General features: G+C 60.2%; 215 protein-coding genes, 2 tRNA genes, 1 other RNA gene and 1 riboswitch (2 of these 219 cut by a window edge). Of the genes, 119 read left to right on the forward strand and 99 right to left on the reverse strand.

Annotation, left to right across the window (positions count from 1 at the left end):
* The 6 genes in view from GT753_RS16165 to hemW are tightly spaced (at most 31 nt apart) and all read left to right on the forward strand, a layout consistent with a single transcriptional unit that may run on beyond the window.
* Positions 1-368, forward strand: partial view of a YggS family pyridoxal phosphate-dependent enzyme gene (locus GT753_RS16165; RefSeq protein WP_015379048.1) — the 3' portion only. 340 nt of this gene lie to the left of the window's left edge; only the last 368 of its 708 coding nucleotides appear in the window; the start codon falls outside the window, past its left edge; its stop codon occupies positions 366-368.
* Positions 369-387: 19 nt separating this feature from the next.
* Complete coding sequence (gene proC / locus GT753_RS16170) at positions 388-1,209, forward strand: pyrroline-5-carboxylate reductase (RefSeq protein WP_160125769.1); 822 nt, start codon at positions 388-390, stop codon at positions 1,207-1,209.
* A gap of 31 nt (positions 1,210-1,240) precedes the next feature.
* The gene (locus GT753_RS16175; protein WP_004937436.1) at positions 1,241-1,795 is read left to right on the forward strand and encodes a YggT family protein; all 555 of its coding nucleotides are present in this window, start codon (positions 1,241-1,243) and stop codon (positions 1,793-1,795) included.
* Positions 1,792-2,082 carry a DUF167 family protein YggU gene (gene yggU / locus GT753_RS16180; RefSeq protein WP_004948014.1) on the forward strand — a complete coding sequence of 97 codons (291 nt, stop codon included), beginning with the start codon at positions 1,792-1,794 and terminating at the stop codon, positions 2,080-2,082. Before GT753_RS16175 ends, yggU begins: the two co-directional genes overlap by 4 nt.
* Before the next feature lie 18 nt (positions 2,083-2,100).
* The gene (locus tag GT753_RS16185) at positions 2,101-2,694 is read left to right on the forward strand and encodes an XTP/dITP diphosphatase (protein ID WP_049239920.1); all 594 of its coding nucleotides are present in this window, start codon (positions 2,101-2,103) and stop codon (positions 2,692-2,694) included.
* Positions 2,687-3,829: a radical SAM family heme chaperone HemW gene (gene hemW, locus GT753_RS16190; protein WP_160125770.1), complete on the forward strand. Its 1,143-nt coding sequence runs from the start codon at positions 2,687-2,689 to the stop codon at positions 3,827-3,829. Before GT753_RS16185 ends, hemW begins: the two co-directional genes overlap by 8 nt.
* Before the next feature lie 35 nt (positions 3,830-3,864).
* Here the strand turns inward: hemW and GT753_RS16195 are convergent, their stop codons facing one another.
* The 6 genes from GT753_RS16195 to trmB all read right to left on the reverse strand — a co-directional run bounded on the left by GT753_RS16195 (position 3,865) and on the right by trmB (position 7,251).
* Entirely contained in the window at positions 3,865-4,113 is a 249-nt protein-coding gene (locus tag GT753_RS16195) for a DUF2442 domain-containing protein (RefSeq protein WP_004937422.1), read from the reverse strand.
* A complete protein-coding gene (locus GT753_RS16200) occupies positions 4,097-4,339 on the reverse strand; it encodes a DUF4160 domain-containing protein (protein ID WP_004937418.1) in 243 nt (80 codons plus the stop codon). Before GT753_RS16200 ends, GT753_RS16195 begins: the two co-directional genes overlap by 17 nt.
* A 94-nt stretch (positions 4,340-4,433) precedes the next feature.
* Positions 4,434-5,156 carry a DUF2884 domain-containing protein gene (locus tag GT753_RS16205; RefSeq protein ID WP_160125771.1) on the reverse strand — a complete coding sequence of 241 codons (723 nt, stop codon included), beginning with the start codon at positions 5,154-5,156 and terminating at the stop codon, positions 4,434-4,436.
* 30 nt (positions 5,157-5,186) lie between these two features.
* Complete coding sequence (gene glsB, locus GT753_RS16210) at positions 5,187-6,110, reverse strand: glutaminase B (RefSeq protein ID WP_004937414.1); 924 nt, start codon at positions 6,108-6,110, stop codon at positions 5,187-5,189.
* Between the two features lie 95 nt (positions 6,111-6,205).
* Positions 6,206-6,532 carry a YggL family protein gene (locus tag GT753_RS16215; protein WP_004937412.1) on the reverse strand — a complete coding sequence of 109 codons (327 nt, stop codon included), beginning with the start codon at positions 6,530-6,532 and terminating at the stop codon, positions 6,206-6,208.
* Positions 6,532-7,251: a tRNA (guanosine(46)-N7)-methyltransferase TrmB gene (gene trmB, locus GT753_RS16220; RefSeq protein WP_004937410.1), complete on the reverse strand. Its 720-nt coding sequence runs from the start codon at positions 7,249-7,251 to the stop codon at positions 6,532-6,534. Before trmB ends, GT753_RS16215 begins: the two co-directional genes overlap by 1 nt.
* 177 nt (positions 7,252-7,428) lie before the next feature.
* Here trmB and mutY point away from each other — a divergent pair, with 177 nt between their 5' ends.
* The 3 genes from mutY to mltC all read left to right on the forward strand — a co-directional run bounded on the left by mutY (position 7,429) and on the right by mltC (position 9,938).
* The gene (mutY, locus tag GT753_RS16225) at positions 7,429-8,529 is read left to right on the forward strand and encodes an A/G-specific adenine glycosylase (protein WP_004937408.1); all 1,101 of its coding nucleotides are present in this window, start codon (positions 7,429-7,431) and stop codon (positions 8,527-8,529) included.
* Positions 8,526-8,798, forward strand: coding sequence for an oxidative damage protection protein (locus GT753_RS16230; protein WP_004937404.1), 273 nt, complete (start codon positions 8,526-8,528; stop codon positions 8,796-8,798). Before mutY ends, GT753_RS16230 begins: the two co-directional genes overlap by 4 nt.
* 63 nt (positions 8,799-8,861) lie before the next feature.
* The gene (gene mltC / locus GT753_RS16235) at positions 8,862-9,938 is read left to right on the forward strand and encodes a membrane-bound lytic murein transglycosylase MltC (protein WP_004937402.1); all 1,077 of its coding nucleotides are present in this window, start codon (positions 8,862-8,864) and stop codon (positions 9,936-9,938) included.
* Between the two features lie 48 nt (positions 9,939-9,986).
* Here the strand turns inward: mltC and speF are convergent, their stop codons facing one another.
* Positions 9,987-12,152, reverse strand: coding sequence for an ornithine decarboxylase SpeF (gene speF, locus GT753_RS16240; protein ID WP_041922371.1), 2,166 nt, complete (start codon positions 12,150-12,152; stop codon positions 9,987-9,989).
* 705 nt (positions 12,153-12,857) lie between these two features.
* On the opposite strand from speF, the gene GT753_RS16245 reads away from it, so the two are divergent.
* The 16 genes from GT753_RS16245 to GT753_RS16320 all read left to right on the forward strand — a co-directional run bounded on the left by GT753_RS16245 (position 12,858) and on the right by GT753_RS16320 (position 31,994).
* Positions 12,858-12,933: transfer RNA gene (locus GT753_RS16245), tRNA-Phe, on the forward strand.
* Between the two features lie 932 nt (positions 12,934-13,865).
* Complete coding sequence (locus GT753_RS16250; protein WP_004937362.1) at positions 13,866-14,348, forward strand: type VI secretion system tube protein Hcp; 483 nt, start codon at positions 13,866-13,868, stop codon at positions 14,346-14,348.
* 47 nt (positions 14,349-14,395) lie between these two features.
* The gene (locus GT753_RS16255; RefSeq protein ID WP_004937359.1) at positions 14,396-14,878 is read left to right on the forward strand and encodes a type VI secretion system tube protein Hcp; all 483 of its coding nucleotides are present in this window, start codon (positions 14,396-14,398) and stop codon (positions 14,876-14,878) included.
* Positions 14,879-14,914: 36 nt separating this feature from the next.
* On the forward strand, positions 14,915-15,775 hold the full coding sequence (locus GT753_RS25875; protein WP_226883070.1) for a hypothetical protein: 861 nt from the start codon (positions 14,915-14,917) through the stop codon (positions 15,773-15,775).
* A 923-nt stretch (positions 15,776-16,698) separates the two neighbouring features.
* A complete protein-coding gene (locus GT753_RS16265) occupies positions 16,699-17,994 on the forward strand; it encodes a lysine N(6)-hydroxylase/L-ornithine N(5)-oxygenase family protein (protein ID WP_075686698.1) in 1,296 nt (431 codons plus the stop codon).
* A gap of 50 nt (positions 17,995-18,044) precedes the next feature.
* Positions 18,045-18,929 carry an ATP-grasp fold amidoligase family protein gene (locus GT753_RS16270; RefSeq protein ID WP_015379055.1) on the forward strand — a complete coding sequence of 295 codons (885 nt, stop codon included), beginning with the start codon at positions 18,045-18,047 and terminating at the stop codon, positions 18,927-18,929.
* A gap of 638 nt (positions 18,930-19,567) precedes the next feature.
* Positions 19,568-20,482 (forward strand): alpha/beta hydrolase, encoded by a 915-nt coding sequence (locus GT753_RS16275; protein ID WP_049189060.1) that lies wholly within the window; start codon positions 19,568-19,570, stop codon positions 20,480-20,482.
* A gap of 427 nt (positions 20,483-20,909) precedes the next feature.
* Entirely contained in the window at positions 20,910-21,320 is a 411-nt protein-coding gene (locus GT753_RS16280) for a GNAT family N-acetyltransferase (protein WP_004937348.1), read from the forward strand.
* A gap of 27 nt (positions 21,321-21,347) precedes the next feature.
* A complete protein-coding gene (locus tag GT753_RS16285; protein WP_004937346.1) occupies positions 21,348-22,037 on the forward strand; it encodes a PAS and helix-turn-helix domain-containing protein in 690 nt (229 codons plus the stop codon).
* A 20-nt stretch (positions 22,038-22,057) separates the two neighbouring features.
* Positions 22,058-23,359 (forward strand): cytosine permease, encoded by a 1,302-nt coding sequence (locus tag GT753_RS16290; RefSeq protein WP_160125772.1) that lies wholly within the window; start codon positions 22,058-22,060, stop codon positions 23,357-23,359.
* A gap of 529 nt (positions 23,360-23,888) precedes the next feature.
* Positions 23,889-24,503, forward strand: a complete 615-nt coding sequence (locus GT753_RS16295) for a helix-turn-helix transcriptional regulator (RefSeq protein WP_004937341.1) — start codon at positions 23,889-23,891, stop codon at positions 24,501-24,503.
* A complete protein-coding gene (locus GT753_RS16300) occupies positions 24,504-25,400 on the forward strand; it encodes a queuosine precursor transporter (protein WP_004937338.1) in 897 nt (298 codons plus the stop codon).
* Positions 25,378-26,217 (forward strand): NADPH-dependent 7-cyano-7-deazaguanine reductase QueF, encoded by an 840-nt coding sequence (queF, locus tag GT753_RS16305; protein ID WP_160125805.1) that lies wholly within the window; start codon positions 25,378-25,380, stop codon positions 26,215-26,217. Before GT753_RS16300 ends, queF begins: the two co-directional genes overlap by 23 nt.
* Before the next feature lie 123 nt (positions 26,218-26,340).
* Entirely contained in the window at positions 26,341-28,488 is a 2,148-nt protein-coding gene (locus tag GT753_RS16310) for a phosphocholine-specific phospholipase C (protein ID WP_160125773.1), read from the forward strand.
* Between the two features lie 85 nt (positions 28,489-28,573).
* Positions 28,574-29,710, forward strand: a complete 1,137-nt coding sequence (locus GT753_RS16315; protein WP_021505050.1) for an ABC transporter substrate-binding protein — start codon at positions 28,574-28,576, stop codon at positions 29,708-29,710.
* Between the two features lie 160 nt (positions 29,711-29,870).
* Positions 29,871-31,994, forward strand: a complete 2,124-nt coding sequence (locus GT753_RS16320; RefSeq protein ID WP_015379060.1) for a TonB-dependent siderophore receptor — start codon at positions 29,871-29,873, stop codon at positions 31,992-31,994.
* 26 nt (positions 31,995-32,020) lie between these two features.
* Here the strand turns inward: GT753_RS16320 and GT753_RS16325 are convergent, their stop codons facing one another.
* The gene (locus GT753_RS16325) at positions 32,021-32,917 is read right to left on the reverse strand and encodes a LysR family transcriptional regulator (protein WP_015379061.1); all 897 of its coding nucleotides are present in this window, start codon (positions 32,915-32,917) and stop codon (positions 32,021-32,023) included.
* 272 nt (positions 32,918-33,189) lie between these two features.
* Between GT753_RS16325 and GT753_RS16330 the strand changes: the two genes are divergently transcribed.
* From GT753_RS16330 to GT753_RS16365, 8 genes are all read left to right on the forward strand, one after another.
* Positions 33,190-34,506 (forward strand): M20 family metallo-hydrolase, encoded by a 1,317-nt coding sequence (locus GT753_RS16330; protein ID WP_031300221.1) that lies wholly within the window; start codon positions 33,190-33,192, stop codon positions 34,504-34,506.
* A complete protein-coding gene (locus GT753_RS16335) occupies positions 34,503-35,954 on the forward strand; it encodes a M20 family metallopeptidase (protein ID WP_160125774.1) in 1,452 nt (483 codons plus the stop codon). Before GT753_RS16330 ends, GT753_RS16335 begins: the two co-directional genes overlap by 4 nt.
* Positions 35,955-36,054: 100 nt before the next feature.
* Entirely contained in the window at positions 36,055-37,581 is a 1,527-nt protein-coding gene (gene abgT / locus GT753_RS16340) for a p-aminobenzoyl-glutamate transporter (RefSeq protein ID WP_160125775.1), read from the forward strand.
* Between the two features lie 178 nt (positions 37,582-37,759).
* Positions 37,760-38,686, forward strand: coding sequence for an aminoimidazole riboside kinase (locus GT753_RS16345; protein WP_015379064.1), 927 nt, complete (start codon positions 37,760-37,762; stop codon positions 38,684-38,686).
* 194 nt (positions 38,687-38,880) lie between these two features.
* Complete coding sequence (locus GT753_RS16350) at positions 38,881-40,290, forward strand: carbohydrate porin (RefSeq protein WP_160125806.1); 1,410 nt, start codon at positions 38,881-38,883, stop codon at positions 40,288-40,290.
* A 63-nt stretch (positions 40,291-40,353) separates the two neighbouring features.
* The gene (locus tag GT753_RS16355) at positions 40,354-41,724 is read left to right on the forward strand and encodes a sucrose-specific PTS transporter subunit IIBC (RefSeq protein ID WP_160125776.1); all 1,371 of its coding nucleotides are present in this window, start codon (positions 40,354-40,356) and stop codon (positions 41,722-41,724) included.
* Positions 41,724-43,133, forward strand: a complete 1,410-nt coding sequence (locus tag GT753_RS16360; RefSeq protein ID WP_160125807.1) for a sucrose-6-phosphate hydrolase — start codon at positions 41,724-41,726, stop codon at positions 43,131-43,133. Before GT753_RS16355 ends, GT753_RS16360 begins: the two co-directional genes overlap by 1 nt.
* Positions 43,134-43,154: 21 nt before the next feature.
* The gene (locus GT753_RS16365) at positions 43,155-44,198 is read left to right on the forward strand and encodes a LacI family DNA-binding transcriptional regulator (protein WP_015379068.1); all 1,044 of its coding nucleotides are present in this window, start codon (positions 43,155-43,157) and stop codon (positions 44,196-44,198) included.
* A gap of 56 nt (positions 44,199-44,254) precedes the next feature.
* Here GT753_RS16365 and exbD read toward each other — a convergent pair whose 3' ends face one another.
* Both exbD and exbB read right to left on the reverse strand, forming a co-directional pair.
* Positions 44,255-44,677: a TonB system transport protein ExbD gene (gene exbD, locus GT753_RS16370; protein WP_004937307.1), complete on the reverse strand. Its 423-nt coding sequence runs from the start codon at positions 44,675-44,677 to the stop codon at positions 44,255-44,257.
* Between the two features lie 3 nt (positions 44,678-44,680).
* Positions 44,681-45,661, reverse strand: a complete 981-nt coding sequence (gene exbB, locus GT753_RS16375) for a tol-pal system-associated acyl-CoA thioesterase (RefSeq protein ID WP_085337159.1) — start codon at positions 45,659-45,661, stop codon at positions 44,681-44,683.
* 431 nt (positions 45,662-46,092) lie between these two features.
* Between exbB and metC the strand changes: the two genes are divergently transcribed.
* Positions 46,093-47,289 (forward strand): cystathionine beta-lyase, encoded by a 1,197-nt coding sequence (metC, locus tag GT753_RS16380; protein ID WP_004937302.1) that lies wholly within the window; start codon positions 46,093-46,095, stop codon positions 47,287-47,289.
* A gap of 145 nt (positions 47,290-47,434) precedes the next feature.
* Positions 47,435-48,097 carry a DedA family protein gene (locus tag GT753_RS16385; RefSeq protein ID WP_004937300.1) on the forward strand — a complete coding sequence of 221 codons (663 nt, stop codon included), beginning with the start codon at positions 47,435-47,437 and terminating at the stop codon, positions 48,095-48,097.
* A gap of 10 nt (positions 48,098-48,107) precedes the next feature.
* Here the strand turns inward: GT753_RS16385 and GT753_RS16390 are convergent, their stop codons facing one another.
* Positions 48,108-49,028 (reverse strand): LysR family transcriptional regulator, encoded by a 921-nt coding sequence (locus tag GT753_RS16390; protein WP_015379070.1) that lies wholly within the window; start codon positions 49,026-49,028, stop codon positions 48,108-48,110.
* A 108-nt stretch (positions 49,029-49,136) separates the two neighbouring features.
* Between GT753_RS16390 and GT753_RS16395 the strand changes: the two genes are divergently transcribed.
* Positions 49,137-50,165: an NAD(P)-dependent alcohol dehydrogenase gene (locus GT753_RS16395; protein WP_015379071.1), complete on the forward strand. Its 1,029-nt coding sequence runs from the start codon at positions 49,137-49,139 to the stop codon at positions 50,163-50,165.
* Positions 50,166-50,172: 7 nt separating this feature from the next.
* Here the strand turns inward: GT753_RS16395 and GT753_RS16400 are convergent, their stop codons facing one another.
* Positions 50,173-51,060, reverse strand: coding sequence for an AraC family transcriptional regulator (locus GT753_RS16400; protein WP_156866316.1), 888 nt, complete (start codon positions 51,058-51,060; stop codon positions 50,173-50,175).
* Between the two features lie 226 nt (positions 51,061-51,286).
* On the opposite strand from GT753_RS16400, the gene yqhD reads away from it, so the two are divergent.
* The 3 genes from yqhD to GT753_RS16415 all read left to right on the forward strand — a co-directional run bounded on the left by yqhD (position 51,287) and on the right by GT753_RS16415 (position 54,305).
* Positions 51,287-52,450 carry an alcohol dehydrogenase gene (gene yqhD / locus GT753_RS16405; RefSeq protein ID WP_015379073.1) on the forward strand — a complete coding sequence of 388 codons (1,164 nt, stop codon included), beginning with the start codon at positions 51,287-51,289 and terminating at the stop codon, positions 52,448-52,450.
* Positions 52,451-52,733: 283 nt separating this feature from the next.
* On the forward strand, positions 52,734-53,558 hold the full coding sequence (dkgA, locus tag GT753_RS16410; protein WP_004937289.1) for a 2,5-didehydrogluconate reductase DkgA: 825 nt from the start codon (positions 52,734-52,736) through the stop codon (positions 53,556-53,558).
* A gap of 141 nt (positions 53,559-53,699) precedes the next feature.
* The gene (locus tag GT753_RS16415) at positions 53,700-54,305 is read left to right on the forward strand and encodes a transglycosylase SLT domain-containing protein (RefSeq protein ID WP_004937286.1); all 606 of its coding nucleotides are present in this window, start codon (positions 53,700-53,702) and stop codon (positions 54,303-54,305) included.
* Positions 54,306-54,368: 63 nt separating this feature from the next.
* Here GT753_RS16415 and GT753_RS16420 read toward each other — a convergent pair whose 3' ends face one another.
* The gene (locus tag GT753_RS16420; RefSeq protein ID WP_004937285.1) at positions 54,369-56,537 is read right to left on the reverse strand and encodes a YgiQ family radical SAM protein; all 2,169 of its coding nucleotides are present in this window, start codon (positions 56,535-56,537) and stop codon (positions 54,369-54,371) included.
* Between the two features lie 80 nt (positions 56,538-56,617).
* On the reverse strand, positions 56,618-57,352 hold the full coding sequence (locus GT753_RS16425; protein WP_015379075.1) for a GntR family transcriptional regulator: 735 nt from the start codon (positions 57,350-57,352) through the stop codon (positions 56,618-56,620).
* A 658-nt stretch (positions 57,353-58,010) separates the two neighbouring features.
* Between GT753_RS16425 and GT753_RS16430 the strand changes: the two genes are divergently transcribed.
* Together GT753_RS16430 and GT753_RS16435 are read left to right on the forward strand one after the other, a co-directional pair.
* On the forward strand, positions 58,011-59,408 hold the full coding sequence (locus GT753_RS16430; protein WP_004937281.1) for a cytosine permease: 1,398 nt from the start codon (positions 58,011-58,013) through the stop codon (positions 59,406-59,408).
* Positions 59,405-60,337 carry a PfkB family carbohydrate kinase gene (locus tag GT753_RS16435; RefSeq protein ID WP_033632069.1) on the forward strand — a complete coding sequence of 311 codons (933 nt, stop codon included), beginning with the start codon at positions 59,405-59,407 and terminating at the stop codon, positions 60,335-60,337. The genes GT753_RS16430 and GT753_RS16435 overlap by 4 nt, the downstream gene beginning before the upstream one ends.
* A gap of 34 nt (positions 60,338-60,371) precedes the next feature.
* Here GT753_RS16435 and GT753_RS16440 read toward each other — a convergent pair whose 3' ends face one another.
* Together GT753_RS16440 and xapA are read right to left on the reverse strand one after the other, a co-directional pair.
* A complete protein-coding gene (locus tag GT753_RS16440; protein ID WP_015379077.1) occupies positions 60,372-61,622 on the reverse strand; it encodes a nucleoside permease in 1,251 nt (416 codons plus the stop codon).
* 81 nt (positions 61,623-61,703) lie between these two features.
* Positions 61,704-62,525, reverse strand: a complete 822-nt coding sequence (xapA, locus tag GT753_RS16445; RefSeq protein WP_021505063.1) for a xanthosine phosphorylase — start codon at positions 62,523-62,525, stop codon at positions 61,704-61,706.
* 137 nt (positions 62,526-62,662) lie between these two features.
* Between xapA and GT753_RS16450 the strand changes: the two genes are divergently transcribed.
* Complete coding sequence (locus GT753_RS16450) at positions 62,663-63,574, forward strand: LysR family transcriptional regulator (RefSeq protein WP_075685046.1); 912 nt, start codon at positions 62,663-62,665, stop codon at positions 63,572-63,574.
* Positions 63,575-63,591: 17 nt separating this feature from the next.
* Here the strand turns inward: GT753_RS16450 and ftsP are convergent, their stop codons facing one another.
* The 3 genes from ftsP to parC all read right to left on the reverse strand — a co-directional run bounded on the left by ftsP (position 63,592) and on the right by parC (position 68,394).
* A complete protein-coding gene (gene ftsP, locus GT753_RS16455; RefSeq protein ID WP_004937270.1) occupies positions 63,592-65,007 on the reverse strand; it encodes a cell division protein FtsP in 1,416 nt (471 codons plus the stop codon).
* Positions 65,008-65,139: 132 nt separating this feature from the next.
* Complete coding sequence (locus GT753_RS16460; RefSeq protein WP_004937266.1) at positions 65,140-65,874, reverse strand: 1-acylglycerol-3-phosphate O-acyltransferase; 735 nt, start codon at positions 65,872-65,874, stop codon at positions 65,140-65,142.
* A 246-nt stretch (positions 65,875-66,120) separates the two neighbouring features.
* Complete coding sequence (gene parC / locus GT753_RS16465) at positions 66,121-68,394, reverse strand: DNA topoisomerase IV subunit A (protein ID WP_004937261.1); 2,274 nt, start codon at positions 68,392-68,394, stop codon at positions 66,121-66,123.
* Between the two features lie 325 nt (positions 68,395-68,719).
* On the opposite strand from parC, the gene GT753_RS16470 reads away from it, so the two are divergent.
* Together GT753_RS16470 and GT753_RS16475 are read left to right on the forward strand one after the other, a co-directional pair.
* Positions 68,720-69,301, forward strand: coding sequence for an NAD(P)H-dependent oxidoreductase (locus GT753_RS16470; protein WP_004937260.1), 582 nt, complete (start codon positions 68,720-68,722; stop codon positions 69,299-69,301).
* A gap of 33 nt (positions 69,302-69,334) precedes the next feature.
* A complete protein-coding gene (locus GT753_RS16475; protein ID WP_160125777.1) occupies positions 69,335-69,643 on the forward strand; it encodes a putative quinol monooxygenase in 309 nt (102 codons plus the stop codon).
* Between the two features lie 8 nt (positions 69,644-69,651).
* Here the strand turns inward: GT753_RS16475 and GT753_RS16480 are convergent, their stop codons facing one another.
* The 6 genes from GT753_RS16480 to nudF all read right to left on the reverse strand — a co-directional run bounded on the left by GT753_RS16480 (position 69,652) and on the right by nudF (position 75,069).
* Complete coding sequence (locus GT753_RS16480) at positions 69,652-70,548, reverse strand: LysR substrate-binding domain-containing protein (protein ID WP_015379080.1); 897 nt, start codon at positions 70,546-70,548, stop codon at positions 69,652-69,654.
* An 82-nt stretch (positions 70,549-70,630) separates the two neighbouring features.
* On the reverse strand, positions 70,631-72,526 hold the full coding sequence (gene parE, locus GT753_RS16485) for a DNA topoisomerase IV subunit B (RefSeq protein WP_004937254.1): 1,896 nt from the start codon (positions 72,524-72,526) through the stop codon (positions 70,631-70,633).
* A gap of 46 nt (positions 72,527-72,572) precedes the next feature.
* Positions 72,573-73,157 (reverse strand): esterase YqiA, encoded by a 585-nt coding sequence (yqiA, locus tag GT753_RS16490; RefSeq protein WP_015379081.1) that lies wholly within the window; start codon positions 73,155-73,157, stop codon positions 72,573-72,575.
* Positions 73,157-73,984: a 3',5'-cyclic-AMP phosphodiesterase gene (gene cpdA, locus GT753_RS16495; RefSeq protein WP_004937250.1), complete on the reverse strand. Its 828-nt coding sequence runs from the start codon at positions 73,982-73,984 to the stop codon at positions 73,157-73,159. The genes yqiA and cpdA overlap by 1 nt, the downstream gene beginning before the upstream one ends.
* Before the next feature lie 27 nt (positions 73,985-74,011).
* Positions 74,012-74,437 carry a DUF1249 family protein gene (locus tag GT753_RS16500; protein ID WP_004937244.1) on the reverse strand — a complete coding sequence of 142 codons (426 nt, stop codon included), beginning with the start codon at positions 74,435-74,437 and terminating at the stop codon, positions 74,012-74,014.
* Entirely contained in the window at positions 74,437-75,069 is a 633-nt protein-coding gene (gene nudF / locus GT753_RS16505; protein WP_004937242.1) for an ADP-ribose diphosphatase, read from the reverse strand. The genes GT753_RS16500 and nudF overlap by 1 nt, the downstream gene beginning before the upstream one ends.
* Positions 75,070-75,416: 347 nt before the next feature.
* On the opposite strand from nudF, the gene hasF reads away from it, so the two are divergent.
* Together hasF and dhaR are read left to right on the forward strand one after the other, a co-directional pair.
* Positions 75,417-76,934, forward strand: coding sequence for a multidrug efflux transporter outer membrane subunit HasF (gene hasF / locus GT753_RS16510; protein ID WP_075685410.1), 1,518 nt, complete (start codon positions 75,417-75,419; stop codon positions 76,932-76,934).
* 150 nt (positions 76,935-77,084) lie between these two features.
* A complete protein-coding gene (gene dhaR, locus GT753_RS16515) occupies positions 77,085-79,034 on the forward strand; it encodes a dihydroxyacetone kinase operon transcriptional regulator DhaR (RefSeq protein WP_075685412.1) in 1,950 nt (649 codons plus the stop codon).
* Here dhaR and dhaM read toward each other — a convergent pair.
* The 4 genes from dhaM to GT753_RS16535 are packed head-to-tail and all read right to left on the reverse strand — an operon-like array spanning position 79,031 to position 83,336.
* The gene (gene dhaM, locus GT753_RS16520) at positions 79,031-80,461 is read right to left on the reverse strand and encodes a dihydroxyacetone kinase phosphoryl donor subunit DhaM (RefSeq protein ID WP_015379084.1); all 1,431 of its coding nucleotides are present in this window, start codon (positions 80,459-80,461) and stop codon (positions 79,031-79,033) included. The two genes, dhaR and dhaM, sit on opposite strands and share 4 nt — an antisense overlap.
* Positions 80,462-80,472: 11 nt before the next feature.
* On the reverse strand, positions 80,473-81,105 hold the full coding sequence (gene dhaL / locus GT753_RS16525) for a dihydroxyacetone kinase subunit DhaL (RefSeq protein WP_015379085.1): 633 nt from the start codon (positions 81,103-81,105) through the stop codon (positions 80,473-80,475).
* 9 nt (positions 81,106-81,114) lie between these two features.
* Positions 81,115-82,185: a dihydroxyacetone kinase subunit DhaK gene (gene dhaK / locus GT753_RS16530; RefSeq protein WP_015379086.1), complete on the reverse strand. Its 1,071-nt coding sequence runs from the start codon at positions 82,183-82,185 to the stop codon at positions 81,115-81,117.
* 50 nt (positions 82,186-82,235) lie between these two features.
* Positions 82,236-83,336, reverse strand: a complete 1,101-nt coding sequence (locus GT753_RS16535; protein WP_075685414.1) for a glycerol dehydrogenase — start codon at positions 83,334-83,336, stop codon at positions 82,236-82,238.
* Positions 83,337-83,689: 353 nt separating this feature from the next.
* Between GT753_RS16535 and GT753_RS16540 the strand changes: the two genes are divergently transcribed.
* Both GT753_RS16540 and GT753_RS16545 read left to right on the forward strand, forming a co-directional pair.
* Positions 83,690-84,352, forward strand: coding sequence for a DUF1190 family protein (locus tag GT753_RS16540; RefSeq protein WP_015379087.1), 663 nt, complete (start codon positions 83,690-83,692; stop codon positions 84,350-84,352).
* A 3-nt stretch (positions 84,353-84,355) separates the two neighbouring features.
* On the forward strand, positions 84,356-85,516 hold the full coding sequence (locus GT753_RS16545; RefSeq protein ID WP_015379088.1) for a glutathionylspermidine synthase family protein: 1,161 nt from the start codon (positions 84,356-84,358) through the stop codon (positions 85,514-85,516).
* Between the two features lie 48 nt (positions 85,517-85,564).
* Here the strand turns inward: GT753_RS16545 and ygiD are convergent, their stop codons facing one another.
* On the reverse strand, positions 85,565-86,347 hold the full coding sequence (ygiD, locus tag GT753_RS16550; protein WP_076740999.1) for a 4,5-DOPA dioxygenase extradiol: 783 nt from the start codon (positions 86,345-86,347) through the stop codon (positions 85,565-85,567).
* A gap of 325 nt (positions 86,348-86,672) precedes the next feature.
* Here ygiD and GT753_RS16555 point away from each other — a divergent pair, with 325 nt between their 5' ends.
* Entirely contained in the window at positions 86,673-88,196 is a 1,524-nt protein-coding gene (locus tag GT753_RS16555) for an alkaline phosphatase (protein WP_160125778.1), read from the forward strand.
* A 53-nt stretch (positions 88,197-88,249) separates the two neighbouring features.
* On the opposite strand, the gene ribB is transcribed toward GT753_RS16555, so the two are convergent.
* Positions 88,250-88,903 (reverse strand): 3,4-dihydroxy-2-butanone-4-phosphate synthase, encoded by a 654-nt coding sequence (gene ribB / locus GT753_RS16560; RefSeq protein WP_004937218.1) that lies wholly within the window; start codon positions 88,901-88,903, stop codon positions 88,250-88,252.
* A gap of 109 nt (positions 88,904-89,012) precedes the next feature.
* Positions 89,013-89,173, reverse strand: a riboswitch (FMN riboswitch).
* Positions 89,174-89,318: 145 nt separating this feature from the next.
* Here ribB and GT753_RS16565 point away from each other — a divergent pair.
* Positions 89,319-89,594 (forward strand): accessory factor UbiK family protein, encoded by a 276-nt coding sequence (locus GT753_RS16565; RefSeq protein WP_004937216.1) that lies wholly within the window; start codon positions 89,319-89,321, stop codon positions 89,592-89,594.
* A 51-nt stretch (positions 89,595-89,645) separates the two neighbouring features.
* On the opposite strand, the gene hldE is transcribed toward GT753_RS16565, so the two are convergent.
* The 3 genes from hldE to GT753_RS16580 form a co-directional block, all read right to left on the reverse strand.
* Complete coding sequence (gene hldE, locus GT753_RS16570) at positions 89,646-91,076, reverse strand: bifunctional D-glycero-beta-D-manno-heptose-7-phosphate kinase/D-glycero-beta-D-manno-heptose 1-phosphate adenylyltransferase HldE (protein WP_085337168.1); 1,431 nt, start codon at positions 91,074-91,076, stop codon at positions 89,646-89,648.
* A gap of 77 nt (positions 91,077-91,153) precedes the next feature.
* Complete coding sequence (gene glnE, locus GT753_RS16575) at positions 91,154-93,991, reverse strand: bifunctional [glutamate--ammonia ligase]-adenylyl-L-tyrosine phosphorylase/[glutamate--ammonia-ligase] adenylyltransferase (RefSeq protein WP_160125779.1); 2,838 nt, start codon at positions 93,989-93,991, stop codon at positions 91,154-91,156.
* 45 nt (positions 93,992-94,036) lie between these two features.
* Positions 94,037-95,344, reverse strand: coding sequence for an inorganic triphosphatase (locus GT753_RS16580; RefSeq protein WP_021505075.1), 1,308 nt, complete (start codon positions 95,342-95,344; stop codon positions 94,037-94,039).
* Positions 95,345-95,622: 278 nt separating this feature from the next.
* On the opposite strand from GT753_RS16580, the gene GT753_RS16585 reads away from it, so the two are divergent.
* Together GT753_RS16585 and GT753_RS16590 are read left to right on the forward strand one after the other, a co-directional pair.
* Positions 95,623-96,243, forward strand: coding sequence for a TIGR04211 family SH3 domain-containing protein (locus tag GT753_RS16585; RefSeq protein ID WP_004937209.1), 621 nt, complete (start codon positions 95,623-95,625; stop codon positions 96,241-96,243).
* A gap of 122 nt (positions 96,244-96,365) precedes the next feature.
* A complete protein-coding gene (locus GT753_RS16590) occupies positions 96,366-97,610 on the forward strand; it encodes a multifunctional CCA addition/repair protein (RefSeq protein ID WP_004937206.1) in 1,245 nt (414 codons plus the stop codon).
* A gap of 39 nt (positions 97,611-97,649) precedes the next feature.
* Here the strand turns inward: GT753_RS16590 and bacA are convergent, their stop codons facing one another.
* Together bacA and folB are read right to left on the reverse strand one after the other, a co-directional pair.
* The gene (bacA, locus tag GT753_RS16595; RefSeq protein WP_015379094.1) at positions 97,650-98,474 is read right to left on the reverse strand and encodes an undecaprenyl-diphosphate phosphatase; all 825 of its coding nucleotides are present in this window, start codon (positions 98,472-98,474) and stop codon (positions 97,650-97,652) included.
* A gap of 133 nt (positions 98,475-98,607) precedes the next feature.
* Positions 98,608-98,967 (reverse strand): bifunctional dihydroneopterin aldolase/7,8-dihydroneopterin epimerase, encoded by a 360-nt coding sequence (gene folB, locus GT753_RS16600; RefSeq protein WP_015379095.1) that lies wholly within the window; start codon positions 98,965-98,967, stop codon positions 98,608-98,610.
* Positions 98,968-99,074: 107 nt separating this feature from the next.
* Here folB and plsY point away from each other — a divergent pair, with 107 nt between their 5' ends.
* Positions 99,075-99,713, forward strand: a complete 639-nt coding sequence (plsY, locus tag GT753_RS16605; RefSeq protein WP_004937201.1) for a glycerol-3-phosphate 1-O-acyltransferase PlsY — start codon at positions 99,075-99,077, stop codon at positions 99,711-99,713.
* A 30-nt stretch (positions 99,714-99,743) separates the two neighbouring features.
* Here plsY and tsaD read toward each other — a convergent pair whose 3' ends face one another.
* Positions 99,744-100,757, reverse strand: coding sequence for a tRNA (adenosine(37)-N6)-threonylcarbamoyltransferase complex transferase subunit TsaD (gene tsaD / locus GT753_RS16610; RefSeq protein WP_015379097.1), 1,014 nt, complete (start codon positions 100,755-100,757; stop codon positions 99,744-99,746).
* 325 nt (positions 100,758-101,082) lie between these two features.
* On the opposite strand from tsaD, the gene rpsU reads away from it, so the two are divergent.
* From rpsU to rpoD, 3 genes are all read left to right on the forward strand, one after another.
* The gene (gene rpsU, locus GT753_RS16615; protein ID WP_001144069.1) at positions 101,083-101,298 is read left to right on the forward strand and encodes a 30S ribosomal protein S21; all 216 of its coding nucleotides are present in this window, start codon (positions 101,083-101,085) and stop codon (positions 101,296-101,298) included.
* 136 nt (positions 101,299-101,434) lie between these two features.
* Positions 101,435-103,183: a DNA primase gene (gene dnaG / locus GT753_RS16620; protein WP_015379098.1), complete on the forward strand. Its 1,749-nt coding sequence runs from the start codon at positions 101,435-101,437 to the stop codon at positions 103,181-103,183.
* Between the two features lie 144 nt (positions 103,184-103,327).
* On the forward strand, positions 103,328-105,169 hold the full coding sequence (rpoD, locus tag GT753_RS16625; RefSeq protein WP_004937194.1) for an RNA polymerase sigma factor RpoD: 1,842 nt from the start codon (positions 103,328-103,330) through the stop codon (positions 105,167-105,169).
* 55 nt (positions 105,170-105,224) lie between these two features.
* Here rpoD and GT753_RS16630 read toward each other — a convergent pair whose 3' ends face one another.
* Positions 105,225-105,677 (reverse strand): ester cyclase, encoded by a 453-nt coding sequence (locus GT753_RS16630; RefSeq protein WP_160125780.1) that lies wholly within the window; start codon positions 105,675-105,677, stop codon positions 105,225-105,227.
* A gap of 15 nt (positions 105,678-105,692) precedes the next feature.
* Positions 105,693-106,181 carry a G/U mismatch-specific DNA glycosylase gene (gene mug / locus GT753_RS16635; protein ID WP_076741003.1) on the reverse strand — a complete coding sequence of 163 codons (489 nt, stop codon included), beginning with the start codon at positions 106,179-106,181 and terminating at the stop codon, positions 105,693-105,695.
* Between the two features lie 146 nt (positions 106,182-106,327).
* On the opposite strand from mug, the gene GT753_RS16640 reads away from it, so the two are divergent.
* Positions 106,328-106,403 (forward strand) — tRNA-Ile (locus GT753_RS16640).
* Between the two features lie 113 nt (positions 106,404-106,516).
* Here the strand turns inward: GT753_RS16640 and GT753_RS16645 are convergent.
* Complete coding sequence (locus GT753_RS16645) at positions 106,517-106,921, reverse strand: helix-turn-helix domain-containing protein (RefSeq protein WP_021505083.1); 405 nt, start codon at positions 106,919-106,921, stop codon at positions 106,517-106,519.
* Between the two features lie 96 nt (positions 106,922-107,017).
* Between GT753_RS16645 and GT753_RS16650 the strand changes: the two genes are divergently transcribed.
* The 3 genes from GT753_RS16650 to aac(6') all read left to right on the forward strand — a co-directional run bounded on the left by GT753_RS16650 (position 107,018) and on the right by aac(6') (position 109,256).
* A complete protein-coding gene (locus GT753_RS16650; RefSeq protein ID WP_015379138.1) occupies positions 107,018-107,626 on the forward strand; it encodes an FMN-dependent NADH-azoreductase in 609 nt (202 codons plus the stop codon).
* Between the two features lie 148 nt (positions 107,627-107,774).
* Positions 107,775-108,677, forward strand: coding sequence for a pirin family protein (locus GT753_RS16655; protein ID WP_160125781.1), 903 nt, complete (start codon positions 107,775-107,777; stop codon positions 108,675-108,677).
* A gap of 138 nt (positions 108,678-108,815) precedes the next feature.
* Entirely contained in the window at positions 108,816-109,256 is a 441-nt protein-coding gene (gene aac(6'), locus GT753_RS16660) for an aminoglycoside 6'-N-acetyltransferase (protein WP_021505085.1), read from the forward strand.
* Here aac(6') and GT753_RS16665 read toward each other — a convergent pair whose 3' ends face one another.
* A complete protein-coding gene (locus GT753_RS16665; protein WP_015379141.1) occupies positions 109,257-109,973 on the reverse strand; it encodes an HPP family protein in 717 nt (238 codons plus the stop codon).
* A 171-nt stretch (positions 109,974-110,144) separates the two neighbouring features.
* Between GT753_RS16665 and yfcF the strand changes: the two genes are divergently transcribed.
* The gene (gene yfcF / locus GT753_RS16670) at positions 110,145-110,780 is read left to right on the forward strand and encodes a glutathione transferase (RefSeq protein ID WP_004937171.1); all 636 of its coding nucleotides are present in this window, start codon (positions 110,145-110,147) and stop codon (positions 110,778-110,780) included.
* Between the two features lie 74 nt (positions 110,781-110,854).
* Here the strand turns inward: yfcF and GT753_RS16675 are convergent, their stop codons facing one another.
* The 3 genes from GT753_RS16675 to GT753_RS16685 are packed head-to-tail and all read right to left on the reverse strand — an operon-like array spanning position 110,855 to position 114,887.
* Positions 110,855-112,096, reverse strand: a complete 1,242-nt coding sequence (locus tag GT753_RS16675; RefSeq protein ID WP_031300237.1) for an amino acid permease — start codon at positions 112,094-112,096, stop codon at positions 110,855-110,857.
* 58 nt (positions 112,097-112,154) lie between these two features.
* Positions 112,155-113,609 (reverse strand): NAD-dependent succinate-semialdehyde dehydrogenase, encoded by a 1,455-nt coding sequence (locus tag GT753_RS16680; RefSeq protein ID WP_015379143.1) that lies wholly within the window; start codon positions 113,607-113,609, stop codon positions 112,155-112,157.
* Positions 113,610-113,621: 12 nt separating this feature from the next.
* Positions 113,622-114,887 (reverse strand): 4-aminobutyrate--2-oxoglutarate transaminase, encoded by a 1,266-nt coding sequence (locus GT753_RS16685; RefSeq protein WP_015379144.1) that lies wholly within the window; start codon positions 114,885-114,887, stop codon positions 113,622-113,624.
* A 121-nt stretch (positions 114,888-115,008) separates the two neighbouring features.
* Here GT753_RS16685 and GT753_RS16690 point away from each other — a divergent pair, with 121 nt between their 5' ends.
* Positions 115,009-116,481, forward strand: coding sequence for a PLP-dependent aminotransferase family protein (locus GT753_RS16690; protein WP_015379145.1), 1,473 nt, complete (start codon positions 115,009-115,011; stop codon positions 116,479-116,481).
* 22 nt (positions 116,482-116,503) lie between these two features.
* Here GT753_RS16690 and GT753_RS16695 read toward each other — a convergent pair whose 3' ends face one another.
* Complete coding sequence (locus GT753_RS16695; RefSeq protein WP_015379146.1) at positions 116,504-118,123, reverse strand: ABC-F family ATP-binding cassette domain-containing protein; 1,620 nt, start codon at positions 118,121-118,123, stop codon at positions 116,504-116,506.
* 307 nt (positions 118,124-118,430) lie between these two features.
* Here GT753_RS16695 and GT753_RS16700 point away from each other — a divergent pair, with 307 nt between their 5' ends.
* Positions 118,431-120,452 (forward strand): FAD-dependent oxidoreductase, encoded by a 2,022-nt coding sequence (locus GT753_RS16700; RefSeq protein WP_015379147.1) that lies wholly within the window; start codon positions 118,431-118,433, stop codon positions 120,450-120,452.
* A 194-nt stretch (positions 120,453-120,646) separates the two neighbouring features.
* On the opposite strand, the gene rlmG is transcribed toward GT753_RS16700, so the two are convergent.
* Complete coding sequence (gene rlmG, locus GT753_RS16705; RefSeq protein ID WP_015379148.1) at positions 120,647-121,786, reverse strand: 23S rRNA (guanine(1835)-N(2))-methyltransferase RlmG; 1,140 nt, start codon at positions 121,784-121,786, stop codon at positions 120,647-120,649.
* A 230-nt stretch (positions 121,787-122,016) separates the two neighbouring features.
* Between rlmG and GT753_RS16710 the strand changes: the two genes are divergently transcribed.
* The 7 genes from GT753_RS16710 (at position 122,017) to sstT (ending at position 127,632) form a co-directional block, all read left to right on the forward strand.
* The gene (locus GT753_RS16710; RefSeq protein ID WP_041922289.1) at positions 122,017-122,307 is read left to right on the forward strand and encodes a type II toxin-antitoxin system RelE/ParE family toxin; all 291 of its coding nucleotides are present in this window, start codon (positions 122,017-122,019) and stop codon (positions 122,305-122,307) included.
* Between the two features lie 14 nt (positions 122,308-122,321).
* Entirely contained in the window at positions 122,322-122,645 is a 324-nt protein-coding gene (locus GT753_RS16715) for a HigA family addiction module antitoxin (protein WP_015379150.1), read from the forward strand.
* Complete coding sequence (locus tag GT753_RS16720; protein ID WP_015379151.1) at positions 122,638-123,150, forward strand: M48 family metallopeptidase; 513 nt, start codon at positions 122,638-122,640, stop codon at positions 123,148-123,150. The genes GT753_RS16715 and GT753_RS16720 overlap by 8 nt, the downstream gene beginning before the upstream one ends.
* A gap of 49 nt (positions 123,151-123,199) precedes the next feature.
* The gene (locus tag GT753_RS16725; RefSeq protein ID WP_004937152.1) at positions 123,200-124,180 is read left to right on the forward strand and encodes a Gfo/Idh/MocA family protein; all 981 of its coding nucleotides are present in this window, start codon (positions 123,200-123,202) and stop codon (positions 124,178-124,180) included.
* Position 124,181: 1 nt separating this feature from the next.
* Entirely contained in the window at positions 124,182-124,913 is a 732-nt protein-coding gene (locus GT753_RS16730) for a glutamine amidotransferase (RefSeq protein ID WP_015379152.1), read from the forward strand.
* A 252-nt stretch (positions 124,914-125,165) separates the two neighbouring features.
* Complete coding sequence (locus tag GT753_RS16735; RefSeq protein WP_015379153.1) at positions 125,166-126,134, forward strand: TerC family protein; 969 nt, start codon at positions 125,166-125,168, stop codon at positions 126,132-126,134.
* A gap of 262 nt (positions 126,135-126,396) precedes the next feature.
* Positions 126,397-127,632: a serine/threonine transporter SstT gene (gene sstT / locus GT753_RS16740; protein WP_015379154.1), complete on the forward strand. Its 1,236-nt coding sequence runs from the start codon at positions 126,397-126,399 to the stop codon at positions 127,630-127,632.
* Between the two features lie 53 nt (positions 127,633-127,685).
* Here the strand turns inward: sstT and GT753_RS16745 are convergent, their stop codons facing one another.
* Entirely contained in the window at positions 127,686-129,173 is a 1,488-nt protein-coding gene (locus GT753_RS16745; RefSeq protein ID WP_015379155.1) for a UxaA family hydrolase, read from the reverse strand.
* 20 nt (positions 129,174-129,193) lie between these two features.
* The gene (gene uxaC / locus GT753_RS16750; protein WP_015379156.1) at positions 129,194-130,606 is read right to left on the reverse strand and encodes a glucuronate isomerase; all 1,413 of its coding nucleotides are present in this window, start codon (positions 130,604-130,606) and stop codon (positions 129,194-129,196) included.
* Positions 130,607-130,901: 295 nt separating this feature from the next.
* Between uxaC and GT753_RS16755 the strand changes: the two genes are divergently transcribed.
* The 11 genes from GT753_RS16755 (at position 130,902) to GT753_RS16805 (ending at position 138,436) form a co-directional block, all read left to right on the forward strand.
* Positions 130,902-132,200: an MFS transporter gene (locus GT753_RS16755; protein WP_015379157.1), complete on the forward strand. Its 1,299-nt coding sequence runs from the start codon at positions 130,902-130,904 to the stop codon at positions 132,198-132,200.
* Positions 132,201-132,319: 119 nt separating this feature from the next.
* Complete coding sequence (exuR, locus tag GT753_RS16760) at positions 132,320-133,096, forward strand: transcriptional regulator ExuR (RefSeq protein WP_015379158.1); 777 nt, start codon at positions 132,320-132,322, stop codon at positions 133,094-133,096.
* A 186-nt stretch (positions 133,097-133,282) separates the two neighbouring features.
* Positions 133,283-133,729, forward strand: a complete 447-nt coding sequence (locus tag GT753_RS16765; RefSeq protein WP_004937135.1) for a hypothetical protein — start codon at positions 133,283-133,285, stop codon at positions 133,727-133,729.
* A gap of 136 nt (positions 133,730-133,865) precedes the next feature.
* Complete coding sequence (locus tag GT753_RS16770) at positions 133,866-134,546, forward strand: DedA family protein (RefSeq protein ID WP_004937132.1); 681 nt, start codon at positions 133,866-133,868, stop codon at positions 134,544-134,546.
* Positions 134,543-134,917 carry an EnvZ/OmpR regulon moderator MzrA gene (gene mzrA, locus GT753_RS16775; protein ID WP_004937130.1) on the forward strand — a complete coding sequence of 125 codons (375 nt, stop codon included), beginning with the start codon at positions 134,543-134,545 and terminating at the stop codon, positions 134,915-134,917. The genes GT753_RS16770 and mzrA overlap by 4 nt, the downstream gene beginning before the upstream one ends.
* A 243-nt stretch (positions 134,918-135,160) precedes the next feature.
* Positions 135,161-135,532, forward strand: a complete 372-nt coding sequence (locus GT753_RS16780) for a DUF1090 domain-containing protein (protein WP_015379159.1) — start codon at positions 135,161-135,163, stop codon at positions 135,530-135,532.
* A 163-nt stretch (positions 135,533-135,695) separates the two neighbouring features.
* Complete coding sequence (locus GT753_RS16785; protein ID WP_004937125.1) at positions 135,696-136,001, forward strand: YqjD family protein; 306 nt, start codon at positions 135,696-135,698, stop codon at positions 135,999-136,001.
* 2 nt (positions 136,002-136,003) lie between these two features.
* Positions 136,004-136,405 carry a phage holin family protein gene (locus GT753_RS16790; RefSeq protein ID WP_015379160.1) on the forward strand — a complete coding sequence of 134 codons (402 nt, stop codon included), beginning with the start codon at positions 136,004-136,006 and terminating at the stop codon, positions 136,403-136,405.
* Positions 136,402-136,689, forward strand: coding sequence for a YqjK-like family protein (locus GT753_RS16795; RefSeq protein WP_004937121.1), 288 nt, complete (start codon positions 136,402-136,404; stop codon positions 136,687-136,689). Before GT753_RS16790 ends, GT753_RS16795 begins: the two co-directional genes overlap by 4 nt.
* Positions 136,690-136,983: 294 nt before the next feature.
* Entirely contained in the window at positions 136,984-137,379 is a 396-nt protein-coding gene (locus GT753_RS16800; protein WP_031300242.1) for a DoxX family protein, read from the forward strand.
* Between the two features lie 70 nt (positions 137,380-137,449).
* Positions 137,450-138,436 (forward strand): glutathione S-transferase family protein, encoded by a 987-nt coding sequence (locus tag GT753_RS16805; RefSeq protein WP_075685003.1) that lies wholly within the window; start codon positions 137,450-137,452, stop codon positions 138,434-138,436.
* A 51-nt stretch (positions 138,437-138,487) separates the two neighbouring features.
* On the opposite strand, the gene GT753_RS16810 is transcribed toward GT753_RS16805, so the two are convergent.
* Positions 138,488-139,384 (reverse strand): LysR family transcriptional regulator, encoded by an 897-nt coding sequence (locus GT753_RS16810; protein ID WP_004937113.1) that lies wholly within the window; start codon positions 139,382-139,384, stop codon positions 138,488-138,490.
* 107 nt (positions 139,385-139,491) lie between these two features.
* On the opposite strand from GT753_RS16810, the gene GT753_RS16815 reads away from it, so the two are divergent.
* Positions 139,492-140,193, forward strand: a complete 702-nt coding sequence (locus GT753_RS16815; protein ID WP_160125782.1) for a pirin family protein — start codon at positions 139,492-139,494, stop codon at positions 140,191-140,193.
* Between the two features lie 57 nt (positions 140,194-140,250).
* Here GT753_RS16815 and rnpB read toward each other — a convergent pair.
* Both rnpB and rsmI read right to left on the reverse strand, forming a co-directional pair.
* Positions 140,251-140,628: RNase P RNA component class A (gene rnpB / locus GT753_RS16820), an RNA gene on the reverse strand.
* A gap of 41 nt (positions 140,629-140,669) precedes the next feature.
* Entirely contained in the window at positions 140,670-141,533 is an 864-nt protein-coding gene (rsmI, locus tag GT753_RS16825; protein ID WP_004937108.1) for a 16S rRNA (cytidine(1402)-2'-O)-methyltransferase, read from the reverse strand.
* A gap of 62 nt (positions 141,534-141,595) precedes the next feature.
* Between rsmI and GT753_RS16830 the strand changes: the two genes are divergently transcribed.
* The 4 genes from GT753_RS16830 to dolP are packed head-to-tail and all read left to right on the forward strand — an operon-like array spanning position 141,596 to position 145,212.
* The gene (locus GT753_RS16830) at positions 141,596-143,635 is read left to right on the forward strand and encodes a penicillin-binding protein activator (RefSeq protein ID WP_015379163.1); all 2,040 of its coding nucleotides are present in this window, start codon (positions 141,596-141,598) and stop codon (positions 143,633-143,635) included.
* Entirely contained in the window at positions 143,632-143,985 is a 354-nt protein-coding gene (locus GT753_RS16835) for a YraN family protein (RefSeq protein ID WP_134942552.1), read from the forward strand. Before GT753_RS16830 ends, GT753_RS16835 begins: the two co-directional genes overlap by 4 nt.
* Positions 143,986-144,036: 51 nt before the next feature.
* On the forward strand, positions 144,037-144,627 hold the full coding sequence (diaA, locus tag GT753_RS16840; protein WP_004937103.1) for a DnaA initiator-associating protein DiaA: 591 nt from the start codon (positions 144,037-144,039) through the stop codon (positions 144,625-144,627).
* A gap of 9 nt (positions 144,628-144,636) precedes the next feature.
* Positions 144,637-145,212 (forward strand): division/outer membrane stress-associated lipid-binding lipoprotein, encoded by a 576-nt coding sequence (gene dolP / locus GT753_RS16845; protein WP_004937101.1) that lies wholly within the window; start codon positions 144,637-144,639, stop codon positions 145,210-145,212.
* A gap of 39 nt (positions 145,213-145,251) precedes the next feature.
* On the opposite strand, the gene mtgA is transcribed toward dolP, so the two are convergent.
* From mtgA to GT753_RS16865, 4 genes are all read right to left on the reverse strand, one after another.
* A complete protein-coding gene (gene mtgA, locus GT753_RS16850) occupies positions 145,252-145,983 on the reverse strand; it encodes a monofunctional biosynthetic peptidoglycan transglycosylase (protein WP_015379165.1) in 732 nt (243 codons plus the stop codon).
* Entirely contained in the window at positions 145,980-146,633 is a 654-nt protein-coding gene (gene elbB / locus GT753_RS16855) for an isoprenoid biosynthesis glyoxalase ElbB (RefSeq protein ID WP_015379166.1), read from the reverse strand. Before elbB ends, mtgA begins: the two co-directional genes overlap by 4 nt.
* A gap of 237 nt (positions 146,634-146,870) precedes the next feature.
* On the reverse strand, positions 146,871-149,210 hold the full coding sequence (arcB, locus tag GT753_RS16860; RefSeq protein ID WP_076741014.1) for an aerobic respiration two-component sensor histidine kinase ArcB: 2,340 nt from the start codon (positions 149,208-149,210) through the stop codon (positions 146,871-146,873).
* A gap of 92 nt (positions 149,211-149,302) precedes the next feature.
* Positions 149,303-150,241: a TIGR01212 family radical SAM protein gene (locus GT753_RS16865; protein ID WP_160125783.1), complete on the reverse strand. Its 939-nt coding sequence runs from the start codon at positions 150,239-150,241 to the stop codon at positions 149,303-149,305.
* Positions 150,242-150,932: 691 nt separating this feature from the next.
* On the opposite strand from GT753_RS16865, the gene gltB reads away from it, so the two are divergent.
* The 3 genes from gltB to GT753_RS16880 all read left to right on the forward strand — a co-directional run bounded on the left by gltB (position 150,933) and on the right by GT753_RS16880 (position 157,471).
* A complete protein-coding gene (gene gltB / locus GT753_RS16870; protein ID WP_160125784.1) occupies positions 150,933-155,393 on the forward strand; it encodes a glutamate synthase large subunit in 4,461 nt (1,486 codons plus the stop codon).
* A 14-nt stretch (positions 155,394-155,407) separates the two neighbouring features.
* Positions 155,408-156,826 (forward strand): glutamate synthase small subunit, encoded by a 1,419-nt coding sequence (locus tag GT753_RS16875; protein ID WP_015379170.1) that lies wholly within the window; start codon positions 155,408-155,410, stop codon positions 156,824-156,826.
* 165 nt (positions 156,827-156,991) lie between these two features.
* Positions 156,992-157,471 (forward strand): hypothetical protein, encoded by a 480-nt coding sequence (locus tag GT753_RS16880; RefSeq protein ID WP_160125785.1) that lies wholly within the window; start codon positions 156,992-156,994, stop codon positions 157,469-157,471.
* Between the two features lie 65 nt (positions 157,472-157,536).
* On the opposite strand, the gene sspB is transcribed toward GT753_RS16880, so the two are convergent.
* The 5 genes from sspB to zapE form a co-directional block, all read right to left on the reverse strand.
* Positions 157,537-158,037 (reverse strand): ClpXP protease specificity-enhancing factor, encoded by a 501-nt coding sequence (sspB, locus tag GT753_RS16885; RefSeq protein WP_004937084.1) that lies wholly within the window; start codon positions 158,035-158,037, stop codon positions 157,537-157,539.
* Positions 158,038-158,042: 5 nt separating this feature from the next.
* Positions 158,043-158,684, reverse strand: coding sequence for a stringent starvation protein SspA (gene sspA, locus GT753_RS16890; protein ID WP_004937082.1), 642 nt, complete (start codon positions 158,682-158,684; stop codon positions 158,043-158,045).
* 325 nt (positions 158,685-159,009) lie between these two features.
* Positions 159,010-159,402 carry a 30S ribosomal protein S9 gene (gene rpsI / locus GT753_RS16895; protein ID WP_004937080.1) on the reverse strand — a complete coding sequence of 131 codons (393 nt, stop codon included), beginning with the start codon at positions 159,400-159,402 and terminating at the stop codon, positions 159,010-159,012.
* 15 nt (positions 159,403-159,417) lie between these two features.
* Complete coding sequence (gene rplM, locus GT753_RS16900; protein WP_004937079.1) at positions 159,418-159,846, reverse strand: 50S ribosomal protein L13; 429 nt, start codon at positions 159,844-159,846, stop codon at positions 159,418-159,420.
* A 264-nt stretch (positions 159,847-160,110) separates the two neighbouring features.
* Entirely contained in the window at positions 160,111-161,238 is a 1,128-nt protein-coding gene (gene zapE / locus GT753_RS16905; protein WP_004937077.1) for a cell division protein ZapE, read from the reverse strand.
* A gap of 231 nt (positions 161,239-161,469) precedes the next feature.
* Between zapE and zapG the strand changes: the two genes are divergently transcribed.
* The 3 genes from zapG to degS all read left to right on the forward strand — a co-directional run bounded on the left by zapG (position 161,470) and on the right by degS (position 164,569).
* Positions 161,470-161,871 (forward strand): Z-ring associated protein ZapG, encoded by a 402-nt coding sequence (zapG, locus tag GT753_RS16910; protein WP_004937074.1) that lies wholly within the window; start codon positions 161,470-161,472, stop codon positions 161,869-161,871.
* Between the two features lie 180 nt (positions 161,872-162,051).
* Positions 162,052-163,422 (forward strand): serine endoprotease DegQ, encoded by a 1,371-nt coding sequence (gene degQ / locus GT753_RS16915; RefSeq protein WP_004937072.1) that lies wholly within the window; start codon positions 162,052-162,054, stop codon positions 163,420-163,422.
* Between the two features lie 88 nt (positions 163,423-163,510).
* Positions 163,511-164,569, forward strand: coding sequence for an outer membrane-stress sensor serine endopeptidase DegS (gene degS, locus GT753_RS16920; RefSeq protein WP_004937070.1), 1,059 nt, complete (start codon positions 163,511-163,513; stop codon positions 164,567-164,569).
* A 71-nt stretch (positions 164,570-164,640) separates the two neighbouring features.
* On the opposite strand, the gene murA is transcribed toward degS, so the two are convergent.
* The 7 genes from murA to mlaF all read right to left on the reverse strand — a co-directional run bounded on the left by murA (position 164,641) and on the right by mlaF (position 169,452).
* Entirely contained in the window at positions 164,641-165,900 is a 1,260-nt protein-coding gene (gene murA, locus GT753_RS16925; protein WP_004937068.1) for a UDP-N-acetylglucosamine 1-carboxyvinyltransferase, read from the reverse strand.
* Between the two features lie 55 nt (positions 165,901-165,955).
* Positions 165,956-166,210 (reverse strand): BolA family iron metabolism protein IbaG, encoded by a 255-nt coding sequence (gene ibaG / locus GT753_RS16930; RefSeq protein WP_004937066.1) that lies wholly within the window; start codon positions 166,208-166,210, stop codon positions 165,956-165,958.
* A gap of 140 nt (positions 166,211-166,350) precedes the next feature.
* The gene (gene mlaB / locus GT753_RS16935; protein ID WP_004937064.1) at positions 166,351-166,653 is read right to left on the reverse strand and encodes a lipid asymmetry maintenance protein MlaB; all 303 of its coding nucleotides are present in this window, start codon (positions 166,651-166,653) and stop codon (positions 166,351-166,353) included.
* A complete protein-coding gene (gene mlaC / locus GT753_RS16940) occupies positions 166,653-167,282 on the reverse strand; it encodes a phospholipid-binding protein MlaC (protein WP_004937063.1) in 630 nt (209 codons plus the stop codon). The genes mlaB and mlaC overlap by 1 nt, the downstream gene beginning before the upstream one ends.
* A gap of 14 nt (positions 167,283-167,296) precedes the next feature.
* Complete coding sequence (gene mlaD, locus GT753_RS16945; protein ID WP_004937061.1) at positions 167,297-167,845, reverse strand: outer membrane lipid asymmetry maintenance protein MlaD; 549 nt, start codon at positions 167,843-167,845, stop codon at positions 167,297-167,299.
* A 4-nt stretch (positions 167,846-167,849) separates the two neighbouring features.
* The gene (gene mlaE, locus GT753_RS16950) at positions 167,850-168,632 is read right to left on the reverse strand and encodes a lipid asymmetry maintenance ABC transporter permease subunit MlaE (RefSeq protein WP_004937059.1); all 783 of its coding nucleotides are present in this window, start codon (positions 168,630-168,632) and stop codon (positions 167,850-167,852) included.
* Between the two features lie 4 nt (positions 168,633-168,636).
* Positions 168,637-169,452, reverse strand: coding sequence for a phospholipid ABC transporter ATP-binding protein MlaF (gene mlaF / locus GT753_RS16955; protein ID WP_015379174.1), 816 nt, complete (start codon positions 169,450-169,452; stop codon positions 168,637-168,639).
* Between the two features lie 302 nt (positions 169,453-169,754).
* Here mlaF and GT753_RS16960 point away from each other — a divergent pair, with 302 nt between their 5' ends.
* The 13 genes from GT753_RS16960 (at position 169,755) to GT753_RS17020 (ending at position 178,812) form a co-directional block, all read left to right on the forward strand.
* Positions 169,755-170,732, forward strand: coding sequence for a calcium/sodium antiporter (locus tag GT753_RS16960; RefSeq protein WP_004937053.1), 978 nt, complete (start codon positions 169,755-169,757; stop codon positions 170,730-170,732).
* A gap of 16 nt (positions 170,733-170,748) precedes the next feature.
* A complete protein-coding gene (gene kdsD / locus GT753_RS16965) occupies positions 170,749-171,735 on the forward strand; it encodes an arabinose-5-phosphate isomerase KdsD (protein WP_033632015.1) in 987 nt (328 codons plus the stop codon).
* Between the two features lie 17 nt (positions 171,736-171,752).
* The gene (gene kdsC / locus GT753_RS16970; protein WP_021505108.1) at positions 171,753-172,307 is read left to right on the forward strand and encodes a 3-deoxy-manno-octulosonate-8-phosphatase KdsC; all 555 of its coding nucleotides are present in this window, start codon (positions 171,753-171,755) and stop codon (positions 172,305-172,307) included.
* On the forward strand, positions 172,304-172,882 hold the full coding sequence (lptC, locus tag GT753_RS16975) for an LPS export ABC transporter periplasmic protein LptC (protein WP_004937047.1): 579 nt from the start codon (positions 172,304-172,306) through the stop codon (positions 172,880-172,882). Before kdsC ends, lptC begins: the two co-directional genes overlap by 4 nt.
* Positions 172,851-173,390: a lipopolysaccharide ABC transporter substrate-binding protein LptA gene (gene lptA / locus GT753_RS16980; RefSeq protein WP_004937045.1), complete on the forward strand. Its 540-nt coding sequence runs from the start codon at positions 172,851-172,853 to the stop codon at positions 173,388-173,390. The genes lptC and lptA overlap by 32 nt, the downstream gene beginning before the upstream one ends.
* Before the next feature lie 6 nt (positions 173,391-173,396).
* A complete protein-coding gene (gene lptB / locus GT753_RS16985) occupies positions 173,397-174,122 on the forward strand; it encodes an LPS export ABC transporter ATP-binding protein (protein ID WP_004937040.1) in 726 nt (241 codons plus the stop codon).
* Between the two features lie 52 nt (positions 174,123-174,174).
* Positions 174,175-175,608 (forward strand): RNA polymerase factor sigma-54, encoded by a 1,434-nt coding sequence (gene rpoN, locus GT753_RS16990; protein ID WP_021505109.1) that lies wholly within the window; start codon positions 174,175-174,177, stop codon positions 175,606-175,608.
* A gap of 23 nt (positions 175,609-175,631) precedes the next feature.
* Positions 175,632-175,919: a ribosome hibernation promoting factor gene (gene hpf, locus GT753_RS16995; RefSeq protein ID WP_160125786.1), complete on the forward strand. Its 288-nt coding sequence runs from the start codon at positions 175,632-175,634 to the stop codon at positions 175,917-175,919.
* 155 nt (positions 175,920-176,074) lie between these two features.
* On the forward strand, positions 176,075-176,536 hold the full coding sequence (gene ptsN, locus GT753_RS17000) for a PTS IIA-like nitrogen regulatory protein PtsN (RefSeq protein WP_016930212.1): 462 nt from the start codon (positions 176,075-176,077) through the stop codon (positions 176,534-176,536).
* Positions 176,537-176,663: 127 nt separating this feature from the next.
* Complete coding sequence (gene rapZ, locus GT753_RS17005) at positions 176,664-177,518, forward strand: RNase adapter RapZ (RefSeq protein ID WP_015379177.1); 855 nt, start codon at positions 176,664-176,666, stop codon at positions 177,516-177,518.
* Positions 177,515-177,787 carry a PTS phosphocarrier protein NPr gene (gene npr / locus GT753_RS17010; RefSeq protein WP_004937034.1) on the forward strand — a complete coding sequence of 91 codons (273 nt, stop codon included), beginning with the start codon at positions 177,515-177,517 and terminating at the stop codon, positions 177,785-177,787. The genes rapZ and npr overlap by 4 nt, the downstream gene beginning before the upstream one ends.
* Positions 177,788-178,081: 294 nt before the next feature.
* Positions 178,082-178,393, forward strand: a complete 312-nt coding sequence (locus tag GT753_RS17015) for a type II toxin-antitoxin system HigB family toxin (RefSeq protein ID WP_004937033.1) — start codon at positions 178,082-178,084, stop codon at positions 178,391-178,393.
* Positions 178,390-178,812 (forward strand): type II toxin-antitoxin system HigA family antitoxin, encoded by a 423-nt coding sequence (locus GT753_RS17020; protein ID WP_015379178.1) that lies wholly within the window; start codon positions 178,390-178,392, stop codon positions 178,810-178,812. Before GT753_RS17015 ends, GT753_RS17020 begins: the two co-directional genes overlap by 4 nt.
* A gap of 3 nt (positions 178,813-178,815) precedes the next feature.
* Here the strand turns inward: GT753_RS17020 and GT753_RS17025 are convergent, their stop codons facing one another.
* The 10 genes from GT753_RS17025 to GT753_RS17070 all read right to left on the reverse strand — a co-directional run bounded on the left by GT753_RS17025 (position 178,816) and on the right by GT753_RS17070 (position 187,620).
* Positions 178,816-180,732, reverse strand: coding sequence for a transcription antiterminator (locus GT753_RS17025; RefSeq protein WP_015379179.1), 1,917 nt, complete (start codon positions 180,730-180,732; stop codon positions 178,816-178,818).
* Between the two features lie 51 nt (positions 180,733-180,783).
* The gene (locus tag GT753_RS17030) at positions 180,784-181,998 is read right to left on the reverse strand and encodes a lactonase family protein (protein WP_015379180.1); all 1,215 of its coding nucleotides are present in this window, start codon (positions 181,996-181,998) and stop codon (positions 180,784-180,786) included.
* Positions 181,999-182,084: 86 nt separating this feature from the next.
* A complete protein-coding gene (locus GT753_RS17035; protein WP_004937022.1) occupies positions 182,085-182,825 on the reverse strand; it encodes a KDGP aldolase family protein in 741 nt (246 codons plus the stop codon).
* Positions 182,822-183,940: a DgaE family pyridoxal phosphate-dependent ammonia lyase gene (locus GT753_RS17040; protein ID WP_021505110.1), complete on the reverse strand. Its 1,119-nt coding sequence runs from the start codon at positions 183,938-183,940 to the stop codon at positions 182,822-182,824. The genes GT753_RS17035 and GT753_RS17040 overlap by 4 nt, the downstream gene beginning before the upstream one ends.
* On the reverse strand, positions 183,924-185,063 hold the full coding sequence (locus GT753_RS17045) for an amidohydrolase/deacetylase family metallohydrolase (protein WP_021505111.1): 1,140 nt from the start codon (positions 185,061-185,063) through the stop codon (positions 183,924-183,926). The genes GT753_RS17040 and GT753_RS17045 overlap by 17 nt, the downstream gene beginning before the upstream one ends.
* Before the next feature lie 63 nt (positions 185,064-185,126).
* The gene (locus tag GT753_RS17050) at positions 185,127-185,777 is read right to left on the reverse strand and encodes a DUF4310 family protein (protein WP_046687880.1); all 651 of its coding nucleotides are present in this window, start codon (positions 185,775-185,777) and stop codon (positions 185,127-185,129) included.
* Positions 185,778-185,788: 11 nt separating this feature from the next.
* Entirely contained in the window at positions 185,789-186,565 is a 777-nt protein-coding gene (locus GT753_RS17055) for a DUF4311 domain-containing protein (protein ID WP_004937006.1), read from the reverse strand.
* Between the two features lie 30 nt (positions 186,566-186,595).
* A complete protein-coding gene (locus tag GT753_RS17060) occupies positions 186,596-186,892 on the reverse strand; it encodes a DUF4312 family protein (RefSeq protein ID WP_004937003.1) in 297 nt (98 codons plus the stop codon).
* The gene (locus tag GT753_RS17065; protein ID WP_004937000.1) at positions 186,892-187,257 is read right to left on the reverse strand and encodes a glycine-rich SFCGS family protein; all 366 of its coding nucleotides are present in this window, start codon (positions 187,255-187,257) and stop codon (positions 186,892-186,894) included. Before GT753_RS17065 ends, GT753_RS17060 begins: the two co-directional genes overlap by 1 nt.
* Before the next feature lie 36 nt (positions 187,258-187,293).
* Entirely contained in the window at positions 187,294-187,620 is a 327-nt protein-coding gene (locus GT753_RS17070; protein ID WP_089192640.1) for a glycine dehydrogenase, read from the reverse strand.
* Positions 187,621-188,065: 445 nt separating this feature from the next.
* Between GT753_RS17070 and rnk the strand changes: the two genes are divergently transcribed.
* Positions 188,066-188,476, forward strand: coding sequence for a nucleoside diphosphate kinase regulator (gene rnk, locus GT753_RS17075; protein ID WP_004936993.1), 411 nt, complete (start codon positions 188,066-188,068; stop codon positions 188,474-188,476).
* Between the two features lie 37 nt (positions 188,477-188,513).
* Here the strand turns inward: rnk and GT753_RS17080 are convergent, their stop codons facing one another.
* From GT753_RS17080 to GT753_RS17090, 3 genes are read right to left on the reverse strand one after another with little or no spacing between them, the layout of a single operon-like run.
* Entirely contained in the window at positions 188,514-189,302 is a 789-nt protein-coding gene (locus GT753_RS17080; protein WP_015379182.1) for a sulfite exporter TauE/SafE family protein, read from the reverse strand.
* Positions 189,295-190,176: a formyltransferase family protein gene (locus GT753_RS17085; protein ID WP_015379183.1), complete on the reverse strand. Its 882-nt coding sequence runs from the start codon at positions 190,174-190,176 to the stop codon at positions 189,295-189,297. The genes GT753_RS17080 and GT753_RS17085 overlap by 8 nt, the downstream gene beginning before the upstream one ends.
* The gene (locus GT753_RS17090) at positions 190,173-191,627 is read right to left on the reverse strand and encodes an FAD/NAD(P)-binding protein (protein WP_021505114.1); all 1,455 of its coding nucleotides are present in this window, start codon (positions 191,625-191,627) and stop codon (positions 190,173-190,175) included. Before GT753_RS17090 ends, GT753_RS17085 begins: the two co-directional genes overlap by 4 nt.
* A gap of 283 nt (positions 191,628-191,910) precedes the next feature.
* Between GT753_RS17090 and GT753_RS17095 the strand changes: the two genes are divergently transcribed.
* Positions 191,911-192,693 carry a helix-turn-helix domain-containing protein gene (locus tag GT753_RS17095; protein WP_004936980.1) on the forward strand — a complete coding sequence of 261 codons (783 nt, stop codon included), beginning with the start codon at positions 191,911-191,913 and terminating at the stop codon, positions 192,691-192,693.
* A gap of 4 nt (positions 192,694-192,697) precedes the next feature.
* Here the strand turns inward: GT753_RS17095 and cybC are convergent, their stop codons facing one another.
* Both cybC and pmbA read right to left on the reverse strand, forming a co-directional pair.
* Positions 192,698-193,084, reverse strand: coding sequence for a cytochrome b562 (gene cybC / locus GT753_RS17100; protein ID WP_015379185.1), 387 nt, complete (start codon positions 193,082-193,084; stop codon positions 192,698-192,700).
* 138 nt (positions 193,085-193,222) lie between these two features.
* A complete protein-coding gene (gene pmbA, locus GT753_RS17105) occupies positions 193,223-194,563 on the reverse strand; it encodes a metalloprotease PmbA (RefSeq protein WP_004936970.1) in 1,341 nt (446 codons plus the stop codon).
* Between the two features lie 179 nt (positions 194,564-194,742).
* Here pmbA and yjgA point away from each other — a divergent pair, with 179 nt between their 5' ends.
* Positions 194,743-195,291, forward strand: a complete 549-nt coding sequence (yjgA, locus tag GT753_RS17110; protein WP_004936968.1) for a ribosome biogenesis factor YjgA — start codon at positions 194,743-194,745, stop codon at positions 195,289-195,291.
* A gap of 30 nt (positions 195,292-195,321) precedes the next feature.
* Here the strand turns inward: yjgA and GT753_RS17115 are convergent, their stop codons facing one another.
* The 5 genes from GT753_RS17115 to aaeX all read right to left on the reverse strand — a co-directional run bounded on the left by GT753_RS17115 (position 195,322) and on the right by aaeX (position 199,488).
* On the reverse strand, positions 195,322-195,621 hold the full coding sequence (locus GT753_RS17115; protein ID WP_004936963.1) for a barstar family protein: 300 nt from the start codon (positions 195,619-195,621) through the stop codon (positions 195,322-195,324).
* A gap of 5 nt (positions 195,622-195,626) precedes the next feature.
* Positions 195,627-196,094 carry a ribonuclease gene (locus GT753_RS17120; protein ID WP_160125787.1) on the reverse strand — a complete coding sequence of 156 codons (468 nt, stop codon included), beginning with the start codon at positions 196,092-196,094 and terminating at the stop codon, positions 195,627-195,629.
* Between the two features lie 280 nt (positions 196,095-196,374).
* Positions 196,375-198,342 carry a p-hydroxybenzoic acid efflux pump subunit AaeB gene (aaeB, locus tag GT753_RS17125; RefSeq protein ID WP_156866272.1) on the reverse strand — a complete coding sequence of 656 codons (1,968 nt, stop codon included), beginning with the start codon at positions 198,340-198,342 and terminating at the stop codon, positions 196,375-196,377.
* Entirely contained in the window at positions 198,342-199,277 is a 936-nt protein-coding gene (aaeA, locus tag GT753_RS17130) for a p-hydroxybenzoic acid efflux pump subunit AaeA (protein ID WP_004936954.1), read from the reverse strand. The genes aaeB and aaeA overlap by 1 nt, the downstream gene beginning before the upstream one ends.
* A gap of 7 nt (positions 199,278-199,284) precedes the next feature.
* A complete protein-coding gene (gene aaeX, locus GT753_RS17135) occupies positions 199,285-199,488 on the reverse strand; it encodes a p-hydroxybenzoic acid efflux pump operon protein AaeX (protein ID WP_004936952.1) in 204 nt (67 codons plus the stop codon).
* A 314-nt stretch (positions 199,489-199,802) separates the two neighbouring features.
* Here aaeX and aaeR point away from each other — a divergent pair, with 314 nt between their 5' ends.
* On the forward strand, positions 199,803-200,714 hold the full coding sequence (gene aaeR / locus GT753_RS17140; protein WP_015379188.1) for an HTH-type transcriptional activator AaeR: 912 nt from the start codon (positions 199,803-199,805) through the stop codon (positions 200,712-200,714).
* On the opposite strand, the gene GT753_RS17145 is transcribed toward aaeR, so the two are convergent.
* Positions 200,705-201,049, reverse strand: coding sequence for a hypothetical protein (locus tag GT753_RS17145; protein ID WP_160125788.1), 345 nt, complete (start codon positions 201,047-201,049; stop codon positions 200,705-200,707). The genes aaeR and GT753_RS17145 overlap by 10 nt on opposite strands.
* Positions 201,046-201,321 (reverse strand): zinc ribbon domain-containing protein, encoded by a 276-nt coding sequence (locus tag GT753_RS17150; protein ID WP_160125789.1) that lies wholly within the window; start codon positions 201,319-201,321, stop codon positions 201,046-201,048. The genes GT753_RS17145 and GT753_RS17150 overlap by 4 nt, the downstream gene beginning before the upstream one ends.
* A 207-nt stretch (positions 201,322-201,528) precedes the next feature.
* Here GT753_RS17150 and GT753_RS17155 point away from each other — a divergent pair, with 207 nt between their 5' ends.
* Positions 201,529-202,470, forward strand: coding sequence for a nucleoside hydrolase (locus GT753_RS17155; RefSeq protein WP_021505119.1), 942 nt, complete (start codon positions 201,529-201,531; stop codon positions 202,468-202,470).
* A 692-nt stretch (positions 202,471-203,162) separates the two neighbouring features.
* Positions 203,163-204,845, forward strand: a complete 1,683-nt coding sequence (locus tag GT753_RS17160; RefSeq protein WP_075684894.1) for a PglL family O-oligosaccharyltransferase — start codon at positions 203,163-203,165, stop codon at positions 204,843-204,845.
* A 59-nt stretch (positions 204,846-204,904) separates the two neighbouring features.
* Here the strand turns inward: GT753_RS17160 and GT753_RS17165 are convergent, their stop codons facing one another.
* The 10 genes from GT753_RS17165 to csrD form a co-directional block, all read right to left on the reverse strand.
* Positions 204,905-205,669: a CDP-diacylglycerol diphosphatase gene (locus tag GT753_RS17165; RefSeq protein WP_021505121.1), complete on the reverse strand. Its 765-nt coding sequence runs from the start codon at positions 205,667-205,669 to the stop codon at positions 204,905-204,907.
* Between the two features lie 150 nt (positions 205,670-205,819).
* Positions 205,820-207,265 (reverse strand): metalloprotease TldD, encoded by a 1,446-nt coding sequence (gene tldD / locus GT753_RS17170; RefSeq protein ID WP_021505122.1) that lies wholly within the window; start codon positions 207,263-207,265, stop codon positions 205,820-205,822.
* Positions 207,266-207,272: 7 nt separating this feature from the next.
* Positions 207,273-208,133: a deaminated glutathione amidase gene (nit1, locus tag GT753_RS17175; protein ID WP_004936930.1), complete on the reverse strand. Its 861-nt coding sequence runs from the start codon at positions 208,131-208,133 to the stop codon at positions 207,273-207,275.
* Positions 208,130-211,933: an AsmA2 domain-containing protein YhdP gene (yhdP, locus tag GT753_RS17180; protein ID WP_031300251.1), complete on the reverse strand. Its 3,804-nt coding sequence runs from the start codon at positions 211,931-211,933 to the stop codon at positions 208,130-208,132. The genes nit1 and yhdP overlap by 4 nt, the downstream gene beginning before the upstream one ends.
* An 88-nt stretch (positions 211,934-212,021) precedes the next feature.
* Positions 212,022-213,491, reverse strand: coding sequence for a ribonuclease G (gene rng, locus GT753_RS17185; RefSeq protein ID WP_004936922.1), 1,470 nt, complete (start codon positions 213,489-213,491; stop codon positions 212,022-212,024).
* Positions 213,492-213,529: 38 nt separating this feature from the next.
* On the reverse strand, positions 213,530-214,114 hold the full coding sequence (locus tag GT753_RS17190) for a nucleoside triphosphate pyrophosphatase (RefSeq protein ID WP_160125790.1): 585 nt from the start codon (positions 214,112-214,114) through the stop codon (positions 213,530-213,532).
* 10 nt (positions 214,115-214,124) lie between these two features.
* Entirely contained in the window at positions 214,125-214,613 is a 489-nt protein-coding gene (gene mreD, locus GT753_RS17195) for a rod shape-determining protein MreD (protein WP_004936918.1), read from the reverse strand.
* A complete protein-coding gene (gene mreC, locus GT753_RS17200; protein ID WP_028127540.1) occupies positions 214,610-215,635 on the reverse strand; it encodes a rod shape-determining protein MreC in 1,026 nt (341 codons plus the stop codon). The genes mreD and mreC overlap by 4 nt, the downstream gene beginning before the upstream one ends.
* A 94-nt stretch (positions 215,636-215,729) precedes the next feature.
* Positions 215,730-216,773, reverse strand: coding sequence for a rod shape-determining protein MreB (gene mreB, locus GT753_RS17205; protein WP_003855260.1), 1,044 nt, complete (start codon positions 216,771-216,773; stop codon positions 215,730-215,732).
* Between the two features lie 413 nt (positions 216,774-217,186).
* Positions 217,187-219,121 (reverse strand): RNase E specificity factor CsrD, encoded by a 1,935-nt coding sequence (gene csrD / locus GT753_RS17210; RefSeq protein ID WP_015379197.1) that lies wholly within the window; start codon positions 219,119-219,121, stop codon positions 217,187-217,189.
* A 203-nt stretch (positions 219,122-219,324) separates the two neighbouring features.
* Here csrD and GT753_RS17215 point away from each other — a divergent pair, with 203 nt between their 5' ends.
* The 8 genes from GT753_RS17215 to GT753_RS17250 form a co-directional block, all read left to right on the forward strand.
* Entirely contained in the window at positions 219,325-220,302 is a 978-nt protein-coding gene (locus GT753_RS17215; RefSeq protein WP_021505125.1) for an MDR family oxidoreductase, read from the forward strand.
* Between the two features lie 156 nt (positions 220,303-220,458).
* A complete protein-coding gene (msrP, locus tag GT753_RS17220) occupies positions 220,459-221,460 on the forward strand; it encodes a protein-methionine-sulfoxide reductase catalytic subunit MsrP (protein WP_160125791.1) in 1,002 nt (333 codons plus the stop codon).
* Positions 221,461-222,060 carry a protein-methionine-sulfoxide reductase heme-binding subunit MsrQ gene (gene msrQ, locus GT753_RS17225; RefSeq protein WP_004936895.1) on the forward strand — a complete coding sequence of 200 codons (600 nt, stop codon included), beginning with the start codon at positions 221,461-221,463 and terminating at the stop codon, positions 222,058-222,060. It abuts the gene before it with no gap.
* 287 nt (positions 222,061-222,347) lie between these two features.
* Positions 222,348-222,800, forward strand: coding sequence for a type II 3-dehydroquinate dehydratase (gene aroQ / locus GT753_RS17230; RefSeq protein WP_004936891.1), 453 nt, complete (start codon positions 222,348-222,350; stop codon positions 222,798-222,800).
* Between the two features lie 32 nt (positions 222,801-222,832).
* Positions 222,833-223,300 (forward strand): acetyl-CoA carboxylase biotin carboxyl carrier protein, encoded by a 468-nt coding sequence (gene accB / locus GT753_RS17235; RefSeq protein WP_004936889.1) that lies wholly within the window; start codon positions 222,833-222,835, stop codon positions 223,298-223,300.
* 12 nt (positions 223,301-223,312) lie between these two features.
* Positions 223,313-224,662 carry an acetyl-CoA carboxylase biotin carboxylase subunit gene (gene accC / locus GT753_RS17240; RefSeq protein ID WP_004936886.1) on the forward strand — a complete coding sequence of 450 codons (1,350 nt, stop codon included), beginning with the start codon at positions 223,313-223,315 and terminating at the stop codon, positions 224,660-224,662.
* 419 nt (positions 224,663-225,081) lie between these two features.
* Positions 225,082-226,149 (forward strand): cupin domain-containing protein, encoded by a 1,068-nt coding sequence (locus tag GT753_RS17245; protein WP_004936880.1) that lies wholly within the window; start codon positions 225,082-225,084, stop codon positions 226,147-226,149.
* 25 nt (positions 226,150-226,174) lie between these two features.
* Positions 226,175-226,682: the 5' portion of a hypothetical protein gene (locus tag GT753_RS17250; protein ID WP_015379200.1), read on the forward strand. Its footprint extends 446 nt past the window's final position; 508 of the gene's 954 nt are visible here — the first part of the coding sequence; its start codon is at positions 226,175-226,177; the stop codon falls past the right edge of the window.

Genomic DNA, 226,682 nt, shown 5'->3' on the forward strand with positions numbered 1-226,682 from the left:
GCGATCAGCGCCCGGCCGACATGCCGCCGCTCAACGTGCTGATTCAAATCAACATCAGCGACGAGCAAAGCAAATCCGGCATTGCGTTGGCCGAGCTGCCGGCGTTGGCCGAAGCGATCGCCGCGCTGCCGAACCTGACGCTGCGCGGCCTGATGGCTATTCCGGCGCCGGAAGCGGATTATCAGCGGCAGCTGGCGGTATTCAGCCGGATGAACGACGCATTTCTCGCCCTGCGTCAGCGTTATCCGCAGGCCGATACGCTGTCGATGGGCATGACGGACGATATGGCGGCGGCGATCGCCGCCGGCAGCACCCTGGTGCGCATCGGCACCGCAATTTTTGGCGCCCGCGACTACTCGCAGGCCTGACACACAGACGAGGGATTTGATGCAACATCGCAAGATTACCTTTATCGGCGCCGGCAACATGGCGCGTGCAATCATCGCCGGCCTGGTGGCGGGCGGCTATCCAGCCAAATCCATCAGCGTCTGCGCCCCTTCGCCGAAAAACCGTGATGCGCTGGCCGCAGACTACGGCATCGTCAGCAGCGGCGACAACGTCGCCTGCGCGCGTGAAGCCGAGGTGGTGGTGCTGGCGGTCAAACCGCAGATGATGGCCGACGTGTGTCAGCCGCTGCGCGAACAGGTCGACTTCAGCGGCAAGCTGGTGCTGTCGATCGCCGCCGGTATTCAGGTCAGCCGTTTCTATCAGCTGCTCGGCGACAAGCTGGACATCGTGCGCATCATGCCCAACACTCCGTCGCTGGTCGGCCAGGGCATGAGCGGGCTGTACGCGCCGGCGCAGGTCAGCCTGCGGGATCGCGATTACACCGGCGATTTAATGGCGTCGGTCGGTAAAGTTTGCTGGGTCGATGACGAAAATGGCATCAACGGCGTGATCGCCGCCGCGGGCAGCGCCCCGGCCTATTTCTTCCTGTTTATGGAAGCGATGCAAAAAGAGGCCGAGCGCATGGGCTTCGACAGCCAGACCGCGCGCGATCTGGTGCAGCAGGCCGCTTCCGGCGCCGCCGCGCTGGTGGAAGCCAACCCGGATACGCCGCTGGGCACGCTGCGCGAGCAGGTGACCTCCAAAGGCGGCACCACCGCCGAAGCGCTGCGGGTGTTCAACGAACGCCAACTGCCGGAAACCGTGGCGCAAGCGATGCAGGCCGCCGTTTCCCGCGCCCAAGAGATGGAAAAATTATTTTAAATAACCGCGAGTTAAGGAGAAGGACCACTTCATGCTAACGCTGACTTTCCTGGTCAAGACCGTTATTGATCTGTACGTGATGGTGCTGTTGCTGCGCATTTGGATGCAGTGGGCGCGCACCGATTTTTACAACCCGTTCTCACAGTTTGTGGTGAAGATCACCCAGCCGGTGGTCGGCCCACTGCGCCGCATCATCCCGTCACTGGGGCCCATCGACAGCGCTTCGCTGCTGCTGGCGTTCCTGCTGATGACCATCAAATACCCGCTGCTGCTGCTGATTCAGGGCGGCGCGATGTCGCTCAGCCCGTATAACCTGCTGTTCGGCCTGATCTCGCTGGTGAAGTCCGCCGGCTACCTGATCTTCTGGGTGATGATCATTCGTGCGCTGATGAGCTGGGTAAGCCAGGGCCGCAGCCCGATCGACTACGTGATGTACCAACTGACCGAACCCTTGATGGCGCCGATCCGTCGCATCATCCCGGCGATGGGCGGCATCGACTTTTCCGCCATGGTGGTGATCCTGATCCTCTATCTGATCAACTACCTGGGCATGGATCTGTTCGGTGAGATCTGGTTCCTGCTGTGAGTGCAGTCACTCCGGTGCTGGACGGGCTGGCGATCAGGCTATATATTCAGCCGAAAGCCAGCCGCGACCAAATTATCGGCTTGCATGGCGACGAACTGAAAGTCGCCATCACCGCCCCGCCGGTCGACGGCCAAGCCAACGCCCATTTGATCAAGTTTATCGCCAAGCAGTTCAAAGTGGCGAAAAGCAACGTCACCATCGAGAAAGGCGAACTGGGGCGGCATAAACAGTTACGCATCGTGAATCCGCAACAGATCCCCGCCGTGGTCGCGGCGCTCATCGAATAATTTTCAAGGTAGTCATTTATGCAAAAAGTCGTTCTTGCCACCGGTAACCCGGGCAAAGTGCGCGAACTCGCCGACCTGTTGGCCGATTTCGGCCTGGACGTGGTCGCACAAACCGATCTGGGCGTGGAGTCCGCCGAAGAAACGGGCCTGACGTTTATCGAAAACGCCATTCTGAAAGCGCGCCATGCGGCACAGGTCACCGGCCTGCCGGCGATCGCCGACGACTCCGGCCTGGCAGTGGACGCGCTGGGCGGCGCGCCGGGTATCTACTCCGCGCGCTATGCCGGTGAAGATGCCGACGATCGGCAGAACCTCGACAAGCTGCTGGCGGCGTTGAAAGACGTGGCGCCGGGCCAGCGCGGCGCGCAATTCCATTGCGTGCTGGTCTATCTGCGCCATGCGGCAGACCCGACGCCGCTGGTGTTCCACGGCAGTTGGGCCGGCGAAATCACCGAGCAGGCCGCCGGTGAAGGCGGCTTCGGTTACGATCCTGTCTTCTACGTGCCGGAGCTGGGCCGCACCGCCGCCGAGCTGAGCCGCGACGAGAAGCGGGCGATTTCGCACCGCGGCAAGGCGCTGAAGCTGATGTTGGAAGCCATGCGCAATGCTTAAGCTGCCCCCGCTGAGTCTCTACATCCATATCCCGTGGTGCGTGCAGAAATGCCCGTACTGCGACTTCAACTCCCATGCGCTGAAGGGTGACGTGCCGCATCAGGAGTATGTCGATCATCTGTTAGCGGATCTGGATGCCGATCTGCCGCTGGCCGGCGGCCGGGAAATCAGCACTATCTTTATCGGCGGCGGCACCCCCAGCCTGCTGAGCGCCGAGGCGATGCAGGCCTTGCTGGACGGCGTGCGGGCGCGCATTCGCGTCGCCGACGACGCCGAAATCACCATGGAAGCCAATCCCGGCACCGTGGAGGCCGATCGCTTCAGCGGCTACCAGCGCGCCGGCGTCAACCGCATCTCCATCGGGGTGCAAAGCTTCAGCGCCGAGAAGCTGAACCGTCTGGGGCGCATCCACGGCCCGGAAGAAGCCAAACGCGCGGCGACGCTGGCGACCGATCTTGGCCTGCGCAGCTTCAACCTCGATCTGATGCACGGCCTGCCGGATCAGTCGCTGGAAGAGGCGCTGGACGATCTGCGCCAGGCTATCGCCCTCAATCCGCCGCATCTGTCGTGGTATCAGCTGACCATCGAACCGAACACCCTGTTCAGCTCACGCCCGCCGGTTTTGCCGGACGACGACGCGCTGTGGGACATCTTCGAACGCGGCCACCAGTTGCTGAGCGCCGCCGGATACCAGCAGTATGAAACCTCGGCCTACGCCAAATCAGGCTACCAATGCCAGCACAACCTCAACTACTGGCGCTTCGGCGACTATCTGGGGATCGGCTGCGGCGCGCACGGCAAGGTGACCTTCAGCGACGGGCGTATCCTGCGCACCGCCAAAACCAAGCACCCGCGCGGCTTTATGCGCGGCGACTACATGGACAAGCAGCATGAGGTGGCGGCGGCGGATCGGCCGTTCGAGTTCTTCATGAACCGCTTCCGCTTGCTGGAAGCCGCGCCGCGCGCCGACTTCGTCAACTACACCGGGCTGGCGGAAAGCGTCATTCGCTCGCAGTTGGACGAGGCGCTGGCCAAAGGCTATCTGGAAGAAACCGCGGAGCACTGGCAGATCACCGAGAAGGGCAAACTGTTCCTCAACTCGCTGCTGGAACTGTTCCTGGCGGACGACGAGTAAAAAAAGCGCTGAATAATCAGCGCTTTTTTTCATGTTCAGGCGGCATTATGAGGGCGATGCGTCACGTCGCCACGCCCCTTCAGCAATCCCTCAACGGAAACATCCTCGTCCAACGCATCCCAATGGATGCCGCGAGCGCTGAGTTCATACTCTGCCCGCTGTTCTTGCGTCGCATTCAACAAACGCGGAAACCAGGCCAGTGGCACGCCAATAATTCTGGCGTCGCTCAGTTCGACCCACATCGTCGCATCGTCAAAGCTGACGCGTTTAGCCGAAATACTCATGCCAAGCCTCCAAAAATAATGCCTGATAGGTATCAACCAGACCCGCCAGCTCTTTTAGCGTTCTGGCGTTAAAGCCGTCATTGCGCGCCAACTGCACGCCAGGAACCAACCAGAATTTCGCTTCAGCCTCAGCGTCTCTGATATGAACATGCGGCGGCTCAAGCGGGTCACCCTCATTGGAATAAAAAAAGAACCTGTAGCCTTTATAACGGAATATCACTGGCATCAATGCAAAATCCTTTTGCCGATTGATTATAGTTTAGCCAGTTTGTCAGATAGCCGTCGTGAGGTCAAAAACGCACGGCGGCTACGCCTATCCGTTACTTCAACGCCTTCAGCAGATCCTTGCGCTGGGTTTCCAGTGCGGTGACGCGGTTGCACACATCATGGCCGAAGTTCTGGAAGTCCTGCTCCTGATTGTTCCATTCGTTCTGGATCGCCTTCTGCAAGCCGCCCAGGTTGCCCATGATCGCCTGCAGCGGGTTACCGCCGCTGTTGGCGGCCTGTTTGACGCCCATTTCGTTCAGGCTGTCCTGCAGCACGCCACCCATGCTCTGCTGCACGATGTTGCGGCCGTCCTGTTCCACCTGGTCGATCGCCTTGTGGTGGAAGGTCAGGCCGTCGCTGCGGTGCTCGATGATGCGGTTCATCTGCTGTTTCAGCTGGCCGTTCAGGGTAGTCAGCCGGTTGCGCACGTTGCTGCTGCTGCCCAGCTCTTTGACGATCACTTTATCCAGCGCTGCGCGGGCTTTCTCCAGGTGTTTCTGCGCGCCGTCGTCGATCCACGGCAGTTGCTTGCGCAAGGCGCTCTGGTAACTGAAGGCTTTCTGCCGCTGGCTATCGTTCAGGCTCAGCGCCTGGCCGTTGCGGATCACGTCGCCATCCGGCGAGATTTGCAGGTCGCCGCTGGCGCCTTTCACCTGCACGCTCTGCGGGCTGATGATCACATCGTCCTGGGGTTTAACGCTGCATTGGTACTCGGCGTGGGCCTGCGCGGCGGTCGCCGCCAGCAGCAGTAAGGCTAACCCGGTTTTCTTCAACATAGCTTCTCCTGACTCCCATCCAGACTGGGATTAAAAAATCGAACGACCGATACGTTGAGACAACAGTTCCAGCGCCGCAGTTCCCGCCAGCGAGTTGCCGGAAGCATCCAGCTCCGGCGACCAGACGACGATCGACAGCTCGTCCGGCACGATGGCCACGATGCCGCCGCCCACGCCGGACTTGCCCGGCATTCCCACCCGATAGGCGAATTCGCCGGCGCCGTCGTACATGCCGCTGGTCATCATCAGGGCGTTGATCTGCCGGGCCTGCAGCGGGCTAATCACCGCCTCGCCGCTCAGATCGCGGCCGTGATTGGCCAGATAGACGAAGCTGCGCGCCAGCTCCACGCAGCTCATGCGCAGCGCGCAGTAGTGGAAATAGGTTTGCAGCACGGTGATCACGTCGTTCTCGAAGTTGCCGAACGACTTCATCAGATAGGCGATGGCCGCATTGCGATCGGAGTGTTCGAATTCGGAACGCGCCACCCGCAGGTCATAGGCCAGGTCGTCTTCGCCGGCCAGCTGACGCACCACCTCCAGCATGCGCTGTTTGGGGGCGCTGAGCCGGGTTTGCAGCATGTCGCACACCACCAGCGCGCCGGGGTTGATAAACGGATTGCGCGGTTTGCCCTGCTCCATCTCCAGCTGCAGCAGCGAATTGAACGGCAGGCCGGAAGGCTCTTTGCCCACGCGCCGCCAGATCTCAGGCTCCTGATAGCGCGTCAGCGCCAGCGTCAGGCTCAGCACTTTGGAGATCGACTGGATGGAGAAGCGCTCCGCGGCGTCGCCGGCCTGGAACAGTTCGCCGTCCACCGTGCAAACGGCGATCGCCAACCGGTCGGCGGGCACTTCCGCCAACGCCGGGATGTAGTCGGCCACTTTCCCCTGGCCAATCAGCGGGCGCACCTGTTGCAGGATCTCCTCCAGCAACGCGTTATCCAATGTAGTTACCACCTCGGTCACACTCCGGGCAAAACAAAGGCGCCGTTAAGGCACCTTAGATCAATAAAACGGCGCGGCGCGAAGCCGCGCTCATCGGGCAAGCGCGATCAATCCCACCAGATATCGAACAGATCGCTGACCTTAACGTCGGTCAGTTTGCGCGCTTCCAGCCAGTTTTTCACCAGTTCGCGATGCTCGTCGGTGCAGTGGCCGATCTTCTGCAGGCAGATCAGACCTTCCCACTGCAGGTAGCCGCTGCCGTCAAACGCCAGGCCGTTCGGCTCGATCACTTCATCGATGAAGGTATCCAGCGTGCTGTCGATGTCTTCCACCGACGTGCCTTCGGCAAAGCGCCAGGCTACGGAGAAACCCAGCTCCTGAAATTCTTCAATGTGCAACTTTTTACGTAAACGACGACTGCGGTTCTTAGCCATTATTCTTTCCTCTCAAACATCAAGTCCCAAACGCCATGTCCCAGGCGCTGGCCGCGTAATTCAAATTTCGTCAGCGGGCGCGAATCCGGACGCGGCACGTAATCATTATCGCTGGAAAGATTACGGTAGCCTGCGACCCCGTTCATAACCTCTAACATATGTTCCGCATAGGGTTGCCAATCGGTAGCCATGTGGAAGACCCCGCCGGTCTTCAGCTTGCGCAGCACCAGTTCGACAAACGGCGTTTGCACGATGCGGCGCTTGTTGTGGCGCGCCTTGTGCCACGGATCAGGGAAGAACAGCTGCACCATGTCCAGCGAGCCGTCCGGGATCATGTTTTCCAGCACTTCAACCGCATCGTGGCACATTACGCGCAGGTTGCTCAGCTTCGCCTCGTGGGCGTCGGCCAGGCAGGCGCCCACGCCCGGCGAGTGCACTTCGATCCCTAAAAAGTTCTGCTGCGGATTGTTGCCCGCCATGGTCACCAGCGAGGCGCCCATGCCAAAACCGATCTCCAGCACCGTCGGCGCTTCGCGGCCGAACAGCGCGGCGAGATCGACAGCGTCAGCCTGATACTCCACGCCCATCACCGGCCAATAGTTCTCCAGCGCGTGCTGCTGGCCTTTGGTCAGCCGCCCCTGGCGGCGGACAAAACTGCGGATACGGCGCATCGCGCGGCCGTTCTCATCAAATTCCGGGGAGATGACGTCATTAATCATAGTGCTTTCTGTCTGTTTGGCTGCCAATTAGGGAAACGCGCATTATGCAAAGATACATTGGTTTAGCAAGTGTTCATCTTCTGTACCCGCCGTGCGGCGTCGGAAAGTTCCGGTTTACAGCATCATGACTCTATGCTGCAATCTCGCTTCATTTTCTGCCGGATAACGACGCTGCTCATGATGCAAGCACAACAATTCGCACAGGTGGTGCTTGACTGGTACCAACGCTACGGTCGCAAGACCCTGCCGTGGCAGCTGGAGAAAACCGCCTATCAAGTATGGCTCTCCGAGGTGATGTTGCAACAGACTCAGGTTGCCACCGTCATTCCTTATTTTCAGCGCTTTATGGCCCGTTTTCCCAACGTGCGCGCGCTGGCGGAGGCTCCGCTGGACGAAGTGCTGCATCTGTGGACCGGCCTCGGCTATTACGCCCGCGCCCGCAACCTGCACAAGGCGGCGCAGACCATTGTCGCACAGCACGGCGGCGAGTTCCCGACAACCTTCGCAGAAATCGCCGATTTACCGGGCGTCGGCCGCTCCACCGCCGGCGCGGTGCTGTCGTTGGCGCTGGGCCAACACTATCCGATCCTCGACGGCAACGTGAAGCGCGTGCTGGCTCGCTGCTACGCGGTGGAAGGCTGGCCGGGCAAGAAAGAAGTCGAAAACCGACTGTGGAAAATCAGCGAAGAGGTCACCCCGGCGCAGGGCGTCGGCCAGTTCAACCAGGCGATGATGGATCTGGGCGCCATGGTCTGCACTCGTTCCAAGCCCAAGTGTGAACTCTGCCCGCTCAACGTCGGCTGCCTGTCTTACGCCAATCACAGCTGGGCCAACTACCCCGGCAAGAAACCCAAACAGACCCTGCCGGAAAAAACCGCCTACTTCTTATTGCTGCAGCACGGCGACCGCGTGTGGCTGGAGCAGCGCCCGGCGGTGGGCCTGTGGGGCGGCCTGTTCTGCTTCCCACAGTTCAGCGCGCGCGTGGATTTGGAACTCTGGCTGCAGCAGCGCGGTCTGAAAGGCAAGCGCCTGGAACAGCTGACCGCGTTTCGCCACACGTTCAGCCATTTCCATCTCGATATCGTGCCGATGTGGCTGTCGCTCGACGCGGCGGGCAGCGGCATGGATGAGGGCGCGGGTCTCTGGTATAACTTAGCGCAGCCGCCGTCGGTCGGGCTGGCAGCGCCGGTGGATCGCCTGTTGCAACAGCTGGCGAAGCAGCCCCCGATCCAACAAAACTTATATGGCGATAGCGCCATCGACGAGGAATTAGCATGAGCCGCACCATTTTTTGTACTTTCCTGCAGCGCGACGCCGAGGGCCAGGACTTCCAGCTTTATCCCGGCGACGTCGGCAAGCGCATCTACAACGAGATCTCCAAGGAAGCCTGGGGCGAGTGGATGAAGAAGCAGACCATGCTGATCAACGAGAAGAAGCTGAACATGATGAACGTGGATGATCGCAAACTGCTGGAAGAGGAAATGATCAAGTTCCTGTTCGAAGGGCACGACGTGCACATCGAAGGCTATACGCCGCCGAGCGAATAACGCTGTTGGGGCCAGGCGCTGGCCCGCTTCAATCCTCTTATACTTCTTCCAAACGGCTTTAAGATGAAGAAAATTTTAGCTTTGCTCGTAATAGCGCCTTTGCTGATCTCCTGTTCCGGCAAAAAAAGTGAAGAAATCAACGAAGCCTGGATCAAAGACACCAACGGCTTCGACATTCTGATGGGGCAATTCGCTCACAACATCGAGAACATCTGGGGTCTGAACGAAGTTCTCATCGCCGGGCCGAAAGACTACGTCAAATATACCGACCAATACCAAACCCGCAGCCACATCAACTTCGACACCGGTGCCATCACCATCGAAACCATCGCCACCACCGATCCGGCCGCGCACCTGCGCCAGGCGATCATCAGCACGCTGCTGATGGGTGACGATCCGGGTTCCATCGATCTCTATTCCGACGCCAACGATATCCAGATCAGCAAAGAGCCGTTCCTGTACGGCCAGGTGCTGGATAACAAAGGCGCGCCGATCCGCTGGGAATGGCGCGCGGCGCACTTCGCCGATTACCTGCTGCAGACCAAGCTGCAAAAACGCACCTCCGGCCTGCACGTCATCTACTCGGTCACCATCCAACTGGTGCCAAACCACCTGGACAAACGTGCGCATAAATATCTGCCGATGGTGCGCAAGGCGTCGGAAAAATACGGCGTAGACGAGTCGCTGATCCTGGCAATCATGCAGACCGAATCGAGCTTCAACCCCTATGCGGTGAGCGGTTCGGACGCGCTGGGCCTGATGCAGGTGGTGCAGCACACCGCCGGTAAGGATGTGTTCCAGATGCGCGGCAAATGGGGCACCCCGAGCCGCAGCTACCTGTTCGATCCGGAGAACAACATCGACACCGGCACCGCCTACCTGGCGATCCTGCAGAACAACTACCTGGGCGGCATTCAGAACCCGACCTCGCGCCGCTATGCGGTGATCACCGCCTACAACGGCGGCGCCGGCAGCGTGCTGCGGGTGTTCTCCAGCGACAGGACGCGCGCGGTGGGCATCATCAACGGCATGCAGCCGGGCGACGTGTACCAAACGCTGACCACCAAACACCCGGCCGCCGAGTCGCGCCGCTATCTGGTGAAAGTGAATACCGCACAGAAGAGCTACCGCAGAAAGTAGCGCTTCCCGCGTGGATAGGAGAAGGGCCGGTGCGAACCGGCCCTTTTTTTACTGCTTGATCATATAGCCAAAGATGCGCTTCCAGCCGTGATCTTTTTTCTCGATGTAGACCCCCTGCAGCTCCGGCGAGAAGCCCGGCAGGCGGTTGATACCCTCCTCCAGCGCCAGGAAGTAGCGCTGCACCGCGCCGCCCCACACTTCGCCCGGCACCACGCACAGCACGCCCGGCGGATACGGCAGGGCCCCTTCCGCCGCGATGCGCCCTTCCGCCTGGCCGATCGGCACCAGCTCGACGTTGTCGCGGATAAACTCCACGTTGGCGTCCTGCGGGTTCATCACCACCGGCGGGAAATGATCCTGACGGAACATCTCCTTTTGCAGCTGCTTAACGTCAAAGCTGACGTACAGATCGTGCATCTCCTGACACAGCCGGCGAATGCTGTAGCCGCGGTAACGCTGCTCGTTCTTGCGGTACACCGTCGGCAGCACCACGCTCAGCGGCGCATCCTCTTCGACATAGCGTTCGAACTGCGCCAGCATCTCCACCAGCTGTTCCATCTTGGCCGGGTTCTCCGCCGGGGTCAGCAGGAACAGGATCGAGTTGAGATCGCACTTCTCCGGCACGATGCCGTTCTCGCGCAGGAAGTTGGCCAGAATGGTGGCCGGCACGCCGAACTCGGTGTATTGGCCGGTCGCGGCGTCAATCCCCGGCGTGGTCAGCAGCAGCTTGCACGGATCCACCAGATACTGATCCTGGGCATAGCCTTCGAAGCCGTGCCACGTCTCCCCCGGCACGAAGGTGAAGAAGCGCGCGTCGTTGGCGATCAGATCGGTATCGTGATCCTGCCAGTCTTTGCCCGCCACCTGCTGCGGAATAAACGGCTTCAGCTGCGAGCAGCGCGTGAGCAGCTGTTTGCGCGTCTCGATGCCCAGCTTGACGCAGTCCATCCACATGCGGCGCCCGGCGGGGCCGGCGTGCATCTTGGCGTTGACGTCCAGCGCGGCGAACAGCGGATAGAACGGGCTGGTCGACGCATGCAGCATGAACGCGTTGTTCAGGTGCTTGTGGTTGCAGTGGCGCTTTTGCCCTTTGATATGGTCGTCTTTCTTATGGATCTGCGAGGTCTGCGAGAACCCTGCCTGCTGTTTATGCACCGACTGGGTGACGAAAATGCCCGGATCGTGCTCGTCCAGCTCCAGCAGCAGCGGCGAGCACTCTTTCAGCATCGGAATAAAGCCTTCGTAACCCACCCAGGCGGAGTCGAACAGAATGTAATCGCACAGGTGGCCGATGGTGTCGATCACCTGGCGAGCGTTGTAAATCGTGCCGTCGTAAGTGCCGAGCTGAATGATCGCCAGCCGGAACGGCCGCGCCGCCGCGGCTTTCTCCGGCGCCACCTCGCGGATCTGCTCACGCAGATAGCGTTCGTCGAAGCAGTGCGCATCGATGCCGCCGATAAAGCCGAACGGGTTGCGGGCGGTTTCCAGATAGATCGGCGTGGCGCCGGCCTGGATCAGCGCCCCATGGTGGTTGGATTTGTGGTTGTTGCGATCGAACAGCACCAGATCGCCGCGGGTCAGCAGCGCGTTGGTCACCACCTTGTTGGCCGCCGAGGTGCCGTTGAGCACGAAGTAGGTTTTATCGGCGTTGAACACCCGCGCCGCGTGCTTTTGCGCATCCTTGGCCGAGCCTTCGTGGATCAGCAAATCGCCCAGCTTGACGTCGGCGTTGCACATATCGGAACGGAACAGGGTCTCGCCGTAGAAATCGAAAAACTGCCGGCCGGCCGGGTGTTTGCGGAAGAACTCGCCGCCCTGATGCCCCGGGCAGGCGAAGGTCGAATTCTCCATCTCGACGTAGGTCTTCAGCGTTTTGAAGAACGGCGGCAGCAGCGCCTGCTCGTAGGCGTCGGCGGCGGCCTCCAGCTGCGCCATGTAGAACGGCTTGCTGGCGCCGGCCAGCAGCGCGAAAACCCCACTGACAAACGGCAGATAGTCCGGCGAGAGATGCTCGTCCCCTTCCACCGCCACGAAGGTCGGAATGTCGAACCCCGTCGCCTGCAAGCGCGCCAGAATGCCGGCGTTCACGTCGGCGACCGACACCACCGCCGCCGCCACGTCGGTGTAGTCCGTCTGCTCTACGCGCACGATCTGGCGCAGCGTCTCAATGGTGGCGACCAGGCTGGCGCTGGTCGCGATTTTCAATTCTTTCATCATGCTGACTCTCAAACGGTGAAGGATGAGGGTGTGCCACCGGCACGGTAATGAGATAACGCGGTTATCCCGGTAAAAGCGATACCCGGGCACAGCAGCATAAGCGGCGTGCGTGACCGGCTCATGATCGGGGATCATCAGGCGGCTATCGGGGGAACTGGTCTTGGCAGCGTCCGACAGGCATCAGTAAAATCAGGGCCGCAGCGCTGGCTTTACGCATGCCTAACAGCGAGCGTCAGGCGGCCTTACCGCATGGCCGGCAGGCGTATTCGGGCGGATGACGTGCGGAGGAAACAACGGCGGAACGGTGGCGGCGTCAGATGTCTGGTGCGCAGCAGCGCTTGAGCAACAAAACCAGTCATGCCAATAACCCTCTGGCTTATAAGAAGCGGAAACACCGTCAGGGAACGGAGAGTGCTAAAATTTGCGCAATGATTGCATGATTCGTTGCAGGGTTCAAGCGAGAATCGCCTTGATTGAACGTCCATTGATTAAAGCATAATTCATTGTTATTTAATTGAAAAACCAAAAATCGCGCGTTTTAAGATGGTATAAATACACGTTTTATATGCATATTTATTGAATGCGGATATCCCCCCGTCCCCCGCCCCTCCGGGCTTACTGCCTGAAAATAGAGCAACCGATCGGCTTTGTGACAGAAAGCGATTGACGCCATCCGGCCAATACGGTTTAATGCGCCCCGTTGCCCGGATAGCTCAGTCGGTAGAGCAGGGGATTGAAAATCCCCGTGTCCTTGGTTCGATTCCGAGTCCGGGCACCATATTCAGAAGAACCCGCCTATGGCGGGTTTTTCGCTTTCTGGGATACGGACTCTCCATCGAACTGCGTTCGATTATTCGGCCTAAAGGCCTCACCCTGCGGGCCAGCGCTGAAGCGCTGTTCAACGCGGCGCCAGCGCCGGTTGTCCGAGTCCGGGCACCATATTCAGAAGAACCCGCCTATGGCGGGTTTTTCGCTTTCTGGGATACGGACTCTCCATCGAACTGCGTTCGATTATTCGGCCTAAAGGCCTCACCCTGCGGGCCAGCGCTGAAGCGCTGTTCAACGCGGCGCCAGCGCCGGTTGTCCGAGTCCGGGCACCATATTCAGAAGAACCCGCCTATGGCGGGTTTTTCGCTTTCTGGGATACGGACTCTCCATCGAACTGCGTTCGATTATTCGGCCTAAAGGCCTCACCCTGCGGGCCAGCGCTGAAGCGCTGTTCAACGCGGCGCCAGCGCCGGTTGTCCGAGTCCGGGCACCCTATTCAGAATAACCCGCCTATGGCGGGTTTTTCGCTTTCTGAGATACGGACTCTCCATCGAACTGCGTTCGATTATTCGATCTTACGGCCTCACCCTGCGCGCCAGCGCTAAAGCGCCACCGCATCATCCGATGGATGTGCAATTTCGCATTACAGGTGCACTTTCTCAAAAGGCCCACCCCCAATCCTCCAGGCGTCAAACGAGCGCACTCATATTCTCCGTTTATCGAGTGTTTTTTATTGTCATTCGGTGATGGAATATAGCCACGAACCTCTAACGGTATCACTTTGTTAAATAAAAACATATTGGATTAAAACTAGGAACATTCCGAATAAAAACGACATTGCTGTTAATTCATTCATATAAGGCTATGCTGAGTTTTACCTATTGATAAGACATTTTTAACCTATTCCGCTGCCAACGCGAAATAATGGAGGATCCGGCGACAATGGCAATTGATATGTATATGAAAGTTGAAGGAATGACGGGCGAGTCCCAAGACAGCAATCATAAAGGATGGACCGACGTACTTTCGTTTAACTGGGGCGCTTCACAGCCAGGAAATATGGCTGTCGGCGGTGGGGGCGGTTCCGGGAAAGTGAATTATCAAGACCTCCGTATTCAAGCGCTTATCGACAAATCTACACCCGCCATTCTTAAATATTGTTCCAGTGGAAAACATGTCGCGAAAATCGAGCTTTCCGTATGCAAAGCGGGCGGCAACCAGGTGGAATATTCCAAAATCGTTCTCGAAGACGTGCTGGTGACGCAAACCGATTTTAATGGTGTCGGTCAAAATGATGCGATCCTGGTTGATTACGCCTTCCAGGCGTCAAAAGTCACCATGAGTTACTGGGAACAAGGCAGCAGCGGCACTAAAGGCGCGGAAAGCAAATCTGGTTGGGATATCAAGCAGAATAAAGAGAGCTAAGTGCATTCTGGCACCTAACAATACGTTAATGATCGGGTGATAAAATCATGGCAATGGATATGTTTTTAAAAGTTGAAGGCATTAATGGCGAATCGAAAAATGCGAATCACAAGCAATGGATCGATGTCTTTTCCTTTAACTGGGGCGCGCGGCAGCCTGGCAATATGGCCGTTGGCGGCGGCGGCGGTACGGGTAAAGTGAATTTTCGCGATCTGACCGTACAGGCTCTGATAGATAAAGCGACACCTGCCTTATTGAAATACTGTTCGGCCGGTAAACACCTCGCCAAGGTGCAGTTGTCGCTTTGCAAAGCCGGTGGGCAGGAAGTGGAATATACCCGCATTACTCTGGAAGATGTATTAGTGACTCATACCGACTTCATCGGTGTCGAGCACGGTTCCACGCTAGGCATTGAATACTCTTTTCAGGCCGGTAAAGTATCGATGGAATACTGGGAGCAAGCGAAGCAAGGCAATAAAGGAGCTTCGGTGCAGATGGGCTGGGACATTAAGCAAAATAAAGAAAGCTAATCACATTACGGTGCATATCGTAATGGCGGGGGGATTATGGCATTTCCTAAGTCACATGAAATTTTAGCTCTGACATCGCAACACGAATCGAATAATCGGGTGTCAGCCAACTTTTTGACCCGTGAGATTTTGAATGAGGCGCTGATCCTCGTCAGGTCTCTGTCACCAGAAGAAGTCTTTCGATTAACAAAAACGGAGACCGGCCAGATCGCGTTTACGCTGGGTGAACTCAAAGATGAAAACAACCGCCGATTGACAGCCAATAATATTGAGTCAGGACAACGACCAGGTGGAAGAATTAATCACCTGGATAACCGCATTAATGTCTCTTTTCCCGGAACCTCATGGCAAATGGGAGCGCGTGTTCAGCATTTTGAGAATATCGCGTCGAGTACCGTCGGCGGAGCCGGTCTGGTTTTGATCGCGGGATTATGGACGGGGGCCGGCTCTGGCGTTGGCAGCATTTTAGGCAGAAATGCCGCCCAGCTCGCGGTAGTGACTGGCACGTATTTGGGTAAACGCTTCGTGACCAATAAAACCATGGTCGTGAATCAGATGGCGGCGCATATCAAAAACCTTGCCGATATGTTTAACTCCACCCACAACGCCTTTAATGATTTCAAGTTCGAAAGCGCAGCCAAGCGCGCACAATACAGTCCCGATCCTCAGGCAGAGCACCCTATTACTTTTGAACAGAAAGTCACGGATAACAATGCAGTTCCTGCTAATCATACCGATGCCATTCAGGCTATCGTGCGCCGTTTTGTGACGGGAACTTACCAACGTGTAGATATCGTCGGCCAGGGCGATATGTTTATAAAAGTCTTTTTCAGCGATGGGGAACTGGACATTTCGCAAGCCCAGTATGACTACCTCAGCAATTTGAAGCTCCCGTGATTGATCAACCTGGCAGGTCTTCGCGGTTCTGGCGCAACGGTTGTCATTCTGTCCAGGATGAAAAAATGCCCCGAACTGACGAAAAGATTTTTATTGTCGGTAAGAATGGTCAATGACGATGACAAGGCAGACTGCCGGATCGGACGCGATCGTTGCGCCAGCGTGGCCAGGTTTTTCATACTCGGCTCGAGCAAGCGCCCTCTCCGGGCAGTCTTTGTCCGGCATTAATTAAACGAACCCTACCCCCGGTAGTTAACGCGAACCCTCCGCGTCCATAGGGTGCAACTCGGGGTAAAATATTGCCGTTCGGGGGGCAACAAGAGGAGATAAAGGTACAGAAGTGTGCGTATCACCTTAGTGGAAAAGTGTGATGCCCTGCCGCAAAAACAAAATAAAGCATTGAATTAAATGATAAAAATTAACTTACAACGCACGGATTTCATAATTTCACTTCCGATTTCATCTTTGCAAAAAGCATCCTGCCTCTAATATCACGTTATTTCACCTTCCCCGCGCCTATTTTAAGGCTATTCTAAGCAACGAATACACCGAGCCCGGCGTGCAATGGCATATACATCAGAAAAGCAGATAAGAACTCATACGGTGGGCATCCTCCCTGGTGGCCGTTTTCATGGCTTGATGAATCAGGGGGACATCGGAATTTTACTTAGGAATATTCATTAAATACACGCGCAAACCTTCATAGGGATTTTCATGGAAAGAAATACGCCCGTAGCCTTTGCCTGATGCGCTACCTAATGCTAAACGGGCATTTAAAATTGCGGTATTTTTGGCCCGTACACCTTTTAATTACATTTAATTCGTGAAGCTTACTTATAAGAAAAAGGCAGCCTGGTTGCTATAAGCCACCCTATCTGCAGTCGTATTTCTGGGTATTATTCTCATTATACTGGAGCTTATTAATGAATCAGCGTTTGGATATCATCGGTATTGGCCTTGGCCCGTCGAATCTTAGCCTGGCAGCCTTAGGAAGTGAAATAGAGGGATTTACGGGACAGTTCCTTGAGCGCAAACCTCATTTCTCCTGGCACCCAGGGATGATCCTGGCGGATTGCAGTATGCAGACCAACTTTTTAAAAGATTTAGTGAGCGCGGTTGCCCCAACCAATCGCTACAGCTTTCTCAACTATCTGGTAAAAAACAGAAAATTTTATCGTTTCCTGACGACGGAGCAGCGCACCGCATCGCGCGAAGAGTTCGCCGATTACCTCACCTGGGCCGCCGCCGGGATGGGATCATTGGCATTCAATCAAGACGTTCAGCGGGTCGAATTTGACGATCGGCAGCGCCAGTTCGTGGTGACCACCTCGAACAAGGTCTTCCACGCCAAACACGTCAGCATTGGCATAGGCAAGAAAATAAAGTTGCCGGATTGCGTGACGACGCAAAGCGATCGCTGTTTCCATGCCAGCGAAATGATGCTGCGCAACCCCGATCTGACCGGCAAACGCGTGGCGATCGTCGGCGGCGGCCAGAGCGGCGCAGATCTGTTCCTGAATATTTTTAAAGGGGAATGGGGGCAGCCGGCGCAGCTCGACTGGATATCGCGCCGCAATAACTACAATGCGCTCGATGAGGCTGCTTTTGCCAACGAATACTTCACGCCCGATTACGTCGAGAGCTTTTACTCACTGGACAGCGCGGCCAAGCGGTATATGCTGGCCGAACAGAAGATGACCTCAGATGGCATCACCAGTGAGTCGCTGCTGGCGATTTATCGCGCCATGTACCACCGCTTCGACGTCCTGCGCGAGAAATTATGGGTGCGCCTGCTGCCCAGCCGTTCGCTGACGGCCGTGAAACACACGCTGGATAACGCCTACCAACTCGAAACGCGTCATCATCTCGATCACGGCCAGGAAACCTTCAAGGCGGACGTGGTGATCTTTGCCACCGGTTATCAATCGGCGACGCCTGAGTTCCTTGAGCCTTTGGCCCACCGGTTGTTAAAGACTGCGGACGGTGAATACCGCATAGCCCCAGACTTTACCTTTGAGTGGGAAGGCCCAGCGGAGAACTGCTTATTTGCGATGAACGCCAGTATGCATAATCACGGCATTGCCGATCCTCAGCTGAGCCTGATGGCCTGGCGATCGGCCCGCATTCTTAATCGGGCGTTAGACCACAAGCCATTTGATCTGGGAACAACGCCGACAGCCATTCAATGGCGCAGTGAAAGCGTACCGCCCGCGTTTTAAATACAAGAACGTCTTAATCATTGTCACTATGCTTTGATGGAATTACGTATATGAAGAGACAATTCAAGAAGTTTATTCTGAATCAGCTGGCCGTATTAGCCCCCGAGTTCAAGGCCCGATTGATATACAAAAGGGCATTTGGCAAACCGCTGAATTTACAGTCGCCCTCAACCTGGAATGAAAAAATAAATCATCTTAAGTTGAATGACTACAGTAATAACGCATTAGTGACTCAATGTGCAGATAAATATGCGGTGAGAGAGTACATCAAAGAAAAGGGATGCGAAGAGATTCTTAATGAGTTGTATTTTTCCTGTGATTCAGTGCAGGAAATACCGTGGGAAACGCTGCCTGATAAATTTGTCATTAAGGGAAACCACGGTTCAGGGTATAATTTAATTTGCCAAAATAAACAATCGTTGAACATTAAAAGCGCCTCTCATCTGATCGATGGATGGATGAAAGACGATTACTGGAAAACCTATGTAGAACTCAACTACAAAGGGATACAAAAAAAGATCATTGGGGAAAAGTATATCGAATCGACCAATGGTCACGGGCCTGAAGACTATAAAATCTATTGTTTCCGCGGTGTGCCTTACTGCACCTTGCTGTGCGTCGGCAGGGATACCGGGACGCCAAAATATTACTTCTTCGACAAAGAGTTCAAGTTCCTTTGCTATAGCGAAGACTGTCTGGCATTGAGCCAGGAGGAGATAGACGCTTTCGTGAAACCTGAGGGATATGATGAGCTGTTTGAGTACGCCACTCGCTTGTCGGCGCCCTTTGAGTTTGTTCGCGTTGATTTCTACATCTCGCAAGGCCAGATCATTTTTGGCGAGCTAACCTTTACCCCCTCCGCCGGATTGGATACGGATATTTTGCCGCCGACCGATATTTTGCTTGGCAAGATGCTGACGCTGCAGCAGCACTGATTTTCACCGGACGCCCACAGGGAAGATCGGGCGGCGCAGTGCCCAGCGCGAGAGGAATACCGGCCGACATGTTCGCAACCTGCCGGCCGGTATTGCCCTGAAGGTATCGGGCCCATGATCTCGCTTGTTCATACCGCCGTTACAGAAAAACCCCGCCACCTATCCCTGATAGCCCGCAACCGGCCCAGTCGCAATACCTCAGCCGGACCACATAACCATTTGAAAAATAATGCCATTAAATAATCAATAAGAATCACTTACATATTTATAATAAAATGTTCTATATGTATAGGAAGCTATAATATAAGATACCGGAAAGTTTCCCTGGTGTTGTTGTGTGTCTTTGCCCTATTTTATAGGGCTTTTTTTGCTAAAAATCGTTGATAACCGTGTATTTCCCCCGCTATTCGCCATTCCCCTCCCCATAAAAACCATAACCATTTCTAATTAATTGCAATCTCTCTTATTCCTGACTTACCAATAATAACAATGAGTTGCTATTAACCCGGCAAAGCAACTGGCGGCCCTCTTCCGGGTTTTGGCCGCCATTCGCGGCCGGAATGTCCGCCCTAAAGGTAGGTTTTTGCCGGGCGCGAACGGATGCTACTATCGGCCTTTTTCCGAAGGTGCTAACCCGCATGTTTTTGTCCAACCGGCATTTTATCTCTGCGCTTCTGGCGCTCGCCATCGGCCTTTGGCTGCCGGGTTCCGTGCTGGCCAGGCCCGATTTGGAACGCAAGATCGGCACTACCGTAGCCGATAGCGATTCTGCGGATTACCGCTTCAGCGACCTGCGCTTCACCTCCGCCGATGGCCGACGGCATTACCGCGTTCGCATCGCCCAACCGCATCGGGCGCCTGAGCCGGGCGGCTATCCAACGGTTTATTTCCTCGACGGCAACGCGGTGCTGATGGAGTTAAACGCCGCCTTACTGGCCAAATTGGCAGCGGCGAAGCGGCCGCCGGTGCTGGTCATGATCGGCTATGACAACGATCTGCGCATCGATGCCGCCGGCCGCGCCTACGACTATACGCTCCCTCTGCCGGCAGGCATGAAGACACCGCCGCGGGCCGGCGGGGGCGCGGATGCGTTCCTGCAATTGATTGAAACTCGGATCAAACCGGCGATCGCCGCCAGACTGGCGGTCGATCCGCAGCGGCAGACGCTGTGGGGGCACTCCTACGGCGGGCTCTTCGTTCTGCACACGTTGTTTACCCATCCTGCCGCCTTTCAGCGCTATATCGCCGTGGAACCCTCGCTGTGGTGGGGCAACGGCATGATCCTGCAAGAAGCGCAGCAGATGACGGAACGGCGCGCGGCGCCGGCGATAAGGCTGCAACTGTGGGTTGGCCTGGCGGAACGCGATCGCGCGGCCCCGCCCGGTGTAAAGAGCCCCGCTCTGCCGGCGGACGCAACGCATTTGCTGGCCGAACAGCTGGCGCAGCTCGACGGTTTCACCGTCGGCTATCGGGAATGGCCCGCCTTAGGGCACGGCGCCATGCTGGGCGCGACCATCGAGCCGGCGCTGGGCAGCGTCATCGCAGAAGACTGAATTCGCGGCTCAGAAGGCATCGGCCACATTTTCATCTGCAGCGCATATCTTCTGATAAGAAGAGTGTTTAATATCTGAGACAGAGAACGGTGGCCGCGGGCGGGCGCGTCAAAAAACAAAGTGGCTCCCCCGTCGGCAAGTGAGCTTGCTCTATCCGGTGGAGCCATACAGTACTGCAGTTTTCCCGGTGGGGCCCTGGTGAGGCGCAAGTAGGAAAAGATGGTGTAAGCAGGGCATTTCAGCGTTTTAATACCGCCTGTTTCACTATTTTCTTCTCCCTGTGGCGCCTATCATAAGCGCCCGTTCACCAGGCGGAAAAGGGTGAAAACCACCCTTGAAATACATTAACGAAAGTGATATTAGAAGCGGTTGGGGCGAAAGCGCCTAGTTCAGTTTTGAATAATTAAATCAGGGAATTATATTAAAAATGAATATTAATATCACCGACAAACCCAACCCGCAGGATGAAGAGTTCGTTATCGACAGCCTTTGGGCGCACAATCACAAAACCCAGCCCGTAGACATTCACCCGCTGTTCCTGACCGTTACCGACGACAACCAGCAGATCGTCGGCGGCCTGGTCGCGCGCACCTGGTGGGGCGGCCTGGAAGTGCAATATCTGTGGGTTGGCGATCAATGCCGCAAAAGCGGGTATGGCCGCCAATTGATGGAGTTGGCCGAAGAAGAAGCCCGCAAGCGCGGTTGCCATATGGCCTATGTCGATACCTTCGATTTCCAGGCCAGAGGCTTCTACGAAAAATTGGGCTACCGGGTCTACGGCGAGCTGGGCGACTATGCGCATCGCCACACCCGCCATTATCTGGCTAAAAGCCTGTAACGCGGCCTGAGCGGCACAGAGGTGGGTATGGGTTCATCACATAAAAATAATGAATCTTATTTTAAGGGCCTCATCACCATGATGGAGCACCTGAGCGAACCCTGGGGCATCAAAGACCACCTGTCCCGCCACCTCTATATGAACCGCGCCGCTTATCTCTATACCAATACGCCGCTGAATTTCGACGTCGCCGGCAAATATGACCACGAGTTCCCCGCCGACTGGGCCGACTCCGCCGCCGACTTTATCGAGCATGACAAAATGACCGAAGCGGCGCGCGATCGGGTCACGGTCATAGAAACGCACTACTGGTACGGCAAAGACAGCCTGACGCCGTTTATCAGCGAAAAGCTGCCGGTGTACAACGATGACAAACAGGTGATTGGCGTGATCTGGAACGCCAAGCCGATGAACAGCCTGTCACCGCTGAAGTACATCAATCAGCAAAAACCCAGCGTGTTGACCACCGAAGTCAATAACGAGCTGTTCACCCGTGCCGAACTCGATGTTATTTTCCTTATGCTGCAACGATTTACGGTGAAAGAGATCGCCAAAATCTATAATGTCAGCAATAAGACCATCGAAAACCGCATTTATAACATTTACCAGAAGGCCAACGTGCATACTCAGCAGCAATTTGAGGAATACTGCAAATACGCCAATCTGGATAACTACATTCCCGATCGCCTGATAACCAAAGGCATTCAGTTTATTTGAACCGCAAGGAAGATCTCACCGTGATAAAGATCGAAGATTATCCGCTCACCCGGGTGCCGCAGGATAAACGAGTTTCGTTTTTAAGCGTGGCCATCGTGCATATGGGCATGCTGACCGCACTGGACCAGTTCATGCTCGGCGCCGTACTCGGCAATTCCATGACGCTGATTGACGCCTTCACCGCCATCTTCGTCGGCAGCCTGATCTTCGGCGTGGTGACCTACGGCCTGGGGCTGGCGGGCATGCGCGAAGGCATTTCCGGCAGCCTGCTGGCGCGCTGGTGCGGCTTCGGCCGTCTGGGCTCGGTGCTGATAGGCGTGGTGGTTGCCGTCAGCCTGCTGGGTTGGTTCGGCATTCAGAACGCCATTTTCGCCAAGTCGCTCGACTTCGCGCTCGGCAATAAGCTGGGCTTCGGCCTGGCCGCCGGGCTCTCGGGCACGCTATTGACCATCCTGGTGGCATTCGGCTTCAAGGCGCTGCGCATCGCCGCCCGTATCGCGGTGCCGATGTTCATCATGCTGGTGGCCTATATTTCGGTGACCGCGCTTTCCGGCCATAACCTGCAGGAGATCATCCAGCTGGCGCCGCCGGGTGAACCGCTGACCATCAGCGCCGGCATCACCATCGTCGTCGGCGGCGCCATCGTGGCCAGCCTGATGACCCCCGATCTGACCCGTTACTCCAAAAACGGCAAGCACGTGCTCGGCGTCACGCTCTTCACCATTATCGCCGGCGAGTTCGTGGTGAACGGCCTGGCGATCCTGATCGCCAAAACCCTGGGCACCGCGGATGTGGTCACCATCATGTCGCAAGCGGCCGGCGGCGCCGGTTTGCTGGTGGTGGTGTTCTCCACCCTGCGCGTCAACGATCTCAACCTGTACTCTTCTTCACTGGGCATCGTCAATGCGGTGGAAGGCATCACCGGCAAGAAGCTGAAGTACACCTACACTACGCTGGTGATCGGTATTCTGGGCACCACCCTGTCGGTGCTGGGCATTCTTGACCGCTTTGTCGACTTTCTGACGGTGCTTGGCGTGGTCTTCCCGCCGATTATCGGCATCATGCTGGTGGACTATTATCTGCTGCGCAGCCATCGCAAGATCCTGGATGAGAGCCGCCGGAGCGGCCAGCTGCCGAACGAAACGCCAACTATCGGCTGGGCGGCGATCGTCGCCAGCATCGCCGGCGGCGCCGTTGGCCTGGCAACCGAATGGGGCGTACCGACCATCAATTCCCTGGTCGCTGCCAGCCTGCTGTATTGGCTGCTTAAACTGGTCTTCAGCCGGGCGCAAAAACCGCTGGCATCACAGAAATCGCTCTGATTTTCGTGAACGCGGTAATGCACTCCTCCGATAACGGGGGAGTGTTAGACGCTCGAAAAGGGGATTCAATGCAAAAGAATGAGCCGATCGCGCAGACAAACGGCCATGGTGGTTAGGGTCCCTGGTGTCGGTAGCAAGCTATCCATTATGCTCAGAGTGTGGCAACGCCCCCTCTGAGCTTTTTATTATAAAAACTGTCGGCTTCCGTGTTTCGATCGTAAAGAGAAACTTCAGCTTGCATGAACAGTAGCCCATGAAATCGGCTTTGGTCAACATAAAAGTAAACATAAAACCGGCTTTTGTGTTCACTTTTCCATAAGAAAAACCTAATCAATTGATTTGCACGGCTTTATCTTTCGCGCAGAGGAAGCAGACCGCCTCCGCTGATATCATTGCGCTAAACGGCTGACGGAAAACAATAATTACTGCTAATAATCAGTTCGTTACCTGCTCGCCTGCGCCTTTTTATCTGGACAACGCCACTGCGTAAGATATAGTGAAGCCTGCGTAATGTTTGTAAGGACAGCCAATGAAAACCACCAACGCACAGCGCAAAATCAACATCATTAAAAATATTGAATATCTGATGCGTACCCGCGGTGAAACCAAGGCTTCCTTTTCCAATCGCAGCGGCCTGACGCGTACGACTCTCTACAAAATTCTTGACGGAAGAGTGAACAACGTTCAGCAATCCACCGTGAATAGGATCTCCGATTTCTTCGGTGTCTCCTGTGAAGAGATCGAAGATTACGATCTGGAAAAGCTGGAGCTGCTTAACGAAACGCTGTCCACCGAAGGCAACAAGAACCCTTCCGCCATTCCGGTAATCCCGCAGTCGCGCTATCTGGCCGTCTCGCAGCGCAAGATCGGGCAACTGGTCACTGAGTTCCCTTTGACTTATTTCTTCGGCGATGAGTCGAACATGTTGGCAATGAAAATAGAGACCGAAATTAAAGGGTCATTTATTCCCGGCGAAGTCATCATCATCAAACGCCCGCCGGTACTGATTTGCGATTCGCCTTTGCTGTATCACTCGGGAAAAAGCGGCTTCTTTGTGGTTGACGACAAAGACAGCGAAAGCATGGACAAACGCCCTCAGGACACCGTGCAATTCCTGGGTTACATCGTTGGAGAAAGGCTATAAATGGAACCGAATCAGAAGTTCAAGCTGTTGGGCTTCACCCGACATGGCACCATCGCGGCCAATGTCATGGTATTGGCCACCGGCAAAACCATCACCATGGGGCTGAATGAGCTGGCCGACAGCGAAATATCAGAAGATCTGAGCCGGCATGAGCTGCAGGCGCTGTACCGTAAACTCTATGGTGACAACCAACAAAAAACCGCCTACGAGCTCAGCGATCGCCATGAACGATCCTGGTACGCCTACCTGATTATTACTGTGGCGCTCAGCGTGATTTATATTTTCTCAACGCTGTGCGGCGTCAAGCCGATCCAAATCCCGGTGCTGAATCTCATCACGCCGCCGGCGATCTTCATTTACCCGCTCACGTTCATTCTGGTGGATATCCTCAACGAATTCTATGGCTTACGGCTGGCCAGGCGCACCATCATCATCTCGTTTATCGCCAATCTGACCTTCGTCCTGGGCGTTTGGGTAACGACGCTGGTGCCGAGCATTCCGCAGTGGGAGTACAGCGAGACCTACAACGGCATCGTGCACAGCATCATGGCGGTGCTGGTGGCCTCGTCGGCGGCCTATCTGATCTCCGAAAACGTCAACTCCTACCTGCTCTGCAAAATCAAAGAGTTGACCAATTCCCGCTACCTGTTTGTGCGCGTGATCACCAGCACCGTAGTGGCTTCGGCCATCGACAGCGTGGTGTTCTGTACGCTGGCGTTCTATAACGTGCTGAGCTGGGACATCATCAAAACCATGATCCTGTCGCAGTTCCTGATCAAGGTGGTTTACGCCCTGCTGGGCGTCGGGCCGATCTACGCCACCCGCAGTCTGTTTAATCGCTACATCAATACCGAACAAGCAAAGGGCAATGAATATGCATATCCAAAAGCAAGATAAAATCACCCATCTTGGCGCGAACTCCGATTATCCGGATCAATATGCTCCCGCATTGCTCGAAGCCTTGCCGCGTGCCCGCGGCCGCGATCTGATCGGCGTGGACGAGCGGCAGCTGCCGTTCAGCGGCTTTGATCTGTGGACCGCCTTCGAGCTGTCCTGGCTCAACGCCAAGGGCAAGCCGGTGGTGGGCATCGGCGAATTTACCTTCCCGCACTCTTCTTCCAACCTGATCGAATCCAAATCGTTCAAGCTGTATCTCAACAGCTTCAACCAAACGCGCTTCGACAGCGTGGAACAGGTGAGCGCCGCTATGCAGAAGGATCTGTCGCAGGCGGCCAACGGCCAGGTCACCGTCAAACTCTATCCGGGGCTGGAAGGTTATCCGGCGCAGATCGACCGCCTGCCGGGCATCAACATCGACGATTTGGACATCGCGGTTGACGACTTCACGTTCAAGCCGGAATACCTGTGCGGCGCGGCCGAGAGAGGGGAATCGGTGTCGGAGACGCTGTCTTCCAACCTGCTGAAGTCCAACTGCCTGGTCACCAATCAACCAGACTGGGGCAGCGTGGTTATCCGCTATGAAGGCCGCAAAATCGATCGCGAAAGCCTGCTGCGCTACCTGATCTCCTTCCGCCAGCACAATGAATTCCACGAGCAGTGCGTCGAACGTATTTTCAACGACATCAAGCAGCACTGCCGCCCGGAAAAACTCAGCGTGTTCGCGCGCTATACCCGCCGCGGTGGCCTGGATATCAACCCCTTCCGCAGCGATTTCGAAACGGCGCCGGCGCTCGGCCGCCTGATCAGACAGTAAGCGTCATCCACCAATGCTCCCGCCAGGGAGCATTGTTTTCCTCGATTTCATCTCCCTGTTATTTTTCGCCATTATCGTCGTCAGCGGCTATCTTCAAAGCACACTGACGGAGATTAACGACGCATGCCTGACCTTTCTCGCAGAGACATCCTGCGGGCTGCCGCCATCGGATCGGCGTTCTCGCTGTTGCCCGCCTCGATTCGCAAAGCGCTGGCCATTCCCGCCAATAACCGCACCGGTACCCTGCGCGACGTCGAACACGTGGTGATCCTGATGCAGGAGAACCGCTCTTTCGACCACTACTTCGGCACCTTGCCGGGCGTGCGCGGCTTCAGCGATCGCTTTACCATTCCACTGCCCGGCGATCGCCTGGTCTGGCAGCAACAGGGCGCCGAACGGCTGGTGCTGCCCTACCATCTGGACAGCAAACGCGGCAACGCCCAGCGCGTCACCGGCACGCCGCACTCGTGGGTGGATGAGCAAGCCGCCTGGGATCACGGCCGCATGAGCGCCTGGCCCACCTACAAAACGCCGGCCTCGATGGGCTACTACCGCCAGCGGGAGCTGCCGTTCCAGTTTGCGCTGGCCAACGCTTTCACCCTGTGCGATGCCTATCACTGCTCCATCCACGCCGGCACCAACACCAACCGGCTGTTCCACTGGACCGGCACCAACGGCCCATCCGCCGCCGACGTGGCGGTGGTGGTCAACGAATGGGACAGCCCCGGTCCGGCGGACCGCGGCTACCAGTGGACAACCTATCCGGAACGGCTGGAGGCGAGCGGCGTCAGCTGGAAGGTATATCAATTCCTGCCGGACAATTTTACCGACAACCCGCTGGCGGGTTTTCGCCAATACCGCGCCGCCAGCATTCAGGTGGGCAACCCGGCGTGGCCGCCGAAAGACTTCAACGCTTTCGTGCCTTATAGCGATGCGCTCAACGAGGCCGCACCGCTGTACAAAGGCAACGGCAACACCCTGCCGGCCGCCGACGGCAACGATCTGGACGCCATGCTGGCCGGATTCCGCGCCGACGTACAGCAGGGCAAACTGCCGCAGGTCAGTTGGATCATCGCGCCGGCGGCCTATTCGGAACACCCCGATCCCTCCAGCCCGGTACAGGGCGGCTGGTTCACCCAAGAGATCCTCAACGCGCTGACCGACAACCCGGAGGTGTGGAGTAAAACCGTTCTGCTGGTCAACTACGACGAAAACGACGGCTTTTTTGACCATATGCCTTCGCCTTCCGCGCCGTCGCTGCGCGAAGACGGCAGCTTCGCCGGTAAATCGACGGTGCCGTTCGACACCGAGATCTTCCAGCACGTGGCGCCACCCGGTTCGCAGGATCAACCGCCGCCGGACGGCCGCATCTACGGGCCCGGCCCGCGGGTGCCGATGCTGGTGCTGTCACCCTGGAGCCGCGGCGGCTGGGTCAATTCGCAGGTTTTCGATCACACCTCGGTGCTGCAATTTTTGGAAAAGCGCTTTCAGGTGCATGAACCCAACATCAGCGCCTGGCGCCGCGCGGTGTGCGGCGATCTCACTTCGGCGTTCAACTTTGTCGATCCTAACGGCGAAGCGCTGCCGAGCCTGCCCGCCACCAGCCGCCACGCCGCCGACGGCCTGCGCCAGCGTCAGGAACAGCTGCCGCAAGTGCCGCTGTCATCACCCGCCCACCAGCGTTTACCCCACCAACGCCGCCTGGCACGCCCTTCCCGCGCGTTGCCCTACCAGCTGCACGTCGAGGCCGGCGTCGCGGCCGAGCAACGCCGCGTGACGCTGAACCTGTTCAATACCGGCGAGCAGGGAGCGGTGTTTCACGTCTACGACCGGCGCGATCTGGCGCAGATCCCGCGCCGTTTTACCGTCGAGGCGGGCAAGGCGGTCAGCGACGACTGGCACACGGAGAATGAATACCATCTGTGGCTGCTTGGCCCCAACGGCTTTCATCGTGAGTTGCGCGGTGCCCTGAGCCGGCCGCAGCCGGAGGTGCGTTTGCGCCCGACGGGCCGCAACCTGCTGCTGCAGTTGAATAACCCGGCCCCCGAAGCGATAACGGTCACCCTCGAACGCTGCCCTTACACGCAGCAAGGCCCGTGGCCTATCACGCTGCCTGCGGGCGGCAGCCATCAGCAAGCGTTTGACGCCCGCGCCAGCGGCGGTTGGTACGATATTACGCTGCAAAGCGCCGGGGGCTGGCTGCGTCGCCTGGCAGGGCGGCTGGAAGATGGCGAACACAGCGTCAGCGACCCGCTGATGGGCCATGAATAACTATCGGCATCGAGGGAGTTCAAAAATCGAAAGGATATCGCTTATCATTGCGCTCTCGTTCTTCGCCGATTACCCAAGGATCTTCATGCCCGCTGTTCTTATCGCCAAAGCCGGCCGCTGGTTGGCCGCCTGCGTTTTACTGTTGGCCGGCGCCGCTCAAGCCGCGCCGATCGTCGTCACCGATGTCGCCGGCCGCCAGGTTACGCTGCCGCAACCGGCCAAGCGCGTTATCCTGGCCGACGCCCGCGCGCTGTTGGCGCTGAATATTCTGCATCCGCAGGAGCCGCTGAAAAACATCATCGCCTGGGACAACTCGCTGAAGGTCAAAGCGCCGGATCTGGTTGAAGCCTACGCAAAAAAATTCCCACAGGTCATGCAGATCCCCACCTTCGACAATCCCTACACCAGTGACTTCAGCGTGGAAAGCGCGGTGGTGCGTCAACCGGATCTGATCATTTTCGACATTGGCCTGCTGAGCAAATTGAAAGACAGCGGCGTGCTGACCCAGTTGGAAAAGGTCGGCATCCCGGTGCTGATCATCGATTTTCGCCAACAGCCGCTGACCAACACCGTCGCCAGCATGGCGCTGTTGGGTAAAGTATTTAACGAGCAGCCCAATGCCGACGCCTTCATCCGTCTCTATCAGCAGCGCCTCGAGCTGGTGCGACAGCGGGTCGCCACGCTGAAACCGGAGCAGCGCCCCAGCGTCTTCATCGAGCGCAGCGCCGGCATCAAAGGCGAACAGTGCTGCAACACCTTCGGCAAAGGCAGCTTCGGGCAGTTCATCGAGACCGCCGGCGGCAATAATATTGGCAGCACGCTGTTTTCAGACATGGGCGGTGAAGTGAACGTCGAACAGGTGATCAGCAGCAACCCGGATTTCTATCTGCTGACCGGCGCCGACTGGAGCCGCGGGCATCGCGGCACGCTGGCGGTGCCGCTGGGTTACGCCACCGATATGGCCACCAGCCAAAAGAAACTGGCGCACCTGCTGGATCGCACCGGCATTAACGTGCTGAAAGCGGTGAAAGAAAAACGCGTGATGGCGATTTACCATCAATTTTACGACACGCCGCTCAACTTTATCGCGGTTGAGGCGATCGCCAAGTTCCTGCACCCGGCGCTGTTTAAAGATATTGATCCGCAAGCGGATATCGAAATGGTGCACCAGAAATTCACCGCGCTGGATTACAGCGGCGTCTTCTGGCTTACGCCGCAATAACCCCCGCCAGGGCCCGCCAGCCGGGCCCTGTTTCCCGCATTCATTATTTAGTTACCCGCTTAACTATCCCGTAACAATTCTATTTACTTGCCAATAATTATCATTAAGATTGTCTTTTCTAAAAAAACACATCCGGGTCTGAAACTCTTAAGGCATTATTATGTCACCTCTTTTTCGGCTTTCTCTGCTGACGGCTTCCATCGCCGTCGCATTCCCTGTCCTTGCTACTGATAACTCATCTCAGAACGATACCGACACCGTGACCGTCGTCGGCAACTGGCTGGACAACCCCGATACCAGTTCGGTGCTGCTCAACCATCCGGGCGCGCGTTCCATCGTCACCCAGCAGCAAATGCACGAACAGGGCGACCAAACCATCGCCGATAGCCTGCGCGGCGTACCCGGCGTGCAAGTGCGCGACAGCAACGGCACCGGCGGCAGTGACATCTCGCTTAACGTCGGCGTGCGCGGCCTGACTTCGCGTCTTTCTCCACGCTCCACCATTCTGATGGACGGCGTCCCGCTGGCGGTCGCGCCTTACGGCCAGCCGCAGCTGTCGATGGCCCCGCTGTCTATCGGTAATCTGCAATCGGTGGACGTGGTGCGCGGCGGCGGCGCGGTGCGCTACGGGCCGCAGAACGTCGGCGGCGTGATCAACTTCGTTACCCGTGACATTCCCAAAACGTTTGGCGGCACCGCCAGCGTACAAACCCAGGGCGCCAGCCACGGCGGCCTGAAGACCCTGACCAGCGCCTCCGTGGGCGGCACCGCAGACAACGGCCTCGGTGCCGAACTGCTCTACTCCGGGCTGCACGGCCAGGGTTACCGCGACAACAACGACAACACCGACATCGACGATTTCATGTTGAAAACGCGTTATGCGTTCACCGATCGTGACGAGCTGCTGGCCAATTTCCACTACTACGATGCCAAAGCCGGCATGCCGGGCGGGCTGAGCACCGCGCAATACGCGCAAAACCCGTTCCAATCCACGCGGCCGTGGGACCAGTTCGAAGGCCGCCGCAAGGATATGTCGTTCAAGTACAAACATCAGGAAGACGACAAACAGTTCGAAGTGTTGACCTACTTCACCGACAGCTACCGCGGCAGCAACATCGAATCGGAAGGCACAGGCAAAAACGCGGGCCAGCGGCGCATGGTCTCCTATCCGCGCCACTATTCAACCTGGGCTATCGAACCAAGTTATTCGCAGGTCTTCCGTTTCTGGGATATGGCGCACGAGATCACCCTCGGTTACCGCTATCTGAATGAAACCATGGATGAAAAGGCGTCGCGTTCGGCCTGGTATAACCCGGCGAATATCGGCTCGACGCCGGAGACCCCGGATTATTACCAGCACACCTCCGGCGGCACCGCGGCCAACGCGTTCTATATCGACGACACCATTAACGTCGGCAACTGGACGGTCACGCCGGGCCTGCGTTATGAAAGCATCCGTACCCACGTGGACGATTCGTTCAACAACATCAGCCGCAAGAAAAGCTACAGCGAGCCGCTGCCATCATTGAACGTGATGTACCACCTGTCCGACGCCTGGAAACTGTTCGCCAACGCCAACACTTCTTTCGGCAGCATGCAGTATTTCCAACTGACCAAAGGCGGCAACGGCAACCAGCCGGCGCCGGGGCTAACGGCGGAAAAAGCGCACACCTATGAATTCGGCACCCGCTACGACGACACCGTAGTCAAGGCCGAGGCCACGCTGTTCTACATCGATTTCGATAACCAGCTGCAGTACATCAGCAACGACGTGGGCTGGACCAACATGGGTGCCACCAAGCACAAAGGCATCGAGCTGGCACTCAGCTACGATCTCAGCGAACTGAATCGCGCGCTCGACGGCGCCAGCGTCTACACCAGCTATACCTACACCAAGGCCAGCACCGACAAGGGCGACTTCGCCGGTAAAGATCTGCCGTTCTACTCGCGCCAGGTCTATACCGTCGGTACACGTTACGCCACCGGCAGCTGGGTATGGAATCTGGACGGTTATGCGCAGTCGAAACAGCATTCGCCGGGCACCGGGCCGGAGTACATCACGCAGGAAAGCGCCGATGGCCAGTTCGGCAATATCGCCGGTTACATGGTGTGGAATATGCGCGGGGAATATAACTTCGGGCCGCAGCTGTCGAACCTGACGCTGGGTGCCGGGGTGAAAAACCTGTTCGATCAGCGCTACTTCACCCGCTCCAACGACAACAACTTCGGCAAGTACGTCGGCGAACCGCGCACCTTCTTCGTGCAGGGGTCAATCGCCTTCTAATGCCGGGGCCCGGCAGGGCCTCGGTATCACCGACAGTAAAGGCGAAACAGGCGCGCCAGGTGCGCGCCCATCGGCGTCAGGGTGGTGTCCTTGCGTTGGATAAGATAAAACGTCGCTTTCGGCAGACGCTCTTCCAGCTCGAGCGGCACCAAATGCTTGCCCAAAATCGGATCCGAAATCACGTCCACCGACAGAATGCTGACAAAATCGCTCTGCGCCACCAGGCTGGTACAGGCCATAAAGGTCTCGCACGTCACGCTGATCGACGGCGCCATGCCCAAGTCCCCAAACAGATCGTGCAATAGCCGATAGTAACTGCCTTTCGGCGTCGGCATGGTCCAGTCGCAGTGCTGCAGCTGTTTCAGCGAGGTCGCCCCCTCCATCGGATGCCCTTTGCGCACCACCACCCGATACTCTTTTTCCATCAGCCGTTCATACTGCAGCTCGTTGTCGAGGCTGCTGGGATAATAGGTATTGACGGTAAAATCCAGCTCGCCCTGGCGCAGTTCTGGGATCATCGACACCAGTTGCCCCTCGACGATGCGCACCTTCACGTTGGGGTACTCACGGTGAAACTGGGTGACCACCTGCGGCATCACCGTGCGCGCAATGCTGCCGCCAACGCCGATATTCACCGTGCCGCCCGCCAACCCCAGCCGCTGCTGAATGTCTTCCTGCGCCACCCGCAGCTCTTCGAGGATCAGGCTGGCATGCTGGAAAAAGTTATCGCCGCAGTCGGTCAATACCACCCCCTGGCTACGGCGAATAAACAGCTTGGCGCCCAGCACCTCTTCCAGCTCCTGAATGGCCTTGGTCAGCGCAGGCTGGGAAAGGCGAGAGGTGCGGCTGGCGGCGCGGATGCTGCCCTGGCGGCTAACGTCCACAAATGCACGCAATTGGTGCAATTTTATCGAGGCTGGCATAGGCGAAAGGCGATAACCGTTGTTTATCAATAGCAAGATATTGGCATCTTATTTAGCCAGATTCCATTGTGTACATTCGGAAAAAACATAATAAATAACCAAATTCTTATTTCGCTTAATTAAGCGCATTTTCTGCGCCAATAAGCGCCATTCACGGCAGTTAGTAACCAAACGCACCTTTTTCTTTGCAATAGCTTCACCGTCTGATTTCAGTTCAGAGCATAACTGCTGCCTGGAGCGATCCAGCGCGCGATAACTTATGAGATATCACTATGACTAATTCGCTTTCGATGTTGGTGGCTGATTTGTACCCGCAATTGCAGGCCTGGCGCCGCGACTTCCACCGCTATGCCGAATCCGGCTGGTTTGAGTTCCGCACCGCCACCCTGGTGGCGGAAGAACTCGATCGGCTGGGCTATCGCCTGCAGCTGGGCCGCGAGGTCATCAAGGCAGAGGCGCGCATGGGGCTGCCCTCGCCCGCCGAGCTGGAAGCGCAGGAACAGCGCGCCCGCAATCAGGGGGCGTTGGAGAAATGGCTGCCGCATTTTTCCGGCGGCTTCGCCGGCATCGTCGCAACGCTCGATACCGGCCGCCCCGGCCCGACTATCGCTTATCGCGTGGATATGGACGCCCTCGATCTCAACGAATTGCTGGAACCCGAACATCTGCCGTTCCGTGAAGGGTTCGCCTCTTGCAACAGCGGCATGATGCATGCATGCGGTCATGACGGCCATACCACCATCGGCCTGGGGCTGGCGCACGTGTTCAAAAGCCTGGAGTCCCAGCTTCGCGGCACCGTCAAACTGATCTTCCAGCCGGCGGAAGAAGGCACACGCGGCGCAAAATCGATGGTGGAGGCCGGCGTGGTGGACGACGTCGATTTCTTCACCGCGGTGCATATCGGCACCGGCGTGCCGGCCGGTGAGCTGGTGTGCGGCAGCGACAGCTTTATGGCCACCAGCAAGCTGGACGTTACTTTCCGCGGCGTCGCCTCGCACGCCGGCGCCAAGCCGGAAGACGGCCGCAACGCGCTGCTGGCAGCGGCGCAGGCTGCGCTGGGGCTTTACGCCATCCCGCGCCACAGCGAAGGCAGCTCGCGCATCAATGTCGGCGTGCTGCAGGCCGGCACCGGCCGCAACGTGATCGCCGATCGGGCGTTTATGAAGGTGGAGACGCGCGGCGCCACCAATGAGATCAACGCGTTTGTTTATCAACAGGCGCTGAACGCCATCGAAGGCGCCGCCAAAATGCACGGCGTCGCCTGCGATATCGCGCTGATGGGCGCGGCGCAGAGCAGCAAACCGACCCAACCGTGGGTGGATTACATCCGCCGCCAGGCGCAGCAGATAACCGAGCTGGCCTCGGTGGTCGATCGCCGCGAACAGGCCGCCGGCTCAGAAGACGCCACCTACATGATGGAACGGGTGAAATCGCACGGCGGCCAGGCCTCATACGTCATTTTCGGCACCGAGCTGAGCGCCGGGCACCATAACGAGAAATTCGACTTCAACGAGCAGGTGATGGCGGTGGCGGTGAAAACGCTGGCGTCGCTGGCGCTGAACCTGCCGACATTCGGGAGCGGAGCATGAGCAACTCAGAACTGCAGGCCTTTATCGACGACTACATTGACCAACGCCAGTCCCGCTTCAGCGCGCTGAGCGACGCGATTTGGGACCACCCGGAAACGCGCTTTAACGAGACCTATTCCGCCACGTTGCTGGCCGATGCGCTGGAACAGGAAGGCTTCTCGGTTGAACGCGGCGTGGGCGACATCGAGACGGCGTTCATCGCCAGCTACGGCAGCGGCCACCCGATTATCGCGCTGCTGGGCGAGTACGACGCGCTGGCCGGGCTGAGCCAGCAGGCCGGTTGCGCCACGCCGCAGCCGCTGGTGGAAAACGGCAACGGCCATGGCTGCGGCCACAACCTGCTGGGCACCGCCGCGCTGGCCGGCGCCTTCGCCGCCAAGGCGTGGATGCAGCAGAACCGGCTGAGCGGCACCCTGCGCTTCTACGGCTGCCCCGGCGAAGAAGGCGGCTCCGGCAAGACCTTTATGGTGCGCGAAGGCCTGTTCGACGACGTCGACGCCGCACTCACCTGGCACCCGGAAGGCTTCAGCGGCATGTTCAATACCAGCACGCTGGCCAACATCCAGGCGGCGTTTCACTTCAAGGGCGTCGCCGCCCATGCCGCCAACTCGCCGCACCTGGGGCGCAGCGCGCTGGACGCGGTGACGCTGATGAATACCGGCGCCAACTTCCTGCGCGAACATATCGTGCAGGAAGCGCGGCTGCACTACGCGGTTACCAACACCGGCGGCAGCTCCCCCAACGTGGTGCAGGCCGATGCCGAAGTGTTGTACCTGATCCGCGCGCCGCAGCTCGATCAGGCGCAGGACATTTACCAACGGGTGATCAACATCGCCAAGGGCGCAGCGCTGATGACTGACACCCAAGTGGAAGTGCGCTTCGACAAGGCCTGCTCCAACTATGTGCCGAACCGCAGCCTGGAACGCGCGATGTATCAAAACCTGTGTGATTTCGGTCTGCCCGAGTACAGCGACGCCGAGCGCCGCTTCGCCGAGGAAATCCGCCAGACCCTGAGCCGCGACGACCTGCGCAACGCCAAACTCAATATTGCCCGCACCGGCGGCTCAGCCGGACGCGAGTGGGTGCAGCAGTTGGGAGATAAGGTGCTGATGGACGAGGTCGCGCCTTATGTGGAATCCGACGATCTGCTGTACGGCTCTACCGACGTTGGCGACGTGAGCTGGGTGGCGCCGACCGCCCAATGCTTTAGCCCCTGTTTCGCACTCGGCACTCCGCTGCACACCTGGCAACTGGTGGCGCAGGGCCGCACCGCGATCGCCCATAAGGGCATGTGCCTGGCCGGCAAGGTGATGGCGGCGACCGCCATCGATCTGCTGAGCGACAGCGCCCTGCTGGCGCGCTGCCGCAGCGAGTTCGAGCGCCAGCGCGCCGAACAGCCGTACCGCTGCCCAATCCCGCAGGGGGTGCAACCATCGCCATTGAAATAGCATGAACAGACAGGGCCCGGACAACCGGGCCACTAAGTATAATTATAAATAAATCAAATAATAACAATCACACAACAGAGCAAACACAGAGGGTAAAATCATGAGTGAGGCCACAACGCCAATCAATAAAAGCCCCGGACGCGTTTTTTACTGGGTGGAACGCATCGGCAATAAGATCCCCAATCCGTTTTTACTGTTCGTCTATTTGATCCTGGTGCTTATGCTGGCCACCGCGCTGTTTTCCTGGCTCGATGTGGCGGTGAAAAATCCGGCCACCGGCGAGCTCATCAAGGTGAATAACCTGATGAGCGTGGCGGGCATGCAGTGGATATTTCCCAATATCATCCATAACTTCAGCAGCTTTGCGCCGCTGGGGGCTATTTTGGCGCTGGTGATAGGCGCCGGCCTGGCGGAAAAGGTCGGCCTGCTGCAGGCGCTGATGTACAAAATGGCCTCGCGCGTCAGCGCCCGCTACGCCAGCTATATGGTGCTGTTTATCGCCTTCTTCAGCCATATATCGTCGGACGCTGCGCTGGTGGTGATGCCGCCGCTCGGCGCGCTGATGTTTATCGCAGTGGGCCGCCACCCGATAGCCGGGCTGCTGGCGGCGATCGCCGGCGTCGCCTCCGGCTTTACCGCCAACCTGTTGATCGTCACCACCGACGTATTGCTTTCCGGCATCAGCACCGAAGCCACCAAAGCGGTGGACGGCGCGGTTCACGTCAACGTGATCGACAACTGGTACTTTATGGCCACCTCCGTGATCGTGCTGACCATCGCCGGCGCGCTGCTCACCGACAAGTTTATCGAGCCCCGTCTGCCGAAGTGGCAAGGCGGCACCGAAGACAAAATTGCAGCGCTGACCCCGCTGCAGAACCGGGGGCTGATGATGAGCGGCATCGCCGCGCTGGTGTTTATCGCCATCATCGCCGCTCTGGTGGTGCCGGAGGCCGCGCCGCTGCGCGATCCGAACACCGGTTCGGTGATCCCTTCCCCGTTCATCAAGGGTATTGTGCCGATCATCATCCTGTTCTTCTTCACCGTCGCCATTACCTATGGCGTGGTCACCAAACAGATCCGGCGGCCGGACGATATTCCCCACCACTTGCTCGATCCGATGAAAAGCATGGCGGGTTTCATCGTGATGGTGTTTCCACTGTCGCAGTTCGTGGCGTTCTTTAACTGGAGCAACATGGGCAAGTTTATGGCCGTCGGCCTGACCGACATGCTGGAAGCCGCCGGCATGAGCGGCGCACCGGCGTTTCTCGGCCTGATGTTCCTCTCCGCCTTCCTGTGCATGTTCATCGCCAGCGGCTCGGCGATCTGGTCAATTTTGGCGCCGATCTTCGTGCCGATGTTTATGCTGCTCGGTTTCCACCCGGCGTTCGCCCAGATGATCTTCCGCATCGCCGACTCTGCGGTGCTGCCGCTGGCGCCGATGTCGCCGTTCCTGCCGCTGTTCCTCGGCTTCCTGCAGCGCTACCGCAAAGACGCGCAGCTCGGCACCTATTACGTGCTGATCCTGCCCTATCCTTTGGTGTTCTTCAGCGTGTGGATTTTGCTGCTGCTGGTCTGGTATGCGTTAGGCTTGCCAATCGGTCCCGGCGTCTATCCGAAGCTGGGCTAAACGCACCGCTATCTCTCCCCGCGCCGGTTCGCGGGGCAGATCCCCTTCTCCCCAAGCCCAGCAGAAAGATTGATCTTCCTCACTGACCAAGCGGCTCTGAGGATTATTTCATTGCCTTGCTAAACCGGTTCTTCTATTTTAGCTCACCATCTGACAACGACAAAAACAGGGATTAAGCATGATGAATCGCGTATGGGTACTGGGCGACGCCGTGATCGACCTGGTGCCGGAAAATGCCAACGGTTATCTCAAATGCCCCGGCGGCGCGCCGGCGAACGTGGCGGTGGGTATCGCCCGCTTGGGCGGCGACAGCGCCTTTATCGGCCGGGTGGGGCAAGACAGCTTCGGCGCCTTTCTACAGCAGGTGCTGAGCGATGAAGGGGTGGATATCGGCCATATGCGGCCGGATCCCGAACACCACACCTCCACGGTGGTGGTGGATCTCGATCTTCAGGGTGAGCGCTCATTCACGTTTATGGTGCAGCCCAGCGCCGATCTGTTTTTGCAGCCCGACGATCTGCCGGCTTTCCAGCGGGGCGAGTGGCTGCACCTCTGCTCCATCGCGCTGTCGCAGGAGCCCAGCCGCAGCGCGGCCTTTACGGCGATGGAACGCATGCGGGCAGTCGGCGGCCGGGTCAGTTTCGATCCCAACATCCGCGAAGAGGTCTGGCGCCAACCGGAAGCGCTGCGCCCCTGCCTGCAAAAGGCGCTGCTGCTGGCGGACGTGGTGAAACTGTCGCGCGAAGAGCTGGCTTTCATCAGCCATCTTGACGATCTGGAGAACGCCATGCGCTGGATGATGCAAACCTATCCGCTGCGCCTGCTGCTGGTGACGCTGGGCGGCGACGGCGTCTGCGTACACGACGGGCATCGTCTGCGCCATTTCCGCGCGCCGCCTGTCGTGCCGGTCGATACCACCGGCGCCGGCGACGCCTTCGTCGCCGGGCTGTTAGCGGCGCTGGCGCGCCTTCACGCATTGCCGCAGGAAGCGCAATGGCCGGCGGTTATCGCTCAGGCTCAGGCCTGCGGCGCGCTGGCCACCACCGCCAAGGGCGCCATGACCGCCCTGCCCCGCGCCGACGAGTTGGCTGCTTTCCTGCGTTGATCCCCTGCATCCACGGCGTTCCCCTTAGCGCCGTGGTCTTTTAACCCGCGATTTGCGTACTCGATCACAATAGCTGAATCGGGTTAGCAAACTTGATTGCCAGTCCGCTTCTCGATCGCTATCTTTCGCCATGAAAAACCGGTTTAGCAATTTAGCAAAAAATAATAACAACCCTTCCCGGATGATAGACGATGATGAAAAAACTCAGCTATTTGGCGATAACAACAGGGCTTTTCCTCTCCACGTCTGCCGCAGCGACCTCGGGCGGCGACAGTATCGAGGTGCGTCTCAACGCGCTGGAACAACGCCTGGCGCAGGCGGAACGGCGCGCCGCTCAGGCTGAAACCCGCGCCACGGCGGCGGAACGCCGGGCGCAACAGCTGGAACAGCGCACCGCCAGCACCGAAAGGCAAACCGCGCAGGTCGCGCAGCGCGCCGCCACGCTGGAAACGCAATCCTCTCCGACCAGCGCGCTGAAACTGAACGGTTTCAACGATCTGAAACTGTATGGCGACGTGGAGTTCAACCTGGACGGCGCCAGCCGCAGCGGCCAGCTGACGTCGTTGAAAGGCAGCGACCACAAGGACTGGAAACCCGGCAACAAAGAGCGCTGGGACATCAACGGCCGCATTCTGGTCGGGCTGGACGGCTACCGCCGCAATCCGGACGGTAACTTCTCCGGCTTCAGCGTCCAGCCGCTGGCGGACATGAGCGGCAAAATGAACCTGGACGACGCCGCTTTCTTCTTCGGCAATGAAAAGAACTGGCAAACCAAAATCGGCCGCTTCGAAGCCTACGACATGTTCCCGCTGAATCAGGATACCTTCATTCAATACTCCGGCAATACCGCCAACGACCTGTACGCCGACGGCTTCGGCTATATCTACATGATGAAAGAAGGCCGCGGCCGTAGCAGCAGCGGCGGCAACCTGATGCTGAGCAAATACGCCGGGGATGTCTATTTCGAACTGAACACGCTGGTGGAAGACGGCACCTCGCTGTTCCAGGACAACAGCTACCACGGCAATGCGCTGGAAAATAAGAAAAACGTCGCCTATTTGCGCCCGGTGATCGCCTGGAAGAAAGACGCCTTCAGCATCGCGGCGGCGATGGAAAGCAACGTGGTGAATAACGCCTACGGCTATCAGGACAGCCAGGGACGCTTCGTCGATCAATCCAAGCGCAACGGCTACGGCATGACTATGAGCTGGAACACCAACGCGGCCGATCCGGATAACGGCGTGGTGGCCAACCTGAGCGCCGCCTACCTGGATGCCACCGGCGAGCAAGACTTGACCGCCGGCGTCAACGTGCTGTGGCGACGCTTCGAACTGGGTTATATCTATGCGCACAACAATATCAAAGAGTTCAATACCGCCGGGATCGCCGCCGATATCCACAACCCGCTCAGCGAACCGGGCAACTACGACATCCACACCGTTCATGCGTCGTATCAGATACCTAACATTATGAATATGAAGAATTTCAACCTGTATTTAGGCGCCTATGTCTCGCTGCTGGAAGCCAACGCCGACAGTAAGATAGCCAACGGCGACAACGACCAGCGTTACGGCATGCGCGCCAGATTCAAGTATTTCTTCTGACATCGATTCACGTCGCTGTGCCGCAAACTGCGCAGCGGCATTTTTATTTAGCAAGGGGACAACATGGACATTACCGCAACCGCCAACGCGCTGTTGCCGCTGCTCGGCGGTAAAGAGAACATCGCCAGCGCCGCCCACTGCGCCACGCGCCTGCGCCTGGTGCTGGTGGACGACAGCAAGGTGGACAAAGAGGCCATCGGCAAACTGGACGGCGTTAAAGGCTGCTTCAGCAACGCCGGCCAGATCCAGGTGATCTTCGGCACCGGGCTGGTCAACAAGGTGCATGCGGAATTCATCAAGGCGGCGGGCGTCAGCGAATCCAGCAAGACCGAAGCCGCCGATATCGCGGCGAAAAAGCTCAACCCGCTGCAGCGCATCGCCCGCCTGCTGTCGAACATCTTCGTGCCTATCATTCCGGCGATCGTCGCTTCCGGCCTGTTGATGGGGCTGCTCGGCATGGTGAAAACCTACGGCTGGGCCGATGCCAACAGCGCGTTGTTCATCATGTTGGATATGTTCAGCTCGGCGGCGTTCATTATTCTGCCGATTCTGATCGGCTTCACCGCCGCACGCGAATTCGGCGGCAATCCCTATCTGGGCGCCACGCTCGGCGGCATTTTGACGCATCCGGCGCTGACCAATGCCTGGGGCGTCGCCGGAGGGTTCCACACCATGAACTTCTTCGGTCTGGACATCGCCATGATCGGCTACCAGGGCACGGTATTCCCGGTGCTGCTGACGGTGTGGTTCATGAGCCTGTTGGAAAAACGGCTGCGCAAGCTGATCCCCAACGCGCTCGATCTGATCCTGACGCCGTTCCTGACGGTGGTGATCTCAGGCTTTGTCGCCCTGCTGTTTATCGGCCCCGCCGGCCGCGCGCTGGGCGATGGCATCTCCTTCGTGCTCAGCACGCTGATTGCTCATGCGGGGTGGTTAGCCGGGCTGCTGTTCGGCGGCCTCTATTCCGCTATCGTCATCACTGGCATCCACCACAGTTTCCACGCGGTAGAAGCCGGGCTGCTCGGCAACCCCAATATCGGCGTCAACTTCCTGCTGCCGATCTGGTCGATGGCCAACATCGCTCAAGGCGGCGCCTGCCTGGCGGTCTATTTCAAAACCCGCGACGCCAAAATCAAAGCCATTGCGGTGCCTTCGGCCTTTTCCGCCATGCTCGGCATCACCGAGGCGGCGCTGTTTGGCATCAACCTGCGCTTCGTGAAACCGTTTCTGGCGGCGCTGGCGGGCGGCGCGCTCGGCGGCGCCTGGGTGGTGGCCAACCATGTCGGCATGAACGCGGTCGGGCTGACGGCGATCCCCGGCATGGCGATCGTGCAGGCCAGTTCTCTGGTCAGCTATATCATCGGTCTGGCGATCGCGTTTGGCAGCGCCTTTGTCCTCTCCCTACTGCTGAAATACAAAACGGACGCGCAATGATGGAAGAACTCAGCTTAATCAAACAGGCACTGCGGGCGGTAATGAACGGCCAGCCGCTCGCGCTGCGCGATCCGCACCGACCGGACTGGCATCTGGCACCCAGCGTTGGCCTGCTGAACGATCCCAACGGCTTTATCCAGCACAACGGCGTTTATCATCTGTTTTATCAGTGGAATCCGCTGGGTTGCGATCATCGCAACAAATGCTGGGGACACTGGCAGTCGGCTGATTTGCTGCGTTGGGAGCACCAGCCAATCGCCCTGGCGCCCGGCGCCTGTTACGACAGCCACGGCTGTTACTCCGGCTCGGCGGTGGTGGCGGAAGGCAAAATCACGCTGCTCTACACCGGCAACGTGAAATTCCCAGACGGCTCACGCACCGCTTACCAATGCCTGGCTCAGGAAAGCGAACGGGGCGAATATCGCAAACTCGGGCCGGTGCTGCCGCTGCCGGAGGGCTACAGCGGTCACGTACGCGATCCGAAAGTGTGGCGTCATCAAAATGACTGGTACATGGTGCTCGGCGCGCGTGACCTGCAGGATCGCGGCAAGGTGCTGCTGTTTCGTTCCAGCGATCTGCGCGACTGGCAAGCGCTGGGAGAGATCGCCGGTTCCGGACTGAACGGCTTAGAGGAATTCGGCTACATGTGGGAGTGCCCGGACCTGTTCTCGTTGGACGGCGACGAGGTGTTGATCTGCTGTCCGCAGGGGCTGACGCCGCAGCCGGAACGCTATCTCAACCGTTATCAGGCCGGTTATCTGCTCGGCAAGCTGGATTACCGGCAGGCGGCCTTCAGCCACGGCGAATTCCGCGAGCTGGACGCCGGCTTCGAGTTCTACGCGCCGCAGACGACGTTGGCGGAAGATGGCCGCCGCCTGCTGTTCGGCTGGATGGGCGTGCCCGAGCAAGATGAAGAAGCCCATCCGACGCGCCGTTACGGCTGGATCCACACCATGACCTGCCCGCGCGAACTGTCGCTGCGGCATGGCCGCCTCCACCAGCGCCCGGCGCGCGAGCTGCAACAGCTGCGCGGTGAGCGAGCAGGCTGGCAAGGCCGCGCCGATAACGCCCCCGCCTATGCGCTGGGGGCCGCGGAGCTGCAATTGACGCCGCAGGGCTCGTTCAACGCAACCTTTGGCGACGCGATGACGCTGAACTGGGACGGCGAAAGGCTGCGGCTGACACGTGCTTCCCTGACCGACGGCCGGCCGGAGCACCGTTACTGGCGCGGCCCGGTCACGCATCTGCAACTGCTGTTCGATCGTTCCAGCGTGGAGATTTTCATCAACCACGGCGAGGCGGTGATGAGCGCACGCTACTTCCCGGCGGGTGAGCCGCAACTGCGGCTGTGCGGGAGCGCGCCGCTGGCGTTGGAATACTGGCCGCTGACGCCATGCATGCTAGAATGACGCATCCTCCGATGACTTCAGATGGCGTCAGTGAAAAAAAATAAACGCATTACCATCAGTGACATCGCCACGCTGGCCGGGGTGTCGAAATCGACCGCCAGCCTGGTGCTGAACGGCCGCAGCAAGGAATACCGGGTGTCCGACGACACCCGCGATCGCATTCTGGCGCTGGCGCACGAACACCATTATCAGCCCAGCATCCACGCCCGCTCTTTGCGCTCCAACCGCAGCCACACGCTGGGGTTGGTGGTACCGGAGATGACCAACTACGGCTTTGCGGTGATTTCGCGCGAGCTGGAAACGCTGTGCCGCGAAGCCGGGCTGCAGCTGTTGATCGCCTGTACCGATGAAAACCCGGCGCAGGAAATGATGGCGGTGAACAGTCTGGTGCAGCGGCAGGTGGACGGCTTGATTGTCGCCTCCAGCCAGCTAAACGACGCGGAATACCAGAAGATCAATGTCGGACTGCCGGTGGTGCAGATGGACCGTCTGATCGCCGGTTCCGAACTGCCGCTGGTGATCACCGATTCGGTCAACTCGACCGCCGACCTGGTGGAAAAGGTCGCGCGCCAACATCCGGACGAGATCTATTTTCTCGGCGGGCAGCCGCGCATTTCGCCGACCCGCGATCGGCTGGCCGGTTTCCAGCTTGGCCTGCAGCGCGCCGGCATCGAGTGCAAACCGGAATGGATCATCAACGGCAACTATCACCCCAGCTCAGGGTACGAGATGTTCGCTCAGCTGTGCGCACAGCTGGGGCGGCCGCCCAAAGCGCTGTTTACCGCCGCCTGCGGCCTGTTGGAAGGGGTATTGCGTTATCTGACTCAACATCAGCTGATGGAGAGCGACATCCACCTGTGCAGCTTCGACGATCACTACCTGTTCGACTGCATGACGCTGAAGATCGATACGGTCGCACAGGACTGCCGGGCGCTGGCGCAACATAGCTTCGACCAAGTCACCGCACTGATCGACGAGCGGCCGCTGGAACAGAACGCGCTTTATCTGCCGGGCCGTATCCGCTGGCGCCATGCCGGTTCCCGGGCTTTGTTGGCCGAAGAGTGATATCTCTGAACCAGTAAAAAGGGCGCCGAAGCGCCCTTTTTTGTTTCATCAGCCCGCTACTTGGCGGCGCCTTCCATGCCCACCAGCCCCACTTTCAGGTAGCCGGCTTTACGCAGGGTGTCCATCACGCTCATCAGCGTTTCATAGTCCACGCTCTTGTCCGCCTGGAAGAAGATGGTGGTTTCTTTGTTCGCCTGGGTACGTTGATCCAGCACCGAAGTCAACTGATCGGCATTCACCGGCTGATCGCCGACGTAGAGCTGCTTGTCGGCCTTCACCGACAGGAACACCGGTTTTTCCGGCCGCGGCTGCGGCTTGGCGGAGGAGGCCGGCAGATCGACGCGGATATCTACCGTTGCCAGCGGCGCGGCCACCATAAAGATGATCAACAGCACCAACATGACGTCGATAAACGGCGTCACGTTGATTTCATGCAGTTCGCCGCTGTCGTCCAGATCTTCATTTAAGCGCATCGCCATGTCTCACCCCGCCCGCAGTTGATGTGCGTGCTGTGAGCGCTTGGCTTCCGCCGTCGCGGCCAGATCCAAATCACGGCCCTGCAGCAGCAGGACCTGCGCCGCTACGTCGCCCACCTGCGCGCGGTGGCCGCTGATGACGCGAGCGAAGATGTTGTAGATAACGACGGCAGGGATAGCCGCGACCAGACCCAGTGCGGTCGCCAACAGCGCTTCCGCGATGCCCGGCGCCACAACCGCCAGGTTGGTGGTCTGCGAATGGGCGATGCCGATGAAGCTGTTCATGATGCCCCACACGGTGCCGAACAGGCCGACGAACGGCGAGATGGCACCGATGGTGGCGAGGAAGCCGTTGCCGCGGCCCATGTTGCGGCTGTAGGCCGCCACGCGGCGCTCGAGGCGGAAGCCGGTGCGCTCTTTGATGCCGTTGTTGTCGTTGGATTCCGCAGACAACTCCAGCTCATTTTGCGCGTCGTTCAGCAATACCGCGCTGACGCTCTCCGGACCGAAGTTTTGCGCCAGTTCGGAGGCTTCATCCAGCGAGCGCGCTTCGGCCAGCGCCAGCTGTTCGCGGCGCAGACGGCGCTTGGCGCGCAGCAGTTCGCTGCCTTTGGAGAACAGAATGGTCCAGGTCACGATCGAGGCCAGCACCAGGCCGATCATTACCGCTTTCACCACCGCGTCGGCGTGCTGGTACATGCCCCAAACGGACAGGTCCATGCCGCGGGTTTCCGGTGGCTGGATCGTTGGCGCCGGGTTCACCGGCGTGATGCTCTCCGGCGCGGCGGCTGCAGCAGGTGCAGGCGCGGTGGTCGGCGCAACGCTTTCGGCAACGGCCGGATTGCTCGCCGGCGCGGCCTGCGCGCTGCCGGCCAGCCCTACGACCAGCACCATAGATGCCATCAGGCCGCGGCCGAAGGCCTTGCCCCACTGCGCCCGGCCCTGGCCGAACGATCCTTGATTTAAATTCTTGCCAGCCGTTTTCACGCTGTGCCTCCACCCATTACCGATCAAAATTAAGGAATAATTCAGCGTGCGATCATATCAAACCAACCGGGGATTGATAGTGGTTCTCATTATTATTTACCAAATAAACGAGAAAATTTTAGCCAGCCCCGTTACAAAGCGCCAATCTGTGTCCGTTCACCGCCAAATGCCCCTTTTATAGGGTGATTTCGTTACTTTTATCCCACAACGGCGCAACAAGACCACGCTGCCGAACGGCGTCTTGACCGATGAATGGGCTTCTCTCTCGCACCACGGCAGAAGGATGAGGCGAGAAATGCACGCCCGACAGACAATTATAGCCGTTTCTATATCTGGAAGTTAAAACGTCTGGATGGCTATATTAACTCATGTTAACGTAAGGGCTATCGTAAACGGGCACGTGCAGAGCAACCAGAGGTGAGCCAGGTACCATGACGTCAAAACATATCGAAACCGCGCTGATCGGCGCCGGCCGCGGCAAACGCTACACCCAGGGCTCCGTCAATCCCGTCACGCAACGCGCCTCTTCTTTGGTCTTCGACTCCGTCGCTGCCAAAAAACACGCCACCGCGCAACGCGCTCACGGCGAGCTGTTTTACGGCCGACGCGGCACCCTGACCCACTTCGCCCTGCAGGATGCGATGGTGGAGCTGGAGGGCGGCGCCGGCTGCGTGCTGTACCCCTGCGGCGCGGCGGCGGTGGCCAATGCGATCCTGTCGTTCGTCGGCGCCGGCGATCACCTGCTGGTCACCGGCTCTGCGTACGAGCCGACCCAGGATTTCTGCACCCATATCCTCGGCCGCATGAACGTCAGCACCACCTATTTCGATCCGCTGATCGGCGCCGACATCGCCAAACTGATCCAGCCCAATACCCGCGTGGTGTTCCTGGAATCCCCCGGCTCCATCACCCTGGAAGTGCAGGATATCCCGGCGATGGTGCAAGCCATTCGCGCCGTGGCGCCGGAGGTGGTGATCATGATAGACAACACCTGGGCGGCGGGGGTGCTGTTCAAGGCGCTGGATTTCGACATCGACATTTCTATTCAGGCCGGCACCAAATACCTGATCGGCCATTCCGATTACATGCTTGGCACCGCCGTCGCCAACGCGCGCTGTTGGGATCAACTGCGCGAGTACTCCTATCTGATGGGGCAGATGGTGGATGCCGACACCGCCTACATGGCGAGCCGCGGCCTGCGTACCCTGAGCGTGCGCCTGAAGCAGCACGAACGCAGCAGCATCGAGGTCGCCAACTGGCTGGCGGCGCGGCCGGAGGTGGCGACGGTCAATCATCCGGCCCTGCCGAGCTGCAAGGGCCACGAGTTCTACCGCCGCGACTTCAGCGGCTGCAACGGGCTGTTCTCTTTCGTGCTGAAGGAACGGCTGGACGATACGCAGTTGGCCGCTTACCTGGATAACTTCAGCCACTTCAGCATGGCCTACTCCTGGGGCGGCTTCGAGTCGCTGATCCTGGCCAACCAGCCGGAAGAACTGGAAGCGATCCGCCCGGCGGGCGGCGTCGATTTTTCCGGCACGCTGGTGCGGTTGCATATCGGCCTGGAGAACGTCGAAGACCTGATCGCCGATCTGGCGGCCGGCTTCGATCGCCTCAATGGCGTGCGCTAAGGCGGATTCCGATAATTTTCTTCGTCTCGTTTAATGTCGGCTTAAGCTATTAGCGGTACACTAACCGGGTAACTGTCAGATACGGTAACCGCCGCATCCTGGAGAATGTGACCCCGGGCGCAACCGGCATGCAACAGGACATAAAATGGATGTATTACGAGAGATTATTCATGCGCTTTGGCAGCAGGACTTTATCGCCCTCGCCGATCCAAGCGTAATTTGGGTGGTTTACGCCGTACTTTTCACCACTCTGTTTTTGGAAAACGGACTGCTGCCCGCCTCCTTCCTTCCCGGTGACAGCCTGCTGCTGCTGTCGGGCGCGCTGATCGCCAAAGGCGTGATGGGCTTTGCCCCCACCCTGCTGATTCTGACCGCCGCCGCCGGTCTCGGCTGCTGGCTGAGCTATATCCAGGGCCGCTGGCTGGGCCACACCGGCCTGGTGAAGAGCTGGCTGCTGCAACTGCCGGCACAGTACCACCAGCGCGCGCACAACCTGTTCAACCGCCACGGGCTGACGGCGCTGCTGATCGGCCGCTTCCTCGGTTTCGTGCGCACCCTGCTGCCGACCATGGCCGGCATTTCCGGGCTCAACAGCTCTCGTTTCCAGGTGTTCAACTGGCTGAGCGCGGCGATCTGGGTCTGCGCGCTGGTCGGCCTCGGCTACGCGTTCAGCCAAATCCCTCTGGTGAAACGCTACGAAAGCCAGGTGATGACCGGCCTGATGCTGCTGCCGCTGCTGCTGCTGTTTGTCGGCCTGCTGGGCGCCATGCTGGTGATCTGGCGTAAAAAACGCGCCGCCTCTTCCTGAATCGGGCGCGCTACAGCGCCTTCTCGACCAACGCCAGACTGGCAGGCAGTTTGCTCACCAGCGTATCCACCGCCAGCCGCACCTTCAGCGGCAGGTGAGGCGTGTGCGGCCACACCGCATGCGCTTCAAAGGCGGCGCCCGGCCGATCGCGCAGCAAGCGCACCAGTGCCCCGCTCAACAACTGCTCACGCACCAGCCAGCACGGCAGCCAGGCGATGCCGAAACCCGCCGTCGCCGCATCCGCAATCGCCTGCAGGTCGTCCATTTGCAGCCGGTTGTTCGGCATCACGTCCTGCGGCTTGCCGTCGCTATCCAATACCAGCCAGCTGCGCCGTGCGCCGGCGCGCATATAGGTCACCGCCTCATGCTGCGCCAGTTGCTCGATGCTGTGCGGTTCGCCGCACCGCTGCAGATAGGCCGGCGAGGCGCACAGCGTCATACGGTGATCGCCGATGCGGCGCGCCACCAAGCCGCTGCTGTTGGCCAGCGTACCGTTGCGGATCGCCATATCGAAGCCGTCCTCAATCAGATCCACCACCCGATCGCTGAACGACAGCTCCAACTCCAACCCAGGATGCTCGCGCGTCAGTTCGGTCAGCAGCGGCGCAATGCACATGCGGCCAAACAGCACCGGCATCGACACCCGCAGCCGACCGCTGACCTGCCGCTTGCCCGACTCCAGCAGCGTTTCCGCGCCACGGATCTCCTCCAGCGCCCGCAGGCAGCGCTCGTAGAACAGCGCACCGTCGTCGGTCAGGCTCTGGCTGCGCGTGGTGCGATGAAACAGCCGCACCCCCAGCCGCTGCTCCAACCGGGCGATAGTTTTGCCGACCGCCGAACGCGAAAGATGCAGCCGACTGGCCGCCACTGCAAAACTGCCCGCCTCCACGGCGGTAACGAATACCGAAATGCCGCTCAACCGATCGCTCATGATTTGTCGCTCTGAAAGAAACAATCTGCGGAAATCTTATCGCCACTGGCGAACCTTCATCAACGATATTATCGGCAGGTCTGTTAATCGCTGACTTTGGAGAACATCATGACCAATACAATGCAACGCTGGACGATGAGCGCCCTGGGGCGTGAGCACCTGCAGCTGAGCGCAAGCGCCATCCCACAGCCGGGGCCGCACGAAATCAGAGTGAAAGTGAAGGCTATCTCACTCAATTACCGTGACAAACTGATGATAGAAAGCGGCATGGGGCTCACGCTGCCGCAGCCGTTCACGCCCGCCTCGGACATGGCCGGCGAGGTCGATGCCATCGGCCCCGGCGTCAGCCGCTTTCAGCCCGGCGCGCGCGTCATTTCCACCTTCAGCCCCGGTTGGCTCGACGGCGAGCAAAAACCCTACGGCGATGCGCGCCGGGTGCCTTACCACACCCTCGGCGGTTTTTATCAGGGCGTGCTGGCGGAATACGTGATTTTGCATGAAGACTGGCTGGTAGCGGCGCCGGCGTCGCTGGACGACGTCCAGGCCAGCACCCTGCCGTGCGCCGGGCTGACCGCCTGGTTCGCGCTGGTGGAACAAGGCAAACTGCATGCCGGCGATACGGTGCTGGTGCAAGGCACCGGCGGCGTGGCGCTGTTCGCGCTGCAGATCGCCAAAGCCCACGGCGCGGAGGTCTATGTCACCTCCGGCAGCGATGAAAAGCTGGCGCGAGCCCTGGCATTGGGCGCCAATCATGGCATCAACCGGCTGGACGGCGATTGGGTGGAGGCGATTTATGCGCTGACGCAGGATCGCGGCATCGACCATGTGATCGACACCGTCGGCGGCACCAACCTCGGCAACTCGGTGCGCGCCGTGGCGGTGGGAGGACGCATCTCGGTAATCGGCATCCTGGAAGGCAACGAGATTTCCGCTCCCGCCGGCCCACTGCTATTAAAATCCGCAGTGATTCAGGGCATCGGCGTCGGCCACCGCCGCGCGCTGGAAGACCTGGTGCGCGCCGTGGACGCCGTCAACCTGCAGCCGGTGATCGACCAGGTATACCGCTTCGATCAGCTGTCTCAGGCGTTGGATCACCTCGATCGCGGGCCATTCGGCAAGATCGTCTTAACCCCATAAACGCGGCTCAGCCCTCCAGCAGCAGCGGGTTGGCCTCGCGCAGCCGGGCGACTTCATCGCTCGGCGTCATGCCGAACAGCCGTTTGAACTCGCGGCTGAACTGCGACGCGCTTTCGTAGCCGACGCGGATCGCCGCCGTGCTGGCCTTCAGACCGTCATGCACCATCAACAGGCGCGCCTTATGCAGCCGGTACGACTTCACGTACTGCAGCGGCGAAGTGTTGGTCACCGCCTTGAAGTTGTGATGGAACGCCGAGACGCTCATGTTGACCTCGCTGGCCAACTGCTCGACGTTGATGCTGTCGGCATACTGATGTTCGATACGCCGCAGTGCCTTGGCGATCTGGCTGAAGTGGGTATGCCGATTGACCAACTCCTGCAGCGACGCGCCGCAGGCGCCGCGCAGCACATAATAGAGAATCTCCCGTACGATCTGCGGCCCAAGCACCCGGGCGTCGAGCGGATTGGCCATCACGTCCAGCAGACGCTCGGTGGCGCACAGCAACTCTTCCGTCATTTCCGCCAGGTTCACCCCGTTGCTCTCCGCCCGCGGTTGCATCAGGTAGTCGTCATCGCCGATGTCGATCAGCAAGTCCTGCAGCATTTGGGTATCGATATTGACCGCCAACCCAACCAGCGGCAGTTCCGGGCTGGCGAAGGTTTCGCATTCAAACGGCAGCGGCACCGTCATCAGCAGGTAGTTGCGCGGATCGTATTGGAACTTCTTATTGCCGCAATAACCGACCTTGTGCCCCTGAAAAACGATGACGATCCCCGGTTCATACATCACCGGCTGACGCGGGCTGTGGCGATCGACATACAAAATCTTCACCCGCGGCACCGGCGACGGCGTGTAGCCGTTGCCGCTGGCGATAGCCATCGCCTGGCGCGCCATGCGGCTGCGCAGCGCATCGATTTCAATCACGGAAACACCCTCTTACAGTCAGAACGATTCGGCATAAATCATAATTTAAAACTCGCCATTTCTACAGTGACTTGTAGGAATAGGCAAGAACCAAACAGGAATGTGCATTGTGCGTTGCCGCCCGGTTCCTGACAATACGGGCCAGACACCTTTGCGCCGCTTTGGCGCCCGCCTGACAGAAAGAGAGAAATCAACCATGCACAACTTCATTCTGCATACCCCAACCAAAATCCTGTTCGGCAAGGAGCAAATTGCCGAAGTGGCCAGCCAAATCCCGGCGGACGCGCGCATCCTGATCACCTACGGTGGCGGCAGCGTGAAGAAAAACGGCGTGCTGGATCAGGTGCATAGCGCGCTGGCCGGCCGCGACGTGCGGGAGTTCTCCGGCATCGAGCCGAACCCGACCTACGAAACGCTGATGAAAGCGGTCGAGGTGGTGAAAGCGGAAAACATCGATTTCCTGCTGGCGGTCGGCGGCGGTTCGGTGGTTGACGGCACCAAGTTCATCGCCGCCGCCGCCCGTTATACCGCCAGCAGCGACGCCTGGCACATTCTGCAGACCGTCGGCAGCCACATCGCCGACGCGGTGCCGATGGGCTGCGTGCTGACGCTGCCGGCCACCGGCTCCGAGTCCAACAGCGGCGCGGTGATCACCCGCAAAAGCAGCGGCGACAAGCAGCACTTCTTCTCACCGCTGGTGCAGCCGCGCTTCGCCGTGCTGGATCCGGTGGTAACCTACTCGCTGCCGCCGCGCCAGATCGCCAACGGCGTGGTCGACGCCTTCGTGCACACCCTGGAGCAGTATCTGACCTATCCGGTCGACGCCAAGGTGCAGGATCGCTTCGCCGAAGGCCTGCTGTTGACCCTGCTGGAAGACGGCCCGCGCGCGCTGGCCGAGCCGGAGAACTATGCGGTGCGCGCCAACGTGATGTGGAGCGCCACCATGGCGCTGAACGGCCTGATCGGCGCCGGCGTGCCGCAGGACTGGGCGACCCACATGCTGGGCCATGAGCTGACCGCCATGCACGATCTCGACCACGCGCAAACGCTGGCCATCGTGCTGCCGGCGCTGCTGCACGAGAAGAAAGCGCAGAAGCGCGAAAAACTGCTGCAGTATGCTGACCGCGTCTGGGGCCTGCGCGAAGGCAGCGAAGACAGCCGCATCGACGGCGCCATCGCCGCCACCCGCGCCTTCTTCGAGCAGATGGGCGTGCCGACCCGCATGGCGGATTATCAGCTCGACGGCAGCAGCATTCCGGCGCTGCTCGACAAGCTCCATCAGCACGGCATGACCGCCCTGGGGGAGCATCAGGACATCACCCTGGACGTCAGCCGCCGCATTTATGAAGCGGCGCGTTAATCGCAAAACGGCGATTTTTTGCTAGGCTTTAGTCTCCGCCAGCCATTTTCGCCGCATCCTGCGCCCGGCCGATCACCGGGCGCAGTCGGGCGCTTCAGCGCCGCCGATCGTTTCGCACCACTCGTCTTACCGCTCATTCGCAGGGAGAGCGGGAAAAAATAGCCCTCCCGCCACCGCTGAAATTAGGCTGGCAAACCCGGCAACCGCCCATTTTGCCAACTAGAATTTATCTATAGCCGTTTCGGCGCCGCAGGCGCCGCAATCCGTACACAAGGAGATGCGCATGACAACGCAACAACCCATCATCAAACTCCACGATGGTAATCTGATGCCGCAGTTGGGTCTCGGCGTTTGGCAGGCGAGTATTGAAGAGACCACCCGCGCGGTGAGCAAAGCGCTGGAGATCGGTTACCGCTCCATCGACACCGCCGCGATCTACAAGAACGAGGAAGGCGTCGGCGCCGCGCTGCAGTCCAGCTCGCTGCCGCGCAGCGACCTGTTCATCACCACCAAGCTGTGGAACGACGATCAGGGCGATCCGCTGGCGGCGCTGGAAACCAGCCTGGAAAAACTCAAGCTGGACTATGTGGATCTGTATCTGATCCACTGGCCGCGCCCGCAGCAGGATCAATACGTCTCCGCCTGGCGCGAGCTGATCAAACTGCGCGAGCAAGGCCTGGTGAAAAGCATCGGCGTATGCAACTTCCATACGCCGCACCTGCAGCGCCTGCTGGATGAAACCAACGTGGCGCCGGTCGTCAACCAGATCGAGCTGCACCCGCTGCTGCAACAGCGCCAGCTGCGCGCCTGGAACGCCACGCACCATATCGCCACCGAATCCTGGAGCCCGCTGGCGCAAGGCGGTGAAGGCGTGTTCGACCAGCCGCTGATCAAGGCGCTGGCCGAGAAATACGAGAAAACCCCGGCGCAGATTGTGGTGCGCTGGCACTTGGACAGCGGTCTTATCGTCATCCCGAAATCAGTCACGCCGTCGCGTATCCGCGAAAACTTCGAGGTATTTGATTTCAAACTCGATAAGGACGAGCTGGGCGAGATCGCCAAGCTGGACGTCGGCAACCGCCTGGGGCCTGATCCGGATACCCTGTAACCCCCTCAAGCCCTCTCCGGCCGGAGGGGGCTTTTCCTTCCCGCACATTGCTCCCTTGCGCCGCCTGACGTTATGATGACGACGCCGGAGGCTCCAGCCGCCGGTTCACGCCGTTAAAAAAACAGACAAGCACGGAGCACCATGAAATTTTCTTTCTCACACGGGTCACGGCTGGGCATGCTTTGCATCATGCTGGTGCTGGCGGGTTGCGCCGGCAAGAAACAGCGCGTCAGCTACGATCGCCACGCCTTCGACAGCGCCATTAAAGACGCCGCCAGCGAATACGGCGTGGACGCCAAGCTGATCACCGCCATGATCCAGGTGGAGTCCGGCTTCAACCCTTCCGCAGTGAGCAGATCCAATGCGATCGGCCTGATGCAGCTGAAAGCCGATACCGCCGGCTGCGATGCCTATCGCTACAAAGGCAAACGCGGCTGCCCGGACGACGATGACCTGCGGGATCCCGACACCAATATCGATCTCGGCGCCGCCTATCTGGCCACCTTGCAAAAACAACAGCTTAAAGGGATCGCCAATCCCGTCACGCTGCGCTACGCCACCATCATCGCCTACGTCAACGGCACCGGCGCGCTGCTGCGCACCTTCTCCAGCAACCGTCAGCAGGCCATCGCGATGATCAACAACCTGTCGCCGGAGGCCTTTAACTGGCACGTGCGCAAATACCATCCCGCGCCGCAGGCGCCGCGCCATTTGATGAAAGTGGAAGCCGCCTACGAGCAGCTGTGACGCTCAAAAGTAAAAAGGAGAACCCGGGGGTTCTCCTTTTTGTTTACGCACGCGGTGCGGCCGTTACGGCTTGGCTTTGCGAATCGGTTTACGCGGCGGCCGGTTGGACGGCGTGCGCTGCCGATTGATATCGGTATGTTTGGTCAGCGCCGGCCGGGTATGGCGCTGCAGCCGTTTCGCTTCGCGCTGCTCGTCGATGCTCGGCGCCGGCACCAGACAATCGCGGCGGCTGCCGATCAGGTGCTTCAGGCCCATCTCTTCCAGCGCGGCGCGGATCAGCGCCCAGTTGGCCGGATCGTGGTAACGCAGCAGCGCCTTATGCAGGCGGCGCTGGCGATCGCCGCGCGGCACCACCACGTCTTCACTCTTGTACCCCACCTTGCTCAGCGGGTTTTTGCCGCTGTAATACATGGTGGTGGAGTTGGCCATCGGCGAAGGATAGAAGTTCTGCACCTGATCGAGGCGGAAACGGTTCTTCTTCAGCCACAGCGCCAGGTTCACCATGTCTTCATCACGGGTGCCCGGGTGCGACGAGATAAAGTATGGGATCAGATACTGCTCTTTGCCCGCCAGCTTCGAATAGTGATCAAACAGCTGCTTGAAGCGATCGTAGCTGCCCATGCCCGGTTTCATCATCTTCGACAGCGGGCCTTCTTCGGTGTGCTCCGGCGCGATCTTCAGGTAGCCGCCGACGTGGTGGGTCGCCAGTTCCTTGATATAGCGCGGATCTTCCACCGCCAGATCGTAACGTACCCCGGAGGCGATCAGGATCTTCTTGATGCCCTCCAGCGAACGCGCGCGGCGGTAAAGCTTGATGGTCGGCTCGTGGTTGGTATCCATATAGGTGCAGATCTCCGGATACACGCACGAGGCGCGGCGGCAGGTCTGCTCAGCGCGCGGGTTGGTGCAACGCAGCATATACATGTTGGCGGTCGGGCCGCCCAGATCGGAGATCACACCGGTAAAGCCCGGCACCTTGTCACGGATCTCTTCGATTTCGCGAACGATCGAATCTTCCGAACGGCTCTGGATGATGCGCCCTTCGTGCTCGGTGATCGAACAGAACGAACAGCCGCCGTAGCAGCCGCGCATGATGTTCACCGAGAAACGGATCATGTCATAGGCCGGAATGCGATCCTGGCCGTAGGACGGGTGCGGTACGCGTTGATAAGGCAGGGCGAAGACGCTGTCCATCTCCGGCGTGGTCAGCGGGATCGCCGGCGGGTTGATCCACACGTAGCGATCGCCGTGTTTTTGCATCAGCGCGCGGGCACAGCCTGGGTTGGTTTCATGGTGCAAAATACGCGAGGTGTGCGCATACAGCACCTTGTCGCCCTTCACTTTCTCGAAGGACGGCAGCAGCACGTAGGTCTTCTCCCACGGCTTCGGTTTGGCGGCGCGCACGGTGACAGGTTTGGCTTCCGGCTCTTTCGGCTTGGCGCCGTCGGCGCACGGCAGATCCTCGCCGTACGGGTTCGGGATAGGTTCGATGCGGCCCGGCTTGTCGAGGCGGGTGGAATCCACGCCGCTCCAACCCGGCAGCGCTTCTTTGCGCATCACCGCAGTATTGCGGATATCGTGGATATCGCCGATCTTCTCACCGGCGGCCAGACGGTGCGCCACTTCCACCAGCGGACGCTCGCCGTTGCCGTAGATCAGCATGTCGGCTTTGGAGTCCACCAGCACCGAGCGGCGCACGGTATCAGACCAGTAATCGTAGTGGGCGATGCGACGCAGACTGGCTTCAATGCCGCCCAGCACGATCGGCACGTCTTTATAGGCTTCTTTGCAGCGCTGGCTGTAGACCAGGGTGGCGCGATCCGGCCGCTTGCCGCCGACGTTGCCGGCGGTATAGGCATCGTCGTGGCGCAGTTTGCGATCGGCGGTGTAGCGGTTGATCATCGAGTCCATGTTACCGGCGGTGATGCCGAAGAACAGGTTCGGTTTCCCCAACCGCATGAAGTCTTCTTTATTGCTCCAGTCCGGCTGCGCGATGATGCCGACGCGAAAGCCTTGCGCTTCCAGCATGCGGCCGATGATCGCCATGCCGAAGCTTGGGTGATCGACGTAGGCGTCGCCGCTGATGATGATCACGTCGCAGCTGTCCCAGCCCAGTTGATCCATCTCTGCCCGCGACATCGGTAAAAACGGCGCGGTGCCAAAACATTCGGCCCAATAAGGCTTATAGGAAAACAGTTCACGATCGGGTTGGATCAGGCTGGTGGTGCTCATTCTGCTGCTCTTTTTACAGGTTAATTAATCGCCGGGCGGCGATTATACGCACTAGCAGCAAAAAGAGCATGGTTATTTCGCTAACCGTTCACTTCGAATTCATAAACGTCGCTGCGGCACAAGATATCGCTGAACTCCAGCGCCTCACCCTGAGCGTTGCGGCTGGTTTGGATGATGTGCAACAACGGCGCGCCGCACGGCACGTTGAGCAGTTCGGCGACCTCGTCGCTGCAGGACACCGCCTTCAACAGAAAGTGTTTATCCTCCGGCACGATGCCGCGCGATTGCCATAACGCATACAGCGAGTGTTCCAGCTCCGCCGGTTCGGGCAAGAAGCGCGGTGGTATATAGGTGGTTTCCAGCGAGACCGGGCTGCCGTTCAGCAAGCGTAACCGCCGCAGTTTGATCACTTCATCCCCCTCCGCCAGTCCCAACGCCGCCGCGGCCTTGGCCGGCGCGCCGACTCGGGTGCGCAGCAGCCATCGATTGCTGACGCGGCTGCCATGACGCAGCGCCTGAGCGGTAAACCCGCTGTCCTTATCGAGGGAATAGCCGATGCGCATCGCCACGCGGGTGCCAACGCCCTGCTGCCGCGAAATCAGCCCCTTCTCCTCCAGCAGCTTCATCGCCTTGCTGACGGTGACACGCGACAGCGCCAAACCTTCCGCCATCTGCCGTTCCGGCGGCAGAAATGCCTCCGCCGCCAACACCTGCTGCCTGATCGCGGTTTCTATCGCCGTCGCCAGCTGAATATAACGCGGCGCTACCGCCCCCTGGGCCAGATGGCCACGCAGCCAGGCCATAAAATCCGTCATTCGCCCGCCCTCTTACCTATGCCATTTGTCTGGATTTCGTTTTTTATCCTATCGCCGATCCAGCGATAAGCCCCTCACCTTAACTAAAATATCGCTAATGTTTTCAGAGTGGCATCACAATTTTTGCCTAATGGACTTTCATTGGATCTAGATCGCGCGTAATCTGTGCTTATTGATGTTGATACATCAATCGCACCAACACCAGGGACCCACTTTAAAAACAATAAAAAACCCGCTGCCAGCCCTAAAGGATACCCTTGATGGCCGGTAGCGGGCCTATACTGTCAGCACAAACGGCCGAGAATAAGCAACGTAGCTAATGGATAGCCTGCTCACTGCTCATCGCCGCATCACAGGATCCCCTCGCGGTGGGCGAACCGGATCGATGTCGGCAAATAGAAAGATTCCCGCTTCGCCAAACCCCGCTGCAGACCCACTCTTTGACTACACTCATTGGCGCCGTGCGGCCGACGTGCCTCACCCGATAAGGCGGATACCGCCCTCATTTTGACAGACCCGGCGGCATCAGCCGCTACACACTGCGCGGAATCGGCGTCTTCACCGATAACGGGATAGCCGGCCTCAACCGCGCCAACGGAATCGATTTTCAGTCAACTGCGGCGGCCCTCGCGGCCCTGCGCAACAGGGATCATTTGCTATGACCGATATCAATCGCAATGAAGCATGGAAGGTAGAAAGCACCGGTATCGACCGGGTGCCGGACGCGGAACAGACCGGTAAGCCCATCGAGCTGTTTTGGATCTGGTCGGCAGCCAATATCGGTATTCTCGGCGTGGTGTACGGCGCCATCATCGTCGGCTTCGGCTTATCCTTTCTGCAATCGGTACTCGCCGCGCTGGTCGGCGTCGCCAGCTTCGTGCTGGTCGGCCTCACCAGCTTCGCCGGCAAGCGTGGGCGTACCTCTACGCTGACGCTCTCGCGAGTGATTTTCGGGCTGAAGGGCAACGTGGCGCCCACCCTGTTCAGTTGGATCAACCTGATGGGCTGGGAAGCGGTCAACGTGATCACCGGCACCCTGACGCTGGCGGCGCTGTTCGAGGCCTTCGGACTGGGAACCAGCCACCTGCTGACCGCGCTCAGCCTGCTGCTGTTCGGCGGGCTCACTGTCGTCGTCAGCCTGCTGGGGCAAAATACCGTGGTCTGGATGCAAAGCTGGTTCAGCCGCATCTTCGGCACCATGACGCTGATCGTGGTGCTCTATATCCTGTTCAATACCGAGTGGAGCCAGGTGCTGGCGCTGCCATCCGGCAGCTGGCTGACCGGTTTCCTGCCGGCGGTATCGGTGATCGCCGCCGGCACCGGCATCAGTTGGGCAATCGCCGGCGCCGATTACAGCCGCTATCAAAGCCCGAGCTCGTCGAGCAAAGGCATTTTCGCCGCGGTGATGGGCGGTGCCTGTTTGCCACTAATGCTGCTGATGCTGGCCGGTATTCTGCTTTCCGTGCAGCTCCCCGATCTGGCCAGCGCCGCCAACCCCATCGCGCTGATAGGCTCCGTGCTGCCCGCCTGGATGGCCATCCCTTATCTGCTGGCCGCCACCGCCGGCATCGTCACCATCGCGGTGCTCAGCCTGTATTCCGCCAGCCTTAACCTGCTGACCATCGGCGTGCAGGTCAAACAGTGGCTGGCGGTATCGATCGACGCCGTAGTGGTGCTGGGCATCGCCCTGTATGTCCTGTTCATCTCCGGGGATTTCATGGGGCCGTTCATCTCCTTCCTGGTGTTCTGCGGGGTGTTCCTGGCGGCCTGGGAGGCGATTTTCCTGCTCGATTACCTGTGCCTGCGCCGCCGCCACGGGTATGATGGCAACGCTTTGTACGGCCTGCATGGCCAGAACCGCGGCGTGCGCAAAGCCCCGCTGTTCTGCTGGTTCCTCGGCGCCCTGTGCGGCCTGCTGGTCACCAAAACCGGTTTTATCGACGGCCCGCTGGCCAAAGGCTTGTTCGCCGACTCCAGCCTGGGGCTGTTTGTGTCGTTTGCGGTTAGTCTGATCGCTTACGGTCTGTACCTGACCCAACGCAGAGAACATCAATGAATGAGTGGGAAGCTGTAACACCTGTCCTGGTGATGGGGGGCGCGGTCGGCGATCTGGTGATGACGCTGCCCCGCCTGCCGACCAGCGGCGAAGATATCGAAGCCCAGCCGCAGGCGCGGCAAATCGGCGGCTGCGCGTTCAACGTAGCGCGCGCGCTGACGCGCCTTGAAGTGCCGGTGATCAACGGTATGCCGGTCGGCAACGGCGAATGGGGCGCGGCGATCGAAGCCGCCATGGGCGAACTGGGGCTGGAGGTGCTGTTGCGCCACGGCCAGATGGACAACGGCTGGTGCCTGGCGCTGGTGGAACCGGACGGCGAACGCACCTTTATCACGGTTTCCGGTTGCGAAAGCCAATGGAATAAAGCGCAGCTGGCGACCCTGCCGCTGACGGAACACACGCTGATCTACGCCAGCGGCTACGAGCTGGCCGGTGAAAACGGCGAAGCGCTGCGCGAGTGGCTGACGCGCATGCCGTTCGACCAACCGCGCCTGATCGATCCCGGCCCGCGCATCGCCCAGCTCAGCGAAGATTTCTTCGCCATGCTCAGCGACAGCCACACCCTGCTGACGCTTAACCGCGACGAAGTGGCCACGCTGTGCGGCGCCGGCGACGCCGTGGAGGCCGCACAGCGCTATGCCGCCGCGCGTAATCTGACGCTGATTTGCCGCCTGGATCGCGACGGCGCATGGATCTGCGACGGCCGTACGCCGCCGCTGCACGTTCCGGCCTATCCGGTAGAGGTCGTTGACACCATCGGCGCGGGCGATGCCCACTGCGCCGGTTTGCTGGCGGGCCTGTCCGCCGGCTGGCCGCTGCCGCAGGCGGTCGATCTGGCCAACCGGGTCGCCGCTTGCGTGGTGGCCAGCCTCGGGGCCGCCAATCCGCCGGACCAGCAGCAGCTGCAGCAGCGCTTCCCGCAGGCCTGACGTTTCAGGGCGCAGCAAAGCCGCGCCCTCTGCCTCACTGCGCCGCCGCCGCGTTCTCCTGCGGCAGGTGGCGATAGTTGAAGCTCAACGCGAACACAATCCCCAGCACCAGCGTATACAGCGCAAACACCAGCCAGATGCTCTGCCAGTCTTTCACGCCGTCATGGCTGAAGAAGTCCACCACCTCACCGCTGGCGAGCGCCCCCAGATAGGCGCCCAAACCGTTCACCATGGTCATGAACAGCCCCTGCGCGCTGGCGCGGATGCGGTGATCGGCCTCCTTCTCGACGAAGATGGCGCCGGAGATATTAAAGAAGTCGAACGCACAGCCGTAGACAATCATCGACAGCAACAGCAGCACGAAACCAAAGCCGACCGGCGTGCCGTACGCCAGGAATAGAAAGCGCAGCGTCCAGGCCGCCATGCTGATCAGCATCACCTGCTTGATGCCGTAACGGCGCAGGAAGAAGGGTATGGTGAGGATAAAGAACACTTCAGAGATCTGCGACAGCGACAGCAGCACCGCCGGATACCGGACGCTGAGGCTGTCCTGATACAGCGGATTGAGCGACAGATCGTGCAGGAACGGGTTGCCGAAGGTATTGGTTATCTGCAGCGCCGCCCCAAGCAACATGGCGAACAGGAAAAACAGCGCCATGCGCCGCTGGCGGAACAACACCAGCGCATCCAGCCCCAACACGCTCACCCAGCTCTTCGACTCGGCCGCGCGGTTGGTCGGGCAGCGCGGCAGCGTCAGCGAATAGGCGGACAGCAGCAGTGACGCCGCAGATGCCAGATACAGCTGCAGATTGCTGAGCTCGATGCGGCTGAAACCGACCAACCACATCGCCAGAATGAACCCCACGGTGCCGTACACCCGCACCGGCGGAAAGTCCCTCACCGTGTCAAAGCCGTGTTTCTCCAGGCAAAAATAGGAAATGGCGTTGGAGAGCGCGATGGTCGGCATATAGACCATGGCATTGAACAGCATCACCCAGAACATCAGCATCGGTTGCTCGACCTGCGCTGCGCAGTACAGCGCCAGCGCCCCGAGCAGGTGGCAAAGCGCATACAGGTAGTTGGCCTTCATCCAACGGTCGGCGATGATGCCCGCCAGGCCCGGCATGATCAGCGCCGCAATGCCTTTGGCGCTGTAAACCATCCCCACCTGCATGCCGCTGAAATGCAGCGTGTTGATCATGTAGGAGCCCAGCGTCACCAGCCAGGCGCCCCAGATAAAGAACTGCAGGAAAATCATTACCTTCAATCGTGTTTTTATCGCCATCGCCATCACCTTGTTATTATGCTTTCAACGATGATTGATGCGGCGGGCCCCCTGCAGCCCGCCGCCGGTTTGCTTGCGGTGTTACAGCGTTTTGAACAGCTCGCGGATCAGGCGCATGAAATCGTCCGCCGCCAGCGCCGCGCAGCTGAGCGTTTGTTCGTGAGAAAGAGGCGTATCCGACAGCCCTTCGGCGTAGTTGGTCATCGCGGACACCACCAGCACCTTGAGGCCACAGTGGCGCGCCGTCAGGACTTCCGGCACGATCGACATGCCCACCACGTCGCAGCCCAGGGTCTGCATCATGCGGATCTCCGCCGGCGTTTCGAAGTTCGGCCCGGTGTAGGCGGCGAATACCCCTTCCGCCAGCGGGATGCCCGCGCTTTCGGCCACCGCCGCCAGCCGGGCGCGCAGATCGCGATCGTAAGCGTTCGCCAGGCTGAAGAAGCGCGGCCCGAAGCGATCGTCGTTGGCGCCGACCAGCGGTGATTCCGGCATGAAGTTGATGTGATCGGTAATGGCCACCAGGCTGCCCGGCGCCACCGAACGGCGCAGCGAACCGGCGGCATTGGTCGCCAGCAGGAATTCGCAACCCAGCAGTTTGAAGGTGCGCACTGCGGTGGTCATCACCTGCATGCCACGCCCTTCATAGAAATGACCGCGCCCTTTCATGCACAATACCGGCACGCCCTCCAGCTTGCCGGCGACCAGTTGCCCGGCGTGGCCGGCGACGCCGCTCACCGGGAAGCCCGGCAGCTCCGCGTAATCGAGGATGACGGTTTCGGTCATCACCTCCGCCAGGGCGCCGAGCCCGGAGCCGAGAATCAAGGCCGCTTTCGGCTGGAAACCCGGCAGGCGTGCGCGGACGACATCGGCGCAGGTAAAAGCATCTTCTTGATTAAACATCGTATTCTCTCTTTCAGCGGGGGATAATAAGCCCCATAGTAGAGAGCGAGGCGCGGCCGAGACCAATACATTCTTGGCGGCCGATTTATTCCATTTACCTATAAGTTGAGCTGCGTCACAAGGAGGAGATACCCCGGATGAACCCGCCCCAAGCCCTGCCCGATCCCGGCCGGATTAACTTCCGCCTGCTGCACTATTTCCGCGTGGTGGCGGAAGAGATGAACTTCACCCAGGCGGCGCGGCGGCTGAATATGTCACAGCCGCCGCTCAGCAAACACATCAAAGAGCTGGAGAGTCAGCTTGGCGTCGTGCTATTCAAACGCACCACCCGCTCCATGACGCTGACGCCGGCCGGGCGCACGCTGCTGCGCAACGTCGAGCGGCTGCTGGATCAGGCCGACAGCGCGTTGCATCAGGTGCAACAGATGGGGCGTGGCGAAGGCGGCCACATGGTGGTCGGCATGGTCGGCACCTCGGCCTGGGGCGGCCTGATCGCGGCGCTGCGGCGGTTCAGCGAGCGGAGCGCCGGCGTCACCTGGTCGTTGAACGAGCTGACGCCCAGCCAGCAAATCGCCGCGCTGCAAAAGCGGCATATCGACATCGGGGTCTGGCGAGAGGCGCAGCAGCAGACGCTGCCGGGGTTAACCTGCCAACGGTTGGCAAGCGAGAGCATCGCCGTGGTGCTGCCGCTCGATCATCCGCTGGCGCGGCAGGAAAACATCCCGCTGGCGGCGCTGCAGAACGACAGCTTCATCGTGCTGCCGCCGCATGAGGCCAGCCTGGGGCTGTATCTGCACAATCTGTGTCTGCAGCAGGGATTTCTGCCGGACGTCGCTTATCAGGTCAACGAACCGCAGACCCTGCTGGCGCTGGTGGCGGAAGGCTGCGGCATCACGCTGCTGCCGGACAGCTACGGCCGCATCCCGTGGCCCGGCGTACGCTTTTGCTCGCTGCAACAGGCGCCGCCGGCGGATCTGTACGCGGTATACCGCGCCGACAGCGTCACGCCGGTGGTGCAGGCCTTCCTGGAAATGCTGCGGGCGCCGTAAGCGGCCCACAGCGCAGATTACATCGTCGGCTGCACCATCAGCTGGCCGGCGGTGCCGCGGTCGGCCATCTCCAGCGTCTGGCTGTAATACAGGAACGGGAAGTGTTCGGAGGTAGGTTGGTTGAAATACACCAGCAGCTCGACGTCGCCATCGACCCAGACGGTGTCCTTCCAGCCGCGATCTTCCGCCATCGGCTGCGCGCCGTTGACGCGTTTGATCAGGAACTGCACGCCCTGAATATGGAACGCCTGCGGCGTATCCGCGTGAATGTTCCAGCGTTCCCAGGTGCCTTGCTGCGCCTGTACGTCGATGCGGTTCATGTCCCAAATCGCGCCGTTGATGCCGACGCCGCCGTCGCCCAGGCGGAAATCGCGGGTGCGGCTGGCGCTGCCGTCCAACAGCTGATCCGCCAGCAGGCGCATCGGCAGGTTGTCGGTCACCAGCGGCAGCAGGCCGGTCGGGCGCAGCGTCAGCACCTGGGTGGACACCAGAATGCTCGACGGCTCGAACAGGCCGCGCAGGCGATCCATGATGCCCGCCGCTTCACCGGCGGTGATGGTCACCTCCTCGCCCTTCGACATGTCGATCAGCACTTCCCGGCGTTCGCCAGGCGCCAACGACAGCTGCTGCACCGCGACCGGCGCAGGCAGGAAGCCCTGATCGCTGGCAATCACGTTGAACGGCCGCCCGTCGCTGAGCTGCAGGGTATAGCGGCGCGCGTTGGAGGCGTTAAGCAGGCGCAGACGCACCCAGCCGCGCGACACGTCGACATACGGGTTTTGCACGCCGTTGACCAACAGCGTATCGCCGACGAAACCGCCCTGCGACGGTGCATCGTATTGCGGTGTGCCGAAGTTATCGAAGCGTTTGTCCTGAATGATCAGCGGGAAATCGTCGACGCCGTAGTGGTTGGGTAGCGGCAGCGCTTTGCTGACGGCATCTTCCACCAGCCACAGCCCGGCCAGCCCGTTGTAAACGTGCGGCGCCATACGGTTCGGCGTGTTGGCGTGGTACCAGCAGGTGGCCGCCGCCTGACGAATGGGCAGCACCGGCGACCAGTCGACGTTAGGCGACATCATGCGCGGCGCGCCGCCCATCAGCGTGCCTGGCACCTGCAGACCGCTGACGGTCATCGCTACCGGCTCCTGCAGGCGGTTGCTGTAGATCAGTTTGACGTCGTCACCGCTGTAAACCCGCACCGTCGGCCCCAGGTACATGCCGTTGATGCCCCACACCGCCGCTTTACGGTTATCCATAAACGCCCAATGGGCGCGCTGCAAGGTCAGGAACAGCGGCTGACCGCGGCGAGACTCCAGCAGCGGGGGAATGGGTAACGGGGTCTGCGTTCCGCTCGCCTCAGCCCTCAGCGGCACGGCGCCCGCGCACAGCGCCAGGCCCGATGCCTGTAAAAACTGACGTCGACTGAGTGACATATTTTCTCCATGAAAAGCAATAACTAAACCGTGTGCAAAACCCAAACGCCCGCCAATCAAGATTAGCAGGCGTTCAGGCGTTAACGGCGCTGAACGCCAATTAAAACCCTATTCTTTGAAGCTGGTAGACTCTTATTTTTTGGCGGCGTTGCGCTGGGCGACTTCGGCGTCCAATTCGGCGATTTTCGCCTCCATCAGCTCGCGGCAATGGGCCGCCAGCTCGCGCACGTTTTCTTTGCCGTATTTGCTGGTATCCACCGGCGCCAACATCTCGACGATCACATGACCGTTATTCCAGCGATTAAGATTTATATTACCGCTGGTGGTGGATACGCAGATCGGCACAATCGGCACGCCGGCGGCAATGGCCGCGTGGAAGGCGCCGGTTTTAAACGGCATCAGCCCACGACCGCGGCTGCGGGTCCCTTCCGGGAACATCCAGATCGAAATGTCTTTCTTTTTGAACTGCTCCGCCACCTGGGCGATGGTGCCGTGCGCCTTGGCGCGATTATCACGATCTATCAGCAGATTACCGGTCAGCCAATACAGCGGGCCGAAAAACGGGATCCACACCAGACTTTTTTTACCGACGGTCACGGTGCGCGGCTGCACGATATTGGAGGCCGTCACCATGTCGTAGTTATTTTGGTGGTTGGCGATATAGATGCAGTTGCCATTGTTGGCCGCATCGGCCGGCACGCGGGTTTCAACCTTGATGCCGAACAGCGTCGACAGGCGGCCGAAAAGATGGCCGAAGGTCGCCACATGGCGAGGGTTGCGCGGGCTGAACAAGCAATAAACAGAACCGAAAATACACACCAGAATACAGAAAAGAGTGGCGAGAACGGCACGCAAAATCAATAACATAACAACCTCATTAGCACACTGCCAACGCAGTTTACTTCGCTGCGCAGATTCCTTTACTCATTATTTGCCGGCCAGGCGGTAAGCACGCCGATGTCGCCTGCATTTCTCGCTATTTTCCTGCCAGGCGGCAGTACGCACAATAATTTTATGCGCAGAAATGTTAACTATTTGGAAAATAAACGCCAGCAAAAATAAATAAGGCGGCCACAGCTCGCTGCGACCGCCCGTTAACGCCGGCGCCAACGCTTACTCTTCGCTGTCGCCGCCCGACGCCCGCACCGGCGCATCCACTTCGACGCGATCGATGCGCTGCAGGCCGCGCGGCAGTTGGGTGCCCTTACGGCCGCGCTCCGCGCGGAACTTCTGCAGATCTTCCGGACGCAGCGTCAGCTTGCGTTTGCCGACGTGCAGCGTGACGGAGGCCTGCGGCGGCAGCACGAACAGCCAGGCCAGCTTGTCTTCACCGGCGGCGGCCTGCGCCGCCGGAATGGAGACGATCTTGTTGCCCTTGCCCTTCGACAGCTGCGGCAGATCGGCGACCGGGAACATCAGCATGCGCCCGGCGGCGGTGATCGACAGCAGCATATCGTCTGCGCCGTGGATCTCCATCGGCGGCAGCGCTCTGGCGTTGTCCGGCAGCGTGATCATCACCTTGCCGGCGCGGTTGCGCGCCACCAGATCGTTGAAGGTGCAAACGAAACCGTAACCGGCGTCTGAGGCCATCAGCAGTTTTTGATCGTCGGCCGCCATCAGCACCTGCTCAATGGTGGCGCCCGGCGGCGGCGTCAGCTTGCCGGTCAACGGCTCGCCCTGCCCGCGCGCCGATGGCAGCGTCATCGGATCGAGCGCATAGCTGCGCCCGGTAGAGTCGATAAACACCACCGGCTGGTTGCTCTTGCCGCGCGCCGCGCCGCGGAAGCTGTCGCCGGCCTTGTAGCTCAACCCTGTCGGATCGATGTCGTGGCCCTTGGCGCTGCGCACCCAGCCCATTTCCGACAGCACGATGGTCACCGGCTCGGACGGCACGAAGTCGTGCTCGCTCATCGCCTTGGCTTCCGCGCGCTCGGTCAGCGGCGAACGGCGATCGTCGCCGTAGGTTTGCGCGTCGGCCTGGATCTCTTTCTTAATCAGCGTATTCAGCTTACGCTCGGACGCCAGCAGCGCCTGCAGTTGATCGCGCTCTTTCGCCAGCTCGTCCTGCTCACCGCGGATCTTGACCTCTTCCAGCTTGGCCAGGTGACGCAGTTTCAGCTCGAGGATCGCTTCCGCCTGGGTATCGGAGATGCCGAAACGCTGCATCAGCACAGGCTTCGGCTCATCCTCGCTGCGGATGATGTGGATCACCTCGTCGATATTGAGGAACGCCACCAGCAAACCTTCGAGGATATGCAAACGCTTGAGCACCTTCTCGAGGCGGTAGTTCAGGCGGCGGCGCACCGTATCGCGACGATAGGCCAGCCATTCGGTGAGGATCTCCACCAGCCCTTTCACCTGCGGGCGGTTGTCCAGACCGATCATGTTCATGTTGATGCGGTAGCTGCGTTCCAGATCGGTGGTGGCGAACAGGTGATTCATCACCTGCTCCAGATCGATGCGGTTGGAACGCGGCACGATCACCAGACGCGTCGGGTTTTCGTGGTCGGATTCATCGCGCAGATCCTCGACCATCGGCAGCTTCTTGGCGCGCATCTGGCTGGCGATCTGCTCCAGCACCTTGGCGCCGGAGACCTGATGCGGCAAGGCGGTGATCACCGCGCTGCCGTCCTCTTTCTTCCACACGGCGCGCATGCGCACCGAGCCGCGGCCGCTCTGGTAAATTTTGCGAATTTCATCGCGCGGGGTAATGATCTCGGCTTCGGTCGGGAAGTCCGGCCCCTGCACGAACTCGAGCAGGTCATCGAGCGAGGCGCCCGGCTTGTCGAGCAGCGCCACTGCCGCAGCGGCGACTTCGCGCACGTTGTGCGGCGGAATGTCGGTCGCCATGCCGACCGCGATGCCGGTGGTGCCATTCAGCAGGATGTTCGGCAGACGCGCCGGCAGCATCTTCGGCTCTTGCAGCGTGCCGTCAAAGTTCGGGATCCAGTCGACCGTGCCCTGGCCCAGTTCGGCCAGCAAGACCTCGGCGTATTTGGACAGGCGCGATTCGGTATAACGCATCGCCGCGAACGACTTGGGATCGTCCGGCGCACCCCAGTTCCCCTGGCCGTCCACCAGCGGATAGCGATACGAGAACGGCTGCGCCATCAGCACCATGGCTTCATAACACGCGCTGTCGCCGTGCGGGTGATACTTACCCAGCACGTCGCCCACGGTGCGGGCGGATTTCTTGAATTTGGCGCTGTTGGTCAGCCCCAGCTCAGACATGGCGTAGATGATGCGGCGTTGTACCGGCTTCAAACCGTCGCCAATGTACGGCAACGCCCGATCCATGATGACGTACATGGAATAGTTCAGATAGGCGTTTTCAGTGAATGTGTGCAGCGGTAAACGCTCTACACCGTCATGAGTCAGATCACTCATTACTCAATTATCCTCAGACCGTGGCTTGGCAATCCCTTGGACGACAAAAGGCATCGCTTGTCGATTCTGCCCGCGATAGTAACCCATCTGCGGGGTAGCTGTCACAGTTGGCGCAAGGATCGCCGGCGACGGCCGTTTGCGCGATGCGGTTTATGCAAAATTTAGCTACCTGGCGGCCTCTTTATTGACTGACAGTCAACACTGTTGTGCGCTGGATCGCATTTTTACTTGCCTGACTCACGATTACACTCGTCACCAGCGAGATGGTTTCCGCCTTTTCCGCGGGAAGCATGCCATATCTTAACACTGACGGGAGCCGCGAAAGATGAGCAATATCCTGATTATCAACGCTAAAAAACAATTCGGCCATTCCAACGGCGAACTCAACCAAACCCTGAGCGACGTGGCGGAAAGCTTCCTGCGCGATCTGCAGCACGATGTGCAGGTCACCGTGGTCGACGACGGCTATGACATCGAAGCCGAAGTACAGAAATACCTGTGGGCCGACGCGATCATCTATCAGATGCCGGGCTGGTGGATGGGCGAACCTTGGATCCTGAAAAAATACATCGATGAAGTGTTCACCGCCGGTCACGGCAGCCTGTATGCCAACGACGGGCGCTCTCGTTCTGACGAAAGCAAAAAATATGGCTCCGGCGGCCTGATCCAGGGCAAAAAATACCTGCTGAGCCTGACCTGGAACGCCCCGATGGAGGCCTTCACCGATCCCGATCAGTTCTTCCACGGCGTCGGCGTCGACGGCGTTTACCTGCACTTCCACAAGGCCAACCAGTTCCTGGGAATGGAAGCGCTGCCGACCTTTATCTGCAATAACGTGATAAAACAACCGGATATCGAAGCGGACATCGCACGTTATCGCGAGCATTTGGCGAAAATTTTTGCTTAACTGACGCAGAACATTCTCATCAACGAGGCAGACATGATCACCGTAATCGCAGAAATCAAAGTGAAACCCGGCCACCGCGCCACCGTACTGCAAGCCATTGAAAAACTGGTGCCGCTGGTGCTGGCGGAAGACGGCTGCGGCGAATATACGCCGATGGTCGACAGCAATATCCAGGCCCCCTGGCAGAAACGGTCGCCGGATTCGGTGTTCATGCTGGAGAAATGGGAAAGCATGGCGCATCTGGAAAAACACCTGGCCATTGAGCACATGCTCAAACACCGCGAGACCATCAAGGACAGCGTGCTGGACACCGAGATCTACATCCTGGAAAACGCCCTGTAAGCTCCGCCTTATAACGTCTGCGCGTCGATGTGCGCGCTGACGTAGTCAAGAAAACAGGTGATGCGCGCCGCCAATTGCGTATTGCGGTAATACACCGCGTTGATCGGCTGGCGCACGTCCAGCGTCTCCTGCTCCAGCAACGTCACCAACTTGCCGGCTTCCCGATCGCGACGGGTCATAAAGTCTGCCAGCTGTACGATCCCCTCGCCCTGCAGCGCCAATTGCCGCAGCGTTTCACCGCTGGACGCAGAGATCGTCGGCGTGATAGCGAAATGCGGCGCCTGGCGATAGCGCAACGGCCACTGGTTCAGCGACTCCGGCTGGGTAAAACCGAGCAGACAATGCCGATGCAACTCCTCCACGCTCTGCGGCGTGCCGTGCTGCTGCAGATAAGCCGGGCTGGCGAGGATGCGCAGCCGGCTGGCTCCCAGCGCGCGCGCATGAATGGTCGAATCACGCAACGCCCCGATGCGAATGGCAATATCCGTGCGTTTTTCCAGCAGATCGATAATCAGGTTGTCGGTGTTCAGCTCGAGCGAAATTTGCGGATAACGTTCTCTGAATCCCGCCACCAGCGGCACGATGACGTGCTCCATAAAAGGTGCGGCCGCATTGATCCGCAGCCGCCCGGCGGGCATTTGCCGGCGCACCGCCATTTGCTCTTCGGCATTTTCCACCGAGCTGATGATCGTACGCGCATGGTTCAGGAAACTCAGCCCCTCTTCGGTCAGCTCCAAACGACGCGTCGTGCGGCGCATCAGGGTGGTATCGAGCTTATTCTCCAGGCGGCTGAGCGCGCGGCTGATGCCGGATGTTGTCTGGCCGAGCCGATCGGCGGCGGCGGTGATAGAACCGCTGTCGACCACCGAGGTGAACGCCAGCAATTCTTCGAGCGTGATCTTCATGCATTCCGGCCCAGGTTATCGGGCGCCGCATGAACGCCCTGCGGGAAAGCCGGCCCGGCGTTTCGCCGGGCCAGGGTCAGGCTCAGACCGCCAATTCGGCCATGTCGCCCTTGTCTTGCAGCCAGTTGCGGCGATCTTCCGAACGCTTCTTGGCCAACAGCATGTCCATCACCGCCAGCGTCTGATCGACGTCATCTTCCGCCACCGTCAGTTGCACCAGACGGCGGGTGTTCGGATCGAGGGTGGTTTCGCGCAGCTGCAGCGGGTTCATCTCGCCCAGCCCTTTAAAGCGCTGCACGTTCGGCTTGCCCTTCTTGCGCTTCAGCTGTTCCAGCACGCCGGCTTTCTCTTCTTCATCCAGCGCGTAGAACACTTCTTTACCGAGATCGATGCGATACAGCGGCGGCATGGCGACATAGACGTGGCCGCCTTTCACCAGCGAACGGAAGTGGCGCACGAACAGCGCGCACAGCAGCGTGGCGATATGCAGGCCGTCGGAGTCCGCATCCGCCAGGATGCAGATTTTGCCGTAGCGCAATTGGCTGAGATCTTCGCTGTCCGGATCGATGCCGATCGCCACGGAAATGTCGTGCACTTCCTGCGAGGCCAGCACTTCGTCCGAGGACACTTCCCAGGTATTCAGGATCTTGCCCTTCAGCGGCATGATCGCCTGATATTCACGATCGCGCGCCTGCTTGGCCGATCCGCCCGCCGAATCCCCTTCCACCAGGAACAGTTCGGTCATGGCCAGATCCTGCGAGGTGCAGTCCGCCAGCTTGCCCGGCAGCGCCGGCCCGCTGGTCAGCTTCTTGCGCACCACTTTCTTGGCGGCGCGCAGGCGGCGCTGGGCGCTGGAGATCGCCAGCTCGGCCAGCTGTTCCGCCGCCTGAACGTTCTGGTTCAGCCACAGGCTGAAGGCGTCTTTCACCACGCCGGAAACGAAGGCCGCGCACTGACGCGAGGAGAGACGCTCTTTGGTCTGCCCGGCGAACTGCGGATCCTGCATCTTCACCGACAGCACGTAGGCGCAGCGATCCCAGATATCCTCCGCCGACAGCTTCACGCCGCGCGGCAGAATATTGCGGAATTCGCAGAACTCGCGCATCGCGTCCAGCAACCCCTGACGCAGGCCGTTGACGTGGGTGCCGCCCTGCATGGTCGGGATCAGGTTGACGTAGCTTTCGGTCAGCAGCTCGCCGCCTTCCGGCAGCCACAGCAGCGCCCAGTCCACCGCTTCGGTGTCACCGGCGAAGTTGCCGACGAACGGCGCTTCCGGCAGGGTGATCAGGCCGTTAACCGCTTCCATCAGGTAGTCGGTCAGGCCGTCCTGGTAACACCAGCGCTGCTCGGTGTTGTTCACCTTATCGATGAAATAGATCTCGACGCCGGGGCACAGCACTGCTTTGGCTTTCAGCAGGTGAGTCAGGCGCGATACCGAGAAACGCGGGCTGTCGAAGAACTGTTCGTCGGGCCAGAAGTGCACGCTGGTGCCGGTGTTGCGTTTGCCGCAGGTGCCGGTCACCGTCAGATCTTGCACTTTGTCGCCGTTTTCGAAGGCGATGCTGTAAACGTTGCCGTCGCGGCGCACGTTGACTTCCACCCGCTTCGACAGGGCGTTGACCACCGAGATGCCCACGCCGTGCAGGCCGCCGGAGAACTGGTAGTTTTTATTCGAGAATTTACCGCCGGCGTGCAGCCGACACAGGATCAACTCAACCGCCGGCACGCCCTCTTCCGGGTGGATGTCCACCGGCATGCCGCGGCCGTCGTCGATCACTTCCAGCGACTGATCGGCGTGCAGGATCACGTCGATGCGCTTGGCGTGGCCGGCCAACGCTTCGTCGACGCTGTTATCGATCACCTCTTGGCCGAGGTGGTTTGGGCGCGTCGTGTCGGTATACATGCCGGGACGACGGCGCACTGGTTCTAGACCGCTGAGTACTTCAATGGCATCAGCGTTATAGCTGGATTGAGTCATCGTTGATTATTTTTTCGTGGTTAAAGGGAGGTGCCGGAACGGCCCGTCAGACCGCGTTTAGCCCTAAAAAATCCACAATCTGGGGGAAGTAGTGCTCGAAACCGACGAAGGCGTGGTTTCCACCCGACTCCACCGTTTGCCGACACGCGGTGTAATACGCCACTGCCTGGCCGTAATCGAGAATTTCATCGCCCGTTTGCTGCAGCAGCCAGATTAAATCCGGCGACTCCAAAGGATCGATCTGCATCACTTTCAGATCGTAAACGTGCCGAGACTCTAACACATATTGCTGGCCGGTGTAGGGGTTCTCGTTGGCGCCGAGGTAGTCGACCAGCAGCTCAAACGGCTTGACCGCCGGGTTGACCACCACCGCCGGCAGGGAAAAACACTGCGACAGCCAGGTGGCGTAATAGCCGCCCAGCGATGAGCCGACCAGCCCGAGCGTTTGCCCGGCGCGTTCCAGCACCAGATTTTCCAGCATCTCGGCGGCCTCCGCCGGAAAGGCCGGCAGCTGCGGCACCAACATCTCGATATCGGGATGGTGTTCGGCCAGCCAGGCCTTGAAGGCCACCGCCTTGGCCGACTGCGGCGAGCTGTTGAAACCGTGCAGGTAGAGCAGTGTCGAAGGCATCAGTATCCATCCGAGTCCATATCGGGGCGGAAGTCGTCGTTTTCCAGGCGGAACACCTGCGTCTCGACGCGACCGTCCGGCAGCAGATCGAGGTAGCGCCAGCCGGGGGAAACGTCGTCAATGGTGAAGTTCGTGCAGTGCGGCTTGAATTGCACGCAGGTAGACGGCGTCGCCAACAGGCGCCGCCCCTGCCATTCCAGATCCAGATCCTGGTGAATGTGCCCGCACACCACGGTATTCACTTTCGGATAACGCAGCAGGATCGCGCCCAGCATATGCGGGTTGCGCAGGCTGTGCTGATCGAGCCAGGTGCAACCGGACGGCAGCGGATGATGGTGCAGCAGCAACAGCGTATAGCGCTCGGGGTGAGCCTGCAGGCAGCGCTCCATCCACTCCAGCTGGTATTCGCTCAACTCGCCGTGCGGCACGCCGAACACCTGGCTGTCCAGCATCAGCACCTGCCAGTTATCGCCCAGCAGCACCTGTTTGGAAGGCGCGATGCCCGCGGCGGCCAATGCGTCGACCATCGCCGGTTGAAAATCGTGGTTGCCCGGCAGCCACACGCAGGGGGCAGGCAGTTGCGCGATGCCGGCGGCGAAGTGGCGGTACGCCTCTTGCGAATGATCCTGCGCCAAATCTCCCGTGGCGACGATCAAATCGACGTCGCGGCGCTGCGCCTGGATGGCGTCCAGCACCGCGTGATAGCTGCGATAGGTATTGATGCCGAGCAACGTCTCGTGTTCACCGGCAAAAAGGTGGGTATCTGTTATTTGTAGAATCCTGACCGCGGCCCCACTCGCCACGGGCAGTTTAAACAGGCTTTCCAAATGGTGTCCTTTGTTATTTCAGTCTGTCTAACAAACCGGAACCGCCATCGCTCCATGCGCCAAACAGTAGCGCAGCCAATCAGCAAGAAACTGGTTAATTTGATGCTTTTCGTCGCGTTGATGCAACTTTTTATTAGGATAATCATAACGCGCTTTAAAGCGGTAGATCTGCTGACTGGAACACACTTCCGCAACCATGGCGTCATGGTACAACCGCACCGTCATCGCGGGCAGGCTCCAGTAGCTGACCGCCGGAAAGATCTGCTCGATCTCCACCAGCGACGTGTAACGCGTGGACTCAACGATGGTCAAACGATAGCCGGCGCCGTTCACCTGATAAGTCACCGTTTCGCCCGCTTCGTCGTTGCGCGGCAGCAAGCGGCGCAATTGCGCGAAGTTGGTTTCGCACAATCTCATCATTTCGGGGAAATCAGGGGTATAGCGCTGTTTCATTAGTTGGCCCACTCTTTTCTTAACGATTCATGGTGCAACGCCAGCCATTGCAATGCAATCACTGATGCGGCGTTATCGATCGCGCCTTCCTCAACCCAGCGGTAAGCCTGTTCGCGGCTGACCACATGAACGCGGATATCTTCATGTTCTTCCGCCAGGCCGTGGATGCCCTCGGCGGTGCCGGCGTCCACTTCGCCGACCATGATCGACAAACGTTCGCTGGTGCCGCCGGGGCTGGCCAGATAGCTCAGCACCGGTTTGCAGCGCCCGACCACCACGCCGGCCTCTTCCTGCGCTTCGCGGCGGCACACGTCCTCGACGCTTTCACCGGTTTCGATCATACCCGCCACCATTTCCAGCAGCCAGGGCGAATTACTGGTATCGACCGCGGCGATGCGCAGTTGTTCAATCAGCACAACCTCGTCGCGCACCGGATCGTAGGGCAGCAGCACCGCCGCATGGCCGCGTTCGAAAATTTCACGCGTGATTTCAGGGCTCATTTCGCCATTGAACAACCGATGGCGAAACCGGTATAAATTGAGTGAAAAAAAACCACGGTACAGCGTCTCGCGTGCAATAATTTCTACATCTTTTTTATCGAAAGTAACGGGCGATGGCTGCGAACGGTTCATGCGCGAATTCTCCTGCTTGAGTATGCCGATAAAATAAACGGTTTTGATGACAGAAACAGCGGGACTCTCCGCCGCGGCTTTATGTTAGGCTGTTTTTCGCCGCCGGATGCGGCACGTTTGTGCGCTCGCAGGTAATAGCGGGAAACAATCCGGATTGTCAGCCATAATATCAGCTGCAGTCGGCCCGGGCAGTACGCCAAGGTAAATGGGCGGTCTGAAAGGTAAAAGTTACGTGAGATGGCACATTCAGCCACCTGATGCGTACCTCAGACTCTGCTAGAATCGGCAACTATTTCGTCTATCGTCAGCGCTAACATAGCAATATTGCTGCACAACAAGGAATGCAAATGAAGAAACTGCTCCCCCTTCTTATCGGACTGAGCCTGGGCGGCTTCAGTGCAATGAGCCAGGCAGAGAACCTGCTGCAGGTCTACAAACAGGCCAGGGAAAGTAACCCGGATCTGCGCAAAAGTGCAGCTGACCGCGACGCCGCATTCGAAAAGATCAATGAAGCGCGCAGCCCGTTGCTGCCGCAGCTCGGTTTAACCGCAGGTTACGATTACACCAACGGCTATCGTGACAGCAATGGCGTTAACAGCAACGTGACCAGCGGTTCGTTGGCGCTGACGCAAACCATCTTCGACATGTCGAAATGGCGCCAGCTGACGCTGCAGGAAAAGACCGCCGGCATCTCCGACGTTACCTTCCAGACAGCGGAACAGCAGCTTATTCTCAACACGGCGACCGCTTACTTCAACGTGCTGAAAGCGATCGATACGCTGTCCTATACCCAGGCGCAGAAAGACGCGGTATACCGCACGCTGGATCAAACCACCCAGCGCTTCAACGTGGGCCTGGTGGCGATCACCGACGTGCAGAACGCCCGCTCGAACTATGACACCGTGCTGGCGGCGGAAGTCTCCGCCCGCAACGATCTGGACAACGCGTTGGAAACGCTGCGTCAGGTCACCGGCACCTTCTACCCCGAACTGGCCTCGCTGAACACCGATCGCTTCAGCACCCAGCGCCCGGAAGCGGTGAACAACCTGCTGAAAGAAGCGGAAGCGCGCAACCTGAGCCTGCTGTCCGCCCGTCTGAGCCAGGATCTGGCGCGCGAGCAAATCCGCGCAGCCCAAACCGGCTATATGCCGACGATTGACGTCAGCGCGTCAACCGGCATCAGCAATACCAAATACAACGGCTCCAATACCGGTGGCGCGAATGCCGCACGCTACAGCGACTCCGATGCGGGCCAAAATAAGGTCGGCATCAGCTTCAACCTGCCGCTGTACAGCGGCGGCGCGACCAATTCGCAGGTGAAACAAGCGCAGTACGGCTTTGTCGGCGCCAGCGAGCAGTTGGAAAGCTCACACCGCAGCGTGGTGCAGACCGTTCGTTCGTCGTTCAACAACGTTAACGCTTCGATCAGCAGCATCAACGCCTACAAACAGGCGGTGATCTCCGCGCAAAGCTCCCTGGACGCGATGGAAGCCGGTTATCAGGTCGGTACCCGCACCATCGTCGACGTGCTGGACGCCACCACCACGCTGTATAACGCCAAACGTCAGCTGTCCGACGCGCGTTATACCTATCTGATCAACCAGCTGAACATCAAGTCGGCGCTCGGCACGCTGAACCAGAACGATCTGCTGCTGCTGAACGGCGCGTTGGGCAAGCCGGTATCGACCGCGCCTGACGCCGTCGCACCGCAAAACCGCGCGCAGGACGCCTATGCAGACGGCTATCAGGACAATGCGCCGATGCAACAGACCGCGGCGCCGGTACCGGCGGCCACTCGCGCATCCGCGCCGGCCGTTACCACCAGCCAACCGGCTCGCCACAGCGGCAACCCATTCCGCAACTGATGCGCGCACGCTGACAAACACGGGGTTCGGCCTGCGCCGCGCCCCGTTTTTTTTGCCTCGATTTCACCACTTCTGCCCGCCGCCTCACAGCCGCCGCCGCGTCAGGTGGTATCATCGTCACTCTCGTTTTCGCAGTCTGGATGAGGTTCGATGGACAACGATTCACGCTGGCAGCGTCTGATTAACGACGGCGAATTGCCGCCGCCGCTGCGCCCGGCACAGGCGGTTTACGCCTCCTGGCTGCGCTGCCGCAGCCTGATGCAGCCTGATGTCTGGCAAGCGCCGCACCGCGCGCAGGGCGCGACCTTCGAATCGATTTGCCGCCGCAAGAACGATCTGCTGACGCTCGGCCAGGCGGCACTGGAAGACGCCTGCGAATACATGGAGCCGCGGCGTTGCCTGCTGATGATCCTCGACGAGAGCGGCTGCATGCTGTGGCACTGCGGCGACGCCCAAACCTGGGAGACTCTGCAGCAACTGGGATTCGCCCCCGGCGCTTACTGGGCCGAGGGACAGATCGGCACCAATGCCCCGGCGCTGGCGGCGGCGGAAGGTCACCCGGTGCGGGTGAGCGGTGAAGAACACGTGCGCCGGGCGCTGCACGGCTGGTCGTTCTGCGCCACGCCGGTCTACGACAACAGCGGCCGCCAGCGCGGCTCGATCGCCCTGGGTTGCCTGCTGGCCGACAGCGCCGCCGGCGATCTGTCGCTGACGCTGGCCATCGCCCGCGAAATAGGCAATTCGCTGAACGCCGACGGCCTGCTGGCGGAATCCAACCGCCATCTGAACCAGCTTTACGGCCTGCTGGATGGCGTGGACGACGGCGTGATGGCCTGGGATCATCGCGGCTACCTGCAATACATCAACCAGCGCGCCGCCGGCCTGCTAAAACTGGACGAGCAGCAGAGCCAGGGCAAACCGCTGGCGCAGTTGCTGACGCTGCCCGCTCTGCTCAAGCGCGCCATCGCCGATCGGCAACCGCTGCAACACGTCGAAGTCACCTTCGAAAGCCAGCGGCAATTTATCGCCGCCTTGCTGACGCTCAAGCCGATTTTCGACGGCGATCGCTGCAGTTTCATCGCCCTGCTGCACCCGCTCGAACGGCTGCGCCAATATGTCAGCAGCCAGCTGGGGCGCGTCAGCCACAGCTTCGAGCAGATGCCCTCCGCCTCGCTGGAGATGCGGCGGCTGATCCGTTACGGCCAGCAGGCGGCCAAAGGCCAGCATCCGATCCTGCTGCGCGGGGAGGAAGGCGTCGGCAAAGAGCTACTCAGCCAGGCCATCCACAACGCCGGCGAACGCGCCGCCGGGCCGTATATCGCCCTCAACTGCCAACTGCTGCCGCAGGCGCAGGGGCTGCGTGAGCTGCTGGGCAGCGACGCCAGCGAAGAAGAGGCGGGCCAGCTCAGCAAATTCGAATTGGCCAACGGCGGTACGCTGTACCTCGAACAGATCGAATACCTGCCGGCGGAGATGCAGTCGGCGTTGCTGCAGGTGCTGAAAACCGGCGTGGTGATCCGCCTCAATTCCAGCCGGGTGATCCCGGTCGATGTGCGGGTGATCGCCGGCAGCGCCGCCGATCTGCCGCTGCTGGTGCAGCAAAACCGCTTCCGCCGCCAGCTGTTTTACAGCCTGCAGGCGTTCGAGATCCAGATCCCGCCGCTGCGCCAGCGGCTGAGCGATATTCCGCTGCTGGTCAAACACCATTTGCGCACGCTGGAGCAGCATTTCCAGTGTCGCTTTCGGGTGGATGACGAAGTGATGGCCCAGCTGGCGCTCTACCTGTGGCCGGGCAACGATTTGGAGCTGAAAGGAGTGGTGGAGCGCGCGGCGATGATTTGCCACGGCCACCACATCCAGCTGGCGGATCTGCCGGCGCACCTGCTCGGCCAGCCGTCGCTGCTGGAAAGCGATCCGCAGCCCGGCGCACCGCTGTTGACGCTGACAGACATGGAACGCCAGGCGATCCTGCGCGCAGCGACCGTCAGCCGCGGCCAGCTGACGGAAATGGCGCAGCTGCTGGGCATAGGCCGCACCACGCTGTGGCGGAAGATCAAACAGCACGGGATCGACATCCGCCAGTTCAAGCTGCGCGCCTAGTGGCTGAGCTGCAATACCCCGCGCGCGGCGTCCAGCATCGCCTTCTGCCCGCTGCGGGTTTTGCTCAGGCAATCCTGCATGCCGACCACCATCGGAATGCCCATCGCCTTCGCCAAAATGGCGCTGTGCGACAGGGCATTGCCGCCACTCAGACAGATGCCGAGCACCAGCCGCCTGTCGAGCATCACCACCTCCGAAGGCATCAGTTCGTCCATCACCAATATTGACGGTTCTGTCAGCGCAATAACCGGCAGCGGCAGCCCCTGCAGATGGCACAGCGTGCGGCGCAGCATGTCGCGCACGTCCAGTTCGCGCGCCCGCATGTAGTCGTCATCCAGCTCGCGGTACTCTTCGGCGATCGCCTCCAGCACCTGTCGCCAGGCCTGCTCGGCGCTGCACAGCTGTTGCGCGATGCGGGTGTAAGCCGCCTGCTGCAGATCCGGATCGTCCAGCAGCATGCTGTGGGCGCCGAAGATCGCCGCCTGCGGCTTGCCGATCAGCGTGCCGGTGCGTTCCGCCAGCCGGTTCAGATCGCTCAGCGTATGCTGTAGCGCCTCCCGCAGGCGTTGCTGTTCGCCCAATACCTCGTCCGCGCCGATGCGCCGCTCGGACGTGGGTGGCCAGAAGCTGTAAGCCTGGAACACCGGCCCGCTGGTGACGCTTTCCGCCACCGGAATACCGTGCAGCGAAGGCTGCTGCCGCTCGGAGACCGTCTCGCCAAAATGCTGCTCCGCCAACGCTTTGAACGCCGCCAGCGCCTCGTCCGCCTGCGCGCCGTCGGCGATCAAACGGATGGTGTCGCCGTGACGCACCTGCAGCAGCGCCAGCTGATTGAGGCTGCGCGGATCGACGCACTGCCCCTGCTTTTCCAGCACCAGCTCGGCCTTGAACGGCGCCAGCGTCTCGACCAGCCGCGCCGCCGGGCGCGCATGCAACCCGTGCGGATTCTGCACCGTCCAGGTTGCGCTTTTGCCCTGCGCCAGCGGCAAGGCCACGGTTTTCGCCGTAGGTGAAGCCTCGCCCAGCTGTGCCTGTTTGCCCTGTAGCGCCCCCTGCGCCTCCGCTACCACCTGCTCCAGTGAGGCGCCGGAGTTGGCGGCAACCACCGCCGCCAGCGTGCCTTCAACCAGCGGCGCCGCACACAGCCGCACTTTGGCGGCCAGATCCGGGTCCAGCAGATCGAGCGCGGTTTCGGCACTGAGCAGCGCGCTGCCCAGATCCATCAGCACCAGAACGCCATCGCCGTCGGCGACCGCTTCGATCGCCTCCATCACTTTGACCGCGTCGGTGCCGATCGGGTGCTGCTCGTCATCCACACCCGCCGCCAGCGCTAGTTTGCAGCCGTCGCCGCGCATCATCTGCCGCGCCAACTGCTCAACGCCGCGCGCCAGCAACGCGCTGTGCGAAACCACCACGATATTAATCATCTCGCCTCCTGCTAACTGCCGGCGACCTCGGCCAGCGTTTTCATCATCAACATCACCGAAGTGGCGCCGGGATCCTGGTGGCCGATGCTGCGCTCGCCCAGGTAACTGGCCCGCCCCTTGCGCGCCTGCATGGTGATGGTGCTCTCCACCGCCCGCTCGGCGCTGTCGGCGGCGCGCTGCAGCGCCTCCGCCACGCTCAGGTTCTGCTGCGCGGACTGGCCGAGGCTTTCCACCACCGGCCACCAGACGTCGCACATGGTCTTGTCGCCCGGCTCCGCTTTGCCGCGCATCACCACGCCTTCAACCCCTTCCTGCATCACCTGATGCAGCTCCGTCAGATCCAGGCTTTGCTTGGCGTTCGCCGCCTGCGCCGCGCGGATGAAGAAGGTGCCGAACAGCGGACCGCTGGCGCCCCCCACGCTCGACAGCAGCGTCATGCCGGTGTTTTTCAGGATAAAACCGATGTCTTTGTCCGCCACCGACGGCAGTTTTTCCACCACCTTATTGAAACCGCGATTCATGTTCAAACCGTGGTCGGCATCACCGATCTCGGTGTCCAACTGGGTCAGAAAATCGCGCTCCCGGCTGAACACCTCGCCGCAACGCATCAGCCAATCGACAACCTGTTGTTTGGTCAACGCCATGATTCCTCCTCAGCAACCCCAACGCAGCGCAGGCGTTTTCACCGGCGCATCCCACAAGGACAACAGCTCGTCGTCCACGTTCAACAACGTGATGGATACCCCCTGCATATCCAGCGAGGTGCAATAAGAACCCACCAGGTTGCGTTCAATGATGATGCCCGCCTCGGCACAGCGCTCCGCCAGCCGATGGTACACGCCATACAACTCAGACAATGGCGTGGCGCCCAGATTGTTGACCAGCGCGATCACCCGATCGCCGCGCGTCAACGGCTGCTTGGTCTGCATCTCGTCGCGCCACTCGCCCTGCTGACGATCCCAGACGCGGATCGCGCGCTGATAGTGGCCGTGGTCGATCAACGTATGGAACATGTCGTCCACCGCCGCGTTGAGCGTGGTGAACGGGCGGCGCGCAATGCCTGGCTCGCCGTGAATGCCGACGCCGAACTCCATTTCGTTCTCCGCCAGGGTGAACGACGGCTTGCCGGCGGCCGGCACGGTACAGGCGCCCAGCGCGATGCCGATCGAATGCCCGTGGTTGTTGATGCGATGCCCCAGCGTCACCACGCTGTCCAGATCGTCGCCGCGCGCCGCGGCGGCGCCCAACAGTTTCTCCATCAGCACGGTGTTGGCCACCCCGCGCCGCCCGGCGGTAAACAGGCTGTCTTTGACCGCCACGTCGTCATCCACCAGCACCGTCGCCACCGCGACGCCGCTGTCGTGCAGCAGCTCGGTGGCGGTTTCGAAGTTGAGCACGTCGCCGGTGTAGTTCTTGATCAGCAGCAGCACCCCGGCGCCGCCGTCGATCGCTTGACCGCACTCGTACATTTTATCCGGCGTCGGCGAGGTGAAAATCTCGCCCGGACAGGCGCCGTCGAGCATCCCTTCACCGACGAAGCCGCAGTGCATCGGCTCATGGCCGCTGCCGCCGCCGGACAGGATCGCCACTTTGCCCGCCACCGGCGCGTCGGCGCGGGTCACGAACACCGGATCCGCGTGCACCAGCAACTCGGGGTGAGCTTCCGCCAGCCCCTGCAACTGCTCTTCCAACACCGACTCGACCTGATTAATCAGTTTTTTCACGATGGTTTCCTCTGTAAGCCAGGGGCGCGGCGCACCGCGCCCCAACGGTATCAATGACGCAGCAGCCAGGCGGCGCCCAGCCTATCCGCCGTCAGGATCGCCGCCTGCACCCCGGCAGGGGTGACCTTGAACGGCATGTTGTGAATGGTTTCACCCGCGGCGCAGCTGGCCTCGGCCACCGCCATCGTCTTCGTCGCCACGTCGCCGGTAATGCCCATCTGCGCCAGCGTGATCGGCAGGCCGATGCCATGACAAAACGCCAGCACGGTTTCAATCTGCGCCATCGGGCTGTTCTGCAGCACCAGCTGCGCCAGGGTGCCGAACGCCACTTTTTCGCCGTGATACAGGTGGTGACACTCCTCCAGCACGGTGAAACCGTTGTGAATGGCGTGCGCCGCCGCCAGCCCGCTGCTCTCGAAGCCGATGCCGCTCAGATACGTATTGGCCTCAATGATGCGTTCCACCGCTTCCGTCACCACGCCGGCTTCGACCGCCAGCTTGGCCTTCACCCCTTCGGCCAGCAGCGTGTCGTAGCACAGCCGCGCCAGACTGAGCGCCGCCAGCGTCGATTTGCCGCCGGCCATGCTGGTGGCCTGCGCGTCGAAGCAGGCCTGGGCTTCGAAATAGGTGGAGAGCGCGTCGCCCATGCCGGCTACCAGCAGGCGCACCGGCGCTTTGGCGATGATGGCGCTGTCCATCACTACCATGTCCGGGTTGCGCGGGTAGATCAGGTATTCAGCGAATTCGCCCTGTTCGGTGTAGATAACCGACAGCGCGCTGGTCGGCGCATCGGTGGAGGCGATGGTGGGAATGAGCACCACCGGCAGCCGTTGGTAGTGGGCGACGGCCTTGGCGGTGTCGAGCGTCTTGCCGCCGCCGACGCCGATCACCCCGCGGCAGCCGTGGGTCTGCAGCTCGCGGCCAAGGCGGTCTATCTCTTTACGGCAGCACTCGCCGTTGAAGCGGGCCGCATGATGTTTCACGCCGTGCTGCTGCAGGCTGCCCATCAGGGTGTCGCCCGCCAGCTGCATCACAAAGTCGTCAGCGATCACGAAATAATGGTCGGCGAGGGATTTGGCGTATTCGCCGACGGCGGACAGCGCATTGGCGCCCTGAATGTATTTGCCTGGTGACTGGATGATTCTCAACATAACCGGATCCTTGTAGGGAGTTGGCGATGGTAACGTTCAGATATCAGGTGATGACGCGCCGGCTTCGCCGCCGGCTTGTTGTTGTGCTTCGACTATGAGCGCCTGCCGCCCGCCTGGCGAGCCACGCGATTTTTGTTCCATTATGGAACATCATCATAGCGACAACGTTTCATGATGAAACGCTAACGCGCGTTTTTTCGCCGCGAAAGCGAACTGGCGCACACCCCAACGTATAACTGCGTAAAGAGTGGATTCTGCGGGCGTTTCAGCTTTAATTTTGACCATGTTTCCCCTATCCTTAGCGCCACTACTGGGAAAGGGCGAAAACAGCCCGCATGATGGGATTGATAACGATGAAACGGACAAAAAACATCAACCAAGAGACGTTCCGCAAATCCTGGCGCAGCTACCGTGTCGCGCCCGTGGCCTTGGCGATCAGCGCCGTCTTTATGCTGGCCGGCTGCGAGAAGAGCGATGAAACGGTCTCCCTGTATCAGAATGCCGATGACTGTTCGCGCGCCAATCCTTCGATGAGCGAGCAGTGCACCACCTCCTACAACAATGCCCTGAAAGAAGCGGCGAAAACCGCGCCGAAATACGCCACTCGCGAAGACTGCGTCGCCGAGTTCGGCGAAGCGCAGTGTACCCAGGCTCCGGCACAGGCCGGCATGGCGGCGGAGTCACAAAGCAGCGGCAGCTTCTGGATGCCGCTGATGGCGGGCTACATGATGGGCCGCCTGATGGGCGGTTCCGGCTTCGCGCAGCAGCCGCTGTTCACCTCCAAGAATGCCGCCAGCCCGGCGAACGGCAAGTTTGTCGACGCCAGCGGCAAGAGCTACGGCCCGGCCACTGCCGGCGGCCGCACCATGACGGTGCCGAAAACTGCCATGGCGCCGAAGCCTGCGGTCACCAATACCGTTACCCGCGGTGGCTTCGGCGAGACCGTGGCCAAGCAGACCAGCATGCAGCGCAGCAGTGCCACCTCCAACTCCGGCTCTCGCAGCATGGGCGGTTGATGCATGAAACGTATTGCTATTACTGAGCGCCCGGACTGGCGTGAAAAAGCGACCGAGTTCGGTTTTCGTTTCCACACCATGTACGGCGAGCCGTACTGGTGTGAAGACGCCTATTACCAGTTCACGCTGGCGCAGATTGAAGAGATCGAAAGCGCCACCGCCGAGCTGCATCAGATGTGCCTGCAGGTGGTGGAGAAAGTGGTCGGCAGCGACGAGCTGATGGCCAAGTTCTGCATCCCGAAACACACCTGGGAGTTCGTGCGCAGCTCCTGGCGCACCAACCAGCCGTCGCTGTATTCGCGTCTCGATCTGGCCTACGACGGCATCAACCCGCCGAAGCTGCTGGAGAACAACGCCGATACGCCGACCTCGCTGTATGAAGCGGCCTTCTTCCAGTGGCTGTGGCTGGAAGATCAGATCAATGCCGGCAAGCTGGATCCGCAATCGGATCAGTACAACAGCCTGCAGGAGAAGCTGATCGAGCGTTTCGCCGAGCTGAAAGCGCATCACGGCTTCGGCCTGCTGCACCTGGCCTGCTGCCAGGACAGCGAAGAAGATCGCGGCACGGTGCAATATCTGCAGGACTGCGCGCAGGAAGCCGGTCTGCCGACCGAGTTCCTGTTCATGGAAGAGATTGGCCTTGGCGAGAAAGGTCAATTCACCGATCTGCAGGATCAGGTGATCGGCAACCTGTTCAAGCTCTATCCGTGGGAATTCATGCTGCGCGAGATGTTCTCCACCAAGCTGGAAGACGCCGGCGTGCGCTGGCTGGAGCCGGCCTGGAAAAGCATCATCTCCAACAAGGCGCTGCTGCCGCTGCTGTGGGAAATGTTCCCGAACCACCCTAACCTGCTGCCGGCTTATTTCGCGCAAGACGATCATCCGCCGATGGATCATTACGTCACCAAACCGCTGTTCTCGCGCGAAGGCGCCAATATCCAGATCGTCGAAAACGGTCAGGAAGTGGCGCGCGTCGATGGGCCGTACGGTGAAGAAGGCATGATCGTGCAACAGTTCCATCCGCTGCCGAAGTTCGAAGACAGCTACACGCTGATCGGCAGCTGGCTGGTGAACGATCAGCCCTGCGGCATCGGCCTGCGCGAAGATCGCGAACTGATCACGCAGGATCTGTCGCGCTTCTATCCGCACACCATCCTCGGCTGATCGCCCCGCTGAAGGTAAAAACGCCAGTCGCTGACTGGCGTTTTTTCTTTAGCCCACCTGCACCGACAGCATGCTAAGCGCCCCCATTTCGATACCGTCGATCGGCACGCTGATGGCCTCTTTTCCATCCCAGCCGCCGAGCACATACAGCAACGGCAGATAGTGTTCCGGCGTCGGATTCGACAGCGCCGCCCCCTCATGGCGCATGAAATCCACCAGCGGATGGTTATCGCCCCGATAACGCAGGTTATCCCGGACAAAGTTATTGAAAGATTCCGCCCACGGGTAGGCGCTGGTATCGCCCTGCCATTTCACCATGCGCAGGTTGTGCACCACGTTGCCGCTGGCGACGATCATCACGCCCTCGTCCCGCAGCGCGGCGAGTTTGCGGCCCAGCTCATAGTGATAGGCCGCCGGCTGCGTGCCGTCGAGGCTAAGCTGCACCACCGGAATGTCAGCATCGGGATACATCTTGATCAGGACACCCCAGGTGCCGTGATCCAATCCCCACTCGCCGAGATCCGCCGTTACCGGCACCGGCGCCAGAATTTGCTGCAGCTGCGCGGCCAGCGCGGGAGAGCCCGGCGCCGGATAGCGGGTATCAAACAGCGCCTGCGGGAACCCGCCAAAGTCGTGAATGGTTTTGGGTTTTTCCATCGCGGTGACCGCAGTGCCGCGGGTATACCAATGCGCGGAAACCGCCACGATCGCCTTCGGGCGCGGCAATGACTCACCCAACGCACGCCATGCCCGGGTGTAACGGTTGTCTTCCAGCACGTTCATCGGGCTACCGTGGCCAAGAAACAGTGCCGGCATACGAGAGGTGTTCATAGAGGGATCCTTAGTTCAAATTGTGCTATGCCGCTACATTACGCGCTTTGCCGCAGCAACACAGCCGGATAACCGTGATGATGATCTTCAATAAATTTGAATTAAAAAGCGCAAAAATGCACCGGCCAACAGAAAGTTAAAAAATACATATTTTTCAATTAATTAATAAATTCCGTGAATACCATGGCATTACTGCCACACAGATCTAATTTGTGAACAATTTATGTATTTTTTGTTAACACATTCGATACACTCCTCTGTCAGTCGACAGGGTGTTGGCAGCCCGTCGGCGCTACGGGAATCACGTCTCACCAAGGAGGAATTCATGTTCAGACTCACCCGCCTGACGCTTTCCATATTCTTACTCGCCGGCTGGACGGCAAGCACCGGCGCGGCGGACAACGCGCAGCTGACGCAGCGCGAAGATCCTTACTTCCTTCAGGCTCAAACTCAGTTGCAACAGCGGCTGAAGCAAACGCCAAACACCAACCGCGCCAAAAACGTCATTCTGGTGGTCGGCGACGGCATGGGGTTTTCCACCGTGACCGCCGCTCGCATTTTTGAAGGGCAGCAGCGCGGCGTGGATGGCGAATCCAACGTGCTGGCCTGGGAAGCGTTCCCCTATCTGGCGGCGGCCAAAACCTATTCCGCCGACGCCCAAATCACCGACTCTGCGCCCAGCGCGGTAGCGATGACCACCGGCGTCAAAACCATCAACGATCTGATGGGCCTCAACCATACGGCTACCCTCAACAACTGCGAGGATCAGCAAACCAAGGCCGTCACCACGCTGTGGGAGATGGCCGCAACGCTCGGCATGTCCACCGGCGCCGTGACGACCGCCACCATTACCCACGCCACGCCGGGCGCCACCTATGCCCATATCGCCAATCGCGACTGGGAGTCTGACGCCAAAATGCCGGCGGATGCCCTGGCCGCAGGCTGCCGCGACATCGCGCGCCAGCTGGTGGAAATGAAGTACGGCAACGGCCTGAACGTAGCGATGGGCGGCGGGCGCGCCAACTTTCTGCCCGACAGCGTGAGCGATCCGGAATATCCCGGCAAGAAAGGCGCCAGAAAGGACGGCCGCGACCTGACGCAGGTCTGGATGCAACGCTACGGCGAGCGTGGGCAATACGTCTGGAATCAGGCGCAGTTCGACAAAATCGATCCGACCAAAGTCGACCACCTGTTGGCCCTGTTCGAACCGTCGCACATGAACTTCGAGCACGATCGGCGGCAAGACGCGGCGGGAGAGCCTTCGCTGGCGGAAATGACCGGCAAGGCCATCGATATTCTGTCCAGGAATCCCGAAGGCTACCTGCTGTTGGTGGAGGGCGGGCGCGTCGATCACGGCAGCCATAACGGCAATGCCTACCGCACGCTGAGCGACGCGGTCGCGCTGAACGAAGCGGTGAAAACCATTGTCGACAAGGTCAATCTGGACGACACGCTGGTGATCGTGACCGGCGATCACAGCCACACGCTGACCATCGCCGGCTATGCCAAGCGCGGCAATCCTATCCTCGGCATTTCCGTCGGCGTCGACGGCAAACCGCGGCTGGGCAGCGACGGCAAGCCATACACCACCGTCGGCTTCGCCAACGGCCCCGGCGGCGCGATCCCGCTGACCGAGCACCCGGCATTAACCATGGAACAGGCCACCGCGCCCGACTTTATTCAGCCGGCGCTGGTGCCGCTGAAAAGCGAGACGCACGGCGGGGAAGATCTCGGCATCTACGCCATCGGCCCTTGGGCCCATCTGTTCCAGGGCACGGTGGAGGAGAACTACACCTTCCATGTGATGAATTACGCCAGCCGCATCGGCGAACGCCTGTCAAAACGCTAGCCACAAAAAAAGCCGCTTTACGCGGCTTTTTTATCGTTGAAAGCGGCCGGCGATCAGCTGGCTTTTTTCTCGTGCGCCTGGCGGTAGGCCACCAGATCTTCGATGGTCAGCACCACCATGTCGTGCTGTTTGGCGAAGGTAATCACTTCCGGCGCATGCGCCATGCTGCCATCGTCGTTGGTCAGTTCACACAGCACGCCGGCAGGTTTGAAACCGGCCATGGAAACCAGATCGATGGTCGCTTCGGTGTGGCCGCGGCGGCTCAGCACGCCGCCCGGCTGCGCGCGCAGCGGGAACACGTGGCCCGGACGGTTCAGGTCGCTTGGCTTGGCGCTGTCTGCCACCGCCGCACGGATGGTGGTCAGGCGATCGGAAGCGGAAACCCCGGTGGTCACGCCCTGCGCCGCTTCGATGGTCACGGTGAAGGCGGTCTGGAACTGGCTGGAGTTGTTGGTCACCATCATCGGCAGCTCAAGCTGCTGACGGCGTTCTTCGGTGATGCACAGGCACACGATGCCGCTGCCGTGGCGAATAGTCAGCGCCATCTGCTCAACGGTCATGGTTTCCGCGGCGAAGATCATGTCACCTTCGTTTTCACGGTTTTCATCATCGAGCACCATTACGCCGCGCCCGTTGCGCAGTGCGTCGATCGCGCGTTCAACGCGTTCTGTTGGCGTGCCGAAGTCTGAAAGTAGCGTCTGATTCATGGTAAAAAACCTCATTAAAAATTATGGATTACCAGAACCAGGGCGATCTTGAGGAGTAGCTAGCAATAGCTAAAAAAATAACGCAAGCGGGCGCATGCCCGGCAGATACCGTTACTCTCTCCCATCCGGACTATAACCGTCGGCCCCGGAATTACACCGGATCTGCTGACCTCTAACCGGCCTTTACAGGCTGGCTGAGCGCTCGCGGGCTTTCACCGTAGAAGGTGATTTACCGCCGGTGGGGACTTTCACCCCGCCCTGAGAATAAGCAAGATGACTATAACGCTAATGGGTAGACAGGGCAATTGGCAAAAGCACAATTCGGCCACGTGCGGCGAATGCGCTTAATGGTTTATCCGGCGGGCAACTCGCATTACACTAAGCGGCAGCTATTAAACTCTGAAAGGGATACGCCATGATTGACCCGAAAAAAATCGAACAAATCGCACGCCAGGTTCATGAGTCCATGCCTAAAGGCGTTCGTGAATTCGGGGAAGACGTTGAGAAAAAAATCCGTCAGGTGCTGCAGTCGCAGCTGACCCGTCTGGATTTGGTTAACCGCGAAGAGTTCGACGTGCAGACTCAGGTGCTGTTGCGCACCCGCGAGAAGCTGGCGCTGTTGGAGCAGCGCATGGCCGAGCTGGAAAGCAAGCTGAGCGCGGCGCCGGCCGCCAAGCAGGAAGACGAATAATTCCCGCCAAGGGCGCGCACCGCGCGCCCTTGATCTTTAGGTTGCCCGGCGTTAGCCGCGCCCGTCTTTGATCGCTTTGATGATGTTGGTGGTCGACAGGCCGTCTTCAAAGTTCAGCACTTTGACATCGCCGCCGTTGGCCCACACTTCCGCACTGCCGGCAATCTCTTCCGGCTTGTAATCGCCGCCTTTCACCAGCAGATCCGGCAAGATGTCGGCGATCAAGCGCTGCGGCGTGTCCTCCTCGAACGGCACCACCCAATCCACCGCTTCCAGCGCGCCCAGCACGATCATGCGGTTCTCCAGCGCGTTGACCGGGCGTTTCTCCCCTTTCAGACGCTTGGTCGAGGCGTCGCTATTCACCGCCACGATCAGGCGATCGCCCAGCTTACGGGCGTTGGCCAGATAGGAGACGTGGCCGGCATGCAGAATGTCGAAGATGCCGTTGGTCATCACCACTTTCTCGCCGCGCTGACGCGCCTGCGCCACGGCGTTTTTCAACTGTGCTTCGGTCATCACGCCAAAGCCGGTTTCGGCGCGGCCGCGCACCGCGTTTTCCAGCTCGATCGGCGACACGGTAGACGTACCGAGCTTGCCCACCACCACGCCGGCGGCGGCATTGGCCAGGAAACAGGACTCTTCCAGCGAATTGCCGGCGGCCAGCGAGGCGGCCAATACGCCGATCACGGTGTCGCCGGCGCCGGTCACATCAAACACTTCCTGCGCCTGGGTCGGCAAGTGCAGTGGCTCAACGCCAGGCTGCAGCAGCGTCATGCCGTGTTCGGAGCGGGTAACCAGCAGCGCCGACAGCTCGAAATCCGTCACCAGCTTCATGCCGCGCTCCACCAGTTCCGCTTCATCCTTACAGTGGCCCACCACCGCTTCGAACTCGGACAGGTTCGGCGTCAGCAGCGTCGCGCCGCGATAGCGCTCGAAATCGGATCCTTTCGGATCGATCAGCACCGGCACCTTGGCGGCGCGCGCCAGTTGGATCATGCCCTGCACCTGGCTGAGCGCCCCCTTGGCGTAATCGGACAGCACCAGCGCGCCGATCTGCGGCAGCGCCTGCTGAATGCGCTCCAGCATCGGCTGCGGATCAACGTTGGAGAAGCCTTCTTCGAAGTCGAGACGGATCAGCTGCTGGTTGCGCGACAGCACGCGCAGCTTGGTGATGGTCGGATGGGTCGGCACCGAGACGAAGTCGCAGCGCACGTTGACTTCATTCAGCTTGGCGCTCAGCGCCCGCGCCGCATCGTCGATGCCGGTCAGGCCCACCAGACGGGAAGTGGCGCCCAGCGAAGCGATGTTCATCGCCACGTTAGCCGCGCCGCCGGGACGCTCTTCGATGGTATCGACCTTGACCACCGGCACCGGGGCTTCCGGTGAAATGCGGCTGGTCGGCCCATACCAATAGCGATCCAACATGACGTCACCGACCACCAGCACACCGGCGCGGCGAAAATCAGGCAGCGTAACTTTCATCCGATAACTCCAAAAAAGAACAAAATTTTAGTGGCGCAGATATTACCACAGACCGCCGGAATACCCGCAAAAAGGTATTAATCCAGCCATTTGGCCCAGCTGGCGCGCACCTGCTCGCGCTCGGCGGCGAACTGCTCACTGCCGACCTTGCCGGAATGCTCCTGCAGCGCCAGATGGTGGATCTCGTCGCGCATGGTGACATAGGCCTGGGTCAGCGCGCGCGCCTCCTCTTCCGGCATGATGTCGTAACTGGCCATCAGCTCGAAGATGCGCACGTTGTCCGACCAACGCGTTAGCCGCGGTTCACCCGGCGCATAGCGTAAGACCAGATATTGGGCGATAAATTCGATGTCGGTAATGCCGCCCTCATCGGTTTTGATATCAAACAGATCGCGCTGTTTGTTGCCGAGATGGTTGCGCATCTTTTCGCGCATCTCGCGCACTTCACGCTTCAGGGTCTGCGCATCGCGCGTTTTGCACAAGATCTCGCGCCGGATCGCGTCGAACTGCTGATGCAGCGCCGGGTCGCCGTGCACGATGCGCGCACGCACCAGGGCCTGATGCTCCCAGGTCCAGGCTTCGTTTTGCTGGTAGTCGGCGAACGCCTCGACGGTGCTGACCAGCATCCCCGCCGCGCCGGAAGGCCGCAGGCGCGCGTCCACCTCATACAGAATGCCCGAGGACGTGCGGGTGCTGAACAGATGCATCACCCGCTGCGCCAGCCGCAGGTAGAACTGGCGGCCGTCGATGCAGCGATCGCCGTCGGTCATCACCTCCGGCGGGCAATCCAACAGGAACACCAGATCGAGATCGGAACTGTAACCCAGCTCCCAGCCACCCAGCTTGCCGTAGCCGATCACCGCAAAACCGCGCCCCTCCCGCTCCTGCAGATGGGTCGGTTGGCCGTAGCGCGCCACCATGTCGCTCCAGGCCTGTTGCACCACCGCGTCGATGATCGCCTCCGCCAGATAAGTCAGGTGATCGCTCACTTTCATCACCGGCAGCGCGCCGGCGATATCCGCCGCGGCGATGCGCAGCTGCTGCGCCTGTTTGAACTGGCGCAGCGCCTCCAGCTTTTGCTCTTCATCGTCTTCCGGCACCCGCAGCAGGTACTGACGCAGCTCGCTGCGGTAGGCGTCCAGCGCCACCGGCTGATACAGCGTGGCCGGATCCAGCAGCTCGTCCAGCAACAGCGGGTAACGCGACAGCTGGTTGGCGACCATCGGCGACGCGGCGCACAGGCGGATCAGATGGCTGAGCGCCGCGTGATACTCCACCAGCAACTCGAGGTAGGTGGTGCGGGTGACGATGCTGAGCAGCAGCTGCGCCAGCCGCACCAGCGCGGTCGGGGCGTCCTGGCGCGGGCATACCTCCGCCAGCAGGCGCGGCATCAGCTGATCGAGCACGTCGCGGCCGCGCGGGCCGATAGTGCGCTTGTCGACGTCGTGGCGGAAATCGGCGATGGTGCGCAGCATCTGTCGGCGCCCCTCTTCATCGAGGTGCGGCGTCAGCGGCGCCAGCTCGTTCTCCTCCAGCGCGTCCTGCCACAGGCTGTGGTAGTGCTGGTAGTCAGGATCTTCGCCGACATCCGGGCTATCGTCGCCGATCAGGTCGTCGAACACCGCGCGCACCGCCTGCATGTGCGCGTCCAGCGCCGCCATCAGCGCCGGCCAATCCGCCAACCCCATGCCGTAGGCCAACCGAGCCTGATCGAGCGCCTCCTGCGGCAGCGTCTGTGTTTGCTGATCGCCAATCGCCTGCAGCAGGTTCTCCAGCCGCCGCAGGAACAGGTAGGCGGCGCTCAGCGCCCGCACCTGCTCGCTTTCCAGCAGCCCCAGCTCGCCCACCGCCTGCAGCGTCGGCAGCAGTGAACGCCCCTGCAACGCCGGTTCACGGCCGCCGCGGATCAGTTGGAATACCTGGGTGATGAATTCGATTTCGCGAATGCCGCCGGCGCCCAGCTTGATGTTGTCCTTCAGGCCGCGCCGCCGCACTTCACGGGCGATCATGCCCTTCATGTTGCGCAGAGACTGAATGACGCTGAAATCGATGTAGCGGCGGAACACGAACGGCCGCAGCGTTTTGCGCAGCTCCTGGCTGTAGGCGTCTTCCGCCCCGCCCATCAGGCGCGCCTTCACCATCGCATAGCGCTCCCAGTCGCGCCCCTGTTCCTGGTAGTAATCCTCCAGCGCCGCAAAGCTCATCACCAACGGGCCGCTGTCGCCGAACGGCCGCAGCCGCATGTCCACGCGATAGACGAAGCCATCGATAGTCTGTTGATCCAACGCCTTGATCAGCCGTTGGCCGAGGCGGGTGAAGAACTGAGCATTGTCCAGCTCGCGTCGCCCGCCCTGGGTTTGACCATTTTCCGGGTAAGCGAAGATCAGATCGATGTCCGATGAGAAGTTCAGTTCGCCGCCGCCCAGCTTACCCATGCCGAGGATCAACAGCGGCTGCGGCTCGCCGGCGGCGTTGCACGGCGTGCCCCATTCGCGGCAGCAGGTTTGGTACAGCCAGTCGCGCGCGCTGACGATCAGCGTCTCCGCCAGCCCGCTCAGCTGCAGCAACGTTTCTTCGGTCGAACACAGCCCCTGCGCCTGCGCCCAGGCGATGCGCACCAGCGTTTCGCGGCGAAACAGACGCAGCGTACGCATCAGCTGCGCTTCGTCGCGCACCTCTTCCAGCTCGTCCTGGAGCCAGGCGGCATAGTGTTGCCACTCGCCGGGTGCCGGCGGCTGTTCGCGCAGCGTCGCCAGCCAGGCCGGCTGGGCGAGCAGCGCGTCGCTGACGAAATCGCTCGACGCCAGCACCCACTGCTCCTGCTCGCTAAAGGCGCAGTCCGCGCCGTGAACTTCCTGAAAACGCTGCACAACCTGCTGTGCCTGAGCCTGTAACGCGGCTGAAAGTGGCGACATAGTGTATGACCCGTTCTGCGGCCCGCGGCTGGCGGGCCGGCTGGATTAACGAAGCGCGCCGTTTAACCAGAATGGCGCATGCGATAAGGCCTGTTTGCGGCTGGCTTCATACCAGCCCTGGCGGCGCTCGCTCAGCGCCGCCTGCAGCTCACGCCAGGCGTCGATATAAGGCCCGGTCTGCTCGTCGGGGTAAGCGCCCGACAGCAGGACCAGCGCCGAAATCTGACGCGTCAGGCGCGGCAATTGTTCCTGATATTCATCTTCGTTCAGCGTACGGCTGAAGGCCTCTTTCAGCTCCGCGCCGCTGCGCCCCAGCATGATGTCGCTGAAGCGTTTGAAAGAACCGTCCAGCTTGGCCTGCGCTTTGGCGTCGATAAACGGCCGCCAGGCGCCGCGCACCAGCCATGATGTGAGCGCCAACTTACATTGCAGGTAGACCGCGCTGTAACACAGGATCTCCGGTTGCGCGGTTTTGTCCGCCAACAGCGGTTCGAGCTCGGTCAGGCGGGCGCGCAGATCGGCACTGGCCTTGCGCGGCACCAGGCCGCCGAAGATCACCAGCGCCTGGCGGATCGTGCCAACCGCCTCAATCACCGAAGCGCGCGCCTGCGCGTCGCCGCGCAGCCACAGCTCTTCATGGTACTGCCAGTGGTTGAGCGCCAGCTCGAAGGCGGCGATCATCCCCTGCTCCACGGTCGCCTTCGCCGCCGGCTTCAGCACCCGCAGCGGGCGCACCTCACGCGGCGGATTGCCCTGCGCCAGGTGGTAACCGCGCGCCGCCTTGCTCAGGCTGCCCTGACGCAGCCCGTCGTGCGCCGCCAGCTCACCGGCCAACGCCAGCAGATCGGCGGTATTGCCTTTCAGCAGCTCCAGTTCTATCTCGCTCAGGGCTTCGCTGAGGCCACCAGCACGCACTTCTCCCTGATCCAGGCCAATCTCTATCTCGCTTTGGCCGTAAGTAACCACCCACTTCTCACGCACGAAATCCGTACGGAACAGCGGTTGCAACGCCTGCTGCAGCGCCGCGATATCGCAATCCTGCGGCCAGATGTCGGCAGGAAACTGCGCCAACGCCAGCTGCGGCTCGGCGATAGCGACATTGTATTCCGGGCGCTGGTGCAGGCCCCCCACCACTTTACCGGCGGTTTTGATGGTCATCTCATAGCGATCGTCGAAACCGCGAATGCGCAGCCCCATGTCGTGACTGCGCAGGAAGTTGTCGGCCGTTTCGAAGTAAATGTTGGTCAGCTTTTGCGGCGCGGAATGCTGATGCGGCCAGGCGGCGAGCCAGTGTGGCAGAGCGGCCACCGCTTGCGGCGCGGCGATGAATTTCAGTTCAATTTCAACGGTCATAATTCTTTAACACCAATAAGTTACGCATTCGCGTCGGTTTCAGCGCGGCGCGCTCGGCCCGCCGTATGCTGCCCACTGACGCACAGTTGCCGTTATCTTACCGCGATTCCCGGCGCCTTAACCCTGCTAACTGTAGAAAAAACCTGTTACGTTATAAAACGCTGCGCAACTCACAGAATCAGCCACAGTAAGATAGTTCTCATTCCGGTTTTGGCGTTGCGTCGTCAGACTGAACCCTCTACTATCGTTCCATAAATTCACCCAGAAACGATGAACTAATGCAGAAATTACGCCTGATTTTCCTTGCCGCGCTGAGCTTCAGCATCACTTGGGCCGCCCATGCCGAAGATAAACGCTATATCTCCGATGAGTTAAGCACTTACGTCCATAGCGGCCCAGGTAATCAGTACCGTATTGTCGGCACTCTGAACGCCGGTGAAGAAGTGACCCTGCTGAGCGTCAACGACAGCACCAACTACGGCCAGATCCGCGATCCGAAAGGCCGCACCACCTGGATCCCGCTCGACCAACTCAGCCAGACGCCAAGCCTGCGCACCCGCGTGCCGGAGCTGGAACAGCAGGTGAAAACCCTGACCGACAAGCTCGCCAATATCGACAACACCTGGAACCAGCGCACGGCGGAAATGCAGGAAAAAGTCGCAGGCAGCGACAGCACCATCAGCAGCCTGCAGAAGGAAAACCAGGATCTGAAAAACCAGCTGGTGGTCGCGCAGAAGAAGGTCAACGCCGTTAACCTGCAGCTCGACGACAAGCAGCGCACCATTATCCTGCAATGGTTCATGTACGGCGGCGGCGTCGCCGGCGTCGGTTTGCTGCTGGGTCTGCTGTTGCCGCACCTGATCCCGCGTCGCAAGAACAACAATCGCTGGATGAACTGATCTCAGTATCGTTCAGTTTGAGTTTGGGCGCCTGCGGGCGCCTTTTTCATTGGCGCCGACATCCCGCGGCCAATTCATGTAATCTGATAGACAGAGCCTTACACGATATTCAGGAGTCAACAGTGCAGATTTATCTGGTCGGCGGCGCCGTTCGCGACAGCCTGCTCAACATTCCGGTGGTCGATCATGATTGGGTGGTGGTGGGCGCCACGCCGGCGGAGCTGCTGGCGTTGGGCTACCAGCAGGTTGGCAAAGATTTTCCGGTGTTCCTCAATCCCGATACCCACGAGGAGTACGCGCTGGCGCGCACCGAGCGCAAATCCGGCCAGGGGTACACCGGTTTTACCTGCTATGCCGCGCCGGACGTCACGCTGGAAGAAGATCTGCTGCGGCGCGATCTGACCCTCAACGCCATCGCCCGTTCCGCCGAAGGGGAACTGATTGACCCCTACGGCGGCGTGGCCGATCTGCAGGCGCGCGTGCTGCGCCACGTTTCCGACGCGTTCGGCGAAGATCCGCTGCGCGTGCTGCGCGTGGCGCGATTCAATGCTCGCTTCGCCCATCTGGGTTTTCGCATCGCCGACGAAACGCTGGCCTTGATGCGCCGGATGGCGCACAGCGGTGAACTGGCCGCGCTGACCGCCGAACGCGTCTGGAAGGAAACCGAAAAGGCGCTGCAAAGCCAGAGCCCGCAGGTCTATTTTCAGGTGCTGCGCGACTGCGATGCGCTGGCGGTGCTGTTCCCGGAAATCGACGCGCTGTTCGGCGTGCCGGCCCCCGCCAAGTGGCATCCGGAGATCGACACCGGCGTGCATACGCTGATGGCGCTGGCGATGGCCGCCCGCCTCACTCCCGAGGTGGACGTACGCTTCGCCACCCTGTGTCATGACCTCGGCAAAGGATTGACGCCAAAAGAGTTCTGGCCGCATCACCACGGCCACGGCCCGGCGGGCGTGCGGCTGGTCGAAGCGCTATGCCAACGGCTGCGGGTGCCCAATCCGGTGCGCGATCTGAGCAAGCTGGTGGCCGAGTACCATGATTTGATCCACACCGTGAACAAGCTGCGGCCGGAGACCCTGCTGAAGCTGTTCGACGCCATCGACGTCTGGCGCAAGCCCCAAAGGCTGGAGCAGATGATCCTGACCAGCGAAGCGGACGCGCGCGGCCGCACCGGCTTTGAGGAGAATCCTTATCCGCAGGGCGACTATCTGCGCCAGGCGTATCAGGTGGCGAACGCGGTATCTATTAAAGAGGTGGTAGCCAGCGGGCTGCAGGGCACCGCGATCCGCGATGAGCTCAAACGCCGTCGCCAGCAGGCGCTGGCCGACTGGAAGCTCAACCAAACCATCCTCAACGATCAGGCATAAAAAAACCCCGCAGAGCGGGGTTTTTTCTTGCCATCGGGCTTACAGGAATACCATGTAAACCACGGCCGCCACGATAAAGCGGTAGATGGCAAACGGCACGAACGAGATGCGTTTGATCAGCGACAGGAAGGTCTTGATCGCAATCAGCGCCACCACGAAGGCAGTAACGAAACCGACGGCGAACATCGGCAGATCACCCCAGGTCAGGAAGTGCAGGCTCTTGTACAGATCCAGACCGCTGGCGCCAATCATCATCGGCACCGCCAGGATGAAGGAGAACTCGGACGCCGCATAGCGGTTTACGCCCACCAGCATACCGCCGGCGATAGTGGACCCCGAACGGGAGAAACCCGGCCACAGCGCCAGGCACTGGAAGCAGCCGATCATGAACGCCTGGCGGTAGGTGATGTCATCCAGCCCTTCCGCTCTCGGTGTCTTCGGCTTCAGCCATTCCGCCGCCAGCAACAGCAGGCCGCCGACGACCAACGCGTACATCACGTTTTTCGGCGCGAACAGCGATTTAATCACATCGTGGAATACCAGACCCAGCACCACCGCCGGGATCATCGCCAGCAGGATATGCCCCAGCTTCAGTTGGCCGCTGGTTTTGCCCTCGTGCTCCACCGGCTTGCCGCCGAAATGGATGCCGATCAGGCCGAACAACCGGCGCCAGAACATCACCACCACGGCCAGGATAGACCCCAGTTGGATGATGACTTCAAAGGTTTTGGCTTTGTCGCCGGTAAAACCCAGCCACTCGCCAACGATAATCATATGCCCGGTGGAAGACACCGGCAGAAATTCGGTTAACCCTTCGACAACCCCAAGAACAAACGCAATAAACAGTGAATGCATGTCAGCCATGTGCTTCGCTCACCCCATAAAATAACGGCCATCACATAAAAAAGCGGCAGTGCTTAAAAGACAATGCCGCTAAAACAATTCTCAGGATTAAGACCAGATTAACGGTCTTTCGTTGCAAGCAGATGACATAAAATCATGCGGGACGAGTGCCGCGCTCAATGATCACGCCGACCCGATTGGCATGTGCTACAGCGCCCGGTTTGCTGACCTTAATACGGACCCACGGGGAATTGAAGCGCTGAAGCAAAATTTCGGATATTTCCTCCGCCACGCGCTCCACCAGCGCGAACCGGTTCGATTCAACATGCTGGATCACGGCGTCGCTGACATCGGCATAGCTCAGACAGTCATTTACATCGTCGCTGGCGGCGGCCGGCCGGTTATCCCAGCCCATTTCGATATCGAACACCAGCTTCTGACGAATGCCCTGTTCCCACTCATAAACGCCAATGGTGGTAATTACGGTAAGCTCTTCAATAAATACGATATCCATCACGTCATTCTCTGTTTTTGGCCTTGCCGGATACCACTTCCAGCGGAATGTGCGTATTATCCATAGATGTTGCGAGTAAAACGACCATTATTAAACGGAACCGCGTTATGAGTGCTACCGCGCTTGGCATGATTATCTTCGCGTATCTGTGCGGCTCGATTTCCAGCGCGATCCTGGTTTGCCGGATCGCCAGGCTGCCGGATCCGCGTGAACATGGCTCAGGAAACCCCGGGGCGACCAACGTCCTGCGCATCGGCGGCCGGCTGGCGGCGGCGGCGGTGCTGGTGTTCGATATTCTGAAAGGGATGCTGCCGGTCTGGCTGGCCTACAAACTCGATGTGCCGCCGCTGTATCTGGGCCTGACGGCGATCGCCGCCTGTCTGGGGCACATCTATCCGGTGTTCTTCCACTTCCGCGGCGGTAAAGGCGTGGCGACGGCGTTTGGCGCCATCGCGCCTATCGGCTGGGATCTGACCGGCCTGATGACCGGCACCTGGCTGTTGACGGTGCTGCTCAGCGGCTACTCTTCGCTCGGCGCCATCGTCAGCGCGTTGATCGCCCCGTTCTACGTCTGGTGGTTCAAACCGCAGTTCACCTTCCCGGTAGCGATGCTCTCCTGCCTGATCCTGATGCGGCATCACGACAATATTCAGCGCCTGTGGCGCGGCCAGGAAGGCAAGATCTGGGGCAAGTTCCGCAAGAAGAAAAACGACGCGGATAACGGCGACCAGCCGAGAGAGGAATAACAGAAGGGCCGGATAATCCGGCCCTTTGCTTTATACCGCAGGCAGTTCCGCCAGCGGCCAGCGCGGCCGCACCGAAACGCTCAGCGCCGGGTTGGCGCCGCTCTTCAGGCGCACCATGCCGGCATAGGCGATCATCGCGCCGTTGTCGGTGCAAAATTCAGGGCGGGCATAGAACACCTCCCCGCCGCGTTTCTGCATCATCTCCGCCAGTTTGGCGCGCAGCGTGCGGTTGGCGCTCACGCCGCCGGCCATCACCAGGCGTTTGAAGCCGGTCTGCTCCAGCGCGCGTTTGCATTTGATCGCCAGCGTATCCACCACCGCATCCTCGAAGGCGCGGGCGATGTCGGCACGCGTCTGATCGTCGTTGCCGTTGGAGCGAATGGTGTTGGCGGCAAAGGTTTTCAGCCCGGAGAAACTGAAGTCCAGCCCCGGACGATCGGTCATCGGCCGCGGGAAGGTGAAGCGCCCCGCCGTGCCCTGCTGCGCCATCTTCGACAGCATCGGCCCGCCGGGATAATCCAGGCCGAGCAGCTTGGCGGTTTTGTCGAACGCTTCGCCGGCGGCATCGTCGATCGACTCGCCCAGCAGTTCATACTCACCGATGCCGGTGACGCTGATCAGTTGAGTGTGGCCGCCGGAGACCAGCAGCGCGACGAACGGGAACGCGGGCGGGTTGTCTTCCAGCATCGGCGCCAGCAGGTGGCCTTCCATATGGTGCACCGGCACTGCCGGCACGTTCCAGGCGAACGCCAGCGCGCGCCCCACGGTTGCGCCGACCAGCAGCGCCCCCACCAGGCCCGGCCCGGCGGTATAAGCCACGCCGTCAATATCGGCCGGGGTCAGGTTGGCCTCTTTCAGCGCCGCCTGAATCAGCGGCACGGTTTTGCGCACGTGATCGCGGGAGGCCAGTTCCGGCACCACGCCGCCGTAGTCGGCGTGCAGCTTCACCTGGCTGTATAATTGGTTGGCCAACAAACCGGTTTGATCGTCATACACTGCAATTCCGGTTTCATCGCAGGACGTTTCTATACCCAGTACTCGCATTACATTTCCCATCATTCACGTGCGGCCGCCAGTCTACCACATTCCGCCGCATTTACCGCCGGTGCGGCGCATCTTGTCACCGGCTTGCGCCTATGTCGATGATTCATCCAGAAAATGCCTGAGCGATTAAACACGAGCATTTTTTTCTGATTAGTCTATAATCAGCGCCCGGTGCAAAATTGCGCACGTTGCGGCAGAGCGACGCGGGTTTCAATTTGCTGTGATGCTTTACAAAGCAGCATCCATTGGAGTAAAATTCCGCACCATTTTGAAAAGGCTGGCGCTTGGCCAGCAACAAACCGAATTTTATTGAGGTGAGAGGCACATGCCGGTAATTAAAGTACGTGAAAACGAGCCATTTGACGTTGCTCTGCGTCGTTTCAAACGCTCTTGCGAAAAAGCAGGTGTTTTAGCTGAAGTTCGTCGTCGTGAGTTTTATGAAAAACCAACTACCGAACGTAAACGCGCTAAAGCTTCTGCTGTGAAACGTCACGCGAAGAAACTGGCTCGCGAAAACGCACGCCGCACTCGTCTGTATTAATTCTTCGGGGGCAACCCCACCGCGTGAATTTCTGATTTTCAAAATCGCGCAGACCGAGTAGTTGCATACGAAGGCCGTGCTTTCCGAAAGGAATGCGCGGCTTGTTCTCGTTTATAGGCTAATGAAGTAAGGGCTTATGGCTGGACGAATTCCGCGCGTATTTATCAATGACTTGCTGGCTCGCACCGACATCGTCGATTTGATCGACGCCCGCGTGAAGCTCAAGAAGCAAGGCAAGAACTATCACGCGTGCTGTCCGTTCCACCACGAAAAGACGCCTTCCTTTACCGTTAATGGCGAAAAGCAGTTTTATCACTGTTTTGGGTGTGGTGCGCACGGCAACGCCGTCGACTTTTTGATGAATTACGACCGACTCGAGTTTGTCGAAACCATCGAAGAACTGGCGACCATGCACGGGCTGGAAGTGCCTTACGAAGCGGGCACCGGGCCAACCCAGATCGAACGCCATCAGCGCCAGAGCCTGTACCAACTGATGGAACAGCTCAGCGCGTTCTATCAACAGTCACTGCAGCAGTCCTCCGGGGCGCCGGCGCGCAACTATTTGCAGCAGCGCGGGTTAAGTGACGACGTTATTCGCCATTTCGCCATCGGCTTCGCGCCAGCGGGATGGGACAACGCCCTGAAGCGTTTCGGCCGCGACGCCGACTCGCGCCGCGCATTGAACGATGCCGGCATGCTGGTGACTAACGATCAGGGGCGTTCATACGACCGTTTCCGCGAACGGGTGATGTTCCCCATCCGCGACAAGCGCGGGCGCGTGATCGCCTTCGGCGGCCGCGTGCTGGGCGACGGTATGCCGAAATACCTGAACTCGCCGGAAACCGAAGTTTTCCATAAGGGCCGCCAGCTGTACGGCCTGTATGAAGCACAGCAGAACCACCCTACCCTGCAGCGGCTGCTGGTGGTGGAAGGGTATATGGACGTGGTGGCATTGGCGCAATTCGGCATCGATTATGCCGTCGCCTCGCTCGGAACCTCGACGACGGCGGAACACATTCAGCTGTTGTTCCGCGCCACCGACAACGTCGTCTGCTGTTACGACGGCGACCGCGCCGGCCGCGAAGCGGCCTGGCGGGCGCTGGAAACCGCGCTGCCGTACCTGAATGACGGGCGCCAGCTGCGGTTCATGTTTTTGCCCGACGGCGAAGATCCGGACACGCTGGTGCGCAAGGAGGGCAAAGAAGCCTTCGAACAGCGAATGGAGCAGGCGCAGCCGCTGTCCACGTTCCTGTTCGAAAGCCTGCTGCCGCAGGTGGATTTAAGCAGCCCGGACGGGCGCGCCAAGCTGAGCACGCTGGCGCTGCCGCTGATTACTCAGGTGCCGGGCGAAACGTTGCGCTTGTACCTGCGCCAGGAGCTCGGCAACAAGCTGGGGCTACTGGACGACAGCCAGCTCGACAAGCTGATGCCCAAGCAGGCTGAAAATGCGAATCCTTATCAGGCGCCCCAGCTAAAACGCACAACCATGCGTATACTGATAGGGTTACTGGTGCAAAATCCGCAGTTGGCTACACTTATCCCTTCGCTGGAAGGGTTGGAGCAGACCAAACAGGCGGGATTGCCGCTGTTCGTCGAACTGGTGCAGACCTGTTTGGCGCAGCCGGGCCTGACGACCGGGCAATTGCTGGAGCTGTATCGCGACAACAAATTCAGCCAGCAGCTTGAAACCTTGGCGACCTGGAACCATATGATCGTTGAGGACATGGTCGAGCAGACCTTTTTGGATACGTTGGCCAGCCTGTACGACTCGGTGCTCGAGCAACGGCTGGAAACGCTGATCGCCCAGGCCAGAACGCGCGGTCTGAGCGCGGAGGAACGTGAAGAAGTCCGTTCTCTCAACCAGGTTTTAGCGAAGAAAAACTGAATACCAAACGGCTTAAGTGCCGATAATTGCGAGGGCAGAGCCCTGCACAGTGCCGCCATAGTGGGCCGCGGCGATAACGAAAACGCCCCAACGGTTTCGCCGACCGACACCAACCTAAATACTCTGAAGTGTGGATACCGTCTTATGGAGCAAAACCCGCAGTCACAGCTGAAGCTACTTGTCACCCGTGGTAAGGAGCAAGGCTATCTGACCTATGCTGAGGTCAATGACCATCTGCCGGAAGATATCGTCGACTCCGATCAGATCGAAGACATCATCCAGATGATTAACGACATGGGCATCCAGGTGATGGAAGAAGCACCGGACGCCGATGACCTGCTGCTCGCCGAAAACTCGAACAGCACGGACGAAGATGCGGAAGAAGCCGCCGCACAGGTTCTGTCCAGCGTGGAATCCGAAATCGGCCGCACCACCGACCCGGTGCGCATGTACATGCGCGAAATGGGTACCGTCGAACTGCTGACGCGCGAAGGCGAAATCGACATCGCCAAGCGCATCGAAGACGGCATCAACCAGGTACAGTGCTCGGTTGCCGAATACCCGGAAGCCATCACCTACCTGCTTGAGCAGTACGATCGCGTCGAAGCGGGTGAAGCGCGCCTGTCCGATCTGATCACCGGCTTCGTCGATCCTAACGCGGAAGAGGACATCGCCCCAACCGCCACTCACATCGGTTCTGAACTGTCGAGCGAAGAGCAAGACGACGACGAAGAAGATGAAGACGACGAAGACGACGACACCGAAGACGACAACAGCATCGATCCTGAGCTGGCGCGTCAGAAGTTCGCCGAGTTGCGCGATCAGTATGAAGCGACCCGCCTGGTGATCAAGAAAAACGGCCGCAGCCACGCCAGCGCCGCGGACGAGATCCTGAAGCTGTCTGAAGTGTTCAAGCAGTTCCGCCTGGTGCCGAAACAGTTCGACTTCCTGGTCAACAGCATGCGCACCATGATGGACCGCGTTCGCACCCAGGAACGCATCATCATGAAGCTGTGCGTTGAACAGTGCAAAATGCCGAAGAAAAACTTCGTCACCCTGTTCGCCGGCAACGAAACCAGCGATTCCTGGTTCGAAGCGGCGCTGGCGATGGCCAAGCCATGGTCGGAAAAGCTGAAAGACGTTGCTGAAGACGTGCAGCGCAGCCTGCAGAAACTGCGTCAGATCGAAGAAGAAACCGGCCTGACCATCGAGCAGGTCAAAGACATCAACCGTCGCATGTCGATCGGTGAAGCGAAAGCTCGCCGCGCTAAGAAAGAGATGGTTGAGGCCAACCTGCGTCTGGTTATTTCTATCGCCAAGAAATACACCAACCGCGGCCTGCAGTTCCTGGATCTGATCCAGGAAGGCAACATCGGCCTGATGAAAGCGGTAGACAAGTTCGAATACCGCCGCGGTTACAAGTTCTCGACGTACGCCACCTGGTGGATCCGTCAGGCTATCACCCGCTCCATCGCCGACCAGGCGCGCACCATCCGTATTCCGGTGCATATGATTGAGACCATCAACAAGCTCAACCGTATTTCGCGCCAGATGCTGCAAGAGATGGGCCGCGAGCCGACGCCGGAAGAGCTGGCCGAGCGCATGCTGATGCCGGAAGACAAGATCCGCAAAGTGCTGAAGATCGCCAAAGAGCCAATCTCGATGGAAACGCCGATCGGCGACGACGAAGATTCGCATCTGGGCGACTTCATCGAGGATACCACCCTCGAGCTGCCGCTGGACTCCGCGACCTCGGAAAGCCTGCGTTCCGCCACCCACGACGTGCTGGCCGGCCTGACCGCGCGCGAAGCGAAAGTGCTGCGCATGCGTTTCGGCATCGACATGAACACCGACCACACGCTGGAAGAGGTTGGCAAGCAGTTTGACGTTACCCGTGAGCGTATTCGTCAGATCGAAGCCAAGGCGCTGCGCAAGCTGCGTCACCCAAGCCGCTCCGAAGTGCTGCGCAGCTTCCTGGACGATTAAGTCAGGCGGTTGCACTCAAAACAAAAACCCCGGCCTGCCGGGGTTTTTTTATGCCTCAGAACATGCTGTTGCCGCTGGCGGTCTTCTCCGGCACCGGCTGTGTCACGTCCCAGTGTTCAACGATCTTTCCGGCGCTGTCCAGACGGAAGATATCGACGATCGCCGCGGTTTTAGCGGCCTCGCGCCCGCTGACCTCCACATGCAAAATCACGAAGTCGCCGTCGACGAACGCCTGTTTCACCTCACTGTGCGAATTGGGGTAACGCGTTTTCAGCAGCTCGACAAATTGACGAAAACCCGCCACGCCGTCTTTGGCATTGGGGTTATGCTGTTTGTATTGTTCGCCCAAAAACGGCCGCGCCGCCGCAAAATCCTTGTTGTTCAGTCCCTGCCGATAAAACTCCAGCACGTTCTGCTTGTTGCGCGCTTCCTGCGGCGAATGCCCCGCCTGTGCAGCGCCGGTCACCAATAACAGCGCCATCAAACAACCTTTCATCATCGATGTCATCGCAATTTCCTTATGTCATTGCAGCGCCAGGAACAGCTCGCGATAGCTGGCGGTCAGCTGCTCCAGCGTGGCGCGATTCAATCCGCTGGGGTTGGGCAATACCCACACCTCGGTTTCTCCCAGCATCATCGTCTGCTTGCCCCAGGGCGCGTTTCTCACCCCAAAGGCGGTGGTGAACGCCTGCTTGCCCAAGATCGCCAGCGCGCGCGGCTGATAGCGCAGGATCTTCTCTTGCAGCGCCTCACCGCCGCTGCGCAACTCGTCGCGCGACAGCTCGCTGGCCGCCACCGTCGGGCGCGCCACCAGCGCGGTAATGCCGCAGCCATTATCCTTCAGCTGCTGCCACTGCTCCGGCGCCAGCTGGCTCTTGGTAAAGCCGGCCTGATGGATCACCTTCCAGAAGCGGTTGCTGCCGTTGGCGAAAGGATAGCCCTGATGGGCGGAAGAAAGGCCGGGGTTGATGCCGCAAAACACCACCCGCAGGTTGGGCGCCAGAAGTTCCATGAGTGTCGTGAGTCCATTGCAGGGATTTACTGCGGTTATCGCAAAATCCGCCAGCAATTACAACAGGCTAGAACTGCGCAGAAAAGCAACATACGGGCGGGTAACAGTAGACCGATGCTTAAGGATTCCCTATAATCTCGCGGCTTGGCCCCTTAGCTCAGTGGTTAGAGCAGGCGACTCATAATCGCTTGGTCGTTGGTTCAAACCCAACAGGGGCCACCAAATTATCAAGGGGTTACGTTAACAGCGTAGCCCCTTAGTTTTTTCTGCGGCGCAACCAGGCATTCGCCTCTTTTGGCAACAGAACGCAAATTTCATTCGCCCCCCTGCCGCCTCTAGCGTGAATTAACATCCTCACCGGCCTCGCTATTTTGCGCGTCGAATGCGGTTCTCGCCGCATCAATATCGGCAATATGCTCATTCGCCCAGGTTCCCAGCGCGATGACGGGTACGGTCAATGAGCAACCGAGCGGCGTCAATTCATATTCGACGTGCGGCGGCATGACGGCAATAACTGTCCGCTTGACTAACCCATCTCGTTCCATATTGCGCAGGCACAGCGTCAGCATCCGCTGAGATATTCCATTGATTGTACGCTTTATTTCAGTGAATCGGCGTGGCCCGTTCGCCAAGAGCATAATGATCAGGACACTCCACTTCTCACCAACGCGCGCCAATACCTGGCTGATCTTTTGGCAGTCGGCATGTCTTAAATCTCGAGGTTGATTAGTCACATTCATGATACCGGGTTCTCCTAATGTGCCTTATTGTCTGCCATTTTAGGACATGGTTATATTGTTATCCCTGGTTACCATTTTATACCTAAGGATTTCATCATGACACTGCTTCATATCGATTCCAGCATTCTCAACGAACAATCGGTTAGCCGCCAGCTCACGGCGGCGATCGCCAAACAGCTGTCTGCAGCTAAGCCAGACGCCAGGATCATCCACACCGATCTCGCCGCCGACCCGATTAACCACCTTTCCAGCGCCGAATTTCTGGCTCTGCAGGGCGTGGAGCCGCAAGACGAGCACGTCAAACAGGCCGTTGCCCGCAACGCCAAACTCGTCGACGACTTCCTTGCCGCCGATGTCATTATCGTCGGTGCGCCTATGTATAACTTTACGTTGCCGACTCAGCTGCGCGCCTGGCTTGACCGACTTGCAGTGCCAGGCAGAACTTTCCGCTATACGGAAAACGGCGCTGAAGGCCTCGCCAAGGGGAAACGCGTTATCGTTGCTTCCACCCGCGGTGGCCTGTACGGCGAAGGCACGCCACTGGCCTTCCTGGACCATCAGGAAACCTATCTGCGCAGTTTCTTCGGCTTCCTTGGCATTACGGACATCACCTTCATTCGAGCAGAGGGACTGGCACTCAGCCCGGAAAACCGCACTGTCGCCATCGATGCAGCCGCGGCTCAGATTGACGGCCTGACCGCTTAATCGGGGCCGGTTCAGAACAGCAAGAGCAGGCTCGCGGCCAGTCCCTTTTTTGGGCTGGCCACTGGCGATGCAATACCGCTCAATCCTATGGCTGTGCCGCGTACCCCGGAATTCGTTCGCGCCGGATTTGTAAACTGGAGATTCAATCATGAACACCACGTTGACCTCACCACTCGCGCCCAACCCGCGGCGTATAACACAACGCACCCGAGGCCACGGCCACGGCCCGATCACCCGGCTGATGAGCCCTTCCGACCTGGGCCAGGTGATTAAACCTTTCGTATTCCTCGATCTGTTCGAGGCGGATCAGCGCACCATGGCAATGCTGGCCAACATGCCGCTGCATCCGCATTCAGGCATAGCCACCGTGACCGTGCCGCTCGAAGGCGCTTTTCACTACGAAGATCCTGCCAGCGGCGCTGTCGGGACGCTCGGCTATGGCGCAGTGGAGTGGGCGCGTGCCGGCGGTGGGATGTGGCACGGCAAGGAATTATCCGCCACGGATACACCGCGCATCCAGGGATTCCAGCTCTGGCTGGCCCTGCCCGCCGAACTGGAAAACGGTGAACAGGAAAGCCGTTATATCGAAGCCCGGAACATGCGCCAAATCGGGCCGGCGCATATCATCGTCGGCAACCATGAAGGCGTGCAAAGCCCGGTGCCCGCGCAGGAAGGCATCAATTACTTGCTCGTCACCCTCAAACCCGGCGAAAGCTGGACTTACCTCCCGCCAGCCAAGCATTCGGTCGGCTGGCTCGCGCTGGCCAAAGGCCGGCTCAGCGCAGACGCGCCTATCAACGCGGGCGAGATGGTGGTATTCGAACCGGGGGAAATGTCCATTGTGCTTGAAGCATCCGGCAATGAAGATGCCGTATTCGTTCTCGGCTCAGCCGTGCCTCACCCGTATCCGCTGCACCTCGGCGCCTATTCGGTACATACCTCAGCATCCGCGCTGGAAGCCGGCGAACGTCGCATCGCCGAACTGGGGCGCAGACTTAAAGAGGCCGGCGAGCGGCGTACGGCCTCGGGTACGATCCCCGTCTTTCGATGACGTTGATGATGGGATCACAATCTGCGACGAACGATCCAGGGCAGGCTACTCACATGCGCCGACGCATCCGGCCGTTCGCTGGCGGTGCAACGTGATATTATCGCCCCACTCCCTTCAGTTGCCGGATAAGGATCCCGCATGATCGTCAACTGCGACCACGACAACCTCGACGCCTGGCTGGCGCTACGCGCGGCGCTGTGGCCCACTTGTCCGTTGGAAGAGCACCGCGCGGAGATGCGCGAAATATTGGCTTCGCCGCACCACACCGCGTTTATGGCGCGGGGGCTGGACGGCGCTTTCGTTGGCTTTGCCGAGGTCGCGCTGCGCCACGATTACGTCAACGGCTGCGAATCGTCGCCGGTGGCGTTTTTGGAAGGGATTTACACCGTCGAACGCGCCCGCCGCCAGGGCTGGGCGGCGCGTTTGATCGCGCAGGTGCAGGAGTGGGCGAAGCAACAGGGGTGCAGCGAGCTGGCGTCGGATACCGACATCGCCAATCTGGACTCCCAGCGCCTGCATGCGGCGCTGGGCTTTGCCGAAACGGAACGGGTGGTGTTTTACCGCAAAACGCTGGGCTGATCAGGCAATCTTGCTTTGCCGCTGATGCGCCAGCTGCTCGGCGCGCAGCAGGATCTCCTGCAGATCGTCCTCATCGATATCGAACAGATCCCCCTCCATCAACGCCTCGTGCAGATCGGCGCGGGTGATGGAAACGGCATCGATCGGCAGATTGGCCGGCTTGGCCTCCGCCGGCGCCAGCGCGTGCGGGTAGCGCCGCCCGGCCAGGTTATTGAACAGAATGGCCAGCGCCGCCAGCAGCACCGAGTTCAGCAGCACCGGGTACAACACGAAGTGGTAGCCCATCTGATGAATGCCGGGGCCGCCGAGGATGGCGGTCAGCGCCACCGCGCCGCCGGGTGGGTGCAGGCAGCGCAGCTTGAACATCAGGCCGATGGCCACCGCCGCCGCAACGCCGCAGGCCAGACCCGGATCGGGGATCAGCAGACCGGCGCTCACGCCCACCGTCGCCGCCAGCGCATTGCCGCCGACGATCGACCAAGGCTGCGCCAGCGGGCTGTTCGGCACGCCGAACAGCAGCACCGCCGAAGCGCCCATCGGCGCGATAAACCACAGGTTCACCTCGCCCAAAATAAAGTGGCTGATCCAGCCGGCGAGCATCAGCCCCAAACCGGCGCCAACGCTGGAAATCAGCATCTCTCGTTTGCCCACCGCCAGCGGGTGCGGCCACAGGCGCGCGCATCCCACTTTCACTCGTTCTATCCACTGCGTCTTCATGTTACCCAATACGGCTCAATTCACGTGTTGGCAACAAATATATCACATCATCCTGAAGGAGCTCACGGCGCCGTAAACCGCGCCGCCCAAGAACTTTTAGGCTAACAGATTGATTTTTAGCCTCCCCTCGACAATGATGAATGTTCCCCCCTTAACCCCGAGGAACCGCCGATGTCTCAACCGATCACCGAGCTTTATACCGACAGTGAATTTTTCAGCCCGTACGCCATGTCCGCCTTTGTCGTGCTGACGGAAAAAGGCATTCCGTTCACCGTGAAGCCGGTGGATCTGGCGAAAGAAGAGAACAAAGAGGCAGCCTACGCGGCGCTATCGCTCACCCGCCGGGTGCCGACGTTGGCGATCGGCGAGTTCCAGCTCTCGGAGTCTTCGGCGATCGCCGAATACCTGGAAGACATCCACCCGGCCCACGCCGTGTACCCGCGCGACGTGAAGCTGCGCGCCAAGGCGCGCGAGATCCAGGCCTGGTTGCGCAGCGATCTGCTGCCGATCCGCGCCGAGCGCTCGACCGAAGTGGTGTTCAACAACGGCAAGTTCCCGCCGCTGTCCGAAGCCGCGCAGGAAGCCGCGCGCAAGCTGATCGCCGCCGTGGAAAAGCTGTTGAGCCACGGGCAGGATAATTTGTTCAGGGAGTGGTGCATCGCCGACACCGATCTGGCGCTGATGCTCAACCGGCTGGTAATGCACGGCGATCCGGTGCCGGAGCGCGTGCGCCACTATGCGCACAAGCAGTGGCAGCGCCCGTCGGTGCAGGCCTGGCTGGCGTTGTCGGAAAAACGGCGCGCCTGAGGAAAAAAATCGGCGGCCACGACGCCGCCGTTCTCAATGCCGAGAAACAACATCACTGCTTGAGGGAAGGCAAATCACCATCCAGAGGGCAGATAGCCTAACAATGAAGCGATGGCGTACACCGCGCTGGCCAGGTACAGCAACACAATGCTGATCTGCAGCAGCGGATGCGTGATCCAGTTGCACTGCCAGCGTGGGGTTTGGTCGCCGTGTTTGCGCGCGCCGCGCAGGATCAGCATCGGCATGATCGACAGGATCACCCCGCTGAACACCCCGGCGAAGTAGAGCGCGTTGACGAACGACACCAGCCCGCTGTAGGCCAGCGCGAACGGCGGCACCACCACCAGCAGCAGCACGCCGAAGCGGCGCAGCGGCAACTCGTCGTTGCCCAGCCGGAACTTGTCGAAGATATTGGTCAGGAAGCTGCCGCCCAACCCCCAGTACGAGGTCAGCATCGCGCACAGCGCGAAGATGTTGGCGGAGAAGAACGCCCACTGCCCCAGCGCCTGGCCCCAGGAAATGGTGGCCACATCGGAGATGTCATCCAGCCCGCTGAGCGCGATCACCGACATCGGCACCGCCGCCAGCAAAATGAACGTCACCACCATGCCGACGATGATCGCCTTCGGCAGCTGCTCCGGCTTATCGGCAAAGCCGCGCGCCATCTCCGGCACGATGTACTGCGCCGAGAAGCAGAACACCACCACGTTGAACACCGGCACCATATAGCGCCAGTCGCCGTCCAGCAGGTTGCGCATATGAGTGGTGTCTTTCAGCAGCGTCGCCGCCACCAGCGCGGTCAACATCACCACCATGCCGATGCTGATGAACTTCTCGCCGCGGCCGATCGCTTTCAAACCGAGATAGAGCACGCCGGCGGCGGGTACGAAGAACAGCAGGCTGCCCAGCGCCGGCGAGATGCCGAACAGCGATTGCAGCAGCTTGCCGCTGCCGGTCATGTAGGCGGTAAGCGCCCCGACGCTGTTGACGCACACCGAAGCGAACATCAACCAGGCGCCCAGGCCGCCGACGTAGCGCTTCGCCAGCCCGCTCAGCTGCAGATGCGCGCGGGTGCGCAGCGTGGATTCGGCAACGTACAGCATGGTGATGGTGGTCAGGCTCCCCACCAGCACCAGCCAGAACAGCAGCGGCAGGAAACCCGCCTTGCTGGAGGCATAGGCGATGGAGAGCACGCCGGCGCCGATGTTGGTGCCGACGATCATCGCCACCCCTTCGAGGAAACTTAACGATTTGGCGGGTGCAGGTGCTCGCACCCCGGCGGCAAGCGCCGGAGAAACAGAGATATTATCAGACATGCATCATCCTTTATCGCCCGGCGACGCTGGCCGCCGGGATGGGTTAACGTCCTGACGCTCAACGGCTCACATCGATACACAGGTATTTCAGCTCCAGATATTCTTCTATCCCGTAGCGCGATCCTTCACGCCCGAGCCCTGACTGTTTCACGCCGCCGAACGGCGCCACTTCGTTGGAAATCAGCCCGGTGTTGATGCCGACCATGCCGTACTCCAGCGCTTCCGGCACTCGCCACTGGCGCGCAGCGTTCTGCGTGAACAGATAGGCGGCCAGACCGAATTCGGTGTCGTTGGCCATGGCGATGGCTTCCGCCTCGTCATGGAAACGGAACAGCGGCGCCACCGGCCCGAAGGTCTCTTCTTTGGCGAAGCGCATCTTCTGCGTCACGCCGGTCACCACCGTCGGCTGGAAGAAGGTGCCGCCCAGCGCGTGCGGCTGACCGCCGGTGGCGATCTGCGCCCCTTTGATCAGCGCGTCGTCGATGTGGCTCTGCACCTTCGCCACCGCATCGCTGTCGATCAGCGGCCCCTGAGTGGTACCTTCCTGGCTGCCGTCGCCGACTTTCAACTGCTCGACCGCCGCCACCAGCTTCTCCGCCAGCCGCTCGTAGATGCCGTCCTGCACGTAGATGCGGTTGGCGCACACGCAGGTCTGGCCGCTGTTGCGGAACTTGGAGGCCATGATGCCCGCCACCGCCGCGTCCAGATTGGCGTCGTCGAACACGATGACCGGCGCATTACCGCCCAGCTCCAGCGACAGTTTCTTGATGCTCGGCGCGCACTGCGCCATCAGGATGCGGCCGACCTCGGTCGAGCCGGTAAAGCTCAGCTTGCGCACCACCGGGCTGTCGCACAACACCTTGCCCACCTGCGCCGCTTCCCCAGTCACCACCTGCAACACGCCGGCGGGAATGCCGGCGTCCTGCGCCAGCTTGGCCAACGCCAGCGCGGTCAGCGGCGTTTGCTCGGCCGGTTTGACGATGATGGTGCAACCGGCCGCCAGCGCCGGCGCCACCTTGCGGGTGATCATCGCCGCCGGGAAGTTCCACGGGGTGATGGCCGCGCACACGCCGATCGGCTGCTTCACCACCACCAGGCGCTGCGAAGCCTGCGGCGCCTGCAATACCGCGCCGTCCACCCGCTTGGCCTCTTCGGCGAACCAGGTGATGAACGACGCGGCGTAGGTCACTTCGCCGCGCGCTTCCGCCAGCGATTTGCCCTGCTCGGCGGTCATCAGCTGCGCCAGATCTTCCTGCGCGGCCAGCACCTTATCAGCCCAGGCCAACAGCAGCGCGGAACGCTGCTTGGCGGTCAGCTGTTTCCAGTCGTTTTGCGCCCGCTGCGCCGCCGCGATCGCCTGTTGGGTTTCCTCTTCGCTGACCAGCGGAATGCTGGCCAGTTCGGCACCGGTGGCCGGGTTGATCACCGCTTCGCGCTTGCCGCTCAGGGCGTCGCACCATTCGCCGTTGATCAGACACTGGCTGCGCAACAGCTCGGGATTGTTCAATTTCATGCCGTTCGCTCCTTAGTGGGCCAGCGCGCGGGACAGGATGCCCATCGCCTTGGTGAACTGATCGTCCGGGATAGTCAGCGGGTAGAGGAAGCGGATCACGTTGCCGTTCACGCCGCAGCTCAGCAGCAGCAGCCCTTCCTCCATCGCCTTCTGCTGCACCTGACGGGTGATCTCCGCCGAAGGCTTGCCGGTAGCCGGATCGTTGAACTCCACCGCCACCATCGACCCCTGCGCGCGCACATCGGCGATCGCCGGGCTGGTTTTGCGCGCCTGCTGGAGCACTTCCACCAGGTGCTGACCCAAGCGCTGAGCGCGCTGGCACAGTTGCTCCTCTTCAATCACGTCCAGCACCGCGTGCGCGGCGGCCACCGCCAGCGGGTTACCGGCGTAGGTGCCGCCCAGCCCACCCGGCGCCGGCGCGTCCATCACCTCGGCGCGGCCCGCCACCGCCGACAGCGGCATGCCGCCCGCCAGGCTTTTCGCCATGGTGATCAAATCGGGCTTAACGCTGTAGTGTTCCATGGCGAACAGCTTGCCGGTGCGGGCGAAGCCGGTCTGCACTTCGTCGGCGATCAGCAGAATGCCGTGCTGGTCGCACAGCGTGCGCAGCGCCTGCATGAAATCGGCCGGCGCCACGTTGAAGCCGCCCTCGCCCTGCACCGGCTCCAGCACGATCGCCGCCACCTGCTTGGGATCGATATCCGCTTTAAACAGGCGGTCCAGGCTGTTCATCGCGTCTTCGGTGGTCACGCCGTACAGCGCGTTCGGGTACTGGCCGTGGAACACCGAGCCGGGGAATGGGCCAAAGCCCAGTTTGTAAGGCGCCACTTTGCCGGTCAGCGCCATGGTCATGTAGGTGCGGCCGTGGAAACCGCCGCCGAAGGTGATCAACCCCGGGCGGCCGGTGTAAGCGCGGGCGATCTTCACCGCGTTTTCCACCGCTTCCGCGCCGGTGGTGAAGAAGGCGGTTTTACACGGACCGGCGATCGGCGCGCGCTGGTTGATGCGCTCCGCCAGCGAGACATAGCTTTCGTAAGGAACGATCTGATAGGCGGTGTGGGTGAAGGCCTGCAGCTGCTTTTCAATCGCGGCGATCACCTTCGGGTGACGGTGGCCGGTGTTCAGCACGGCGATCCCCGAGGCGAAGTCGATCACTTCTTTGCCTTCCACATCCCACAGCGTGGCGTTCTCTGCGCGCTCGGCGTAAAAACCACACATCACGCCCACTCCGCGCGGGGTGGCGTCCTGACGGCGTTGGTTCAATTCTGCGTTTTTCATGCTGTTCTCTCCGGTCGGTGCCAGTTACACGTTTCGTTCACATTCGTGAAACAATGCCGTTTATTTACACAGGATGTGGCCCTATAATCGAGTGCCAGTTACGAATAATTGAGGGATCCAATTGCGCTCATTGAGTGGTGATCTGTTGCTGCAGCGCCTCGGCGAACAGCCCGATGACAAGCTGCACAAGCGGCTTTACAACGCGATCCGCACCAGCATTCTCGACGGCAGCCTGCCGCCCTCCAGCCGCCTGCCCGCCTCGCGCGACCTGGCGCAGGAGCTCAGCCTTTCACGCAACACCGTGTTAACCGTTTATGAACAACTGTTGGCAGAAGGCTACGTGTCGGCGCGCGCCGGCAGCGGCACCTTCGTCGCCGACACGGTGCCGGACAGCTGCCTGTCCACCGGCGGCGCCCCGGCGGACGGCAGCGGGCAACCGCGGCGCGTCGACCTGTCGGAGCGCGGCGCCACGCTGCTGCACCACGCCAGCGCCAGCCCCAAACAGTGGGGGGCATTCATTCCCGGCGTGCCCGACGTCAACGCCTTTCCTCATCAGCTGTTCAGCAAGATCCAGGCGCGCCTCAGCCGCCGCCCGGCGCCGCAGCGGCTGACCTACAGCAATCAGGGTGGCAGCCCGGAACTACAGCATGCGTTGGTGGAGTATTTGCGGGTGGCGCGCTCGGTACGCTGCTCGCCGGAACAGATCCTGATCACCGAGGGCATCCATCAGGCGATCGATCTGGTGACGCGCATGTTGTGCAATCCGGGGGATGACGCCTGGATCGAAGAGCCGGGCTATTGGGGGATCCGCAATATCCTGCGCATCAATGCGCTGAACATCTGCCCGCTGGCGGTAGACGAGGCCGGGCTGGTGCCGCCGGAGCAGCCGACCAACCCACCGCGGCTGATCTTCGTCACCCCGTCGCACCAGTATCCGCTCGGCTCGGTGATGAGCCTGGCGCGCCGCCAACGGCTGCTGGCGCTGGCGCGCAACGCCGGCGCTTGGATCGTCGAGGACGACTACGACAGCGAATTCCGTTTTTCCGGCCAGCCGATCCCGGCGTTGCAAGGGCTGGAAGCCGACGCGCCGGTGATCTATATCGGCACCTTCAGCAAAACGCTCTACCCGGCGCTGCGCCTCGGCTATGTGGTGTTGCCGCCGCCGCTGGTGCAGGCGCTGAAAACCGCCCATGCCGAGCTGTACCGCGGCGGGCACCTGCTGATCCAAAGCGCGCTGGCGGAGTTTATTCAGGCGGGGCACTACACGGCGCATATCCGCCGCATGCGGTTGCTGTATGCCCGGCGGCGCGCCTTCCTGACCGGGTTGATCGAACAACATCTCGGCAAGCAGGCGCTCAGCGAATTCAACAGCAACGCCGGCTTGCACCTGATCCTCAACCTGCCGGACGAGGCCGACGACGTGGCGATCGCCGCCGCCGCCGGCGCGCGCGGGGTGCTGGTGCGGCCGCTGTCGCGCTACTATATGCAGCCCAACCGCCGGCGCGGCCTGCTGATGGGCTTTGCCTGCGTGCCGGAAGAGCAAATGGCCGCCGCCTTCACCCAGCTGCTGGCGTGCATCAACGCCCCGCACTAGGTCAGATCGCCGCCCGCCTGCCTCACCAGGCCTGAAGCCGCCAGCCGTCCGCTTGCCTGTTCAGGCGGTGCGTCGGCCTCAGCGCCTGCAGGAAGTCTTCGTCGTGCGACACCACCAGCATCGCGCCGGGGAAATCCGCCAGCGCGGTTTCGATCGCCAGCGACGACGCCAGATCCAGGTGGTTGGTCGGCTCGTCGAGCAACAGCAGCTGCGCCGGTTGTCGCCGCCACAGCGCGCAGGCCAGCGCCGCCTTCAAGCGTTCACCGCCGCTCAGCGAGCCCAGCGGCAACGCGATGCGATCCGCGCCAAGCTGCAGCTGCGCCAGCCGGGTGCGCAGCGCCCCTTCCGCCAGCGGCGAATCCTGTAGCCCCAGATGTTCCATCACCGACAGGCCCGGATCGAGCTGCGACAGGGTTTGATCGAGGTAGGCCGTCGACAGCGGGCAATGACAATGGCCGGAAAGCGCCGCCAGCTGCCCGAGAAGAGTCTTCAGTAAGGTGGATTTTCCGCAGCCGTTGGGGCCGGTCAACGCCACGCGCATCGGGCCGTCGATCCGCAAATCTAGCGGCGGCGCGCTGACGAACGGCAGTTGCAGCCGCTCGAGCACCAGCACCTGCTTGTTCGCGTTCACTTCACTGCCCGGCAGCGCCAGCAACACCGGCGGTTCCTCCTCCACCCGCTGATAGGCTTCACGCACCGCCGCATCGAGGCTGTCGCGCCGATCCTGATGCTGTTTGCGCAGCGTGCCTAGGCTCTCCTTCGCCGCCGACTTGTAGGCCACCCGTTCGAAAGAGGCGATATTCAGCGTATCGACGACGCGCAGCGTTTGCGCCGAGCGCCGCTGGCTCATGTCGTGCTCTTTCTGTTGGCGAGCGCGGGTGCGGCGGCGCTCCTCGCGCGCATGCTCCAGATCGGCGCGCGCCGCCTGCTGCTCCGTATCGCGCTGGCGCCGGTAGTCCTCATAGTTGCCGCCGTAGCTGCGCAGCGCGCCGGGCGTCAGTTCGACGATGCGCTCCATGCGCCCCAGCAGCTGCCGGTCATGGCTGGCGATCAACAGCCCGCCCCGCCACTGATCCAGCTGCTGATACAGCCAGGCGCGGCCGGCGCTGTCGAGGTGGTTGGTCGGTTCGTCCAGCAGCAGAAAATCCGCCTCGCCGAGCAAGGCGCCGCACAGCGACGCGCGCATCCGCTCGCCGCCGCTCAGCGAACTGGCGGATCGCAACGGATCGAAGGCCGGCAACCCGGCGGCGGCAAAGGCGTTTTGCAGACGATCGTGAAGATCCCAGCGCCCTTCCAGACGATCGATATCGTCCGTCAACGGCCGCCCCTGCTCGAGACGCGCCAGCGCGGCGAACACCTCACCGTAGCCCAGCAGCTGCGCCAGCGTAGTGTGCGGCGCGATCTCCGGCTGCTGCGCAACGTAAGCTACTGCGGCATGAGATTCAACGTGTCCATTGCCCGGCAGATCCAATCCGGCGATCAGGCGCAGCAGCTGGGTTTTGCCAACGCCGTTGCGCCCCACCAGGCCGCAGCGCGACCGATCAAAAGCGAGATCCAGCGGGCCGAACAGCGTTTCGCCGTCAGCAAATTGGCAGGTCAGTTGATGTAAAACGAAATAAGGGGACTGCACTAAATGAGCCATAAGCACTCCTGAATGAGATCAAAACATCCCCACAGGGCGCGAGAGCGCACGGCGTGGGACCAGATATCAACAGGCGTGGTTGTTCATTTTCGGTTATGGCTCCGCAGAGAGAAGGAATTTGCAACGCGTAAAGGCTAACCGATCTTTTGTTCGTTATGCAAACAGAGTCTGAGATTCATGACATCTATCACATTCAGCGCAACGCAGATTCCCAAGCGGCGCGACAACGGCTAGATTTATCTCATCCGACCACTTGTGTTCACATAATTATAACAACGGGCCCCGATTTCACCCGATGGAGAGTGCAATGAGCAATTACCCTCACCTGCTGGCGCCGCTGGATCTCGGCTTCACCACCCTGAAAAACCGGGTGCTGATGGGATCGATGCATACCGGCCTGGAAGAGCTGCCCGACGGCCCGCAGCGCCTGGCCGCGTTCTATGCCGAGCGCGCCGCCGCCGGCGTGGCGCTGATCGTCACCGGCGGCATTGCCCCGAACGAACAGGGCGTGGTGTTTCGCGGCGGTTCGCTCCTCAACAGCGAGGCGCAATTGCCCCACCACCGCCCGGTGACTGAAGCCGTCCACCGGGCGGGCGGCAAAATTGCGCTGCAGATCCTGCACACCGGCCGCTACAGCTATCAACCCAAGCTGGTGGCCCCTTCCGCGCTGCAGGCACCGATCAACCCGTTTACGCCGAGCGCGCTCAGCGAAGCGGAGATTGAGCAGACTATCGCCGACTTCGCCCGCTGCGCGGCGCTGGCGCAGCAGGCTGGCTATGACGGCGTTGAGGTGATGGGATCCGAGGGCTATCTGATCAACCAATTCTTGACGACGCGCACCAACCAGCGCGACGACCAATGGGGCGGCAGCTTCACCAATCGCATGCGCTTCGCCGTCGAGACCGTCAGGGCGGTGCGCCAGGCGGTGGGCCCGGAATTCATTTTGATCTACCGGCTATCGATGCTCGACCTGGTGGAAGACGGCTCCAGCTGGCAGGAGATCGAGCAGCTGGCGCTGGCGATCGAACAGGCGGGCGCCACGATCATCAATACCGGCATCGGCTGGCACGAAGCGCGTATTCCGACCATCGCCACCATGGTGCCGCGCGCCGGATTCAGCTGGGTGACCCGCAAGCTGATGGGCAAGGTCAGCATCCCGCTGATCACCACCAACCGCATCAACGATCCGGCGGTGGCCGAGCAGGTGCTGGCGGACGGCTGCGCCGATATGGTGTCGATGGCACGCCCGTTCCTCGCCGACGCCGCCTTTGTGCAGAAAGCCGCCGAAGGGCGCGCCGACGAGATCAATACCTGCATCGGTTGCAACCAGGCCTGTCTCGACCAGATCTTTGAAGGCAAGCTGACTTCCTGTCTGGTCAACCCGCGCGCCTGCCGTGAAACCGAAATGCCGCTGACAATGGCGGAAAAGCCGAAAAAACTGGCGGTGGTCGGCGCCGGCCCCGCCGGGCTGGCCTTCGCCACCACCGCCGCCAGCCGTGGTCATCAGGTGACGCTGTTCGACGCCGCCGAGCAGATCGGCGGCCAGTTCAACATCGCCAAGCAGATCCCCGGCAAGGAAGAATTCCATGAAACCCTGCGTTACTTCCGCCGCCAGCTGGCGCTGCGTGAAGTGACGGTCAGGCTGGGCGTCAAGGTCGAAGCGGCGGATTTAAGCGAATTCGATGAGGTGATCCTCGCCTGCGGCATCGTGCCGCGCACCCCGGACATCCCCGGCATCGGGCACGCCAAGGTGCTGAGCTATCTGGACGTGCTGCGCGATAAAAAACCGGTCGGCCAGCGGGTGGCGATCGTCGGCGCCGGCGGCATCGGCTTCGATACCGCCGAATACCTCAGCCAGCACGGCGTGTCCAGCAGCCTGGATCAGGCGGAATTCAACCGCGAATGGGGCATCGATGGCCGCCTTGAACAGCGCGGCGGGCTGGCGGCGCAAGGCCCGCAGGCGCCGCGCGCCGCCCGGCAAATCTACCTGTTGCAGCGCAAAACCAGCAAGGTGGGCGAAGGCCTGGGCAAAACCACCGGTTGGATCCACCGCGCCAGCCTGGCGATGCGCGGCGTGAAGATGCTCAACAGCGTCAGCTATCGGCTGATCGACGACGAAGGGCTGCACATCACCCGCGCCGAGCAAGACAGCTGCCTACCGGTGGACACGGTGGTCATTTGCGCCGGGCAGGAACCGCGCCGCGAACTGCAGCAACCACTGCTGGCGATGGGGAAAACCGTGCACCTGATCGGCGGCGCCGACGTGGCCGCCGAGCTGGACGCCCGCCGCGCGATCGATCAGGGTACGCGGTTGGCGATGGCGCTGTAAAAAAGGGGCGCCCGGCGCCCCTGATATTGATGACAAACCTCATCCCCATGCCGGGTTGGCAGAGAGCAGCGAATAGAGAACAAGGAAAATCAATTTATTGATTTTCGGCTGATATCCACAAAGGGGGAAAAACCACGCTTTTTCCCCCTTTGTCTACAGCCTGAGGGGCGCCCGGCGCCCCTTGTTATTCACGCTCAGCGACGCGCGCCGGATTTCACCGCTCTAAGGATCACGAACTTCTTGTTCGAGGCCACCAGCGTGCAGTTGCCGAACAGGCGCTTGAGCTTCTGATGGTAGTCGAGGTGACGGTTGCCGACGATGCGCAGTTCGCCGCCCACCTGCAGGCAGCGCTTGGCGTCGCAGAACATCTGCCAGGCGGTGTGATCGGTAATGGCGTGTTGCTGGTGGAACGGCGGGTTGCACAGCACCGCCTGCACGCTTTCACGCTCGATGCCTGCCAGCGCGTTGTTCACCTCAAACTGACAGCGGTCCAGCTCTTGCGGCAGGTTGTGCTCCACGTTCAGCTCGCTGGAGGCCACCGCCATGTAAGATTCATCGACGAAGGTCACCTGCGCTTCCGGGTTTTGCGCCAGCGCCGTCAGGCCAATCACGCCGTTGCCGCAGCCCAGATCGACGATATGGCCGTTCAGGCCGCGCGGCAGATGTTCCATAAACAGGCGCGCGCCGATATCCAGGCTGCCGCGCGAGAAGACGTTGGCGTGGTTATGGATAAGCCAATCGGTGCCGTCCAGCGTCCAGTCGGTGGTTTCCGCCGCCGCCGGCGGGACGATATCCGCCGCCTGGCAGAAGATCAGACGCGCTTTCTTCCACGCCAGGCTGGTGCGCGTCGGGCCCAGCACTTTTTCAAACAGCTGCATCGTCGAAGTGTGCACGTCGCGCGCTTTGGCGCCGGCGACGATCAGCGTGTCTTCGGTCACGACGTGGCGCAGCGCGCGCAGCTGCTGTTCCAGCAGCGCCAGCGCTTTCGGCACGCGAATCAGCACCACCGCCGGCGCCGCCGGCAGCTCGGCCAGGCTGTCCAGCAGTGTGACCTGCTCAGGATCCAGACCGTTGAGTTTGAGGTTGTGGCGCGTCGCCAGCTGGCTCATGTACGAGTCGCTGACGCTGTAAGGGCGATGCGCGTGCAACGCACAGGCCAGGGTGCCGAAGTTATCGTTGAAAATCAGCACCGGGCGGCCGCCGATATCTACGTTTTCAAGCTGTTGCAGCAGATATTCGTCCGCCGCTTCCCACGCCTGCAGTTGGGTGGATTCTTCCTGTTGGGGATAACGCTCCAGCTCAAGTTGCTGTGTTCCCAGATCGAGTTGGCTCATTGCCCCTCCTGACTGATAAAATTTGGGCTGTTTATCCCCTAAAAACGCCCGTCAGTAAAATGTTTTTTCGGATAAATTGCGTATTGCGCCGCGTATCTGAAAACCCGCGTCCCTTTTCTCCTTTAACAACATTAACCTTTCCCTCCCAAGCACCCATGTCGACGTTTTTTTAACCTGACGAGGTGTAACTTTAAATGTTACACTGCCAGTCCCTATGGAAGGGGGAAAGCATGATTAAATCTTTCCGCGATCGCTATCTGGAGCAGTTCTATCTGGAAGGCAAACGCAGCCGTCTGATCCCCGGCGTGCTCGAGCGGCAGTTGGCCAGAAAGCTCGATATATTGGCCGCCGCGCAGCAAGAGCGTGATTTGCATCACCCCACGGGTAACTATTACAAGCGGCTATCCGGGCCATTTCAGGGATGGTCAAGTCTGCACGTCAATATGCACTGGCGGCTGATGTTCCAGTGGCGGCATGATGCCGCTGAAAAAATTTACCTCGATCCTCACCAAGATACCTGAACGAGGGGGAACCTATGTTGGAAACCACGACTCGCGAACCCACCACGGTGGGGGAAGTGCTGCAGGAAGAGTATTTAACGCCGTTGGGCATCGGCCAGGAAGAACTGGCGAAGGTACTGGGCGTCACCCGTGCCACTGTTAACCGCCTGTGCAACGGGCATCGACGCATGAGCGTTGCCGAGGCCAACCTGTTTGCCGACCTGTTCGAAACGACCGCCGACTTTTGGCTAAACCTGCAGGCGGCACACGATCGCTGGGAAGCCAGACAGGCCGATGCGCAACGTGTGCGGCTGCGGCCAATCAAAGAAATACTGGGACGCAATATCACTCATGCATGACATCGAACTCGCCTACCTGCAAGGCTACCCAACGCATCTGCAAAGCCAGGTGCAGCAACTGATCCATCAGAATCGGCTGGGAGACGTGCTGCTGCAGCGCTATCCGCAGGTGCATGAGTGCACCACCGACAAGTCGCTGTATCAGTTTACCGTCGATCTGAAAAACCAGTATCTGCGCAACGCCCAGCCGCTGAGCAAGGTGGCCTATGACAGCAAGATCCACGTCATGAAGCACGCGCTGGGCCTGCACACCGCCATCTCGCGCGTGCAGGGCGGCAAGCTGAAGGCCAAGGCGGAAATCCGCGTGGCGACGGTGTTCAAGGTCGCGCCTGAGCCGTTCCTGCGCATGATCGTGGTGCATGAGCTGGCGCATCTGAAAGAGAAAGATCACAACAAGGCGTTCTACAGCCTGTGCTGCCACATGGAGCCGGATTACCACCAGCTGGAGTTCGATACCCGGCTGTATCTGACGCACCTTTCGCTGTTCGGCGAGCTGTATGCATAGCGAGTGAGGGCGTGATAATCTGCGGTTTTAGGCTGGACCGGAGCTCGCTATGATTCGCTTTGCCGTCGTCGGCACCAACTGGATTACGGAACGTTTTATTGATGCCGCCCATGAAAGCGGCAAACTCAAGCTGAGCGCCGTGTATTCACGCTCGCTGGAACAGGCGCAGGCGTTTGGCGCCAACTATCAGGTCACGCAGTTTTTCGACTCGCTCGAGGCGATGGCCCAGTCCGATGCCATAGACGCGGTGTATATCGCCAGCCCCAATTCCCTGCACTGCCCGCAATCGCTGCTGTTCCTGCGCCATAAGAAGCACGTGATCTGCGAAAAACCGCTGGCCTCCAACCAGCGCGAAGCGGAACAGCTGGTAGCCTGCGCGCGGGAAAACCAGGTGGTGCTGTTCGAGGCGTTCAAAAGCGCCTATCTGCCGAATTTTCTGGCGCTGCAACAGGCATTGCCGAACGTCGGCCGGTTACGCAAAGCCTTTATCAACTACTGCCAATACTCTTCGCGCTATCCGCGCTACCTCGCCGGCGAGAACCCCAACACCTTTAACCCGCAGTTCTCCAACGGCTCGATCATGGATATCGGCTACTACTGCCTGGCCAGCGCGGTAGCGCTGTTCGGCGCGCCGCAGTCGGTGCTCGCCAGCGCCACACTGCTCGATACCGGCGTTGACGCCCACGGCACCGTCTGCCTGAACTACGGTGATTTCGACGTCACGCTTTCCCATTCCAAGGTCAGCGACTCGGCGATCCCCAGCGAGATCCAGGGAGAGGAAGGCACGCTGATTATCGACAAGATTTCCGAGTGTCAGGGCGTGGCGCTGACGCCGCGCGGCGGCAACCGCCAGGATCTGAGCCAGCCGCAGCACATCAACACCATGCTGTATGAAGCGCTGGCCTTCGCTGAGCTGGTGGAAAATCACCGGGTGGAACATCCAGGGCTGGAGAATTCGCTGATCGTCGCCCGCCTGCTGACCGATATCCGCCGCCAGACCGGCGTCGTCTTCCCCGCCGACGGAGAATGAGATGAAACCGTTGCTCGTGATGCAAACCGGCGACGCGCCGCAGGCCATTCGTCAGGAATTGGCCAACTTTGATGGCATGTTCCTGCAACAAGGCAATATCGACGCCGAACGCGCGCACATCGTGCACCTGCCCGCCGGCGAACGGCCGTTGCCGCCTGCCGCCTATTGCGGCGTAGTCATCACCGGCTCGCCGGCGATGGTGACCGAACGGCTGCCGTGGAGCGAGGAAGCCGCCGAATGGCTGCGCCAGGCGATGGCGATCAAACTGCCGCTGTTCGGCGTCTGCTACGGCCACCAGCTGTTGGCCTACGCGCTCGGCGGCGAAGTGGGCTACCACCCGCAGGGCATGGAGGTGGGTACGCTGGAGATCGAACTGCTGCCCGCCGCGGCCGACGATCGGCGGCTCACCCTGCTGCCGCCGCGCTTCAAGGCCAACCTGATCCACTCGCAGAGCGTGCTGACGCCGCCCGCCGGCGCGCAGACGCTGGCGCGTTCGCAGCAGGACGCGCACCAAATCCTGCGCTATGGCGATCACGCCCTGACCACCCAGTTCCACCCGGAATTCAACGGCGCGGTGATGAGCCAGTATCTGCAGTGGCTCGGCGAGCTGCATCCCGAGCAGCAGGCCCGCTACCAACAGCAACAACAACAGGTTAGCGACACGCCATTCAGCCGCCTGCTGCTGCAGGGATTCGTCGTCAGCCTCGGCGCGCAAAAAGCGATGGCCGGTTAACGCGATTCACGTTGACCGCCGACACATTTTGCATTACTTTCTGCTCTGCAAAGGGGAGTAACTTCATTGCCGGTCAATCGTCATTACGATGCGCAAGCATCCGGTTACCGGGCAACCTGATGTCAAAGGTGTAACCACCTTCATCAACGTTGTAAGTGAGACCTTGCCGGAAGGCGAGGTTTGCTTGCAGCGTTCACAGAGCGGCTGGCGTCTTCCGACGTTGGCCGTTTTTGTTTTTGAAGGATACCTCTGATGATGAATTCCGTTGGCACACCGTGGTTATGGGGCAGCTTTGCCGCCGTTATAGTCGTGATGCTCGCAATCGATCTCCTGTTGCAGGGCCGTAAAGGCGCGCACACCATGACTATGAAGCAGGCCGCCAGCTGGTCGCTGGTGTGGGTCAGCCTCTCCCTGCTGTTCAACTTCGGTTTCTGGTATTACCTGAATGAAACCGCCGGGCGCGCCGTCGCCGATACCCAGGCGCTGGCCTTCCTGACCGGCTACCTGATCGAAAAAGCGCTGGCGGTGGATAATGTGTTCGTCTGGCTGATGCTGTTCAGCTACTTCGCCGTGCCGGCCAACCTGCAACGGCGGGTGCTGATCTACGGCGTGCTGGGGGCGATCGTGCTGCGTACCATCATGATCTTCGCCGGCAGCTGGCTGGTCAGCCAGTTCCAGTGGCTGCTGTATCTGTTCGGCGCTTTCCTGCTGTTCACCGGTATAAAAATGGCGCTGGCGAAGGAAGATGACTCGGCGATCGGCGACAAACCGCTGGTGAAATGGCTGCGCAGTCGCTTGCGCATGACCGACAGCCTGGAAGGCGAGCGTTTCTTCGTGCGCCGCAACGGCATTCTGTTCGCCACCCCGCTGGTGCTGGTGCTGATCCTGGTGGAACTGAGCGACGTGATTTTCGCGGTGGACAGCATTCCGGCGATCTTCGCCGTGACCACCGATCCGTTCATCGTCCTGACCTCCAACCTGTTCGCCATCATGGGCCTGCGCGCCATGTACTTCCTGCTGGCCAACGTGGCGGAACGGTTCTCGATGCTGAAATACGGCCTGTCGGTGATCCTGGTATTTATCGGCATCAAGATGCTGATTATCGACTTCTTCCACATCCCGATCGGCGTGTCGCTCGGCGTGGTGGCGGGCATCCTGACGTTCACCTTGCTGATCAACGCCTGGGTCAATCACCGCAACGATCGCCTGGCGAAGAAATAACCATAATCTGTTATCCGGGGCGCTAGTCGCCCCGTGATTGTTTGGCAATTCCCGCAAAACGCCAAACGTTATTGCGATCACACAAATGTAACCAGTATGTTATCAAGTGTTGATCCGCGCTCAGAATTTCACCCTCGCCTCTTTCCAACATCATTCGATTGCTGAATACTGATTCGGCAAACACACTTAGTTACAGAATCATATAAAGCTGCCTGGCGTCGTTCCCGCCGCGGCGGCCAGATAACATCAGGAAGAAAGCACTATGCAAAAACTACTACAAAAGATCACGCAGGGCAGCCTGGTCAAACAAATCATGGTCGGCCTGGTGGCCGGCATTCTGGTGGCGCTGGTTTCACCGGCGGCGGCAGCGGCGGTTGGCCTGCTCGGCACCCTGTTCGTCGGCGCGCTGAAAGCGGTGGCGCCGGTGCTGGTGCTGATTCTGGTCATGGCCTCGATCGCCAACCATAAACAGGGGCAGAAGACCAACATTCGCCCGATCCTGTTCCTCTATCTGCTGGGCACCTTTGCCGCCGCGCTGGTGGCGGTGGTCGTCAGCTTTATCTTCCCTTCCACGCTGGCGCTGACCACCGGCGCGACGGACATTACCCCGCCGGGCGGCATCGTGGACGTGATGAAGGGCCTGTTGATGAGCGTGGTGGCCAACCCGTTCCATGCGCTGATTAACGCCAACTACATCGGCATTCTGGCGTGGGCCGTCGGGTTGGGGCTGGCGCTGCGCCACGCTTCCGAAACCACCAAGGGGCTGATCAACGACATGTCCCATGCGGTCACGCTGGTGGTGCGCGCGGTGATCCGCTGTGCGCCGCTCGGCATCTTCGGCCTGGTGGCCTCCACGCTGGCGGAAACCGGCTTCGGCGCGCTGTGGGGCTATGCGCAACTGCTGATGGTGTTAATCGGCTGCATGCTGCTGGTAGCGCTGGTGCTCAACCCGCTGATCGTTTACTGGAAGATCCGCCGCAACCCGTATCCGCTGGTGTTCGCCTGCCTGCGCGAGAGCGGCGTGACCGCCTTCTTCACCCGCAGCTCCGCCGCCAACATCCCGGTGAATATGGAACTGTGCAAGAAGCTGAACCTGAATGAGGACACCTACTCGGTTTCCATCCCGCTGGGCGCCACCATCAACATGGCCGGCGCGGCGATCACCATCACCGTGCTGACGCTGGCGGCGGTAAACACGCTGGGCATCGCAGTGGACGTCCCGACCGCCCTGCTGCTGAGCGTGGTGGCGGCGCTGTGCGCCTGCGGCGCCTCCGGCGTGGCCGGCGGTTCGCTGCTGCTGATCCCGCTGGCGTGCAACATGTTCGGCATTCCGAATGACGTGGCGATGCAGGTGGTGGCGGTCGGCTTTATCATCGGCGTCCTGCAGGATTCGGCGGAAACCGCCCTCAACTCCTCCACCGACGTGCTGTTCACCGCCGCGGCCTGCCAGGCGGAAGACCAGCGGCTGGCGAACGAAGATCCGCTGAAGGTGCGTTAATCGCGCGTTGCTTCATCAAAAAGGCGCTCCTTCGAGCGCCTTTTTTGTCAGCCTTACAGCGTCACCCCGCTTTTAAAGATCGCCAGCTCGCGGAAGTCGTTGGTTTCATTACGCGCCGGACGCCCGTTAGCGATCTCGACAATCAGATCGATGAAGCGGCTGAGCAACGTCTCCATCGCCACGCCGTGGATCAGGCTGCTGGCGTCAAAATCGATCCAGTGCGGTTTCTTCGCCGCCAGCTCGCTGTTGGTGGCCAGCTTCACCGTCGGCACAAAGCCGCCGTACGGCGTGCCGCGCCCGGTGCTGAACAGCACCATATGGCAGCCGGCGCCGGCCAGCGCGCTGGTCGCTACGGCGTCGTTGCCCGGCGCGCTGAGCAGATTCAGCCCCGGCACGCGCAGCCGCTCGCCGTATTTCAGCACGTCAACCACCTGGCTTAACCCCGCCTTTTGGGTGCAGCCGAGCGATTTCTCCTCCAGCGTGGTGATGCCGCCGGCCTTGTTGCCCGGCGACGGGTTCTCATAAATCGGCTGCTGATGGGCGATGAAATAGCGTTTGAAATCGTTGATCATGTCGACGGTTTTGTCGAAGGTCTCCCCATCGCGGCAGCGGCTCATCAGAATGCGCTCGGCGCCGAACATCTCCGGCACTTCGGTCAGCACCGTGGTGCCGCCGTTGGCGATCACATAATCGGAGAACCGCCCCAGCAGCGGGTTGGCGGTGATACCCGACAATCCGTCCGAACCGCCGCACTCCAGGCCGAACTTCAGCTCGCTCAGGCGGCCCGGCTCGCGGCGATCGTGGCGCATCTCCCGGTACAGCTCGTGCAACAGCGCCAGCCCGGCTTCCACTTCGTCGTCCTGCTGTTGGCACACCATAAAGCGCAGCCGCCGCTCGTCCTCTATCCCCAACGTGGCGCGAAAGGCATCCACCTGATTGTTCTCGCAACCCAGCCCGATCACCAGCACCGCGCCGGCGTTGGGATGGCGCGCCAGGTTCTGCAGCATGATGCGGGTGTTGGCATGATCCTGCCCCAGCTGCGAGCAGCCGAACGGGTGACTGAACAGATGCACGCCGTCGATCCCCTCTGCCTGCGTTTGCTGCAAAAAGCGTTGCTGGATCTGGCGAGCGATACCGTTGACGCAGCCGACGGTCGGCACGATCCACAGCTCATTGCGGATCCCCACTTCGCCGCCGGCCCGTCGGTACAACTGCACCTCGCGATCCGCGGCCTGCGGCGGCAACGTCGGGAACTGCGGTTGGTAACGGTAGCTGTCCAGATCGCTCAGGTTGGTTTTGGCGTTTTGCGAATGAATATGCTCCCCCGGCCCGATGGCCGCGAGCGCATGGCCGATCGGCTGGCCATATTTGATGATGTCCTCGTCCTTGGCGATCGGGCCGAGCGCAAATTTGTGCCCGCGCGCCACCGGCTGCGCCAGTTGGATGACCGCGCCTTCCAGCTCAACGCACTCTCCGGCAGCCAGATCGCGCAGCGCCACCGCCACGTTATCCTGCTCGTGAATCTTTATCGTACTTTGCATAAACCGGTCCCGGATAACGGCTACGCCAGTTCAATGGCGAAATAGTCTTTGGCGTTGTCGAAGCAGATGTTTTTCACCATTTCGCCCAGCAGCGCGATATCCACCGGCGCTTCGCCGTCCGCCACCCAACGACCGATCATCTGGCAAAGAATGCGGCGGAAGTATTCATGGCGCGTGTACGACAGGAAGCTACGACTGTCGGTCAGCATGCCGACGAAGCGGCTCAGCAGCCCGAGCTGGGCCAGCTGCGTCATTTGGCGCTGCATGCCGTCCTTCTGATCGTTGAACCACCAGCCGGAACCGAACTGCATCTTGCCCGGCGTGCCTTCCCCCTGGAAATTGCCGATCATGGTGCCGATCACTTCGTTATCGCGCGGGTTGAGGCAGTAGAGAATGGTTTTCGGCAGGCCGCCCTGCCGCGCCTGGGCATCCAGCAGCCGCGACAGCGGCTCCGCCAGCGGCCGATCGTTGATCGAATCGAAACCGATATCCGGCCCGACGGCGGCCAGCATGCGGCTGTTGTTATTACGCAACGCGCCGATGTGATACTGCTGCACCCAGCCGCGGCGCCGGTATTCGCCGGCCAGGAACAGCAGCACCGCGCTTTTGAACTGGGCGCTCTGTTCCGGCGTCGGCAGCTCGCCGTTCAGGCGGCGCAGCAGGATCGCATCCAGCGCCGCTTCATCGGCCTCGCCGAACACCACCACGTCCAGCGCATGGTCGGCCACCTTGCAGCCGTGGGCGGCGAAGTGATCCATGCGCTTGTACAGGGCGTCGCACAGCGCGCTGAAGCGGCCGATGACGGTATCCGCCGCCGCCTCCAGCTGTCGCAGATAGTCATTGAAGCCCGGTGCATCGACAGTGAAAGCCTTGTCCGGCCGCCAGCTCGGCAATACCTTGATATCGAAGCCACGATCGTCGGCGATCGCCCGATGATGGCGCAGATCGTCGATCGGATCGTCGGTGGTGCCCACCATTTTCACATTCATCTGCCGCATGATGCCGCGCGCGCGAAACTCATCCTGCGCCAGCAGCGCATTGCCGCACTGCCAGATCTCATCCGCCGTGGCCGGCGACAGCAGCGTATCCGTGATGCCGAACGGCCGACGCAGCTCCAGATGCGTCCAGTGATAGAGCGGGTTGCCGATGGTATGCGGCACCGTGGCGGCCCAGGCGTCGAATTTCTCACGATCGCCCGCATCGCCGGTACACAGCCGCTCCGCCACGCCGTTGGTGCGCATCGCCCGCCATTTATAGTGATCGCCTCGCAGCCAGATATCGTACAGGTTGCTGAAGCGGGTGTTCTCCGCGATCTGCTGTGGCGGCAAATGGCAGTGATAATCGAAAATCGGCTGTGGCGCCGCATAGTCGTGATACAAGCGCCGGGCAAATTCGTTGTCCAGCAGGAAATCTTCGCTCAAAAACGTCGCCATCTCGGGCTCCTTACTTGCCGTGCGGCACGGGGTTCGAATCACAAAAGTTATCACACCAATTTTCACAGGCGTCCAGCAAATTTTTCCCATGAGCTGTTGGTTTAAGGTCCTTTAATCCCTTTTTCGCTCAATTTTACGGCAAGTGTGCGGCGCAAACGCACTATTTCACCGGCGACAGTATCGCTCAGGCGAATAATTCCTTTTGTGATATCACTCAACTTTTAAACCTGTATGACAGGTTATTGTCTCGCCAGCCGCATCGACAGCCACACCTTCAAACGGGGAGACATTTCGGATGCGTAAAATTAAAGGGTTACGCTGGTACATGATTGGACTAGTGACCATCGGCACCGTGCTGGGCTACCTGACCCGCAACGCCATCGCCGTCGCGGCGCCGACGCTGGAAGATACGCTGCACATCACCACCCAACAGTATTCCTATATCGTCGCCGCCTATTCCGCCTGCTACACCGTGATGCAACCGGTGGCGGGCTACGTGCTGGACGTGCTGGGCACCAAGGTCGGCTACGCCATGTTCGCCATTCTGTGGGCGCTGTTCTGTATGGGCACCGCGCTGGCCAACAGCTGGGGCGGCCTGGCGCTGGCGCGCGGCGCGGTCGGCATGGCGGAAGCGGCGATGATCCCCGCCGGGCTGAAGGCCAGCAGCGAGTGGTTTCCGGCCAAAGAGCGTTCGATCGCCGTCGGTTATTTCAACGTGGGTTCATCGATCGGTGGCATGATCGCCCCACCGTTGGTGGTATGGGCCATCGTGGCGCACAGCTGGGAAATGGCGTTCATCATCACCGGCGTGCTGAGCCTGATCTGGGCCATTTGTTGGCTGCTGTTCTACAAACACCCGAAAGATCAGAAGAAATTGAGCCAGGAAGAGCGCCGTTACATCCTCGAAGGCCAGGAAGCCCAGCACCAGACCTCTAACGCCAAAAAGATGTCCGCCTGGCAGATCGTGCGCAACCGCCAGTTCTGGGGCATCGCGCTGCCGCGCTTTCTGGCGGAGCCGGCGTGGGGCACCTTCAACGCCTGGATCCCGCTGTTCATGTTCAAGGCCTACGGTTTTAACCTGAAAGAGATCGCCATGTTCGCCTGGATGCCGATGCTGTTCGCCGATCTCGGCTGCATCGTCGGCGGTTATCTGCCGCCGCTGTTCCAGAAGTATTTCAAGGTCAACCTGATCGTCTCACGCAAGCTGGTGGTGACGATGGGGGCGGTGTTGATGATCGGCCCCGGCATGATCGGCCTGTTCACCAGCCCTTACGCGGCTATCGCGCTGCTGTGCGTCGGCGGCTTCGCCCATCAGGCGCTGTCCGGCGCGCTGATCACCCTCTCTTCCGACGTGTTCGGCCGCAATGAGGTGGCGACTGCCAACGGCCTCACCGGCATGGCGGCCTGGACCGCCAGCACGCTGTTCGCCCTGGTGGTCGGCGCCCTGGCGGACACCCTCGGCTTCAGCCCGCTGTTCGCCGCGCTGTCGGTCTTCGACATTCTCGGCGCCATCGTCATCTGGACGGTGTTGCAAAACCGTCCGGCCGCCGAAACCCAGCCGGCCACGCTGCAACCGGCCCCGGCGCGCAGCTGATCCCGCCGCCCGGCCGCCGCGCCGGGCCTCTTGCTCCTCTGGCAGCGGTGCCGAATAAGTGGTATAACAAATCCGATGGCCACGCGCCCCTTCCCACCGCACCGTATAGAGCATTCACTATGGAATTCACCGAAACCAGACGCCTGTATCAGCAACTGGCCGCCGAGCTTAAGCAACGCATCGAAAGCGGCCGCTACCCGGTAGGCGACAAGCTGCCGGCCGAGCGATACATCGCCGAAGAGATGAATGTCAGCCGTACCGTGGTGCGCGAAGCGATCATCATGCTGGAAGTGGAAGGCTATGTGGACGTGCGCAAGGGATCCGGGATCCATGTGGTGTCCAACCAGCAAAAGCACCTGGTGGTGCCGGGCGACAGCATCGAGTTCGCCACCGCCGGCCCGTTTGAGCTGCTGCAGGCGCGCCAGCTGATTGAAAGCAACATCGCCGAGTTCGCCGCCACCCAGGTGACCAAACAAGATATCGTGCAGTTGATGGAGATCCAGGAGCACGCCCGTAAAGAGGATCGCTTCCGCGACTCGCAGTGGGATCTGAAGTTCCACGTGCAGGTGGCGCTGGCCACCCAGAACACCGCCATGGCCACCATCGTGGAAAAAATGTGGGTGCAGCGGGTCAACAACCCTTACTGGAAAAAGCTGCACGAGCATATCGACGAACGCTCGATCGCCAGCTGGTGTGACGATCACGATCAGATCCTCAAGGCGCTGATGCGCAAAGACCCTTACGCCGCCAAACTGGCGATGTGGCAGCACCTGGAAAACACCAAACAGATGCTGTTCAACGCCACCAGCGATGACTTCGAATACAACGCCGATCGCTACCTGTTTGCCGAGAATCCGGTGGTGCATCTGGATGGCGTGAACCACGAGCAGAAATAGCCACGGCGGTCAAAAACCGTCGGCTTATGTCAGGTAATGTAAAATCCGCTGAATCGATGCCGGAACCGCCGTTTGCCGTGTACTATTTCACCGTCGGCAACGTAGATTTCCCTGTTGCCAATCGTGCTATTTTGGTAGAGTTAGCCCACTTTTTTACCCATTGCTGCGGGGGCGGGACGCGAATAAATGCGCTGGTTGTTTGCCATGCTGATTGCTGTTTTCTGCTGGACCGGTTCGGTCTCCGGCCAACAGCTATGCGTGGCGTCACCCAAGCCAACCCCCAGCGCGCTGAGCAGCCTGCCGCTGCTGGCGGAGCCGGCGCTTTCCCCCTATGATCATGTGTATCGGGCGCCGGCCGAAGCGCGCCGCAAAGCCCCCGGCAAGTTGCCGCTGCTGCTGCCCAGAGCGCACTCTTTCTCCGGTTCGCTGCTCGCATCCTCCCTGCCGGCGCCGGTCTATACCCTGGCCGCAGAGCCGGGTTACCGAATTCGCTTCCCCCGCCAGGACACCCCGGCTCCCAACCGGCTTGCCCAGGTCGACTGGATGCTGGACGCTTCCAGGCAACAGAGTCGCCAGGCCGGTTGGAAAGAAAGCAACATGCAGTACCGTGGCACGCTGACTTACCACCTATGACCGGTGTCGCACCGCTTAGAAACCTTAAAGCAACGCCGTTTCATCGTTATCAGCACTCAGGATCGCCGCGCGCTTTCAGCTCACGCCCGCTCCGCCGCTGAGATAAAAATAAACAATGACGTTTTAGGAACACCGGATGGACATCATTAAAGAACTGATACATGCCTTATGGCAGCAGGATTTTGAGACGCTGGCGAACCCCTCGTTGGTGTGGACCCTCTACATCCTGCTGTTCATGATCCTGTTTTTGGAGAACGGCCTGCTGCCGGCCGCTTTCCTGCCGGGTGACAGCCTGCTGATCCTGGTCGGTGTGCTGATCGCCAAAGGCACCATGGGCTTCCCATTGACCATCGTTATCCTGACCGTCGCCGCCAGCCTGGGGTGCTGGGTCAGTTATATACAAGGCCGGTGGCTCGGCAATACGCGAACGGTGCAAGGCTGGCTTTCGCATCTGCCGGCCCACTACCATCAGCGTGCACATAACCTGTTCCACCGTCACGGCCTTTCCGCCCTGCTGGTCGGCCGCTTCCTGGCCTTCGTGCGCACCCTGCTGCCGACCATCGCCGGCCTGTCCGGCCTGAGCAACGCACGCTTCCAGTTCTTCAACTGGATGAGCGGCCTGCTGTGGGTCTTGATCCTGACGACGCTGGGCTTCGCCCTGGGGAAAACGCCGGTGTTCCGCAAGTATGAAGATCAGCTGATGTTCTGCCTGATGATGCTGCCGCTGGTATTGCTGGTGGTCGGGCTGGTCGGCTCGCTGATCGTGTTGTGGCGCAAGAAGCGCGCCAACAGCCAGAATCCGGGGAAAGGGGCGTGACAGCAAAGCGCCCGCGCTGGCAATACGTCCTGATGATCGCGCTCGCCCTGCTGGCGTTGGCGACGCTGTTGGTGCCCTGCATGGTGCGCACCGAGAGCGAGCTGCGCATCCGCGCCAGCCAGCAAGGGCTGTCGCTGCCCGACGGCTTTTATGTCTACCAGCGCCTGGATGAACGCGGCATCCGCATCAAAAGCATTACGCCGGAAGGCGATGGCCTGGTCATCCGTCTGGATTCGCCGGAGCAGCAGTTGCTGGCGCGCGAAGCTTTGCAAACCATTCTGCCACCCGGTTACCACATCGCATTGAGCGAGTCCCCCGTGCCGTCGCATTGGGTGCGCGAATTTGCGCGCTCCCCGCTCAATCTGGGATAATCCCCCTTCATATGAAGGGGTTTCCTTTCATTGCCATAATCTTCATTTTCATTCGCATCGATTAGCTCAAGAATTAATCAGTCAGCACTGGGTCACGGCTGATTCTTTGGGGGCTCGCCGGTTTCATGACTATGCTGAAGGGTAACTTCAGCCGGCGATGAACGCCCTCCTCTCGCGCTGCCGCCTTCGGCAGCCAGGAAAGCGGATGCCTGTTCAGGCATCCCATGAACAAGGAACTGAAAGATGAAATTACGCCACTCCCTGTTACTGCTGTTGCCACTCTGCACGCTGCCGGCCCTCGCTTCGGCCGCAGAGGGCGGTTGCGCCGCCAAAGCGCAAAACATCCAACAGCAAATCGACTACGCCACCCAACACGGCAACACCCACCGCGTGGACGGGCTGAAAAAAGCGCTGAGCGAAGTGCAGACTCACTGCACCGAAGCCGGCCTGCAGGCCGAACGCCAGAAAAACATCGCAGAGAAACAGCGCAAGGTCGAAGAACGCCGGCAGGAGCTGAAAGAAACGCAGCAAACCGGCAAGCTGGACAAGGTCGCCAAGAAGCAGCAAAAGCTGGCGGAAGCGCAAGCTGAGTTGAAACGCGCCCAGGCGGAATAATTTTTTACACCAGCGGATTTATCGATGAGAGCCCCATCACACGGGATTTCTTAAGCATATGGAATTGATGTCTGGTGTTATCTGCTGGCCATCACCCCTTTGCTCCGGCGAAAAAATCCGCTATGTTAAAAGTCTGTCGAAATAAACGTTAAGGAATAATCACATGGCACATGATTCAAATGCAGAAAACTTACGCGCTGAACTGAAGTCCTTAGCCGATACGCTGGAGGAAGTGCTGAACTCCTCCACCGACAAGCCGAAAGCCGAGCTGGAGAAGCTGCGTTCGAAGGCGGAAGGCGCGCTGAAAGAGACCCGCGCTCGCCTGAGCGACGCCGGTGACAAGCTGGCTTCGCAAACCAAACAGATCGCCGGCCAGGCCGACGACTATGTGCGCGACAACCCGTGGACCGGCATCGGTATCGGCGCGGCGGTCGGCGTGGTGCTGGGCGTGCTGCTCGCGCGTCGCTAATCATGGCTGAACAACCGCAAGTGCGCGCGCAGGGCCCCGCCAAAGGGGTTCTGGATATCGGTCAGCGCATCATCACGATCCTGGTCGGCATGGTGGAAACCCGTGTCCGGCTGGCGGTCGTCGAGCTGGAAGAGGAGAAAGCCAACCTCATTCAGCTGCTGATCATGGCCGGTATGACACTGCTGTTCACCGCCTTCGGTTTGATGAGCCTGCTGATCCTGATCTTCTGGGCCATCGATCCGGTCTATCGGCTGGTGGCGCTGGGCGCGACAACCGGCGTGCTGCTGTTCCTCGCCGTAGTCGGCACCATCTGGACGCTGGTCAAGGCCCGTCGCACCACGCTGCTGGGCGCCACGCGCAAGCAGTTGGAGCTCGACCGCGCCGAACTGGAGCGCGAGCCATGAGCCGCCGCCGCTACCTGGAATGGAAAAAAGAGAGGCTGATTCGCCAGATCCAGCAACAGCGTCTGGATCTGGCCGAACACAAGTCTTTGTGGCTGGAAAAAACCGAACGCATTGACCGCGGCTGGCAGACCGTTTTTGGCCTGCGCCGCTATCTGGTACTCGGTTCCAGCGTCATGGCGCTGTACGGCATCCGCCACCCCAGCAAGATGATCCGCTGGTCGCGTCGCGCTTTCGGTGCCTGGAGCGCTATCCGACTGTTTAAAAAGACCTTCTCCGCCAAGTAAGCCCCGCGTTTTTCCTTCAAACATCCTGTTGCTCTGCCCTCGTTTTCCCCTTAAAACAGCGCTGTTTATCCCGAGGGCTGGGCAACCTGCTGACAAGCGTCAGTTTATTAGCACGCTAAAGATTCAGATTTTTTGAAAAATTACGACAGTTTTACTTGCTAACAACCTGAGCACTTCCCGCTTAACATTCACTCCATCAATACGATACGAGCCGGACAGGGCGAATGTCCTGATATACCGCTCGTTGACATGGCTTCCGCCGAACAGGCATACAAAAACACTTTGGAGTAGATGATGAAAAAATTAGAAGATACAGGTTTGTTGGTTGCTCGTATTCTGATGCCAATCCTGTTTATCGTGGCAGGCTACGGCAAAATGGGTGACGCTTATGCCGGAACCCAACAGTACATGCAATCGATGGGCGTGCCTGGCTTCTTGCTGCCGCTGACCATTCTGCTGGAGTTTGGCGGCGGTCTGGCGATCCTGTTCGGCTTCCTGACCCGCACCGTGGCGCTGTTCACTGCCGGTTTCACCATCCTGACCGCGCTGCTGTTCCACACTGACTTTGCGGAAGGCGTAAACCAGCTGATGTTCATGAAAAACCTGACCATCGCCGGCGGCTTCATCGTGTTGGCGATCGCAGGCCCGGGCGGCTTCAGCATCGACCGTCTTCTGAACAAGAAATGGTAATCTAAACTGTCATTCAGGGCCCGGCATGCCGGGCCCTGTCGTTTTTCACTCGGACACCAAGGAGATTCCCATGGGACAACTCGTCGATGGCGTTTGGCAAGACATCTGGTATGACACGAAATCTACCGGCGGCCGTTTCAAACGTTCAACCGCTCAGTTTCGCAATTGGGTGACCGCCGACGGTCAGCCCGGCGAACACGGCGCGGGCGGCTTCCAGGCCGAAGCGGGCCGTTATCACCTGTATGTTTCTCTCGCCTGCCCCTGGGCGCACCGCACGCTGCTGATGCGCAAATTGAAAGGGCTGGAGCAGATTATTCCGGTCTCGGTGGTGCACCCGCTGATGCTGGAAAACGGCTGGACCTTCGGCCAGGATTTTCCTGAAACCACCGGCGATCCGCTGTATCACGCCGACTTCCTGTACCAGATCTACCTGCGGGCCGATCCGCACTACAGCGGGCGCGTGACCGTGCCGGTGCTGTGGGATAAACAGCGGCAAACCATCGTCAGCAACGAATCCGCCGACGTCATCCGCATGTTCAACAGCGCGTTTGACGGCGTCGGCGCTCGGGCTGGGGACTACTACCCGACCGATCTGCGCGGTAAGATCGATGAGCTGAACGGCTGGATTTACGATCAAGTGAACAACGGCGTGTACAAGGCCGGTTTCGCCACCAGCCAGGAAGCCTATGACGAAGCGGTCAACGGGGTATTCAACGCGCTGGAGCGCCTTGAGCAGATCCTGGGGCAACATCGCTACCTGACCGGCGATCGGCTGACCGAGGCCGACCTGCGTCTGTGGACCACGCTGGTGCGTTTCGATCCGGTGTACGTCACCCACTTCAAGTGCGACAAACACCGCATCAGCGACTATCTGAACCTGTACGGTTTCCTGCGCGACATCTACCAGATGCCGGGCATCGCCGAAACGGTCAGCCTGCCGCACATTCGCAACCACTACTACCGCAGCCACGCCACCATCAACCCGCACGGCATCATTTCCATCGGGCCGGCGCAGGATCTGGACGAGCCGCACGGCCGCGACCAGCGCTTCGGTTAAGACGAAAAAAATCCCCTTGCCACCCGGCAAGGGGATGTCATTCAACGAACGTTAACGCTGTGCGAACAGGCGAGGAATTTCGCGTAGGAACCAGGCTTTCGCCTCCCCCATGCTGTCGCGCCGCCAGGCCATGATGATATCGGCTTCGCGGCTGTATTCCGGCCCCACCACCCGCAGCCGCCCGGCTTCGATATCTTTCTCCACCATCGGGTACGGCATGGTCGCCACCCCCAACCCGGCCAGCAGCGCCAGACGCTTGTCTTCAATGGTGCTCACCGTCAGACGCTGTTGTTTATCCAGCAGCTGAACGGTCAACACCGGGCGCTCGCGGGCGGTATCCGCCACGGCGATGCCGCGGTACTTCACGCGGGTCACCTCGGACAACGGCTCCGGCTCCTGATGGATCGGGTGATCCGGCGCGGCGACATAAACGCTCATCACCTTGTACAGTTTGCGGGTGTTGATCTCCGAGGATGCGCGGAAATGCATATCCGGTGCGATCACGATGTCAGCGCGCCCCTGCTCCAACCGCTCCCAGGCGCCCGCCAACACTTCGGTGAAAATCGACACCTGGGTATTGGCCTTCAGCGCCAGCTTGTCGACCAGCGGGAACAGCAGGCTCGGCGGTGATAACGCTTCGCTGACGATGGTCAGGTGGGTTTCCCAACCGCGCGCCAGCGCTTCGGCGTCGGTGGTCAGCTTGTCTGCCGCTTCCAGCAGCACCCGCCCGCGCTCCAGCAACATGCGCCCGACGTTGGTGAACTTGGTGCGGTGGCCCGAACGGTCGAACAGCACCACGTCCAATTCTTCTTCCAATTTTTGCATGGTGTAGCTGAGCGCCGACGGCACCCGGCCCAATTCGTCGGCGGCCGCGGCGAAACTGCCACGCCGGTCGATCGCATCCATCACTCTCAGCGCCTCAAGCGTGAGCGCCCGATCTCTGGCCATCACATCCCTCTGTCAGGAAATTTGAATATGCCGACCAGATTAACTGGCTAACAATCCGACGTCCAGATGCTTACCATTTGGATAATGAATTTAGAGAGCCGATTGCCATGATTACATGCAGAACAGCACAACAATGCGGGCAAGCTGACTTTGGTTGGCTGCAGGCTCGCTACACCTTTTCCTTTGGTCACTACTTCGATCCCAAACTGATGGGCTACGCGTCACTGCGGGTGCTGAATCAGGAGGTGCTGGCACCGGGCGCGTCGTTCCAGCCGCGCACCTATCCCAGCGTGGATATCCTGAACCTGATCCTGCAGGGCGAGGCGGAATACCGCGACAGCGACGGCAACACCGCGCGCACCAAAGCCGGCGAAGCGCTGCTGTTGGCCACCCAGCCGGGCCTGAGTTACAGCGAACAGAACGTCAGCAGCGATACGCCGCTGACCCGCCTGCAGCTGTGGCTGGACGCCTGCCCGGAACGCAACAACGAGCGGGTGCAGCGCCTGGCGCTGCCGGCGGCAGGCAACCTGCTGCTGGCCTCGCCGGACGGCGCGCAGGGCAGCCTGCAGCTGCGCCAGCAGGTTTGGATCCACCATCTCGATCTGCAGCCGGGCGAAGAACAAACGCTGACGATTAACGGGCCGCGCGCCTATTTGCAGTCGATTCACGGCACCATCGCCGCCACCGGCGAGCGCCACGAGGAACAGCGTCTGACCTGCGGCGACGGCGCCTTCGTGCGTGAGGAGAATCGCCTGACGATCCGCGCCGAGACGCCGCTGCGCGCGCTGCTGATTGACCTGCCGGTGTAAGCCGGCCGAAAAACGAAAAACCCCGCGCAACTGGCGTTGCGCGGGGTTTTCTTTTGTCGAGGGAGTTGACCGGTAAGCCGGGTTCTGTCGTGGACAGTCATTCCTCTAGGCCAGCAATCGCTCACTGGCTCAAGCAGCCTACCCGGGTTCAGTACGGGCCGTACCATGTGAACCCCTATTTGGCCTTGCTCCGGGTGGAGTTTACCGTGCCACGAACTGTTGCCAGCCGCGCGGTGCGCTCTTACCGCACCCTTTCACCCTTACCTGATCCCGCTTGCGCGGGCCATCGGCGGTTTGCTCTCTGTTGCACTAGTCGTAGGCTTGCGCCTCCCAGGCGTTACCTGGCACCCTGCCCTATGGAGCCCGGACTTTCCTCCCCTCCATCTGTCTCCCCGAAGAGGACGGCAATGAAGCGGCGACTGTCTGGTCAACTCCGGCGCGGATAGTAGCGTCGCGACGGCGGCAGGTCAACCGCTTTACGGCTGTTGTTGCTCCAGCGCGTGCTTATACAGCGCATTTTTCTTCACGCCGTGGATTTCCGCCGCCAGCGCCGCCGCCTTTTTCAGCGGCAGCTCTTTTTGCAGCAGCGCCAGCGTGCGCAGCGCCTCGAGCGGCAGCGCATCCTCCTGCGCCTTGTGGCCTTCGACGATCAGCACCATCTCACCGCGGCGGCGCACTTCATCTTCCTGCACCCACGCCAGCAGCTCGCCCACCGGCGCGCCGTGGATGGATTCCCAGGTTTTGGTCAGCTCGCGCGCCAGCACCACATAGCGCTGCGGGCCCCAGACGGTGACCATGTCCTGCAGACTTTCCAGCAGGCGATGGGTGGATTCGTAGAAAATCAGCGTGCGCGGTTCCTCCGCCAGCGCCATCAACGTATCCTTGCGTCCCTTGGTTTTCGCCGGCAGGAAGCCTTCGTAGCAGAAACGGTCGGAAGCGACGCCCGCGGCGCACAGCGCGGTGGTGGCGGCGCAGGCGCCCGGCAGCGGCACCACGCGAATGCCGGCCTCACGGCAGCGGCGCACCAGGTGATAACCGGGATCGTTGATCAGCGGCGTGCCGGCGTCGGACACCAGCGCGATGCTCTGGCCTTCCTGCAGTTTCGCCAGCAGCTGATCGGCCTTTTGCTGTTCGTTGTGATCGTGCAGCGCGAACAGACGCGCGTTAATCGCGAAGTGTTGCAGCAGCAATCCGGTATGGCGCGTGTCTTCCGCCGCGATCAGATCAACGCTTTTCAGTACCTCTAACGCACGGTGGGTGATATCGCCCAGATTGCCGATGGGGGTGGGCACCACATACAGCGTTGATGCAGAAATGACTGATTGTTGGTGTTGATTCATTGTTTCATCCGGGTTGCCGATTTAATATTGAGCATCTTGAAAAAAACATCACTGGATACAGTATGCTTTCCTCAACATTCGTTCGTACCAAAGCAGGGCGTTCCAAGCCTGTCCGACTGACCGCAGTCATCGCCGCCGCCCTTTTCCTGGCAGGCTGTCCAAGTCGGGCCCCGCAAACGCCGCCCGCCAATATACAGGACGAAGCGAGCGCCAGCTCCGATTACTACCTGCAGCAGTTGCAGCAAAGCAGCGATGATAACAAGGCTGACTGGCAATTACTTGCTATTCGCGCCTTGCTGCGTGAAGGAAAACTGCCGCAGGCCGGCGACCAGTTGAATCAACTGCCGAAAAATCTCAGCGGCGCGCAGCAGACCGAACGCCAATTGCTGACCGCCGAACTGCAGATCGCCAACAAGAGCTACGTCAGCGCCCGCAGCACGCTGGGCCACCTGGACAGCGGCGCGCTGTCGCCGAATCAGAAGGTGCGCTACTACCAGGCGCAGATCGCCGCCAATCAGGGCAAAGCATCGCTGCCGCTGATCCGCGCCTATATCGCTCAGGAGCCGCTGCTGACCGGCAAGGCGCACCAGGACAACCTGGATCAAACCTGGCAGGCGCTGCTGCAGCTGACGCCGCAGGAGATGAACAGCCTGGTGATCAACGCCGACGAGAACGTGCTGCAAGGCTGGCTGGATCTGCTGCGCGTTTATCAGGACAACAAGCAGGATCCCGATCTGCTGAAGGCCGGCATCAAAGACTGGCAGAACCGTTATCCGAAGAACCCGGCGGCCAAAACGCTGCCGGCTCGCCTGAATCAGGTGCTGAACTTCACCCAGGCCTCCACCTCGAAAATCGCCCTGCTGCTGCCGTTGAATGGCCAGGCGAAAGTGTTCGCCGACGCCATCCAGCAAGGCTTCGAAGCGGCGAAAAACGGCGGTTCCATGCCGGCGCCGCAGCCTCAAGCCGCTCAACCGGCCAGCACGCCGGCTCAAACGGCGCCTGCCGATCAGGCCGCTACGGGTGACATCAACGCCAACGGCGCGGTCAGCCCTTCGGCCCAAGAGAGCCAGCCTGCCGTCACCGCCGCGCAACCCGCTGCGCCGTCCAGCGCGCCGATAACGCCGCTGCAGGCCGCCAACGCGCAGGTCAAAGTGTACGACACCACCAGCCAGCCGCTGGCCGCCTTACTGAGCCAGGCGCAGCAGGATGGCGCCACCCTGGTGGTCGGCCCACTGCTGAAAGAGAACGTCGATCAGTTGTCCGCCAGCACCACCACGCTGAACGTGCTGGCGCTTAACCAGCCGGAAACGCCGAAGGACAACCTGAACATCTGTTACTTCGCCTTGTCGCCGGAAGATGAAGCCCGCGACGCCGCCCGCCACATCTGGGAACAGCAGAAGCGTCAACCGCTGCTGCTGGTGCCGCGCGGCGCCTTCGGCGATCGCGTCGCCAGGGCCTTTAACCAGGAATGGCAGAAGCAAGGCGGGCAAACCGTGCTGCGCCAGGATATCGGCTCCGCCGGCGAGCTGCGCCAAATGGTGAACAGCGGCGGCATCCGCATGACCGGTACGCCGATGTCGAGCGCCCCGGCGCCGCAGAGCGTCACCATCGCCGGGCTGACCATTCCTGCGCCGCCGAGCGACGTGCCCGCCGCCACCGGCGGCAGCGTCGACGCGGTGTACATCGTCGCCACGCAGTCTCAGCTGACGCTGATCAAACCGATGATCGACATGGCCACCAGCTCGCGCGGCAAGCCGGCGATGTACGCCAGCTCGCGCAGCTACCAGGCCGGCGCCGGCCCGGACTTCCGTCTGGAAATGGAAGGCCTGCAGTTCAGCGATATTCCGCTGCTGGCCGGCTCAAACCCTCAGCTGCTGCAGCAGGCCAGCGCGCGTTTCCGCAACGACTACTCGCTGGTGCGCCTGTATGCGATGGGGATGGATGCCTGGACATTGGCCAACCACTTTGCTGAAATGCGCCAGCTGCCGGGCTTCCAGGTTTCCGGCACCACCGGTACGTTGAGCGCGTCGCCGAACTGCGTGATCAACCGTAAGCTGCCTTGGCTGCAATACCGTCAGGGCACGGTCGTTCCAGTCTCTTGAACCCACGCGCCTCAGGGGCGGGCTATGAGTTACTGGCCCGCCGTCACCTGGAACATGCCGGGCTCACCTTCTGCGCCGCCAATGTCGCGGTGCGCGGCGGTGAGCTCGACCTCATCATGCGCGACGGCACCACCTGGGTGTTCGTCGAAGTGCGCTATCGCCGCAACGACGCCTTCGGCGGCGCGGCCGCCAGCGTCACCTTTCGCAAACAACAGCGGTTGCTGCACGCCGCCGCCGTCTGGCTGGCGGGGCGCGGAGCCAGTTTTGACACATCATCTTGCCGTTTTGATGTTTTGGCCATTACCGGTAGCCAGTTAGAATGGATACCCAACGCCTTCAATACGGATTAATCGGGGTTTTGCGGCGCAGACCGGCCCTTTGACTTAGTGGATTAATACAACGTGCTGGATAGAATTAAAGTCTGTTTCACCGAAAGCATCCAAACCCAGATCGCGGCGGCGGAAGCACTGCCGGACGCCATTTCCCGTGCTGCGATGACGCTGGTTCAATCCTTACTCAACGGCAACAAAATCCTGTGCTGCGGCAACGGCACCTCGGCGGCCAACGCGCAGCACTTCGCCGCCAGCATGATCAACCGTTTTGAAACCGAGCGCCCCAGCCTGCCGGCCATCGCTCTCAACGCCGACAACGTGGTGCTGACGGCAATCAGCAACGATCGGCTGCACGACGAAGTGTACGCCAAGCAGGTGCGTGCGCTCGGGCACACCGGCGACGTGCTGCTGGCGATTTCCACCCGCGGCAACAGCCGTGATATTGTGAAGGCGGTCGAGGCGGCCGTGACGCGCGATATGACCATCGTCGCACTTACCGGCTACGACGGCGGCGAGCTGGCCGGGCTGCTCGGCCAGCAGGATGTCGAAATCCGCATCCCGTCGCACCGCAGCTCGCGCATTCAGGAAATGCATATGCTGACCGTAAACTGCCTGTGCGACCTGATAGACAATACGTTATTCCCCCACCAGGACGATTAAGGAACTGAGATGAAGCTAAAAGCCACATTTGCAGTGCTGTCCAGCGCCCTGCTGTTGCAAGGCTGTATCGCCGGCGTCGTCGTCGGCAGTGCGGCCGTCGCCACCAAAACCGCCACCGATCCGCGCAGCGTAGGGACCCAGGTGGATGACGGCACGCTGGAAGCCAGAGTCGAAAGCGCCCTGAGCAAAGACCAGCAGTTGAAGAAAGATGCCCGGGTGGTCGCCACCGCCTATCAGGGCAAGGTGCTGTTGACCGGCCAGTCGCCTAACGCCGATCTCACCGCGCGCGCCAAGCAGATCGCCATGGGCGTGGAAGGCACGACCGAAGTGTATAACGAAATCCGTCAGGGCACGCCGGTCAGCCTGAGCACCGCATCCTCCGACACCTGGATCACCACCAAGGTGCGTTCGCAGCTGCTCACCAGCGATACGGTGAAATCGTCCAACGTGAAGGTCACCACCGAAAACGGCGAAGTGTTCTTGCTGGGCCTGGTCACGCAGCAGGAAGGGCAGTCGGCGGCGCAGATCGCCAGCCAGGTCAGCGGCGTGAAGCACGTCACTACCGCCTTTACCTACGTAAAATAATCCGCCTGGCGGGAGTGGCACCGTGCCGTTCCCGCCCGTTTAATCCAGCTTGTTCTCGCGTAAAAACGCTTCCCCGCCCAGTTGCCGCATCTGCCGCATGATCCACTGTTGACGCTGCACCACATAGCCGGACGGCGCATCGGCCCTGAAGCGATGCGGATTCGGCAATACCGCCGCCAGCAGCGCCGCTTCGGCCGCGCTCAGGCGCTTGGCCGGCTTATGGAAAAAGCGCTGTGAAGCCTCTTCCACGCCGAACACCCCATCGCCGAACTCGACGATGTTCAGGTACACCGTCAGAATGCGCCGCTTGGTCCACACCAATTCGATGCCGGACGTCAGCCCGGCCTCCAATCCTTTGCGCAGCCAGCTGCGGCCATCCCACAAAAACAGGTTCTTGGCGGTTTGCTGCGACAGCGTGGACGCGCCACGGATGCGCGTCGGGCGCTTCTCGTTGTGGCTGAGCGCCTTTTCAATGGCCGCCACGTCGAAGCCCCAATGGTCTGGAAACTTCTGATCTTCCGCCGCCATCACCGCCAGCGCCATTTGCGGCGAGATGTCGTCCATCGACACCCAGTCCGAATGGGCGACATAGCCGAAGTCGCCGCTCAGCCAGGCGCTGACCTGCCGTTCCACCATCACGGCGGAAAACGGCACCGGCAGGAAGGCGAAGAGCACAATGCCCAACGCCCACAGGCCGATAATCGCGATGACGCCGCGCTTCAGCCAATACCACGGGCGCAGCCGCCGCCATCCGACGAGCGATTTTCTCATTCAGCCAGTTCCAGCACCCGCGCCACCAGCTTATCGATGCCCAGGGCCGCCTGCGCGATAGACGGCGCCAGCATATAGGCCGGCGTGGTCACGATCTTATGTTCGCTGTCCACCACGATGTCGTCCACCGGGCAAATCACCGGTTCGCCGCCCATGGCGTCAATCACTTCCCCCAGATCCGGATCGTTGCCAATGGTCAGCCGCGCTTGTTGATCCAGCAGCTTCGGCAACAGCGCCGGCGCGATGCACATCAGGCCAATTGGTTTGTTGGCCTTATGCATCTCGCGCGTCAGGCGCGCCAAATCTTCATCGACCCAACATTCCGCGCCGGCTTCGGCGAAATTGCTGAGGTTCTTGGCGGCGCCAAAGCCGCCGGGCACGATCAGCGCATCCAGCTGCGCGGCCTCCGCCAGCGCCAGCGGCTGCACCGCACCGCGGGCAATGCGCGCCGATTCAATCAGAACATTGCGCGACTCCGCCATCTCCTCACCAGATAAGTGATTAATAACATGGCGTTGTGGTTTATCAGGCGCCAAGCACACCGCCTGGGCGCCGGCACGATCCAACGCCAGCAGCGTCAGCACCGCTTCATGGATCTCCGTACCGTCATAAACGCCGCTGCCGCTGAGGACTACACCCACCTTTTTCATCACTCTTACTCCTGTCGCTGCTGTCAACTGGTTCGTGCTCGGAGTTGACAAACACTAATCTACATCACACATTTTAATGAATCTTCTAACAAGAGCGCTTACATTTGCTATGTTGTTGGCTGTATGATGTTTAGGAATTCGCAACAACCTGCTCGACCAGAACACTGAAACCAATACGCAGGTTCACAATTTCCCTGGTGTTGGCGCAATATTCGCGCACCCCGGCTTAGGTCGGGGTCATTTTTTTTCAGCGTTCTCAACCCAAGCCCGCAGTACCTGCACGTCGTTGCGCCACTCTTGTTTCAGCTCATCCACCCAATCCTGCACGTTATCCCACCAGGCCGGCAGCGTCGGCGTTTGAATCTGCTGCGCCAGCTGCTGCAGATGGCGCAGACCGACCGAACCGGCGGCGCCCTTGATCTTATGCCCTTCCTCAGTGATGCCTTTCTGATCGCGCGCCGTCATGTTGGAGTCCAGCACCGCCAGATAGCCCGGCATCATCTGTTCGAACATCTCCAGACTTTGGTGGATCAGCTGCGGGCCAACCAGATCCATGTACTGTTCCAGCATCGCGGTATCGAGTAACGACTCATTAATCTGCATCGCCTTGTGCTCCGTTTTCTTTGAAGTGTGAGAAGGTTGATGATCCCAATAGTGTTTGATGACCTTGGTCAGCGCCGGCACCGACAGCGGCTTGCTCAGCACATCGTCCATGCCCGCCTCGAGATACTCTTTTTTGTCTTTCAGCACGTTGGCGGTCAGGGCCACCAGCGGCGGCAGCGCCTGCCCGGCATAGCGCTCGCGCAGCGCCCGGGCGATGTCCAGCCCGGTCATGTCCGGCAGTTGGATGTCCAGCAGCACCAGATCGAACTCGTCCGGATCGAACATCGCCAGCGCGTCGTGGCCGTTCATCGCCACGTCGACGCTGTTGCCCAGCTTCTCCAGCACCGAGCGCGCCACGATCACGTTCAGTTCGATATCCTCCACCAGCAGGATGTGCAGCGCCGGCAACGGCAGCGCCTCTTCCTCCGGCGCCGCGCTGACGGCTTCCTGCACCGCCGGCGCCTTGATGGTTAAGGTAAAGCAAGAACCGTGCCCTTGTTCACTGCGCACGGTGATGTCGCCGCCCATGCTCTGCGCCAGCCGCTTGGAGACCGCCAGCCCGATGCCGGTGCCGGTGGCCGGGCGGCCGCCGCGCTGATCTTTCACCTGGTAATACATGGCGAAGATTTTGTCCTGCTCGTCCTGCGGGATGCCCATGCCCGAATCTTCCACTTCGAACACCAGCTTCTCCTGCGCCTCGCGCCGTACGCGCACCACAATTTGCCCCTGCTGGGTAAATTTCACCGCGTTGCCGATCAGATTCCACAGGATCTGCCGCAGGCGGGTGCCGTCGGTCAGGATCTGCTGCGGCAGCGGCGTCTGCGGCTCCATGACGAACTGCAGCCCTTTCGGCTGCGCCAGCAGGCCCGAGAGGTTCTCCAAATCCGCCAGGAAACCGGTGAAGTCCACCGGCTGGTTGTCGAGCTGCACCTTGCGCCGCTCGAGCTTGTCCATTTCGATAATGTCGTTGAAGATATTGCCGAGGGTGATGGCGCTGACGTGGATGGTCTTCAGGTATTTCAGCTGCTCGTCGTTCAGCTCGGTATCGAGCAGAATGCGGCTCAGGCCGACGATGCCGTTAAGCGGCGTACGCAGCTCGTGGCTGATAGTGGAGATAAAGGTGGTCTTCTCCCTGCTGGCGTTCTCCAGCGCGTCCTGGTAGCGCTTACGCTCGGTAATATCGCGGCCGAAACCCATCAGCCCGTGGCGTTTGCCCACCCGGTCGTAAAACGGCACCTTGCGCAGCTCGAAACAGGCCTTGCGGCCATCGGGATACACCAGCCACTGTTCGTAGGTCAGCGAAACGTTGTGGCGGAACACTTTCTCGTCGGTCTCAATGACCTTTTCAGCGATCTCCTGGCCGTAGACGTCGAACGGCGTCAGGCCGATCAATTGCTTCTCGCTCTTGCCGGTCAACAGCTCCATCGCGCGGTTGCAGCCGGAAAATTCTTTGTCTTCGTTGCGGTAGTAGACCAGATCCGGCGAGGCATCGAGGAAGGAACGCAACAGCGCCGATTGCTGGCCCAGCTCAATCTGCGCCTGCTCGCGCTGTTCCATCTCTTCCGTCAGCTTTTCCATCACCTGCAGGCGCTCTTCTTCCGCCTTGATACGGTCGGCGATCTCCTGATTCAGCTGGCTGATATTGTCTTTGAGCTGCTGATTGAGCTCCAGATCGCGGTGGCGCATCTCTTCGAGCTTGTCCACCAGCCGCGCCAGCCGTTGGCGCGACTCTTCCAACTGTTCCACCACCACCGAGAGAAAATAGACCGCCCACGGGGTGATCAACAGGCCGAAGAAGATCGAACGCACCACGTCGATGCTTTCCACTTCGCCGCGCAGCAGCATGGTCACCGCCATCTGCACCACCATCGCCAGCACCACCAGCGCCGAGGCCAGCAGCAGCGAGAAGCGCACCAACCCCAGTTTCACCATTAAATCAACGTAGTACTGGGCCAACACCCGGATTTGCTTCATAGCGGCTCCCATAAGACACAATCTTTTGAATCATACCGTAAAACAGCGGTGAGATAAGGCGGCAAACGCCGAAGTGTGGCAAAGATTGCACTTCAGAGCGGCATGCCAGGGCGGTAGCGCCGCTTTTCATCCAGCGCGCTGCCCTGCCCGCCGTGCCGTTGCAGATAAGCGCCGACCGCCTGCATGCCGCTCCAGCGGTTTTCGCACCACAGCGGCGCCAGCAGCGTCGGCCGGCGGGCGCTGGCGGAAAGGCGGTGGTACACCACCTCCCCCGGCGTATGGCGGATCATCTCCCCGGCGCTGACGGCGTAATCCTCCAGCGCCAGTTCGGGCAACCGCCCGGCCTGCCACGCCCGCGCCAGGGTGCTGCCGGTGACGACATGCAGCGGGTGCAGCTTGATGCCGTCGACGCCGGTCTGCGTCACCCGCTGCAGCGTGAGCAGATGATCGCGCTGGGTTTCTCCCGGCAGCCCGACGATCAGATGGCAGCACACCTTCAGCCCGCGCTGCCGGGCCAGCCGCGCAGTCTGCTGATAACAGCGAAAATCATGGCCGCGGTTGATGCGCTTCAGCGTTTTATCGTGCGCCGTCTGCAGCCCCAGCTCCAGCCACACCTCATAGCCTTGCTCGCGGTATCCCGTCAGCAGATCCAGCGCGGCGGCCGGCACGCAGTCCGGCCGGGTGCCGACGCACAGGCCGACCATGGCGCTCTGCGCCAACGCCTGCCGATACATCGCCTCCAGCCGTTCAACCTCCGCATAGGTGCTGGTATAGGCCTGGAAATAGGCCAGATAGCGCCGCGCCCGATCGACCCGCGCGGCCTGCTGCGCCAGCTGTTCGGCGATGCTCTGGCGCTGCATCGCCTCATCGGCGAACGAGGCGACGTTGCAGAACGTACAGCCGCCGCGCCCCAACGTGCCGTCGCGGTTAGGGCAGCCGAATCCGCCGTGCAGCGTGAGTTTATGGATCTTTTCGCCATAGCGGCGCTGGAGATCCGCGCCAAACATATTGACTAATTGCGGCAACTGCATAATCTTGGTGGTTCTCTGTGTTCAAAGCCGCGATGCTAATAAGAAACGGCTTTTCCCGCGATGACAGAGATCAACGCTTTCCCCGCAAGGCGCCACCAGGCATAACTATTCATCATAAATGCAAATCAATTCACTATAATTCTGATGAATTATTCTAATCGTCACGCAACCGTTAACGGCAATATGACAACACGGTGAAAAATAGTCATAAACATCAGCAAAGCAATATCTTATAGAATAAAACTCTGGCATTACCCCTCGCACTAGCATGGTGCAGAGATTAAGGGGTTGCACTATAGTGAGACAGCTCACACTTCTGAGTGGATCGGCGTTGCCCCATGATAGTGCAAAAATGCATTAAAACACTTATTTTTCAAATAAATAAACATCATCAATTCGATAAGAATCTATCTTAAGCCCACATTTGACCTGCGAATTCTTTCTCGCTAAGTTGGAAGTCCGCTGGAAGCTTTCTGGACGGGCAAACGTCTCGTCATATTTATGCAGTAATTGAAGACTCCCTCTTAAAACAAGTCCTATACCACTTGTGAGACCGTCACGAGAGGCCATTGATGGAGGGCGGAAAAGCAGATTGGCGGGGTTAACTTGCTGATTGGACTTCTGCCTGAAATTGGGAAGCCCCCTCGCAGTAGGTTGTGAGAGTCACGCAGAGCCTGGGGAGGTTCACGATATGTTGTACGATAAATCCCAAGAGAGGGACAACTGTGGTTTCGGCCTGATCGCCCACATAGAAGGCGAACCTAGCCACAAGGTGGTGCGCACCGCCATTCACGCGCTGGCCCGCATGCAGCACCGCGGCGCGATCCTCGCCGACGGCAAGACCGGCGACGGCTGCGGCCTGTTGCTGCAAAAACCCGATCGCTTCTTCCGCATGGTGGCGGAAGAGCGCGGCTGGCGTTTGGCCAAAAACTACGCCGTCGGCATGATGTTCCTCAGCCAGAATGAAGAGGAAGCGCGCCTCAGCCGCCGCATCGTGGAAGAAGAGCTGCAAAACGAAACGTTATCGATCGTCGGCTGGCGTGAAGTGCCGACCAACCCGGACGTGCTGGGTGAAATCGCCCTCTCCTCCCTGCCGCGCATCGAGCAAATCTTCGTTAACGCCCCGGCCGGCTGGCGCCCGCGCGATATGGAGCGCCGCCTGTTCGTGGCGCGCCGCCGCATCGAGAAACGGGTGCAGGATGACAGTTTCTACGTCTGCAGCTTCTCCAACCTGGTGACGATCTATAAAGGCCTGTGCATGCCTGCGGATCTGCCGCGCTTCTATCTCGATCTGGCGGACCTGCGCCTGGAATCGGCCATTTGCCTGTTCCACCAGCGCTTTTCCACCAACACCGTGCCGCGCTGGCCGCTGGCTCAGCCGTTCCGCTACCTGGCGCACAACGGCGAAATCAACACCATCACCGGCAACCGCCAGTGGGCGCGCGCCCGTACCTATAAATTCCAAACGCCGCTGATCCCGGATCTGCAGGCCGCCGCGCCGTTCGTCAACGAAACCGGCTCCGACTCCAGCTCGCTGGACAACATGCTGGAGCTGCTGCTGGCGGGCGGGATGGATCTCATCCGCGCCATGCGCTTGCTGGTGCCGCCGGCCTGGCAGAACAACCCGGACATGGACGGCGATCTGCGCGCCTTCTTCGACTTCAACTCGATGCACATGGAGCCGTGGGACGGCCCGGCCGGCATCGTGATGTCCGACGGCCGCTACGCCGCCTGTAACCTCGATCGCAACGGCCTGCGGCCGGCGCGCTATGTGATCACCAAAGACAAGCTGATCACCTGCGCCTCCGAAGTCGGCATCTGGGATTACCAGCCGGATGAAGTGGTGGAAAAAGGCCGCGTCGGCCCCGGCGAGCTGATGGTGATCGACACCCGCAGCGGCCGCATCCTGCACTCGGCGGAAACCGACAACGATCTGAAAAGCCGCCATCCGTATAAAGAGTGGATGGAGAAAAACGTCAAACGCCTGGTGCCGTTCGAAGATCTGCCGGACGATCAGGTCGGCAGCCGCGAGCTCGACGACGCGCAGCTCGAAACCTACCAGAAACAGTTCGGCTACAGCAGTGAAGAGCTGGATCAGGTGATCCGCGTGCTAGGCGAAATTGGCCAGGAAGCCACCGGCTCGATGGGCGACGATACCCCGTTCGCCGTGCTTTCAAGCCGGCCGCGCATCGTTTACGACTACTTCCGCCAGCAGTTCGCGCAGGTCACCAACCCGCCGATCGATCCGCTGCGCGAAGCGCACGTCATGTCGCTGGCCACCAGCATCGGCCGTGAAATGAACGTGTTCTGCGAAGCCGAAGGCCAGGCGCACCGCCTGAGCTTCAAATCACCGATCCTGCTGTACTCCGATTTCAAACAGCTCACCACGCTGGAAGGCGAATACTATCGCGCCGAGACGCTCGATCTGACCTTCGACCCGCAACAGCAGGATCTGGAGCAGACCATTCGCGCCCTGTGCGACGAAGCGGAACGCAAGGTGCGCGAAGGCGCAGTGCTGTTGGTGCTGTCCGACCGCGTCATCGCGCCCGGCCGCCTGCCGGTACCGGCCCCAATGGCCGTTGGCGCCGTGCAAACCCGGCTGGTGGAGAAAAGCCTGCGCTGCGACGCCAACCTGATCGTTGAAACCGCCAGCGCCCGCGATCCGCACCACTTCGCCGTGCTGCTCGGCTTCGGCGCGACCGCCATCTACCCGTATCTGGCCTATGAAACCCTGGCCAAGCTGGTGGACAGCCAGGCGATCGACAAGAAATACCGCGACGTGATGCTGAACTACCGCAACGGCATCAACAAAGGCCTGTACAAGATCATGTCCAAAATGGGCATCTCGACCATCGCCTCTTACCGCTGTTCCAAGCTGTTCGAAGCGGTCGGCCTGCACCGCGATCTGGCGGATCTGTGCTTCCAGGGCGTGGTCAGCCGCATTGGCGGCGCCAGCTTCAGCGATTTCCAGCAGGATCTGCAGAACCTCTCCAAGCGCGCCTGGCTGAAACGCAAACCGCTGGAGCAAGGCGGCCTGCTGAAGTTCGTGCACGGCGGCGAATACCATGCTTACAACCCGGACGTGGTGAACTCGCTGCAAAAAGCGGTGCACAGCGGCGAGTACAGCGACTACCAGGCCTACGCCAAGCTGGTGAACGAGCGGCCGGTCGCCATGCTGCGCGATCTGCTGGCCATCACGCCGAAAGGCGAACCGATCCCGGTCGATGAGGTTGAACCGGCGGAGTCGCTGTTCAAACGCTTCGACACCGCGGCGATGTCGATCGGCGCGTTGAGCCCGGAAGCGCACGAGTCGCTGGCGATCGCCATGAACGGCCTCGGCGGCTTCTCCAACTCCGGCGAAGGCGGCGAAGATCCGGCGCGCTACCGCACCAACAAGGTGTCGCGCATCAAACAGGTGGCCTCCGGCCGCTTCGGCGTCACGCCGGCCTACCTGGTGAACGCCGACGTGATCCAGATTAAGGTGGCGCAAGGCGCCAAACCGGGCGAAGGCGGCCAGCTGCCGGGCGACAAAGTCACCCCGTACATCGCCAGACTGCGTTACTCGGTGCCGGGCGTGACGTTGATCTCCCCGCCGCCGCACCACGACATCTACTCGATCGAAGATCTGGCGCAGCTGATCTTCGATCTGAAGCAGGTCAACCCGAAGGCGGTGATCTCGGTGAAACTGGTGTCCGAGCCGGGCGTTGGCACCATCGCCACCGGCGTGGCGAAAGCCTATGCCGATCTGATCACCATCGCCGGTTACGACGGCGGCACCGGCGCCAGCCCGCTGTCCTCGGTGAAATATGCCGGCTGCCCATGGGAACTGGGCCTGGTGGAAACCCAGCAGGCGCTGGTGGCCAACGGCCTGCGCCACAAGATCCGCCTGCAGGTGGACGGCGGCCTGAAAACCGGCGTGGACATCGTCAAAGCGGCGATCCTGGGCGCGGAAAGCTTCGGCTTCGGCACCGGGCCGATGGTGGCGCTGGGCTGCAAATACCTGCGCATCTGCCACCTCAACAACTGCGCGACCGGCGTTGCGACTCAGGACGACAAGCTGCGCCGCGATCACTACCACGGCCTGCCGGAACGCGTGACGAATTACTTCCAGTTTATCGCGCGTGAGACCCGCGAGATCATGGCCCAGCTGGGCGTGAGCCAGCTGGTGGATCTGATCGGCCGCACCGAGTTCCTGACCGAGCTGGACGGCATTTCCGCCAAGCAGAACAAGCTGGATCTGTCGCCGTTGCTGACAACCGCCACGCCGCATCCGGGCAAAGCGGTGTACTGTACCGAAAGCAGCAACCCGGCGTTCGACAAGGGTCTGCTGAACAAAGAGTTGCTGGCGCAGGCGCAGCCGTACATCGAAGCGAAGCAAGGTAAAACCTTCTACTTCGACATTCGCAACACCGACCGCTCCGTGGGCGCCATGCTGTCCGGCGCGATCGCCAACGTACACGGCGATCAGGGGATGGCAGGCGATCCGATCAAGGCGCACTTCTCCGGCACCGCCGGGCAGAGCTTCGGCGTCTGGAACGCCGGCGGCGTCGAGCTGACCCTGACCGGCGACGCCAACGACTATGTCGGCAAAGGCATGGCCGGCGGCAGCATCGCGGTGCGCCCGCCGATCGGTTCCGCCTTCCGCAGCCATGAAGCCAGCATCGTCGGCAACACCTGCCTGTACGGCGCCACCGGTGGCAAGCTGTTCGCCGCCGGCCGCGCGGGCGAACGTTTCGCGGTGCGCAACTCCGGCGCCATCACCGTGGTGGAAGGCATCGGCGACAACGGCTGCGAATACATGACCGGCGGCATCGTCTGCGTGCTGGGTAAAACCGGCATCAACTTCGGCGCCGGCATGACCGGCGGCTTCGCCTACGTGCTGGACGAAGACGGCGAGTTCCGCAAGCGCGTGAACCCGGAGCTGGTGGAAGTGCTGGATGTCGATCAGCTGGCGATCCATGAGGAGCACCTGCGCGGCCTGATCACCGAACACGTGCAGGCGACCGGCTCTTCCCGCGCGGAAGAGATCCTGGCCAACTGGCCGGAGTGGGCGCCGAAGTTCGCCCTGGTCAAACCGAAGTCCAGCGATGTCAAAGCGCTGTTGGGTCACCGTAGCCGTTCCGCAGCCGAGCTGCGGGTGCAGGCGCAGTAAGAGGTAGGTCATTAATGAGCCAGAACGTTTATCAATTTATCGACCTGCAGCGTGTTGATCCGCCAAAGAAACCGCTGAAGATCCGCAAAATCGAGTTCGTCGAGATCTACGAACCGTTTTCGGAAACCCAGGCCAAGGCCCAGGCGGACCGCTGTCTGTCCTGCGGCAACCCGTACTGCGAGTGGAAGTGCCCGGTGCACAACTACATCCCGAACTGGCTGAAACTGGCCAATGAAGGCCGCATCATGGAAGCGGCGGACCTGGCGCATCAGACCAACAGCCTGCCGGAAGTGTGCGGCCGCGTATGCCCGCAGGATCGCCTGTGCGAAGGCTCCTGCACCCTGAACGACGAGTTCGGTGCGGTCACCATCGGCAATATCGAGCGCTACATCAGCGATAAGGCCATCGAAATGGGCTGGAAGCCGGACATGTCGCACGTGCAGCCGACCGGCAAGCGCGTGGCGATCGTCGGTGCCGGCCCCGCCGGGCTGGCCTGCGCCGACGTGCTGACCCGCAACGGTGTTAAGGCGGTCGTATACGATCGTCATCCTGAGATCGGCGGCCTGCTGACCTTCGGCATCCCGGCTTTCAAGCTGGAAAAGGAAGTGATGGTCAAACGCCGCGGCATCTTCAGCGAGATGGGCATCGAGTTCCAGTTGAACACCGAAGTGGGTAAAGACGTCAGCATGGAGACCTTGCTGAGCGAGTACGATGCGGTGTTCCTCGGCGTCGGCACCTATCAGTCGATGCGCGGCGGCCTGGAGAATGAGGAGGCGCAGGGCGTGTACGACGCGCTACCGTTCCTGATCGCCAACACCAAGCAGCTGATGGGGTATGAAACCGAGCAGCACGAGCCTTACGTCAGCATGGAAGGCAAACGGGTGGTGGTGCTGGGCGGCGGCGATACCGCCATGGACTGCGTGCGTACCTCGGTGCGTCAGGGCGCAACGCAGGTCATCTGCGCCTACCGCCGCGACGAAGCCAACATGCCGGGCTCCAAGCGCGAAGTGAAGAACGCCCGGGAAGAAGGGGTGGACTTCCAGTTCAACCTGCAGCCGCTGAGCATCGAACTGAACAGCGCCGGCCGCGTGGCCGGGGTGAAAATGGTGCGCACTCAGCTGGGCGCACCGGATGCCAACGGCCGTCAGACGGCAGAGCAGGTGCCAGGTTCCGAACACGTGATCGACGCGGACGCGGTGGTGATGGCGTTCGGCTTCCGCCCGCACCGCATGGACTGGCTGGCGGCGCACGACGTGCAGCTGGATAAACAGGGCCGCATCCTGGCGCCGGAAGGCAGCGACAACGCGTTCCAGACCAGCAACCCGAAAATCTTCGCCGGTGGTGACGCTGTGCGCGGATCTGACCTGGTAGTGACGGCGATCGCCGAAGGCCGCAAAGCGGCAGACGGCATCATGAACTACCTGGAAGTGTAAACCTTCCGTACCATCAGAGGCCCGGCATATTGCCGGGCCTCTGTTTTTAGCCTGCCACGCTTTGTAACAACCTCCCCGCTCCTCACCGCCTCAACGCGCTATAGTATTGAGTTAGCACCATTGCGGGGCGCGGCTGCGCCTGACACCGAGATAAGGATAGCGAACATGAAATGCTCCATTTCCCTGTTGGCCGGCGCGCTGCTGGCCATCAGTTTCAGCGCTTCAGCCATGGCGCTGGATTCGCAGGAGGTTGGTTACAATATCGAAGCGCGCGGCGCACGGCCGGTCGTGGCGCAGTTGGGCAAAGCCGGACAGTTCGGCGCCGTGGAAAACAGCATCCGGCTGGGGGACGACAGCTGGATTGCCCTGGCGCCCAAGTTGGCCGGCGGCGGCAATGCCGGCTTTACCGCCGGCATCAAATCGGCCCTCTCCGCAGCCCTGATCTACAATCCGGCGGCGGTGTTGCAGGCGCTCAACAAAGGCAACGATCTGCCGCTCAATGACATTTGCACCGCACCGCCGGAAGTGCAAGGCGACACCGCCATCAGCAGTTTCCGTGAGCGCGCAACCCACGCCCTGTCTACCGTACGCGTAGGCGATCTCAGCGCGCCGCGCGACGCCTGCATTGCCGCGTTGAAAGGCTGACCCGCGTCTGCCGGGCAAAAAAAAAAGCACCCCCATGGGGTGCTTTTTCGTTTGTTCTCACGGGGTTATTTCACCACGCGCAGCGCCGGGCGGCCACCGCGCGGCGGCTGCGGCGGTTCGTCATCCGGGCCGTTGTCTTCCGCGGTATCCGGGCGATCGCCGTCGATCACTGACATCAGGGTTTCCGAAGGGATCGTCTCATTGTCCAGACCTTCGAACACGCCTTCGCTCTCGTCGTAGGCGGCTTCCGGTTCGAACATCGTGCCGGCGCCGTTTTCACGCGCATAGATCGCCAGCACGGCGGCCATCGGCACCGAAACCTGACGCGGCACGCCGCCGAAGCGCGCGTTGAACTGCACGTCTTCGTTACCCAACGCCAGGTTGCCTACCGCGCGCGGCGCGATATTCAGCACGATCTGGCCGTCACGCGCGAACTCCATCGGCACCTGCACGTCCGGGCGAGTCACGTCGACCACCAGGTGAGGCGTCAGTTGGTTATCCAGCAGCCAGTCGTAGAACGCCCGCAGCAGATACGGGCGACGCGGCGTCATCTGAGACATGTCCATCGCGCTTAGCCCCGGGTCTGCAGGCGCATTTCACGCTCGGCTTCGGTCAGGGAAGCCAGGAAGGCGTCGCGTTCGAAGACGCGGGTCATGTAGCCTTTCAGCTCTTTGGAACCGGCACCGCTCAATTCGATGCCCAACTGCGGCAGACGCCACAACAACGGCGCCAGGTAGCAATCCACCAGGCTGAACTCTTCGCTCATGAAATACGGCGCCTGACCGAAGATAGGCGCGATCGCCAGCAACTCTTCGCGCAGTTGGCGACGGGCGGATTCCGCTTCCTGGCCGCTGCTCTTCTCGATCTTGTCCATCAGCGAGTACCAGTTCTTCTCGATGCGCAGCATCATCAGACGGCTCTCACCACGGGCAACCGGGTAAACCGGCATCAGCGGCGGGTGCGGGAAACGCTCATCCAGATATTCCATGATGATGCGGGATTCATACAGGGTCAGTTCGCGATCGACCAGCGTAGGCACCGTCTGGTAAGGGTTGAGGTCAATCAGATCTTGCGGCAGGTTATCCATTTCGACCTGCTCGATCTCAACGCTGACACCTTTCTCCGCCAGTACGATACGTACTTGATGGCTAAAAATGTCGGTCGGGCCAGAGAACAGCGTCATTACCGAACGTTTGTTGGCAGCGACAGCCATGAAAACCTCCAAGTTATCTAGAAAATACTGCGAATAGCCAACTGACAGGCTGCTATCCTGAATAATCTTGCCGCAGGCCGGCAGCACGCAGCGCGACCCGAGCCCATAAAAAACCGGCCCAGGAGGTCAACTGCACGGCGAACAGGCGCAAAAGTGGATGATAGTTTACCAGATTCTGCTTGTTTTGTGGGGGCGGTGCGGCGAATTCATGTTGAATTGTCTGATATGCCACAGATTTTAGTCGGGGACGGCGGATTTCAGGCGTAAAAAAACCCGGTGAAGCACCGGGTTTTTTGCGTAAATCGCACTGCCGAAGCAGCGAAAATTAACGCTTGGAGAACTGCGGACGACGACGTGCTTTACGCAGACCGACTTTCTTACGTTCAACCTGACGAGCGTCACGGGTGACGAAGCCAGCTTTACGCAGTTCAGAACGCAGAGTCTCATCGTATTCCATCAGTGCACGGGTGATACCGTGACGGATAGCGCCAGCTTGACCGGAGATACCACCACCTTTAACGGTGATGTACAGGTCCAGTTTGCCAACCATGTCGACCAGTTCCAGCGGCTGACGAACTACCATGCGGGCAGTTTCGCGACCGAAGTACTGTTCCAGGCTGCGCTGGTTGATAACGATGTTACCGTTGCCCGGCTTGATGAAGACGCGAGCGGCGGAGCTTTTGCGGCGACCAGTGCCGTAGTATTGATTTTCAGCCATTGCCATTAATCCCGATTAAATGTCCAGAACTTGCGGTTGCTGTGCCGCGTGATTGTGCTCGGTGCCCGCGTAAACTTTCAGTTTACGGAACATAGCACGACCCAGCGGGCCCTTTGGCAGCATGCCTTTAACCGCGATTTCAATCACGCGCTCAGGACGGCGGGCAATCATCTCTTCAAAGGTCGCTTGCTTGATACCACCGATGTGGCCGGTGTGGTGGTAGTACACTTTGTCTGTACGCTTGTTGCCGGTTACAGCAACTTTGTCAGCGTTCAGAACGATGATGTAATCACCGGTATCCACGTGCGGGGTGTATTCCGCTTTATGCTTGCCGCGCAGGCGACGAGCCAGTTCAGTAGCGAGACGGCCTAAAGTTTTACCATCTGCATCAACAACGTACCAGTCGCGTTTTACGGTTTCTGGTTTAGCTGTAAAAGTTTTCATTAGAAAGCTTACCCAATAATTAGTTACACGTTGGTGAACACCCAAACGCTCGAAAACAGTTGAGGCTCACACGACCATACAAGTCCAGCAAACCTACCCCTTCGAATAGCCATTGCCGGCACTATAAAGTTTTTGGGAAAAAAAACTTTGTTGTAACGTGGGGTCGCAAGATTATAGAGAAGTCGCTCACAAAGATCGAACGGTTTTTGAATGGAAAATAAATTTATCGCCGGCGGCGGACAACCGGCGATAGGCCCGGCGGGCTCAGGGCAGATGCGGCAGCTTGAGGTACTCTTCGCTCTGCATTTCCTGCAGGCGCGACAGGCAGCGCTGGAATTCAAATTTCAGCTGCACCCCCTGATAGATCTCGAACATCGACGCTTCGGCGCCGATCACCAGCTTGATGTGACGCTCGTAAAATTCATCCACCAGCGCCAGGAAACGGCGCGCGGTATTCTCTTTCAGCGGCCCCATCACCTGCACATTATACAGGATCACGCTGTGATACAGCCGCGACAGCGCAATGTAGTCCAGCTGGCTGCGCGCCTCTTCGCACAGCGTGTGGAAATCCACCGCCAGCACGCCGTCCACCGAACGGATCGCCTGCAGCGGCCGATGGTTGATCTGCAGCACCGGCGCGTCCTCCCCCGCCTTGCCCGCCAGCTTGACGAACATCCGATCCAGCGCCTCACGCGTCTGGTCGCTCAGCGGTGTCAGGTAGAGGTGCGCCTGGGTCAGGGTGCGCAGACGATAGTCGATGCCGGCGTCGACGTTCATCACGTCGCAGTACTCGTTGATCAGATCGATGGCCGGCAGGAAACGCGCCCGCTGCAGACCGTTGCGGTACAGATCGTCCGGCGGGATGTTCGAGGTGGCCACCAGCGTGATGCCGCGCGCGAATAGCGCCTGCAGCAGCGTGGCCAGCAGCATGGCGTCGGTGATGTCGGAGACGAAGAATTCGTCGAAGCACAATACGTCGGTCTCGGCCTTAAAGCCGTCGGCGACGATTTCCAGCGGGTTTTCCCGCCCCTGCAACTCGGTCAGCTCTTCATGCACCCGCAGCATGAAGCGGTGGAAGTGCAGACGCATTTTGCGATCGCCCGGCAAACTGTGGAAGAACATATCCATCAACCAGGTTTTGCCGCGCCCGACGCCGCCCCACATATACAGCCCCTGCACCGGGCGCTGCGGCGCCGTGTCGCCGCCCTTGCCCAGCAAGCGGCTGAGCTTGCCGCGCAGCCCGCCGGCAGGCGCGTTCGCCGCCGGCTTTTGCCGCAGAGCCTGATAAATGCGATCCAGTTGAGTGACGGCCCGGCGTTGAACCTCATCGGCCTGATATTCCCCCGCATCCAGCGCCTGCTGGTAGCGAGATAACGGTGATAGTGCCTGCATCTGTTCGATGTTCCCTAAGAACGCTTAGAAATTATTTAGCCAACGTTGGCGGCAAGTTGATGCCGATTCGCACCGTTATCGCCACAAATGCCCGCTGCGGGCGCCGCTGAAAACCCTGTAAAAATTAGGTGGAAGCGCATCAGGATTCCACTCGGACAAGGTTAACGGTTATAGTGGATATTATTAAGTGAAAAATCCCTGCGGAACAACGAAGTCAAAATAGGAGTCATCATGACCTGGGAGTATGCGCTGATTGGTTTGGTCGTCGGTATCGTGATTGGTGCGGTGGCGATGCGTTTTGGCAACCGTAAATTGCGTCAACAACAAGTCTTGCAGAATGAGCTGGACAAGAGCAAGACCGAGCTGGAAGAGTACCGTCAGGAGCTGGTCGGCCACTTCGCCCGCAGCGCCGAGCTGCTGGATAACATGGCGCGCGATTATCGCCAGCTGTATCAGCACATGGCGAAAAGCTCCAACAACCTGCTGCCGGATCTGCCGATGCAGGAGAACCCGTTCCGCTATCGCCTGACCGAAGCGGAAGCGGACAACGATCAGGCGCCGGTGGAAATGCCGCGCGACTATTCGGAAGGGGCCTCCGGCCTGCTGCGCGGTCAAAGCGCACGCCGCGACTGATATTCCTTCTTCGCCCGCGGGGCCTCCCGCGGGTTTAATCCCGTTTGTGCCATATTGACCTTCCCTCGCATTACCTTTACTGAACTTTGCACGCAAATTCACGGTCTTACCCTTCACTATGACAAGGCGATTGCCTTATCATCAAATTTTCATCGGCAGGTATTGAGAGAGTTATCATCAATGAAGAAAAAGTCGTTAATTCTTAGTGCATTGGCAATGAGCCTCGGTCTGGCGCTCAGCGCCGCACCGGCGGCCAACGCGGCCCTGCCCGTCGCCGTGCAGGGGCAGCCGCTGCCGAGCCTGGCGCCGATGCTGGAAAAAGTCTTGCCCGCCGTCGTGAGCGTGCATGTCGCCGGCACCCAGGTGCAGCGTCAACAGTTGCCGGAAGAGTTCAGACGCTTCTTCGGCCCCAACTTCCCCGGCCAACAGCAGAGCTCCCGCCCGTTTGAAGGGCTGGGTTCCGGCGTGATCATCGACGCCGCCAAGGGCTACGTGCTGACCAACAACCACGTCATCAACAACGCCGATAAAATCCGCGTGCAGTTGAACGACGGCCGTGAGCTGGACGCCAAGCTGGTCGGGCGCGATGAACAGTCCGACATCGCCCTGCTGCAGCTCAGCGATACCAAAAACCTGACCGCCATCAAGATGGCCGATTCCGACCAGCTGCGCGTCGGCGACTTCGCCGTGGCGGTCGGCAACCCGTTCGGCCTGGGCCAAACCGCCACCTCCGGCATCATCTCAGCGCTGGGCCGCACCGGCCTGAATCTGGAAGGGCTGGAAAACTTCATTCAGACCGACGCCTCCATCAACCGCGGCAACTCCGGGGGCGCGCTGGTTAACCTGAACGGCGAACTGATCGGCATCAATACCGCCATTCTGGCGCCGAGCGGCGGCAACGTCGGCATCGGCTTCGCCATTCCGAGCAATATGGCGCAGAACCTGAGCCAGCAGCTGATCGAATTCGGTGAAGTGAAACGCGGCCTGCTTGGCATCAAGGGCAGTGAAATGACCCCGGACATGGCCAAAGCCTTCAACACCGACGCGCAGCGCGGCGCCTTCGTCAGCGAAGTGTTGCCGAAATCCGCCGCCGCCAAGGCCGGCATCAAAGCCGGGGATATTCTGGTTTCCGTCGACGGCAAACCGGTGAACAGCTTTGCCGAACTGCGCGCCAAGGTCGGCACCACCGCACCGGGCAAAACGCTCAAGGTAGGCCTGCTGCGCGACGGTAAACCGCAGGAAGTCTCGGTCACGCTGGACAACAGCGAGAGCGCCTCGACCAACGCCGAAACGCTGTCGCCGGCGCTGCAGGGGGTATCCCTCAGCAACGGCGCGCTGCCGAGCGGCGACAAGGGCGTGAAGGTGGAGAACGTGGATAAAGGCTCGACGGCGGCGCAAATCGGCCTGCAAAAAGGCGACGTGATCATCGGCGTCAACCGCCAGCGCGTGGACAGTATCACCGCGCTGCGCAAGGTGCTGGAAGCCAAGCCACCGGTGATGGCACTCAATATCGTGCGCGGTAACGAAACCATTTATCTGCTGCTGCGTTAATTTGTGCAAAAACCGGGCTCGGTGACATACTGCGCCCGGTTAACTCATGCTATCCTCCGAACATCGTTCACCACACCACGAAAACTCCATGTTTGCTAAGCTCTTGCGTTCTGTCGTTATCGGTCTCATCGTTGCCGGCCTGCTGTTGGCCGCCCTGCCCATGCTGCGCTCTTCCAACGGCCTGTTTGCAGAGAAAACCGAGAATACCAGCGACGAAACGCCGGTGAGCTACAACAAGGCGGTGCGCCGCGCCGCCCCTGCCGTGGTGAACATCTACAACCGTAACCTGAACGGCGCCGCCAACGTGCTGTCGCTCGGTTCCGGCGTGATCATGAACGAACGCGGCTATATCATCACCAACCGCCACGTGATCAAAGACGCTCAGCAGATCACCGTGGTGTTGCAGGATGGCCGCCGCTATGAAGCGCTGCTGGTCGGTTCCGACGGCCTGACCGACCTGGCGGTGCTGAAGATCGATCCCGGCAACCTGCCGGTGATCCCGACCAATAAAAATCGCGTTGCCCACGTCGGCGACGTGGTGCTGGCGATCGGCAACCCCTATAACCTGGGACAAACCGTGACTCAGGGCATCCTCAGCGCTACCGGGCGCATCAGTATGAGCACCACTGGCCGGCAGACGTTCCTGCAGACCGACGCCTCAATCAACCGCGGCAACTCCGGCGGAGCGCTGGTCAACTCGCTGGGTGAGCTGATCGGTATCAACACCCTGACCTATGACAAAATCACCGACGGCGAAACGCCGGAAGGACTGGGCTTTGCGATCCCGATCGAACTGGCTACCAAGATCATGGACAAGCTGATCCGCGACGGCCGCGTTATCCGCGGCTATTTCGGCATTCAGGGCAAGGAGATCATTCCGCTGCGCCCCTCCAATTCCGGCATCGATCGCCTGCAGGGCATCATCGTGACCGAAATTACGCCGAACGGCCCGGCGAGCAACGCCGGCTTCCAGATCAACGACATCATCATCAACGTGGATAACAAACCGGCGGTATCCGTGCTGGAAACCATGGACCAGGTGGCGGAGATCAGGCCGGGCACCGAGATACCGGTTATCGTGCTGCGCGACGGCAAACGCATTACGTTGAAAATGACGGTGGGTGAATTCCCGGAAGACAGCAATTAAAAAAGGGCCGGCATTGATAGCCGGCCCTTTGCTATTCATCCTGCCGACGCAGCCGCGCCGGCGCTAATGACTTACTCGCCTTTCACGCGCTCGATGTTCGCACCCAGCGCGCGCAGCTTGTCTTCAATACGCTCATAGCCGCGATCGATGTGATAGATGCGATCGACAACGGTCACGCCGTCGGCGATGCAGCCGGCGATCACCAGGCTGGCGGAAGCGCGCAGATCGGTCGCCATCACCTGAGCGCCGGACAGCTGTTCAACGCCATGGCAGATCACGGTGTTGCTCTCGATCTCCGCGTGTGCGCCCATGCGGATCAGTTCCGGCACGTGCATGAAGCGGTTTTCGAAGATGGTCTCGGTGATGACGCCAGTGCCTTCCGCCACCAGGTTCAGCAGGCTGAACTGAGCCTGCATGTCGGTCGGGAAGCCCGGGTGCGGCGCGGTGCGCACGGTGACCGCTTTCGGGCGCTTGCCGTGCATGTCCAGGCTGATCCAGTCTTCGCCCACTTCGATATCGGCACCGGCTTCGCGCAGCTTGGCCAGCACCGCATCCAGCGTGTCCGGACGGGTGTTGCGGCACATCACTTTGCCGCCGGAAACCGCGGCGGCGATCAGGAAGGTGCCGGTCTCGATGCGGTCAGGCAGCACGCGGTACACGCCGCCGCCCAGACGCTCGACGCCCTCGATGGTGATCTTGTCGCTGCCTGCGCCGCTGATCTTCGCGCCCAGCGTGTTGAGGAAGTTGGCGGTATCGACAATTTCCGGCTCACGCGCGGCGTTTTCGATAACGGTGGTGCCGGTCGCCAGGGTCGCGGCGCTCATGATGGTCACGGTCGCGCCCACGCTCACCTTGTCCATGACGATGTGCGCGCCCTTCAGGCGGCCCTCGACGGACGCCTTGACGTAGCCTTCTTCCAGCTTGATCTCAGCGCCCAACTGCTCCAGGCCGGTGATGTGCAGATCGACCGGACGCGCGCCAATCGCGCAGCCGCCCGGCAGGGAAACCTGACCGCGGCCGAAACGCGCCACCAGCGGCCCCAGCGCCCAAATGGAAGCGCGCATGGTTTTCACCAGATCGTAAGGGGCGCAAAACTCGTTCACGCCGCTGGCGTCCACGAAGACCGAACCGTTGCGCTCAATCTTGGTACCCAACTGGTTGAGTAGTTTAATGGTGGTGTCGATGTCCTTCAGCTTAGGGACATTCTGCAGCTCGACCGGCTCTTCCGCCAACAGGGCGGCGAACAGGATCGGCAGGGCGGCGTTTTTGGCCCCGGAAATAGACACTTCACCGCTCAGGCGGGTCCGACCCTGCACACGAAATTTATCCATCTGACTACTCTCTGTTATCTAATCTGAAGCTGCCCGCCCGGCAGGGCAAACAGCCTTAAAATCCGTTGAGTTTGCGGTCTCGCTGCCACTCTTCAGGGGTGTACGCCTTAATAGACAAGGCATGAATGCGGTTGTCCGCAATGTATTCCATCAGCGGTGCGTAAACCGTCTGCTGTTTTTTGACGCGGCTCATGCCGGCGAACAGTTCACCGACCACGATCGCCTGAAAATGGCTACCGTCGCCCGTCACATGTACTTCATCCAGTGCCAATGCCTGCATCAGCACGTCTTTAATCTCGTTGGTTTCCATAGTATCCAGTTCTGCCGCTAAAGGATCATAAACAGCCTAGTATCTTAGTGGAATACGATGTTTTCTTAAACTAAAGAAAAAGCCCCTGCATAACAGGGGCTTTGTATCGTTTTACCACGCAAGAGCGGCCTAAAACGCCGCTAACCGGCGGTATCGACAGGCATTATCGCCTGCAGGTTGTAGAGCGCGATCAGCGTTTTCAGGCGCTCGGTAGCGCCGAAAATTTTCAGCGCTACGCCGCGTTGGCGCTGCTCTTCCTGCAGATGCAGCAACAGCGCCAGCCCGGCGGAGTCCACGCGCTGCAGTTGCGCCACGTCGATCGCGGTTTTATCCGCCATCAGCGCGGCGCGCTGCCGCCACAGCGGCTGCAGCGTTTCCCGGTCCAGTTCACCGCGCAGGATCAGCGTCTGCCGCTCTGATTCGAAGCTGAGCGCTGCCGACATCAGTTTTTCTTGTCCAGCGTGATAGGCTGCGCGGCGGCGGCCTGCAGCTGCTTGGTCAGGCCGTCGATGCCCTGAGTACGCAGCGTAGACGCCCACTCATTTTGCTTGGTGGTGATCATGCTGACGCCTTCGGCGATCATGTCATACGCCTGCCAGTAGCCGGTTTTGCTGTTCTTGCGCCATTGGAAATCCAGACGCACCGGCGGGCGGCCGCCGTTGTCGATGATGGTGACGCGAATAGCCACGATGTCGGCATTGCCCAGCGGCTGTTCAGGCGCGATCTGGTAAGTCTGGCCGTGATACATCGCCAGCGCCTGGCCGTAAGCCTGCTCCAGGTAAGCCTGGAAGGCGGTGAAGTAAGCTTCGCGCTGCGCAGGCGTTGCCTCTTTGTAGTAACGCCCCAGCACCAGCGCGCCGGCGTATTTCACCTGCACGAACGGCATCAGTTCCTGATGCACGATGGCACGCAGGTAGTTCGGGTCCTGCTTGATCTTCGGCTGTTCGTTCTTCAAACGGCTGAAAGTCTTCTGCGCCGCTTCTTGCATCATGCTGTAGGGATTGGTTTGGTCGGCTGCGCTCGCCAGCGGTGCAACCACCAGCAGAGCCACCATCAGTAAACGTTTAAACATGCAGGTATCCTCTCTTAATGATTTGGAACAGCGGGTTGCGGTGCGGCGCCGGCAGCCGGCTCAGCGGCCGCGTCTCCCGATTTGGCGCTGTCCTGACCGCCGCTTTTATACAGGAACTGGCCGATCAGGTCTTCCAGAACCATGGCTGATTTGGTGTCCTGAATGGTGCCGCCATCTTTCAGGATGGTGGTGCCCATATCAGGATCTTCAAAGCCCACGTTAAGCGCCAGATATTGCTCGCCCAGCAGGCCGGAGGTGCGGATCGCCAGCGAACTGGTATCCGGGATTTGGTCGTACTTTTTCTGGATATCCAGCGCCACGCGCGGCGTGTAGGTTTTCGAATCGAGTTCGATGTCCGCCACGCGGCCGATCACCACGCCGCCAATTTTCACCGGCGAACGCGGTTTCAGGCCGCCGATGTTGTCGAACGTCGCGTAAATGCGGTAGGTCGGCTCGCTGCCGATCGATTTAAGGTTCGCCACCTGCAGGCAGATAAACACGATGGCGCACAGCGCGATCAGCATAAATGCCCCAACCCAGATTTCACTCTTCTTCGTTTGCATCGAATCAATTCCCAAACATCAGTGCGGTCAGCACGAAATCCAATCCCAACACCGCCAGTGACGAATGCACCACGGTACGCGTCGTCGCCCGGCTAATCCCTTCAGAGGTAGGCACGGCGTCGTACCCATTGAAAATGGCAATCCAGGTTACGGTAATGGCGAATACCACGCTTTTGATCAGGCAGTTGAGCAGATCTTTTTTCCACTCCACGGCGCCCTGCATCGCCGACCAGAAGAAGCCGCTGTCGATGCCCTTCCAATCCACGCCGACCACCGAACCGCCCCAAATGCCGATCGCCACGAAGATGATGGTCAGCAGCGGCATGCTGATAAGTCCGGCCCAGAAGCGCGGTGCCACGATGCGCCGCAGCGGATCGACCGCCATCATTTCCAGGCTGGAGATCTGCTCCGTCGCCTTCATCAGGCCGATTTCCGCCGTGAGCGCGGAACCGGCGCGGCCGGCAAACAGCAGCGCCGTGACCACCGGCCCCAGCTCGCGCAGCAGCGACAGCGCCACCATCATGCCAAGGCTGGCCTCGGCGCTGTAGGTGGTGAGCACGATATAGCCCTGCAGGCCCAGCACCATGCCGATAAACAGCCCGGAGACCATGATGATCAGCAGCGACTGCACGCCGACGCTGTAAAGCTGTTTCAACAATAGCGGCCACTGCTTGCCGGGTTCCGGCCGGCCAATCAACGCGTTGAACAGCATCAACCCGGCGCGGCCGAAGCTGGCGCTGGTGTTGATGCCACTGCGCCCCAACGACGCTAACGCTCTTAATAACATGAGCTTATTTACTCCCTAAGCCTAGCAGTTCGGTCTGATAATCCCCGGCCGGATAGCGGAACGGCACCGGCCCATCCGCTATACCATCCAGGAACTGGCGCACGCGCGCATCAGGATTGTTCTGCAATTGCTGCGTGGTGCCTTCGGCGATCACCCGGTTGTCGGCCACGATGTAGGCGTAGTCGGCGATGCTCAGCACCTCCGGCACGTCGTGCGACACCACGATGCAGGTAATGCCCAGCGCATGGTTCAGCTCGTCGATCAGCTTGACCAGCACCCCCATGGTGATCGGATCCTGGCCAACGAAGGGTTCGTCGAACATGATCATCTCAGGGTCCAGCGCGATCGCGCGCGCCAACGCCGCCCGGCGCGCCATGCCGCCGGAAAGCTCATTGGGCATCAGCTGGGCCGCGCCGCGCAGCCCCACCGCTTCCAGCTTCATCAGCACCGTGCTGTGCAACAAAGGCTCCGGCAGGTTGCTGTGCTCGCGCAGCGGGTAGGCCACGTTTTCGAATACGGTCAAATCGGTAAACAGCGCGCCCGACTGGAACAGCATGCTCATCTTTTTGCGCGCGTCGTATAACTGACGGCGGGACAACGCGGGAATGTTGTCGCCGTCGAACCAAATCTCCCCGCTGTCCGGCGCCAGTTGGCCGCCGATCAGGCGCAGCAGCGTGGTTTTGCCGATCCCTGATGGCCCCATGATCGCCGTGACCTTACCGCGGGGCACCGTCAGGTTGATGTCTTCAAATATCCGTCGGTCGCCGCGCGAGAAGCTCATGTCGCGCACTTCGACCAAATTATCTGCCTTTTGGAGCATGTTAATGGACCCTTTACGACTCATCTTTTGCTGAATCTACCCGTGATGTTAAAGCAATGGGCGCAATCCGTCTCATCTTTACAAAAACTTACTGCCATTTCGCAACCAATGGTGCCATTGGTTTTACTTTTCCGCGCCACCCGGTCAAAATTGGCGCCATAACGAAAAAAACGAAACTGTTCAACTATTAGCCGGGGAAAACCGTTGCTGCGGCTCAAACGCGCGCAACGGAGGGCAAGCAATACCGCCGCATTGACGGCTTTAACCAACGAACCGGGATAATACCCGACAAAGGACCCTGCATGTTTCTCGCGATAGCATTATTAATCGTTGGTTTATTTCTACTGGTGTACGGTGCAGACCGCTTAGTTTATGGTGCTGCCGTGATTTCCCGCTCGCTCGGCGTACCGCCGCTGATCATCGGCATGACCATCGTCGGCATCGGCACCTCGCTGCCGGAGCTGATCGTGTCTACCACCGCCGCGCTGAACGGGCAGATAGATATGGCCGTTGGCAACGTATTAGGTTCCAACATCACCAACATTTTATTGATTCTGGGCGTGGCGGCGCTGATTCACCCGCTGGCCGCGCGCTCTGAGATACTGCGGCGCGAACTGCCGCTGATGTTAGCGGTCACAGTATTATGCGGTTTCGTGTTGATGGACGGCACCCTGAGCAGGCTGGACGGCGTGCTGCTGCTGGCCGCCGCCGCCGGCTTCATCCTGCTGATGCTGAAAATCGCCCGGCTGGCGCAGCGCGAGGGCAGCGACAGCCTGACCATGGAGCAGATCGCCGAGCTGCCGCAGGACAGCAGCAATACCGTGGCGGTGCTGTGGCTGGTGCTGGCGTTTATCATTCTGCCGCTCTCTTCCAGAATGGTGGTCGATAACGCGACGGTGATCGCGCACTATTTCGGTCTGAGCGAACTGGTGGTCGGTTTGACCATTATCGCCATCGGCACCAGCCTGCCCGAACTGGCCACCTCCATCGCCGGGGCGCTCAAGGGCGAGGATGATATGGCGATTGGCAATATCATCGGCTCCAATATTTTCAACACGGTGATCGTGCTGGGCGTACCCGCCCTGCTGTCGCCGGGCAGCGTTGACACCGCCGCCTTCCAGCGCGATTACTGGGTGATGCTGGCGGCCAGCGTGCTGCTGAGCGTGCTGTGCATCGGCCGCAAACATCGCATCGGCCACCTGGCGGGCGCGCTGTTATTATGCGGCTTTATTGCGTATCTTGCGGTGCTGTTCTTTAACCCTTTCAGTACTTTCGGCTAAACCGACGGGAATGAGTATGTCGAACATTGAGTTGCAACCGGGCTTCGATTTTCAACAGGCCGGCAAAGAAGTGCTTCAGATAGAGCGTGAAGGGCTGGCTCAGCTCGACAGCTACATCAACGCAGACTTCACCCGCGCCTGCGAAACCATCGCCGCCTGCGGCGGCAAAGTGGTGGTGATGGGCATGGGCAAATCCGGCCACATCGGCTGCAAGATCGCCGCGACCTTCGCCAGCACCGGCACGCCCTCATTCTTCGTTCATCCGGCGGAGGCCAGCCATGGCGATTTGGGCATGGTCACCCCGCAGGACATCGTGCTCGCCATCTCCAACTCCGGCGAGTCCAGCGAGATCCTGGCGCTGATCCCGGTGTTGAAACGCCAACAGATCACCCTCATCTGTATGACTAACAATCCGGAAAGCTCGATGGGTAAAGCGGCGGATATCCACCTGTGCATCAAGGTGCCGCAGGAAGCCTGCCCGCTGGGGCTGGCGCCGACCACCAGCACCACCGCCACGCTGGTGATGGGCGATGCGCTGGCCGTCGCGCTGCTGAAAGCGCGCGGTTTCACGCCGGAAGATTTCGCGCTGTCGCATCCGGGCGGCGCACTCGGCCGCAAACTGCTGCTGCGGGTTAGCGATATCATGCACAGCGGCGATGAAATTCCCCACGTCAGCGCCGACGCCTCGTTGCGCGACGCGTTGCTGGAAATCACCCGCAAAAATCTGGGCCTGACGGTGATCTGCGACGATCTGATGAAAATCGCCGGCATCTTTACCGATGGCGACCTGCGCCGGGTGTTCGACATGGGCATCAACCTGCACGAGGCGAAGATTGCCGATGTCATGACGCCGGGCGGCGTGCGGGTGCGCCCCAACCTCCTGGCGGTCGATGCATTGAACCTGATGCAACAACGCCACATCACCGCGCTGCTGGTTGCCGATGGCGACCAGTTGCTGGGTGTGGTACATATGCATGACATGCTGCGCGCCGGCGTCGTTTAATTAAGGAATAGAACGGAATGGGTATGGTAGAAACCTGCTACGGGCCGGTAGAACAAGAGGTTATGGCGCGTGCCGGGAACATCCGCCTGTTGATTTGCGACGTTGACGGCGTGCTGTCGGACGGCCTGATCTTCATGGGCAACAACGGTGAAGAACTGAAGGCGTTCAACGTGCGCGACGGCTACGGCATCCGCTGCTTGAAAACCTCAGACATCGAGGTGGCGATCATCACCGGGCGCTCCGCCAAGCTGCTGGAGGACCGCGCGCAGACGCTCGGCATCACCCATCTGTATCAGGGGCAGTCCGATAAGCTTTTGGCCTTCCGCGAACTGTTGGATAAACTGTCGTTAACGGCGGATCAGGTCGCCTATATCGGCGATGACCTGATCGACTGGCCGGTGATGGCGCAGGTCGGCCTGGCGGTCGCAGTGGCGGACGCCCATCCGCTGCTGACGCCGCGCGCCCACTACGTCACCCGCATTGCCGGCGGCCGCGGCGCGGTACGCGAACTGTGCGACATCATTCTTTTGGCTCAAAATAAGCTGGAGGACGCCAAAGGGCTGTCGATATGAGTAAAACCAAACTGTGGATCACCATCCTGTTGACGGTGATCGTTCTGGCGCTGATCGGCTGGAACATGACGGACTTCAGCGACGACACGGCCCCTGGCCCGGTCAACGATCAGGATCCGACCTACCAGAGCCAGCACACGGTCACCGTGGTGTACAACCCGGCCGGCAAGCTGAATTACAAACTGGTGGCGGAAGACGCGAAGTATTACACCGCCGGCGAGCTGAGCTGGTTCACCCAGCCGGTGATGACGCTGTTCGATGAGAATGCGGTGGCCACCTGGTCAGTTCGCGCCGATCGCGCCAAACTGACTAAAGACCGAATGCTGTATCTGTATGGTCACGTCGAGGTGAACAGCCTGACCACCACCTCGCAGCTGGAAAAAATTAAGACGGACAACGCTCAGGTAAACCTGGTCACCCAGGACGTCACCTCCGATGACGAAGTCACGCTTTACGGGACCAATTTTACCTCTAACGGCATGAAAATGCGTGGGAACCTGCGGACCAAAACCGCTGAGCTGATTGATAAGGTTAAGACCAACTATGAAATTCAGAACCAAAAACCAACTCCGTAACCTGTTGCTCGGCAGCTTAGTTTTGGCCGCCAGCGCCCCCGCTCTGGCGCTGAAATCCGACTCCAGCCAGCCGGTCAGCATCGACTCGCTCAAGCAGTCGTTGGACATGCAAAGCAACGTCAGCACCTTCACCGACAACGTGGTGATCAAACAGGGCACCATCGATATTCGCGCCGACAAGGTGGTAGTCACCCGCCCGGGCGGAGATCAGAATAAGACCTATATTGAAGCGTTCGGCAACCCGGTAACCTTCTACCAGATGCAGGACAGCGGCAAGCCGGTCAAAGGCCACGCGCAGAAAGTGCGTTACGACGTGGCGACCCAGCTGGTGACCCTGACGGGCAACGCCTATCTGGAGCAGCTCGACAGCAACGTGAAAGGCGATCGCATCACCTATCTGGTGCAACAGCAGCAAATGCAGGCGTTTAGCGATAAAGGCAAACGCGTGACAACGGTTCTGGTACCGTCGCAGTTGCAAGACAAAAACGAGCAAAAAAAGAGTAACTAATCACTTATGGCAACACTCATCGCAGAAAACCTGGCGAAAGCCTACAAGGGCCGTAAAGTTGTCGAAGACGTCAGCCTGAAAGTGAAATCCGGCGAGATCGTCGGCCTGCTCGGCCCGAACGGCGCCGGTAAAACCACCACCTTCTACATGGTGGTCGGCATCGTGCCGCGCGACGCCGGGCGCATCGTGATCGACGAAGAAGACATCAGCCTGCTGCCGCTGCACGCCCGCGCGCGCCGCGGTATTGGTTACCTGCCGCAGGAAGCGTCGATCTTCCGCCGCCTGAGCGTGTACGACAACCTGATGGCGGTGCTGGAGATCCGTCCCGACCTCACCAGCGAACAGCGCGAAGACCGTGCCAAGGAGCTGATGGAAGAGTTCCATATCTCCCATCTGCGCGACAGCCTTGGCCAGGCGTTGTCCGGCGGTGAACGCCGCCGCGTCGAAATCGCCCGCGCGCTGGCGGCCAACCCGAAATTCATTCTGCTGGACGAACCCTTCGCCGGGGTGGATCCGATTTCCGTTATCGACATCAAAAAAATCATCGAGCACCTGCGTGACAGCGGCCTGGGCGTGCTGATCACCGACCACAACGTGCGCGAGACGCTGGACGTATGTGAACGCGCCTACATCGTCAGCCAGGGCAAACTGATTGCCCACGGCACGCCGGATGCTATTCTGGCCGACGAGCAGGTTAAACGCGTTTATCTGGGCGAAGAGTTCCGCCTCTAAGCGCCGGCGCGCCCTGCGGGGCGACACCGTTAACGGAAGTAGACAGAAAACTATGAAGCAAGGTTTGCAACTCAGGCTCAGTCAACAGCTGGCCATGACTCCTCAGCTCCAGCAGGCGATCCGCCTGCTGCAGTTGTCCACGCTTGAGCTTCAGCAAGAGATCCAGCTGGCGCTGGAGAGCAATCCGCTGCTTGAACAGACCGATCTGCACGACGAAATCGACGCCAAAGAAACCCAGGAGACCGAGGGGCTCGATACCCGCGAGGCGCTGGAACAGAAAGACATGCCGGAAGAGCTGCCGCTGGACGCCACCTGGGATGAGATCTACACCGCCGGCACGCCGTCCGGCACCGGCACCGACTACAGCGACGACGAGCTGCCGGTCTATCAGGGCGAGACCACCCAAACGCTGCAGGATTACCTGATGTGGCAGGTGGATCTGACGCCGTTTTCCGATACCGACGCCGCCATCGCCACCTCCATCGTCGACGCGGTGGACGACACCGGCTATCTCACCGTGCCGCTGGAAGACATTCTGGAAAGCCTGGGCGACGAAAACGTGACCCTCGAGGAAGTCGAGGCGGTGTTGAAGCGCGTGCAACGTTTCGATCCGATCGGCGTCGCCGCGCGCGATCTGCGCGATTGCCTGCTGGTGCAGCTCTCCCAATACGCCAAAGACACCCCTTACCTGGCCGAAGCGCGGCTGATCATCAGCGACCATCTGGATCTGCTGGCCAACCACGACTTTCGCAGCCTGATGCGATCAACCCGGCTAAAAGAAGATACACTGAAAGAAGCGATGCTGCTGATTCAGTCGCTCGATCCGCGCCCGGGGCAGTCGATCAATACCGGCGAATCGGAATACGTGATTCCGGACGTGCTGGTGCGCAAGACGCAGAACAAATGGACGGTCGAGCTCAACGGCGACAGCGTGCCGCGTTTGAAGATCAATCAGCAATACGCCGCGCTGGGCAACAGCGCCCGCAGCGAAGCCGACGGCCAGTTCATCCGCAGCAATCTGCAGGAAGCCAAGTGGCTGATTAAAAGCCTGGAGAGCCGCAATGAGACGCTGCTGAAGGTCACCCGCTGCATCGTCGATCAACAGCAGGCGTTCTTCGAGCAAGGCGAAGAGTTTATGAAACCCATGGTGCTGGCGGATATCGCCCAGGCCGTAGAGATGCATGAATCGACGATCTCGCGCGTCACCACGCAGAAGTTTCTGCACAGCCCGCGCGGCATTTTCGAATTGAAATATTTCTTCTCCAGCCACGTGAATACCGACAGCGGCGGCGAAGCCTCCTCGACGGCGATCCGCGCGTTGGTGAAGAAATTGATTGCGGCGGAAAACCCCGCCAAACCACTCAGCGACAGCAAGCTGGCCACCCTGCTCGCCGATCAGGGGATCATCGTGGCGCGGCGCACCGTCGCCAAGTACCGAGAGTCTTTGTCCATCCCGCCGTCGAACCAGCGTAAACAGTTGGTTTGACCTCTATTGAGAAGGAAGACACTATGCAGCTCAACATTACCGGACACCACATCGAAATCACCGATCCGTTGCGCGAGTTCGTGAACAACAAGTTCGCCAAACTCGAACAGTACTTTGATCGCATCAATCAGGTGTATGTTGTATTAAGTGTGGAAAAAGCGCAGCAAATTGCGGAAGCAACGGTGCACGTGAATGGAGGCGAGTTGCACGCCACCTCGGAAGACGAGAATATGTATGCCGCAATTGATACGCTGATCGACAAATTGGCACGTCAATTGAACAAACATAAAGACAAATTGAAGCAACACTGACACCCTAACCCATTCCATGAGGCGGCATCCGTCGCCGCCTCACCCTTCGGCGCGTGACCCGCATGGGTGACGCGCCGAACGGTAATCAGGGTTAAAACCGACGAAAAACCGCCTTGCCGGGTTCGCCCGGCGGCGCGGTTTTAAGTGAAGATGAGATGAACAACGAATATATGCAATTAAGCTCGGTGTTAAACATCGAGTGCACCAAAAGCTCGGTACACTGCACCAGCAAGAAGCGGGCTTTGGAAATTATCAGCGAACTGGCCGCCAAACAGCTCAATCTGCCTTCGCAGGTGGTGTTTGACGCGGTTCTCACCCGGGAGCGCATGGGCAGCACCGGTATCGGCAACGGTATCGCCATTCCCCACGGCAAACTGGAAGAGGACACACTGCGGGCCGTTGGCGTGTTTATCCGTCTCGACCAACCCATCGCTTTCGACGCTATCGACAACCAGCCGGTCGACCTGCTGTTCGCGCTGCTGGTGCCTGCCGATCAGTGCAAAACCCATTTGCATACGCTGTCGCTGGTCGCCAAACGCCTGGCCGACAAAACCGTATGCCGCCGCCTGCGCGCCGCGCAGAGCGACGAAGAACTTTACCAAATCATCACCGAGTGATGCCCGGCCGGCGTGACTTCCAGCCCGGATAACGATACTGTTTTATGATGATGGATCCGGCCACGGCCGGAATAACAAAGTTTAACGGTGGCGATGAACGCCGCCGCGATGCCAGGGGAGTTGCCACATGGTGCTGATGATTGTCAGCGGCCGTTCCGGTTCCGGAAAATCCGTCGCCTTGCGGGCGCTGGAAGACATGGGTTTTTACTGCGTTGACAACCTGCCGGTAGTGCTGCTGCCGCAGCTCGCCAATACGCTGGCGGAACGCAATATCTCCGCAGCAGTCAGCATCGACGTGCGCAACATGCCTGAATCACCGGAAGTGTTCGAATACGCGATGACTCAGCTGCCGGACAGCTTCTCGCCGCAGTTGCTGTTCCTCGACGCCGATCGCAACACGCTGATCCGCCGTTACAGCGACACCCGCCGCCTGCACCCGCTCTCCAGCAAAAACCTGTCGCTGGAAAGCGCCATCGACGAAGAGAGCGATCTGCTCGAACCGCTGCGCTCGCGGGCGGACCTGATTATCGACACCTCGGAAATGTCGGTGCACGAACTGGCCGAAATGCTGCGCACCCGCCTGCTGGGCAAGCGCGAGCGCGAACTGACCATGGTGTTCGAATCCTTCGGCTTCAAACACGGTATCCCGATCGACGCCGACTACGTGTTCGACGTGCGCTTCCTGCCGAACCCGCACTGGGATCCGAAGCTGCGGCCGATGACCGGCCTGGACAAACCGGTGGCGTCGTTCCTCGATCGCCATACCGAAGTGCACAACTTCATCTACCAGACCCGCAGCTATCTGGAACAGTGGCTGCCGATGCTGGAAACCAACAACCGCAGCTACCTGACGGTCGCCATCGGCTGTACCGGCGGCAAGCACCGTTCGGTGTACGTGGCGGAACAGCTGGCCGATTACTTCCGCTCGCGCGGCAAGAACGTGCAGTCGCGCCACCGCACGCTGGAAAAGCGCAAACAATGACGGTCAAACAGACGGTTGAAATCAAAAACAAGCTGGGCATGCACGCGCGCCCGGCGATGAAACTGTTCGAACTGGTGCAAAGCTTCGACGCCGAGGTGATGCTGCGCAACGAAAGCGGCACCGAGGCCGAAGCCAGCAGCGTCATCGCGCTGCTGATGCTGGACTCCGCCCAGGGCCGGCATATCGAAGTCGAAGCGACCGGCCCCGACGAAGTCAACGCGCTGGCGGCGGTGGTCGAGCTGTTCAACTCCGGGTTTGATGAAGATTAGTCGCTGAGACTCTCCCCATGCGTCGCCTCGGCGCATGTGTTGCCTCCCCCTCTCCCATAACGTAGCCCTCCCGTTTCTCACTTTGCGAATCCGCTTCCAGAATCAGCCGTAACCGCCTGTAAATTCACGTCATGGATTTACCCCCACCACGATAATCGCAATAGTGTGTAACGCAAAAACAGACAACAGGCGGGTGTTTCCCCACGCTTTGCTTACGGGACAACGAAAAGTTTACAATTTGTGAACTTCACCGGCAGTCGCTATAATGTTCACCGGGTAGGAATCGAAGGAACGATGCATATCATTTCCAGGGAACCGTTCAATAACGCAACGAAGCAATATCCCAATGAAGCCACTGCTCTCGAGGCCATTTATAAAGCGTTGCGACGGGGCGAGTTCCGCACGCCGGACGAGTTAAAAGCGCTTTTTCCTTCGCTCGATCGTATGAAATACAAAGAGAAATGGTGGGTCATTGACGTCGGCGGCAACCACCTGCGGATCTTGTTCTTTGCCAGCTTCGAGACACAGAAAGTCTTCATAAAGCATATCGTTAGCCACGCCGAATACGACAAGCTGATGCAGCACTATCGAAGGAGTTCATCATGATTACAGATGCCATTAAGGCGGCCGATGCGCTACTGCGCGCCGTGCCCTTGTTGCAGGGCAGCCGCGCTCAGCAAGACTACCGGGAAGCGCTTGAATTGGTGGAATACCTGCTGGAAAACGACGAACACCATCCGCTGATTGACATGCTGGCAAAAAAGATCGCCGAATATGAAGACAACAGCGCCGAATTTACCGCATTCAACCAGCGTATCGCCCAGTTACCACAGGGGGTAGCCGCGCTTCGCGTCCTTATGGAACAGCACCAACTCAGCCAAAGTGATTTTGAACATGAGATCGGTAAAAAGTCGTTGGTTAACCAAATCCTGAACGGTAAAAGATCGCTGACCATTCCGCACATTATGGCGCTGGCCAAGCGTTTCAATCTGCCCCCGGCCCTGTTCCTGCCGGAAGCGGATTAGCCCTCAACTCCGGCTCAGGCAGTCCAGCGCCACCGCTTTGAAGCTGTCGAAGCTGTCGCTGCCCAGCAGGCGGCTCATTGAACGTTCACGCACGAAGGTGACGAACAGCTCGTAGATCGCCATCGCCTCTTCATAATCGCTCTTGCTGATCGCCAGCAGGAAAATCACGTGCGCAACCTCACCTTCCCCCCAGGCGACGCCCTGCGGCGCCAGCAGCGTCACCACCACGGTCTTCTTCGCCAGCAGCCCCAGCGAATGCGGCAGCGCGATGCCCTCGCCCAGCAGCGTGGAAACGATCGCCTCGCGTTCGACCACCGACGGATAAAAGTCCGCGCCGACGTACCCTTCTCGCTCCAGCTGGCCGCACACCCGGCTGAACAGCTCCGCCTGCGTCAGCGGCTCGTTGAGCACCATAAAATGTTCGGCGTCGAAGAACTTCTCCAGCATGTACGGCCGGGTGCGATCCACCAGCACCAGCTTGCCCAGTTGCTCCAGCTGATAATCGGTCGGAAACGGCGACATCACCACCACCGGCTTGTTCTTCTCGCCGATGCGGGCGTTGGAAATCACGAAGTCTTCGTCGATGTGCGCGAGCATCTCGTAATCGCGCAGCGAAACGATGCGCGTCATCACCAGCTGCGGATACTTGCGCGCAATCTGCGCCTGGATCATGCGCACCGTCGAGTTGCCGGTGTCGCACACCAGCATCACCTGCGGGTGGCGTTCATAACCGATGTTGTAATGCCGCTCCAGCCCCACGCCGATGTGCAACACCAGATAGCCGATCTCGTTTTCACTCAGGGTATAAGGCGTGTACTTGCCCCAGCTGGAGACCGCCGCCAGCGTCACGTCGTAAGCCATCGGATAGTGCTGCTTGATGTTGGCCAGCAGCGGATTGGGGATGTTGATCTGGTATTTCACCCGCGTAATCATGGTCTTGATATGGGTGAGCAGATCGGCCCGCAGCTGCTCGTCGCCCTGCAGGTTGTAGTTATAGTGTGCGTTGATGTAGGACAGGATGTAGTCCACCAGCGCTTCTTCATCGTCGGCGTTGATCTCGGTCGGCTGCACGTCCTGCACGCGCCGCGCGGCGATATTGACCCGCAGATAGGCCTCTTCGGCCATCGAGATCTCTTTGCCGGAGGCCGCGCGCAGCTCCGCCGCCAGACGGGTCGACACCTGACGCACCGCCTCGTCGCCGTCCTCCACCTCGAAGTCCGGCAGCGGATAACCGTCGTTGATGCGCCGCAGCGCCACCGCGCAGTAGAAGATCAGGTACTGCTCGCCCTCGTCGGTCAGGCGAATGGCGTATTGCGACAACAGCGGGTGCAACAATCCGGCGAACGCCGCCACCTGAGGCTGCAACAGGATCTCGTTGTTGAGCAACGGGTTCTCGGCGTCGGCCAACTGCAGCTGGAACAGCAGATCGGTCAGGCAGGCGCGGATCGCCATCTCCGCGCCGAACAGCTTCATGCCGTAGCGCGGCTTGGTTTCGATCGTCAATTGATAGTGCGCCAGACGCTCTCTCACCTCAGCCATGTCGTTTTGCAGCGTGCCGCGGCTGACGAACCACTCGTCGGCCAGATCTTCCAGTTTGAGGGAGAAGGCTGAGGTCAAAAAACGCACCAGCAGATAATGCACCCGCTCCTGCGCGCTGCGCGGGGTGGCCTGTTTGCGGCGCTCCTGATGCTGCAGGGCGCTGAATAGCGCGGCGTTATCGACCTGCAAACGATAGCCGGCCCCGCGGCTATGCACGAAGCGCGCACCGTATTTGTCCAGGATCTCGTTCAGCGCGGTGATATCCGCCCGCACCGTGCGGGTGGACACGGCGAAACGCTTCGCCAGCTCATCCTGCGGCAAAGTCTCGGTTTGCAAAGCATCGAACAAGTAAGCCAAACGCGGGTAAGGAAATCGCACCATTCTGTGTCCGTCAATCAGGCGGCCCACCCGGCGAACCGGGCGGGCCACGGGTTACTTCGCCGGCGGCAGGAACGCCATTTGCGAGGGGCTGCCGATCGGCAGATAGCCGCCCACAAAGCTGAGTTTGCCGTCCGTCGGGTTGACGCTGAAGCGAGTGACGTTATCGCTGCGCTGGTTCAGCGCATACAGATAGCGGCCATCCGGGCTCAGCGCCAGCGAACGCGGATAATCGCCGCGGGTCCAGGTTTCCGCCACCGGTGTCAACTCGCCGCCGGCGCCCACGCTGAACTGGGCAATGCTGTTATGCAGCCGGTTGGCGACGTACAGCGTGTCGCCGTTCTTGCTGAGCGCCAGCCCCGAAGCGAAGCTGGTGCCCTGATAGTCGGCGGGCAGCGCGGAAACCGCATGCAGTTGTTTCAGAGTACCTTTTTGGCGATCAAAACGGTAGCTGGTCAACGTCGAGGCCTCTTCGTTCACCAGCAGCACGGTGTCGCCGTCCGGGTGGAACACAAAGTGGCGCGGGCCGGCGCCGGCGGAAGAGGCGGCGATCCACGGCGGATCGTTCGGCGTCAGCCGGCCGCTCGCGGCGTCAAAGCGCCATTGGTAGATGCGATCCAACCCCAGATCGGTGGAGAACACGAACTTGCCGCTCGGATCGCTGGCGATCATATGGGCATGCGGGCCGTTGTGATCGCTGATGGCGAAGCTGCCGTTCACCGCCGCCGCCGGTTTGGCCGCGCCCGCCGGGCCCTGCTGTTGCTGCACCGAGCTGGCGGCGCCCAGGCTGCCGTCCGCTTCAATCGGAAAAGCCGCCACGCTGCCGCTGACATAGTTCGCCACCAGCAGATGGCGGCCGTCCGGCGTCAAGGAGAGATACACCGGCCCTGCCCCCTGCGAATCTACCTGGTTGAGCTGCGTCAGTGCGCCATCGGCCGGATTGACCCGGTAAGCGGTGATGCCGCCGTGTTTGCCGCCGTTGAAGTCGGCCACTTCACTGGCGACATACAGCGTCTTGCCGTCAGCACCCAACGTCAACTGCGCCGGATTCGGCACGTTGCTGACCAACGTAGCGTGGCTCAACGCGCCGCTGGCCGGATCGACCTGCACCCGGTAAACGCCTTCGCCGTTGGGATTGTAGGTGCCGATATAGGCGAAATGAGATGACGTGGAGTTCATTGCATCCTCAGCATGCAGCGCCGGGCCGGTCACGGCCAGCAGCGCCAAGAACAACGCGGTGCGTCGGGTTGGAACCTGCCAGTTTCGCATAGTAATCCTCAGTATAGGTAAGGCGCGGCATGCCGCGCCACGGGAAAACCTTCGCCTCCCAGCGTTTACCTCATCCCATTACGCGTTCAACCCACCAGCTTTTTGGTCATCGCCAGCAGGGTTTTCACGTCCTGCGGACGCGTGTCGCCGCTGGCGGCGTCGATGATCGAGCTGTAGATATGCGGGATCACGCGTTTCACGCCGGCCGCCAGGGCGATCTCAACGATCGGCTCGTAGTTTTCCAGATCGATGCCGCCGGTCGGCTCCAGCATGAAGTCATGCTCGGCGCAGGCCTTGGCGACGTATTGGTATTCGTCCTTGCACTTCAGGCCGCCCATCGGGAAATACTTGATGGAACTGCCGCCCATGTCCTTCAGCAAAGCGATGGCGGTTTCCACCGGCACGATGCCGTCCGGCGCCGCGGCGCTCAATGGGCCGGTAGAGATCTTCACCCAGCCGACGCGGCCGGTCGGCGACACCAGGCCGTTGACCACGCTGTCGTTCTGGCCCAGCAGCGCGCGGCTGGCGCCGACGCCGGTAAACACCTGGTTAACGTGCTGCGGCTGCACCTGCTGAGCGATCAGGCTGACCATCGCCGACTGCTTCGGATCGCCGGCGCCCAGGCCGACCGACAGCGCGTTGTCGATCAGGCGCGCATAGCGCAGCATGTCGGTCACCGCGCTGTCGACGTCCGGGTAGTTCTTGGAGAGCACGCCCACCAGCACATGGCCTTCCGCCGCGGCGTAGATGTCCTGCGCGTTGGCTTTGGAGCCGGCCAGCACGTTCAGGCAGACGCGGTCGCGATAGTAGTTAGGCTGCAGCTTCATGCTTGTTTCTCCGTAAACAGGTTCTTGATACAGCTAAAGACGGTCATCAGCTGTTGCTCGTCGACGCTGCGCACGTCGACCTCAATCTTGCCCTCGTTGGCCTTGTAGCCGCGGAAGTAGATGGCAATATCGCCGGTTTTCAGCGCCTGAACGATGTCATAGGTCGACCGCCCCAGCACCGCCTCATCAAAGGTGATCTCGGCGCGGGCGATATCGCGGCCGGCGCTGTCCCAGACGGTTTTGGCGCTGACGCCGGTCAGGGTGTTGAGGCTGTTGAGGAACGGCGTCATCCGCGCCACCATCTGTTGCCCGGTGGTTTTCTCAAGCGTCAGATAGCTTTCAATTGCCTGCGTCAGGCCGAGGATGCCCTCTTTGCCGACCTTCATCGCCCGGCCGATGCCGCCGGACTGCAGCTTCACCCACTCGACGTACTGTTTCTTGCCAATAACCAAGCCGCTGGTCGGCCCCTCGATGGCTTTGGCGCCGCTGTAGATCACCAGATCGGCCCCCATCTGGTAGTAACACATCAGATCTTCTTCCGCCGCGGCGTCGACGATCAGCGGCAGGTTATGTTTGCGCGCCACCACCGCCGCCTGTTCGACGGACAGAATGCTTTTCTGTACGCAGTGGTGCGATTTGACGTACAGGATCGCCGCCGTCTGCGGCGTGATGCAGGCTTCAATCTGCTCCGGCGAACATTCGTTGGCGTAGCCCGCCTCCACTACCTTGCCGCCGCCCAGCGCCACCATGGTGTCCACCGGTGCGCCGAAGTTGACGTTGTGACCGCGCGGCAGCACGATCTCGCGCGGCACGGCGATCGGCGCCGAATGCAGGTTCACCAGCAGATTGGCGTTATCTTTAACGATCACCGCCGCCACCGACTGGGCGATGCCCGCCGAGGCGCAGGAGACGATCACCGCGTCCTCCACGTTGAGCAGATCGGCGATATAGGCGCCGGTCTTGTTGACCAGATCCTTGATTTCGAAATAGTGGTTCAGGCCGTAATCAACGGCGTCGATCACGTCCTGGCGCGGCGTGGAAACGCCGAGAATGGTCATGCGGCCGGAGGTGTTGATCACCTGCTTCAAACCGTATTTTTCATAAATCGAAGACATGGCTTGCCTCCCCTTGTTCGGTTAATAGGATTTTCCCGGCCACCACCGCGGCCAGCGGCACCAACAGCCGTTCGCCCTCGGCGGTTTGCCCTTCGGCGTCGGCGAACACCTGCGGTTCGCGGCGCAGTTCAAACAGCGTGAAATCGGCGTCATAGCCCGGCTCCAGCCGCCCTTTGCCGCTGAGCTGCAGCGCCGACGCGGCGTTCTCCGTCACGCAGGCGATCACCTGCGGCAGCGTCAGGCCGACGCTGAAGAATTTGGACATCACCGTCGCCAGGCTATGCACCGGCCCGTTCATGCGGTTGCGGCAGTAAATATCGGAGCTGATGGTGTACGGCAAAATGCCCAGTTTGATCGCCTGGCGCGCCACCTCGAAGCTGAAGCTGGCGGTGCCGTGCCCCACGTCGAGCAACACGCCGCGCCGCAGCGCGCGCTGGATAGACTCGCGCAATGTGCCCGCCGGCGTCAGAATGCGGTTCGGTTTGCCGTTGTAGCAGTGGGTGATGATGTCGCCGCGGGTCAGCAGATCGGCGATGTCGTCCAGATCCGGCGGGTTGTTGCCGATATGCACCATCAGCGGCAGCTGGCGGTTTTCCTGCTGGATCTCTTTGGCCAACACCAGCGGCCGGGTACCGTTTTTCCCCACCACGCTGCTGCTCATGCGCGCCTTGATGCCGATGATGAAACCGGGGTGATTGGCGATGGCCTGGCCGGCCTCACGCTTGTCGATGTCCGTCAACTCCGCCAGCTCGTTCTGCCGCAGCAGGCCGATGCGCGAGATGTTGAGGAAGGCGAAAACGTTGGTTTTGGCGCTGCGCGTCAGCTGATAAAAGGCGTCGATATCGTCAGCGCCGGTGCTGCCGGCGTCGACCACGCTGGTGACGCCGCTGGCGACGCCGACCCGATCCGGCTCGTCATGGTAAATCGGCGATTCAGGATAGCAGTGCACGTGCGCGTCGATCCAACCGGCGCTCAGGCGGCAGTTGCCCGCCAGATCCAGCTGGCGAACGGCGCTGACGTCCGCCGCCAGCCGCCCCACCGAGGCTATTTTTCCGTCCTTTACCGCCAGATCGATCAGCGTATCGTCCGCCAGTCTGGCGCCTCTGATTACTAAGTCATACATACCGCATTGCTCCTGTTAGCCCGGGCGCCACCTCAGCCTCGGGCGGCGCCTGGCGCAGGCCTCTTAAGAAATGGCTACCGGGAAGATCGCCCCCAGGATCATCGCGCCGAGGATCGCTCCGCCGGTGATCGGTTTGCCCCAGATATAGAACAGCAGCGCGCCGAGCAGCGAACCGATGCCGATCGGGATCGAAGCGATCATCGCCGACAGGATGATCAACGGCCCGAGGAAACGGCCCGACGAGTTGCCCGCGCCCATCATCACGTCCGCGCCGTAGGTGGAGTTGCTCTGATTGATGGTGAATTTGCGCGCCAGGATGATCACGTAACCGATCGCCAGGCCGATGATCAGACCGGTGGCCAGCGACGCGGCGAAGTTGGCGACCGGGAACACGATGCCGGCCCCCAGCAGCAGCGCCGGTACGCCCAGCCCGACGCCGGTCTGGATCGCGCCGCCGATGTCGAGGATGCCCACCAGCGAGCCTTCGATGATGCGCGCGAACAGGAAGCTGGCGCCGAACGCCGCCACCGCGCCGTACACGCCGGTATCCATCCCCGCCCGCAGCATGGAGACGAAGGCCACTTCGTTAAAGGCGCCGATGCCGTACAGGTAGTACATGTGCGTCCCGGCGAACACGCCGGAGGACAGCAGGCCAACAAAAATCGGGAATGACCAGTCGGCGTACCAGAAGCCTTTTTGGGTTTGCTCTTCCATCATCCCGCTCCTTATTTACCGCTCAGGGTGTTGTGAATGGCGTCCAGCCAGCCCGGCACGCCGAGGCTGAAGGACTCGAGAACTTTCATGTCGAAGCCGCGGAAGAAGCCGCTCAGCACGAACAGCAGCACGATCACCGCCATCATGATCTTGGTGATCTTGTTCCAGCCGCTCTCTTCCACGCCCTTGCCGATCAGAATGCCCAGCACCAGGCCCGGTACGGCGTTGCCCATGATCAGCTGCGCCAGGCCGCCGAAGATGGTGCCCCAGAAGCCGGAACGGCGCCCGGCGTCGATCGCCGCCAGCCAGAAGATCACCGGCATCACGGTGTTCACCAGCAGGTTGGCCGCCGGCACCAGCACCTTGATCGCGGTAACCTGCAGCGCGGCAGGCACGGCGGAAGCGGTGGTATTGAGGAAGGCCACCACCAGCATGCCGATGATGCCGCAGGCGATAGCCATTTTTTTCGGATCGTGCAGCGTTTGCGCCAGATTGCGATTCTTGACCATCAGGGCCGCCGCACCCCAGTGCGGGATGATGCGGTGATCGACGTCCTGCGTGAAGGAGCCCGCCGCCACGGAAGACGCCCAGGCGTTGAAGAAGAAGCCCAGACCGAATGAGAAGTGGGAAGCCGGATCGCCCTCGCAGGAGTTCAGCTCGCCCAGGGTGCGAAACGCTCCCATGCCCTGTGTTGTCGGTGCGTGGAACATGCGTGCGGCGCCGGCCCCTACGCCGACCCCCACCAGCCCACCGATAATAATCGATTTAAATAAGATGATTAAAAACATCAGTATACCCTTTCATTTATGCTAACGTTTTTATTTCGTGACGAAGACAACCTTCTCGGTATTGATAATGGTTACGTTCACGGTTATTTCCAGAGAAACGGCATAGCTCTTTCTTTCACGCGGCAAAAAGAAGAAAAGAAATTTCTCTTTAGTTATTTTCTCTTCCGCCTTCACTACGCTGACGTCCTGCGGCTCGATGCGCAGCAGAATATTGTTGGTGGACTTTAATACCGCGCCCTGCACATTAGCCAAGGCGGAAGCAAAAGCTTTCGCTTTGCTGTCGCCTTTACCCTCCACCTTTACCGATGTGGTATATTGCTCTTTCATTATGGGTTGCCATGTTTTTTGACGTAGGCTTCCACCAGTTTCTGGCCCAGCTCTTCTTTATCCATAAAGCCGAAACCCAGCACGTTGCAGCCTTCGTTAATTGCCGTCACGCCCTCTTCCACCGAACGCATGCCGTATTTGGCTTTGTAGCCGTATTTGGTTTGCGCGGTAATCGCACCGGCGCCGCCGCTGCCGCAAAAAGAGATGCCCAGCTGCGCGTTTTCCGCTTTCATGACGTCGCCCAGCTTCATATCCGCCGCCACGCCGGGGATGACCACCGCTTTTCCGCCTGCGTTTTCAACGCCCTGGCCGACTTTTTGCCCTTTGCCCAAACGATCGCCGATCACTACGGTAATTTGACCCATGGTATATTCTCCTGATTGAAATCGATGCGTTAACCGCTATGCGTTATTATCTTTCGCCACTTCGAAGTGCACGGACAGCAAATAGGCCTCTTCGATAGGCAATGTGCCAAACTGATCCACCACGCGCTCCGCCATTTGCATGGACTCGGCGGAAATTTCGTCGAACAATGATTTATCCACCTCCGGCAACGGCTCACCGGTTATTGAGCGCAGCACCATGGCGCGAATATGCGATTCCAGCATCTGTTGCTGCACCGCATTGGTATAAATATTCTCAGCATTCAGCATAGCGGTAATATCCGCCAGCACCCGAGCGGTGATCTCACCGGCTTCGCTGATATCGGATTGTTCAATTTCTTTTATCGAAGCAGATCCATCATTCACTTTTCAGTACCCCTAGATCCCACATTAATCAGTAAGCCGTAAAGCGCATCACCTGAATAACCCGCTTTCTGTGATGTCTTTACCCTACCCCCGGTAAGATTTTCTGTGGAGACCGGTTTTTTCCAGTTCGAAGTGGAAATCGAATGACGCGCGGAGATCCATTTCGCAAAACGGCGCTACGGCGAAAAAGTAAATGAGATAACAATTACATAACCCGGCTAACGGTTTTTTTTTGCCTCGATTGACGATAAAAGCCTTCGTGATCGGGATCTCTTTCTTTTCTCGCCCCAACCGCCTACTATCAATGGGACAAATCGACATTACCCACACCCCCGCTCCTCTGGCGCGGGGGTGTTGCTTTGTGTTGTTTTTCCGAATTTATGGGCGCACAGACTGGCGCCCTTTGATTTGACTGGAGAGTGGAATGACCAAACCCATCATTACTATTAATGAGCTGGATGCGGAACGCCTGGATGCGCTATTGGAACAACCGGCCTTTGCCAACACCGACGTCGCCGCCGCGCTGAACGACGAGTTGGATCGCGCGGAAATCCTGCCGCCGGAGAAAATGCCGGCCAACGTGGTGACCATGAACAGCCGCGTGCGTTTTCGCGATCTGCACACCGATGAAGAGCATGTGCGCACGCTGGTCTACCCAGCTTCGCTGAAAGACAGCCACGATCAGCTGTCGGTGATGGCGCCGCTGGGCGCAGCGCTGCTCGGCATGCACGTCGGCAAGCAGATCTCCTGGCAATTGCCGAACGGTGAAGAAGCGCGGATTGAAGTGCTGGAATTGCTGTACCAGCCGGAAGCGGCGGGCGAATACCACCGTTAAGCGGTTTTCAGGGCGGCATCCGGCCGCCCTTTCTGTCTCAGAGGCAGATAGCGATCAGCACGGCGATCAGCAGCAGCACGTAGATTTTGGCATGCAGCGCATCGCTCACCTTCGGCAAACAGCGCCTGGCAAACACGATCCCCGCAATCCCCGCCGCCACCAGCAGCCCCAGAATGTTCAGATTGACGTAACCCAGATACTGCGGCCCGCTCATCTCGCGCCACCCCAACACGATATACATCAGCGCCCCGATCACCGCCACCGGGATCGACAGCGGGTTGGCGGCGCTGACGCAATATTTCATGTCGTAACCATGGCGACGCAGCAGCGGCACGGTCATCACGCTGCCGCCCACCCCCAGCAGCGTGGCGATGCCGCCGATCAACGGCCCGCCGCCCCACAACGTGGCGGGAGACAGTTCGGCGCGCGCCGGTTTGATCAGGAAGCCCCGGCGGAACAGACAGTCGGCGATGGTCACCGTCATATAGACCACAAACAGCCAGCGGATCACGCCGTCCGCCAGCAGCGAGGAGGCGAACGCGCCCAGCGCCGCGCCGATGCCGATGAAAAAGATCAGCGGTACGATGGTTTCTCGCAGCAGGTTGCCGCTGCGCCAGTTGGTCAGGGTGGCATAACTCGCGTTGAGGATCATCACCGCTGTCGAGGTCGCTACAGCAATATGCATCGCCTGGCCGGGCTGCTCGCCCGAGGCGGAGATCAGGTGATAGACAAAAGGCACCACCACAAAGCCGCCGCCGAAGCCGAACAGAATGGTGGTGATGCCGGTCAGAAAACCGGCACCCAGTACAATCAACGTTTCAATCATGGCCGTGCGCCCGCACGAAGTCGTCGAACCCGGCGCAGAACTGCCCCGCCAGCGGATGGAAACGATCGCCGACGAACAGCCCCAGATACTGATCGCGCACGGCGTCGTGATCCACCAGCTCAATGCCCGCCTGTTCCGCCCGCGCCAGCGTCTGTGCGTCCGGGAAGCCCCAATAGCGCGAATCACCCTGCTTTTCCGCCGCTATCGCTTCGCGCCGTTCCGCCCGCATGAGCTGGCGCGCCAGGAAGGTGCCGCTTTGCACGCCCAGCAACATCATGTTTTCCAGGAACGACAGATCGTGACGCAGCTCGGCGGGCAGACGGGCGAGCACCGGGCCGGCGTCCCAGTGCTCATCCATTTCATGCAGCGTCACCGCACAGCCCTTGTCACCGTTCATCATTGCGCGGAATAGCGTCATCACCCCGCGATAGCGCGGCAAGTCGCCGGGGTGCAGGTTCCACAGCAGCTTGCCGCGTCGGCTGAAGGCGCGCACATAGTCGGCGGAGAATTTCTGATAGCAGCGCAGGGAGATCACCGCGTCCATATGCTCCAGGCTGCTGATAAACGTGGCGTCATTGATGTCGAGAACGCGATGCGCTTTGACCCCGGCGGCGGCCAGGAACAGGGCCGGCGGTTGATAGGCACCCTCACAGGCGGCGGCGTTGCGGCCAACGAACGGGAATACAAAATCGTTCAGCACCTCGCGCTCGTACAGCCCCAGGCGGCGAACCGCCGGCTCCTGGGTGCGGCCGCCGCTTTTCGCCAAGGGGAAATACACCGTAAAAGCACACTCGCCTTTCAGGGCGGCGATCAGATCCTGACACACCAGCCAGGAGAAAATGTCGTTGCCGACAAAGAGCGCTACGTTTTTCATACTTCAGCCTTCTTTGCGTTGAAAATAGGGTTGTTGAACACGATTTTGCTGATATCCCGCGTGATGGATTCCATCGCCGAGGTATAAAAAAGATCGCCCTTGGCGGGCGCGCCGAGCGAGTAGAGATGCTGCTCACGGCCGCGTCGGTCGGCGATTTTCAGCGTATGCGGGTTGCACTTCACGCCACCGAACAGGTTCTCTTGCACCAGCCCGTCTTGCAGCAGCTGCTGGCTCAGGCGGTTGGGCGGCAGTTGATAGGAAGGCGTGGTGCAGTTGAACAGATACTGCGCGCGCACCCGCGTCTCATGGCAACGAAGGATAAACCCGTCCGTTGCCTTGCTGATATCCACCAGGCCGCCGCAGGCGCGCAGGCGTTGGCTCTCCAGCGCCGCCACGATCTTGTTGGCATTCTTGATCGGCATGGCGTGCCGATTGCGCATCCAGGAGGAGTTGTAAAAGCGCATGAAGACCTGCCGGTTGTTGGCATCCATCTTGACCCAGGCGGCGCACACCGCCGGGTGGATCGCCGCCAGATAGCTGCAGATATGCTCCCTGGCAAAGCGCGCGCGATCGAGGCTGTCCGCCAGATCGCGGTAGCAATCGCGCCTTTCCCCCAGCGCCGAGAGCACCGTCAGCCGCTCCGGCCCCGGATAGTGGCGCGCCAGCGCGGCGTTGATCGCATGCACCAGCTGATGCGCGTCAATAAAATCGCGGCCGGCGACAAAGCGCCGCAGCGCCTCAACAAACGCCTCCGGCGGCGGACGCATCAGCGCCGGCTGCACGCTGGGGAACAGGCCCGAGCGCGACAGGGCGCAGATGTCGGTCGCTCCCAGCCGCTCCATCAGTTCAACGATGGCGTCAATCGCCGTCAGGCTGCAGCCGATCACGCCGATGCTCGAATAAGGGTTGATCGGCGGCAGATCCTGATGAGCCTGATAAGCGATCACCCCATCCACTGGGTAAAGGCATTCCGGCGGGTTGTGCCCCGAACACAGCACCAGCGCGTTCATCTGCTCGGCGCCGCCGCAGGCGGTGGTCAGCCGATAGCCGGCTTCGTGCGGCGCGATGGCATTCACTTCGGCGGTCACGAAATTCAGCGCTACGTTACTGTCCGCCGCCATATATATCGTCATGTCGCGAATAAAATCGAGATATTCCCGATACAGCCAGCGCGGCGGATAACGATCCTGGCAAAACTGCGGAAAATGCATGGCGATCCAATCAACGAAGTGCGCTTCGTCGAAAATATCCGCCGACATATTTTCCGGCGTCATATTTAATATATGGCTGTCAAAATCGCTGCTGTATGCCATACCGCCTTTAAATCCCTGCTTGTCGAAAACCGTCAGGGAAAGCGGCCTTTTGCAATGATTAACCGACTTATTTTTTATAAAGTTATAGGCAAAAGAGATGCCGGCGGCCCCGCCGCCAATCACACCGAACTTATACATGAAATATCACCTTATAGTCATTGAACTGCGCTAAGAACTATTGCTTCAGGTGTTGGAATAAAATGACGCTTTATTCCTTATTAACTTCTTGTATTGCGAGAACGAGAACCTTCGTCCCACCCTGGTGTGAAGACTTGTACGGGCTTCATGGCCGATAAAATAACGGCGCCCCGAACAAGCGTTATTTTTCTGCCCCGATAGTAGGGCGACCGTCGCTGGCTTGCTTTATATGAAAGGCCAACTATCATTGCGTTTCGGCCAATTTGCCCGCCAAAGGGAACACATGCGCAACGTCCGCATTGATGACATCGACCACGTAACCCGCGCGGTGATCGCCATCGGCACCGATTATCCGCCGGGGCACCTGCTGCCAATGCACAGCCACCGGCGCGCGCAGTTGCTGTACGGCGCTACCGGCGTCATGCACGTTTTCACGCAGCAAGGTAATTGGGTCGTTCCGCCGCAGCACGCGGTGTGGCTGCCGCCGCAGATGCCGCACGCGGTGCGGATGGTCGGCGTCACCACCCGCAGCCTGTATCTCGAACCCGGCGCGTTACCCGCCGAACGCCCGCAGGTATGTCAGGTGGTCAGCGTCACGCCGCTGATGCGCCAGCTGTTGATGGCGGCGGTGGATATGCCGCTGGAGTATGAACAACAGGGCCGCGACGGCGCGCTGGCGGCGCTGCTGCTGCACGAGCTGGCCCGGCTGCAACCTTTACCGTTGCACATCCCGCTGCCCGCCGATCCTCGGCTGGGTGAGCTGTGCCGCGCCTTTTTGCAACACCCCGACGCCCACGACTCCGCGCAGCGGTGGGCCCCGCGTCTGTACATGAGCATTCGCACCTTCAGCCGCTTCTTTCGCGCGCAGACCGGCCTGCCTTTTTCGCAATGGCGCCAGCGCGCCTGCGTGGTGCTGGCGCTGGCGCTGCTGGCCGAAGGGCACAGCGTGACGCAGGTAGCGATGGAGATGGGATATGACAGCAGCGCGGCGTTTTCAACCATGTTCCGCCGCGTGCTGGGGCAGGCGCCCTCCTCCTATTTGACGGAAGACGGGCGCGACGGTTGACGGATTAGCGGAATTTCTTGTGGTTGGCGTCGCGGGTTTGTTTGAAGCCTTGCGCCAGCTGCTTCGCTTCAGCGACTTTGCCCTGATTGGCCAGCGCCAGCGCCTGATCGATCTGGCCGATCAGGGTATCCAACCCGCTGCGGAAATCTTTCATCTCCGGGCTGTCGGCGGCTTTGTCTTCCAGCTTCGGCGGGGTGCCCTGTTTGGCATCCTGCGCGGCGGCGCGCATGTTCTGCAGGCTCTGTTTGAGGGTAGCGGCGGAGTCGGTATTCAGCACCGTTTTGTAGTTTTCCGCCAGGGTGTCCATATCGTCGCCCAGATCGGCGGCGACCGCCAGCGAACTGGCTGCCAGCAGCGTCAACGCCGCCAACGCTTTCAGGGTATTCTGCATGTTTGCTCACCTTCCAGTTATTGTTGTAATTAACCCACCGTTACCATAGGCAAGGCCGGGAAAAATCGAAACCGGAGATTTGTAAGCAAGGTTGAGACGGGATAATGCGCGGCCGGCGGGCGCCGGCCGCGCAGCGGATCACTGGCCAGCGATCTTCATTTCCGGCAGCAGCACCGAACCGCACTGGATATTGCTGCGGGTTTCGATATCGCTGCCGACGCTGACGATGTTGCGCAGCATGTCTTTCAGGTTGCCGGCGATGGTGATCTCGCTGACTGGGTACTGGATCTCGCCATTTTCCACCCAAAAACCGGCGGCGCCGCGAGAATAATCGCCGGTGACGCCGCTGACGCCCTGGCCCATCAATTCGGTGACCACCAGGCCGGTACCGAGCTGCTTCAGCATGCCGGCGAAGTCTGCGCCCTGCCCGGCAATGCGCCAGTTATGGATGCCGCCGGCATGGCCGGTGCTGTGCAGGCCCAGCTTGCGCGCCGAGTAGCTGGTCATCAGCCAGGTTTGCAGCACGCCATCCTTGACGATATCGCGCCGCTGGGTGCGCACGCCCTCGCTGTCGAACGGCGTCGACGCCAGCCCTTTCAGCAGGTGCGGATGCTCCTCGACGGTCAGCCACGCCGGCAGGATCTGCTTGCCGAGCGAGTCCAACAGGAAGGTAGATTTGCGATAAACGCTGCTGCCGCTGATGGCGCCTACCAGATGGCCGAACAATCCGGTGGCCACCTCGGAGGCGAACAGCACCGGCGCCTTCATGGTCGACAGTTTGCGCGGCGCGAGACGCGCCAGCGTGCGGCGGGCGCACTCCTGCCCCACCCACTCGGGGCTGTGCAGATCGCCCATCGCCCGGCCGATGGTGTAAGCGTAATCCCGCTCCATGTCGCCGTCCTGTTCTGCGATGACGCAGCTGGACAGCGAGTGACGGCTGGAACAGTAGCTTTGCAGCATGCCGTGGCTGTTGCCGAACACCTTGATGCCGTAGTGGCTGTTGAAGCTGCCGCCTTCGGTGTTGGTAATGCGTTTGTCCGCCGCCAGCGAAGCCTGCTCGGCGCGCGCCGCCAGCTCGATGCCGCGCTCGGCGTCCAGCTCGGTCGGGTGGAACAGATCGAGATCCGGCGCCTCGAACGCCAGCAGATCTTTCTCCGCCGGGCCGGCGCAGGGATCCTCAGAGGTATAGCGCGCGATGTCCAGCGCCGCCTGTACGGTGCGAGCGATGGCGTCCGGGCTGAGATCGGTGGAAGAGGCGCTGCCTTTGCGCTGGCGGTGATACACGGTAATGCCCAGCGCGCCATCGCTGTTGAACTCGACGTTTTCCACTTCGCCGAAGCGGGTGCTGACGCTGATGCCGGTCGATTTGGTGACCGCGACTTCCGCCGCGTCGGAACCGGCGCGGGCCAGCTCCAGCGCCTGAGAAACGGCCTGTTCCAGCGCCTTGCGCTGTTCTGCAACTTGAGTGACTACTTTCATCAATCTGCCATAATTAATCAGAAAATCGTTGAGAAAAGTGCCGGAGCGGCGTAGTTGTGCACGCGGAGCGGCGCGCAAAAATCCTGAGATCTCTGCCGTTGAGTCTAACAGGAACCGCGTTGAATTTCGCATAAAGCCGGCAACCTGTTAGGATTAGCCTCTTTTTAACGGAGCCTACCATGAACAAACAGCCTGAAGACTGGCTCGACGATGTCCCGGAGAATGAAAACGAGGACGATGACGAGATTATCTGGGTCAGTAAAAGTGAGATTAAACGTGATGCCGAAGCGCTGAAAGACCTGGGGGCCGAAATGGTCGATCTGGGCAAAAACGCGCTGGATCGCATTCCGTTGGATGAAGATTTGCGTGCCGCCATCGAACTGGCGCAGAAGATCAAAAAAGAGGGCCGTCGCCGTCAGCTGCAGCTGATCGGTAAAATGCTGCGCGCCCGCGATATCGAGCCGATCCAGACCGCGCTCGACAAGCTGAAAAACCGCCACAACCAGCAGGTTTCGCTGTTCCACAAGCTGGAAGCGCTGCGCGACCGTCTGGTCGAAGAAGGCGATGACGTCATTCCGTCGATCCTGGATCTGTACCCGGCCGCCGATCGCCAACAGCTGCGTTCACTGGTGCGCAACGCGCAGAAAGAGAAGGCCGCCAACAAGCCGCCTAAGGCTTACCGCCAGATCTTCCAATACCTGCGCGAGCTGGCCGAAGCGGCCGACTAAGCGCCGCCGCCATCCCGGGATGAACCCGTTTCATCCCCGGTGATGTGCCGGTTCGCCGCTGCTTTCGCGGATATTGAAGCGCAGGCTGCCTTCCAGCTCTTCTTCCGCCTCTTCAAACAGCAGAATGATCGCGCCGAAACGACGCTTGCTGCGGGCATTCAGGTGAGTGAACTCGATTTCCACCGGCAGACCGATATCGCCGGTCACTACGTCCCACAGCGCGTCGAGGTTGGCGCCGAATCCCTCGTCCAGCGCAAACTTGTGCGCAAAATCGCGGTAGAAGGTCGGCACATCCTGGATCTGTTCAAAATCAAACTCTACTTTTGCCATCAAACTCACTCCACACGAATGAAGTTTTTGTAATGGTCGCGCGTGACGAAGATCAGACCGTCGCTCGAATACAGCAGGCGATCGGCGCCGCGCCGGCCACACTGGTAATTGATGTCCGCTTCGCGCCAGACCCGGCCGCCGGCGCTCGGCAGTTGCCCTTCACGGTTAGAGAATCGATCGCCGCCAATCGCCTTGCCCGGCAATACTGCACAGAGGTTGCCTGAACGCGGGTCCCAGCCCTGCTCGCGCGCCTGCTTCTTGGTGACGTAATAGCCCGGAAGCCGCTGATGCTGCTGCAGGTAACTCACCACCGTTTGCTGCTGCGTGAGCCGATCGATGCTCTGCTGTTGCCCCGCCGGCGCTTGTACCCCCGTTGCATTGCCGCCGATCGCACGGTGCTCGTTGCCGCGCAGCGCGCTGAAGACGGCGATGACCACGGCGATGACAATCGCCAACAGAATCCGCTTGTTCATGACATTCCCTGCAATTATGCCGCCGAAGGCGCCGCAGCTCCCCCAGGCTAGTTAGGTATATAGCCGACCAGGATGAAACTAAGATGACCGGCACGTCACGTTTTCGCGGCGGTAAGCGTTTCATCCACTCATGACAATGATGCCACTTTCCAGCCGTTCTGGCACTCGGAGTCTCTCTGAAAACGGGCCGCCTCACATGAGACGGCTCGCCATGCCAGGCGCTGCTTTCAGTATAGTCAGGGAAGGCGCCGCACAACGCGGCGCAACAGGAGGGAACGCATCAATCGATCAAGGCGTGACGATAGCGATGCAGCATGTCGGCCAGGCGTTTCACCGGCCCGGTGACGCTGAGCGGCGCCTGATTGTCCACCAGCTTCTGCTGGTACTCGTTCATTTCACCCAGCAAGCGATCGTAGTAATAGGCGCGCTTGACGTCGTTCTTGGCGGAGACCACCCGATCGGCGGTGCTGCGGATCTGGCGGTGGAAGGCCGACAGCTCTTCGCTGACCGGAATCTCCGCCCGCTGCATGCGCTGGTGGGCAATGATCAGGTTCAACGCCAGACGATACTTGGCGATGTCGTTCGGGAACATCATCAGCAGCTGGTTAAGCTGCTGATACAGCGCAGGCAGATGGTTTTGCCGACGACGCGCCGCCTTGGTGGTCAGCGCCGACACCGCGCTGCTGACGAACTGGTTGAGCAACGTGCGGCCGGTGCGTTCACGCGAATTGTCGCGGATCAACAGCAGCACCATCAGCCCAACGCAGCTGCCGAGGAACTGGCCCAGCGCCCCGTCGAGAAACTGGGTGACGTTGAACTCCATCGGGTTGCTCAGCACCAGAATGTTGATGGTCCCGGCCAGCAGCCCCAGCGAACCGAGCCGCCGCTTCTGCACCTCGATGCCGATGAAAAACGCCAGCAGGCCGAGGCTAAGACACAGCAGCAAAATGCTCTGCTGCGTCGCCGGCAGGATCACCATGAAGAACAGAGAGCCGACCGGGATCGCCGCCAGCATGCCCAGCACGAAATCCATCGCCACCATGCGCGGTGCCGGGGTGCGCATCGCCAGCGAGGTGATGACCGCGATGATCACCATAAAACCGCTGCCGGACGTCCAGCCGGTCCACAGCCACAGCAGGCTGCCGAAGGCCGTCGCCACAAAGGTGCGCAGGCCGTTGATCATCGCGTGATGCCCTTCCGCCGAAGTCGGCTTGACCACGGTTTCGTTGCTCAACACCCCCTCTTCCACCGCGCTGATACTGCAGTTGGCGTGCACGCCTTTCGACAGCAGCAGGTAGCGCGTCGCCGCGCCGACCCAGCCGGTGAGGGTCGGCAGCGTTTCCTCGGAACGATGCGTGGTCAGCACCTGGCGCAGCAGCTTCATGCGCTTGTGGATCTCCAGCGGGGTTTCCGCCGGGACCATCAGCTGCTCACGCAGGCTGTCTTTCAGCGCGTCCGGGTGATTCAACAAGATCAGATAGGTTTCGCAGGCCTGGGTGATCAGCGTCAGCGACAGGGTATGCAGCGCTTTTACCCGGCGGTTGACCTTCTGCCAGCGCGAGGACTCCATCATCAGGTTGTTGCGCATGCCGTCCAGCGCCGTGGTGCTCTTCACCAGATTGCTCCAGGCGCGGTCGATATCCTCTTTGTCGGCATTGCTGATGCACATCTGCATCAGGCGGTATTGCGCCACCAGCAGTTGATCCACCGCCCGATCGATGTCCTGTTTGATCGAACGCGGCGAGAACAGCAGATCCGCCAACACGGCGCTGACGATCCCCAGCACGATCTCGCTGCAACGCTCGATGGCGAACTGCGGCGCTTCCAGCAGATGAGACTCGCTGGTGGCGACCGTCACGATGATGATCAGCGCGGTATACCCGGCCAGCCCCCAGGCATAGGAGTTCTCCACCTTGATAAGCGAAGAGAGCCAGGTGCAGAAACCGGCCCAGATGCAGCACAGCAACAGCATCACCACCGGCGCACGGGCGGTGGTGATGATAATGATCAGGCCGACGAAGCAACCGATAAAGGTGCCGATAATGCGCAGCCAGCCGCGGTGGCGGATGGCGCCGGAGAAGGGTTCGCCGCCGGCGGCAAAGGCCGGGCCGGCGGCGACGATGGCGGCGGTCATCGCCGACCAGCGCGGGGTTTCCAGATTGAGATGGAAGCCGACGAACAGCGCAAACACAATCGCGAAGCTGAGTTTGAAGGCGAATCTCAGCCGGATAAAGGTTGGGCTGCTCATTAGCCGAACTCACGCAGCCGGTGCATCAGGCGCACAAAAGGCGAGCCGCTGTCGGCATTGCGATCGTTCTTGCCGACGATCACCACGGTGGCGGTGGTGCCGGCCGGGTACGGATGCTGTTGATCCTTGGCGTCCAGCAGGATCTTCACCGGCACGCGCTGCGCCAGGCGCACCCACTCCAGGTTGCTGTCGATCGAGGCCAACCCTTTGTTGTTCACCGTGCTGCTGCTGTTGTTCACCGCCGCCGCCACGCTGTCGACGGTACCGTGCATGATGCGGTTGCTGCCGAGCGGGGTGATCTCCGCGCGGTCGCCCTTATTCAGGCCATTCAGCTTGGTTTCTTCCAGGTACGCCAGGATGTAGAAGGAATCTTTCTTCACCAGCGCCACCGCCACCGAGCCGCGGGTGATGTATTCGCCGGCATGGACGTTGAGGTTGGTGATCCAGCCATCGGCCGGCGCCCGCACCGTGGTGCGTTCCAGATCCAGCTGCGCCAGCTCGCGCGCCGCAATGGCCTTCGCCAGCTGGTGCTGCACGGTCTGCAGTGAGTTGTTCGACTGGTCAATCTCTTCCTGCGACATCGCCTGCACGCCCAGCTTCACGCGGCGGCCGGCCTCGCGCCGTTTTTCCGCCGCCAGCGTCTGATAGTAGGCGACGTCGGCGCCGGCTTCCGCCAGCGCCTGCTCATAACGCGGCCGATCGACCACGAACAGCACCTGGCCTTTCTTCACCAGTTGGTTATCCACCACCGGCACGTCGGTCAGCAGGCCGCTGACGTCCGGGGCGATCGCCACCACATCGGCGGTAAACTTGGCATCACGCGTCCACGGCGACTCGGTGTAGAACACCCAGGCCTTGAATATCGCGGCGATGCCCAACAGCACAAGAATCAAAGTGATCGCGATTCGGGTTATTTTTATCGAAAAATTTTTCACAGCGACCTCAAACAAAAAGACACGAAATCAGATAAAACAAGCAGCAATACAGCGCGGTATTAAACAGCGCCGGATGCCAGACAAAATCGTAAATCCCCGTCGGCTGCAGCAGGCGGCGCAGGAGAAAAAACAGCGCCAGCGACACCAGCAGCTCGAAAAACACCGGCGGAAACGACAGCCCGAAGATGACCATAACCGGAAGCAAACTCATCACTTTTTCCTTATTGTTCACTACGCCGGGGAAAGACACATCTCGCCATTCACATTCTCTTTACATTTTAGCGTGCGCGCGCCACAAATCTTGACCGGACAGCTTGTCCAGGTCACGAACCCGAAAAAAGGTTAAACTTGGGGGCAGACATCCACGACAGGGATTGCGAGGGTGCCGGAGGAGCGGCAGGATTGCGTTGCCGATCGCTCTCGCACGTTGGTAAGGTCTATTCACCCGACCACGTTATATTAGCCTGCTTACTATCAAGGCATCAACAATCTGTGATCTAAATCACTTTTAAGCCAGAGTGAATAATGGAAAGATTAAAACGGATGTCGGTATTCGCCAAAGTGGTTGAGTTCGGGTCGTTTACCGCGGCCGCACGCCAACTCGACATGAGCGTTTCATCGATCAGTCAAACCGTCTCGAAACTGGAAAATGAACTGCAGGTCAAGCTGTTGAACCGCAGCACGCGCAGCATCGGCCTGACCGAGGCCGGCAAAATCTACTATCAGGGCTGCCGACGCATGCTGCAGGAAGTCAGCGAGGTGCATGAGCAGCTGTACGCGTTTAACAATACGCCCGCCGGCACGCTGCGCATCGGCAGCTCATCCACCATGGCGCAAAACGTGCTGGCGAACATGACCGCCGAGATGATGAAAGAGTACCCAGGCCTGACGGTCAACCTGGTGACCGGCATACCGGCGCCGGATCTGATCACCGACGGACTGGATCTGGTGATCCGCACCGGGGCGCTGCAGGACTCCAGCCTGTTCTCCCGCCGCCTGGGGCAGATGCCGATGGTGGTGTGCGCCGCCAAAAGCTACCTGATCCAGCACGGCACGCCGCAGAAGCCGAGCGACATGGTCAACTTCTCCTGGCTGGAGTACAGCGTGCGGCCCGACAGCGAATTTGAACTGATGTCGCCGGAAGGCATCACCACACGCATTTCCCCGCAGGGGCGCTTCGTCACCAACGACTCCTCCACCATGATCCGTTGGCTGAAAAATGGCGCCGGCATCGCCTACGCCCCGCTGATGTGGGTGATCGAAGAGATCAAACGCGGCGAGATCGAGATCCTGTTCAAAAGCTACCATTCGGATCCACGGCCGATCTACGCGCTCTATACCGAGAAAGACAAACTGCCGCTGAAGGTGCAGGTGTGCATCAACTATTTAACCGACTATTTCGAACGCGTAGCGGCGGTCTATCAGGGCTATCGCTGAGCAGCGCTTAAATAGCGGCGCGCCAGCGCGGCCAGCAGCGTCAGCGCCAACATGCCGATGCCCCACAGCAGCCAGACGGCGTAGCCCGCCCAGGTCAGCAGCAGAGGAAAATAGCTCGCCAACCCGCTGCCCAGCTGTTTCAGCCACGGCAGCCAGGCGTCCAGCACCGCCTGCGGCACCAGGCTCAGCGCACCGTTCACCGGCAACGATGCCTTCTCGGCTGCCTCCGCCAACGCCGGGAGCCAGGCCAGCACCCCGGCTACGCCCCAGGCCAGCAGCGTCCATAGCGCCATGGCGCCCAGCAGCAGCGCGAGTGTCCAACCGCCCCGGTTCACGGCACACCGCCGCCGCACTGCGGACAAAAGCGGCTGCCCGGCGGCAACGGCGCGGCGCACTGGCCGCAGGTGGCGCTTAGCGCGGCAAACGGCTGACCGCAGCGGTGGCAATAACGGGCGCCCGATTTATTCACTGCCCGGCATTCCGGGCACGGCGGCCCCGGCTCGCCATGTTGGTTATAGCGGTTGCCATGATGCCCGCCGCCGTGGCCCGCGCGCTGATGACCGCCGTGAATACCGCTTTGCCCCAACAACCGTTTCAGTAAGCTCATCCCGCCTCTCCTCTATGCATTGACGCTGAACCTCACTGTAAACCCTGGAGTAAACTCCAGGGTAAAGCCCGGTGAGCAGGATTTACGTTTCATTACATCGTAAAAGTGGCAAGGCTTTGATGCCGTTAACAAAAGCACCATCGGCATTATCCCACGCCGCCGCGCTGCGTTATGCTGCGGAAACCTCTCCCTGCATCAGGAATAACCATGAAAAAAATCATACTGGACTGTGACCCGGGGCATGACGACGCCATCGCTCTGTTGCTGGCCTGGGGCAATCCGCAGATCGACCTGCTGGCGGTCACCACCGTGGTGGGTAACCAGACGCTGGACAAAGTGACGCGCAACGCCCTGGCGGTGGCCCGTATCGCCAATATCACCGGCGTCCCCTTCGCCGCCGGCTGCCCGCGCCCGCTGGTGCGCAATATCGAAGTGGCGCCCGACATTCACGGCGACTCAGGCCTCGATGGCCCGGTGCTGCCGGAACCCCACCTGCAGTTGGACTCACGCCACGCGGTAGACCTGATCATCGAGACCGTGATGGCCCACCCGCCGGGCAGCGTGACGCTGGTGCCGACCGGCGGCCTGACCAATATCGCCATGGCGGTGCGTAAAGAGCCGCGCATTGCCGAGCGGGTCAAGGAAGTGGTGCTGATGGGCGGCGGCTATCATGTGGGCAACTGGAGCGCGGTGGCGGAGTTCAATATCAAAATCGATCCCGAGGCGGCGCACATCGTGTTCAACGAAAAATGGCCGCTGACCATGGTCGGGCTGGATCTCACCCACCAGGCGCTGGCCACGCCGGCAGTCTGCGAACGCATCGCCGCCCTCGGCACCCGGCCGGCCGCCTTCGTCGGCGAGCTGCTGGCATTCTTTGGCCGTATGTACCAACAGGCGCAAGGCTTCAGCGCCCCGCCGGTGCACGATCCATGCGCGGTGGCCTATGTGATCGATCCGAGCGTCATGTCGGTGCGCAAAGCGCCGGTAAATATAGAGCTGACCGGCACCCTCACCTTAGGCATGACGGTCGCGGACTTCCGCGCGCCGCCGCCGCCGGATTGCCACACCCAGGTAGCGGTCAAACTGGATCAGGATAAATTCTGGGATCTGGTGGTGGATGCGCTGGAGCGGATCGGGGAGGTGGAGTAAGCGAATGAGAAACGAGATTAACGCGCTTTTACAGGCGCGTTAGTCCGTATTCTGCCGCGACAACGGGAGGCTCAGGCCATAACCTCTTTTATTTCCAATACAGCAGAACAATCCTAACAATAAATCATTTTATAAAAATTAAAAAAAACAGGTAAAGACAAGAAGAATCTTAATAAAAATAAAACCATAAAAATCACATTGAATTTAAAAACCAGCAATGGAAAACGATGGAATAAATCTCCGTCGTCACGCCGCCGCTGACGAAATAAATTAAACAATAAGATACCTATTTTATTCTTCACATTGACTGCCGACATAGGCCATCGCCGAGATGCCCCACGATATTCACACACGTCAAGACAACCATCAACCAACTGATTTCAATGAATAAAAATAATATTAGATTAAAATTTGACTGAATCACAATGGATTTGAGAAAATAGCGCATCTGTTTTTGCAAACAACAAAAATGCCTTTTGCGGGTGAAAAATACGGCTTAACCTTTCTTTAGGCACACGGTCTCGCGCATTCTCAGGGTAAACATTATTTATCGCTTCACCATGAAGACGGATTAAATTTCCCATGAGACATTTTCGAATTGAACATTACACGCATTTCAACATCAGGATAAAGGATAGGGAATAATCAAAACATGCATTTCATAAACGCTATCAGGCCATGGCAGGTTAACCATGGCCGATAAATCTCCCGCTAACGCAGCGACCATCGCCGTGCTGCCCCTGCTGCTGATCTGGATGGCGGCGGTCCTGCCGGTTTATTACCCCAACATGGGCGGCGACGGTCTGGCGCTGCCGCAAAACATTCTGGCCTGGAGCGTCATGGCGCTCACCACGCTGATCGTGACGTTTACCGTTTGCCTGGGTCGCATCCGTTTTTCGCTGACCCCCACCGCCCGGCGGTTGCTGCTCGGCATCGCCGTACTGGCGTTGCCGCTGCTGTATACCCGCCTCGAGTGGCGCGAAGATGCCCTGTGGCGCTGCGCCGGTTTGCTCGGCGGCTGGCTGTTCTATGTCGCCTGCCTGCAGCTGCGCCTAACCGCCCGACAGCGCGAGCTGCTGCTGTACGGTCTGCTGTTCGCCATCGGCGTTCAGGCGTTGCTGGCGGCGCTGCAGCTGTTCGCCCCCACGCTGGCCTGGGTAGCCCCTAACGGCAGCCGGGTCTACGGCGTCTTTCAGCAACCGAACGTGCTGGGCAGCTTTATCGCCACCGGGCTGGCCTTGGCGCTCTGGCTGCTGCTTGCTCCCCTCTCAGCGCCAACGTGGCGGCGGCAAATCCCGCTGCTCGCGCTGCTGGCCGTTTTCTCCGCCCTGCTGGTACTGATCCAGTCGCGCGCCGCCTGGCTTGGCGGCGCCTTGGCGGCGGCTTTGCTGCTGTGCCGTTTTGCCCGCCGGCGCCCGGCCGCGAGCCGCTGGGCCGGCGGCGCGCTGCTGCTGGGCGTGGCGATCGGCCTGGCGGTGCTATTCACCGGTTTCGGCCTGGATGGCCGCGCGGGTCTGATCGGTCGGGAGCTGTCCAATAGCGCTCGCCTCACCATGCTGCATGACGTCGGCGCCATGATCCTGGCCAAGCCGCTGCTGGGCTGGGGTTACGGCGGTTTTGAATACAGCTTCGCGCACTTTCGCCTGCAGGAAATGCCCTGGCGAGAAGTGTTGGAAGTCGCCGGGCATCCGCACAATGAAATCCTGCTGTGGTGGATTGAGGGTGGCCTGCCGGCGCTGGCAGGTATCGCTATCGTCCTTGCCGCCGGCGCACGGCTGCTGAAAAGCGCCTGGCAACGGGATCGAGAACAGCCGAACGGTGCGCGCGTCGGCTTGTTCCTGGTGCTGCTGCCGATGCTGATACACACCCAGCTGGAATACCCTTTCTATCTGTCTGCGCCGCACTGGCTGGCGTTTCTGCTGCTGCTGGCGCTGCTGGACGGCCAAACCGGCGAGCCTCGCCCGCTGCCGTTCGCCAAAGCCCTGAGCCTGCCGGTGGCGTTTGCGGCGCTCGGCGTGCTGGTGATGGCGGTCTTCGCCTGGCAAGGGCGCATGGCGCTCACCCAGTCGGAGCGCACTATGCTGGCCAACATCGACAGCATCGAGCAGATGCCGTCGCCGGCCGCCTGGATCTACCGGGAGCGCAAAACCTTCGACGAGCAATCTCACGCGTTGCTGGTCTACAACCAGACGCGTGATGATGCCCTGTTGACCGGCTATCGGCAGTGGGCCAATGCCTATCTGCAGCACCGCATCGACGCCAACGTCTACGCCACGCTGATTATGATCTTGCGCTATCAGGGGGATCAGGCACAAGCCGACGCTCGCCTGCGGGAAGCCGCTTTCCTGTTTACGCGGGATGCGCGGTTTAGGTAGGGACAACAAGGTGAGAGCGATGCCTCGTCGCTCTCACCTCCGTCATTTATGTAGCAAAATCAACGTGGCAATATCGCGCACTCTTTATCCAGCAGCGACTCTACCGACGCGCGATTGCCGACGTCCCAGCCGCGCTTCGAGGCCAGCAAGATAAATCCTTGCCGGCCGGCAAACATCGTCGGAACGACGACCACGCCATATTCCGCCAGCTGCGGCGGCGACAGATGGAAATAATCCGCCAAATCCTTAATCGGGTAGATGCCCATCACGGCTGGCTGCATCACGCGGCGAGCATAATAGGTGTGGCGCAACAACTTATCCGGCAAAGGCCGCCATTGCTCCTGTATGTAGGGGCGTTCCGCCTGCAATTGACGCCGCACATCTTCGCGCAGACAGGTCAGGTGAATATGCAATTGATTCTGACTGCGGCCGTATGCGGAGTTGATCGCCATGCCCAACATATCATCCGGCACCGGTCCGCCATACTCGGCGGCCAGCCGGTAACGCATCAGCCAGGCATAGCCAAAATAGTCCGTCCGTTCTCCAACCAGCAGCTGCGGGCTTTCAATGCCGGAGAGCGGCGCCGTCGGCACCAGGATAAAGTGATAAGGGTAACGCGGGTTCTGCAGCACGCTAAAGCCCAGGGCCTTCCCCTGCGGCATATAAATCTGCTCGCACGGGGCCGGATTGCGTTTTTGCTGATAGTTGGCCATGCAGAGTTTATCGACCACGCCCCACAGCGCATCGGAACGGGCGCAGCCCGTCAGGGACAGAACGCCCAGCACCAGCAGCCAACGCCGAGCGGATAATGCCAGGCGCGTCATTCTTGTCGTGCTCTGTTTTTTCGCCACGTCAATTTCATTCCATTATGTCGTGCAGGCTACGGCGTCCTGCCGCGCTTAGCGTTACGAATGCGAGAAAGGCCGCGAAATGGAGCATGGTGAGGGGCCAACGCGTGGCCCCTTGAGGAAAGATTACGCCGTGCCGCCGACGGTGAGCGTGTCCAGTTTCAGCGTCGGTTGGCCGACGCCCACCGGCACGCTCTGGCCTTCCTTGCCGCACACGCCCACGCCTTTATCGAGCGCCAGATCGTTGCCGACCATCGAGATCTGCTGCATCGCCTCGATGCCGGAGCCGATCAGCGTCGCCCCTTTCACCGGTTTGGTGATGCGTCCCTTCTCGATCAGGTAGGCTTCGGTGGTGGAGAATACAAACTTGCCGGAGGTGATGTCCACCTGGCCGCCGCCAAAGTTCGGCGCGTACAGGCCGTACTCGACGCTGGCGATGATCTCTTCCGGCGTCGATTGGCCCGCCAGCATGTAGGTATTGGTCATGCGCGGCATCGGCAGATGCGCGTAGGACTCGCGGCGGCCGTTGCCGGTCGGGGCGACGCCCATCAGCCGCGCGTTGAGCTTGTCCTGCATGTAGCCTTTCAGCACGCCGTTTTCGATCAGCACGTTGTACTGGCCCGGCACGCCTTCGTCGTCGATCGCCAGCGAGCCGCGGCGCCCTTGCAGGGTGCCGTCGTCCACCACGGTACATAGCTCGGACGCCACCAGCTCGCCCATATGGCCGCTGAACACCGAGGTGCCGCGCCGGTTGAAGTCGCCTTCCAGGCCGTGGCCCACCGCCTCATGCAGCAGCACGCCCGGCCAGCCGGCGCCCAGCACGACCGGCATATTGCCGGCCGGCGCCGCCACCGCGCCGAGGTTGACCAGCGCCATGCGCACCGCTTCTTTGGCGTAGGCATCGGCGCGCACGTCGCCGTCGACGGTTTCCAGGAAGTAGTCATAGCCGAAACGGCCGCCGCCGCCGCTGGAGCCGCGCTCACGCTTGCCGTCCTGCTCCACCAGCACGCTGACGGAAAGACGCACCAGCGGGCGAACGTCCGCCGCCAGCGTGCCGTCGGTGGCGGCCACCAACACCTGCTCGTAAACGCCGGTGATGCTGGCGTTCACTTCCTGCACCCGCGCATCGGCGGCGCGCGCCACCTTGTCGACGCGGTGCAACAGGGCGATTTTCTCTTCGCGCGGCAGGCTTTGCAGCGGATCGAGCAGCGGATACAGCGCCCGGTAACCGATTTCGCCCAGGGTATGCGCCCGCCCGTCGCCCTGCTCGCGCACGATGCTGCGCGCCGCCTGGGCGCTCTGCTGCAGCGCATTCAGGGTGATCTGATCGGCATAGGCGAAGCCGGTCTTCTCACCGCTGACGGCGCGCACGCCGACGCCCTGGTCGATATTGTAAGAGCCATCCTTGATGATGCCGTCCTCGATCACCCAGGCTTCGTGATAGCTGGACTGAAAATAGAGATCGGCGTAGTCGATACGGCGTTCTGCCAGTTGACCCAGTACCCTGTACAGGTCTTGATGACTCAGCTTGTTGGTAGCGAGTAACTGCTCACTGACAAACGTCAGGCTCATAATGGTTTCACTCTTGATTGGAGGATAGCTTGTCAGACGGCGCCGTCAGCGACGTCTGGAATCGGTTGTGCTGCAGCACCGGCATCTGCGCACGAATATTTTTCAGGCTTGCGGTGTCCACGCGCACCTTCAGCGCCGCCACGGCGTCCGCGTTCTCGGCCAGCACCTTGCCCCAGCCGTCAACAGCCAGCGTGTGGCCCCAGGTACGACGAGTCGGTCCGTGGCGCCCCACCTGCGCCGGCGCCAGGATCATGCACTGGTTTTCGATCGCCCGGGCGCGCAGCAGGATTTCCCAATGCGCCTCGCCGGTGACCCGGGTAAACGCCGCCGGCACCGAAATCAGTTCGGCGCCCTGTGCCCGCAGCGCCTGGAACAGCGCGGGGAAGCGCAGATCGTAGCATATGGTCATGCCCAAGCGCCCGACCGGCGTATCCACCACCGTCAGGTGCTGCCCGTGCTGGTAGGTATCCGACTCGCGGTAGTGGCCGTGCGCATCGTTGATATCCACATCGAACATATGCAGTTTGTCATAGCGGGCGCGGATCTCGCCCTGCTCGTCGAACAACAGGCTGCTGGTAGTGATAAGTTCCGGGTTTTCGCGGCTGATCAAGGGCATCGAGCCCACCAGCAACCACACCCCATAGCGGCGCGCCAGCTCACGCACCGCGTTCTGCAGCGGGCCATCGCCCTGTTTTTCCGCCTGTTGGCGGTAGGCCGCGGAGTTGGCGAACAGCAGCGCGTTCTCCGGCGTCATGACCAGTTTTACCCCGGCATTGAGCTGCTTAATCTGCTGTTCAATCTGGGCCAGGTTATCGCGCACCTGATCGCCACTGCACAACTGCAACAACGCAACGTTAGCATTCCTCATGACGCCTTATCCTCCTTTGCCTTACGAAGTACCTCATTGATCTTCGGCTGGTCGAGATCGCCGCCGATATGGTAGCGAATCAGCGAAATCTTGCTCCACAGCGGCCCCAGCACCTGCGAGGCGGCAAATACCGCCGCGCCGACGATCGGGTTGACGACAAACGCCGTGGCCACGCCGACGGTCGCCGAAATCGCCGGCGCCACCACCGCCTCCATATCGATGCGGCGGCGCGCCAGATCGATCTGGCCGCTCATGGCGATGTCCGCCGCCAGGCCGTCGATCAATAGATTATCAGTATGCATTATGCCATCTTTCAGCCAGGCGGTGCTGCGGATGGAATCAAAGTAGAAACCTTTGCCGAAGGTATCGCTGAAATCGAACTGCAGCTTGCGCAGCAGGGCGTCGAAGCTGACCAGCCGCAGCAGCTGGCCGGCGCGGCCGCCGCCCATGCTGTCGATCTCGCCCTTGCCCATCTTGACCTGTAGCGCGCCGCTTAACGTATCGACCTGCGGCTGCCACGGCGCGCCGTGCCAGTACAGATCGAAGTCCACGTCGTAAGGCGCCCCCTTCAGCGGAATAGTGATGCCGAAGAAGGCGGCGGTTTCATCGATCTTGCCGCCGAGCAGTTTGCCTTTCAGCGAGCTGCGCTCTTCCTGCGCGTTTTGTTTCCACAGGCCGGTGGCGCTCATACGCCCTTTACCGGTATCGACCAGACCGTGATCCAGCGTCAGGGTATCCCCCCGATTAGTCAGATCCGCCTCGACCTTGCCGAGGTTCTGCCCCAGCACCCAGCACGACTTACAGCGCAGCATCAGCGAAGGCCAGTCGCGGAAGGAAACTTTCTCGGTCGACGGCGACGGTGCGCCCGCCGCGTTTTTCGTCTCGGCGAACTGTGGGTTGTAATACAGGTAGTTGATATCGGCGCGCCACGGCCCGCGATCGGCCACCCGCAGGCTGCCGTCCACTTCGTCGCTCTTGGCGCTCACCAGGGTAGCGCCAAGCTGTTTTTCGGCCGATAGCGTCAGCTTATGCCAGGCCTGGCCGCCCAACAGCAGCTGCGGCGTAGTCAGCGCCACGGTGGTAGGGAAGCTGAAACCGCCCACCTGACCGCTGCCGCCGCCCTGTTTCAGTGCCGGCGCCAGCAGCGCCAGCCACTGCTCACCGTCCAGCGCCGGCAGATTCAGCGTCATCGACTTGCCGGCCGGCAGCGGCGGCGTGCCGCCCCCGTTGGTTTGCCAGGCGGCGCGCGCCAGATTCACCTGTTTTTTATCGAAGTTCCATTCGCTGTTGAAGCGGTTCTGTTTGCCCGCGCTGCCGGTCAACATGAAACCGTTCAGACCGCCTTTGACCTTGACGTTCACCGGCAGTGCCTCGCCCGGTGCCTTGTCCAGCGGTAAAGGTAAGTGACTGCTCACTTTCTTCAAATCCGCGTCAATGCCGATATCATAGCTGGCCGAGCCCTGATGCGGCAGCGTGATGGCCACCTGGCTCTGCCAGGGCGCGCTGCCGCTGAGCGCATCAGCGGCCTCTTTTGGCAGGCCGGGGAACTTGCCCGGCAGCCAGTCGCCCTTCAGGCCGACATTGATCTTGTAATCGCGATCGCCTTCCTGCGTGGAAAAGTTGACCGCCACCGGCTGCCCGAACCAGTTGGCCGACAGGGGATCGCTCTGCAGGTTGCCGTTGTCGAAGCGGAACTTGCCGCTGAGCTTTTGCAGTTCGCTGTCCAGCGGCTTTATCAGCAACGAATTGTTGTTCAGCGCCACTTCGCCGGTGGCTCTGACCTGCTCGCCGTCCAGGGGAATATCAAGATGTAAGCGCCCACTGACATCACCGCCAATCTGCAGCTGCTCCAGCGCCGCCCCGAGCGAATCGTGCAACGGCGTCTGCATGAAGTAGTCATGCACGTCGCTGCCCGCACCCGCGACTTCGGCGTCGATCAGCAGCCGCTCTTTCAGGTAATCCGGGATCACCGCGCTGATATTTTTACCCGCCACCTTACCCAATCGGGTTTGCGGCGCATGCATCCACAATCCCTCGTTGGCGAAATCGAGATCGATCGCCAAATCGGTCAGCGCCGGCCAGCCCGGTTGGAACTGGAAGGTGGCGTGACGTAGCGGTACGAAAACTTCAAACTGCCCTTCGTTTTTACGATACGGGAAGTGCTGCGGATCGCCGGAATAAATCAGCGTAGCGTTATCCACCTGGCCGCCCTGAATGGCGCCGCTCAGGTAGTCCACCAGATGCTTGCCCATCAACGGTTCCGGGAAATAGCGCCAGGCGTCGGCGCCGTCATACAGGCGGATGCCCGCCAGGATGTTCAGCCACGGATCGCCCTTGGCCGGCTGCTGATAACGGAAATCACCGTTGACCCACAGCGACTTCGCCTTGACGTCCAGCCCCTGACTCGCCAGCTCCCAGCCCTGATCGTTGTAACGCCAGGTCAGCGCGCCGCGCGCGCTGCTGATTTCAAGCGGGGCGCGGAACATGTCGCCGTAAGGCAGGGTGCTGTCGGTGAGCCCCAGCGTCAGGCGGCCGTTCTCCACCCCGCCGCTCAACGCCCCGGAGAAGTGGTTAACGCCCGGCAGCAGTTCCCAACGCTGCCAGCTGACATCGCGCCACAGCGCCTGGAAACGGCTCTTTTCCGGCTGCTTGAGCGGAATGTCCAGCGCCAGCGCTTCCAATTGCCCCTGCGGCTGCAGATCGTTCCAGCGCTCGAGCACGTCCGGGCTGAGGAAGGAGAAGGTCGGCAACAGCGCCGACAGACGCTCCAGCTGAATATCAGTCGCGCGCACACGCAGTTCTTCATTCTGCGCCGGCCCCATGAATTCGGTGTTTTCCGGCAGCCACAGCGCGGAAAGCGCGCCCTGCGGCCAGGCCTGGCCGTCGGTGCTCAACCGCAGTTGCGGCACGTCGAGCTGCCAACCGGTGCCCTGGCGGCGCAGCGACAGCGCCAGATTATCCACGTCCAGCCGGTGCTGCGCGGCGCCGGTGTCCCAGTTGGCCGCCCCTTGCTTGAGCAACGCATGGCCGCCGGCGATCTGGCCGTTCTGCACCTGCAGCCAGGCAGCCAGGCTGAAGTCGGCGCTTTCCAGCCCGGTGTTGGCGCGCAGCCAGCGGGTAAACCAGGGTTTCATGTCGATGTTATCGGCCTGCAGGTAGACCGTGCCGGTATCCAGCAGGCCTTGATTGTCACGCAGGTCCATGCGCAGCTGCACCACGCCGTGCTGGCCATTCAGCGTCGACAGGCTGATCTGCCCCTCGGCGCGGTGGCGATCGCGGCCGTTGAGCCAGGTCAGCTGGGGAATGTCGAATTCGGCGCGCGCGCCGGCGGGCGTCAGGAATGAAATACGACTGTCGCGCAGATCGAAATGGTCGAGCTGGCGCAGCATCAGATCGCTGATTTTACCGGGTTCAAGGCCATCGCCCTGCCGATCGCCGCCCAGCGTGGCGTTCAAATCAAGCCGGAATTGATAGAAGGTCAGATCGCGGAACTGCCAGCGCCAGTGCAACAGCGACTGCCACACATCCAGCGCCAGCGTCACGCGCTCGATATGCACATCGCTTTTGGGCAGCGTAACGCTCAGGTTACGCACTTCAAGCTGCGGGCCGAAGGTTTCCCAACTGCCCTGTAGGAAATCCATCTGCACGGGCACGCCGGACAGCTTCTCCACCTGCGCCAGCAGTTGGGGACGGTAGTCGTTCAGCTTCGGCAGCATCAGGCGCAGCCCGCTGATCAGCAGCGCCACAATCACGATTAGGGTGGCGCCTGTTGCTAACAGAATCCCAGGCAGTCGCCTCACGCAGTTCTCCTTGCTCCGCTGCCTGGCAACGGGAATATCTATGCACTGACGGGCCCGGCGTGCCGGGCCCCTACCGATGTCGGGCGGGCTACATCATGACGACGTCGAACTGCTCCTGGCTGTACAACGGTTCGATCTGCACCTTCACCTGTTTGCCGACGAAAATCTCCACTTCGGCCAGCGCATGCGACTCTTCGCTCTTCAGCGCTTCGCCGACCGCCGCAGAGGCGTACACCAGGAAGCGATCGGAATCGTAAGCGTGATGCACGCGCACAATCTCGCGCAGGATCTCGTAGCACACGGTTTCCACCGTTTTCACGGTGCCGCGCCCATTGCAAGTAGGACAATCGTGACAGAGCACATGTTCAATGCTTTCACGCGTTCGTTTACGCGTCATTTCAACTAAGCCTAGCTGAGAGAAGCCGTTGATCGTGGTTTTTACCCGATCTTTACTCAACGCCTGCTCCAGCGAGTGCAGCACCCGGCGGCGATGCTCTTCGTTGTTCATATCGATAAAGTCGATGATGATGATGCCGCCCAGGTTGCGCAGCCGCAGCTGGCGCGCAATGGCCTGCGTCGCCTCGATGTTGGTATTGAAGATGGTTTCGTCGAGGTTGCGGTGGCCGACGAAGGCGCCGGTGTTGATGTCGACCGTGGTCATCGCCTCGGTCTGATCGATGATCAGATAGCCGCCGGACTTCAGCTCCACCTTGCGCTCCAGCGCGCGCTGGATCTCGTTTTCCACATCGTACAGATCGAAAATCGGCTGACTGCCGGTATAGAGCTCGAGCTTGTTGGTGATGTCCGGGATGTACTCACCGGTGAACTCCACCAGCAGATCGTGCGTCAGCCGCGAATCGACGCGGATGCGATCCAGCGCCGCGCCGGCGAAATCGCGCAAGATGCGCTGCGCCAACGCCAGCTCGCCGTACAGCTTGTATTTGGTCTGGTTGCGCTTCTTGCGCTCCATCACCTTGGTCCACAGCCGTTTGAGGAATGCGGCGTCCTGCGCCAGCTCTTCCTCGCCGATGCCTTCAGCCGCGGTGCGGATGATAAAGCCGCCCAGCTCGTCGCAGTGCGGCGCCACGATCGCCTTCAGGCGCTCGCGCTCGGCTTCGCTGTCGATGCGCTGCGACACGCCGACGTGCGCCGCACCCGGCATGAAGACCAGATAACGCGAAGGCAGCGTGATATCGGTGGTCAGACGCGCGCCCTTGGTGCCAAGCGGATCTTTCACCACCTGCACCATCAGGTCTTGCCCCTGGCGCACCAGCTCGGCGATGTCGCGCACGTGGAAGTTTTTCCGCTCATCGCCGGCGACGCATTCGGTATGCGGCATGATGTCAGAGGCGTGCAGGAAGGCGGCCTTATCGAGGCCGATGTCGACGAACGCCGCCTGCATGCCCGGCAGGACGCGGCTGACGCGCCCTTTATAGATATTGCCGACGATGCCGCGTTTGGATTCGCGTTCGATATGGATCTCTTGCAGAATGCCGCCATCGATATAGGCGACCCGCGTTTCAGACGGTGTGATATTAACCAGTAGCTCAGCTGTCATGCCTTCTCCTCAGAGCCGGTCGATAATGGCAGCGCCCATCAACCGGTTCTTACATCACGTAATGCGACAAAATTACTGAGCAGCTCATGTGTTTCGACCAGCGGCAGACCGACCACTGCGTGATAACTCCCGGTTATCGTTCTGACGAAACAACCACCCTTTCCTTGAATTCCATAGGCGCCCGCCTTATCCATCGGTTCGCCCGTAGCAATATAGTCGCGGATATCCTGTTGTGACAGGCTGCGGAACGTCACGTCGGTCACCACCAGCTGGCAACGCACGTCGTGGCGATCGGCGATCGCCACTGCCGTCATCACCTGATGCTGCTTGCCGGACAGGGCCGCCAGCATGTCCGCCGCATGGGCTTCGTCGCGCGGCTTCTCCAGCACCCGGCCGTTGAGCACCACGATGGTGTCGGCGCCCAGCACCGGCCGATCTTCCTGCGCCAGCGCCACGCCCGCTTTGGCCTTGTCCTGCGCCAGGCGGCGCACATAGGCTTCTGCGGCTTCGCCTTCCCGGCGCTGCTCTTCGGTATGCGTCAGCATAATGTCGAACGACACGCCCAGCAGGGTCAGCAGTTCACGTCGACGTGGGGAGCCGGAGGCCAGATAAAGCGAAGTCATTGATATACCCTTACTGTACGGCGAACTGACGGCGGATTTTACGCATCAACAGGAATAACCACGGCCACAAAATGCCGTTTACCACACTACTCCAGAACACCTCTGGGCGGAAAGAGACGTTGATCACTAAAAACTCAGCCCAGAACACCACCACATCCATCGACAGCGACAGCAACACGACGATAAGCGCCTGTTGCCACAGCGCCATATTGCGGAACAGTTGGAATTTGAACGCCACCAGATAGGCGATGATGCCCAGCGCCAGCGCGCGCACGCCCAGCGTGGAACCGAGGATCAGATCCATGATCAGCCCCAGCACGAAGCCGGTGCCGACGTTGACCCGATGTGGCAAAGCCATCACCCAGTAGATCAGGATCAGCACCAGCCAGGAAGGCCGGAACATGTAGATCTGCTCCGGCCACGGCATGATTTGCAGCACCAACGCCACCAGGAACGACAGCCAGATTATCCAGCGCCCGTGGCTGCGGTAGCTGTTCATTGCACCACCCCCGCCGCCGCGGGCTGAACCTGAGGCTGAGCAGAGGCCGGTGCCGTGGTTTGCGGCGCCACCCCGGTGGCCGGAGCCGGCAGCTGTGGCCCGACGGAACCGGCAGGCGGCAGCACCTGCGGCATCATCTGCATCAGGCGTTCATTGGCCACGCGGTGCACTTCGTCCGGCGGCAGCGGCATGTCGCCGTTGCGATCGGCGCCCCACAACAACAACAGATAACGCAAGCGCTGCAGACCGGCGGTCGGCCGCGCCTGAATCACAGTGTAAGCACGCTGGTTGTCAACCTTGACCGAGGAGACCACCGCCACCGGATACCCTTCAGGGAAGCGGCCGCCGAGGCCGGAGGTGACCAGCACGTCGCCGACGCGGATGTCGGTGTTGTTCGGCAGATGCTCCAGTTGCAGATCGTCGGCGCAGCCGCTGCCCGCGGCGATCACCCGAATATCGTTGCGCAGCACCTGGATCGGCAGCGCATGCGAGGCGTCGCAGATCAGCAGCACGCGGCTGGTGACTTTCGCCACCGCCACCACCTGACCGACCACGCCCTTGTCGCTGATCACCGGCTGGCCTTCATAGACGCCGTTGTCCGACCCTTTGTCGATCACCACCTGATCGCTATACGGATCGGAACCGGTGGAGATCACCTGGGTGACCATCTTGTGTTCGTCCTGACGCAGCGGGGAACCCAGCAGCTCGCGCAAGCGGGCGTTTTCCTGCTTGAATTGGCCAAGAAGAAGAATATCGCTGTTTTTCAGCAGCAGTTCCTGCCGCAGAGCGCGGTTTTCCAGCTCCAGCTGTTGGCGGGTGGCCAGCGTCTCTGACACGCTGTCCAAAACTTTACGCGGCCCGTTGGCCAGAAAATAGAAAGGGCTGACTGCGGTGTCCATGTAGTTGCGTATCTTCACGAACGTGCCGAGCCGGCTGTCGGCAACGATCAGGCCAATGGCCGCAATCACCGCCAAAAAAAGTCGCAGTTGCAGGGAAGGCCCCCTGCTAAAAATCGGCTTCATAAATTATGCGAGTTCCTCGACAACAGAAAGAGGAACCGTACCCGATTCTCGCTGTGCGCATTCATCCGATACGATTCCTCCTTCCAGGGGCTGACTATTCTTCGCTGAACAAATCGCCGCCGTGCATGTCGATCATTTCCAACGCCTTGCCGCCGCCGCGCGCCACGCAGGTCAGCGGATCTTCCGCCACCACGACCGGGATGCCGGTTTCTTCCATCAGCAGGCGATCGAGGTTGCGCAGCAACGCGCCGCCGCCGGTCAATACCATGCCGCGTTCGGAAATGTCGGAGGCCAATTCTGGCGGGCACTGCTCCAGCGCCACCATCACCGCGCTGACGATGCCGGTCAGCGGCTCTTGCAGGGCTTCGAGGATTTCATTGGAGTTCAGGGTAAAGCCGCGCGGTACGCCTTCGGCCAGGTTACGGCCACGGACTTCGATTTCACGCACTTCGTCACCCGGATAGGCAGAACCGATTTCGTGCTTGATGCGCTCGGCGGTCGCTTCGCCGATCAGCGAGCCATAGTTGCGGCGCACATAATTGATGATGGCTTCATCGAAACGGTCGCCGCCGATGCGCACGGAAGAGGAGTACACCACGCCGTTCAGCGAGATCACCGCCACTTCAGTGGTACCGCCACCGATATCCACCACCATGGAGCCTGTCGCTTCGGAAACCGGCAAGCCTGCACCGATCGCCGCCGCCATCGGCTCTTCAATCAGGAACACTTCGCGCGCGCCGGCCCCTTGGGCGGACTCGCGGATAGCGCGGCGTTCAACCTGGGTCGCGCCGACCGGCACACAGACCAGCACGCGCGGGCTTGGGCGCATGAAGCTGTTGCTGTGAACCTGTTTGATAAAGTGCTGCAGCATTTTTTCGGTCACGAAGAAGTCGGCGATCACGCCGTCTTTCATCGGGCGAATAGCCGCGATGTTGCCGGGGGTGCGGCCCAGCATCTGTTTGGCGTCATGACCGACGGCCGCAACGCTCTTTGGGGAGCCGGCACGATCCTGACGAATGGCAACCACCGAAGGTTCATTCAGTACGATGCCTTGCCCTTTAACATAAATCAGGGTATTGGCGGTACCCAAGTCGATGGACAAGTCGTTGGAAAACATGCCACGAAATTTCTTAAACATAACGAAAGGATAATCCTGCAAGCTGGGGGCGGAAAATAAAATCCGCCTACTTTACCAACCACACGAAGCAGCGACAAGGCGCAAAAACGTTCTACTTCGGTGAAAAATAGTCTGTATTGTTTCTGCTCGAATGCACGGAAATTGGATGAGGCCTGAATTCCCTGAACAAAGGCTCAGTTTACCACCCTGTCAACGCACGAAACGGCGTAACACAGCTCATAAAATCTAACATATTCCCTGATTGCCGCCGATGGTAAGCACCTACCAACGCCAACCAGATAAAAGCTGACAAGAGCCTATCTCAAATAGGCGTCATTGTCGCAGGCAGATTGGAGAAAACTCCAAAATGACGGGTGACATGGCCCAGATGGATCCGGCGCTCATTCTACGTCAATTTTTGTCCGGCAATCAGCTTAAACGCGATAACGACGTGAATATTTTTTACGCCCCGCGTCGATCGGTTCCGGCGACGCGAAAAAGTCGCCCTGCCCGCCATGGATCCCACGCTCTTTCAGCGTCTGCCATTCGTTGCGCGTACGTACGCTGGCGGCGAACACCTGCGCGCGCGTACCCGCGCAGGCGCCGGTCAGGCTCTGCACGAACAGCTGGTTTTCGTCCCGCTTATCGATGCTCCGCACCAACCCCGGGTGGAGCTTGACGATCTCCACCTGCAGCGACTTGATATAGGACGTACTGACCACGGTTAAACCCGCTTTGGACACCGCCAGGCGGCAGCCCAGCCCTGACAACAGCCTCAGCACCGGACGCAAACGGTCGATATGTTGACACACATCTGCCTCCGCAAGTTCAATCAGAATTCGTCGACGCTGACTTTTTTCGCACTGCAACAGCGTATCCCGCAGCCAGCGCTGGAAAGAGCGCTGCAAAATCGAGTCTACGCACAGCGGGAACGCCAGCGTTTCCTCGGGCCACTGCGCCAACAAGGGAATGATGCGGCTCACCTGTTGGCGATCGTAACTCTCCGCCAACCCCAGCTGCTGCACCAGCGGCATATATTCCGCCGGCAGCAATTCCTGGGTGCCGTCATAGATCCGGCTCATGATCTCGCGATGGTGCACCTCGCCTTCCACGGTCACCGCCGGTTTCTGATACAGCCGCGGGCCACCGCGCGCCAGCACCTGTTCCAGCAGCGTGCGCCACTTGACGCTGCCGCGCCCCTTTTCCGGCACCTGGCTGTCGTACACATACCACCCGTTTTCGCCCTGCAGCGTAGCGTGGCGCGTCGCCTGCTCCGCATAGTCGATCACCTGCTCGGTGGTTTGACCGCTGCGGTACGCCACGATGCCGATGTGCAGGAAGGCCTCGCGATCGATCAGCGCCGTGGAAGGCAATGCATCGATGGCGTTGACCAGCTGTGAAGCGATGCCGTCGGCCTCCTTCAGGGTTCGATGCGGCAACAACACGGTAAAATCGCTGTGGAAGTAGCGCGCCAGCAGCGCCGACGGGTAGCGCATCACGAAGGTAGACAGCAGGTTGACCAGCGAATACATCAGCTCCTGCACCGCCACGCTGCCGTGCGTCTCGCGCAGGGTCTCGAAATCGGGCAGCCGCACCATCATCACGATGCCGTGCGAGCCTTCATCTTCCAGCTGAGTGGTCAATTGGTTATCGAAGAACAGGCGATTATTCAGCCCGGTTTTGGCGTCCTGCGCGGCGAAGGCGCGGATCAGCGTATCGACCCGGCTGCGCTCTTCCCGCGCTTCCGCCAGATCGGCCAGCAGGCGGTCGAGCGCGCCGCTGACGTTGGCCGGCCACTCACGCACGTCGCCCTGCATGACGTTTTCACGCTCGCCGTTCAGAATGCGCCGCGCGCGGCGTTCCAGACGATCTTCGCCGTCGGCCTGTTCACGCAGCCAGCGCAGGCTGAACAGCAAAATCACCACCATGACGACAATCGACAGCGTGACGGCGGCGGTGGATTGCAGCGTACGCACGTCGCTGGCGAAGGGATCGAGGTAGGTGATGTACAGCGTGCTGCCCGGGTGCTGCAACAGGGGGCGCGAGACCTGACGATAGCCGTTCAGCGCATCCCAGTGCTCTTTTTTGACCGTCGGCAATTTATAGTCGAGCAGTTGGCTGGTCCCGGCCTCTATGCGGATCGACACGATGCCGAGCGTGCGCATGACGATGGGCAACCATTTCTCCTGCTCCTGCGGCGGCTCGCTCAGCATGGCTTGATCGAGAGTGGTAACCAGCGAATCCAAGCGGCGCTCCTGGCGATCCTGGGTAACGTAAAAGAAGCTGTATGAGCATCCCATCAGCATCAAAAACATCGCCAGTGCGACCAACAGAGTGATCAATGCAGAGAGTTTGGTGGTAAATCGCATCCCTGTGCCTTGTCCGCTATGGTTAAGTGAGTGTGCCCCTGTAGCCAAAAGGAGCCGTCCAACCCTAACAAGCCTTGCCGAGGAATAAAACCTGCAAGCGCCGTTTTTGTCCTTTATCAGGACTTGGGCCGCTTATTATGCATATAGTCAAATAAATGTGATTCAGCCATTGATAGAAAAGTGTAAACGAGAGGAAGAGTGACATGCGTGCACTGTTATTGGAACAACAAGACGACCAAACTCTGGCTCATATCAAAGATATCGGCAGCGATCGGTTGCCGGAAGGCGATGTTACCGTCGACATCAACTGGTCCAGCCTAAATTATAAGGATGCGCTGGCGATCACCGGCAAAGGCAAGATCGTGCGCAACTTCCCAATGGTGCCGGGCATCGATTTCGCCGGCACCGTGCGCCACAGCCGCGACGATCGCTTCAAAGAGGGGCAAAGCGTGGTGCTCACCGGCTGGGGCGTAGGCGAACACCACTGGGGCGGCCTGGCCGAGCAGGCGCGCGTCTCCGGTGAGTGGCTGGTGCCGCTGCCGAACGGGCTGGATGAGCGCAAGGCGATGATCATCGGCACAGCCGGCTTTACCGCCATGCTGTGCGTGATGGCGCTGGAGGAAGGCGGCGTGCACCCGGACGACGGCGATATCCTGGTCACCGGCGCCAGCGGCGGCGTGGGCAGCACCGCTATCGCCCTGCTGGCAGCGCTGGGTTACCGGGTGACCGCCATCAGCGGCCGCGACAGCAATACCGAGTACCTGAAAGCGCTCGGCGCCAAAGAGGTGATGTCGCGCGATGGCTATATCGACACGCCGCGTCCGCTGGAGAAACAGCTGTGGGCCGGCGCAGTGGACACCGTCGGCGACAAACTGCTGGCGCGGGTGCTGGCACAGATGAACTATAACGGCACCGTCGCCGCCTGCGGCCTGGCGGGCGGTTATCAGTTGCCGACCACCGTGATGCCGTTCATTCTGCGCAACGTGCGTCTGCAGGGCGTGGATTCAGTGCATACGCCGCTGCACCGCCGCCAAACCGCCTGGGAACGGCTGGCCGGCATTCTGCCGGACAGTTTCTATCAGCAGGCCACGCACGAAATCACCCTCGAACAGGCGCCGGCCACCGCCGCCGCGCTGCTGAACAACCAAATCACCGGCCGCACCCTGGTGAAAATCCGCTGACCTTCTCCCCTCGGCGACGGGGGGAGTTCCCGCTTCTGCGAAATTTCATATTTTCCCGCGCCCCCTCGCTTCCGGCCGGCTTTAGCGCCATGCTTATTTCATGGAGACCCGTTTGCCGCTTACAGGCGGCGGGAATCAGTCGCGGAGAACATAAGCATGAACAAACACCCGAAATTAACCGAGGCCGACGTCACGCCGGAGAGCGTGTTCCATCAGCGGCGCAAGGTGCTGCAGGCGCTCGGCATCAGCGCCGCTACGCTGGCGCTGCCTGCCGGCGCGCGGGCGGACCTGCTGTCGTGGTTCAAGGGCAACGATCGCCCCAAGGCGCCACCGGGCAAAGCGCTGGCATTCAGCAAACCGGTCGCCTGGCAGGCGCAGCTGGCGATGACGCCGGAAGACAAGGTGACCGGCTACAACAACTTCTATGAGTTCGGCCTCGACAAAGCCGATCCGGCCGCCAACGCCGGCGGGCTGAAAACCGAAGGCTGGAAAGTGCGCATCGACGGCGAAGTGGCGAAACCGATAACGCTGGATATCGACGATCTGATGAAGCGTTTCCCGCTGGAGCAGCGCATTTACCGCATGCGCTGCGTCGAGGCCTGGTCGATGGTGGTGCCGTGGATCGGTTTCGAGCTGGGCAAGCTTCTCAAGCTGGCCGAACCGAACAGCAACGCGCGTTACGTAGCCTTCCAGACGCTGTACGCTCCGGAGCAGATGCCCGGCCAGAAAGATCGCTTTATCGGCGGCGGCCTGAAATATCCCTACGTCGAAGGGCTGCGGCTGGACGAGGCGATGCATCCGCTGGCGCTGTTGACCGTCGGCGTGTACGGCAAAACCCTGCCGCCGCAAAACGGCGCGCCGCTGCGACTGATCACGCCGTGGAAATACGGCTTCAAAGGCATCAAATCGATCGTGCATATCCGTTTGGTGCGCGATCAGCCGCCGACCACCTGGAACCAATCCGCGCCGAACGAGTACGGTTTTTACGCCAACGTGAATCCGCACGTCGATCATCCGCGCTGGTCGCAGGCCACCGAGCGCTTCATCGGCTCCGGCGGCATTCTCGACGTCAAACGCCAACCGACGCTGCTGTTCAACGGCTATGCCGATCAGGTGGCGTCGCTGTATCGCGGCATGGATCTGCGGGAGAATTTCTAAGTGCGCCTGACGCCTGTTCATATCAAATGGCTGAAAGCCGCCCTGCATCTGGCGGCGTTTTTGCCCTTTCTCTGGCTGGTACTGGCGGTGGATCAAGGCTGGTTCAGCGCCGATCCATCCAAGGACATCCAGCATTTTACCGGCAGGATGACGCTGAAACTGCTGCTGGCCACGCTGATGATCGCCCCGCTGGCGCGCTACGCCCGCCAGCCGCTGCTGATCCGCTGCCGCCGTCTGGTGGGGCTGTGGTGCTTTGCCTGGGGCACGCTGCACCTGATAAGCTACTCCACGCTGGAGCTGGGGCTGAGCAATCTCGGCCTGCTGGGCAGCGAGCTGGTGAACCGCCCTTATCTGACGCTCGGCATCCTCACCTGGCTGATCCTGCTGGCGCTGGCGGCCACCTCGACGCTGTGGGCGATGCGCAAACTGGGCGCCAAATGGCAAACGTTGCACAACTTCGTCTATCTGGCGGCGATCCTTGCCCCCATCCACTACCTGTGGTCGGTCAAAACCTTTTCCCCCCAGCCGTTCATTTACGCGCTGCTGGCGGTGGCGCTGTTGGGCCTGCGCTACAAGAAATTCCGCGCCTGGTGGCGCTGAATCGCGCGGCGGCGCGCGGGATTGTCGTTGAAAAACGCACGCCGCCGGCGGGAACTTTTTCTGTGTTCCAGCGCTCATATTCCTGTCACGGAACCCCGAGTTGGTCGATTTGGGGTTGAATATCTTCGCTGATAAGACCAGTATTTAGCTGCGAATTGCTACGATATCGTTATAATGCCCGACCTTGTTTCTGTTCTCAGGGTGAATTTGCCCCTTAACAGGTGACAAATCGGTAACATCGGGTTATTTTCTACGATGATGGTTTTATTGCCGGAGATACCAGCACAATGGCGGATAAGTTTCACATTTTGCTTCTGAACGGCCCCAATCTCAATCTGCTGGGGACGCGTGAGCCGGAGAAGTACGGCAGCACGACGCTGACAGAGATTGTTAACGGATTGGAAAACCAGGCATCCGCATTGGATATTACCCTGAGCCATCTGCAGTCCAACGCCGAGCATCAGCTGATCGATCGCATCCATCAGGCGCGCGGCAACACCGATTTCATTCTGATAAACCCGGCGGCGTTCACGCACACCAGCGTGGCGTTGCGCGATGCGTTGCTGGCGGTGCAGATCCCGTTCATCGAGATCCACCTGTCCAACGTGCACGCCCGCGAACCTTTCCGCCATCACTCTTATCTCTCAGACGTAGCGGTAGGCGTGATTTGCGGCCTCGGCGCGGATGGCTACGCTTTCGCTTTACAGGCAGCGGTTAACCGTCTGTCGAAAACCCACTAATTGCTCCACAAAAAGAGTACGGAATCACACTCATGGATATTCGTAAAATCAAGAAACTGATCGAACTGGTTGAAGAATCAGGCATTTCTGAACTGGAAATCTCTGAAGGCGAAGAATCGGTTCGCATCAGCCGTGCCGCACCGGCGCAGGCTTATCCCGTCATGCAGCAGGCTTACGCGATGCCGGCACAGCAGCAGCCAGCCCTGGCTACCGCCGTTGCCACCGCGCCTGCGGCAGAAACCCCTGCAGCACCGGCGGCCGTGAGTGGCCACGTCGTTCGTTCCCCAATGGTAGGCACCTTCTACCGCACCCCAAGCCCGGACGCGAAAGCCTTCGTGGAAGTGGGCCAGAAAGTGAACGCCGGCGATACCCTGTGCATCGTTGAAGCCATGAAAATGATGAACCAGATCGAAGCGGACAAGTCCGGCGTCGTGAAAGCCATCCTGGTGGAAAACGGCCAGCCGGTCGAATATGACGAGCCGCTGGTCGTCATCGAATAACGAGGCGCCCCCATGCTTGATAAAATTGTTATCGCCAACCGCGGCGAGATCGCGCTTCGCATCCTGCGTGCCTGTAAAGAACTGGGCATCAAGACCGTTGCGGTTCACTCCGCGGCCGACCGCGATCTGAAACACGTGCTGCTGGCCGACGAGACCGTCTGCATCGGTCCTGCGCCATCGGTAAAAAGCTACCTGAACATCCCGGCCATCATCTCGGCGGCGGAAATCACCGGCGCGGTGGCGATCCACCCGGGCTACGGCTTCCTGTCCGAGAACGCCGACTTCGCCGAGCAGGTTGAACGCTCCGGTTTCATCTTCATCGGCCCGAAAGCCGAAACCATCCGCCTGATGGGCGACAAGGTTTCCGCGATCAACGCCATGAAAAAAGCCGGCGTGCCATGCGTGCCGGGCTCCGACGGCCCGCTGACCGACGACATGGATAAAAACCGTGCCTTCGCCAAGCGCATCGGTTATCCGGTGATCATCAAGGCCTCCGGCGGCGGCGGCGGTCGCGGCATGCGCGTGGTGCGCAGCGACAAAGACCTTGAGCAGTCCATCAACATGACGAAAGCGGAAGCCAAAGCGGCTTTCAACAACGACATGGTGTACATGGAAAAATACCTGGAGAATCCGCGTCACATCGAGATTCAGGTATTGGCCGACGGCCAGGGCAACGCCATCTATCTGGCCGAGCGCGACTGCTCCATGCAGCGCCGCCACCAGAAAGTGGTCGAAGAAGCGCCGGCGCCGGGCATCACCAGCGAAATGCGCCGCTACATCGGCGAGCGCTGCTCGAAAGCCTGCGTGGAAATCGGCTACCGCGGTGCGGGCACCTTCGAGTTCCTGTATGAAAACGGCGAGTTCTATTTCATCGAAATGAACACCCGTATTCAGGTAGAGCACCCGGTTACCGAAATGATCACCGGCGTGGATCTGATCAAAGAGCAGCTGCGCATCGCTGCCGGTCAGCCGCTGTCGATCAAACAGGAAGAAGTGAAGATCCACGGCCACGCGGTAGAATGCCGCATCAACGCCGAAGATCCGAACACCTTCCTGCCGAGCCCGGGCAAGATCACCCGCTTCCACGCGCCAGGCGGTTTCGGCGTGCGTTGGGAATCTCATATCTACGCCGGTTATACCGTACCGCCGTACTATGACTCCATGATCGGCAAACTGATCACCTTCGGCGAAAACCGTGACGTGGCGATCGCCCGCATGAAAAACGCCCTGGCTGAACTGATCATCGACGGCATCAAAACCAACGTTGAGCTGCAGCAGAAGATCATGAACGACGAAAACTTCCAGCACGGTGGCACCAACATCCACTATCTGGAGAAGAAGCTGGGTCTGCAGGAAACCTAAGGCAGCCACGCAGCATCGTCTGACGAAAGGCCGGTTAATCACCGGCCTTTTTCTTTTCTCGCGCCCGCCTGATTTTTTCGTTCAACCGCGCAAAATAGAATCAAATCTTCACATATAACTTTCTCTTCACATTTATCCAGCCCGCCCCCCACATCACCACATAAAACATAACAAACTGTTTTTAAACAAAAAATATTTAACTCATAGCTTACAAATAAATATTAGCAAGGGAAAAACTCAATCCATCGCATTTTTACACGCTATAAGCTTTAACAAAATTAACGTATTAATTACAAAGCTTGACCCCGATCACATCCGCTCGGTGATAGCCCGTGCTATTGTCGCCGTCGATCGAATGCAGCGCGCTCTTTTTCTCTTTTTATTTATCCTTTTTATTGACTTAGATGAGTAATGTCTTAATGAGCCATGTAACTGAATACGACCGTAAGCCCGTGTTTTCCCTGTACCACCGTGCTGACATGGAAACCATAAAAAGCATTAAGGAAAACGGGATTGAGAAGCTTTTGGGCGAAGTGAAGAATTTCCGCGCCAATGAGGAAATGAACCGCTTTATTCCCGAACAGGCACGCCTGGCAGTAAGCTGGGTGCGTCTGGCAAAAAACGAAAAGCTGGATGTGCATGTTCATCCAATATCTTCGCTGTATATCATTTGTGAAGGGGAAGCGATCCTGCTGGGAGACGGCGTTGACCGCCGGGCCGTTCCAGGCGATGTCATCTGCATTCCGCCAGGCGCGGATCACGGCTTCATCGGCGCGGGCGACAACGGCTACTGGGGGCTGTCAATCCAGTTTGAGGAGCGCGGGCTCTATGAAGATCCCAGCAAGCCGCTGGTGACTTTCGATCAAGATCCCTACGCTTACTACCATCAGCTTAAAGCGCATAACGCCCGCTACATCGAGCGCTACCAGGACAACCCGATCTTTACCGCATTCGCCAAGGATAAAACGTTCTCCGAGGCGAAAAAATCCTTGTTCCTGGACTACCTGCAGATCCTGTCCGATCAGTTCCAAAAAATGGTGCTGCTGCGTAGCGCACTGTGTGAAGACGTTCGCTTCTCGCGTTTCTTCAGTGAACATCTGAAAGAAGAATTCGGCCATGACGAGGTGCTGCGCAACAGCCGCGACAACCTCCAGGTTCGCGAAGACGCGATCTTTGAAGCACTGTGCATCTGGTTCAACCACCAGATGATCACGCTGGATAATCTGGAACAGGCTATCCTGGTGCACTTTGTCATCGAAGGTTCGGCTTTCGTGTTCTATAACAACATCAAACACGTGTTCGATCCGAGCAAACAGAACCATTTCGAGGATCACTCCGAATTCGATGGCGATCATCAGGAAGTGGATAAAGCGTTCTTCAAGGGGATGACCGAAGAACAATTCCAGCGTGTCAAAGCCGTACTCGATAAAGGGTGGAGTATGGTTGAGAAGCAGTATGCAAGACTGGCCGAACTGATCGAAGCATAAGCCGGGCAGGTCATCAGGAGCGGTCATGAAAATTGTTTTATTGGGATTCGGCGGCATTGGGCAAGAGACGCTAAACGCGCTGTTAAGTACGACCGAGCGACGTGGCAGCGTCAATGAAGTCGTGATCATCTGCCGAAATACCGAAAAGTATTCAGCCGTTTGCGAAGATATTCTTGATGGCCTGCTGGCGGAAGCGCTCTTCTCACGCCATAACCGAACGTCTTTACCCAAGATTGTTGTGACGGATGACTACCGCCACATCGACGGGGCTGACGTGATCCTCTGTTGCTATGGCGTGCCTTCAACCTTTCCGATGCATGACCGCCAGGCGTTGCTGGACGATCACGTACGGCTCAGCGAGGCCATTTTTAGCCGAGCCAAACCCTTCATTGCTCCCGGCTGTCACATCATCAATGCGGTCAATCCGGTGGATAGCATCAGCTATTACATCGATAAAATCCTGCTCGACTCTCGCTGCCGGGTGATAGGCATCGGCGCCGCGCACAACACCGCCAGGCTGCTGAAAAGCATCT

The sequence above is a fragment of the Serratia sp. Z4 genome, assembly GCF_009900725.1.
In the GTDB taxonomy this organism is placed as follows: domain Bacteria; phylum Pseudomonadota; class Gammaproteobacteria; order Enterobacterales; family Enterobacteriaceae; genus Serratia; species Serratia nematodiphila.

What these genes read in the sequence shown, in the direction of transcription:
- GT753_RS16700 (WP_015379147.1), top strand. Translation starts at nt 118,431, where the DNA reads ATGAGCAATTACCCTCACCTGCTGGCGCCGCTGGATCTCGGCTTCACC.
- folB (WP_015379095.1), bottom strand. Translation starts at nt 98,967, where the DNA reads ATGGATATCGTATTTATTGAAGAGCTTACCGTAATTACCACCATTGGC.
- mlaD (WP_004937061.1), bottom strand. Translation starts at nt 167,845, where the DNA reads ATGCAAACGAAGAAGAGTGAAATCTGGGTTGGGGCATTTATGCTGATC.
- GT753_RS16205 (WP_160125771.1), bottom strand. Translation starts at nt 5,156, where the DNA reads ATGTTGAAGAAAACCGGGTTAGCCTTACTGCTGCTGGCGGCGACCGCC.
- degS (WP_004937070.1), top strand. Translation starts at nt 163,511, where the DNA reads ATGTTTGCTAAGCTCTTGCGTTCTGTCGTTATCGGTCTCATCGTTGCC.
- GT753_RS17025 (WP_015379179.1), bottom strand. Translation starts at nt 180,732, where the DNA reads ATGGTGCGATTTCCTTACCCGCGTTTGGCTTACTTGTTCGATGCTTTG.
- GT753_RS16330 (WP_031300221.1), top strand. Translation starts at nt 33,190, where the DNA reads ATGACTAATTCGCTTTCGATGTTGGTGGCTGATTTGTACCCGCAATTG.
- rpsU (WP_001144069.1), top strand. Translation starts at nt 101,083, where the DNA reads ATGCCGGTAATTAAAGTACGTGAAAACGAGCCATTTGACGTTGCTCTG.
- sspB (WP_004937084.1), bottom strand. Translation starts at nt 158,037, where the DNA reads ATGGACATGTCTCAGATGACGCCGCGTCGCCCGTATCTGCTGCGGGCG.
- accB (WP_004936889.1), top strand. Translation starts at nt 222,833, where the DNA reads ATGGATATTCGTAAAATCAAGAAACTGATCGAACTGGTTGAAGAATCA.
- GT753_RS16810 (WP_004937113.1), bottom strand. Translation starts at nt 139,384, where the DNA reads ATGGCCAGAGATCGGGCGCTCACGCTTGAGGCGCTGAGAGTGATGGAT.
- GT753_RS16755 (WP_015379157.1), top strand. Translation starts at nt 130,902, where the DNA reads ATGCGTAAAATTAAAGGGTTACGCTGGTACATGATTGGACTAGTGACC.
- GT753_RS16880 (WP_160125785.1), top strand. Translation starts at nt 156,992, where the DNA reads ATGAAATGCTCCATTTCCCTGTTGGCCGGCGCGCTGCTGGCCATCAGT.
- speF (WP_041922371.1), bottom strand. Translation starts at nt 12,152, where the DNA reads ATGAAAGAATTGAAAATCGCGACCAGCGCCAGCCTGGTCGCCACCATT.
- rpoD (WP_004937194.1), top strand. Translation starts at nt 103,328, where the DNA reads ATGGAGCAAAACCCGCAGTCACAGCTGAAGCTACTTGTCACCCGTGGT.
- GT753_RS17030 (WP_015379180.1), bottom strand. Translation starts at nt 181,998, where the DNA reads ATGCGAAACTGGCAGGTTCCAACCCGACGCACCGCGTTGTTCTTGGCG.
- GT753_RS17245 (WP_004936880.1), top strand. Translation starts at nt 225,082, where the DNA reads ATGAGCCATGTAACTGAATACGACCGTAAGCCCGTGTTTTCCCTGTAC.
- queF (WP_160125805.1), top strand. Translation starts at nt 25,378, where the DNA reads ATGCATATCCAAAAGCAAGATAAAATCACCCATCTTGGCGCGAACTCC.
- GT753_RS17165 (WP_021505121.1), bottom strand. Translation starts at nt 205,669, where the DNA reads ATGACGCGCCTGGCATTATCCGCTCGGCGTTGGCTGCTGGTGCTGGGC.
- hasF (WP_075685410.1), top strand. Translation starts at nt 75,417, where the DNA reads ATGAAGAAACTGCTCCCCCTTCTTATCGGACTGAGCCTGGGCGGCTTC.
- GT753_RS17090 (WP_021505114.1), bottom strand. Translation starts at nt 191,627, where the DNA reads ATGTATAAGTTCGGTGTGATTGGCGGCGGGGCCGCCGGCATCTCTTTT.
- GT753_RS16795 (WP_004937121.1), top strand. Translation starts at nt 136,402, where the DNA reads ATGAGCCGCCGCCGCTACCTGGAATGGAAAAAAGAGAGGCTGATTCGC.
- mlaB (WP_004937064.1), bottom strand. Translation starts at nt 166,653, where the DNA reads ATGTCGGCAGCGCTCAGCTTCGAATCAGAGCGGCAGACGCTGATCCTG.
- kdsC (WP_021505108.1), top strand. Translation starts at nt 171,753, where the DNA reads ATGGGTATGGTAGAAACCTGCTACGGGCCGGTAGAACAAGAGGTTATG.
- msrP (WP_160125791.1), top strand. Translation starts at nt 220,459, where the DNA reads ATGAACAAACACCCGAAATTAACCGAGGCCGACGTCACGCCGGAGAGC.
- GT753_RS17055 (WP_004937006.1), bottom strand. Translation starts at nt 186,565, where the DNA reads ATGTTTTTAATCATCTTATTTAAATCGATTATTATCGGTGGGCTGGTG.
- GT753_RS16645 (WP_021505083.1), bottom strand. Translation starts at nt 106,921, where the DNA reads ATGAATGTGACTAATCAACCTCGAGATTTAAGACATGCCGACTGCCAA.
- mlaF (WP_015379174.1), bottom strand. Translation starts at nt 169,452, where the DNA reads ATGCTCCAAAAGGCAGATAATTTGGTCGAAGTGCGCGACATGAGCTTC.
- GT753_RS17095 (WP_004936980.1), top strand. Translation starts at nt 191,911, where the DNA reads ATGCGCAACGTCCGCATTGATGACATCGACCACGTAACCCGCGCGGTG.
- GT753_RS16425 (WP_015379075.1), bottom strand. Translation starts at nt 57,352, where the DNA reads ATGACGGATTTTATGGCCTGGCTGCGTGGCCATCTGGCCCAGGGGGCG.
- GT753_RS16580 (WP_021505075.1), bottom strand. Translation starts at nt 95,344, where the DNA reads ATGACCGTTGAAATTGAACTGAAATTCATCGCCGCGCCGCAAGCGGTG.
- GT753_RS16320 (WP_015379060.1), top strand. Translation starts at nt 29,871, where the DNA reads ATGTCACCTCTTTTTCGGCTTTCTCTGCTGACGGCTTCCATCGCCGTC.
- GT753_RS16175 (WP_004937436.1), top strand. Translation starts at nt 1,241, where the DNA reads ATGCTAACGCTGACTTTCCTGGTCAAGACCGTTATTGATCTGTACGTG.
- GT753_RS16395 (WP_015379071.1), top strand. Translation starts at nt 49,137, where the DNA reads ATGACCAATACAATGCAACGCTGGACGATGAGCGCCCTGGGGCGTGAG.
- ibaG (WP_004937066.1), bottom strand. Translation starts at nt 166,210, where the DNA reads ATGGAAACCAACGAGATTAAAGACGTGCTGATGCAGGCATTGGCACTG.
- GT753_RS17040 (WP_021505110.1), bottom strand. Translation starts at nt 183,940, where the DNA reads ATGTCTTCGATTTATGAAAAATACGGTTTGAAGCAGGTGATCAACACC.
- GT753_RS17045 (WP_021505111.1), bottom strand. Translation starts at nt 185,063, where the DNA reads ATGTATGACTTAGTAATCAGAGGCGCCAGACTGGCGGACGATACGCTG.
- GT753_RS16685 (WP_015379144.1), bottom strand. Translation starts at nt 114,887, where the DNA reads ATGAAAAACGCAGAATTGAACCAACGCCGTCAGGACGCCACCCCGCGC.
- kdsD (WP_033632015.1), top strand. Translation starts at nt 170,749, where the DNA reads ATGTCGAACATTGAGTTGCAACCGGGCTTCGATTTTCAACAGGCCGGC.
- csrD (WP_015379197.1), bottom strand. Translation starts at nt 219,121, where the DNA reads ATGCGATTTACCACCAAACTCTCTGCATTGATCACTCTGTTGGTCGCA.
- dkgA (WP_004937289.1), top strand. Translation starts at nt 52,734, where the DNA reads ATGACAACGCAACAACCCATCATCAAACTCCACGATGGTAATCTGATG.
- pmbA (WP_004936970.1), bottom strand. Translation starts at nt 194,563, where the DNA reads ATGAAAGTAGTCACTCAAGTTGCAGAACAGCGCAAGGCGCTGGAACAG.
- zapE (WP_004937077.1), bottom strand. Translation starts at nt 161,238, where the DNA reads ATGCAGGCACTATCACCGTTATCTCGCTACCAGCAGGCGCTGGATGCG.
- GT753_RS16440 (WP_015379077.1), bottom strand. Translation starts at nt 61,622, where the DNA reads ATGGCGATAAAAACACGATTGAAGGTAATGATTTTCCTGCAGTTCTTT.
- ftsP (WP_004937270.1), bottom strand. Translation starts at nt 65,007, where the DNA reads ATGTCACTCAGTCGACGTCAGTTTTTACAGGCATCGGGCCTGGCGCTG.
- GT753_RS16450 (WP_075685046.1), top strand. Translation starts at nt 62,663, where the DNA reads ATGAACCCGCCCCAAGCCCTGCCCGATCCCGGCCGGATTAACTTCCGC.
- GT753_RS16275 (WP_049189060.1), top strand. Translation starts at nt 19,568, where the DNA reads ATGTTTTTGTCCAACCGGCATTTTATCTCTGCGCTTCTGGCGCTCGCC.
- ribB (WP_004937218.1), bottom strand. Translation starts at nt 88,903, where the DNA reads ATGAATCAGACGCTACTTTCAGACTTCGGCACGCCAACAGAACGCGTT.
- sstT (WP_015379154.1), top strand. Translation starts at nt 126,397, where the DNA reads ATGCAAAAACTACTACAAAAGATCACGCAGGGCAGCCTGGTCAAACAA.
- lptC (WP_004937047.1), top strand. Translation starts at nt 172,304, where the DNA reads ATGAGTAAAACCAAACTGTGGATCACCATCCTGTTGACGGTGATCGTT.
- metC (WP_004937302.1), top strand. Translation starts at nt 46,093, where the DNA reads ATGACGTCAAAACATATCGAAACCGCGCTGATCGGCGCCGGCCGCGGC.
- GT753_RS16315 (WP_021505050.1), top strand. Translation starts at nt 28,574, where the DNA reads ATGCCCGCTGTTCTTATCGCCAAAGCCGGCCGCTGGTTGGCCGCCTGC.
- GT753_RS16400 (WP_156866316.1), bottom strand. Translation starts at nt 51,060, where the DNA reads ATGGCGCGCCAGGCGATGGCTATCGCCAGCGGCAACGGCTACACGCCG.
- parC (WP_004937261.1), bottom strand. Translation starts at nt 68,394, where the DNA reads ATGAGTGATCTGACTCATGACGGTGTAGAGCGTTTACCGCTGCACACA.
- aaeR (WP_015379188.1), top strand. Translation starts at nt 199,803, where the DNA reads ATGGAAAGATTAAAACGGATGTCGGTATTCGCCAAAGTGGTTGAGTTC.
- GT753_RS16420 (WP_004937285.1), bottom strand. Translation starts at nt 56,537, where the DNA reads ATGAGCACCACCAGCCTGATCCAACCCGATCGTGAACTGTTTTCCTAT.
- GT753_RS16790 (WP_015379160.1), top strand. Translation starts at nt 136,004, where the DNA reads ATGGCTGAACAACCGCAAGTGCGCGCGCAGGGCCCCGCCAAAGGGGTT.
- yjgA (WP_004936968.1), top strand. Translation starts at nt 194,743, where the DNA reads ATGAACAAACAGCCTGAAGACTGGCTCGACGATGTCCCGGAGAATGAA.
- GT753_RS16735 (WP_015379153.1), top strand. Translation starts at nt 125,166, where the DNA reads ATGATGAATTCCGTTGGCACACCGTGGTTATGGGGCAGCTTTGCCGCC.
- nudF (WP_004937242.1), bottom strand. Translation starts at nt 75,069, where the DNA reads ATGAACCGTTCGCAGCCATCGCCCGTTACTTTCGATAAAAAAGATGTA.
- GT753_RS16255 (WP_004937359.1), top strand. Translation starts at nt 14,396, where the DNA reads ATGGCAATGGATATGTTTTTAAAAGTTGAAGGCATTAATGGCGAATCG.
- GT753_RS16805 (WP_075685003.1), top strand. Translation starts at nt 137,450, where the DNA reads ATGGGACAACTCGTCGATGGCGTTTGGCAAGACATCTGGTATGACACG.
- GT753_RS16415 (WP_004937286.1), top strand. Translation starts at nt 53,700, where the DNA reads ATGAAATTTTCTTTCTCACACGGGTCACGGCTGGGCATGCTTTGCATC.
- rpsI (WP_004937080.1), bottom strand. Translation starts at nt 159,402, where the DNA reads ATGGCTGAAAATCAATACTACGGCACTGGTCGCCGCAAAAGCTCCGCC.
- GT753_RS16675 (WP_031300237.1), bottom strand. Translation starts at nt 112,096, where the DNA reads ATGTCTGATAATATCTCTGTTTCTCCGGCGCTTGCCGCCGGGGTGCGA.
- GT753_RS16335 (WP_160125774.1), top strand. Translation starts at nt 34,503, where the DNA reads ATGAGCAACTCAGAACTGCAGGCCTTTATCGACGACTACATTGACCAA.
- GT753_RS16460 (WP_004937266.1), bottom strand. Translation starts at nt 65,874, where the DNA reads ATGTTATTGATTTTGCGTGCCGTTCTCGCCACTCTTTTCTGTATTCTG.
- GT753_RS16250 (WP_004937362.1), top strand. Translation starts at nt 13,866, where the DNA reads ATGGCAATTGATATGTATATGAAAGTTGAAGGAATGACGGGCGAGTCC.
- GT753_RS16200 (WP_004937418.1), bottom strand. Translation starts at nt 4,339, where the DNA reads ATGCCAGTGATATTCCGTTATAAAGGCTACAGGTTCTTTTTTTATTCC.
- degQ (WP_004937072.1), top strand. Translation starts at nt 162,052, where the DNA reads ATGAAGAAAAAGTCGTTAATTCTTAGTGCATTGGCAATGAGCCTCGGT.
- GT753_RS16430 (WP_004937281.1), top strand. Translation starts at nt 58,011, where the DNA reads ATGACCGATATCAATCGCAATGAAGCATGGAAGGTAGAAAGCACCGGT.
- GT753_RS16800 (WP_031300242.1), top strand. Translation starts at nt 136,984, where the DNA reads ATGAAAAAATTAGAAGATACAGGTTTGTTGGTTGCTCGTATTCTGATG.
- GT753_RS16480 (WP_015379080.1), bottom strand. Translation starts at nt 70,548, where the DNA reads ATGAAGATCACGCTCGAAGAATTGCTGGCGTTCACCTCGGTGGTCGAC.
- GT753_RS16960 (WP_004937053.1), top strand. Translation starts at nt 169,755, where the DNA reads ATGTTTCTCGCGATAGCATTATTAATCGTTGGTTTATTTCTACTGGTG.
- GT753_RS16555 (WP_160125778.1), top strand. Translation starts at nt 86,673, where the DNA reads ATGTTCAGACTCACCCGCCTGACGCTTTCCATATTCTTACTCGCCGGC.
- GT753_RS17060 (WP_004937003.1), bottom strand. Translation starts at nt 186,892, where the DNA reads ATGAAAGAGCAATATACCACATCGGTAAAGGTGGAGGGTAAAGGCGAC.
- GT753_RS16185 (WP_049239920.1), top strand. Translation starts at nt 2,101, where the DNA reads ATGCAAAAAGTCGTTCTTGCCACCGGTAACCCGGGCAAAGTGCGCGAA.
- GT753_RS16765 (WP_004937135.1), top strand. Translation starts at nt 133,283, where the DNA reads ATGCGCTGGTTGTTTGCCATGCTGATTGCTGTTTTCTGCTGGACCGGT.
- sspA (WP_004937082.1), bottom strand. Translation starts at nt 158,684, where the DNA reads ATGGCTGTCGCTGCCAACAAACGTTCGGTAATGACGCTGTTCTCTGGC.
- mreC (WP_028127540.1), bottom strand. Translation starts at nt 215,635, where the DNA reads ATGAAGCCGATTTTTAGCAGGGGGCCTTCCCTGCAACTGCGACTTTTT.
- GT753_RS16350 (WP_160125806.1), top strand. Translation starts at nt 38,881, where the DNA reads ATGAAAAAACTCAGCTATTTGGCGATAACAACAGGGCTTTTCCTCTCC.
- GT753_RS16355 (WP_160125776.1), top strand. Translation starts at nt 40,354, where the DNA reads ATGGACATTACCGCAACCGCCAACGCGCTGTTGCCGCTGCTCGGCGGT.
- mtgA (WP_015379165.1), bottom strand. Translation starts at nt 145,983, where the DNA reads ATGAGAAAATCGCTCGTCGGATGGCGGCGGCTGCGCCCGTGGTATTGG.
- GT753_RS16295 (WP_004937341.1), top strand. Translation starts at nt 23,889, where the DNA reads ATGAAAACCACCAACGCACAGCGCAAAATCAACATCATTAAAAATATT.
- bacA (WP_015379094.1), bottom strand. Translation starts at nt 98,474, where the DNA reads ATGGCTGACATGCATTCACTGTTTATTGCGTTTGTTCTTGGGGTTGTC.
- abgT (WP_160125775.1), top strand. Translation starts at nt 36,055, where the DNA reads ATGAGTGAGGCCACAACGCCAATCAATAAAAGCCCCGGACGCGTTTTT.
- GT753_RS16745 (WP_015379155.1), bottom strand. Translation starts at nt 129,173, where the DNA reads ATGCAAAGTACGATAAAGATTCACGAGCAGGATAACGTGGCGGTGGCG.
- mreB (WP_003855260.1), bottom strand. Translation starts at nt 216,773, where the DNA reads ATGTTTAAGAAATTTCGTGGCATGTTTTCCAACGACTTGTCCATCGAC.
- rng (WP_004936922.1), bottom strand. Translation starts at nt 213,491, where the DNA reads ATGACAGCTGAGCTACTGGTTAATATCACACCGTCTGAAACGCGGGTC.
- dnaG (WP_015379098.1), top strand. Translation starts at nt 101,435, where the DNA reads ATGGCTGGACGAATTCCGCGCGTATTTATCAATGACTTGCTGGCTCGC.
- yqiA (WP_015379081.1), bottom strand. Translation starts at nt 73,157, where the DNA reads ATGCCTTCGACACTGCTCTACCTGCACGGTTTCAACAGCTCGCCGCAG.
- aaeB (WP_156866272.1), bottom strand. Translation starts at nt 198,342, where the DNA reads ATGAGCAGCCCAACCTTTATCCGGCTGAGATTCGCCTTCAAACTCAGC.
- murA (WP_004937068.1), bottom strand. Translation starts at nt 165,900, where the DNA reads ATGGATAAATTTCGTGTGCAGGGTCGGACCCGCCTGAGCGGTGAAGTG.
- GT753_RS17080 (WP_015379182.1), bottom strand. Translation starts at nt 189,302, where the DNA reads ATGATTGAAACGTTGATTGTACTGGGTGCCGGTTTTCTGACCGGCATC.
- xapA (WP_021505063.1), bottom strand. Translation starts at nt 62,525, where the DNA reads ATGTTTAATCAAGAAGATGCTTTTACCTGCGCCGATGTCGTCCGCGCA.
- dolP (WP_004937101.1), top strand. Translation starts at nt 144,637, where the DNA reads ATGAAGCTAAAAGCCACATTTGCAGTGCTGTCCAGCGCCCTGCTGTTG.
- GT753_RS16435 (WP_033632069.1), top strand. Translation starts at nt 59,405, where the DNA reads ATGAATGAGTGGGAAGCTGTAACACCTGTCCTGGTGATGGGGGGCGCG.
- hldE (WP_085337168.1), bottom strand. Translation starts at nt 91,076, where the DNA reads ATGAAAGTTACGCTGCCTGATTTTCGCCGCGCCGGTGTGCTGGTGGTC.
- GT753_RS16815 (WP_160125782.1), top strand. Translation starts at nt 139,492, where the DNA reads ATGATTACATGCAGAACAGCACAACAATGCGGGCAAGCTGACTTTGGT.
- GT753_RS17160 (WP_075684894.1), top strand. Translation starts at nt 203,163, where the DNA reads ATGGCCGATAAATCTCCCGCTAACGCAGCGACCATCGCCGTGCTGCCC.
- plsY (WP_004937201.1), top strand. Translation starts at nt 99,075, where the DNA reads ATGAGTGCTACCGCGCTTGGCATGATTATCTTCGCGTATCTGTGCGGC.
- glnE (WP_160125779.1), bottom strand. Translation starts at nt 93,991, where the DNA reads ATGTCGCCACTTTCAGCCGCGTTACAGGCTCAGGCACAGCAGGTTGTG.
- GT753_RS16475 (WP_160125777.1), top strand. Translation starts at nt 69,335, where the DNA reads ATGATCACCGTAATCGCAGAAATCAAAGTGAAACCCGGCCACCGCGCC.
- yqhD (WP_015379073.1), top strand. Translation starts at nt 51,287, where the DNA reads ATGCACAACTTCATTCTGCATACCCCAACCAAAATCCTGTTCGGCAAG.
- GT753_RS16665 (WP_015379141.1), bottom strand. Translation starts at nt 109,973, where the DNA reads ATGAAGACGCAGTGGATAGAACGAGTGAAAGTGGGATGCGCGCGCCTG.
- GT753_RS16710 (WP_041922289.1), top strand. Translation starts at nt 122,017, where the DNA reads ATGATTAAATCTTTCCGCGATCGCTATCTGGAGCAGTTCTATCTGGAA.
- GT753_RS16390 (WP_015379070.1), bottom strand. Translation starts at nt 49,028, where the DNA reads ATGAGCGATCGGTTGAGCGGCATTTCGGTATTCGTTACCGCCGTGGAG.
- uxaC (WP_015379156.1), bottom strand. Translation starts at nt 130,606, where the DNA reads ATGGCGACGTTTTTGAGCGAAGATTTCCTGCTGGACAACGAATTTGCC.
- GT753_RS17215 (WP_021505125.1), top strand. Translation starts at nt 219,325, where the DNA reads ATGCGTGCACTGTTATTGGAACAACAAGACGACCAAACTCTGGCTCAT.
- mug (WP_076741003.1), bottom strand. Translation starts at nt 106,181, where the DNA reads ATGGAACTTCTGGCGCCCAACCTGCGGGTGGTGTTTTGCGGCATCAAC.
- GT753_RS16300 (WP_004937338.1), top strand. Translation starts at nt 24,504, where the DNA reads ATGGAACCGAATCAGAAGTTCAAGCTGTTGGGCTTCACCCGACATGGC.
- GT753_RS16770 (WP_004937132.1), top strand. Translation starts at nt 133,866, where the DNA reads ATGGACATCATTAAAGAACTGATACATGCCTTATGGCAGCAGGATTTT.
- lptB (WP_004937040.1), top strand. Translation starts at nt 173,397, where the DNA reads ATGGCAACACTCATCGCAGAAAACCTGGCGAAAGCCTACAAGGGCCGT.
- GT753_RS16785 (WP_004937125.1), top strand. Translation starts at nt 135,696, where the DNA reads ATGGCACATGATTCAAATGCAGAAAACTTACGCGCTGAACTGAAGTCC.
- GT753_RS16680 (WP_015379143.1), bottom strand. Translation starts at nt 113,609, where the DNA reads ATGAAATTGAACAATCCCGAGCTGTTGCGCAGCCAGTGTCTGATCAAC.
- GT753_RS16280 (WP_004937348.1), top strand. Translation starts at nt 20,910, where the DNA reads ATGAATATTAATATCACCGACAAACCCAACCCGCAGGATGAAGAGTTC.
- gltB (WP_160125784.1), top strand. Translation starts at nt 150,933, where the DNA reads ATGTTGTACGATAAATCCCAAGAGAGGGACAACTGTGGTTTCGGCCTG.
- GT753_RS16215 (WP_004937412.1), bottom strand. Translation starts at nt 6,532, where the DNA reads ATGGCTAAGAACCGCAGTCGTCGTTTACGTAAAAAGTTGCACATTGAA.
- GT753_RS25875 (WP_226883070.1), top strand. Translation starts at nt 14,915, where the DNA reads ATGGCATTTCCTAAGTCACATGAAATTTTAGCTCTGACATCGCAACAC.
- exbD (WP_004937307.1), bottom strand. Translation starts at nt 44,677, where the DNA reads ATGGCGATGCGCTTAAATGAAGATCTGGACGACAGCGGCGAACTGCAT.
- GT753_RS16830 (WP_015379163.1), top strand. Translation starts at nt 141,596, where the DNA reads ATGCTTTCCTCAACATTCGTTCGTACCAAAGCAGGGCGTTCCAAGCCT.
- accC (WP_004936886.1), top strand. Translation starts at nt 223,313, where the DNA reads ATGCTTGATAAAATTGTTATCGCCAACCGCGGCGAGATCGCGCTTCGC.
- rpoN (WP_021505109.1), top strand. Translation starts at nt 174,175, where the DNA reads ATGAAGCAAGGTTTGCAACTCAGGCTCAGTCAACAGCTGGCCATGACT.
- GT753_RS16360 (WP_160125807.1), top strand. Translation starts at nt 41,724, where the DNA reads ATGGAAGAACTCAGCTTAATCAAACAGGCACTGCGGGCGGTAATGAAC.
- mlaC (WP_004937063.1), bottom strand. Translation starts at nt 167,282, where the DNA reads ATGTTTAAACGTTTACTGATGGTGGCTCTGCTGGTGGTTGCACCGCTG.
- rsmI (WP_004937108.1), bottom strand. Translation starts at nt 141,533, where the DNA reads ATGAATCAACACCAACAATCAGTCATTTCTGCATCAACGCTGTATGTG.
- GT753_RS16715 (WP_015379150.1), top strand. Translation starts at nt 122,322, where the DNA reads ATGTTGGAAACCACGACTCGCGAACCCACCACGGTGGGGGAAGTGCTG.
- arcB (WP_076741014.1), bottom strand. Translation starts at nt 149,210, where the DNA reads ATGAAGCAAATCCGGGTGTTGGCCCAGTACTACGTTGATTTAATGGTG.
- GT753_RS16545 (WP_015379088.1), top strand. Translation starts at nt 84,356, where the DNA reads ATGAAACGTATTGCTATTACTGAGCGCCCGGACTGGCGTGAAAAAGCG.
- GT753_RS17150 (WP_160125789.1), bottom strand. Translation starts at nt 201,321, where the DNA reads ATGAGCTTACTGAAACGGTTGTTGGGGCAAAGCGGTATTCACGGCGGT.
- rplM (WP_004937079.1), bottom strand. Translation starts at nt 159,846, where the DNA reads ATGAAAACTTTTACAGCTAAACCAGAAACCGTAAAACGCGACTGGTAC.
- GT753_RS17065 (WP_004937000.1), bottom strand. Translation starts at nt 187,257, where the DNA reads ATGGGTCAAATTACCGTAGTGATCGGCGATCGTTTGGGCAAAGGGCAA.
- rlmG (WP_015379148.1), bottom strand. Translation starts at nt 121,786, where the DNA reads ATGAGCCAACTCGATCTGGGAACACAGCAACTTGAGCTGGAGCGTTAT.
- dhaM (WP_015379084.1), bottom strand. Translation starts at nt 80,461, where the DNA reads ATGATTAATATCGTGGTGGTTTCGCACAGCGCGTTGCTGGCGCGCGGC.
- zapG (WP_004937074.1), top strand. Translation starts at nt 161,470, where the DNA reads ATGACCTGGGAGTATGCGCTGATTGGTTTGGTCGTCGGTATCGTGATT.
- mreD (WP_004936918.1), bottom strand. Translation starts at nt 214,613, where the DNA reads ATGAACAGCTACCGCAGCCACGGGCGCTGGATAATCTGGCTGTCGTTC.
- GT753_RS17085 (WP_015379183.1), bottom strand. Translation starts at nt 190,176, where the DNA reads ATGAAAAACGTAGCGCTCTTTGTCGGCAACGACATTTTCTCCTGGCTG.
- lptA (WP_004937045.1), top strand. Translation starts at nt 172,851, where the DNA reads ATGAAATTCAGAACCAAAAACCAACTCCGTAACCTGTTGCTCGGCAGC.
- exuR (WP_015379158.1), top strand. Translation starts at nt 132,320, where the DNA reads ATGGAATTCACCGAAACCAGACGCCTGTATCAGCAACTGGCCGCCGAG.
- GT753_RS17035 (WP_004937022.1), bottom strand. Translation starts at nt 182,825, where the DNA reads ATGAAGCTGCAGCCTAACTACTATCGCGACCGCGTCTGCCTGAACGTG.
- GT753_RS16655 (WP_160125781.1), top strand. Translation starts at nt 107,775, where the DNA reads ATGAACACCACGTTGACCTCACCACTCGCGCCCAACCCGCGGCGTATA.
- dhaR (WP_075685412.1), top strand. Translation starts at nt 77,085, where the DNA reads ATGGACAACGATTCACGCTGGCAGCGTCTGATTAACGACGGCGAATTG.
- GT753_RS16865 (WP_160125783.1), bottom strand. Translation starts at nt 150,241, where the DNA reads ATGCAGTTGCCGCAATTAGTCAATATGTTTGGCGCGGATCTCCAGCGC.
- GT753_RS17050 (WP_046687880.1), bottom strand. Translation starts at nt 185,777, where the DNA reads ATGGAAGAGCAAACCCAAAAAGGCTTCTGGTACGCCGACTGGTCATTC.
- GT753_RS16695 (WP_015379146.1), bottom strand. Translation starts at nt 118,123, where the DNA reads ATGGCTCATTTAGTGCAGTCCCCTTATTTCGTTTTACATCAACTGACC.
- trmB (WP_004937410.1), bottom strand. Translation starts at nt 7,251, where the DNA reads ATGATTAATGACGTCATCTCCCCGGAATTTGATGAGAACGGCCGCGCG.
- GT753_RS16195 (WP_004937422.1), bottom strand. Translation starts at nt 4,113, where the DNA reads ATGAGTATTTCGGCTAAACGCGTCAGCTTTGACGATGCGACGATGTGG.
- tsaD (WP_015379097.1), bottom strand. Translation starts at nt 100,757, where the DNA reads ATGCGAGTACTGGGTATAGAAACGTCCTGCGATGAAACCGGAATTGCA.
- hpf (WP_160125786.1), top strand. Translation starts at nt 175,632, where the DNA reads ATGCAGCTCAACATTACCGGACACCACATCGAAATCACCGATCCGTTG.
- GT753_RS16365 (WP_015379068.1), top strand. Translation starts at nt 43,155, where the DNA reads ATGGCGTCAGTGAAAAAAAATAAACGCATTACCATCAGTGACATCGCC.
- GT753_RS16780 (WP_015379159.1), top strand. Translation starts at nt 135,161, where the DNA reads ATGAAATTACGCCACTCCCTGTTACTGCTGTTGCCACTCTGCACGCTG.
- GT753_RS16730 (WP_015379152.1), top strand. Translation starts at nt 124,182, where the DNA reads ATGAAACCGTTGCTCGTGATGCAAACCGGCGACGCGCCGCAGGCCATT.
- GT753_RS16310 (WP_160125773.1), top strand. Translation starts at nt 26,341, where the DNA reads ATGCCTGACCTTTCTCGCAGAGACATCCTGCGGGCTGCCGCCATCGGA.
- ptsN (WP_016930212.1), top strand. Translation starts at nt 176,075, where the DNA reads ATGAACAACGAATATATGCAATTAAGCTCGGTGTTAAACATCGAGTGC.
- GT753_RS16345 (WP_015379064.1), top strand. Translation starts at nt 37,760, where the DNA reads ATGATGAATCGCGTATGGGTACTGGGCGACGCCGTGATCGACCTGGTG.
- GT753_RS17190 (WP_160125790.1), bottom strand. Translation starts at nt 214,114, where the DNA reads ATGACTTCGCTTTATCTGGCCTCCGGCTCCCCACGTCGACGTGAACTG.
- GT753_RS16385 (WP_004937300.1), top strand. Translation starts at nt 47,435, where the DNA reads ATGGATGTATTACGAGAGATTATTCATGCGCTTTGGCAGCAGGACTTT.
- GT753_RS16720 (WP_015379151.1), top strand. Translation starts at nt 122,638, where the DNA reads ATGCATGACATCGAACTCGCCTACCTGCAAGGCTACCCAACGCATCTG.
- mlaE (WP_004937059.1), bottom strand. Translation starts at nt 168,632, where the DNA reads ATGTTATTAAGAGCGTTAGCGTCGTTGGGGCGCAGTGGCATCAACACC.
- hemW (WP_160125770.1), top strand. Translation starts at nt 2,687, where the DNA reads ATGCTTAAGCTGCCCCCGCTGAGTCTCTACATCCATATCCCGTGGTGC.
- dhaL (WP_015379085.1), bottom strand. Translation starts at nt 81,105, where the DNA reads ATGGCGTTGACCAAACAACAGGTTGTCGATTGGCTGATGCGTTGCGGC.
- npr (WP_004937034.1), top strand. Translation starts at nt 177,515, where the DNA reads ATGACGGTCAAACAGACGGTTGAAATCAAAAACAAGCTGGGCATGCAC.
- GT753_RS17120 (WP_160125787.1), bottom strand. Translation starts at nt 196,094, where the DNA reads ATGAACAAGCGGATTCTGTTGGCGATTGTCATCGCCGTGGTCATCGCC.
- mltC (WP_004937402.1), top strand. Translation starts at nt 8,862, where the DNA reads ATGAAGAAAATTTTAGCTTTGCTCGTAATAGCGCCTTTGCTGATCTCC.
- cybC (WP_015379185.1), bottom strand. Translation starts at nt 193,084, where the DNA reads ATGCAGAATACCCTGAAAGCGTTGGCGGCGTTGACGCTGCTGGCAGCC.
- tldD (WP_021505122.1), bottom strand. Translation starts at nt 207,265, where the DNA reads ATGAGCCTGACGTTTGTCAGTGAGCAGTTACTCGCTACCAACAAGCTG.
- nit1 (WP_004936930.1), bottom strand. Translation starts at nt 208,133, where the DNA reads ATGAGGAATGCTAACGTTGCGTTGTTGCAGTTGTGCAGTGGCGATCAG.
- aroQ (WP_004936891.1), top strand. Translation starts at nt 222,348, where the DNA reads ATGGCGGATAAGTTTCACATTTTGCTTCTGAACGGCCCCAATCTCAAT.
- GT753_RS16535 (WP_075685414.1), bottom strand. Translation starts at nt 83,336, where the DNA reads ATGTTGAGAATCATCCAGTCACCAGGCAAATACATTCAGGGCGCCAAT.
- parE (WP_004937254.1), bottom strand. Translation starts at nt 72,526, where the DNA reads ATGACTCAATCCAGCTATAACGCTGATGCCATTGAAGTACTCAGCGGT.
- proC (WP_160125769.1), top strand. Translation starts at nt 388, where the DNA reads ATGCAACATCGCAAGATTACCTTTATCGGCGCCGGCAACATGGCGCGT.
- GT753_RS16265 (WP_075686698.1), top strand. Translation starts at nt 16,699, where the DNA reads ATGAATCAGCGTTTGGATATCATCGGTATTGGCCTTGGCCCGTCGAAT.
- GT753_RS17020 (WP_015379178.1), top strand. Translation starts at nt 178,390, where the DNA reads ATGATTACAGATGCCATTAAGGCGGCCGATGCGCTACTGCGCGCCGTG.
- aaeX (WP_004936952.1), bottom strand. Translation starts at nt 199,488, where the DNA reads ATGAGTTTGCTTCCGGTTATGGTCATCTTCGGGCTGTCGTTTCCGCCG.
- GT753_RS16540 (WP_015379087.1), top strand. Translation starts at nt 83,690, where the DNA reads ATGAAACGGACAAAAAACATCAACCAAGAGACGTTCCGCAAATCCTGG.
- GT753_RS16630 (WP_160125780.1), bottom strand. Translation starts at nt 105,677, where the DNA reads ATGACATCGATGATGAAAGGTTGTTTGATGGCGCTGTTATTGGTGACC.
- GT753_RS16500 (WP_004937244.1), bottom strand. Translation starts at nt 74,437, where the DNA reads ATGAAACAGCGCTATACCCCTGATTTCCCCGAAATGATGAGATTGTGC.
- elbB (WP_015379166.1), bottom strand. Translation starts at nt 146,633, where the DNA reads ATGAAAAAGGTGGGTGTAGTCCTCAGCGGCAGCGGCGTTTATGACGGT.
- GT753_RS17155 (WP_021505119.1), top strand. Translation starts at nt 201,529, where the DNA reads ATGAAAAAAATCATACTGGACTGTGACCCGGGGCATGACGACGCCATC.
- GT753_RS16650 (WP_015379138.1), top strand. Translation starts at nt 107,018, where the DNA reads ATGACACTGCTTCATATCGATTCCAGCATTCTCAACGAACAATCGGTT.
- mutY (WP_004937408.1), top strand. Translation starts at nt 7,429, where the DNA reads ATGATGCAAGCACAACAATTCGCACAGGTGGTGCTTGACTGGTACCAA.
- GT753_RS16270 (WP_015379055.1), top strand. Translation starts at nt 18,045, where the DNA reads ATGAAGAGACAATTCAAGAAGTTTATTCTGAATCAGCTGGCCGTATTA.
- rapZ (WP_015379177.1), top strand. Translation starts at nt 176,664, where the DNA reads ATGGTGCTGATGATTGTCAGCGGCCGTTCCGGTTCCGGAAAATCCGTC.
- ygiD (WP_076740999.1), bottom strand. Translation starts at nt 86,347, where the DNA reads ATGAACACCTCTCGTATGCCGGCACTGTTTCTTGGCCACGGTAGCCCG.
- GT753_RS16565 (WP_004937216.1), top strand. Translation starts at nt 89,319, where the DNA reads ATGATTGACCCGAAAAAAATCGAACAAATCGCACGCCAGGTTCATGAG.
- GT753_RS16875 (WP_015379170.1), top strand. Translation starts at nt 155,408, where the DNA reads ATGAGCCAGAACGTTTATCAATTTATCGACCTGCAGCGTGTTGATCCG.
- GT753_RS17015 (WP_004937033.1), top strand. Translation starts at nt 178,082, where the DNA reads ATGCATATCATTTCCAGGGAACCGTTCAATAACGCAACGAAGCAATAT.
- rnk (WP_004936993.1), top strand. Translation starts at nt 188,066, where the DNA reads ATGACCAAACCCATCATTACTATTAATGAGCTGGATGCGGAACGCCTG.
- GT753_RS16325 (WP_015379061.1), bottom strand. Translation starts at nt 32,917, where the DNA reads ATGCCAGCCTCGATAAAATTGCACCAATTGCGTGCATTTGTGGACGTT.
- GT753_RS17115 (WP_004936963.1), bottom strand. Translation starts at nt 195,621, where the DNA reads ATGGCAAAAGTAGAGTTTGATTTTGAACAGATCCAGGATGTGCCGACC.
- GT753_RS16285 (WP_004937346.1), top strand. Translation starts at nt 21,348, where the DNA reads ATGGGTTCATCACATAAAAATAATGAATCTTATTTTAAGGGCCTCATC.
- GT753_RS16470 (WP_004937260.1), top strand. Translation starts at nt 68,720, where the DNA reads ATGAGCAATATCCTGATTATCAACGCTAAAAAACAATTCGGCCATTCC.
- GT753_RS16585 (WP_004937209.1), top strand. Translation starts at nt 95,623, where the DNA reads ATGCAGAAATTACGCCTGATTTTCCTTGCCGCGCTGAGCTTCAGCATC.
- GT753_RS16230 (WP_004937404.1), top strand. Translation starts at nt 8,526, where the DNA reads ATGAGCCGCACCATTTTTTGTACTTTCCTGCAGCGCGACGCCGAGGGC.
- yfcF (WP_004937171.1), top strand. Translation starts at nt 110,145, where the DNA reads ATGTCTCAACCGATCACCGAGCTTTATACCGACAGTGAATTTTTCAGC.
- GT753_RS16725 (WP_004937152.1), top strand. Translation starts at nt 123,200, where the DNA reads ATGATTCGCTTTGCCGTCGTCGGCACCAACTGGATTACGGAACGTTTT.